The 225,639-nt window shown below is 59.1% G+C and carries 222 protein-coding genes, 2 tRNA genes, 1 other RNA gene and 1 riboswitch (2 of these 226 only partly in view); of the genes, 107 read left to right on the top strand and 118 right to left on the bottom strand.

The genetic code is table 11. From position 1 onward, the window contains the following. Positions 1-377: the beginning of a cytochrome-c oxidase, cbb3-type subunit I gene (gene ccoN, locus J3R80_RS04635; protein WP_275392588.1), read on the bottom strand. 1,225 nt of this gene lie to the left of the window's left edge; only the first 377 of its 1,602 coding nucleotides appear in the window; it begins with the start codon at positions 375-377; the stop codon falls past the left edge of the window. A gap of 214 nt (positions 378-591) precedes the next feature. Between ccoN and J3R80_RS04630 the strand changes: the two genes are divergently transcribed. Next, a complete protein-coding gene (locus tag J3R80_RS04630) occupies positions 592-1,431 on the top strand; it encodes a universal stress protein (RefSeq protein WP_275392587.1) in 840 nt (279 codons plus the stop codon). Positions 1,432-1,502: 71 nt separating this feature from the next. Here the strand turns inward: J3R80_RS04630 and J3R80_RS04625 are convergent, their stop codons facing one another. Further along, positions 1,503-2,243 carry a Crp/Fnr family transcriptional regulator gene (locus J3R80_RS04625; protein ID WP_275392586.1) on the bottom strand — a complete coding sequence of 247 codons (741 nt, stop codon included), beginning with the start codon at positions 2,241-2,243 and terminating at the stop codon, positions 1,503-1,505. Positions 2,244-2,319: 76 nt separating this feature from the next. Here J3R80_RS04625 and hemN point away from each other — a divergent pair, with 76 nt between their 5' ends. Beyond that, a complete protein-coding gene (hemN, locus tag J3R80_RS04620; RefSeq protein ID WP_275392585.1) occupies positions 2,320-3,675 on the top strand; it encodes an oxygen-independent coproporphyrinogen III oxidase in 1,356 nt (451 codons plus the stop codon). A gap of 11 nt (positions 3,676-3,686) precedes the next feature. Here the strand turns inward: hemN and J3R80_RS04615 are convergent, their stop codons facing one another. Next, a complete protein-coding gene (locus J3R80_RS04615; protein ID WP_275392584.1) occupies positions 3,687-4,457 on the bottom strand; it encodes an alpha/beta fold hydrolase in 771 nt (256 codons plus the stop codon). A 78-nt stretch (positions 4,458-4,535) separates the two neighbouring features. On the opposite strand from J3R80_RS04615, the gene J3R80_RS04610 reads away from it, so the two are divergent. Continuing rightward, entirely contained in the window at positions 4,536-4,997 is a 462-nt protein-coding gene (locus J3R80_RS04610; protein WP_275392583.1) for an NUDIX hydrolase, read from the top strand. Between the two features lie 53 nt (positions 4,998-5,050). Here the strand turns inward: J3R80_RS04610 and J3R80_RS04605 are convergent, their stop codons facing one another. The 5 genes from J3R80_RS04605 to J3R80_RS04585 all read right to left on the bottom strand — a co-directional run bounded on the left by J3R80_RS04605 (position 5,051) and on the right by J3R80_RS04585 (position 10,389). After that, the gene (locus J3R80_RS04605) at positions 5,051-6,187 is read right to left on the bottom strand and encodes a hypothetical protein (protein WP_275392582.1); all 1,137 of its coding nucleotides are present in this window, start codon (positions 6,185-6,187) and stop codon (positions 5,051-5,053) included. Positions 6,188-6,388: 201 nt separating this feature from the next. Then, entirely contained in the window at positions 6,389-8,029 is a 1,641-nt protein-coding gene (gene groL / locus J3R80_RS04600; protein WP_275392581.1) for a chaperonin GroEL, read from the bottom strand. Between the two features lie 40 nt (positions 8,030-8,069). After that, complete coding sequence (locus tag J3R80_RS04595) at positions 8,070-8,357, bottom strand: co-chaperone GroES (RefSeq protein WP_191286195.1); 288 nt, start codon at positions 8,355-8,357, stop codon at positions 8,070-8,072. A gap of 163 nt (positions 8,358-8,520) precedes the next feature. Next, positions 8,521-9,654, bottom strand: a complete 1,134-nt coding sequence (locus J3R80_RS04590) for a cytochrome c peroxidase (RefSeq protein ID WP_275392579.1) — start codon at positions 9,652-9,654, stop codon at positions 8,521-8,523. An 81-nt stretch (positions 9,655-9,735) separates the two neighbouring features. Beyond that, complete coding sequence (locus tag J3R80_RS04585; protein WP_275392578.1) at positions 9,736-10,389, bottom strand: DUF2161 family putative PD-(D/E)XK-type phosphodiesterase; 654 nt, start codon at positions 10,387-10,389, stop codon at positions 9,736-9,738. 168 nt (positions 10,390-10,557) lie between these two features. Here J3R80_RS04585 and J3R80_RS04580 point away from each other — a divergent pair, with 168 nt between their 5' ends. The 9 genes from J3R80_RS04580 to J3R80_RS04540 all read left to right on the top strand — a co-directional run bounded on the left by J3R80_RS04580 (position 10,558) and on the right by J3R80_RS04540 (position 17,333). Continuing rightward, complete coding sequence (locus tag J3R80_RS04580) at positions 10,558-11,085, top strand: dihydrofolate reductase family protein (RefSeq protein ID WP_275392577.1); 528 nt, start codon at positions 10,558-10,560, stop codon at positions 11,083-11,085. A gap of 107 nt (positions 11,086-11,192) precedes the next feature. Next, positions 11,193-12,113: a manganese-dependent inorganic pyrophosphatase gene (locus J3R80_RS04575; RefSeq protein WP_275392576.1), complete on the top strand. Its 921-nt coding sequence runs from the start codon at positions 11,193-11,195 to the stop codon at positions 12,111-12,113. 80 nt (positions 12,114-12,193) lie between these two features. Next, positions 12,194-12,883: a LysE family translocator gene (locus J3R80_RS04570; RefSeq protein WP_275392575.1), complete on the top strand. Its 690-nt coding sequence runs from the start codon at positions 12,194-12,196 to the stop codon at positions 12,881-12,883. A 121-nt stretch (positions 12,884-13,004) separates the two neighbouring features. Next, positions 13,005-13,877 carry a TIGR01459 family HAD-type hydrolase gene (locus tag J3R80_RS04565; protein WP_275392574.1) on the top strand — a complete coding sequence of 291 codons (873 nt, stop codon included), beginning with the start codon at positions 13,005-13,007 and terminating at the stop codon, positions 13,875-13,877. 195 nt (positions 13,878-14,072) lie between these two features. Next, positions 14,073-14,516, top strand: a complete 444-nt coding sequence (locus J3R80_RS04560) for a MaoC family dehydratase (RefSeq protein WP_275392573.1) — start codon at positions 14,073-14,075, stop codon at positions 14,514-14,516. Between the two features lie 77 nt (positions 14,517-14,593). Further along, the gene (locus J3R80_RS04555; RefSeq protein ID WP_275392572.1) at positions 14,594-15,532 is read left to right on the top strand and encodes a bifunctional riboflavin kinase/FAD synthetase; all 939 of its coding nucleotides are present in this window, start codon (positions 14,594-14,596) and stop codon (positions 15,530-15,532) included. A 9-nt stretch (positions 15,533-15,541) separates the two neighbouring features. Then, entirely contained in the window at positions 15,542-15,835 is a 294-nt protein-coding gene (locus J3R80_RS04550) for a Dabb family protein (RefSeq protein WP_275392571.1), read from the top strand. Continuing rightward, positions 15,832-16,284: a YcgN family cysteine cluster protein gene (locus J3R80_RS04545; protein ID WP_275392570.1), complete on the top strand. Its 453-nt coding sequence runs from the start codon at positions 15,832-15,834 to the stop codon at positions 16,282-16,284. Before J3R80_RS04550 ends, J3R80_RS04545 begins: the two co-directional genes overlap by 4 nt. Then, the gene (locus J3R80_RS04540) at positions 16,284-17,333 is read left to right on the top strand and encodes a low specificity L-threonine aldolase (protein ID WP_275392569.1); all 1,050 of its coding nucleotides are present in this window, start codon (positions 16,284-16,286) and stop codon (positions 17,331-17,333) included. The genes J3R80_RS04545 and J3R80_RS04540 overlap by 1 nt, the downstream gene beginning before the upstream one ends. Here the strand turns inward: J3R80_RS04540 and J3R80_RS04535 are convergent. After that, the gene (locus tag J3R80_RS04535) at positions 17,330-18,160 is read right to left on the bottom strand and encodes an alpha/beta hydrolase (RefSeq protein WP_275392568.1); all 831 of its coding nucleotides are present in this window, start codon (positions 18,158-18,160) and stop codon (positions 17,330-17,332) included. The genes J3R80_RS04540 and J3R80_RS04535 overlap by 4 nt on opposite strands. Continuing rightward, complete coding sequence (locus tag J3R80_RS04530) at positions 18,157-18,759, bottom strand: 2-hydroxychromene-2-carboxylate isomerase (RefSeq protein WP_275392567.1); 603 nt, start codon at positions 18,757-18,759, stop codon at positions 18,157-18,159. Before J3R80_RS04530 ends, J3R80_RS04535 begins: the two co-directional genes overlap by 4 nt. A gap of 106 nt (positions 18,760-18,865) precedes the next feature. On the opposite strand from J3R80_RS04530, the gene J3R80_RS04525 reads away from it, so the two are divergent. Continuing rightward, on the top strand, positions 18,866-19,879 hold the full coding sequence (locus J3R80_RS04525; RefSeq protein ID WP_275392566.1) for a ribose-phosphate pyrophosphokinase: 1,014 nt from the start codon (positions 18,866-18,868) through the stop codon (positions 19,877-19,879). Between the two features lie 64 nt (positions 19,880-19,943). On the opposite strand, the gene J3R80_RS04520 is transcribed toward J3R80_RS04525, so the two are convergent. The 9 genes from J3R80_RS04520 to J3R80_RS04480 form a co-directional block, all read right to left on the bottom strand. Further along, a complete protein-coding gene (locus tag J3R80_RS04520; RefSeq protein WP_275392565.1) occupies positions 19,944-20,291 on the bottom strand; it encodes an H-type lectin domain-containing protein in 348 nt (115 codons plus the stop codon). 68 nt (positions 20,292-20,359) lie between these two features. Next, positions 20,360-21,574 carry a TCR/Tet family MFS transporter gene (locus tag J3R80_RS04515; protein WP_275392564.1) on the bottom strand — a complete coding sequence of 405 codons (1,215 nt, stop codon included), beginning with the start codon at positions 21,572-21,574 and terminating at the stop codon, positions 20,360-20,362. Between the two features lie 93 nt (positions 21,575-21,667). Then, on the bottom strand, positions 21,668-22,078 hold the full coding sequence (locus tag J3R80_RS04510; RefSeq protein WP_275392563.1) for a F0F1 ATP synthase subunit epsilon: 411 nt from the start codon (positions 22,076-22,078) through the stop codon (positions 21,668-21,670). A gap of 12 nt (positions 22,079-22,090) precedes the next feature. Beyond that, positions 22,091-23,515 (bottom strand): F0F1 ATP synthase subunit beta, encoded by a 1,425-nt coding sequence (gene atpD, locus J3R80_RS04505; protein ID WP_275392562.1) that lies wholly within the window; start codon positions 23,513-23,515, stop codon positions 22,091-22,093. Between the two features lie 18 nt (positions 23,516-23,533). Further along, on the bottom strand, positions 23,534-24,412 hold the full coding sequence (locus tag J3R80_RS04500; protein ID WP_275392561.1) for a F0F1 ATP synthase subunit gamma: 879 nt from the start codon (positions 24,410-24,412) through the stop codon (positions 23,534-23,536). 14 nt (positions 24,413-24,426) lie between these two features. After that, positions 24,427-25,965: a F0F1 ATP synthase subunit alpha gene (gene atpA / locus J3R80_RS04495; RefSeq protein ID WP_275392560.1), complete on the bottom strand. Its 1,539-nt coding sequence runs from the start codon at positions 25,963-25,965 to the stop codon at positions 24,427-24,429. After that, positions 25,965-26,531 carry a F0F1 ATP synthase subunit delta gene (locus J3R80_RS04490; protein ID WP_275392559.1) on the bottom strand — a complete coding sequence of 189 codons (567 nt, stop codon included), beginning with the start codon at positions 26,529-26,531 and terminating at the stop codon, positions 25,965-25,967. Before J3R80_RS04490 ends, atpA begins: the two co-directional genes overlap by 1 nt. A gap of 367 nt (positions 26,532-26,898) precedes the next feature. Beyond that, positions 26,899-27,675 (bottom strand): class I SAM-dependent methyltransferase, encoded by a 777-nt coding sequence (locus tag J3R80_RS04485; RefSeq protein WP_275392776.1) that lies wholly within the window; start codon positions 27,673-27,675, stop codon positions 26,899-26,901. A 97-nt stretch (positions 27,676-27,772) separates the two neighbouring features. Further along, the gene (locus J3R80_RS04480; RefSeq protein WP_275392558.1) at positions 27,773-28,417 is read right to left on the bottom strand and encodes a DUF938 domain-containing protein; all 645 of its coding nucleotides are present in this window, start codon (positions 28,415-28,417) and stop codon (positions 27,773-27,775) included. A gap of 77 nt (positions 28,418-28,494) precedes the next feature. Between J3R80_RS04480 and gloB the strand changes: the two genes are divergently transcribed. Further along, entirely contained in the window at positions 28,495-29,259 is a 765-nt protein-coding gene (gene gloB / locus J3R80_RS04475; RefSeq protein ID WP_275392557.1) for a hydroxyacylglutathione hydrolase, read from the top strand. A 158-nt stretch (positions 29,260-29,417) separates the two neighbouring features. Then, entirely contained in the window at positions 29,418-31,742 is a 2,325-nt protein-coding gene (clpA, locus tag J3R80_RS04470; RefSeq protein WP_275392556.1) for an ATP-dependent Clp protease ATP-binding subunit ClpA, read from the top strand. 75 nt (positions 31,743-31,817) lie between these two features. Here the strand turns inward: clpA and J3R80_RS04465 are convergent, their stop codons facing one another. The 3 genes from J3R80_RS04465 to J3R80_RS04455 all read right to left on the bottom strand — a co-directional run bounded on the left by J3R80_RS04465 (position 31,818) and on the right by J3R80_RS04455 (position 35,375). Beyond that, positions 31,818-33,554, bottom strand: coding sequence for a peptidoglycan -binding protein (locus tag J3R80_RS04465; protein ID WP_275392555.1), 1,737 nt, complete (start codon positions 33,552-33,554; stop codon positions 31,818-31,820). A gap of 3 nt (positions 33,555-33,557) precedes the next feature. After that, on the bottom strand, positions 33,558-34,757 hold the full coding sequence (locus J3R80_RS04460; RefSeq protein ID WP_275392554.1) for a biopolymer transporter ExbB: 1,200 nt from the start codon (positions 34,755-34,757) through the stop codon (positions 33,558-33,560). A 78-nt stretch (positions 34,758-34,835) separates the two neighbouring features. Further along, a complete protein-coding gene (locus J3R80_RS04455) occupies positions 34,836-35,375 on the bottom strand; it encodes a gamma-glutamylcyclotransferase (protein ID WP_275392553.1) in 540 nt (179 codons plus the stop codon). A gap of 71 nt (positions 35,376-35,446) precedes the next feature. Here J3R80_RS04455 and J3R80_RS04450 point away from each other — a divergent pair, with 71 nt between their 5' ends. Continuing rightward, positions 35,447-36,448, top strand: a complete 1,002-nt coding sequence (locus tag J3R80_RS04450; RefSeq protein ID WP_275392552.1) for a DUF2125 domain-containing protein — start codon at positions 35,447-35,449, stop codon at positions 36,446-36,448. A gap of 92 nt (positions 36,449-36,540) precedes the next feature. Here J3R80_RS04450 and J3R80_RS04445 read toward each other — a convergent pair whose 3' ends face one another. The 5 genes from J3R80_RS04445 to J3R80_RS04425 all read right to left on the bottom strand — a co-directional run bounded on the left by J3R80_RS04445 (position 36,541) and on the right by J3R80_RS04425 (position 41,472). Beyond that, positions 36,541-37,362, bottom strand: coding sequence for an extensin family protein (locus J3R80_RS04445; RefSeq protein WP_275392551.1), 822 nt, complete (start codon positions 37,360-37,362; stop codon positions 36,541-36,543). A gap of 32 nt (positions 37,363-37,394) precedes the next feature. Then, entirely contained in the window at positions 37,395-38,312 is a 918-nt protein-coding gene (locus J3R80_RS04440) for a prephenate/arogenate dehydrogenase family protein (protein ID WP_275392550.1), read from the bottom strand. After that, a complete protein-coding gene (hisC, locus tag J3R80_RS04435) occupies positions 38,309-39,448 on the bottom strand; it encodes a histidinol-phosphate transaminase (RefSeq protein ID WP_275392549.1) in 1,140 nt (379 codons plus the stop codon). Before hisC ends, J3R80_RS04440 begins: the two co-directional genes overlap by 4 nt. Before the next feature lie 177 nt (positions 39,449-39,625). Continuing rightward, a complete protein-coding gene (gene rpsD, locus J3R80_RS04430; RefSeq protein ID WP_191286159.1) occupies positions 39,626-40,246 on the bottom strand; it encodes a 30S ribosomal protein S4 in 621 nt (206 codons plus the stop codon). A 164-nt stretch (positions 40,247-40,410) separates the two neighbouring features. Continuing rightward, positions 40,411-41,472 carry a Hint domain-containing protein gene (locus tag J3R80_RS04425; RefSeq protein WP_275392548.1) on the bottom strand — a complete coding sequence of 354 codons (1,062 nt, stop codon included), beginning with the start codon at positions 41,470-41,472 and terminating at the stop codon, positions 40,411-40,413. A gap of 226 nt (positions 41,473-41,698) precedes the next feature. On the opposite strand from J3R80_RS04425, the gene J3R80_RS04420 reads away from it, so the two are divergent. Continuing rightward, on the top strand, positions 41,699-42,862 hold the full coding sequence (locus J3R80_RS04420) for an alpha-hydroxy acid oxidase (RefSeq protein WP_275392547.1): 1,164 nt from the start codon (positions 41,699-41,701) through the stop codon (positions 42,860-42,862). A 21-nt stretch (positions 42,863-42,883) separates the two neighbouring features. Here the strand turns inward: J3R80_RS04420 and fliP are convergent, their stop codons facing one another. The 4 genes from fliP to fliF all read right to left on the bottom strand — a co-directional run bounded on the left by fliP (position 42,884) and on the right by fliF (position 46,146). Next, positions 42,884-43,561 carry a flagellar type III secretion system pore protein FliP gene (gene fliP, locus J3R80_RS04415; protein WP_275392546.1) on the bottom strand — a complete coding sequence of 226 codons (678 nt, stop codon included), beginning with the start codon at positions 43,559-43,561 and terminating at the stop codon, positions 42,884-42,886. Positions 43,562-43,641: 80 nt separating this feature from the next. Then, positions 43,642-43,932: a FliM/FliN family flagellar motor C-terminal domain-containing protein gene (locus J3R80_RS04410; protein WP_275392545.1), complete on the bottom strand. Its 291-nt coding sequence runs from the start codon at positions 43,930-43,932 to the stop codon at positions 43,642-43,644. Next, on the bottom strand, positions 43,925-44,530 hold the full coding sequence (locus J3R80_RS04405) for a flagellar biosynthesis protein (protein WP_275392544.1): 606 nt from the start codon (positions 44,528-44,530) through the stop codon (positions 43,925-43,927). Before J3R80_RS04405 ends, J3R80_RS04410 begins: the two co-directional genes overlap by 8 nt. Beyond that, positions 44,527-46,146 (bottom strand): flagellar basal-body MS-ring/collar protein FliF, encoded by a 1,620-nt coding sequence (gene fliF / locus J3R80_RS04400; protein ID WP_275392543.1) that lies wholly within the window; start codon positions 46,144-46,146, stop codon positions 44,527-44,529. Before fliF ends, J3R80_RS04405 begins: the two co-directional genes overlap by 4 nt. 127 nt (positions 46,147-46,273) lie before the next feature. Between fliF and J3R80_RS04395 the strand changes: the two genes are divergently transcribed. The 13 genes from J3R80_RS04395 to J3R80_RS04335 all read left to right on the top strand — a co-directional run bounded on the left by J3R80_RS04395 (position 46,274) and on the right by J3R80_RS04335 (position 59,541). Further along, positions 46,274-46,771 carry a flagellar basal body-associated FliL family protein gene (locus tag J3R80_RS04395; protein WP_275392542.1) on the top strand — a complete coding sequence of 166 codons (498 nt, stop codon included), beginning with the start codon at positions 46,274-46,276 and terminating at the stop codon, positions 46,769-46,771. A 15-nt stretch (positions 46,772-46,786) separates the two neighbouring features. Next, positions 46,787-47,206: a hypothetical protein gene (locus tag J3R80_RS04390; protein WP_275392541.1), complete on the top strand. Its 420-nt coding sequence runs from the start codon at positions 46,787-46,789 to the stop codon at positions 47,204-47,206. Between the two features lie 41 nt (positions 47,207-47,247). Further along, the gene (locus tag J3R80_RS04385; protein ID WP_275392540.1) at positions 47,248-47,811 is read left to right on the top strand and encodes a hypothetical protein; all 564 of its coding nucleotides are present in this window, start codon (positions 47,248-47,250) and stop codon (positions 47,809-47,811) included. 75 nt (positions 47,812-47,886) lie between these two features. Further along, positions 47,887-48,753 (top strand): flagellar motor stator protein MotA, encoded by an 867-nt coding sequence (gene motA, locus J3R80_RS04380; RefSeq protein ID WP_275392539.1) that lies wholly within the window; start codon positions 47,887-47,889, stop codon positions 48,751-48,753. Then, positions 48,753-50,924 carry a hypothetical protein gene (locus tag J3R80_RS04375; protein ID WP_275392538.1) on the top strand — a complete coding sequence of 724 codons (2,172 nt, stop codon included), beginning with the start codon at positions 48,753-48,755 and terminating at the stop codon, positions 50,922-50,924. The genes motA and J3R80_RS04375 overlap by 1 nt, the downstream gene beginning before the upstream one ends. 284 nt (positions 50,925-51,208) lie before the next feature. Then, complete coding sequence (flhA, locus tag J3R80_RS04370) at positions 51,209-53,290, top strand: flagellar biosynthesis protein FlhA (RefSeq protein WP_275392537.1); 2,082 nt, start codon at positions 51,209-51,211, stop codon at positions 53,288-53,290. Next, complete coding sequence (locus tag J3R80_RS04365; protein WP_275392536.1) at positions 53,287-54,054, top strand: flagellar biosynthetic protein FliR; 768 nt, start codon at positions 53,287-53,289, stop codon at positions 54,052-54,054. The genes flhA and J3R80_RS04365 overlap by 4 nt, the downstream gene beginning before the upstream one ends. Continuing rightward, entirely contained in the window at positions 54,054-55,148 is a 1,095-nt protein-coding gene (locus J3R80_RS04360) for a flagellar type III secretion system protein FlhB (protein WP_275392535.1), read from the top strand. The genes J3R80_RS04365 and J3R80_RS04360 overlap by 1 nt, the downstream gene beginning before the upstream one ends. Continuing rightward, positions 55,145-55,675 carry a hypothetical protein gene (locus J3R80_RS04355; RefSeq protein WP_275392534.1) on the top strand — a complete coding sequence of 177 codons (531 nt, stop codon included), beginning with the start codon at positions 55,145-55,147 and terminating at the stop codon, positions 55,673-55,675. Before J3R80_RS04360 ends, J3R80_RS04355 begins: the two co-directional genes overlap by 4 nt. Further along, entirely contained in the window at positions 55,656-56,312 is a 657-nt protein-coding gene (locus tag J3R80_RS04350) for a 50S ribosomal protein L25/general stress protein Ctc (protein ID WP_275392533.1), read from the top strand. The genes J3R80_RS04355 and J3R80_RS04350 overlap by 20 nt, the downstream gene beginning before the upstream one ends. A gap of 319 nt (positions 56,313-56,631) precedes the next feature. After that, positions 56,632-57,336 carry an aminoacyl-tRNA hydrolase gene (gene pth, locus J3R80_RS04345; RefSeq protein WP_275392532.1) on the top strand — a complete coding sequence of 235 codons (705 nt, stop codon included), beginning with the start codon at positions 56,632-56,634 and terminating at the stop codon, positions 57,334-57,336. Further along, positions 57,333-58,355 (top strand): DUF2332 domain-containing protein, encoded by a 1,023-nt coding sequence (locus tag J3R80_RS04340; RefSeq protein ID WP_275392531.1) that lies wholly within the window; start codon positions 57,333-57,335, stop codon positions 58,353-58,355. Before pth ends, J3R80_RS04340 begins: the two co-directional genes overlap by 4 nt. Positions 58,356-58,374: 19 nt before the next feature. Next, a complete protein-coding gene (locus J3R80_RS04335; protein WP_275392530.1) occupies positions 58,375-59,541 on the top strand; it encodes a serine hydrolase in 1,167 nt (388 codons plus the stop codon). Positions 59,542-59,547: 6 nt separating this feature from the next. Here J3R80_RS04335 and trpB read toward each other — a convergent pair whose 3' ends face one another. The 15 genes from trpB to miaB all read right to left on the bottom strand — a co-directional run bounded on the left by trpB (position 59,548) and on the right by miaB (position 74,643). Continuing rightward, positions 59,548-60,795 (bottom strand): tryptophan synthase subunit beta, encoded by a 1,248-nt coding sequence (gene trpB / locus J3R80_RS04330; RefSeq protein ID WP_275392529.1) that lies wholly within the window; start codon positions 60,793-60,795, stop codon positions 59,548-59,550. A gap of 13 nt (positions 60,796-60,808) precedes the next feature. After that, positions 60,809-61,453, bottom strand: coding sequence for a phosphoribosylanthranilate isomerase (locus tag J3R80_RS04325; protein WP_275392528.1), 645 nt, complete (start codon positions 61,451-61,453; stop codon positions 60,809-60,811). A 10-nt stretch (positions 61,454-61,463) separates the two neighbouring features. Further along, entirely contained in the window at positions 61,464-61,814 is a 351-nt protein-coding gene (locus tag J3R80_RS04320) for a LapA family protein (RefSeq protein WP_275392527.1), read from the bottom strand. Positions 61,815-61,823: 9 nt separating this feature from the next. Then, entirely contained in the window at positions 61,824-62,105 is a 282-nt protein-coding gene (gene ihfB, locus J3R80_RS04315; protein ID WP_091428481.1) for an integration host factor subunit beta, read from the bottom strand. A 280-nt stretch (positions 62,106-62,385) separates the two neighbouring features. After that, a complete protein-coding gene (gene rpsA / locus J3R80_RS04310) occupies positions 62,386-64,065 on the bottom strand; it encodes a 30S ribosomal protein S1 (protein WP_275392526.1) in 1,680 nt (559 codons plus the stop codon). A gap of 247 nt (positions 64,066-64,312) precedes the next feature. Further along, positions 64,313-64,942, bottom strand: a complete 630-nt coding sequence (locus J3R80_RS04305; RefSeq protein WP_275392525.1) for an NAD(P)H-dependent oxidoreductase — start codon at positions 64,940-64,942, stop codon at positions 64,313-64,315. 102 nt (positions 64,943-65,044) lie between these two features. Then, the gene (gene cmk, locus J3R80_RS04300) at positions 65,045-65,650 is read right to left on the bottom strand and encodes a (d)CMP kinase (RefSeq protein WP_275392524.1); all 606 of its coding nucleotides are present in this window, start codon (positions 65,648-65,650) and stop codon (positions 65,045-65,047) included. Further along, a complete protein-coding gene (aroA, locus tag J3R80_RS04295) occupies positions 65,647-66,999 on the bottom strand; it encodes a 3-phosphoshikimate 1-carboxyvinyltransferase (RefSeq protein WP_275392523.1) in 1,353 nt (450 codons plus the stop codon). The genes cmk and aroA overlap by 4 nt, the downstream gene beginning before the upstream one ends. Positions 67,000-67,133: 134 nt before the next feature. Further along, on the bottom strand, positions 67,134-67,862 hold the full coding sequence (locus J3R80_RS04290; RefSeq protein WP_275392522.1) for a tRNA (guanine(46)-N(7))-methyltransferase TrmB: 729 nt from the start codon (positions 67,860-67,862) through the stop codon (positions 67,134-67,136). 81 nt (positions 67,863-67,943) lie between these two features. After that, positions 67,944-69,110, bottom strand: a complete 1,167-nt coding sequence (metK, locus tag J3R80_RS04285; RefSeq protein WP_275392521.1) for a methionine adenosyltransferase — start codon at positions 69,108-69,110, stop codon at positions 67,944-67,946. A gap of 5 nt (positions 69,111-69,115) precedes the next feature. Then, positions 69,116-69,165: riboswitch (SAM-SAH riboswitch) on the bottom strand. Positions 69,166-69,198: 33 nt separating this feature from the next. Continuing rightward, positions 69,199-70,725: an apolipoprotein N-acyltransferase gene (gene lnt / locus J3R80_RS04280; RefSeq protein WP_275392520.1), complete on the bottom strand. Its 1,527-nt coding sequence runs from the start codon at positions 70,723-70,725 to the stop codon at positions 69,199-69,201. Further along, entirely contained in the window at positions 70,712-71,620 is a 909-nt protein-coding gene (locus J3R80_RS04275) for a hemolysin family protein (RefSeq protein ID WP_275392519.1), read from the bottom strand. The genes lnt and J3R80_RS04275 overlap by 14 nt, the downstream gene beginning before the upstream one ends. Positions 71,621-71,658: 38 nt before the next feature. Continuing rightward, positions 71,659-72,150, bottom strand: a complete 492-nt coding sequence (gene ybeY, locus J3R80_RS04270; protein WP_275392518.1) for an rRNA maturation RNase YbeY — start codon at positions 72,148-72,150, stop codon at positions 71,659-71,661. 1 nt (position 72,151) lies between these two features. Continuing rightward, positions 72,152-73,204, bottom strand: coding sequence for a PhoH family protein (locus J3R80_RS04265; protein ID WP_275392517.1), 1,053 nt, complete (start codon positions 73,202-73,204; stop codon positions 72,152-72,154). 107 nt (positions 73,205-73,311) lie between these two features. After that, the gene (miaB, locus tag J3R80_RS04260; RefSeq protein WP_275392516.1) at positions 73,312-74,643 is read right to left on the bottom strand and encodes a tRNA (N6-isopentenyl adenosine(37)-C2)-methylthiotransferase MiaB; all 1,332 of its coding nucleotides are present in this window, start codon (positions 74,641-74,643) and stop codon (positions 73,312-73,314) included. A gap of 147 nt (positions 74,644-74,790) precedes the next feature. Between miaB and J3R80_RS04255 the strand changes: the two genes are divergently transcribed. Further along, positions 74,791-75,654 (top strand): hypothetical protein, encoded by an 864-nt coding sequence (locus J3R80_RS04255; RefSeq protein ID WP_275392775.1) that lies wholly within the window; start codon positions 74,791-74,793, stop codon positions 75,652-75,654. Between the two features lie 117 nt (positions 75,655-75,771). Continuing rightward, positions 75,772-76,200: a peptidylprolyl isomerase gene (locus J3R80_RS04250; protein ID WP_275392515.1), complete on the top strand. Its 429-nt coding sequence runs from the start codon at positions 75,772-75,774 to the stop codon at positions 76,198-76,200. Positions 76,201-76,285: 85 nt separating this feature from the next. On the opposite strand, the gene irrA is transcribed toward J3R80_RS04250, so the two are convergent. Next, positions 76,286-76,702 (bottom strand): iron response transcriptional regulator IrrA, encoded by a 417-nt coding sequence (gene irrA / locus J3R80_RS04245; RefSeq protein ID WP_275392514.1) that lies wholly within the window; start codon positions 76,700-76,702, stop codon positions 76,286-76,288. A gap of 204 nt (positions 76,703-76,906) precedes the next feature. On the opposite strand from irrA, the gene fabA reads away from it, so the two are divergent. From fabA to J3R80_RS04195, 10 genes are all read left to right on the top strand, one after another. After that, positions 76,907-77,416, top strand: coding sequence for a bifunctional 3-hydroxydecanoyl-ACP dehydratase/trans-2-decenoyl-ACP isomerase (gene fabA / locus J3R80_RS04240; RefSeq protein WP_275392513.1), 510 nt, complete (start codon positions 76,907-76,909; stop codon positions 77,414-77,416). A gap of 35 nt (positions 77,417-77,451) precedes the next feature. Continuing rightward, entirely contained in the window at positions 77,452-78,108 is a 657-nt protein-coding gene (locus J3R80_RS04235) for a thermonuclease family protein (protein ID WP_275392512.1), read from the top strand. A gap of 80 nt (positions 78,109-78,188) precedes the next feature. Beyond that, positions 78,189-79,418 carry a beta-ketoacyl-ACP synthase I gene (fabB, locus tag J3R80_RS04230; protein WP_275392511.1) on the top strand — a complete coding sequence of 410 codons (1,230 nt, stop codon included), beginning with the start codon at positions 78,189-78,191 and terminating at the stop codon, positions 79,416-79,418. Between the two features lie 27 nt (positions 79,419-79,445). Beyond that, entirely contained in the window at positions 79,446-80,234 is a 789-nt protein-coding gene (locus tag J3R80_RS04225; protein ID WP_275392510.1) for an enoyl-ACP reductase, read from the top strand. A 142-nt stretch (positions 80,235-80,376) separates the two neighbouring features. Continuing rightward, a complete protein-coding gene (locus J3R80_RS04220; protein WP_275392509.1) occupies positions 80,377-81,204 on the top strand; it encodes an alpha/beta hydrolase in 828 nt (275 codons plus the stop codon). Then, positions 81,201-82,172, top strand: a complete 972-nt coding sequence (locus J3R80_RS04215) for a threonine/serine dehydratase (protein WP_275392508.1) — start codon at positions 81,201-81,203, stop codon at positions 82,170-82,172. The genes J3R80_RS04220 and J3R80_RS04215 overlap by 4 nt, the downstream gene beginning before the upstream one ends. A 12-nt stretch (positions 82,173-82,184) precedes the next feature. Then, positions 82,185-83,402 (top strand): endonuclease/exonuclease/phosphatase family protein, encoded by a 1,218-nt coding sequence (locus J3R80_RS04210; RefSeq protein ID WP_275392507.1) that lies wholly within the window; start codon positions 82,185-82,187, stop codon positions 83,400-83,402. Then, positions 83,399-84,196 (top strand): 3-oxoadipate enol-lactonase, encoded by a 798-nt coding sequence (gene pcaD, locus J3R80_RS04205; RefSeq protein WP_275392506.1) that lies wholly within the window; start codon positions 83,399-83,401, stop codon positions 84,194-84,196. Before J3R80_RS04210 ends, pcaD begins: the two co-directional genes overlap by 4 nt. Positions 84,197-84,295: 99 nt before the next feature. Next, on the top strand, positions 84,296-85,387 hold the full coding sequence (locus J3R80_RS04200; protein WP_275392505.1) for a zinc-binding dehydrogenase: 1,092 nt from the start codon (positions 84,296-84,298) through the stop codon (positions 85,385-85,387). Positions 85,388-85,396: 9 nt separating this feature from the next. Further along, the gene (locus J3R80_RS04195) at positions 85,397-86,635 is read left to right on the top strand and encodes a mandelate racemase/muconate lactonizing enzyme family protein (protein WP_275392504.1); all 1,239 of its coding nucleotides are present in this window, start codon (positions 85,397-85,399) and stop codon (positions 86,633-86,635) included. Positions 86,636-86,651: 16 nt separating this feature from the next. Here the strand turns inward: J3R80_RS04195 and J3R80_RS04190 are convergent. The 4 genes from J3R80_RS04190 to J3R80_RS04175 form a co-directional block, all read right to left on the bottom strand. Continuing rightward, positions 86,652-86,728: transfer RNA gene (locus J3R80_RS04190), tRNA-Arg, on the bottom strand. Between the two features lie 55 nt (positions 86,729-86,783). Continuing rightward, complete coding sequence (locus J3R80_RS04185) at positions 86,784-86,963, bottom strand: CTP synthetase (protein WP_275392503.1); 180 nt, start codon at positions 86,961-86,963, stop codon at positions 86,784-86,786. Between the two features lie 70 nt (positions 86,964-87,033). Further along, the gene (locus J3R80_RS04180; RefSeq protein WP_275392502.1) at positions 87,034-87,228 is read right to left on the bottom strand and encodes a CTP synthetase; all 195 of its coding nucleotides are present in this window, start codon (positions 87,226-87,228) and stop codon (positions 87,034-87,036) included. 45 nt (positions 87,229-87,273) lie between these two features. Beyond that, entirely contained in the window at positions 87,274-87,780 is a 507-nt protein-coding gene (locus J3R80_RS04175; RefSeq protein ID WP_275392501.1) for an alkylphosphonate utilization protein, read from the bottom strand. Between the two features lie 136 nt (positions 87,781-87,916). Here J3R80_RS04175 and J3R80_RS04170 point away from each other — a divergent pair, with 136 nt between their 5' ends. Next, positions 87,917-88,444 carry a hypothetical protein gene (locus J3R80_RS04170; RefSeq protein WP_275392500.1) on the top strand — a complete coding sequence of 176 codons (528 nt, stop codon included), beginning with the start codon at positions 87,917-87,919 and terminating at the stop codon, positions 88,442-88,444. A gap of 318 nt (positions 88,445-88,762) precedes the next feature. Here the strand turns inward: J3R80_RS04170 and lepA are convergent, their stop codons facing one another. Next, positions 88,763-90,562: a translation elongation factor 4 gene (gene lepA, locus J3R80_RS04165; RefSeq protein ID WP_275392499.1), complete on the bottom strand. Its 1,800-nt coding sequence runs from the start codon at positions 90,560-90,562 to the stop codon at positions 88,763-88,765. 51 nt (positions 90,563-90,613) lie between these two features. Here lepA and J3R80_RS04160 point away from each other — a divergent pair, with 51 nt between their 5' ends. After that, complete coding sequence (locus tag J3R80_RS04160) at positions 90,614-91,930, top strand: hypothetical protein (RefSeq protein ID WP_275392498.1); 1,317 nt, start codon at positions 90,614-90,616, stop codon at positions 91,928-91,930. Positions 91,931-92,110: 180 nt separating this feature from the next. Here J3R80_RS04160 and J3R80_RS04155 read toward each other — a convergent pair whose 3' ends face one another. After that, the gene (locus tag J3R80_RS04155; protein WP_275392497.1) at positions 92,111-92,566 is read right to left on the bottom strand and encodes an Lrp/AsnC family transcriptional regulator; all 456 of its coding nucleotides are present in this window, start codon (positions 92,564-92,566) and stop codon (positions 92,111-92,113) included. 125 nt (positions 92,567-92,691) lie between these two features. Between J3R80_RS04155 and J3R80_RS04150 the strand changes: the two genes are divergently transcribed. The 3 genes from J3R80_RS04150 (at position 92,692) to J3R80_RS04140 (ending at position 95,187) form a co-directional block, all read left to right on the top strand. Beyond that, positions 92,692-93,741 (top strand): Glu/Leu/Phe/Val dehydrogenase dimerization domain-containing protein, encoded by a 1,050-nt coding sequence (locus J3R80_RS04150; protein WP_275392496.1) that lies wholly within the window; start codon positions 92,692-92,694, stop codon positions 93,739-93,741. 75 nt (positions 93,742-93,816) lie between these two features. Next, complete coding sequence (locus tag J3R80_RS04145) at positions 93,817-94,776, top strand: 1-phosphofructokinase family hexose kinase (RefSeq protein ID WP_275392495.1); 960 nt, start codon at positions 93,817-93,819, stop codon at positions 94,774-94,776. Between the two features lie 33 nt (positions 94,777-94,809). Beyond that, positions 94,810-95,187, top strand: a complete 378-nt coding sequence (locus J3R80_RS04140; RefSeq protein WP_275392494.1) for a hypothetical protein — start codon at positions 94,810-94,812, stop codon at positions 95,185-95,187. A gap of 3 nt (positions 95,188-95,190) precedes the next feature. Here J3R80_RS04140 and J3R80_RS04135 read toward each other — a convergent pair whose 3' ends face one another. Then, complete coding sequence (locus J3R80_RS04135; RefSeq protein WP_275392493.1) at positions 95,191-95,649, bottom strand: low molecular weight protein-tyrosine-phosphatase; 459 nt, start codon at positions 95,647-95,649, stop codon at positions 95,191-95,193. Positions 95,650-95,689: 40 nt separating this feature from the next. Continuing rightward, the gene (locus tag J3R80_RS04130; protein WP_275392492.1) at positions 95,690-95,890 is read right to left on the bottom strand and encodes a YdeI/OmpD-associated family protein; all 201 of its coding nucleotides are present in this window, start codon (positions 95,888-95,890) and stop codon (positions 95,690-95,692) included. 154 nt (positions 95,891-96,044) lie between these two features. Between J3R80_RS04130 and J3R80_RS04125 the strand changes: the two genes are divergently transcribed. Next, on the top strand, positions 96,045-96,695 hold the full coding sequence (locus J3R80_RS04125; protein WP_275392491.1) for a helix-turn-helix domain-containing protein: 651 nt from the start codon (positions 96,045-96,047) through the stop codon (positions 96,693-96,695). Beyond that, positions 96,692-97,387, top strand: coding sequence for an NAD-dependent deacylase (locus J3R80_RS04120; protein ID WP_275392490.1), 696 nt, complete (start codon positions 96,692-96,694; stop codon positions 97,385-97,387). Before J3R80_RS04125 ends, J3R80_RS04120 begins: the two co-directional genes overlap by 4 nt. Positions 97,388-97,444: 57 nt before the next feature. Here J3R80_RS04120 and J3R80_RS04115 read toward each other — a convergent pair whose 3' ends face one another. From J3R80_RS04115 to meaB, 5 genes are all read right to left on the bottom strand, one after another. Continuing rightward, positions 97,445-97,957, bottom strand: coding sequence for a copper chaperone PCu(A)C (locus J3R80_RS04115; protein WP_275392489.1), 513 nt, complete (start codon positions 97,955-97,957; stop codon positions 97,445-97,447). A 42-nt stretch (positions 97,958-97,999) separates the two neighbouring features. Next, positions 98,000-98,347, bottom strand: a complete 348-nt coding sequence (locus tag J3R80_RS04110) for a hypothetical protein (protein WP_275392488.1) — start codon at positions 98,345-98,347, stop codon at positions 98,000-98,002. Positions 98,348-98,477: 130 nt separating this feature from the next. Further along, positions 98,478-98,765, bottom strand: coding sequence for a 50S ribosomal protein L28 (gene rpmB / locus J3R80_RS04105; RefSeq protein WP_163037863.1), 288 nt, complete (start codon positions 98,763-98,765; stop codon positions 98,478-98,480). Between the two features lie 312 nt (positions 98,766-99,077). Beyond that, positions 99,078-100,907 (bottom strand): ABC transporter ATP-binding protein, encoded by a 1,830-nt coding sequence (locus J3R80_RS04100; RefSeq protein WP_275392487.1) that lies wholly within the window; start codon positions 100,905-100,907, stop codon positions 99,078-99,080. A gap of 266 nt (positions 100,908-101,173) precedes the next feature. Continuing rightward, positions 101,174-102,160: a methylmalonyl Co-A mutase-associated GTPase MeaB gene (gene meaB / locus J3R80_RS04095; RefSeq protein ID WP_275392486.1), complete on the bottom strand. Its 987-nt coding sequence runs from the start codon at positions 102,158-102,160 to the stop codon at positions 101,174-101,176. Positions 102,161-102,263: 103 nt separating this feature from the next. Here meaB and hrpB point away from each other — a divergent pair, with 103 nt between their 5' ends. From hrpB to J3R80_RS04080, 3 genes are all read left to right on the top strand, one after another. Continuing rightward, the gene (gene hrpB / locus J3R80_RS04090) at positions 102,264-104,717 is read left to right on the top strand and encodes an ATP-dependent helicase HrpB (RefSeq protein ID WP_275392485.1); all 2,454 of its coding nucleotides are present in this window, start codon (positions 102,264-102,266) and stop codon (positions 104,715-104,717) included. A gap of 168 nt (positions 104,718-104,885) precedes the next feature. Beyond that, on the top strand, positions 104,886-105,299 hold the full coding sequence (locus J3R80_RS04085) for an NUDIX hydrolase (RefSeq protein ID WP_343075813.1): 414 nt from the start codon (positions 104,886-104,888) through the stop codon (positions 105,297-105,299). A 134-nt stretch (positions 105,300-105,433) separates the two neighbouring features. Beyond that, positions 105,434-106,915 carry an inorganic phosphate transporter gene (locus J3R80_RS04080; RefSeq protein WP_275392483.1) on the top strand — a complete coding sequence of 494 codons (1,482 nt, stop codon included), beginning with the start codon at positions 105,434-105,436 and terminating at the stop codon, positions 106,913-106,915. Positions 106,916-107,024: 109 nt separating this feature from the next. On the opposite strand, the gene argF is transcribed toward J3R80_RS04080, so the two are convergent. Further along, positions 107,025-107,951, bottom strand: a complete 927-nt coding sequence (argF, locus tag J3R80_RS04075) for an ornithine carbamoyltransferase (RefSeq protein ID WP_275392482.1) — start codon at positions 107,949-107,951, stop codon at positions 107,025-107,027. Further along, complete coding sequence (locus J3R80_RS04070; protein ID WP_275392481.1) at positions 107,948-109,144, bottom strand: aspartate aminotransferase family protein; 1,197 nt, start codon at positions 109,142-109,144, stop codon at positions 107,948-107,950. The genes argF and J3R80_RS04070 overlap by 4 nt, the downstream gene beginning before the upstream one ends. A gap of 235 nt (positions 109,145-109,379) precedes the next feature. Between J3R80_RS04070 and J3R80_RS04065 the strand changes: the two genes are divergently transcribed. From J3R80_RS04065 to rimO, 3 genes are all read left to right on the top strand, one after another. Next, the gene (locus J3R80_RS04065) at positions 109,380-110,267 is read left to right on the top strand and encodes a DMT family transporter (protein ID WP_275392480.1); all 888 of its coding nucleotides are present in this window, start codon (positions 109,380-109,382) and stop codon (positions 110,265-110,267) included. Positions 110,268-110,375: 108 nt separating this feature from the next. Then, positions 110,376-110,951 (top strand): GcrA family cell cycle regulator, encoded by a 576-nt coding sequence (locus J3R80_RS04060; RefSeq protein ID WP_275392479.1) that lies wholly within the window; start codon positions 110,376-110,378, stop codon positions 110,949-110,951. Positions 110,952-111,071: 120 nt separating this feature from the next. Then, positions 111,072-112,463 carry a 30S ribosomal protein S12 methylthiotransferase RimO gene (gene rimO, locus J3R80_RS04055; RefSeq protein WP_275392478.1) on the top strand — a complete coding sequence of 464 codons (1,392 nt, stop codon included), beginning with the start codon at positions 111,072-111,074 and terminating at the stop codon, positions 112,461-112,463. A gap of 108 nt (positions 112,464-112,571) precedes the next feature. On the opposite strand, the gene J3R80_RS04050 is transcribed toward rimO, so the two are convergent. From J3R80_RS04050 to carB, 3 genes are all read right to left on the bottom strand, one after another. Then, positions 112,572-113,000 carry a hypothetical protein gene (locus tag J3R80_RS04050; RefSeq protein ID WP_275392477.1) on the bottom strand — a complete coding sequence of 143 codons (429 nt, stop codon included), beginning with the start codon at positions 112,998-113,000 and terminating at the stop codon, positions 112,572-112,574. A gap of 131 nt (positions 113,001-113,131) precedes the next feature. After that, entirely contained in the window at positions 113,132-113,428 is a 297-nt protein-coding gene (locus J3R80_RS04045) for a hypothetical protein (protein ID WP_275392476.1), read from the bottom strand. A gap of 85 nt (positions 113,429-113,513) precedes the next feature. Next, positions 113,514-116,744: a carbamoyl-phosphate synthase large subunit gene (carB, locus tag J3R80_RS04040; RefSeq protein ID WP_275392475.1), complete on the bottom strand. Its 3,231-nt coding sequence runs from the start codon at positions 116,742-116,744 to the stop codon at positions 113,514-113,516. Positions 116,745-116,960: 216 nt separating this feature from the next. On the opposite strand from carB, the gene J3R80_RS04035 reads away from it, so the two are divergent. After that, positions 116,961-117,926 (top strand): phosphatase PAP2 family protein, encoded by a 966-nt coding sequence (locus tag J3R80_RS04035; RefSeq protein WP_275392474.1) that lies wholly within the window; start codon positions 116,961-116,963, stop codon positions 117,924-117,926. An 83-nt stretch (positions 117,927-118,009) separates the two neighbouring features. After that, positions 118,010-119,860: an aspartate--tRNA ligase gene (gene aspS / locus J3R80_RS04030; RefSeq protein WP_275392473.1), complete on the top strand. Its 1,851-nt coding sequence runs from the start codon at positions 118,010-118,012 to the stop codon at positions 119,858-119,860. A gap of 465 nt (positions 119,861-120,325) precedes the next feature. Here aspS and J3R80_RS04025 read toward each other — a convergent pair whose 3' ends face one another. Continuing rightward, the gene (locus J3R80_RS04025) at positions 120,326-121,045 is read right to left on the bottom strand and encodes a response regulator (protein ID WP_275392472.1); all 720 of its coding nucleotides are present in this window, start codon (positions 121,043-121,045) and stop codon (positions 120,326-120,328) included. A gap of 160 nt (positions 121,046-121,205) precedes the next feature. Between J3R80_RS04025 and mce the strand changes: the two genes are divergently transcribed. Both mce and J3R80_RS04015 read left to right on the top strand, forming a co-directional pair. Continuing rightward, on the top strand, positions 121,206-121,610 hold the full coding sequence (gene mce, locus J3R80_RS04020; protein WP_275392471.1) for a methylmalonyl-CoA epimerase: 405 nt from the start codon (positions 121,206-121,208) through the stop codon (positions 121,608-121,610). Next, complete coding sequence (locus tag J3R80_RS04015) at positions 121,610-121,885, top strand: DUF1467 family protein (protein ID WP_275392470.1); 276 nt, start codon at positions 121,610-121,612, stop codon at positions 121,883-121,885. The genes mce and J3R80_RS04015 overlap by 1 nt, the downstream gene beginning before the upstream one ends. Before the next feature lie 7 nt (positions 121,886-121,892). On the opposite strand, the gene J3R80_RS04010 is transcribed toward J3R80_RS04015, so the two are convergent. After that, on the bottom strand, positions 121,893-122,633 hold the full coding sequence (locus tag J3R80_RS04010) for a metallophosphoesterase family protein (RefSeq protein WP_275392469.1): 741 nt from the start codon (positions 122,631-122,633) through the stop codon (positions 121,893-121,895). A gap of 106 nt (positions 122,634-122,739) precedes the next feature. On the opposite strand from J3R80_RS04010, the gene J3R80_RS04005 reads away from it, so the two are divergent. Continuing rightward, positions 122,740-123,423 carry an aquaporin gene (locus tag J3R80_RS04005; RefSeq protein ID WP_275392468.1) on the top strand — a complete coding sequence of 228 codons (684 nt, stop codon included), beginning with the start codon at positions 122,740-122,742 and terminating at the stop codon, positions 123,421-123,423. Between the two features lie 53 nt (positions 123,424-123,476). Here J3R80_RS04005 and serA read toward each other — a convergent pair whose 3' ends face one another. Then, positions 123,477-125,069 carry a phosphoglycerate dehydrogenase gene (gene serA / locus J3R80_RS04000; RefSeq protein ID WP_275392467.1) on the bottom strand — a complete coding sequence of 531 codons (1,593 nt, stop codon included), beginning with the start codon at positions 125,067-125,069 and terminating at the stop codon, positions 123,477-123,479. A 63-nt stretch (positions 125,070-125,132) separates the two neighbouring features. Further along, entirely contained in the window at positions 125,133-126,278 is a 1,146-nt protein-coding gene (locus J3R80_RS03995; protein ID WP_275392466.1) for a phosphoserine transaminase, read from the bottom strand. A gap of 153 nt (positions 126,279-126,431) precedes the next feature. Between J3R80_RS03995 and serB the strand changes: the two genes are divergently transcribed. Together serB and J3R80_RS03985 are read left to right on the top strand one after the other, a co-directional pair. After that, a complete protein-coding gene (gene serB, locus J3R80_RS03990) occupies positions 126,432-127,310 on the top strand; it encodes a phosphoserine phosphatase SerB (RefSeq protein ID WP_275392774.1) in 879 nt (292 codons plus the stop codon). After that, entirely contained in the window at positions 127,303-128,061 is a 759-nt protein-coding gene (locus tag J3R80_RS03985; protein ID WP_275392465.1) for a TSUP family transporter, read from the top strand. The genes serB and J3R80_RS03985 overlap by 8 nt, the downstream gene beginning before the upstream one ends. Before the next feature lie 67 nt (positions 128,062-128,128). Here the strand turns inward: J3R80_RS03985 and J3R80_RS03980 are convergent, their stop codons facing one another. After that, positions 128,129-129,133 carry an asparaginase gene (locus J3R80_RS03980; RefSeq protein ID WP_275392464.1) on the bottom strand — a complete coding sequence of 335 codons (1,005 nt, stop codon included), beginning with the start codon at positions 129,131-129,133 and terminating at the stop codon, positions 128,129-128,131. Positions 129,134-129,316: 183 nt separating this feature from the next. On the opposite strand from J3R80_RS03980, the gene J3R80_RS03975 reads away from it, so the two are divergent. The 3 genes from J3R80_RS03975 to J3R80_RS03965 all read left to right on the top strand — a co-directional run bounded on the left by J3R80_RS03975 (position 129,317) and on the right by J3R80_RS03965 (position 131,574). Then, the gene (locus tag J3R80_RS03975; RefSeq protein WP_275392463.1) at positions 129,317-129,844 is read left to right on the top strand and encodes an invasion associated locus B family protein; all 528 of its coding nucleotides are present in this window, start codon (positions 129,317-129,319) and stop codon (positions 129,842-129,844) included. A 106-nt stretch (positions 129,845-129,950) separates the two neighbouring features. Next, positions 129,951-131,135 carry a 23S rRNA (adenine(2503)-C(2))-methyltransferase RlmN gene (gene rlmN / locus J3R80_RS03970; protein ID WP_275392462.1) on the top strand — a complete coding sequence of 395 codons (1,185 nt, stop codon included), beginning with the start codon at positions 129,951-129,953 and terminating at the stop codon, positions 131,133-131,135. An 82-nt stretch (positions 131,136-131,217) separates the two neighbouring features. Next, entirely contained in the window at positions 131,218-131,574 is a 357-nt protein-coding gene (locus J3R80_RS03965; RefSeq protein ID WP_275392461.1) for a DUF1428 domain-containing protein, read from the top strand. Between the two features lie 21 nt (positions 131,575-131,595). Here J3R80_RS03965 and J3R80_RS03960 read toward each other — a convergent pair whose 3' ends face one another. Continuing rightward, positions 131,596-132,438: a TIGR00730 family Rossman fold protein gene (locus J3R80_RS03960; RefSeq protein ID WP_275392460.1), complete on the bottom strand. Its 843-nt coding sequence runs from the start codon at positions 132,436-132,438 to the stop codon at positions 131,596-131,598. Positions 132,439-132,624: 186 nt separating this feature from the next. On the opposite strand from J3R80_RS03960, the gene dapD reads away from it, so the two are divergent. The 3 genes from dapD to J3R80_RS03945 all read left to right on the top strand — a co-directional run bounded on the left by dapD (position 132,625) and on the right by J3R80_RS03945 (position 134,702). Then, on the top strand, positions 132,625-133,452 hold the full coding sequence (gene dapD, locus J3R80_RS03955; protein ID WP_275392459.1) for a 2,3,4,5-tetrahydropyridine-2,6-dicarboxylate N-succinyltransferase: 828 nt from the start codon (positions 132,625-132,627) through the stop codon (positions 133,450-133,452). Between the two features lie 273 nt (positions 133,453-133,725). Beyond that, positions 133,726-134,067, top strand: a complete 342-nt coding sequence (locus J3R80_RS03950) for a hypothetical protein (protein WP_275392458.1) — start codon at positions 133,726-133,728, stop codon at positions 134,065-134,067. Then, complete coding sequence (locus J3R80_RS03945; protein WP_275392457.1) at positions 134,067-134,702, top strand: HAD hydrolase-like protein; 636 nt, start codon at positions 134,067-134,069, stop codon at positions 134,700-134,702. The genes J3R80_RS03950 and J3R80_RS03945 overlap by 1 nt, the downstream gene beginning before the upstream one ends. Before the next feature lie 12 nt (positions 134,703-134,714). Here the strand turns inward: J3R80_RS03945 and J3R80_RS03940 are convergent, their stop codons facing one another. After that, complete coding sequence (locus tag J3R80_RS03940) at positions 134,715-135,311, bottom strand: hypothetical protein (RefSeq protein WP_275392456.1); 597 nt, start codon at positions 135,309-135,311, stop codon at positions 134,715-134,717. A 144-nt stretch (positions 135,312-135,455) separates the two neighbouring features. Here J3R80_RS03940 and dapE point away from each other — a divergent pair, with 144 nt between their 5' ends. The 3 genes from dapE to J3R80_RS03925 are packed head-to-tail and all read left to right on the top strand — an operon-like array spanning position 135,456 to position 140,050. After that, positions 135,456-136,613 carry a succinyl-diaminopimelate desuccinylase gene (gene dapE / locus J3R80_RS03935; protein WP_275392455.1) on the top strand — a complete coding sequence of 386 codons (1,158 nt, stop codon included), beginning with the start codon at positions 135,456-135,458 and terminating at the stop codon, positions 136,611-136,613. Further along, positions 136,610-138,865, top strand: coding sequence for a ribonuclease R (gene rnr, locus J3R80_RS03930; protein WP_275392454.1), 2,256 nt, complete (start codon positions 136,610-136,612; stop codon positions 138,863-138,865). Before dapE ends, rnr begins: the two co-directional genes overlap by 4 nt. A 51-nt stretch (positions 138,866-138,916) precedes the next feature. After that, a complete protein-coding gene (locus tag J3R80_RS03925; RefSeq protein ID WP_275392453.1) occupies positions 138,917-140,050 on the top strand; it encodes a lytic murein transglycosylase in 1,134 nt (377 codons plus the stop codon). Positions 140,051-140,057: 7 nt separating this feature from the next. On the opposite strand, the gene J3R80_RS03920 is transcribed toward J3R80_RS03925, so the two are convergent. The 9 genes from J3R80_RS03920 to J3R80_RS03880 form a co-directional block, all read right to left on the bottom strand. Next, positions 140,058-141,005, bottom strand: coding sequence for an MBL fold metallo-hydrolase (locus tag J3R80_RS03920; RefSeq protein ID WP_275392452.1), 948 nt, complete (start codon positions 141,003-141,005; stop codon positions 140,058-140,060). A gap of 137 nt (positions 141,006-141,142) precedes the next feature. Beyond that, entirely contained in the window at positions 141,143-141,835 is a 693-nt protein-coding gene (gene rpe / locus J3R80_RS03915) for a ribulose-phosphate 3-epimerase (protein WP_275392451.1), read from the bottom strand. Positions 141,836-141,916: 81 nt separating this feature from the next. Beyond that, positions 141,917-142,411: an RNA pyrophosphohydrolase gene (locus J3R80_RS03910; RefSeq protein WP_275392450.1), complete on the bottom strand. Its 495-nt coding sequence runs from the start codon at positions 142,409-142,411 to the stop codon at positions 141,917-141,919. Between the two features lie 112 nt (positions 142,412-142,523). Beyond that, positions 142,524-143,855, bottom strand: a complete 1,332-nt coding sequence (locus tag J3R80_RS03905) for a S41 family peptidase (RefSeq protein ID WP_275392449.1) — start codon at positions 143,853-143,855, stop codon at positions 142,524-142,526. A 4-nt stretch (positions 143,856-143,859) separates the two neighbouring features. Further along, positions 143,860-145,017, bottom strand: a complete 1,158-nt coding sequence (locus J3R80_RS03900) for a peptidase M23 (protein ID WP_275392448.1) — start codon at positions 145,015-145,017, stop codon at positions 143,860-143,862. Next, complete coding sequence (gene gpmI / locus J3R80_RS03895; protein WP_275392447.1) at positions 145,017-146,537, bottom strand: 2,3-bisphosphoglycerate-independent phosphoglycerate mutase; 1,521 nt, start codon at positions 146,535-146,537, stop codon at positions 145,017-145,019. Before gpmI ends, J3R80_RS03900 begins: the two co-directional genes overlap by 1 nt. A gap of 82 nt (positions 146,538-146,619) precedes the next feature. Continuing rightward, the gene (gene rlmH, locus J3R80_RS03890) at positions 146,620-147,090 is read right to left on the bottom strand and encodes a 23S rRNA (pseudouridine(1915)-N(3))-methyltransferase RlmH (RefSeq protein WP_275392446.1); all 471 of its coding nucleotides are present in this window, start codon (positions 147,088-147,090) and stop codon (positions 146,620-146,622) included. 18 nt (positions 147,091-147,108) lie between these two features. Further along, positions 147,109-147,474 (bottom strand): ribosome silencing factor, encoded by a 366-nt coding sequence (gene rsfS / locus J3R80_RS03885; protein ID WP_275392445.1) that lies wholly within the window; start codon positions 147,472-147,474, stop codon positions 147,109-147,111. A gap of 176 nt (positions 147,475-147,650) precedes the next feature. Next, a complete protein-coding gene (locus J3R80_RS03880; RefSeq protein ID WP_275392773.1) occupies positions 147,651-148,964 on the bottom strand; it encodes a mechanosensitive ion channel domain-containing protein in 1,314 nt (437 codons plus the stop codon). A 359-nt stretch (positions 148,965-149,323) separates the two neighbouring features. On the opposite strand from J3R80_RS03880, the gene leuC reads away from it, so the two are divergent. The 9 genes from leuC to J3R80_RS03835 all read left to right on the top strand — a co-directional run bounded on the left by leuC (position 149,324) and on the right by J3R80_RS03835 (position 158,328). Next, entirely contained in the window at positions 149,324-150,730 is a 1,407-nt protein-coding gene (gene leuC, locus J3R80_RS03875) for a 3-isopropylmalate dehydratase large subunit (protein WP_275392444.1), read from the top strand. A 245-nt stretch (positions 150,731-150,975) separates the two neighbouring features. Beyond that, positions 150,976-151,674, top strand: coding sequence for a VPLPA-CTERM sorting domain-containing protein (locus J3R80_RS03870; RefSeq protein WP_275392443.1), 699 nt, complete (start codon positions 150,976-150,978; stop codon positions 151,672-151,674). Positions 151,675-151,833: 159 nt separating this feature from the next. Next, complete coding sequence (gene leuD, locus J3R80_RS03865; RefSeq protein ID WP_275392442.1) at positions 151,834-152,439, top strand: 3-isopropylmalate dehydratase small subunit; 606 nt, start codon at positions 151,834-151,836, stop codon at positions 152,437-152,439. A 300-nt stretch (positions 152,440-152,739) separates the two neighbouring features. Next, entirely contained in the window at positions 152,740-153,540 is an 801-nt protein-coding gene (locus J3R80_RS03860; RefSeq protein WP_275392441.1) for a hypothetical protein, read from the top strand. A gap of 47 nt (positions 153,541-153,587) precedes the next feature. Continuing rightward, the gene (locus J3R80_RS03855) at positions 153,588-154,658 is read left to right on the top strand and encodes an endonuclease/exonuclease/phosphatase family protein (RefSeq protein ID WP_275392440.1); all 1,071 of its coding nucleotides are present in this window, start codon (positions 153,588-153,590) and stop codon (positions 154,656-154,658) included. Between the two features lie 73 nt (positions 154,659-154,731). Beyond that, complete coding sequence (gene leuB, locus J3R80_RS03850; protein ID WP_275392439.1) at positions 154,732-155,835, top strand: 3-isopropylmalate dehydrogenase; 1,104 nt, start codon at positions 154,732-154,734, stop codon at positions 155,833-155,835. Between the two features lie 81 nt (positions 155,836-155,916). Beyond that, positions 155,917-156,501, top strand: a complete 585-nt coding sequence (locus J3R80_RS03845; RefSeq protein ID WP_275392438.1) for a GNAT family N-acetyltransferase — start codon at positions 155,917-155,919, stop codon at positions 156,499-156,501. 58 nt (positions 156,502-156,559) lie between these two features. Then, positions 156,560-156,636, top strand: a tRNA-Pro gene (locus J3R80_RS03840). A gap of 270 nt (positions 156,637-156,906) precedes the next feature. After that, positions 156,907-158,328: a hypothetical protein gene (locus tag J3R80_RS03835; protein WP_275392437.1), complete on the top strand. Its 1,422-nt coding sequence runs from the start codon at positions 156,907-156,909 to the stop codon at positions 158,326-158,328. Between the two features lie 16 nt (positions 158,329-158,344). Here the strand turns inward: J3R80_RS03835 and J3R80_RS03830 are convergent, their stop codons facing one another. The 4 genes from J3R80_RS03830 to J3R80_RS03815 all read right to left on the bottom strand — a co-directional run bounded on the left by J3R80_RS03830 (position 158,345) and on the right by J3R80_RS03815 (position 164,722). Then, positions 158,345-159,691: a hypothetical protein gene (locus tag J3R80_RS03830; protein ID WP_275392436.1), complete on the bottom strand. Its 1,347-nt coding sequence runs from the start codon at positions 159,689-159,691 to the stop codon at positions 158,345-158,347. Between the two features lie 504 nt (positions 159,692-160,195). Further along, entirely contained in the window at positions 160,196-160,810 is a 615-nt protein-coding gene (locus J3R80_RS03825; RefSeq protein ID WP_275392435.1) for a hypothetical protein, read from the bottom strand. Positions 160,811-161,003: 193 nt separating this feature from the next. Then, on the bottom strand, positions 161,004-163,382 hold the full coding sequence (locus tag J3R80_RS03820; RefSeq protein ID WP_275392434.1) for a 1-deoxy-D-xylulose-5-phosphate synthase N-terminal domain-containing protein: 2,379 nt from the start codon (positions 163,380-163,382) through the stop codon (positions 161,004-161,006). 131 nt (positions 163,383-163,513) lie between these two features. Then, on the bottom strand, positions 163,514-164,722 hold the full coding sequence (locus tag J3R80_RS03815) for a methionine gamma-lyase (RefSeq protein WP_275392433.1): 1,209 nt from the start codon (positions 164,720-164,722) through the stop codon (positions 163,514-163,516). A 113-nt stretch (positions 164,723-164,835) separates the two neighbouring features. On the opposite strand from J3R80_RS03815, the gene J3R80_RS03810 reads away from it, so the two are divergent. Next, entirely contained in the window at positions 164,836-165,294 is a 459-nt protein-coding gene (locus tag J3R80_RS03810) for an Lrp/AsnC family transcriptional regulator (protein WP_275392432.1), read from the top strand. Here the strand turns inward: J3R80_RS03810 and J3R80_RS03805 are convergent. Continuing rightward, positions 165,291-166,271, bottom strand: coding sequence for a glutathione S-transferase family protein (locus tag J3R80_RS03805; RefSeq protein WP_275392431.1), 981 nt, complete (start codon positions 166,269-166,271; stop codon positions 165,291-165,293). The two genes, J3R80_RS03810 and J3R80_RS03805, sit on opposite strands and share 4 nt — an antisense overlap. 101 nt (positions 166,272-166,372) lie before the next feature. Then, positions 166,373-169,801, bottom strand: coding sequence for an indolepyruvate ferredoxin oxidoreductase family protein (locus J3R80_RS03800; protein ID WP_275392430.1), 3,429 nt, complete (start codon positions 169,799-169,801; stop codon positions 166,373-166,375). 128 nt (positions 169,802-169,929) lie between these two features. Between J3R80_RS03800 and J3R80_RS03795 the strand changes: the two genes are divergently transcribed. Next, complete coding sequence (locus tag J3R80_RS03795; protein WP_275392429.1) at positions 169,930-170,388, top strand: Lrp/AsnC family transcriptional regulator; 459 nt, start codon at positions 169,930-169,932, stop codon at positions 170,386-170,388. A gap of 114 nt (positions 170,389-170,502) precedes the next feature. Here J3R80_RS03795 and J3R80_RS03790 read toward each other — a convergent pair whose 3' ends face one another. Genes J3R80_RS03790 through J3R80_RS03770 form a run of 5 tightly spaced genes read right to left on the bottom strand, consistent with a single transcriptional unit; the run spans position 170,503 to position 175,234 of the window. Further along, the gene (locus J3R80_RS03790) at positions 170,503-171,069 is read right to left on the bottom strand and encodes a DUF3833 family protein (RefSeq protein WP_275392428.1); all 567 of its coding nucleotides are present in this window, start codon (positions 171,067-171,069) and stop codon (positions 170,503-170,505) included. Continuing rightward, positions 171,066-172,292 (bottom strand): MFS transporter, encoded by a 1,227-nt coding sequence (locus tag J3R80_RS03785; RefSeq protein ID WP_275392427.1) that lies wholly within the window; start codon positions 172,290-172,292, stop codon positions 171,066-171,068. The genes J3R80_RS03790 and J3R80_RS03785 overlap by 4 nt, the downstream gene beginning before the upstream one ends. Further along, the gene (locus tag J3R80_RS03780) at positions 172,293-172,802 is read right to left on the bottom strand and encodes a hypothetical protein (RefSeq protein WP_275392426.1); all 510 of its coding nucleotides are present in this window, start codon (positions 172,800-172,802) and stop codon (positions 172,293-172,295) included. Beyond that, positions 172,789-173,952: a cyclopropane-fatty-acyl-phospholipid synthase family protein gene (locus tag J3R80_RS03775; protein ID WP_275392425.1), complete on the bottom strand. Its 1,164-nt coding sequence runs from the start codon at positions 173,950-173,952 to the stop codon at positions 172,789-172,791. Before J3R80_RS03775 ends, J3R80_RS03780 begins: the two co-directional genes overlap by 14 nt. Then, positions 173,903-175,234, bottom strand: a complete 1,332-nt coding sequence (locus tag J3R80_RS03770; RefSeq protein WP_275392424.1) for an FAD-dependent oxidoreductase — start codon at positions 175,232-175,234, stop codon at positions 173,903-173,905. The genes J3R80_RS03775 and J3R80_RS03770 overlap by 50 nt, the downstream gene beginning before the upstream one ends. Before the next feature lie 145 nt (positions 175,235-175,379). Between J3R80_RS03770 and J3R80_RS03765 the strand changes: the two genes are divergently transcribed. Further along, positions 175,380-176,150, top strand: coding sequence for a DUF1365 domain-containing protein (locus J3R80_RS03765; RefSeq protein ID WP_275392423.1), 771 nt, complete (start codon positions 175,380-175,382; stop codon positions 176,148-176,150). Further along, a complete protein-coding gene (locus J3R80_RS03760) occupies positions 176,150-176,875 on the top strand; it encodes an SDR family NAD(P)-dependent oxidoreductase (RefSeq protein ID WP_275392422.1) in 726 nt (241 codons plus the stop codon). The genes J3R80_RS03765 and J3R80_RS03760 overlap by 1 nt, the downstream gene beginning before the upstream one ends. Positions 176,876-177,204: 329 nt before the next feature. Here the strand turns inward: J3R80_RS03760 and J3R80_RS03755 are convergent, their stop codons facing one another. From J3R80_RS03755 to J3R80_RS03735, 5 genes are all read right to left on the bottom strand, one after another. Continuing rightward, a complete protein-coding gene (locus J3R80_RS03755) occupies positions 177,205-177,840 on the bottom strand; it encodes a ChrR family anti-sigma-E factor (RefSeq protein WP_275392421.1) in 636 nt (211 codons plus the stop codon). Then, on the bottom strand, positions 177,837-178,355 hold the full coding sequence (locus J3R80_RS03750) for a sigma-70 family RNA polymerase sigma factor (protein ID WP_275392772.1): 519 nt from the start codon (positions 178,353-178,355) through the stop codon (positions 177,837-177,839). The genes J3R80_RS03755 and J3R80_RS03750 overlap by 4 nt, the downstream gene beginning before the upstream one ends. Before the next feature lie 185 nt (positions 178,356-178,540). Next, entirely contained in the window at positions 178,541-179,230 is a 690-nt protein-coding gene (locus J3R80_RS03745) for an EI24 domain-containing protein (RefSeq protein WP_275392420.1), read from the bottom strand. After that, the gene (locus J3R80_RS03740) at positions 179,227-179,805 is read right to left on the bottom strand and encodes a nitroreductase (RefSeq protein WP_275392419.1); all 579 of its coding nucleotides are present in this window, start codon (positions 179,803-179,805) and stop codon (positions 179,227-179,229) included. Before J3R80_RS03740 ends, J3R80_RS03745 begins: the two co-directional genes overlap by 4 nt. Before the next feature lie 98 nt (positions 179,806-179,903). Beyond that, positions 179,904-181,016, bottom strand: a complete 1,113-nt coding sequence (locus J3R80_RS03735) for a class II histone deacetylase (RefSeq protein WP_275392418.1) — start codon at positions 181,014-181,016, stop codon at positions 179,904-179,906. A gap of 74 nt (positions 181,017-181,090) precedes the next feature. Between J3R80_RS03735 and J3R80_RS03730 the strand changes: the two genes are divergently transcribed. Beyond that, positions 181,091-181,345: a DUF167 domain-containing protein gene (locus tag J3R80_RS03730; RefSeq protein WP_275392416.1), complete on the top strand. Its 255-nt coding sequence runs from the start codon at positions 181,091-181,093 to the stop codon at positions 181,343-181,345. Here J3R80_RS03730 and J3R80_RS03725 read toward each other — a convergent pair. Genes J3R80_RS03725 through J3R80_RS03705 form a run of 5 tightly spaced genes read right to left on the bottom strand, consistent with a single transcriptional unit; the run spans position 181,342 to position 185,128 of the window. Beyond that, positions 181,342-181,812, bottom strand: coding sequence for a DUF805 domain-containing protein (locus J3R80_RS03725; RefSeq protein ID WP_275392415.1), 471 nt, complete (start codon positions 181,810-181,812; stop codon positions 181,342-181,344). The two genes, J3R80_RS03730 and J3R80_RS03725, sit on opposite strands and share 4 nt — an antisense overlap. A 19-nt stretch (positions 181,813-181,831) precedes the next feature. Then, the gene (gene plsY, locus J3R80_RS03720) at positions 181,832-182,443 is read right to left on the bottom strand and encodes a glycerol-3-phosphate 1-O-acyltransferase PlsY (RefSeq protein WP_275392414.1); all 612 of its coding nucleotides are present in this window, start codon (positions 182,441-182,443) and stop codon (positions 181,832-181,834) included. After that, positions 182,433-183,704, bottom strand: a complete 1,272-nt coding sequence (pyrC, locus tag J3R80_RS03715) for a dihydroorotase (protein ID WP_275392413.1) — start codon at positions 183,702-183,704, stop codon at positions 182,433-182,435. The genes plsY and pyrC overlap by 11 nt, the downstream gene beginning before the upstream one ends. A 10-nt stretch (positions 183,705-183,714) precedes the next feature. Beyond that, positions 183,715-184,173: a hypothetical protein gene (locus J3R80_RS03710; RefSeq protein WP_275392412.1), complete on the bottom strand. Its 459-nt coding sequence runs from the start codon at positions 184,171-184,173 to the stop codon at positions 183,715-183,717. Then, positions 184,166-185,128 (bottom strand): aspartate carbamoyltransferase catalytic subunit, encoded by a 963-nt coding sequence (locus J3R80_RS03705; protein WP_275392411.1) that lies wholly within the window; start codon positions 185,126-185,128, stop codon positions 184,166-184,168. Before J3R80_RS03705 ends, J3R80_RS03710 begins: the two co-directional genes overlap by 8 nt. A gap of 123 nt (positions 185,129-185,251) precedes the next feature. On the opposite strand from J3R80_RS03705, the gene J3R80_RS03700 reads away from it, so the two are divergent. From J3R80_RS03700 to J3R80_RS03680, 5 genes are all read left to right on the top strand, one after another. Then, positions 185,252-186,052 carry a uracil-DNA glycosylase gene (locus J3R80_RS03700; protein WP_275392410.1) on the top strand — a complete coding sequence of 267 codons (801 nt, stop codon included), beginning with the start codon at positions 185,252-185,254 and terminating at the stop codon, positions 186,050-186,052. Next, a complete protein-coding gene (locus tag J3R80_RS03695) occupies positions 186,049-186,651 on the top strand; it encodes a metallophosphoesterase (protein ID WP_275392409.1) in 603 nt (200 codons plus the stop codon). Before J3R80_RS03700 ends, J3R80_RS03695 begins: the two co-directional genes overlap by 4 nt. A gap of 9 nt (positions 186,652-186,660) precedes the next feature. Next, entirely contained in the window at positions 186,661-187,215 is a 555-nt protein-coding gene (moaB, locus tag J3R80_RS03690) for a molybdenum cofactor biosynthesis protein B (protein WP_275392408.1), read from the top strand. A gap of 125 nt (positions 187,216-187,340) precedes the next feature. After that, positions 187,341-188,801: an HlyD family efflux transporter periplasmic adaptor subunit gene (locus J3R80_RS03685; protein WP_275392407.1), complete on the top strand. Its 1,461-nt coding sequence runs from the start codon at positions 187,341-187,343 to the stop codon at positions 188,799-188,801. A gap of 3 nt (positions 188,802-188,804) precedes the next feature. Continuing rightward, complete coding sequence (locus J3R80_RS03680; RefSeq protein WP_275392405.1) at positions 188,805-192,131, top strand: efflux RND transporter permease subunit; 3,327 nt, start codon at positions 188,805-188,807, stop codon at positions 192,129-192,131. Here J3R80_RS03680 and J3R80_RS03675 read toward each other — a convergent pair. Both J3R80_RS03675 and greA read right to left on the bottom strand, forming a co-directional pair. Continuing rightward, a complete protein-coding gene (locus J3R80_RS03675) occupies positions 192,128-193,195 on the bottom strand; it encodes a hypothetical protein (protein WP_275392404.1) in 1,068 nt (355 codons plus the stop codon). The genes J3R80_RS03680 and J3R80_RS03675 overlap by 4 nt on opposite strands. Before the next feature lie 29 nt (positions 193,196-193,224). Beyond that, entirely contained in the window at positions 193,225-193,695 is a 471-nt protein-coding gene (gene greA / locus J3R80_RS03670; RefSeq protein ID WP_191286023.1) for a transcription elongation factor GreA, read from the bottom strand. A 315-nt stretch (positions 193,696-194,010) separates the two neighbouring features. Here greA and J3R80_RS03665 point away from each other — a divergent pair, with 315 nt between their 5' ends. The 3 genes from J3R80_RS03665 to J3R80_RS03655 all read left to right on the top strand — a co-directional run bounded on the left by J3R80_RS03665 (position 194,011) and on the right by J3R80_RS03655 (position 198,345). After that, positions 194,011-195,663 carry an electron transfer flavoprotein-ubiquinone oxidoreductase gene (locus tag J3R80_RS03665; RefSeq protein ID WP_275392403.1) on the top strand — a complete coding sequence of 551 codons (1,653 nt, stop codon included), beginning with the start codon at positions 194,011-194,013 and terminating at the stop codon, positions 195,661-195,663. Positions 195,664-195,796: 133 nt separating this feature from the next. After that, positions 195,797-197,518 carry a tetratricopeptide repeat protein gene (locus J3R80_RS03660; RefSeq protein WP_275392771.1) on the top strand — a complete coding sequence of 574 codons (1,722 nt, stop codon included), beginning with the start codon at positions 195,797-195,799 and terminating at the stop codon, positions 197,516-197,518. Then, complete coding sequence (locus J3R80_RS03655) at positions 197,515-198,345, top strand: 4-(cytidine 5'-diphospho)-2-C-methyl-D-erythritol kinase (protein WP_275392402.1); 831 nt, start codon at positions 197,515-197,517, stop codon at positions 198,343-198,345. The genes J3R80_RS03660 and J3R80_RS03655 overlap by 4 nt, the downstream gene beginning before the upstream one ends. Here J3R80_RS03655 and J3R80_RS03650 read toward each other — a convergent pair. Then, positions 198,338-199,333 carry a polyprenyl synthetase family protein gene (locus J3R80_RS03650; RefSeq protein WP_275392401.1) on the bottom strand — a complete coding sequence of 332 codons (996 nt, stop codon included), beginning with the start codon at positions 199,331-199,333 and terminating at the stop codon, positions 198,338-198,340. The two genes, J3R80_RS03655 and J3R80_RS03650, sit on opposite strands and share 8 nt — an antisense overlap. A 71-nt stretch (positions 199,334-199,404) precedes the next feature. On the opposite strand from J3R80_RS03650, the gene J3R80_RS03645 reads away from it, so the two are divergent. The 3 genes from J3R80_RS03645 (at position 199,405) to J3R80_RS03635 (ending at position 200,672) form a co-directional block, all read left to right on the top strand. Further along, on the top strand, positions 199,405-199,620 hold the full coding sequence (locus tag J3R80_RS03645; RefSeq protein WP_275392400.1) for a DUF2007 domain-containing protein: 216 nt from the start codon (positions 199,405-199,407) through the stop codon (positions 199,618-199,620). 3 nt (positions 199,621-199,623) lie between these two features. After that, positions 199,624-200,385 (top strand): methyltransferase, encoded by a 762-nt coding sequence (locus tag J3R80_RS03640; RefSeq protein ID WP_275392399.1) that lies wholly within the window; start codon positions 199,624-199,626, stop codon positions 200,383-200,385. Between the two features lie 119 nt (positions 200,386-200,504). Continuing rightward, a complete protein-coding gene (locus tag J3R80_RS03635) occupies positions 200,505-200,672 on the top strand; it encodes a DUF465 domain-containing protein (protein ID WP_248368874.1) in 168 nt (55 codons plus the stop codon). 16 nt (positions 200,673-200,688) lie between these two features. On the opposite strand, the gene J3R80_RS03630 is transcribed toward J3R80_RS03635, so the two are convergent. Both J3R80_RS03630 and gcvA read right to left on the bottom strand, forming a co-directional pair. Then, positions 200,689-201,564 (bottom strand): EamA family transporter, encoded by an 876-nt coding sequence (locus J3R80_RS03630; protein WP_275392398.1) that lies wholly within the window; start codon positions 201,562-201,564, stop codon positions 200,689-200,691. Next, the gene (gene gcvA / locus J3R80_RS03625; protein ID WP_275392396.1) at positions 201,561-202,502 is read right to left on the bottom strand and encodes a transcriptional regulator GcvA; all 942 of its coding nucleotides are present in this window, start codon (positions 202,500-202,502) and stop codon (positions 201,561-201,563) included. The genes J3R80_RS03630 and gcvA overlap by 4 nt, the downstream gene beginning before the upstream one ends. A gap of 103 nt (positions 202,503-202,605) precedes the next feature. Between gcvA and J3R80_RS03620 the strand changes: the two genes are divergently transcribed. Next, positions 202,606-202,788: a hypothetical protein gene (locus tag J3R80_RS03620; protein WP_275392395.1), complete on the top strand. Its 183-nt coding sequence runs from the start codon at positions 202,606-202,608 to the stop codon at positions 202,786-202,788. On the opposite strand, the gene phbB is transcribed toward J3R80_RS03620, so the two are convergent. The 3 genes from phbB to J3R80_RS03605 all read right to left on the bottom strand — a co-directional run bounded on the left by phbB (position 202,789) and on the right by J3R80_RS03605 (position 205,848). Next, on the bottom strand, positions 202,789-203,511 hold the full coding sequence (gene phbB, locus J3R80_RS03615; RefSeq protein ID WP_275392394.1) for an acetoacetyl-CoA reductase: 723 nt from the start codon (positions 203,509-203,511) through the stop codon (positions 202,789-202,791). Between the two features lie 172 nt (positions 203,512-203,683). Next, positions 203,684-204,859: an acetyl-CoA C-acetyltransferase gene (locus tag J3R80_RS03610; protein ID WP_275392393.1), complete on the bottom strand. Its 1,176-nt coding sequence runs from the start codon at positions 204,857-204,859 to the stop codon at positions 203,684-203,686. 164 nt (positions 204,860-205,023) lie between these two features. Further along, positions 205,024-205,848, bottom strand: a complete 825-nt coding sequence (locus J3R80_RS03605; protein ID WP_275392392.1) for an EAL domain-containing protein — start codon at positions 205,846-205,848, stop codon at positions 205,024-205,026. A 106-nt stretch (positions 205,849-205,954) separates the two neighbouring features. Here J3R80_RS03605 and J3R80_RS03600 point away from each other — a divergent pair, with 106 nt between their 5' ends. Then, positions 205,955-206,554, top strand: coding sequence for a DNA-3-methyladenine glycosylase I (locus J3R80_RS03600; RefSeq protein ID WP_275392391.1), 600 nt, complete (start codon positions 205,955-205,957; stop codon positions 206,552-206,554). On the opposite strand, the gene J3R80_RS03595 is transcribed toward J3R80_RS03600, so the two are convergent. After that, positions 206,511-207,647, bottom strand: coding sequence for a lytic murein transglycosylase (locus J3R80_RS03595; protein WP_275392390.1), 1,137 nt, complete (start codon positions 207,645-207,647; stop codon positions 206,511-206,513). The genes J3R80_RS03600 and J3R80_RS03595 overlap by 44 nt on opposite strands. A 306-nt stretch (positions 207,648-207,953) precedes the next feature. Between J3R80_RS03595 and argH the strand changes: the two genes are divergently transcribed. The 3 genes from argH to J3R80_RS03580 all read left to right on the top strand — a co-directional run bounded on the left by argH (position 207,954) and on the right by J3R80_RS03580 (position 213,351). Then, positions 207,954-209,351 (top strand): argininosuccinate lyase, encoded by a 1,398-nt coding sequence (gene argH / locus J3R80_RS03590; protein WP_275392389.1) that lies wholly within the window; start codon positions 207,954-207,956, stop codon positions 209,349-209,351. Positions 209,352-209,489: 138 nt separating this feature from the next. Continuing rightward, complete coding sequence (lysA, locus tag J3R80_RS03585) at positions 209,490-210,755, top strand: diaminopimelate decarboxylase (RefSeq protein ID WP_275392388.1); 1,266 nt, start codon at positions 209,490-209,492, stop codon at positions 210,753-210,755. 16 nt (positions 210,756-210,771) lie between these two features. Beyond that, the gene (locus tag J3R80_RS03580; protein ID WP_275392387.1) at positions 210,772-213,351 is read left to right on the top strand and encodes a TIGR02302 family protein; all 2,580 of its coding nucleotides are present in this window, start codon (positions 210,772-210,774) and stop codon (positions 213,349-213,351) included. Positions 213,352-213,374: 23 nt separating this feature from the next. Here the strand turns inward: J3R80_RS03580 and recR are convergent, their stop codons facing one another. The 3 genes from recR to J3R80_RS03565 all read right to left on the bottom strand — a co-directional run bounded on the left by recR (position 213,375) and on the right by J3R80_RS03565 (position 216,190). After that, entirely contained in the window at positions 213,375-213,971 is a 597-nt protein-coding gene (gene recR, locus J3R80_RS03575; RefSeq protein WP_275392386.1) for a recombination mediator RecR, read from the bottom strand. A gap of 13 nt (positions 213,972-213,984) precedes the next feature. Next, positions 213,985-214,329, bottom strand: a complete 345-nt coding sequence (locus tag J3R80_RS03570) for a YbaB/EbfC family nucleoid-associated protein (RefSeq protein WP_275392385.1) — start codon at positions 214,327-214,329, stop codon at positions 213,985-213,987. An 82-nt stretch (positions 214,330-214,411) separates the two neighbouring features. Beyond that, a complete protein-coding gene (locus tag J3R80_RS03565; protein WP_275392384.1) occupies positions 214,412-216,190 on the bottom strand; it encodes a DNA polymerase III subunit gamma/tau in 1,779 nt (592 codons plus the stop codon). Positions 216,191-216,437: 247 nt separating this feature from the next. Between J3R80_RS03565 and J3R80_RS03560 the strand changes: the two genes are divergently transcribed. After that, a complete protein-coding gene (locus J3R80_RS03560; protein ID WP_343075812.1) occupies positions 216,438-216,791 on the top strand; it encodes a protein-tyrosine phosphatase family protein in 354 nt (117 codons plus the stop codon). A 71-nt stretch (positions 216,792-216,862) separates the two neighbouring features. On the opposite strand, the gene rsgA is transcribed toward J3R80_RS03560, so the two are convergent. The 3 genes from rsgA to J3R80_RS03545 all read right to left on the bottom strand — a co-directional run bounded on the left by rsgA (position 216,863) and on the right by J3R80_RS03545 (position 220,176). Then, complete coding sequence (gene rsgA / locus J3R80_RS03555) at positions 216,863-217,891, bottom strand: ribosome small subunit-dependent GTPase A (protein ID WP_275392382.1); 1,029 nt, start codon at positions 217,889-217,891, stop codon at positions 216,863-216,865. A gap of 236 nt (positions 217,892-218,127) precedes the next feature. Further along, positions 218,128-218,225, bottom strand: an RNA gene (ffs, locus tag J3R80_RS03550) — signal recognition particle sRNA small type. A gap of 37 nt (positions 218,226-218,262) precedes the next feature. Beyond that, complete coding sequence (locus J3R80_RS03545; protein ID WP_275392381.1) at positions 218,263-220,176, bottom strand: bifunctional 2',3'-cyclic-nucleotide 2'-phosphodiesterase/3'-nucleotidase; 1,914 nt, start codon at positions 220,174-220,176, stop codon at positions 218,263-218,265. 189 nt (positions 220,177-220,365) lie between these two features. On the opposite strand from J3R80_RS03545, the gene nudC reads away from it, so the two are divergent. Continuing rightward, positions 220,366-221,331, top strand: a complete 966-nt coding sequence (nudC, locus tag J3R80_RS03540) for an NAD(+) diphosphatase (RefSeq protein WP_275392380.1) — start codon at positions 220,366-220,368, stop codon at positions 221,329-221,331. A 44-nt stretch (positions 221,332-221,375) separates the two neighbouring features. Continuing rightward, positions 221,376-221,855: an SRPBCC family protein gene (locus J3R80_RS03535; protein WP_275392379.1), complete on the top strand. Its 480-nt coding sequence runs from the start codon at positions 221,376-221,378 to the stop codon at positions 221,853-221,855. Between the two features lie 11 nt (positions 221,856-221,866). On the opposite strand, the gene J3R80_RS03530 is transcribed toward J3R80_RS03535, so the two are convergent. After that, positions 221,867-222,700 carry a prephenate dehydratase gene (locus J3R80_RS03530; RefSeq protein ID WP_275392378.1) on the bottom strand — a complete coding sequence of 278 codons (834 nt, stop codon included), beginning with the start codon at positions 222,698-222,700 and terminating at the stop codon, positions 221,867-221,869. A gap of 119 nt (positions 222,701-222,819) precedes the next feature. On the opposite strand from J3R80_RS03530, the gene J3R80_RS03525 reads away from it, so the two are divergent. From J3R80_RS03525 to yejB, 3 genes are all read left to right on the top strand, one after another. Then, positions 222,820-223,353, top strand: a complete 534-nt coding sequence (locus tag J3R80_RS03525; protein ID WP_275392377.1) for a c-type cytochrome — start codon at positions 222,820-222,822, stop codon at positions 223,351-223,353. 185 nt (positions 223,354-223,538) lie between these two features. Further along, positions 223,539-225,431 (top strand): extracellular solute-binding protein, encoded by a 1,893-nt coding sequence (locus tag J3R80_RS03520; protein WP_275392376.1) that lies wholly within the window; start codon positions 223,539-223,541, stop codon positions 225,429-225,431. Between the two features lie 43 nt (positions 225,432-225,474). Continuing rightward, positions 225,475-225,639: the start of a microcin C ABC transporter permease YejB gene (gene yejB, locus J3R80_RS03515; RefSeq protein WP_275392375.1), read on the top strand. 918 nt of this gene lie beyond the right edge of the window; the window shows 165 of its 1,083 coding nt (coding positions 1-165); its start codon is at positions 225,475-225,477; the stop codon falls past the right edge of the window.

The raw sequence follows: 225,639 nt of genomic DNA, 5'->3' as shown, positions 1-225,639 counted from the left end.
GCAGTGCCGCCGAATGCGAAGATAACCGCAGACGTGTGCAGCGGGCGCAGGCGACCGAAGTTCAGATAGCCTTCGGCCCATCCGAAATTAAGGCTTGGGAACGCAAGTTGAAACGCGATGAACGTCCCAACCAGAAAGCCAACAGCGCCCCAAAAGGCGGTTAAGGCAACGCCCACGCGCACGGGGCCATCCATATAACCGGTTTCTATGACCTTCTCTTCACCCACACGACGGAGTGAAAAGACAAACAGGCCAGCCGCGATCAGAACCACCAGGATAGCGTGTATCTGGTAGGCGATGTCGCGGGCATAACTTGCAGCAATCGCGGCCATCACTGCGATGAGGCCGTAGATCGCTAATTTGAGGTAATCCCACATTTTGCGTCCCTTCGTCTTATGTCATACACCCCCCTCCCACGACCGGATGAGGGCACTTTTCGACTTTTCTGGGTTTGGACCTATCCCTTCAAGACCGCTTTGATCCATATCAAAAACGTCACACACCGCCGATTTACCTTGATTGACCCATGTCAAAGCGTCGCAGGCGCGACACAGGCACGCTGAGTAGCAGGCCAAATCGGAGGGCAAACTAATGACATACCGCACCGTAACCACAGTTGTTACTGATACCACCCACTGCAAAGGCTCGCTTGAAGCCGCCAAAGCGGTCGCCAGCATGCATGATGCCCATCTTGACGTGTTGTGTCTTGGATTGGACCGCTCTCAACAAGGGTTTTACTATGCTGGCGCGTCTGCCGTCGTCGTGCAGGATAATCTGGCTCAGGCCCGCGAAGATGCAATGGAGCTTGAAACTTTCGCCCGCCAATCGCTGTCGGCCCACGCATTGCCCTGGTCAAGCGAGGCGCTGACGGCTCAGATGGTTGCGCTGAATGGTGCCATCGCGCACCGAACGCGATTTGCCGATCTGGTCGTCATGCCCCGTCCATATGGCGAAGGCCGTGGCCATGATGCCGAAGCAATTGTCGAAGCGGCCTTGTTTGACGGTAATGTTCCTGTGCTGGTGATGCCCGACAACGCCGAGTTTCCGCAAACCGTCGGCAATATCGTTGTCGCCTGGAACGAAAGCCCCGAAGCCTTGCGGGCGGTGCGACAGGCGTTGCCGTTCCTGCGTCAGGCGGAATCTGTTTCTATCGCCATCATCGACCCGCCGCAGCATGGGCCGGAACGGTCTGATCCTGGTGGGGCGCTGAGCCAACTGTTGGCGCGCCATGGTGTTCGGGCCGAAGTCTGCGTGCTGGCCAAAACCATGCCGCGCATCTCGGACATTCTGAACAGACATGCGAATGATCGGGATGCCGATATGATCGTGATGGGTGCTTATGGCCATTCGCGGTTCCGCGAATCGATCCTTGGCGGCGCGACACGTCACATGCTGGAAGTGGCGGAAGTGCCCATCGTGCTTGCGCATTAACCAAGACGACCAAACCAAAGGGCGCTGATTTCAGCGCCCTTAATACATTAAGCCAATTGCTTGAACTGCGCCTAGGTGATTGGCGCACCATCCATATCGCTGCCGGTCTCGGCGATCAGCGCCTCAAGATCAGGGATAATGACGCGACGCTTGCCCTGAAGTTCGATCACACCGGCTTTTTTTAGCGCAGAAATCTGACGGCTGACCGTCTCAAGCGTCAGTCCAAGGTAATCCGCCATCGATTCGCGCGTCAAAGGCAGTTCGAAGCTCATCCCATCCCGAGGGGGCCGCTTATGCAGCGACGCATCCCTGCGCCCAAGGATGGTCAGCAGGCTGGCGATCTTTTCCCGAGCGGTCTTTCGCCCCAGTACCAGCATCCATTCCCGCGCGCTGTCCAGCTCGTCCAGTGTCATTTGCAACAGCCGTGTGCCGATCGCGGGCGTCTTTTCCATCATGTCTTCAAACGGCTTCTTGCGGAAACAGCACAAGGTCAGATCCGTCACCGCCACCACATCAAAAGGCGCCGCATCGCGTCCCGGCCGACCGATGAAATCCGACGGCAGCAACAGGCCAACCATCTGGGTACGGCCGTCTTCCATTGTCTGGCTCAGCGTCGCAATGCCGCTGACCACACTGGAGACGAATTCCATCGGGTCGCCGGACCAGATCACAGGCTGGCCCGCTTCGAAAGTGCGATAGTACTTGATCGCGTCAAGCTGCTCCAACTCATCAGGTTCGCAGCGCGAGCACACGGCACGGTGGCGAATAGGGCATGTGCCACAATCACGAGGGTTAAAACTGATGTCGTTCATGGTTTTTTTACAAGAGATGTTTCTTGTTTGATCCTGATCAAAGTTGCGCGCGCAATTGTCATCCAAACCTATGCGAATGCAGACCACTTCGCAACTCAAACGCCTCGGTCTTTTTGACGCGCGCGTGCCCCGTTACACCAGCTATCCGACCGCCCCCCATTTCAAAGCGGGAATCGGTGCTGAAACCCTGTCTGACTGGATCGGCGCGATCCCGGCGCATGAAGCAGTATCGCTTTACGTGCATATTCCGTTTTGCCGACGGCTGTGCTGGTTCTGCGCCTGTCGCACCCAAGGCACAACCACTGCCGAACCTGTTGCGGCCTACGTGAACAGCCTGAAACAGGAACTCGCGACCATCAAAGATTTGCTCGCCGATGGGATCAAGCTGGAGCATCTGCATTGGGGCGGAGGCACGCCAACACTTTTACAACCCGAAATGATCGCCGATCTGACCGAAGCGATTCTGGCGACGTCGCCTCTGGCAAAAGGCGCCCAGTTCTCGGTCGAGATTGATCCCTCTGAAATCGACGATCCGCGGCTGGACGCGCTTGCCGATGCCGGGATGAATCGCGCCTCGATCGGCGTGCAGGATTTCGACCCGATGATTCAGGAAGTCATCGGACGCCCGCAAAGCTATGAAGTCACCAAACAGGCGGTGGATGGTCTGCGCGCACGTGGGATCAACAGCCTGAACATGGATATCCTGTATGGCCTGCCACACCAAAACACGGCGCGGATCACCGATTCGGTGGAAAAACTGATCAGCCTTGGTCCTGACCGCGTCGCGCTGTTTGGCTATGCCCACGTCCCATGGGTCGCCCGCCGCCAAACCCTGATTCCGACCGAAGCACTGCCATCTGCCGAAGAACGGCTTGAGCTTTACAACACCGCTCGTGATCTTTTCATCGCCGCCGGGTATGACGAGATCGGGATCGACCATTTTGCCCTGCCCTCGGACGGTCTTGCCAAGGCCCACAAGGCCGGAACCATGAAACGAAACTTTCAGGGCTATACCGAGGACGCATCCAAGGTGATGATCGGTGTGGGGGCCAGTTCGATCGCACGCTATCCGCAGGGTTACGCACAGAACGAACCGGCGACATCGAAATATCAGGCGGCTGTGCGGGACGGACGTTTGGCTGGCGCGAAAGGTCACGTCTTTACCGATGAAGATCTTGCGCGTGGACGCGTGATCGAGGAATTGCTGTGCTATTTCCGCGTCGATTTCGCCAAGCTGGCGGCAGAATTTGATCGCCCGGCAGAGGACTTCCTGTCCATGGTCGATGGGCTGGAACAGGCGATGCCTGACACGACCGATCTGGACGGGACGACGCTTGTTATCCGGCCAGAGGCACGCCCCGTCGCCCGGATGATCGCGCGCCATTTCGACGACTACGAAATGAATGAAAGCGGTCACAGTCAGGCGGTCTGATCCCGCCTGACCTAGCGATCCTTGCGCAACATACGGTTACGATATCCCGCCTCGGTGGCGATATTGTCCAAAACCTGAGCCAGCGTCAGGTCGTGATCGAACTTGCCATTTTGCAAGAATTCCGTGACTTGCGCGATCACCAGCGGGTTCACCATCATGAATGTATGTGTCACAGGCAGAACAATATGATCGTTCATGCCGCCGATGCGCGTGTTGTCCACCGACACCTTGCCGTCATCTTCGCCTTCGATCACCGCCGAATAAATCGGGTTCAGGGACCGGTTGCCCGCGATCACACCAAGTTCGAAGGCGGCGTGATCGGTTCTGTTCGGCACCGAATCCTCACCGGTGCCAAGCTGCAATCCGGCAGGACCGTTCAGCCATTCGAACGGCTCTAGATTTCCGAAGGCATCGACCAGTTGTGACCCCTGATTTGGCGGGGCCAGCATCACCACGCGCCCCATATTTGCAGGGCGGTGATCCTGCAACCAGACACGCGCTAGGATGCCCCCCATCGAGTGGGTCACGAAATGCACCCTTTGATCTCCGCAGACTTCCAACGCTGGCGGTATCGCGGCTTCAACCAACACTCCGATCTTCGCCTTAGTTGAAGGATAGCCCAGATTGACCACGTCATAGCCAGAGGCGCGCAGGCTTTCCTCCATCACCCACATGGATGATGGCGACCGCGCCAGGCCGTGCAAAAGCACCACGCAATCCGCGCGTATGGGCGCGGCAAGCGTGATGGCAAAACCAAGGGCAAGTGTCAGCGTTCTGAACATACCGGATAGATACGCATCTTGCCCGCAGGTTGCGAGAGGCGGCTTGTCACAGGGTGATGGATAAGCAAGTCTTGGCGCATGTCGATTTCGTTCAAAACACCCCGGTTGGCCGTGCGCGGCCTGATCCTGCACGACGACCGGCTGTTGATGGTAAACGCCTATGCCGATGGACGGTCAGATTTGTTGTGCCTGCCCGGCGGCGGGGTGGAACCCGGCTCAAGCCTGCCGGAAAACTTGATGCGCGAAGTACACGAGGAAACCGGCCTGAGTATTTCCGTGGACGTCCCCGCTTTGGTGAACGAGTTTCACGATCCGGGCACAGGTTTCCACCAGGTTGAAATTATCTTTCGGTGTCAATTGCTAAGCGGACGGCTTGATCCTGCGTGGCAGGATCCCGAGGCGGTTGTCACGGATCGGCAATGGGTCAGCAAAACGCAGATTGCAGAGCTGCATTTCCGCCCGCTGTCCCTGCCGGCTTTGGCGTGGGGCGAGGCGGAAGCTGCGCCTGCCTATGACGCTTTGGAAACCATCGTCAGATAAGACAACACCCCTGCCAGCTTGCACGAACAGGGGTGTTTCCAGTGTTTATTGGATCAGCGCACTTCGGTATAGAATCCCGGTGCGAACCAGCGGATGACCAGCGCCCCGGCCCCCGTAACAGCAACCGCCAAGGTGACGATCCAGCCAATAAACGGGATCATCGCCAAAATCGTGATCGCAACAGCGCCGACAAGCGCCGCGATGGCGCGTTCACTCAGCGTTTCTGGCAACGGGCGGTTGGTCGCACCCAAGACACCAACCCCAAGGATATAGGTGCCGACGACATATCCCGCAAAGCCAAGCAGTACGGCCAGGACAATCGACACCGGGATCAGCAGGATTCCGAAGCCCGTCATGGCAAACAGGAACAAAGATCCGGCCAGTGCTGAAATCGTCAGAAAGCCCATCCAAAGCGCGCGGGCGGGTGTTTCCAACGTGCGCAACCGCAACGCCAGCAGGAATGTGGGCGCAAGGGCCGCAATCAAGGTGACCATAGCTGTCAGTACCAGGATCGCCGTGATTTTCCCACCCAGCCAAGCGGTCCAGCTGGAGCCGGAACGATCCAGTGTCGCCCCTCCATCTCCGTCCGCACTGGCATCGAAGTCGTCGACGTTGTGCCGTTCGATCCGGTCTTCCGGGACAACGCTTTCGGGAATTTCTATGCCGTTCGGATCGTCGGAGTACAGATAGAGCGTACCGTCAATCCGGGCAGCATCACCAAAGCTGATGTTATCGACCGCCAGGCTCGCGTCTCCGGCAATGACCCCGGTCAGCAGGATGTTCTCTGCAGCCACCAAGGCGCTGTCACCAACAGCCCCGTTGATCTCGATCCGTTGGGCAGCGGCGCGCAAGTCGCCGCCAACATTGTCGTTGACCAATACGGTATCGCCCATCAGGTGCGCATCGCCACCGACACCGCCCGAGACATTGACGTTCATCCCTGCGGCATAAAGGCTGTTGCCCACCGGCCCAGAGATTGAGACCGAACGGCCACCTGCATGGGCGCTGCCCTCAATCGGGGCGGACACAACCACCGTGTTCCCGGCAATGAACGCATCGTCCACCGCATCGCCTGTCAGCGTCACGTTGTCCCCGGCCATATAGGCATCGTTACCGAAACGATAAACCTCTTGCGCGGTGGCTGGCATCGCCAAAAGAGTAATGAAAATAAGGATGAAGGATCGAAGCATGGCTGCCCCCGCCAATAGATTATGTTACGACCGTTAACATAGACAGTGTCAGATCCTTTTGTAAGGGGCGACGTTGAAAAAACCACCACAAAAGAAAAGGGCGCCCGAATTGGGCACCCTTCGTCTGCTCCGGTCTCGCTTTCGGCAGATTGGCCTTGCGGCCAATCGCCTGTCGCAATCGAATTCCTGACGGAATTCGATTTACATCATGCCGCCCATGCCGCCCATGTCGGGCATGCCGCCGCCTGCAGGGGCGTCTTTTTGCGGCTTGTCAGCCACCATAGCCTCGGTGGTGATCAAAAGACCAGCAACCGAACCGGCATCTTCCAATGCGGTGCGGGTGACTTTGGCCGGGTCAATGACGCCAAACTTGAACATGTCACCATATTCTTCGGTCTGAGCATTGAAGCCGAATGCGCTGTCCGACGACTCGCGCACTTTGCCAGCCACAACAGCGCCGTCGACGCCTGCGTTTTCAGCAATCTGGCGCAGCGGGGCTTCGATAGCCTTGCGTACGATGTTGATACCGGCGCTTTGGTCAGCGTTGTCGCCTTCCAGACCTTCCAGAGCTTTGCCGGCCTGAACCAGGGCAACACCACCACCGACGATGACGCCTTCCTGAACAGCAGCGCGCGTCGCGTTCAGAGCATCGTCTACACGGTCCTTGCGCTCTTTCACTTCCACTTCGGTCATGCCGCCAACGCGGATCACAGCAACACCGCCTGCCAGTTTGGCAACACGCTCTTGCAACTTCTCGCGGTCGTAATCCGAAGTGGTTTCTTCGGCCTGGGCGCGGATCTGAGCAACACGTGCTTCGATCTCGGCTTTCTCGCCTGCACCATCGACGATGGTGGTTTCGTCTTTGGTGATCTGGATTTTCTTGGCCGAACCCAACATGTCCATGGTCACGCTTTCCAGCTTCATGCCCAGATCTTCCGAGATCACCTGACCACCGGTCAGGATCGCGATGTCTTGCAGCATGGCCTTACGGCGATCACCGAAGCCCGGAGCTTTGACAGCAGCAATTTTCAGACCGCCGCGCAGCTTGTTAACAACCAGAGTTGCCAGCGCCTCGCCTTCGACGTCTTCTGCGACGATCAGCAGCGGCTTTTGCGATTGGATAACCGATTCAAGCAGCGGCACCATCGGCTGAAGCGACGACAGTTTCTTTTCGTGCAGCAGAACAAGGCAATCGTCCAGTTCGGCGATCATCTTGTCGGGGTTGGTGACGAAATAGGGCGACAGGTAGCCGCGGTCGAACTGCATGCCTTCGACAACGGTGGTTTCAGTTTCGAGGCCTTTGTTTTCTTCGACCGTGATAACACCTTCGTTGCCAACCTTTTGCATTGCATCTGCAATCTGACGACCGATTTCGGCTTCGCCGTTGGCCGAGATGGTGCCAACCTGTGCAACTTCGTCGGAGTCCTTGACTTCACGAGCCATGGATTTCAGGTTCTCGACAACCTTGGACACGGCCAGGTCGATACCACGCTTCAGGTCCATCGGGTTCAGACCGGCAGCAACCTGTTTCAGACCTTCGCGCACAATCGCCTGGGTCAGAACAGTGGCGGTTGTGGTGCCGTCGCCGGCTTCGTCATTGGTGCGGCTGGCGACTTCTTTCACCATTTGCGCGCCCATGTTTTCGAACTTGTCTTCAAGCTCGATCTCTTTTGCAACCGTGACACCATCTTTGGTGATACGCGGTGCGCCGAAAGACTTGTCCAGAACCACATTGCGGCCTTTCGGGCCGAGGGTTACTTTGACAGCGTCAGCAAGGATATTGACGCCACGCAGCATTGCATTGCGGGCATCGGTGTCGAACTTTACGTCCTTAGCAGCCATTTAGCTTACTCCTGAAAATTCGTGTAAATCGGTCAGACAATCAGGCAATGATGCCCATGATGTCGGATTCTTTCATGATCAGCAGCTCTTCACCGTCGATGGTGACTTCGGTGCCGGACCATTTGCCGAAAAGGATTTTGTCGCCTTCTTTGACGTCCATGGCGATACGATCACCGTCGTCGTCCTTGGCGCCAGCGCCCACGGCAACAACCAGACCTTCAGCCGGTTTTTCCTTGGCGCTTTCCGGAATGATCAGGCCGCCTGCTGTTTTCTCGTCGCTTTCGACGCGGCGGACCAACACACGGTCATGCAGTGGTGTAAATGCCATTTCTGAGACTCCCTAAGCTCAGTTTCAGTTCTCTTAGCACTCACCGGATGCGAGTGCTAACGGCGCAGAGTTAGGGAGTCATTTTGTGGCTGTCAAGCAATCGAACCAGAAATTTGGACACGCATCACACAGCCCGCCGGTCTGCACAATCAATCGAACGGCTTCAATTGTTCTGATCATCCAGCAAATGCTCGTACCGTGCGTCGGTCAGTGTCTTCATGAACGCCACCAACGCATCAATACGTTTGTCATCCAGCGCGGGCCCATGAATCAGCTCGGTCACGGCAAGGTTCTGTGGAATCTCCGGCATCAGCCATGGCTTGCTTGTTTCCGGGTTGATCTGCCGATCCTCGTCCAGCGTGTTGTATTTGTTATAGAACAGGACAACCGTGCGCAAATCCTCGAACACACCATTGTGCATGTAGGGGCCGGTAACGGCGACGTTGCGCAGGGTCGGCACCTTGTAACGCCCGCCCGCATCGGCGCTGTCGATATCCGGGTTCGCCAGCAGGCCCAGATCCGGCCCGTCCACCCCATTCGCCGCCCGGACCGCCGCGTTCACCGGCACGCCAATATTGTGGTATTCGTAATTGGTAAACGTCTCGTCCCCGGCAATGGGCGAGGTCCGCAACTGGTGACACAGATTGCAATTGGTGAACTGTTCGGAGAAGAACAACACGCGGCCCAGTTCTTCCTCGTCCGTAAGTGTGGCCTCACCGCGCAGGAAACGGTCGTATTTGCTGTCGAAGGGCGCGAACAAGTCGGTGCGTTCAAACGCGGCAATCGCCTGTGTCATGGCGTCATAGGCGGCGGTGTCATCATCCCAGATCGCATCGCCGAACAGCGCCTTGAATGACGCCACATAGTCTGAATTCTCAGAAAGGCGCGCGACGACCGATGCCTCGTCGGGCATTCCCATTTCGATCGGGTTCAGGGGCGGTCCGCCTGCCTGCCCGTCCAATCCGGCCGCACGCCCATCCCAGAACATGCCACCGCGCCATGCCTTCTTGTCCAACTGTTCGAAATCCGGCGTGAACATCGCATAGGCCGCCGTGGGGGCCGTGCGATCCCCAAGGCTTTCACCATCATCGCCAAGCGATACGGCCCGCCCCACATCCGTTTCGCGCGGGTCCACAAAGCCGTATTCCGGGTCATGACAGGTCGCACAGGACTGGGTGCGGTTTTTCGACAGGTTCACATCAAAAAACAGTGCCTCGCCCAGCTCCTCAAGACTGTCGAACGCGGCGACCGGTGACGCGAGCAGGATCATCAAACCTGAGGCAAGAGACACGCGCATGGGAAAAGCTCCTAAACATTCAAATCCGCTCTTAATCCAGAATCGTGGCAAAGGAAATTGATCCCGATCAAAAAAGTCGGATTATTCCGGAAGAGCTGCCCGGCCTTCATCGGTCAATCCATAGACGCCACGTTCCACGCGCACGAACCAACCATAGTGGTTGATCGCCATCATGCGCGTGGCTGTTGCGACACCTGTGGCCTTTGCAAGCGCTGCGCCTTTCATCGGCCCCTCTTTCGCCAGACAAGCGGCCAGCTTCTCGGCGTCCTGCCGATAGGCCGTTACCAGCTTTCCGTTCGTGCCGCCGGTGTTGGGATCACCTTCGCGCCGCGCGAATTCGGATAAAATCCGGGCAGATTTCACCTTGGATTTGCGCGGTTGGAACGGACCGGGGTCGGTATGGACCTGCACCAACCCGTCTTTCAAACGGACCGACAGAACCCCAAGACCAAGCCGCCGGCACAGCCGCAGATTTCCCTTGAAGGCTCTCCATCCGGGCTTGCCGGTCCAGCGCGGCACCGCGACATAGACCAGATCGGTCACCGCCTGCCGCGCCACAGCCTGTTGCAGCAATGTCAGCGAAAACCCCGCCTTCAATTCGATGATGACCGGCGGCGCACCTTCGCGCAGGGCAACCACGTCCGCCGGGCCGACCTCGGATTTCACCTCATAGCCCATCCCTTCCAGCCAGGATTTCACGGGGGCATAAAGCTCGGTTTCGGCGGGTTTCGACATGATATGGTTTTAACGTCAGCGACGCGCCAGAGCCAAGGGATTTACGAATGCCCGATGCTCGGCTAATTTGTCCGTATCCAAGAGGAGTGCCCTGCCAGTGATCAAGTAAACCACCCGTTTCAGATACCCGTTTCCGGGTTGGTTTACACTCACACGACAGGATACCTCATGCGTGAAATCATTTATGACGTTGCCGTCAGCCTTGACGGTTTTATTGCTGCCCCCGGCGGGGATGCTTCGGCCTTCCCCGGCGAAGGCGATCACATTGCCCCCTATTTTAACAGGCTGGCCGGATATGGCACGGTGATCATGGGCCGACGCACCTATGAATACGGGTACGGGTTCGGCCTTGAACCGGGCGCACGTGCCTATCCGCACATGGATCACCACATCTTCTCGACCACCATCAACCTGCCCGACACGTCCGACGTCAACGTCGTAAGGTCCGACTGGTTGAGCCATCTGGAAACGTTGCGAGCCAGGAAGGGCATGCCGATCTATCTATGCGGCGGGGGCCAGTTTGCTGGCTGGGTCTTGCAGCAAGGTCTGATCGACAGGCTGATTTTGAAGTCCGCGCCGATAACACTGGGCGAAGGTGTTCCGCTGTTTTCCGACGCGCCTTTGACAACCCATTGGCAAACCAAATCGGTGACGCCTTATGCAACCGGCGTTACTTTGCTGGAACTGATGCGTTGAACAGGTCGCGCCCGCGGAAAATGCTGCAACGCAGCAGGTGACAAGGGCGGGCGCGCACCCTATAAGGCAGGCAAAATTCAGTGACTCATAAAGACGGATAAACCAAAATGACCACTCTTGTTTTCGGCCACAAATCGCCTGACACCGACTCGACCGGCTCGCCGCTGATTTGGGCTTGGTACCTGAACGACGTGAAAGGCGTTGACGCCAAGCCGGTTCTGCTGGGCCAGCCCAACACCGAAGCCGCCTTTATGCTTAAGCGTTGGGGCTTTGACATGCTGGACATCATCGAGGACGTGGCCGACGACCAGCCTTGCGTCATCGTCGACACCAACAACCCGGCCGAACTGCCCGCCAACATCAACGGTGCAGACGTTCAGGCGATCATCGACCACCATAAGCTGGTGGGCGGCCTGGAAACCAAAGGCCCGATCGACATCACCATCCGTCCGCTGGCTTGCACCGCGACCATCATGTACGACCTGATGGGTGACGATGTGGCCAAGATGCCGGAAGCCATCAAAGGTGCCGCCCTGACCTGCATCCTGTCGGACACGCTGGAATTCCGCTCGCCCACCACCACCGACCGCGACCGCGAAGTGGTGGCCGCGCTGGCCGCTGATCTGGGCGTGAACGTATCCGAATATGCCGCCGAGATGTTTGCCGCCAAATCGGACGTGTCCGAGTTCTCGGACGCCGAACTGATCCGCATGGACTCGAAAGAATACGAAGTGTCGGGCACCAAGTTCCGCGTGTCGGTTCTGGAAACCACCGCGCCGGAAATCCCGCTGGGCCGCAAAGAGAGCCTGATGGAAACCTTCAAAACCGTCGCAGCCGAGGACGGCGTGGACGAAGTTCTGCTGTTCGTCGTGGACATTCTGAAGGAAGAAGCCACCCTGCTGATCCCGAACGATGTTGTGAAAGGCGTGGCCGAAAAGAGCTTCGGCGCCAAGGTCGAGGGCGACGCCGTTGTCCTGCCGGGCATCATGAGCCGGAAGAAGCAGATTATTCCGAATTTGGCAGTGTAAGTCAGTTCAATTTGTGATTGGGAAGGCCCGCGCAACTGCGCGGGCCTGTTTCATTTGTATAAGCGCGACCTTGCCAAACCATGACGGGTCAGCAACCATGTTCAAAAGTGTTTTCGGGGGGCTTCATCGTCATGTTTTCTATTTATGCACTGACGTGGCTTGGTGTTCTGGCGGCCCAAATTTCACCCGGCCCTAACCTTGCGGCCGTCGCGTCGGTCGGGTTAGCGCAGGGGCGACGGCCTGCACTATTCGTGGTGGCTGGCATTTCTTCCGGCATGCTCGTCTGGTCTATGGTGACAGCCTTGGGGCTTGGCGCTCTGATAGAAGCGTCTCCACTAGTGCTTCTGGTATTGAAGTTTGTCGGAGGTAGCTACTTGCTTTTTCTTGGCATCAAGGCGGCATACGCGACGCTGAAAGGTGGCGCCAACACGACCTTCGCGCCCGATTCCCGACCGCTGAGCGATGGTCTTGCGTGGCGCCGTGGCGTTCTGGTTCTACTTACCAATCCTAAAGCTGCGCTGATGTGGGCCGCAGTCGCCTCGTTCCTGTTCGGTCAAGGGCTGAGTGCTTGGCACGTTCTGGCATTCGGGCCAATGGGTGCATTGTCGGGTTTGATTATCTACGGAACCTACGCTTGGCTGTTTTCAACCGGCGTCGCCATGCGTGGCTACTCGCGATTCTCAAGATGGTTTGAAGGTATCTTTGCGGTAGCATTTGGGGCCATGGGCGCCAGCTTGATTTGGGCTGGCATGCAAGAGGCTCGAAACTAACTAGACATTCACACCTCTGATAGCAAAGGCGGCTTCGCCTACGATGCGGGCCATCCAACCCGACTCCTCTAGCCACCCCCGTCCCGCTCTGCCATATCTTCCTTAACCAAGGAGCCGCACCATGACCCGCATCATCGAAAACCTCAGCGAAGTTTCCGCAAACTACGACGCCTATTTCGTCGATCTGTGGGGATGCGTGCATGATGGTGTGCATGCTTACCCGGAGGCGGTCGAGGCGCTGCGCAAAGTTCGCGCAAATGGCGGGTTCGTGGTGCTTGTCACCAACGCGCCGCGTCACCGGACCTCGGTCGAAGCCCAGCTGAACCAGATCGGCGTGCCGCGCGCCTGTTGGGATACGATTGCGACCTCGGGCGACAGTGCGCGGGCGGCGATGTTCACGGGGGCCGTTGGTCGCAAGGTCTGGTTCATGGGCGAGGCGCATGACCGGTCTTTCTTCGACCCGATGACGATCATCAACGATCCGGTTGAGATTGAAGAGGTCGAACTGAAGCACGCCGAAGGTATCGTCTGCTGCGGCCCGTTCGACCCCCACGCCCACCCTGACGAACTGCGTCCGCAACTTCTGCTGGCCAAGCAAAACGGGCTGAAATTGCTCTGCGCCAATCCAGACATCGTGGTGGATCGTGGCGAGCAGCGGGAATGGTGTGCGGGCGCTGTTGCCCAGCTTTACACCGAGATGGGGGGTGAAAGCCTTTACTTCGGCAAGCCCCACCCGCCGATCTATGATCTGGCCCGTCGGCGCATGATCGCCGAAGGGCGGTCAGTGGACAACTCGCGCATCCTTGCCATTGGCGATGGCATCCTGACCGATGTGAAGGGCGCACAAGGCGAAGATATTGATTCTCTGTTCATCACCGGTGGGCTGGCACGGGACGAAACCCGGACCGATCGCCAACCTGATGCGGACGCACTTGAGCGATTTGTGGCGGCAGAGATGGTCACACCGACCTTTGCCATCGGCTATCTGCGCTAGGCGCAGCCCGAATTTACCCTTGTTAACAAAGGCAAAAGAGGCTGCCGCGAGGCCGCACCTTGCCTGTGTTGCATAATTCCAGCTCGGCACATTCAATCATTCCAGACAACATTTCCCCTTGATTTTCTGCAGTTGCAAAGTAATATTATTGCCAATCAGAGCGATTTATCGTCTTTTTATGACCCGGAGGATCCAATGTTGGACAATTTCCCGCGCGGCACGATCTGCATTGAAGAGCTGGAAATCGGCATGTCGCGGCATGTCACCAAGGAAGTCACCGACCGGGATATCGAGATGTTCGCCGAAATCTCGACCGACCGGAACCCGGTGCATCTGGACGACGATTACGCCAATGACACGATCTTTGAGGGGCGGATCGCTCACGGGATGCTGACCGCGGGTTTGATCTCGGCTGTGATCGGTGAACAGCTTCCCGGGCATGGCACCATCTATATGGGGCAAAGCCTGACATTTCTGGCGCCCGTCCGCCCCGGTGACACGGTGCGCGCCGAAGTGACCGTCATGGACATCGACCATGCCAAACGGCGGGTGACGCTGAAGACCGAATGCCTTGTCGAAGGCAAGCCGGTTCTGAAGGGCGAAGCCAAGGTTCTGGCGCCCTCGGCCAAGTTCGACTGACCTACCCACACAAGGAAATCCCGGCACCCGGCACCGCCGGGCTTGCACCCGTTCGCTTGGGGCGATAATGCCACCTCATGCGGATTGTACGGGACTATCAGTTTGTTGAAAAAGCGGATCGCGGCGCCTCGGTCGCGATTGGAAATTTCGACGGTGTGCATCTGGGCCACCAATACGTGATCGACATCGCGCGAGCAGAAGCCAAGGCAAGTCAGACCCCACTGGGCGTCATGACCTTCGAGCCGCACCCGCGCCAGTATTTCGCCCCCCAAAGCGCGCCCTTTCGACTGATGGGCGCAGACGCCCGCGCCCACCGGCTGGAGAAACTGGGGGTCGAGCGGCTGTATGAGCTTAGCTTTAACGACACGCTGTCTGCGCTATCCCCGGAAGAATTTGCCCAACGTGTGATCGTCGACGGGCTGGGCCTGAGCCATGTGGTCATAGGCGAGGATTTCCACTTCGGAAAAGGCCGTGCAGGCAAAGCCGATGACATGACCATGCTGGGCAGGCAGATGGGATTTGGCGTAACCGTCGCCCCCCTGATGTCCGACGAGGTTGGCGAGGTCAGTTCGACCGCCATTCGCGACGCCTTGACCGAAGGCCGCCCCCGCGATGCAGCACGCATGCTGGGCCACTGGCACCGGATCGAAGGCGACGTAATTCGTGGAGACCAGCGCGGGCGCGACCTGGGCTATCCCACCGCAAACATGTCCATCGAGGGGCTGCATCCCCCGAAGTTCGGGGTCTATGTGGTCGAGGTCGACATCCTGACCGGCCCGCACAAGGGAAGCTATGGCGGTGCAGCGTCAATGGGCACCCGCCCCATGTTCGGCGAGAACCGCCCGAATCTTGAAAGCTACATTTTCGATTTCAAGGGCGACATCTATGGCGAACAGATCTCGGTCGCCCTGATCGACTATCTGCGCCCTGAACAGGTGTTTGACGGGGTTGAAGCCCTGATTGTCCAGATGGATGCAGATTGCGCCCAAGCGCGCGATATTCTGGCGAAGCTATGAGGCCGTAACATGATCCGCCACATCGTCTTTTTTACTGCAAAACGCCCCGAGGATCGCGACACGATTCGCACCGGGCTGGAATTGCTAAAAGACATCCCCCACAGCCTGCGGCTTGAGGTTGCCGAGAATTTCGCAACCGACCCGATCCCCGGCCCCTCGCCCGACGTCGTTGTCTATGGCGAATTCGCGGACGAAGCCCAGCTGGCCGCCTATAAGGCACATCCACTGTATCAACAATCCATCGCCCATGTGCGCCCGTTGCGCGAGCTGCGGATCGCCGCGGATTTCACGGCAGACGGATGACCAAAGGGTTGCGCACCAAGTTCTGGGAACGTCCGCTCGACAGCCTGACCGCGACCGAGTGGGAAGCCCTGTGCGATGGATGCGGCAAATGCTGCCTGAACAAGCTGGAAGACGAAGACACCGGCGACGTTGTGTTCACACGCGTGGCTTGCCGATTGCTGGACGGCGACACCTGCCGTTGCTCGCAATATGATATCCGGTTGAATTTTGTGCCGGAATGCATCGTGCTGACGCCCGAAAACATCGGTGAAACCGCCTATTTCATGCCTGCCTCCTGCGCTTATCGTCTGCGTCACGAGGGCAAGCCGCTTTACGATTGGCACCCGTTGATCTCGGGCGATCGTGACAGCGTGCACAAGGCCGGGCGCAGCGTGCAGGGCTGGACCGTGCCGGAATTCGAAGTTCCCGAAGAAGAATGGGAAGACCACCTGATTGAGGAGCCGCATTGATGTTTTTCGCCTCTGACAATTCCGGGCCGGCCCACCCAAAGGTGATAGAGGCTATGGTCCAAGCCAACCAAGGCTACGCCATGCCCTACGGTGCCGATGCCTTGATGGACGAGGTCCGCGCACGCATCCGCGACATATTCGAAGCCCCCGACGCCGCGGTCTATCTGGTGGCGACCGGGACGGCGGCAAACGCGATCAGTCTGGCGACATTATCAAAGCCGTGGGACACCATTTTTTGCGCGACACAAGCGCATATCCAAGAAGACGAGTGCAATGCGCCCGAATTCTATACGGGCGGCGCCAAGCTGACACTTGTCCCGTCGGATCATGCCAAGATAACCCCAGCCGCCTTGCGCCGCGCCATCGAAGCCGAGGAAAGTCGCGGAGTGCATGGCCCGCAGCGTGGCCCTGTGGCGATTACCAATGTCACCGAACGTGGCACGGTCTACTCGGTGGCTGAATTGACCGCCCTGTGCGACGTCGCCAAACAGTACGACCTTCCCACCCATCTGGACGGCGCGCGCTTTGCCAATGCGTTGGTGTCGCTTGGCTGCAGCCCCGCAGAGATGACGTGGAAAGCCGGGATCGACGCGGTCAGCTTTGGGGGCACCAAGAACGGCTGCATGGGTGTTGAAGCGGTAATCTTCTTCGATCCGAAACACGCGTGGGAGTTCGAGTTGCGGCGCAAGCGCGGGGCGCATCTGTTTTCAAAGCACCGCTACCTCTCGGCCCAGATGCTGGCCTATCTGACGGATAATCTGTGGCTTGACCTTGCCCGACAGTCAAACGCGGCCAACGCGCGTCTGGTGCGCGGGCTGAAGCAGATCGAAGGCGTATCATTCCTGCACGAACCCGATGCCAACATGAGTTTTGCGGGCTGGTCACGTGCCGGTCATCAGCGTCTGCATAACGCAGGAGCCGCCTATTACATCTGGGAAGGCACGCTGGATGGCACAGATCAGGACGAGGTGCTGACGGCGCGCATGGTCGCGGACTGGTCGACGAGTGACGACAATATCGACAGGTTTGTCGATTTGGTGCGCGGTTAATGCGCGACCGGCGCGGACGACGATAGAAACGCAGAAATCGCATCGCCAACCTCTGCAGGGTGGCTGATCGGGGCCATATGTCCAGCACCAGCGAAGACCCGCCTTTGCACATTGGGCAGGCGTGCTGCCAATGCATCATGGGTCGCCGCAACCATCGCTGGCGACCGCGCGCCCTCCATCAACAAAACCGGCAGGTCAAGACGTTCCAACGCACCGGGTGCAGCTTGGCCGTGGATATCGTCGTGGGTCACTGTTTTGCCCGCCGGGATCAGGTGTATTCTCTTGGCCATGTCTTCTCGCAGAGACATCGGAAGCGCCTGCCACGCGGCATCACGACCCCACAGGACATTGAACAGGCGCGCGGCCTCCATCCGATCACCAGCACGCATGGCATCGGCAAATGGGCCTTCCATGTAAGCACTGTTCTCGGCAAAGGTCGGGTGGTCCTTGGCGGCGGCAAACAGGACCGGTTCGTACATGGTCAGGCTTCGCACGCGATCCGGGTGACGTTGTGCCAGTCGCAGGGCAATGGTCCCGCCGAAACTATGCCCGATCAAATCGACGGGATCCGAGATCTCCTGATCCCAAAGCGCTTCGGCAATCTGGACGGCCTTGTCCTGAAAATCGCCGACGCCATCCCAATCCGCGCTGCGCCCGTGCCCCGGCAGGTCAAACGCCACCATATTCAGGATGCCGGAAAGGTGTCGTTCCAACCCACGCCACGCACCAGAATGGGCCAGAGAACAATGGAGCATCAGCGCCGAGCGCGACCCGCTGCCTGACCGGTGCCAGTAAGTCTCGTGACCAGCGAATGCCTGAAGGGTCATCCTTTTTCTGCACCCAGATGCGCGTCCAGCAAGGCCAAGCGATCCTGACCCCAGAATTTTTCGCCATCGTCACAAACATAAAAGGGCGATCCGAACACGCCAGCACTGACCGCGTCTTCAAGGTTGCGGCCATAGGCTTCTGCCCCGGCCAGAAGGCCGCTGTCGGCAAGGCCCGGATCGAATCCGGCTTCGGACAGGCAGGTCTTGATCACATCGTCTTGTGCCATGTCTTTTTCTTCTGCCCAGCAGGCGCGCATAATGCCGTGCACCAACGCCCCAAGATCCCCACCGCCCGCAGATTGCGCCGCGATGATCGCATAGGAGGCCGGGGCGCCATTGGTGGGCCAATGCGCCGGCGTGTGGTTCATCGGCATATTCAGCGCCTTGGACCACCGTTTCAGTTCCTGCATCCGGTATTCCATCCGCGACGGATGGCGGTCTTTGGGGAGTGTGCCGCCGGTGCGCCCAAACAACTGCCCGATGTCCAATGGCTTATAGGTGACACTTGCCCCATGCCGTTCCGCGATGTCTTCAAGCCGTGACCCGGCCAGATAGGCCCAAGGAGACAACACCGTGAAATAATAGTCGATCTGCGTCATTTTTCCGGCCCCTGTTGCCCCATTACTGTTCCAAGGAATCTATCCCGATGTTAAGGGGTGTCAACGTCACGATTCTGTCACACAGACCACGCCGGGAACCGCTGCCATGCCATCCATCACTGAACCGAAACTCATCTCAGGCAATGCCAATCGGCCGCTTGCCGAAGCCGTCGCCAAACGCATGTCGATGCATCGCGGATCTTCCGTCGGACTGGTCGACGCCCGCGTGGAACGCTTCAACGACCAGGAAGTGTTTGTCGAGATCTACGAAAACGTGCGTGGCGAGGATATGTTCATCATCCAGCCCACCTCGAACCCGGCCAACGACAACCTGATGGAGCTTCTGATCATCTCGGACACGCTGCGCCGATCATCCGCTGCGCGCGTCACCGCTGTGATCCCCTATTTCGGATATGCACGACAGGATCGCCGCACCAAGGCACGCACGCCGATTTCCGCCAAGCTGGTTGCCAACCTGATCGCCCAGTCGGGGATTGAGCGGGTCTTGACCATGGACCTGCACGCGGCCCAGATTCAGGGCTTCTTCGACATCCCGGTCGACAACCTCTATGCCAGCCCGATCTTTGCACTGGATGTGAAGCACCACTTCAAAGAATGCATGGATGAGGTCATGGTGATCTCGCCAGACGTGGGCGGTGTCGCCCGCGCGCGCGAGCTTGCCAAGCGCATCAATGCTCCGCTGGCCATCGTCGACAAACGCCGCGAAAAAGCGGGTGAAATTGCCGAAATGACCGTGATCGGCAATGTCGAAGGCAAACGCTGCATCATCATCGACGATATTTGCGACACGGCCGGAACGCTGTGCAAGGCGGCCGAAGTTCTGATGGAAAACGGCGCGCAAGAGGTTCACGCCTACATCACCCACGGCGTGATGTCCGGCCCGGCGGTCGAACGGGTGTCGAAATCTGTCATGAAGTCACTTGTCATCACGGATTCGATCCAACCGACCGATCCGGTAAAAAACGCCCCGAACATCCGCATTGTACCCACTGCACCGATGTTTACGCAGGCCATTCTGAACATCTGGGGCGGGACATCGGTATCGTCGCTGTTTGACCATGACACGCTGGAGCCGCTTTACGAAGGCATGTACTCCTGACGCGCCGCCTCTATTGTTGACATCAAAGTCCCTTCGGGGCCTTTTTTGTGCCCATCAACCACGATCAGACATCCCAATCCTCGTCATTGGCCACCTCGCCCATCGCGATCCAGTCGACCCGCATGCGCGCAACCCGCGTATCGCCCCAGGTGCGGAACACGATCTGAAACCCGGTTTCCGTGATTTCGTCGGCAGCGATATCGGCCCGCGCATTGGTACGCTTGTCCAAATCCCACATTGATACGCTGACATGCACCGACGGCGGGCGGAGGAACCTGTCCGAGAATTCAACCGGCGTGACCAATTGTCGGGCACCATCTCCGGTCCACATCTCGCCATCATGCTCGAAATCCGAAAACAGTATCGTGCTGCCCTGCTCCACCCCAACCATATGGGTTCTGATCCTGCGCATTTCTGATGGCCTCGTTCTATCTTAGTTTTGCCAGCAGACCCCAAACGCGGTCGGGTGACAAGCGGCGCCTAGCGGCCAAGACGCAAGAAAAACGGGAACAGGATCACCACCAACGCGCCGGAAAACAGGAACGGTGCACCGGGCAGGTAGATCGCCCCTTCTGCATCTGCAAATATCTGGAAGATCCAAGTCATTATCATTGGCCCGATCACAGCCGCGATCGAGCCCAAACTGGCAATAACCCCCTGCAAAAGCCCCTGACGGTCTTCCGCAACCATGTTGGCCATCATGGCGGTCATCGTTGGCGGTGCCATGTCGGCAAGCGCCGCAATCGCGATGGCGGCAAACATGACATATGCACTTGCTGTCAAACCAAGCACTGCGAAAGCCGCAATGGCGCAGATGATCGAAAATATGAGGGTTCGAAACTCTCCCAGACGCGGGATCAACACCCGCATGACAACACCCTGCGAAACTGCGACGGCGATTCCGTAAGCCGCCAGCGTCAAACCGATCAACGCAGTGCTCCACCCGAACACCTCGCGGGTCCAGAACGCCCACAAGGTCGGATAGACCATGTTCGCAAACTCAAAAAGGAAGATCAGGACAAGCGGCAAACCCAACCCGGGCAGCTTGAACGCGTCAAGAATGGACCCGAACGGGTTCAGGTCGCGCCGCCGGAAGGCCCGGCGTTTCTCGGGCGCAAGGCTTTCGGGCAGGACAAACAGGCCCAGAAGCACGTTTAGCCCGGCAAATGCGGCTGCCAGCCAGAACGGGGCCGTCAGATGAATGCTGGCAACAAACCCACCAATCGCTGGCCCCATCACAAAGCCGATGCCAAACGTGGCCCCGATCAATCCGAAATTTGCAGCACGATCTTCAGGCTTGGATATGTCGGCCAAGTAAGCAGTCGCAGTGATGTAGGTGGCCCCTGCGATCCCGGCCAGAATGCGCCCGATCAGAAGCCACCAGAATGTGGTGGCCAAAGCCATGACAACATAGTCAATGGTCAACGCCACCAACGCCAGAAGCAGGACGGGTCGGCGACCCAGACTATCCGATATCCCGCCGATCACGGGTGCGAACAGGAATTGCATCGCTGCATAGGATGCCATCAGGATGCCGCCCCAGAACGCACCGTCAGCGGTGCTGCTGGCGCCCACACGCTGCATCAGGTCCGGCATGATTGGAAACACGATGCCGATACCCACCGCGTCCAGCAGGATGGTGGCCAGAATAAACCAGATGGCCGTGCGATTGGATGCTGGGTTGATTGCAGTCATGCGCACATCAGTGCCGTTATTCCACGCTGGGCGCAAATGTAAAAAGCCCCGCTATTGAAGCGGGGCCTTCATATCTTTTCGCAACGGTCCGGATCAGGCTTTGACCGTCAATCCCAATTCGCTGGCCATGGCAGCAATATCCACCGTGCGCTTGGCCAGTTCATCCAGATTCTCGGCGGTCGCGTTTTCAGACGCGGCAGCGGCGTCTGATACGAACCCATCCAGCAGCTCTTGCGTCATTTCCGACACCGGAACAGCGCGTTCAGCCAGAACCGAGGTGCCCGCAGCGGTGACTTCGGCAAAGCCTCCGGTCACGGCAAACTCGGCATTGCCTTCCGGCGCTTCGACGCGAACGATACCCGGACGCAACGTCGTGATCGTCGGTGCGTGGTTCGGCATCGCCGTCATGTCGCCATCTGCGCCCGGCAGCTGGACCGCCGTCGCCTGAAGCGAAGCAAGGCTTCGTTCGGGCGACACCAGGTCGAATTGCATCGTATCAGCCATCAGAGGCCCTCCTTAGGCAGCGTCAGCCGCCATTTTTTCGGCTTTCGCGATCACTTCGTCGATGCCGCCAACCATATAGAAGGCACCTTCAGGCAGGTGATCGTATTCGCCAGCCACAACAGCTTTGAACGACGCGATCGTGTCTTCCAGCGGAACCTGAACACCGTCCGAACCGGTAAACACTTTTGCCACGTCGAAGGGCTGCGACAGGAAACGCTCGATCTTACGTGCACGGGCAACGGTCAGCTTGTCTTCTTCCGACAGTTCGTCCATGCCCAGAATGGCGATGATGTCCTGCAACGACTTATAGCGCTGAAGCACCTGCTGAACATCGGTCGCAACCTTATAGTGCTCTTCCCCGATGACCAGCGGGTCCAGAAGACGCGAGGTCGAACCAAGCGGGTCCACTGCCGGGTAGATACCTTTTTCCGAGATCGCACGGTCCAGAACGGTCGTCGCGTCAAGGTGGGCAAACGATGTTGCAGGTGCAGGGTCGGTCAAGTCATCCGCGGGAACATACACAGCCTGAACCGACGTGATCGAACCCGATTTGGTCGACGAAATACGTTCCTGCATGGCACCCATGTCGGTGGCCAGCGTCGGCTGATAACCAACCGCCGAAGGGATGCGGCCCAGAAGGGCCGAAACTTCCGAACCAGCCTGGGTAAAGCGGAAGATGTTGTCCACGAAGAACAGAACGTCCGAACCGGTATCGTCACGGAACTGTTCCGCCAGCGTCAGGCCCGACAGGGCCACACGCATACGCGCACCGGGAGGTTCGTTCATCTGGCCGTAGACCAGCGCAATTTTCGATTTTTCCAGATCGTCGGGAACGATAACGCCCGATTCAATCATCTCGTGATACAGGTCGTTGCCTTCACGGGTCCGTTCACCAACACCCGCGAACACGGACACACCCGAGTGCACTTTTGCGATGTTGTTGATCAGTTCCATGATCAGAACGGTCTTGCCAACACCAGCACCACCGAACAGACCAATTTTACCACCCTTGGTGTAGGGGGCCAGCAGGTCGATGACCTTGATGCCGGTGGTCAGGATTTCCGTTTCGGTCGACTGCTCGTCAAACTCAGGCGCATCGCCGTGGATCGGGCGGCTGTCTTTCGACTTCACGGGGCCTTTTTCGTCAACCGGCTCGCCGATGACGTTCAAGATACGGCCCAGGGTCGCATTGCCGACAGGCACCGAGATCGGCGCGCCAGTGTCGGTCACGTCCTGTCCACGCACCAGACCTTCGGATGCGTCCATAGCGATACAGCGCACGGTATTTTCACCGAGGTGCTGTGCCACTTCCAGAACAAGATTGTTGCCGTTGTTGTCCGTGTTCAGGGCGTTCAGAATGGCGGGAAGGTTATCCTCGAACTGAACGTCCACAACGGCGCCAATCACCTGCGTGATCTTACCTTTAGCGTTAGCCATTGTTGTTTCTCCGGTTTCTTAGAGCGCCTCGGCGCCCGAAATAATTTCGATAAGCTCGTTGGTGATCACAGCCTGACGCGAGCGGTTGAACTGAATGGTCAATTTCTCGATCATTTCGCCAGCGTTACGGGTTGCGTTGTCCATGGCGGCCATACGCGCGCCTTGCTCGGACGCCGCGTTTTCCAACAGGGCCGAGAAGACCTGCGTGGCCACACCAGACGGCAGCAGCGTTTCCAGGATACCTTCTTCCGACGGCTCATAGTCATAGACCGTCGATGCGCTTGCCCCCTCTTCCGGGGCGTCGAAACTGGCCGGGATGACCTGTTTCGCGGTCGGAACCTGCGTGATCACGCTTTCGAACCTGTTGTAGAAGATGGTCGCGACGTCGAACTCGCCTTCGTTGAAACGATGGAGCAGGTCGTGGGCAACCGCCTGCGCATTGTCATAACCGACATTGCGCACACCCGACAGATCCACGTGGCCGATCATGCGATCGCCATACTCACGCTTCATCTGTTCGCGGCCTTTCTTGCCGACGGTCAAAATCTTCACCGTCTTGCCATGGGCCAGAAGATCCGCGGCCTTGGCCCGCGCCATTTTCACGATCGACGAGTTGAAGCCCCCGCACAAACCACGCTCGGCCGTCATCACCACCAGCAGGTGGACCTGATCGGAACCCGAACCGGCCAGCAGTTTGGGCGCGCTGTCCCCACCGGTCGATGCGGCAGCCAACCCACCCAGAACGGCGTTGAACCGTTCTGCATAGGGCCGACCGCTTTCGGCAGCTTCCTGTGCCCGCCGCAGTTTCGCGGCGGCCACCATCTGCATGGCCTTCGTGATCTTCCGAGTGTTCTTGACACTCTCGATCCGGTTTTTGAGATCCTTAAGGTTGGGCATCGTTCAACGCCCCCTTAAGCGAAGTCAGCGGCGAACGCGTCCAGCGCAGCTTTGACTTTGTCCTCAAGCTCACCTTTGACCTTGCGGTCGTTGTTGGTGATGTCTGCCAACAGATCGGCGTTGTTCTGACGCAGATGGTTCAGCAGACCAGCCTCGAACCGGCCAACTTCGCTGACGTCGATCTTGTCGAGATAGCCGTTGGTGCCGGCATAGATCACGCAGACGATCTCGGCGTTGGTCAGGGGCGAGTACTGCGGCTGTTTCATCAGCTCGGTCAGGCGCGCACCACGGTTCAGAAGCTGCTGGGTTGCAGCATCAAGGTCGGAACCGAACTGTGCGAAGGCTGCCATCTCGCGATACTGAGCCAGCGACAGTTTCACCGGACCGGCAACCGAGGACATTGCTTTCGTCTGAGCTGACGAACCAACACGCGACACCGACAGACCGGTGTTCACAGCGGGGCGGATACCCTGATAGAATAGCTCGGTTTCCAGGAAGATCTGGCCGTCGGTGATCGAGATCACGTTGGTCGGAATAAAGGCCGACACGTCGCCACCCTGGGTTTCAATGACCGGCAGCGCGGTCAGCGAGCCTGCGCCGTAGTCTTCGTTCAGCTTGGCCGAACGCTCCAACAGGCGCGAGTGGAGGTAGAACACGTCACCCGGATAGGCTTCACGGCCCGGCGGGCGACGCAGCAGGAGCGACATCTGACGATAGGACACAGCCTGTTTCGACAGGTCATCATAGATGATCAGGGCGTGGCGACCATTGTCACGGAAATGCTCGGCCATGGCGGTCGCGGCATAAGGTGCCAGGAACTGCATGGGGGCCGGGTCGGATGCGGTCGCGGCCACAATGATCGAATAGTCGATCGCGCCGCTTTCTTCCAGTTTCTTCACCAGCTGGGCAACGGTCGAGCGTTTCTGACCAACAGCCACATAAACGCAGTAAAGCTTCTTGGTCTCGTCGTCACCGGCAGCATCGTTATACGATTTCTGGTTCAGGATCGCGTCCAGAGCCACGGCGGTTTTACCGGTCTGACGGTCGCCAATGATCAGCTCACGCTGGCCACGGCCAATCGGGATCATGGCGTCAACCGACTTCAGGCCGGTTGCCATCGGTTCGTGCACCGACTTACGCGGGATGATGCCCGGTGCTTTCACGTCGGCCACGCCGCGTTTCTTGGCGTTGATCGGACCTTTGCCGTCGATCGGGTTGCCCAGACCGTCTACAACACGACCCAGAAGCTCGTCACCAATCGGCACGTCCACGATTGCGTTGGTGCGCTTGACCGTGTCGCCTTCTTTAATGTCGCGGTCCGAACCGAAGATAACAACACCAACGTTGTCGGCTTCAAGGTTCAGGGCCATTCCGCGGATGCCACCGGGGAATTCGACCATTTCACCAGCCTGGACTTTATCAAGACCATAAACGCGGGCGATACCGTCACCGACGGAAAGCACGCGGCCGACTTCGGCCACTTCGGCGTCTTGGCCGAAATTCTTGATCTGGTCCTTCAGGATCGCAGAAATCTCTGCTGCTTGGATACCCATTATCCGACCTCTTTCATGGAATTCTGAAGTGCGTTGAGCTTCGCGCGGATCGACGTGTCAATCATGCGCGAGCCTACTTGGACGACAAGGCCACCGATGAGGGATTCATCGACGGCCAGGTTGATGTTCACATCCTTGCCGATGGTGGCTTTCAAAGCCTTGGCAAGTTTGTCTTGTTGTGCCTTTGTCATTGACTTGGCTGCGGTCACCTGAGCGGTCACCTCGCCTTTGTCCTCAGCAATCAGCGCGCGCAGGGCGGCCAGGAACTGAGGCAACACGAACAGACGCCGTTTCTGGGCCATGAGCCCCAGCGCATTCGTGACCATCGACGAAAGCTTCATTTTCTTGGCGATAGCAGCAATCGAAGTGCCCTGCTCATCCCGGCTGTAAACCGGAGAACTGATCAGGTTGCGAAGATCTTCGCTATCGGCGAAAGCAGCGTCAAGGGCGTCAACATCCGCCTCGACTGCTTTCAGGTTCTTGCCTTCTTTGGCCAGGTCAAAGACGGCAGTGGCATAACGCTGGGCAATGCCGGTTGAGATCGCGACTGGTTCGGACACGTCCACCCTTCCGATGTCTTTAGCCCCATTGTGATCTGCCGGTCAGCAAATCGGGGCGGCCTACAGATGCCGCAGTTCAAGCGTGTCATCTAAATCGTCGATGCATGTAGCAGGGATATGCTCACCTCGCAACAGGCTTACAGGGGTTTAACGCCAACATATTCGCCCCCTTCGGCTGATCCAGCGAACTTATTTCGGCCAGACCCTTTCACCTAAGGGAAAAAAGGCTGCGAGGCGTGTAATCATTGCGGTCGGATTTCTGGATACTTTTGTATACCGCACCAGGCGATTCCAGCAACGTCCAAGCGGACTCGGATTCCTTTTGGCGTGTCAGGGCGAGCTAAACCAATTGATTCTGCCAGTGCGAAACAAGCTAGATCGACTTATGTCCGACCGCGCGCGACGCACTGGGTTCCGGCACACCAAGCCCTTCCAGCACCTTCAACGGTCGTTTAACGGCCTGCGCCAACCCCGGTCGTTTCGGTGCGGGGATTTGTTTGGACACCTCAACCATCAGAACACCGCCCGCCAACACCAGCGGCAACTGCAAACCGGCACGTTCCCAGAAATTTCCGGTCTTAAGCCAGAAGCGTTTCGATGACGGTGGCTGATACAGCGCCGATAGATGGCGCTCGACGCGAAACCCGTGCTCTTCCAGTTGGGCTTCGAGCTGGCTGAGCGAATAGGGGCGGCCATAGCCAAAGGGCGTCGCATCCGACCGGACCCACAGACCGGCGCGGTTGGGTGTGATGAACAATGCCCGTCCGCCGGGGCCGAGGACGCGATAGGCTTCGTCCAGAAGATAGCTCGGCGTCTCTGAGGTTTCCAACCCGTGCATCACCACCAGCTTGTCGACCACGCCAGTGTCCAGCGGCCATGTTGTGTCCTCGACCAACACGGAGACATTCTGCATCCCGGCAGGCCACGGCATCACCCCCTGCGGTGCGGGCATCAACCCCATAACCCGGCGCGCCGATGACAGGTAGGGGCGCAGCAAAGGCACGGCAAAGCCAAACCCGGCCACGGTCTGCCCCTTGGCCTTGGCCGCGGGCCACATCGTTATCACCTTGTCACGGATCGCCTTCTGCGCTGCACGTCCCAACATGCTGCGATAATAGAAGTTGCGAAGATCCTGCACATCAAGATGCATGACGTCGATTGTCACCTGCCCGTTTTCACTGGGCCAAGATTAACGGATCACTCGCAAAAAGGAATGCACCGCTGAACGGATCACGAAAAAAGTTGGGTCACTCTTTTGTCTGGCGCATCACCAGCACCAGGTTGTTCGCCGGCATCTCGATCAAGGCGACATGTGACAGGCCAGCCTCGACCGACCAGGCTTCTATCTCCTCAATGTCCTTATAGCCGATGGCCGGATCGTGTTCGGTCAGCGAGGCATGGAATGCCTGGTCACTGTCAGATCGGAACAGACCTTGCGTGCGGAAGGGACCGTACAGAAACCAGTGTCCGCCGGGCGAAAGGTTTCGCGCGACCCCTTTGACGACGGCTTGCGCATCTTCAGCGCCTATCAGGTGCATCAGGTTCACGGTCACCGCCATCTCGAACGGGCCGGTGCGCCAGCTTGGTGCTGTTGCATCCAGAACCTGTGCGACCCGCATGTTCATAATCCCCTTCCGGGCACGCCAGGCGTCAATGCTGATCAGGCGCTTGGCATCTATATCGGTGGGTTGCCAAATGGTGTCCGGAAAAGCTTCGGCAAAGGCGACGGCATGTTCGCCGGTTCCCGACGCGACTTCCAAAGCGACACCACCGGAGGGAACAAAAGGACCGATAACCTCAAGGATCGGTGCGATATTGCGCGCAGCCGAGGGCGCGGACAACCGTCCGTCATTACGCGCTTCCGCGTTCGAATGTGGCTTTTCACCAGCCATCGTGCCCCCCAGTGTAAGGGTAGTATTGAGCCTTCCTTGTCTTTCGGCAAGAGTAGAGATGTAGACGGGAGAAACACATGCTGACACTGGTCACGATACCCTGCCTTTCCGACAATTATGCATTCCTGTTGCATGACGAGGCATCAGACGAAACCGCCTTGATCGACGCCCCCGAGGCCGCGCCCATCCACGCCGAGCTTTCGGCGCGTGGTTGGACCTTGTCCGAGATTTGGCTGACGCACCACCATTGGGACCATGTCGAAGGGGTTTCCGAACTGGTGAAAGCCACCGGCGCCAAAACCATCGGTGCCAAGGCCGACGCTCACCGCCTGCCCGATCTGGACCGCGCCTATGTCGATGGCGACAAATTTCAATTTGCCGGGCATGACGTACAAGTGATTGATGTCTCAGGGCACACCGTCGGACATATCGCCTTTTACGTTCCTGACGCCGGATCAGCCTTCACCGGTGATAGTTTGATGGCGTTGGGATGCGGTCGGCTGTTTGAAGGCACCCCCGAACAGATGTGGAAGAGCCTGTCGCGCCTTGCCACCCTGCCCAAGGACACGCTTGTATGCTCGGGCCATGAATACACGGCATCGAACGCGGCTTTTGCAGCCACAATAGAACCGGACAACGAAGCGCTGAAAACGCGCATGGATGACATCACCGCCTTGCGGGCAGCCGGTCAGCCCACGGTGCCGTCCAGCCTGTCCGAAGAGCTTGAAACCAACCCATTCCTGCGCGCCCACTTGTCAGAGGTGAAAACCGCCCTACATATGGAAGCCGCCCCCGACGCCGAGGTGTTTGCGGAAATCCGACGTCGAAAAGACAGTTTCTAACCCCAAAATTCAGCCAATCACGCCTCTGAGAGCGAAAATTGACAAGAAAAGGCTTGAAGAGACGGTCGGAAAACCGAACCTTAAACATATGAGGCGACAGTCAAGGCGGACAAACCGCCGCGCGGCAGATCCCGCACCAGATACGAGGAGTGTTCAACGTGCCATCCTTTTCAAAACCGCTCGAAGAAGCCATCCACCACGCGCTTGCGTTGGCGAATGAGCGAAAACATGAACTGGCGACGCTGGAACACCTGCTTCTTGCGCTGCTGGACGAACCCGATGCCGCCCGTGTGATGCAAGCCTGTTCGGTCGATCTGGATATTCTGCGCAAGGTGCTGATCGAATTTGTCGACGAAGAGCTGACGACGCTGATCACCGATGTCGAAGGCAGCGAAGCGGTGCCAACCGCCGCTTTCCAGCGCGTGATCCAACGCGCGGCGATACATGTGCAAAGCTCTGGCCGCACCGAAGTTACGGGCGCCAACGTGCTGGTGGCCATTTTTGCCGAACGCGAGTCAAACGCTGCATTCTTCCTGCAAGAACAGGATATGACCCGTTATGACGCGGTAAACTATATTGCCCATGGTGTGGCGAAGGATTCCAGCTTTGGTGAAGCGCGCCCGGTGTCGGGGACACCTGACTTCGAAGAAGACGTGCAAGATGCCCAGCCCGCCGAGGAAAACGACAGCGCCTTGGCGAAATATTGCGTTGATCTGAACGCCAAGGCCCGCGAAGGGGATATCGACCCGCTGATCGGGCGCGAGCACGAGGTTGAGCGTTGCATTCAGGTTCTGTGCCGTCGTCGCAAGAACAATCCGCTTTTGGTGGGTGATCCCGGCGTTGGCAAGACGGCCATCGCCGAAGGGCTTGCCGCAAAGATCGTTGGGGGTGAAACGCCCGAGATTTTGTCGGAAACCACGATCTATTCGCTCGACATGGGGGCTCTTCTGGCGGGCACCCGTTATCGCGGCGACTTTGAAGAGCGCCTGAAAGCCGTGATGAAAGAGCTTGAGGATCACCCCGACGCGGTGCTGTTCATCGACGAGATTCACACGGTGATCGGCGCTGGCGCCACGTCCGGCGGGGCGATGGATGCTTCGAACCTGCTGAAGCCCGCGCTTCAGGGCGGCAAGCTGCGCTGCATGGGCTCGACCACCTACAAGGAATTCCGCCAGCATTTCGAAAAGGACCGCGCCCTGTCGCGCCGGTTCCAGAAGATCGACGTGAACGAACCCACGGTCGAAGATGCGGTGAAGATCCTGAAAGGGCTGAAACCGTATTTCGAGGACCATCACGGCGTCAAATACACTGCCGACGCGATCAAATCCGCGGTCGAACTGTCGGATCGTTACGTAAATGACCGCAAGCTGCCGGACAAGGCCATCGACGTGATCGACGAGGCTGGCGCCGCGCAGCATCTGCTGATCCAGAGCAAGCGGAAGAAGACCATCGGCGTGAAAGAGATCGAGGCCGTGGTGGCCAAGATCGCCCGCATCCCGCCGAAAAGCGTGTCCAAGGACGACGCGGAAACCCTGCGCGATCTTGAAAAGGCTCTGAAACGCGTCGTGTTCGGGCAGGACAATGCGATTGAATCGCTCGCTTCGGCCATCAAGCTGGCGCGCGCCGGTCTGCGCGAACCCGAGAAGCCCATCGGCAACTATCTCTTCGCCGGTCCTACGGGCGTCGGGAAGACCGAGGTTGCCAAGCAACTGGCCGACAATCTGGGCGTCGAGCTTCTGCGCTTTGACATGTCCGAGTATATGGAGAAACACGCCGTCAGCCGCCTGATCGGGGCGCCTCCGGGCTATGTCGGGTTCGATCAGGGCGGTCTTCTGACCGATGGCGTCGATCAACATCCGCACTGTGTTCTGCTGCTGGACGAGATCGAGAAGGCACACCCGGATGTCTATAACATCCTGCTGCAGGTCATGGACCATGGCGAACTAACTGACCACAATGGCCGCACCGTTAGTTTCCGCAACGTGGTGTTGATCATGACGTCAAACGCAGGCGCTGCCGAACAGGCCAAGTCGGCCATCGGCTTCGGTCGCGAACGGCGCGAAGGCGAAGACACCGCCGCGATTGAACGCACCTTCACGCCGGAATTCCGCAACCGTCTGGATGCGGTGATCAGCTTTGCGCCGCTGGGCAAAGAGGTGATCCTGCAAGTGGTCGAGAAATTCGTGCTTCAACTGGAAGCCCAGCTTCTGGATCGCGGTGTCAGCATCGAACTGACCCGCGCTGCCGCCGAATGGATTGCCGATAAGGGGTATGATGACCGGATGGGCGCGCGCCCGTTGGGACGCGTCATTCAGGAACACATCAAAAAGCCCCTGGCCGAAGAGCTTCTGTTTGGCAAACTGGCCAAGGGCGGGCTGGTGCAGGTTGGCGTCAAGAACGGCGAGCTGGATATCCGGTTCGAGAAACCGAAGAGCCGCCAGCTTGGGTCACGCAAGCGTCCTCCGTTGCTGACCGCTGACTGACACCAACCGATTAGCTTGAAACATAATGGGCCGCACATTGTTGCGGCCCTTTTTCCAGATCGGCGTTGGCTACACTCAGCGCTCGGTCAGTTTCAATTCGATCCGCCGGTTTTGCGCGCGCGCTTCGGGTGTGTCTGCGATGTTGACCGGTCGGTATTCTCCAAACCCGGTGGCGGCCAGCCGATCAGGAGGGAAGCCAAGATCGTTGATCATATACTGCACCACCGACAGCGCCCGGGCCTGACTGAGTTCCCAATTGTTGCGATAACGACCAGTGCCGGACAGCGGCACATTGTCAGTATGTCCGTCAACACGGATGATCCAATCAACCTCGTCCGGAATCTCGCCAGCCACTTCAGATAACAGATCAGCGACATTCGCCACCTGCGCTTTCCCTGCTGGCTGCAATGCGGCGTCGGCACTGGTGAACAGAACTTCGGACGAGAACACGAAGCGATCTCCGACGATCTGAACCCCTTCCCGATCCGCCAGAACCTGTTTCAGTTTACCAAAGAACTCGGACCGATAGGCGGCCAGTTCTTTGGCCTCCTCCTCTAACCGCTTGCGCTCCGCCTCTTCCAACGCGGCGCGCTTGCGTTCCTCTGATGCGACACGAGCGAGTGCTGCGTTCAACTCTGACCCAAGTTTCTGAATTTGCACCTGCGCGTCGGCATCGCGGGCGTTGCCCTCGTCCAGGATCGCTTGAAGGCTGCCCAACTGAGTGCGCAATGCCGCAACCTGTTCGTTCAGCAGCGCGATCTTGCGCTGGCTTTCCGCGCTTTCAGCCTCTTTTTCAGCCAGTTGCAGATTCGCAGCAGCCAGCAAACGCGCCCGCTCCTCTGCTTCGCTCAATGTCTCGCCAACTTCGCTTTCAGCCGCCAGGCGTGCGGCCAACGCGGCCTGCAATTGTGCACGCATATCCGGCAGCTCCGCCAGTTCTTCGCTTTGCTGATCCAACTCGGTCAGCGCCGCTGCCAAGCGCGTTTCAAGATCAACACCAGCCGCCTTCGCGGCAGCCAACAAGGTCAATGTTTCCTCGGCCCGCTTGCGCTCCGCTTCAAGCGCAAGGGTCATTGCCGTCAACTCTTCGTCTGCCGACTGCAAGCGTTCACGCAGCGCCGCGGCGGCGGCAGCTTCGGCCAATCGCGTTGCTTCCTCTTCGTTCAGAGCAGCCGCCTGCGCATCTGTCTTGGCCTCCAAATCGGCGACCAGCGCCTCCAGCGCCTCGCGCTTCGCAGCCGCCAACCGTGCAGCTTCGGCACCCGCGTCCACTTCGTCTCGTGCCTTGGCCAGCGCCAATGTCAGCGCCTCTTGCTCGGAAATCATTCTGGCCTGTGCGGCTTCCAACTCTTCAACCGTGGCGCTCAGGGCGGACCCTTCCGCCAGTGCCTGATCCCGTTCGGCCAGCAACGTGGCCACCTGTGCTTCGAAACTTGTGATCCGGGCAGACTGCGCAGCCAGTTCGCCAGCTTGCGCCTCGGTCTGTGCAGTCAGTTGCGCGATCAGGGCGGCTTGTGCCTCGGACACGGAACGCGCTTCGGCCAAGGTCGCATTCAGGCTGCCAAGCTCACCTTCCAGTTCCGCCGTGCGGCTTCGTTCCAATCCCAGCGCATCAGCCAATCCGGCAACCTGGCTGGACAATTCATCCAGCTCGTCCGCCTGCCCCGAAATCGTTTCACGAAGAATGAATTGCACGATCATGAAGATCGTCAAGACGAACATCAGGACCAGAAGCAGTGCCGTCATCGCGTCGACGAAGCCCGGCCAGATCGAGCCGCTCATCCGTTGCACCGATCGACGCGTCAGGGCCATGGTCTATGCCTCGTCCTGACCAGAAGCGACGCGAATGGAATGGATCAAGGTCGCCATGTCGCTTCGCAGATCTGAAAGGCTTTCCTGCCGACCTGCCTGCATTTCTTCCAGAATGCGCAAAAGCTGAACGTCGATCGACCGCAGCCGCATCCGGCTTTCCGCATCGGTCCCCGCATCGGTTTCGTCATGTTGCGCCTGCAGGGTGCTGATCAACCGTTCCTGCCCTTCGGCCAGCCGGGTCAGTGCCTCGCCCTGCCCGTTGTCTTGTCCCAGGTGCGTCGACAAGGTTTCCAGTTTTTCGGCCAATTGCGCCAAGCGGTCATCCAACATGGTGCGTTGAACATCACTGTGGGTAAACAACGACTGCATCGCTTCGATCTGCTCGGCCAAAACGCCAAGATAAGCCCCGGCATCGCCGCCATCGGCCTCGCCATCTCCGGCAGCGAAGCTGATCTTGGTTATGGTCGACAACCATTCCTCGAGCTCGCGGTAGAACCGGTTCTGGCCATGTCCTGCAAACAGCTCCAACAGACCAACGACAAGAGAACCGGCAAGCCCAAGAAGCGAGGACGAAAACGCGGTGCCCATTCCGCCCAATTGCTCTTCCAAACCCGTCATCAGGCGGTTGAAGACTTCGACGCCGCCTTCCCCTTCGCCCGGCGCAAGCGACCGGATCGTTTCCACCACGGCCGGAACAGTTGTCGCCAATCCGTAAAATGTGCCCAGAAGGCCAAGGAAAATCAGCAGGTTGACGATGTATCGCGTGATATCGCGCGCTTCATCTATCCGGGTCGCGATACTGTCAAGGATCGACCGGGCCGAAGCTGCCCCGATCTGCAAATGTGACCCACGGTTAGATCGCAGAAGTGCCGCAAGGGATGCAAGAAGTCGCGGCGCACGATCCGGATCGTGCCCATTTCTTTCCTGCACATAGTCTTCGATCCATCCGACAGAAGAAAACACCTGCCAGACCTGCCAGAAACAGGCCAGCAAACCGATCACGAAGACGAACAGGATAAATCCGTTCAGATACAGGTTTGCCTGAAAAACGGGCAGCACACGCGGAAGGGCAATGAAAACGCCAAATCCGACCAACCCAAGCACCACCAGCATCACGAAGATCTGGCGGATTGGGTGGGTGAAAGACGGCTCGACCCCTCGTTTTTTGGGCGCAGTCAGCGTCCCGCGATCCTGCTGATCCATGCGGGATATTCCTTGTCGCCATTGTTGTTGCGCACAGGATAGGCGCAAGCGATGCAGGTGCCAAGCCCTGTCTGCGCGCTAAGCGTCGACCATTGCGCGCACGGTCTGCGACAGCCAGTTCAGGTCCGGATCCTCGATCCCCAGTTCGACCAGATGCGCGGCGGTGTTGTAAAGATACTCGGTATTCGGGCCGCGCCCGCCTACCGCATGGGCAATGATCCGGGCCTGTTCCGAAAGGTCGATCTGGCAATACTGAACGTGGTCCGGGTCAATCACATATGTCACCGCCTCGACCTCGCGCCCATCCTGAAGGACAATGGTCAAGCGTTTTTCCAGATAAGCAGATGATATCAATTCGCGTTCGCGCAGCTCGGCCAGGGTTTTGTCGTGACTTTTCGGACAGGCCCGGAACGCCAACCCTTGGCAATGCGCGCCCTCCATCCGATCCAGCGCCAGCACAAGGCCCGGTGCATCCTCGGTCCCGCGGTGATGGATCGACCGCATGCAGAAACTGCGATGATAACCGGGAAGCGTGGCGACGACCGCGTCGGTATGATCGAAACCTGGGTTCCACATCAACGAACCATACCCAAAAACCCAAAGATCCTGTGCGCTCATTTCACTCGCTCTTTGCCACCTGTCGCATTACATACGCCAATATGCACGCAGAGCGGCAAGAGGAAAGAGTGATGCGCAAATTGATCGTGATTGCCTTGGTATTGGCAGGTCTTTGGGGTGGATACTGGTACATGGGTGCAAGTGCCACCGAACGCGCATTCAAGACATGGGTAGCGGAACGGCAAACCGACGGCTGGGTCGCCGAGTCTGCTGACATCTCAACTCGCGGGTTCCCCAATCGTTTTGACACGATTTTCGCCGACCTTGAGCTGTCCGATCCCGATACCGGCCTGTCGTGGCTGGCGCCTGAATTCCAGATCCTCGCCCTGTCCTATAAACCGCATCATGTGATCGCGGTCTGGCCCGGCACGCAGGTCATTGCTACCCCCGAGCAGCGTATCCAGATCGCGGGCAGCGATGTAAAAGGATCGATCATGGTGTCCCCCACGCCGGATCTGACACTGGAGCGCAGTTCAATCGTGCTGGCAGACATCACCATGTCGTCTACCGCTGGCTGGACTTCGGCGCTTGAGCGCGGCCAACTGGCAACCCGCCAGTTGGAGGATGGCAACAATCGTCACGAAATCCACTTTGAAGCGGTGAACCTGACCCCGGCCTCGTCCTTCGTGCAATCGCTGGACGCGGACGACCTGCTGCCCCCTGTTTTCGAAGGCGTCACCCTGAAAGCCAATGTGGATTTCACCGCACCTTGGGATCGCACCGCCATCGAAAAAGCACGGCCACAGGTCTCGCGTCTCGACCTGAACGAGTTGAAGGCGAAATGGGGCGAGTTGGAGCTTTGGCTGGCAGGCGCGGTCGATGTCGATGCTCAAGGCATCCCCACAGGCAACATCACGATCAAAGCGCGCAATTGGCGCCAGATGATCGAGATTGCCCGCATGTCGGGCGCCCTTGCCCCTGAACTCGTCTCAACCGTCACCGGTGCGCTGCAATTCGTAGCGGGATTGTCCGGGGACGACAAAACGCTGGACGTGCCATTGCGCCTGTCGGGCGGGCGCATGTTTCTTGGCCCCATCCCGATCGGCACGGCGCCGGTGATCCGCATCCGCTGACCCGGACACACTCTTAGTTTTCTTCTGGCCAAAAATATCCTGGGGGGAATGCGCGGACGCGCAGGGGGGCAACGCCCCCAATCAGTCCGCCATCACCGGCAATAGGATCCGCTGCGATACCGCGCAGTATCCAGATGCAGGTGATCCTTGTGAAACCGATCTGATTTAGGGCCGAGCACCGTACCGAACGGGCCGCAGGCTGCTTTGTGCATCTTTCTCAGGACCTTACCCTTGACCGGATCATGCCACCCTTTCAGAACCGTGATGGTCGCGCCATTCTTAAGCGTCACACCCGAGATATCGATGGCGCGCCCCCGCCCATGTTCGCTGACTTTTGCACCCGGCTGGTTGTTTCGTGTGCGGCAGGCGTAATGCGCTGCAACGCGCAGCGAAGCGGGACCACCGCCAAGCCGCCCAACCGCCGGAAACACCCCATCACGCACCCAACTATTCAAGGCTTTCGCAGTCGTGCAGTCCATCACCGCAGGCTGGCTTAGCTTCACGCCCGACACCTCGGTCACGCGCACAGGGTCCGACACCCCACACCCACGGATCCTGCCCGGGATGGCAGATATTGTCTGCCCCTTGATCTCGTTCACACCGCAGACGCGCCCGCGGCGGCCCGAACTGACGGGTTTGGGTGTCGACGCCGCGATTTTCCGCGCGAACCCCTTTGGTCGCAACTGAGGCCGAAGTGACCTGATCACAGCAAATGGCGTCGGCGAGAGTGCAGACATTGACGGAGCGTTACTGGTCGACGTGACCGTCGTCACCGTGACTGTATGTGGCCGCGGCTCGGGACGCGATGATGTATCCGGCGCCGAGGCGAGCGCCGACAGGCCAAGGCCACATCCCAACAGGGTGCCCATTGCAACAGACTGCAATATCCATGGCCTGAAATATCCTGCGATCATCAACACTCCTTCACACACGCCCGCGGACAGGATCAATCATGTTTTCCACTCCGACCGAAATCGGGCGCATCCGTATCCTGCCCTGCTTCGATGATACCACGACGGATCGCGCGGGTTCGAGTGAAATAGTCGAACAAGGCATCGCCATCCCCGATACGGATGGCGCGTTGCAGGGCAAACAGCTCTTCCGTGAATCGGCCAAGGATCTCTAACGTGGCGTCTTTGTTGGCTAAAAACACATCGCGCCACATGGTCGGGTCCGATGCCGCAATGCGCGTAAAGTCGCGAAAACCTGCCGCTGAGTACTTGATGACTTCGCTATCTGTGACACGCGACAGGTCGTCGGCGACACCAACCATTGTGTAAGCGATCAGGTGCGGGGTGTGGCTGGTCACGGACAACACCAGATCGTGGTGATCGGCATCCATAACCTCGACATTCGATCCCATGCCCTTCCACAAACTGATAAGCCGCTCGGTCGCCGCCTCGTCTGCACCGTTGGGGATCAGGATGCACCAGCGATTGTCGAAAAGTTCCGCAAATCCAGACCGGGGACCACTATGCTCCGTCCCTGCCAATGGGTGGCCGGGTATGAAATGCACATGATCCGGCAGATGTGGCGCAACCGCCTCGATCACCGCGCGCTTGACGGATCCGACATCTGTCACCGTCGCCCCGGATTGCAGATGCGCGCCAATCTCGGCCGCAACCGCACCCATCGCGCCAACCGGGACGGCCAGAACGATCAGATCTGCGCCGTCCACTGCTTCGGAAGCAGTATCGACGATACGATCACAAAAACCGAGGTCGCGGGCGACATCGCGTGTTTCCGCCGAACGCGCGGTGCCGACAATTTCACCCGCCAGCCCGGCGCGACGCATGGCATGAGCCATGGACGATGCGATCAGGCCAAGCCCGATCAGGGCGACGCGGTTGTAGAGGACAGTCATGTCGCGGCCTCATCATCCAACCTGTCTTCATCAAGCAGCATCAGCTTCGACCCCGGCGGACCGCCCTTGAACTTCCCGATCATATGCGCCACCCGCCGACAAGAGGCTTCATCCCCGATGGTGATGCGCAGGCAATGCGGCAGGCCATAACCGGCCACCATGCGCACGATGATGCCCTGTTCCTGAAGAAACGTGTCACAGTCTGCGGCTTCGTCTGCGCTGGCAAAGCGGGCCAGAATGAAGTTGGCACACGAGGTGTCAGAGGGCACGCCCAGCTCGGCCAATGCCTCGGCCAGCCATGACCGCAGCCGCGTGTTTTCCGACAGGCAGCGGGCGACGTGATCGCGGTCGTGCAAGGCAGCCTCGGCGGCATCTTGTTGCGCCATCGACAGGTTAAACGGCCCCCGCACACGGTTCAGCACGTCAATCACATCGGGGGCACCATAGCCCCAGCCGATCCGCAGACCGCCAAGACCATACATCTTCGAGAATGTCCGCGTCATGAACACGTTGTCGTATTTATCGACCAGACGCGCCCCACCATCGAACCCGTCGACATATTCAACATAGGCCCCATCCAGAACCAACAGCACATGATCCGGCAACTCGCGCGCCAGTCGCGCCAGTTCAGCCTGGCTGACCATGGTGCCTGTCGGGTTGCCCGGATTGGTCACGAAGACAAGGCTGGTCTGTTCTGTGACGGCTTTCAAGATTTCGTCGACATCGACCATCCGTTCACGTTCGGGCACCTTCACCGGCGTGGCTCCCGCCGCCAGGGCCGAAATCTTGTACATGGAAAAGCCATGTTCGGTATAGATCACCTCGGTCCCTGGACCTGAATAACACTGGCACAGGAAGGTGATGACCTCGTCCGATCCGACACCGCAGATGATCCGCGCTGGATCAAGCTTGTGAAGCGCACCGATGGCCGCGCGCAGGGACGCATGGTCGGTGTTGGGATAGCGATGCAGCTCGTGCCCCGCCCGCTGGAAGGCTTCGATGGCATCCGGGCTTGGCCCGAACGGGTTTTCGTTCGAGCTGAGCTTGATCACGTTCGCCACGCCATCGACGCTGGACGCACCGCCCACATAGGGCTTGATCCGCATGATCCCCGGTTGAGGTTCGATCTTTGTCATCTTGGTACTCCCCCCTAGGAGGTGATTTACAGGGGTCGGCGCACCCAAGAAAGAGCGAATGCGCCGTTATAGAGAATGTGCGCCGGGCCTGAGGCTTCGCTGCATCTGCAAGAGGCACGAAAAAACCCGCCCAATGACCTGGGCGGGTTCCAAAACCTTGCGATTTTTAAGCTGTGCTTAGTTCTTCGCGTAGAATTCGACGACCAGGTTCGGTTCCATCACGACCGGATAAGGCACGTCCGACAGGCCGGGCGTCCGGGTGAAAGTGGCGGTCAGTTTCGAATGGTCTACGTCCAGATAGTCCGGCACATCACGCTCGGGCAGCTGGATGGCTTCAAGAACGGCGGCCATTTGCTTCGAACGGTCACGCACTTCGATCACGTCGCCTTCTTGCACGCGATAGGACGGGATGTTCACTTTCTTGCCGTTCACGCGCACATGGCCGTGGTTCACGAACTGGCGGGCCGCGAAAACAGTCGGCACGAACTTGGCGCGGTACACAACAGCGTCCAGACGGCGCTCCAGCAGGCCGATCAGGTTTTCACCGGTGTCGCCTTTGACACGCTCGGCTTCGCCATAGATCCGACGGAACTGTTTCTCGGTCAGGTCGCCATAGTAGCCTTTCAGCTTCTGCTTGGCGCGCAGCTGCAGACCGAAGTCCGACAGTTTGCCCTTGCGGCGCTGGCCGTGCTGGCCGGGGCCGTATTCGCGGCGGTTCACCGGCGATTTGGGGCGACCCCAGATGTTTTCGCCCATGCGGCGATCAATTTTGTACTTGGCAGCGGTGCGTTTGGTCACGGCTGATCTCCTTCTAAGTTGTCGAAGGGCGTTGTCCTTTGGCCGAAGCCCGACAGGCATCCCCTTGCGGGGGCCACCAACACCAATGAAAACCGGCCCCTTGCGGGACCGGATTTGGGGCTTATAGCGCCGTGAGTGGTGGTGTCAACGCCCCGAAAGCGGTGTCAGGCGATTTCTCCGCGCAATATCGCGGCTTCGCCCCGGTTCAGGCTGCGACGGGCAAAACCGCCATAGGCCATGGGATCGAAATCCAACTGCGGGAACATCTCGACCAATCGGTTGCGTTGATCGGGATCCAATGTGTCCAGATCCGCATTTGCTGGATGGAAGCTTTCCGCTGGTACGCCGTTGGCCCAGACGACCTCGTGGTTTTCCAGAAGCACGTGGTAATAGGTGATTTCGCGGATGGTGTAGTCAACCACCACACGACGCTCATCCACCAGATCGCGCGCTGATATCAGAACCTCGTTCTCGTTGAACAGTTCTTGCGCGCGTTTGCCGTTCAGCAAAATCTGATGCTGACCCGACACGATCAAATCGGCATCCGGCTGGCCAGAACGGATGGCGCCTGCCCGCAATCGGATCGGACGCAGTTCCGGCATCGCAAACATGCGCGCGCCGGTGATGCGTTTCGTGCCGATCCAAAGCACTTTCTGCGTACCGTTGTCGCGGGTTTGCAGCTCGTCACCTTCACGAAGATCTTCCACGCAGACTTCACCAGAATGGGTGCGCAACCGCGTGTTGGGGGCAAAGCAAATGACACCCGCCGGCTGTTCAATCAGCTGATTATTCGGTGTCGGCCGCATACTGGCACGCACCACCCAGAAATCTGTATTCTCCGGGGGCATTTCACCCGCGAACATCAGAAGAACCTGATCATCCGCCCCATCGATCAGGGTCGCAACATAACTTGCGTGGCCGTCCGTGACCTCGAACCCCATATTCAATTGATGGCTGTCGACCGAATGAGACCCAAGGGGTCGTGAGGGGTCGATCGCTGCCCCGACCAGTTTATACACACTGTGCGCTGCACGCCTGCGCTGGTCCTGCTCTCCGCTTGCGCTCTCGAGATCGCGAAGCTCACGTGGTCCGTCGACGCGCAACGGTGTTCCCGTCCAGCGCCAATTTGATCCCACGCCAAGCGACGTCACCGGTGCACCCGGCATTCCGTCTACTTCTGTCTGCGACCATGAGATGACAAACGTGCCGTTAAAGCCCGTTTCCATGCCCGTTAACCTGCCATTTTTATTTTTTATTACGCCAAAGCTAGCATGGGTGATTCGCTTTGTTAAGAAGTTTGTCTTTGCAATCGTCCGCCGGATTCGGGCGCGATGAAAACGCAACAGTCTCGGCATTCGCTCACACATGTGCAGCTTGCAGACAAAAAAGGGGCGATTGCATAGGGCCCAAAAAACTGGTAATAAAACTTTACCAATTTTTCCGGAGCTCACTATGCCAGTCATCACCGAGATCGAAGACCTTCGCCGCATTTACGCCCGAAGGGTGCCAAGGATGTTCTATGACTATGCTGAAAGCGGCAGCTGGTCCGAGCAAACTTTCCGCGAAAACAGCTCTGATTTCGACAAGCTCTATTTTCGCCAGCGCGTCGCGGTGGACATGGACAACCGGTCCACCCGATCAACCATGTTCGGTCAGGATGTGGCGATGCCGGTGGCCCTGGCCCCGGTCGGGCTGACCGGCATGCAATGCGCGGATGGCGAGATCAAGGCCGCCCGCGCCGCCGAAAAGTTCGGCGTGCCCTATACGTTGTCGACCATGTCCATCTGTTCGATCGAGGATGTGGCCGAACACACCAACACCCCCTTCTGGTTTCAGGTCTATACCCTGAAAGACGACAATTACATGCAGCGGCTGTTTGACCGTGCCCGCGCCGCCAAATGCCCGGCCATCGTGATCACGGTGGATCTGCAAGTTCTGGGCCAGCGTCACAAGGATCTGAAAAACGGTCTCTCTGCCCCGCCCAAGCTGACCCCCGCATCCATTGCCAACATGATGACCAAGGTGCAATGGGGCCTTGGGATGCTGGGCACCAAACGGCGATTCTTCGGCAACATTGTGGGCCACGCGAAGGGCGTGACCGATCCGTCATCACTCAGCACCTGGACAGCCGAAGCCTTTGATCCGTCACTCAATTGGGATCGCATTCGGCAGTTCAAGAAAATGTGGGGCGGGCCGATCATCGTCAAAGGCATTATGGAACCGGAAGACGCGGTGCACGCAATGAATGCGGGAGCGGACGCCATCGTCGTTTCCAATCATGGCGGTCGGCAGCTGGACGGGGCGCTCAGCTCAATTCGCGCCCTACCCTCGGTGCTTGATGCGGTTGGAGACAAGATCGAGGTACATCTGGACAGCGGCATTCGGTCAGGCCAGGACGCGTTGAAGGCGGTCGCGATGGGTGCCAAAGGCACCTATATCGGGCGCGCCTATACCTATGGGCTGGGTGCGATGGGTGAAGAAGGCGTGACCAAAGCGCTTGAGGTGATCCACAAGGAAATGGATATCTCGATGGCGTTCTGCGGACACACGGATATCAACACGGTTGATCGATCCATTCTGCGTGTTCCCAAGGGCTTCTCGGGCGACTGGGAATAGAAATCTTTTGGTGCGCTCTGGTCAGAAATAACTTCTGACCAGCGCACCCGAGATCAGTGTCCAGCCGTCCGCCACGACGAAGAACGCCAGTTTGAACGGCAAGGATACGATGGCTGGCGGCACCATCATCATGCCCATCGACATCAGGATCGCGGCAACCACGAGGTCGATGACAAGGAATGGCAGGAACACCAGAAATCCGATCTCGAAGGCGCGTTCGATCTCTGACAACAGGAATGACGGCACCAGCAGCGACAAAGGTGCCTCGTTGCCGATGGCAATTTCCGCTGTCTGTTCGCGCAACCCGGCAAGATGAGAGAACGTCTCGGGATCGATGCGCGCCGCCATAAAGACGCGAAACGGGTCCACCGCCGCCAAGAAGGCTGGTTCAAGATCCAAAGCCCCGTCAGAGAATGGCTGTCCGCCTTGCGCCCATGCTTCGATGAACACCGGTTCCATGATGAAATAGGTCAAGAACAGCGCGAGGCTCACGATCAACATGTTCGGTGGGGATTGTTGCAAGCCGATGGCTTGGCGCAGAATGGACAGGACTGTCACGATAAAGGGGAAACAGGTCACCATAACGGCAAGCCCGGGCACAAGGCTCAGCAGCGTGACCAGCACAAACACCTGAATGGTCCGGGTCGCCAGCGACCCTTCGTTCCCAAGCGAAAGCGTGATGTCCTGTGCGCTGGCCATTCCTGATGTGCAGATCAATAGCGCCGCAGCGAGAACTCCAACCACATGACACGGTCCTGCACGTCCAATCCGAAACCGCGTCATAGGCCGGATTTCAGGTCTGCAACTTCGGTCAAACGGACTGCCAGACGCCCCTGTGGGTCTCCGTCCATCTCTTCCAGCTCGCCACGCGCAATCAGTTTGTCACCAACATAAAGTTCGACCGGATCTTCGATCCGCTTGTCCAGCGGCAAAACGGTATTCCGTGCCAGTTGCAAAAGCTCTTTTACCGTGGGGCGCGCACGACCAACCGAGATTGTGATTTCGATCGGGACTTGCACGAAAGGGTTTGCGGCATTGTTTGGATCAGTGGGGGTTTGGGCGTCATCCATGTTCAAAAGCCTTTTCATTGATTTCATACAGCGCCGTCACCGCTCTCTTGATCCGTGCCAGAGCGGACGTCAGGTCAATGCAGCGTTCCGATGATGCCGACCGAAGGAACACCTGACCGTCCGGCAGCGTGTCATCTTCGAACACCTGCAAAGGCGTTGCGGTCACGCGATCCATCAGGTGATCCAGAACCTGCCGACTGCCGGTGGAGACACGCACCTCGATCGGCGTATCTGCGGCTTGCTCGGCCAACGGCATAATCTCGTCGTTGATGACTTGTCCCAGCGCATCGCGCATGACTTCGGGCAACAGCGTATCAACGATTGTGCGCAAAAGGGGTTCAAGCGATCCAAGAACATGGCTCCGGGCTTCATGGAAGGTGAAACCAAGGTCTTCCAGATTGCGGGCAAACTCTGCTTCGATGCGATCCTTGTTGTCATCGACTTCGTTCAGGGCGTCATCCCAGCCAGCGCGATACCCAGACTCATACGCGGTCAATCGAATGGTCTCGAGCTCGGCCTCGTCGACGGAACGCGTTCCGGAGCTTGAAACAGACAGGTCTGATTGCTCAAAATCTTCCAGGGCGACGGGTTTGTTCATCGGGCAAGCTCTTCATCTTCTTCCATCCAGCCACGAAGGATTTCGACGGTATCGGACTGCCGTTCCGCGATCAGATTGCGCAACCGCTCCACCGGATCAGGGTCCGTCAGTTCTGGTGATCCTGAATCGACAATCTCGCCCATTCTGGGTGTGTTGATGACAGCGGGAAGGGTGGACGCATCCATGGTGTCTGTCGCCGCGGAGGGGGGTGGCGCGATTGACGCCATTTCCGGCAGGGTTGCCGGATCAATCCGCTCGCCTGCAACCTCGGTGGCGCGCGCGGCGAAAATGGGCCGCAGCACGAACAGCCCTAGGATCAAGGCGACCGCTGCAAGCACAACGATCTTGACCAGAGCCATCACATCAATGGCCACACCCGACAGAAAACCGTTGGTGGGCGCGGTGCCCAACGCCGGCACGGGTTCAAATTCCAACGATTTGATGGTGATCAGATCGCCGCGCGCCTCGTCGAAACCGACCGCGCCCGCAACAAGTTCGCGCAGGCTCGCGATCTCTTCTGCACTTCGGGCACTCCAGACCTCGTTACCGGCATCGTCTGTCGTTCTGATCCCGTCAATCAGCACGGCCACAGTCAACCGCTTGATCGCACCCGGAGTTGTCACGATCTCGCGGGTGGTCTCGGACACCTCGTAATTGATCCGCTCGCGCGTCTCAGAGGTGTTCGAGGACGAATTTCCACCGCTTGCCGCGTCCCCGTCTGGCAGGTTTGATGCCACGGTTACACCTGCACCCTCGCTGTCCTTGGCGGAGTTCGACGTCTCAAGCGTGTCAGTCGACACCGCGACGCGGGTTTCTGGATCAAACCGGCGTTCCCGCAGGCTTTCCTGTTCCGTCACGGTTTCAAGATTGAGTTCAACCACCGCATTCCCAAAGCCGACACGCGCCTCCAGAAGGCGTTCAACGTTCTGTTTCAGCACCATCGCACGATCCGACGCAAGGCCGGGATGATCCGATGGCTCATCCCCACCCGCAATCAGTCCACCGCGGCTGTCGATGATTGAAACGCGTTCCGGCAGCAGCCCGGGCACTGCCGAGGCCACAAGAAATTTCAGTGCTTTGGCCTGCGCGCCCGGCAACGCACCACTGGCCGTGGTTACAGTTACCGAGGCCGTTGGCTGGTTGCGCTGGCGAAACATCTGGGTCGCTGTGTTTGCGATGTGAACACGGGCATTTTGAATCAACGGGCTGGCCACGATCGTGCGCGCCAGCTCTCCCTCTTTCGCGCGCCAATATGCGGCATCGAACATTTGCGACGTCGTGCCAAACCCGCTCAGGCCATCCAGCAGCTCGTACCCTTTGCCGCCATTGGCCGGCAGCCCTTCACTGGCCAACGTCATCCGCAAACTGTCACGCTGAGCGGTGTCGACAAAGATCGACCCCCCACGCACTTCATAGGCTACGCCGCGCGCCTCAAGCGCCTTGACGACATCCCCCGCAGCGCCGCTTTCCAGGCCCGCATACAGCAATGTCATCTGACTGGTCGTCGCCATGCGGGACAAGCCGATCACTGCGACGAACATCGCAAGTGTCGCCGCCACCACGATGATGCGTTTCCGCATATCCAAACTGATCCATATCGAGGTGATCTGCTGCAAGACACGACTCCTGTAATCGAGTGGGCTTCTGCCCCCTCACATTCCGCAGTTTTCCCCGATCGCCCTTAACAATTGGTTAGTGGGCAACGGCTTATAACGAATCGAACGAAATTCTTTGGATGCTCACATGACCGACACCACCCCGACCGCAGACGTCGCCGGCGCACCGACAGATAAGAAGTCCCGGCTGGGAGCCATACTCGGTTTGATTCTGGCGATTGCCCTGGGTGGCGGCGGTTTTTTTACCACCTATTCGGGGTTGATCGGCGGCCCAAAGGCCGAGAAAGACGCACCCGATCAGGCTGGGCCTGTCGTTGACCTGCCCGCCGTGGCCTTTGTCGAATTGGACCCATTGGTCGTTTCGCTCGGCTCTTCGGGTGACAGTCGTCACCTTCGGTTTCGTGGGTCATTGGAGGTTGTGCCGGGCCATGAACCGGACGTCAGCCACGTTCTGCCCCGCGTCATCGACGTGCTCAACGCCTATCTTCGTGCAGTTGATGTCGCAATGCTTGAAGATCCAACAGCGCTGATCGAACTGCGCGCACAGATGTTGCGGCGTGTGCAGCTTGTCACGGGCGAAGGGCGGGTGCGTGACCTTCTGATCCTTGAATTCGTTCTGAACTGAGAAGGAGGCATGAGCATGGATATTCTCGCTGACATCATGCTGGGCATCGGCGCGATCGGCGCTGCCATCTACTGCATGGTTTTGTCGCGACGTTTACGCCGGTTTAACAACCTGCAGAATGGTATGGGCGGCGCGGTGGCGGTTCTTTCGGCTCAGGTTGACGATATGACAACGATGCTGAACAGCGCACGAGACGCCGCAGGCGAAAGCGCAGTTGTTTTGACTGACCTGACGGAACGTGCCGAAGCATCGGCGCAGAAGCTGGAACTGATGATGGCAAGTCTTCATGACTTACCTGACGACGCCCATGGACAAGCACCGGGCAAACACCAGCCCGAGGATCTCCCGCCGCAGGACAGACCGCAGACCACGGTCCACGATACCGATGCTGCGCCACTGTTTGTGAGCCACCGTTTAATGAAGGCGGCAGAATGATGGGGGCACAGTCAAGACGAAGAAAACCGCGCCGTCGTCGCTTGAGCAGGCATATTCTGATCGCGCTGGCGCTGCTGCTTGGCACCTCTGGGCTTGTTCGATTGGGTGGGTTTGGCATGGCGATTGCAGATGACGTGAATGACCTTCTGCGCGGTACATCAGCCAGTCACGGCGAACCTGCCAACTGCACCTCTGAAGCGGATATCGAGGCCGTTCTTGCGGCACTCCAAGCGCGCGAGCAAAAGCTGATCGAGAACGAGACTGCATTGGACAAACGGCTCAGGATTTTGTCGGAAGCCGAAACCACGCTGGAGGATAACGTAAAGGCACTCGTGGCCGCGGAAAACGCACTTGCAGCCACAATGGCCGCAACCAAAACAGCTGCGTCTGACGATCTGGCGCGCCTCACCACCCTTTACGAAAACATGAAGCCCAAACAAGCGATTCCCCTGTTCGAAGCTATGGATCCGGAATTTGCCGTCGGGTTTTTGTCCCGCATGAAGCCGTCCATCGCCGCGCAAATCATGGCCGGTCTCGATCCACAATCCGCGTACGCGATCAGCGTGGTGTTTGCCGGTCGCAACTCAGACGCGCCCACAAACTAGGAAACGGCGACGGTTTGTTAATCCCTATGTGCAATGAACGTCTGACAACTCGGTAACCAGTTCAGGAGGCACAAGATGATCGGCTTTGTAGGGATCGCATTGATCTTCGTTATGGTGTTCGGTGGCTACCTGGCCGCGGGTGGCAAAATGGGGATCATCCTGAAATCCCTACCATTCGAATTCACCATGATCGGGGGCGCCGCTGCCGGAGCGTTCGTAATCTCCAATGATATGGCTGCGATCAAGCATACATTGAAAGACGTTGGAAAGGTGTTCAAAGGCCCTAAGTGGCAGCCCGACGACTACCGTGATCTTTTGTGCCTTTTGTTCGAGCTGATCCGGCAGGCCAGGCAGAACGCTGTCGCCCTGGAAGAGCATATCGAAAATCCACCGGACAGCCCCATCTTCGCACGTTACCCAAAAATCCTGGCAGATCACGAGGCTTTGGACCTGATCTGTGACACGTTGCGCTCGGCAAGCATGAACTACGATGACCCCCACCAGGTTGAGGAAGTTCTTGAAAAGCGGATGGACGCCAATCTGCATCACGCACTGCATTCCAGTCACGCCTTGCAAACGGTCGCGGACGGTTTGCCCGCCCTTGGAATTGTCGCAGCCGTGCTGGGCGTCATCAAAACGATGGGATCGATTGACCAGCCGCCAGAAATCTTGGGAAAAATGATCGGCGGGGCACTGGTTGGGACTTTTCTGGGTGTGTTTCTGGCTTACGGACTGGTCGGGCCATTCTCCGCGAAGGTTAAAACCGTGGTCGAGGAGGATGCCCATTTCTATCAATTGATCCGCGAGGTGCTGGTCGCCAACCTATACAATCATTCCGTCAATATCTGCATCGAGGTTGGTCGTCAGAACACACCGGGCCACCACCGCCCCAGTTTCACCGAGCTTGAGGAGGCCTTGAAAGAGGTCAAGCAGGTGGCTTGATGCGCCCTCTGCTCAAGTTGTTCTGTCTGCTGATCTTCTTTCCAACAATCCTGTCAGCCAAGAACATCGCGGTTAAATCGGGTGAGCATCCGAATTTTTCGCGCCTGGTTGTGTACACAGATCTGTCCGACAAGCCGAAACTGACCCGGAGTGAGCGCGGCTTTCAAGTGACAACCGGGAACAACGAGGATCGGTTCAGGGTCACGGGTGTTTTCGATATGATCCCGCGCGACCGGATTGCCGATCTAACATCTGCTGCTGGGGGCGCATTGGATATTGTCCTCGATTGCCCCTGTGATGCGATGACGCAAACGCTGCCAGGCGGGCAGTTCGTGATTGACATCGTCGACCCCCCCGAGGCGCTGGAACCGCTTCCGATCCGGCTTGGGCAATCTGTCTCTGACGATGGGGAAAAACACAACCAGGCCAGTGCACAGAGCGCGCGGCGCGGTCTTCCCATCGCTGTGGCCTCTGACGACGACGTGGCCCCTGAGATGCTTGGGTCACCCCCTCAAAATGGTGCGATTGATCCTGCGTCTTCCAGTCCCGCCCCAACGCAATCACTAATGCTCAACGAGAATGGTCTGCTGGAGCAGTTAGCGCGGGCCGCAGCGCAAGGGCTTGTCGACACGCCCTCCATACCCGCTGCATCGCCTTCGGAAAATAAAGAAAATCCGCCTGCCCCGACGGATCCACCCGCAACAGATGAAGATCAAGCACCTATAACAATCCCTCCGCCAACCACAGATCATATTCGTATCCAAACCTCGATCGACCGAGATATTGGCCGATCAACGGCACCGTCCCGTGTGCCCGATACCGACACGGCTTGCCTTCCGGCGCAGTCCTTTGCAATCGCCACCTGGGGTGGAGGCGATAGTGAAGCTCTTGATTTCACGACACACAAGACCAGCCTGACAACCGAGCTAGACAAGTTGGATTCTGACACCCTCCGGTCTTTCATACAGCATCAGATTTACCTCACGCTGGGAGCCGAGGCGCAATCTTATTTGGCCAGCTACGGGGGCATTTTGCAAAACGCAGAGGATCTGCAACTGATGGCAGAGATTGTTGAAACAGGCACTGCGACAAGATACGCGCACATGACAGCACAGCTGGCGTGTGATGGGCCGGTTGCCCTTTGGGCCGTGCTTTCGCAACCTCGCCTGCCCCGCGATTATCCCATCAACACCGCTGCGGTGATTTCCGAATTCTCGATCCTACCACGACACCTTCGTATCCATCTTGGGCCGATGGTGATGCGAAAATTTCTTGCCATCGGCGATACCGATACGTCGATCGAGATCAATCGTATCAGCCAACGGGGTATCGAAACGCTCCGCACCGAGAACACACTCGCAGATGCTCAGTTGTTGTTGAAAACCGGATCCGGTCGCGAGGGTCGTGAACAGCTTGTTAAAATCGTTGAAAGTGACGATCAGAATGCGGTCGATGCGGTTCTGTTGCTGATCGACAACCACATTGAAACGCAATCGGGTATTCCAGACCGAACGCTGGAGCTTCTCAGTTCACTGGCGCACGAGCACAAAACATCTGCGATGGGAGACGATCTGGCGATTGCCGAAATCCGGGGATTGATCCACGCTGCACGTTTCAACGAGGCCCGGGCAAATATGCGCAAGTTTGATCTGTTCCCGGACCGAGAGGATGGCCGCCACCTTCAAATCCTGAACGAATTCGGCCTTGCGCTGAGCGAGTCCGGTGCCGATGGTATTTTTCTTCGCAACACCATCGGACAGCCTATCTGGGCGGACGCCGAAGAAGCAACTCGGATATCTGTTGCCAACAGGTTGCTCAACCTGGGATTTGCAGCGGCAGCAAAGGAAATACTGGTCAACCAGCCTGCCCCGCCAGGACGTGCAGCCCGCGTGCTGATTGCCAAAGCTGCTTTGTCAGAGGGGCAGGCAAAGGTCGCGCTTGGTTATCTTAGTGGATTGAATGACGCTGAATCGCAGAAAATGCGAGAAGCCGCCTTGGTGGCAACCGAACAGGTAACCACGCCCACCACACCGGTCGCGTTACTACCGAACGACATTGCGGGCGATCCGGCACCCGAAATCTCTCTTGAGGCTTTTGAAGGGATGATCAACGACAGCAAGGCGGTCCGCGCCCGCATTCAGGATGCCTTGCAATCCACGGACACACCATAAGTGCAGCTACAGTTACCGCTTGTTAAGCATGGCGGAGTAGTTTGGGCATCAGACAAAAGCAGGACCTGCGACCTAATGCCCAGACCTATTCAGCATGACAATCCTTTGCGTCGATACTGGCGTGGCACCGTAAATGTGACGTCCGTGATAAGGGCGTTCAGAAACTGCGGGCCGGTCAGAACGGGCGGCACGCACGGCGAACCTAACCGCGTGGCCAAACTGGCTCCCTGCCCCATCGCTCTAAACCACCCAGTCGGGTCTGGCATCATCGTGAAAGTCGGCCAATGCTGACGGTCAAAGACATCTTTCGTCCCACGATCCTGCTCGCATTGGTCTTGATGGCAATCATCGTCATGATGATCCTGCCGATGCCTGCATGGGTGTTGGATGTGGGTCTTGCCTCGTCATTTGCGCTCGCAATCTTGATGTTTACGGTCACACTTTTCATCGAGCGGCCACTGGATTTTTCAGCCTTTCCGACTGTGCTTCTGGCCTCTCTGATGCTGCGCCTGTCGTTGAATGTCTCTTCAACGAAGCTCATCATTGGGCAGGGCCACACCGGCACCTCGGCCGCGGGCAGCGTGATCGAAGGCTTTGCCAGTTTCGTTATGGGCGGCAGCATTCTGCTCGGCCTCGTGGTGTTTTGCGTGCTGCTGATTGTCAACTTCATCGTCATCACCAAGGGCGCGGCGCGGATGGCCGAAGTGGGCGCGCGCTTTGCATTGGACGGGATGCCAGGCAAGCAACTGGCCATCGACAGCGACATGTCCGCAGGTGCAATCGACCACGCTGAAGCCAAAACCCGACGCGAGAGGGACCAGGCGGAAACCACATTCTTCGGGTCATTGGATGGCGCATCGAAGTTCGTGAAGGGTGACGCTGTGGCGGGGTTGTTGATCACATTCCTGAATTTGGTGATGGGCCTGATCATCGGCGTGGTGGTACACGACATGCAAATCGCACACGCGTTCCAGACCTATGCCATCCTGACGGTCGGTGACGGGCTGGTCACGCAGATACCAGCTGTGATCATCTCGATCGCCTCAGCGTTGCTTCTGGCGCGTGGCGGAACATCCGGATCGACAGATCTGGCCCTGTTCTCGCAACTTGGCCGATATCCGTCCGCATTGGCCACTGTGGCAGTGTTGATGGCCCTGTTCGGTCTGGTGCCCGGCCTGCCTTTCGTTCCCTTCATTCTCGGTGCGGCGGCCTTGGGCGTGGCTGCCTGGAAGGGGTATCAATTTCAGCTTGAGGAAGCCCGAGAGGTGACCGCCACCCCATCCGATACCGATGTTGCCCCGCCGGTTGAGAGCCTTGGCGACGTCCTCGATCTGGACGACATACATGTCGAGTTTGCGCCTGATCTGGTGTCGATGGTCCTTGACCCTGCCACGGGTCTGGATGCCCGCATCGCCAGCATTCGAAATCACATTGCCAGCACTTTCGGCTTGATCCTGCCCGAGATCCGGCTGACAGATAACAGCGCACTACCCGCTGGCACCTATGCAATCAGAATTCAAGGGGTCGAACAGGCGCGCAATATTCTGCAGGCACACCGCGCGCTGGTCATCTTATCCGGCCCAGACGACACCCTTCCCGATGGCGACGACGTGAAAGAACCGGTCTATGGCGCGCCAGCCCGTTGGATCAGCCCCGACCAGCAGGAGGAAGCCGCATTGTCAGGCTGCGCGGTCATTGCGCCAACCGAAGTTCTGGCCACCCATTTGCTGGAGGTCATGAAACGCAACTTTCCGCGCCTTCTTGGGTTCAAAGCACTGCGCCGATTGTTGGACGAGTTTGTAAACCTGTCCGACGCGGACCGGGCCGACGCCAACCGCCGCATGCTGGACGAACTCGTGCCGGAAAAAGTGCCGCTTGACCTGCTTCATGCCGTGCTGCGCCTGTTGTTGGAAGAACGTGTCTCGATCCGCAACCTGCCCCTGATCATCGAAAGCATCGCGGAAGCACGCCCTGTATTCGCCGCACCCGACACCATTTGCGAATATGTTCGTCAGCGTTTGGGGTTCCAGCTGATCGCGGAGCTGAAACGCGATGATGGGACTGTACCGCTTGTCCAGCTTGCCCCAGAGTGGGAGGCCACGTTTCAATCCCACCAGCTTGACAGCGACACCGGCAGCGATGTGGCGTTGCCCCCGGAAGAATTCAACCGGCTGGCAAATTCCGTTGCAGACAAGATCGCACGGGCCGGCGAGAACGGGATATACCCCGGCGTCGTGACGTCTTCCCGGCGACGACGGTTTCTAAAAACCGTGCTGTCCGCCAAGGGAATAGCAAACCCCGTTCTGTCATTCGAAGAAATCGGGACGGAAGCCAAACCATCATTGGTCGGGATGATCCCGGCATGATCGCTGCGCTGGACCAAATCTCAACCTTGGGGCCGCTGCTCGTACAGCAGGGTTTGGTGGTTTTTTTAAGGGTAGGAGCGGCAATGGCCGTCCTGCCTGCTTTCGGTGAAAAATCGGTGCCCGTAAGGGTGCGATTGTTTCTGACATTCGCCTTCACCATGATCGTCGCGCCGGTCGTCATCGCCGACGCCGGATCTGCGCCACCGCTTCAGCCGCTCTACTACGCGTCGGAACCGGTGATCGGATTGGGGTTCGGCATAGCCATTCGTTTGATGATCATGGCGCTTCAGATTGCGGGCAGCATTGCAGCGCAATCGACATCTCTGGCGCAATTGATGGGGGGGGCGAATACCGATCCGCAACCCGCGATTGGCCATGTTCTGGTCGTCGCTGGCTTGGCGCTGGCAGTGATGCTCGGCCTGCATGTCAAACTGGCAACGGGCCTGATCCAAACCTATCACGTCTTTCCAATCGGACAGTTGCCCGACGCACAGGTGTTCACGAATTGGGGGATTGCCCAGATCGCAAGAGCCTTTTCATTGGCCTTTTCACTGGCCGCCCCATTTGTCATAGCGTCTTTGCTTTACAATGTCGCGCTTGGCGTCATCAACAGGGCGATGCCTCAGCTGATGGTGGCGTTTGTTGGCGCGCCCGCGATCACCGCCGGCGGCTTGATCTTGCTGTTGCTGACCACCCCCCTTCTGCTTCCCATCTGGCAGACCGCGCTTGAGGCGATGCTTGCTGATCCATTCGGAGGTCGGTGATGTCCGGCACGGATGACGACGACAGCAAGCAACACGAACCAACCCAGAAGAAACTGGACGACGCACGCCGACGCGGGGAAGTGGCTCGATCTGCCGACCTGAACACCGCCACGTCATACCTTGCGCTGCTGCTGATCGCGACTTCGCTGGGTGCCGCGAGCTTGACAGGTGTGGGCGAATTGCTGACCGCGATTCTGGCCCGATCAGACCAGATCGCTGACGAGGTTTTTCGCGGTGGTACACCGTTTTCCGCATCACTTCTGCTGGGATTGGGGAAGCCCCTCTTGCCTTGGTTTCTGGCCCCGGCAACAGCGGTCCTGCTGCTCGCCATCGCGACGCGAACCTTTATCGTGGCGCCCGAAAAGCTCCAACCGAAGCTGAACCGCCTGTCACTTCTGTCGAATGCAAAGAACAAGTTTGGGCGGTCGGGCCTGTTTGAGTTTGCGAAAAGCTTTGTGAAGCTGACGATCTATACGCTGGTGCTGGGTGTTTTCATCTGGGTGAAACTGCCCGAGATCCTGTCCACCATGTCGCTGAGCGGGGGAATGACGATTGTCGTACTGCTTGATCTGTGTGTCGAGTTTTTCGCGCTTGTCCTTGTGATCGCTCTGATCCTCGGCGGTATCGACTATTTCTGGCAGTATCAGGAGCATTTGCGCAAGAACCGCATGTCCCACAAGGATCTGATGGATGAAATCAAGCAGAGTGAGGGCGATCCGCACATGAAGGGACAGCGACGGCAAAAAGGTTATGCCATCGCCATGAACCAAATGCTTGCCGACGTGCCCGATGCTGACGTGGTCGTGGTTAACCCGACCCATTACGCCGTGGCTCTGAAATGGTCGCGGATGCCCGGTGCCGCGCCAGTTTGCGTCGCGAAAGGCGTTGATGAAACGGCCGCTCGAATTCGCCAGACAGCAAGCGAACACGGCGTCCCAATCCACAGTGACCCGCCCACGGCACGTGCGCTTTACGCCACGGTCGACATCGGCGACGAGATTCCGCCCGACCATTACCAAGCCGTTGCTGCCGCGATCCGTTTTGCCGAGAAGATGCGCAATCGGGCACGCAGCTTATTTGGCACCAAGGCATGAAACGCCCGCTGACCCAATTGGCTGAGCTGGCCGCCCTGCAACACGATGCGGCGATGGCAACCCTCGCGCAGCACAACCGCGCCATTCAAACGCTTGAGTTGCACATTTCTAACCTGCGTCAACGTCTTCATACTGCGCCAGAATCCGAGCAGGGCGACGCTTTCCCGCTTGCATTGACCAGCGGGCATTACGGAACCTGGCAACGCTGGGTCGAACGGGAGTTAACCAAGCTGAATTGCGACCTTGCACGCGCACGGGCTGACCGTGAAAGTGTTGTCCAGAACGCTCGTCTGGCATTCGGGCGAAAATCAGCGACGGAAGCCTTGGTAGACAAAGAAAAGCAGGCGCAGCAGATGAAAGCGCGGAAGCGGTTTGAGCAGAGCGTTTCGCAGGGCAGTTTGGCAAGAAACCTCTTTTCTTTTGACAGCCATCGGTCTATAGGCACGGCTTCAACCGCGGGACTTACACCCTTGGAGGAATCCCGCATCAACAAACTGGAGAATTTCCATGGCAAAACAGATTCCTGATCTTGAGGCCACGGTACGGACGGGGACAGGCAAGGGGGCCGCTCGTCAAGCTCGCCGCGAAGGCTTGGTACCGGGTATCGTGTATGGCAGCAGCGAAGAGCCTCTGCCGATCAACATCCCCTTCAACGACCTGCTGAAAAAGCTGAAAGCTGGCCGTTTCCTTTCGACCCTTTGGAACCTGAAGGTCGATGGCCATGATGACGTGCGCGTCATCTGCCGGAACGTGCAGCGCGATGTCGTGAAAGACCTGCCGACCCATCTTGACCTGATGCGTCTGCACCGCAACACGCGGATCAGCCTTTTCATTCACGTTGAATTCACCAACGAAGAAAAAGCGCCCGGGCTGAAAAAAGGTGGCGTTCTGACCGTTGTGCGCCCGGAAGTCGAACTGAATGTTCTTGCAGGTGAGATTCCTGAGCAGATCATTGTCGACCTGTCTGGCCGTGAAGTCGGTGACGTAATCCATATTTCAGACGTGGACCTGCCGAAAGGCGCGAAAGTCACCGTTGACCGTGACTTCGTGATCGCCAACATCTCTGCCCCAAGCTCGCTGCGTTCGGCAGATGAGGACGAGGGTGAGACCGGAGAGGTTGCAGCCGACGAAGTTGAAGCAACCGAAATGAAGTCGGAAGAGTAAGTCAGTCTGCAAGGACGACGACAAAGCGGGTCCTGCGGGACCCGCTTTTTTTTGTGTCGCCCCGTCAGGTCGTCACTCGACCGGTCGCTGAAACACCACCAGCAAGCACGACGGCCCCGTGCAGCAAACGAACCTCTTCGACGTCGTTCAGGCAATGCTGAGGAACCTCAAGGTCTATTCCATCTATCGAATATCGGGGCAACGGGATCTCCGATCACGATACGCTGGGGTGATTGCAACCCGTGTGGGTGATCTTTAGTTTGGTGGTGCCACAACATGTCCGCTGTGCGGGCAAGATGTCCAGCAGGAAAGGTCAAAGATGAAAATGTTTGTGGGGCTTGGTAACCCCGGCCCAAAATATGCGGGCAACCGCCACAATATCGGTTTCATGGCGCTGGACGGCATAGCAGAGGAGCATGGGTTCGCCCCGTGGCGTGGCAAGTTTCAGGGTGCCTTGACCGAAGGGCGATTGGGCCACGAAAAAGTGCTGCTGTTGAAGCCCGAAACCTTCATGAACCTGTCCGGTCAATCCGTGGGCGAGGCGATGCGGTTCTACAAACTGACCCCCGATGACCTCATCGTATTTCATGACGAGCTTGATCTGGCCCCCGGAAAGGTGCGGGTCAAAAAGGGCGGCGGTCATGCCGGGCATAATGGCCTGCGGTCGATCCACGCGCATATCGGCCCGGATTATACCCGGGTGCGCATGGGTATCGGGCATCCGGGGAATAAGAACGCGGTGTCATCCTATGTTCTGCGCGATTTCTCCAAGGCGGACGAAAGTTGGCTGGACGATGTGCTGCGCGGCTGTGCCGATGGGGCGGCGGACCTTGCTGAAGGGGATAGCGGCAAGTTTATGAATGCCATCGGTCGACGGATCAATCCGCCGCGCTCATCAAACACGCAACCGAAACCGAACACAAAGCCCGCGCCCGCGCCTGCATCGCCACCCGAGCCCAAGGTGGACACGGAACCCAAGGAAAGTCGCAGCCCGCTGCAACGGCTGATGGACAAATTCTCATGAGCCTGCGCGATGCTTTGCGGCATCAGGCGGGAAGCAACAGGCATCTTGACTCACCGTTCACCGCACGCGTTCTTGACCTGCTTGCCGACAACATCCAGCCCGGCACGCCATTAACCGATCGCTTGTTCAACTGGTCCGGCAACATCGGACCGCGGGGGCATTCGGTTCCTCTCCGCCTGCTCGCCGGGTTGCATGCACTGGTTCTGACGAACACATGCCCTGCGCTGAAAGCGGTTTATCCGCCGAACGCCTCGCCCGACGATGCCACACTTTGGGCCGCGATAGAGACCGCGCTGCGCGATCATGCCCAGATGTTGGACCAATGGCTCGACAATCCTCCGCAGACCAACGAGGTGCGCCGTGCCGCCGTGCTGATCGCCGCCGGACATTGGCTGGCCGCGCGGTATGAACTTCCAATCCGCATGTATGAACTAGGCGCGAGTGCCGGGCTGAACCTGATGTGGGATCGGTTTGCACTGACCCTGCCCGGTGGACAAATCGGCCCACCCGACCCAGTGATTACACTAACGCCCGATTGGCACGGCGACCTGCCAACGGGGCATACGCCATCCATCCTGTCGCGGCGCGGCGTCGATCTGATGCCCATGGATGCAAGTGACCCCACCGACGCGCTGCGCCTGATCTCGTATCTTTGGGCGGATCAGCCTGAAAGATTGTCGCGCACCCGCGCGGTGATCAAGGTGTTGGATGCGCAGGTGGATGCGGGCGACGCGGCCAACTGGCTTGATGAGCAACTGGAGCGCGTGGCACCCGATCACTTGACGCTGGTGTATCACACGATCGCCTGGCAGTATTTTCCGCCTCAAACTCAGGCGCAATGCCGCGCCACGATCGAGGCGGCAGCCCAACGCGGCCCCATCGCACATTTTTCCATGGAAGCAGACGAACATCTGGACAAAGGGGCATGTCTGACGCTGACCTTGTGGCCCGAGGGCCAGAAGTTGACGTGTGGTCGTGCTGATTTTCATGGACGTTGGGTCGATTGGACGGCACCCTGACGAAAATTTCGGGGGGCACATGCACACCATCTTCAAACGCCTGTTGCAAGCGATCTTGGTTATCGTGGTTTTGGTCGCGATTGCAGCGATCTGGAAACGTGAAGAAATCGGCCGGCTTCTTGCCGTGAACTCGTTGTTTGCAGAAGAGAAGATTGTTCAAAACTTCTCGCATATGGATCGTGCATTCTTGACCAGGACGATCTCGCGCGGGAACGCCGCGCCTGTTGCCCTGCCCACTGGCGCAGCTATATCCTTGCCAGACGGGGCCGAGGATTGGATGTCAGAACGATCCGTCACGGCGTTGGTTGTGTTGAAAGACGGCGCATTACGACACGAAAGCTATCACCTTGGCACCGGGGCGGAAGATCGTCGCATCAGTTGGTCGGTCGCGAAAAGCTTTCTATCCGCGCTCACCGGGATCATTGTGGAACAGGGCGCAATTGCCTCGATTGACGATCCGGTTGACCTGTATGCCCCCGAACTGAAAGGCAGCGCATATGAAGGCGCGACGATCCGCAACGTTCTGAACATGTCGTCGGGCGTTGTCTTCAACGAGGATTATCTGGATTTCAATTCCGACATTAACCGTATGGGTCGTGTGCTGGCGCTGGGGCAGTCGATGGATGAATTTGCCGCCGGTCTGACCGAAACCTTCGCGCCCGCGGGCGAGACATGGCAATATGTCTCGATCGACACCCATGTGATCGGTATGGTGATCCGGGGCGCAACCGGGCAATCCATCCCCGACCTGCTGGAACGCCATGTGGTTCAAAAGATGGGGTTCGAGGCGGACCCCTATTACGTCACCGATGGCTACGACGTGGCCTTTGTGCTGGGTGGCTTGAACCTGCGCACACGCGACTATGCGCGCTTCGGGCAGATGTTCTTGCAAGACGGGCGCTGGAACGGACAGCAGGTTGTGCCAGCGGATTGGGTCGCGGCTTCAACCGTCGCGTCCGCCCCTACGGCGGCAGGTGAACAGGGGTACGGGTTTCAGTGGTGGATGGCGCCAAACGCACCCGAAGGCGAATATTTCGCGCGCGGGATCTATGGCCAGTATATTTTCATCGATACATCGCGAAACGTGGTGATCGCGCTGAACAGCGCAGATCGCAAGTTTCGCGATGAGGGCGTCAATGATGCCAACATCGCCATGTTTCGGGCGATTGCCGCGTCGATGGACTGACCCCGATCAGTTGGCGTCGCGCCCTTCGGTGTCGGACATGTCAAAGCCCAGATACTTGGCGACGGTATAGATATCCTTGTCGCCACGGCCGCACATGTTCATGCAGATGATGTGATCCTCGGGCAGCTCTGGCGCGATTTTCATCACATGGGCCAGCGCGTGACAGGGTTCCAGCGCGGGGATGATCCCTTCGGTCTGGCAGCACAGCTCGAACGCCTCCAACGCTTCCTTGTCCGTGATCGCCACGTATTCAGCGCGCCCGATTTCATGCAACCAGCTATGTTCCGGCCCGATGCCGGGATAGTCCAGCCCCGCCGAGATCGAGTACCCATCAAGGATCTGTCCATCCTCATCCTGCAACAGGAAGGTGCGGTTGCCGTGCAGCACACCGGGGCGTCCGCCGGTCAGGGACGCACAATGTTCCATCTTGTCATTCACACCTTTGCCACCGGCTTCAACGCCGATGATCCGCACACTGTCATCGTCGAGGAAGGGATAGAACAGACCGATCGCATTGGACCCGCCACCGATCGCGGCAATCACCGTGTCGGGAAGACGCCCCTCGGCAGTTTGCATCTGTTCCTTGGCTTCCTTGCCGATGATCGACTGGAAATCACGGACCATGGCGGGATAGGGGTGCGGACCGGCAGCGGTCCCGATGCAATAGAACGTGTCGGCCACATTCGTCACCCAGTCCCGCAGCGCATCGTTCATCGCGTCTTTCAGCGTGCCACGACCCGAGCTGACGGGAATGACCTCGGCCCCCAGCAGGCGCATGCGGAATACGTTGGGGGCCTGACGCTGCACGTCATGTGCTCCCATGTAAACGATGCATTTCAGGCCGAACTTGGCGCAGACCGTCGCGGTGGCCACGCCATGTTGCCCTGCCCCGGTTTCGGCGATGATCCGCGTCTTGCCCATGCGGCGGGCCAGAAGGATCTGCCCCAGCACGTTGTTGATCTTGTGCGCGCCGGTATGGTTCAGCTCGTCACGCTTCATATAGACCTTGGCACCGCCCAGATGCTTGGTCAGCCCCTCGGCAAAATAGAGCGGGCTGGGGCGACCGACATAGTGGGTCCACAGGTGCTGCATCTCGGCCCAGAAGCTGTCATCGGTCTTGGCGTTTTCGTACTCGGCCTCAAGATCAAGGATCAGGGGCATCAGCGTCTCGGACACAAAGCGCCCGCCAAAATCACCGAACCGGCCCTTTTCATCGGGACCGTTCATGAAGCTGTTGAAAAGGTCGTTGGCCATGGGTGTGGTTCCCTCAATTCGCAGCATGGGCGGCGGCACAAAAGGCCGCGATCAGCCCGTCATCCTTGATCCCCGGCGCAGATTCAACCCCCGACGAGACATCAACTTGTTTGGCGCCGGTCAACCGGATCGCCTCGGCGACGTTATCGGGCGTCAACCCCCCGGCCAACATCCACGGGCAAGGCCAGTACTTGCGCCGCACCAACCGCCAGTCGAACGAAATCCCGTTGCCGCCGGGAAGATCGGCCCCTTTCGGCGCCTTGGCATCCACCAGCAGTTGATCCGCCACACCGGCGAAAAGGTCAATCAGCCCGACATCTTCCGGTCCGGCAATGCCTATGGCTTTCATGACCGGCAATCCATAGCGGGCTTTGACTTCGGCCACCCGTTCGGGACTTTCGCTTCCGTGAAGCTGCAGCATATCCACCACCGTGCCCGACACGATCCGGTCAAGCTGTGCATCATCGGCATTCACCGTCAGGGCAACTTTCGCCACGCCAACCGGCACATCCGCCATCAATTTTGCGGCCTGACCAACAGACACGTTGCGCGGGCTTTTCGGAAAGAAAACAAACCCCAGATAGCGCGCTCCGGCCGTCACCGCAGCACCAACATGCTGCGGGTCGGACAACCCACAGATTTTCACAGTTGCGCCCATGACAGTCAGATCACCTGGTCTCGTCAATCAAAGCCAAGACATCGTCGCCGGTGCGGGTCTTGGGTTCGCGCAGGTTTTTTACCTCGCGCGCCAACTGGTCGCGCTCTTTTCGGTGGCGGGCCCCTTCGGCACGGATCTTGTGTTCACGGAACCATTCCCAAACAAAACCGATCAGAACCCCTGCAACCACACCGGCAAAAATGACGACGAACAGGGGGAGTGTCATTGACCAGCTATATCCCAGAAACCCGGCGAGTTCCTGTGGCAGCAGATTCAGGGTCACCGTCGCTCGGTTGGCCAGTGCGACTGTTATCAGGACGACCGCAAGGGTCGCCAGAAAAGCATAACGGATGTATCGCATGGATACCTCTTACTTGCCGTTCAAACGGTCCCGCAGAAGTTTGCCGGTCTTAAAGAACGGAACATGTTTCTCTTCAACCTCGACCGATTCTCCGGTCCGGGGATTACGCCCAATTCGAGCATCCCGTTTCTTGACCGAGAATGCGCCAAAGCCGCGCAGTTCAACCCGGTCCCCCTTGGCCATTGCCTCAATGATCTCTTCGAAGATCGTGTTTACGATGCGCTCAACGTCGCGTTGATAAAGGTGCGGGTTTTCATCCGCGATCTTCTGGATCAATTCCGACCGGATCATTCTGGTCCCCCCAAATTGGCTATGTAATGGATTTTGCATCCTTATTCTGTCACGGATTATAGGAGCAAACCGCCGCGCGAGATACAAGCATTGCCATGCCTATGGGGTGTTTTTGGCAGGAAACGCGCAGTTTTTTCGGGATTTTCAGGCCGATGCCGCATCGGCAAATCACCTAACGGTCACTGTCGCGGATTTGTTGCAGCGCAGCATAACCCGTTGATTCGATGCAAAACAGCCCCGCGCATGGCACGGGGCTGCTTTTGACCTTTCAGAGCTGGACTTAGTTGTCCTGCTTCAGAGCGGCGCCCAGAATGTCGCCCAGCGACGCACCGGAATCCGAAGAACCGTATTGTGCGACGGCCTCTTTCTCTTCCGCGATTTCGCGCGCTTTGATCGACAGACCCAGACGACGCGATTTGCTGTCGACGTTGGTTACGCGAACGTCCAGCTTGTCACCAACCTGGAAACGCTCGGGGCGCTGTTCGGCACGGTCACGCGACAGGTCCGAGCGGCGGATGAAGGATTTCATGCCTTCATATTCCACTTCGATGCCACCATCTTCGATCGAGGTCACTTCCACAGTGATGATCGAACCGCGCTTCACGCCGCCAATGGCGTCTGCGAAGGGATCACCGTCCAGGGCTTTGATCGACAGCGAGATACGCTCTTTATCCGTGTCCACTTCCGAAACGACAGCTTTGACAACGTCGCCCTTCTTGAAGTTCTGGATGGCGTCTTCGCCACGCTCGTCCCACGAGATGTCGGACAGGTGAACCATGCCGTCGATTTCGCCGTCGAGACCAATGAACAGACCGAATTCGGTGATGTTCTTGACTTCGCCTTCGACCTCGGTGCCCTCGGGATGGGTTTCTGCAAACACTTCCCACGGGTTGCGCATGGTCTGCTTGAGGCCAAGCGACACGCGGCGTTTCGCCTGGTCGATTTCCAGCACCATGACTTCAACCTCTTGCGAGGTCGACACGATCTTGCCGGGGTGAACGTTCTTCTTGGTCCACGACATTTCGGACACGTGCACCAGACCTTCGACGCCCGGCTCCAGCTCTACAAACGCACCGTAGTCGGTGATGTTGGTCACGCGGCCAGTGTGTGTGCTTTCCAGCGGGTATTTGCCAGCAACCAGATCCCATGGATCGTCTTGCAGCTGCTTCATACCAAGCGAGATGCGGTGGGTGTCCTTGTTGATCTTGATGACCTGAACCTTGATGGTTTCGCCGATCGTCAGGATTTCCGAAGGATGGTTCACACGGCGCCATGCCATGTCGGTCACGTGCAGCAGGCCGTCAACACCGCCCAGATCAACGAACGCACCATATTCGGTGATGTTCTTGACCACGCCGTCAACTGCCTGGCCTTCGGTCAGGTTGCCGATGACTTCAGCACGCTGTTCGGCACGCGATTCTTCCAGAATTGCACGACGCGACACAACGATGTTCCCACGGCGGCGGTCCATTTTCAGGATCTGGAACGGTTGCTTCAGACCCATCAGCGGGCCCGCGTCACGCACGGGGCGCACGTCAACTTGCGACCCCGGCAGGAACGCAACAGCGCCGCCCAGATCGACGGTGAAGCCGCCTTTGACGCGACCGAAGATTGCGCCTTCGACGCGCGCATCGTCGGCATATGCTTTTTCCAGACGATCCCACGCTTCTTCGCGGCGGGCCATCTCGCGCGAGATGACGGCTTCGCCGCGCGCGTTTTCGGCGGAACGAAGAAAGACTTCTACTTCGTCACCAACTGCGATTTCAGGGGCTTCGCCGGGGTTAGCGAATTCTTTGACATCAACGCGGCCTTCCATCTTGTAGCCTACGTCGATAATAGCTTGGCCAGCCTCGATGGCGATGACCTTACCTTTGACAACCGAACCCTCTTCGGGGGTGTCCATTTCGAAGCTTTCGTTCAGGAGGGCTTCGAATTCCTCCATAGTTGCTTTAGCGCACATATGCGTTTTGTTCCTTTTCAAGTACTATTCGGGCCGTGCGGTTGGCTCCGCAGGTCTTGGATTTTCCAATTTGGTCAACAGGTTAGCCGCAAAACAAAGAGGGCCGGTGGCTCCGACCCTGCTCGTATCCCTGCTATCGCGGTGTGTTCACCTTGTCGACAGGGGCGGGAAATACGGGGATTCTACCAATAAAGCAAGGGGGTTTGCGCATATCCCCCTGCCCCGCGAAACGTCCTGAAAAGCGCGATCAGTCGATCCGGCGCAGGAAGCGTTCGTCCGGCTTGCGCACTTTCTTCATCGGCAGAAGCCAATCGCCGCTTTCGTCGCGATAGCCAAGCGGCAGCAACACAACCGACCGCAGCCCTTGTTCCCGCAGTCCGAGGATCCCATCCACTTTGTCGGGGTCGAACCCTTCCATCGGGGTGCTGTCCACCTCAAGCTCGGCCGCGGCAGCCAGAGCAAACCCCAGCGCGATGTACGCCTGGCGCGCGGCGTGTTCGAAATTCACCTGCGCCTCTCGCGGCAAATACGTGGCTTTCAGTTTGTCATAATATTGGCTGAGCATCGGGTTTTCGCCACCGCGTTCCTGCGCCATTTGGGCCGTCACCGCATCGATGCGATCCTCGGTGTAGTTATCCCATGCCGCAAACACCAACAGGTGCGAGCCTTCGGTGATTTGCGCCTGATCCCACGCGACAGGGCGGATCTTCTGGCGAATGTCGTCATTGGTGATGACCAAGACTTCAAACGGTTGCGTGCCCGATGATGTTGGCGCAAGGCGGATGGCATCCAAAATTTTGTTCAGCTTGTCTTCCGGAACCTTTTTCGCTGGATCCATCTTCTTGGTGGCATAGCGCCAGTTCAGTTTGTCGAGCATGTCTTAACAGTCCATTTTCTTGTCGGAACACTTCCGATGAACAAGACAGCTATGAAGCCACAGGACGAGCGACAACAGGCGCATCAACATGGCTGCTATGAGCTATCGACATGCCGCGATTGCGGCGACCGCGTTCGCCACAGCATCGGCGATGGACAGTTCGGATGTGTCGATGATCACAGCGTCCTCGGCAGGTTTCAAAGGGGCTTCGGCACGTTCACTGTCGCGTTTGTCGCGCGCAATCACGTCCGCCAACACGTCCTTTTGGGTGACCTCTATGCCTTTGTTGGAAAGCTCAAGATACCTGCGTTCGGCCCGGATTTCGGGACTTGCAGTCACAAACAGTTTCACGTCAGCGTCAGGACAGATCACGGTTCCGATATCGCGCCCGTCCAAAACAGCACCACCGTCACGCGCGGCAAAGCTGCGTTGGAATTCGAACAAGGCCGCGCGCACGTCGGGCAAAACCGCAACGCGGCTTGCCGCCTGAGCCACTTCGGGTGTGCGCAGCTCGCCTTCCAGATCCTCCGGCGTCAAAGCCTTCGCCGCTTGCACCGGATCACTGCCTGCCAAAACTTTGGCCCCGACCGCACGATACAGAAGCCCTGTATCCAGATGGGCAAAGCCGAAATGAGCGGCAACAGCTTTAGAGATCGTGCCCTTGCCAGCGGCGGCGGGCCCGTCAATTGCAACGGTGAAGCGGCTCATGAGTTGTTGCGCACAATTTGCGCGCCCAGGCCCGACATCAACGGTTCAAACACCGGAAAGCTGGTGGCGATCGGGCTGCCATCATCCAGATGGATCGGCTTTTGCGATGCAAATCCAAGGCAGGCAAAGCTCATCGCGATGCGGTGATCCAGAACGGTGGCAACCGTCGCGCCGCCCGGCACGCCCCCGGGGCCAAGGCCTTCGACAGACCACCAGTCTTCGCCCTCGTCCACCGTAACGCCGGCGGCGCGCAGGCCCTTGGCCATCGCGTCAATCCGGTCGCTTTCCTTCACGCGCAGTTCGTGCACGCCGGGCATTTCCGTCTTGCCGGTGGCAAAGGCGGCCACGACGGACAGAATGGGGTATTCGTCGATCATGCTGGCAGCACGTTCGGGCGGTACAACGATGCCCTTCATGTTGGGCGAGTATTTTGCACGCAGATCGGCAACGGGCTCGCCGCCTTCGGTGCGCTCGTTTTCAAACGTCAGGTCCGCGCCCATGTCCTGCAGGGTATAGAACAGGCCCGCACGGGTCGGGTTCAGGCCGATATTCGGCACCAGCACGTCCGAGCCGGGCACGATCAGTGCGGCACAGACCGGGAAGGCCGCCGAGCTGGGGTCGCGCGGGACGGTGATGGTCTGCGGCTTCAATTCAGGCTGGCCGGTCAGGGTGATCTTGTGGCCCTCGTCGGTCTCTTCGACGGTGATCTCGGCGCCAAAGCCTGCCAGCATCCGTTCCGTGTGGTCACGGGTGGCTTCTTTCTCGATCACCACGGTTTTGCCCGGCACGTTCAGGCCCGCCAGCAACACCGCCGATTTCACCTGCGCCGAGGCCATCGGGGTGGCGTAGGTCACGGCAACAGGTTCGCGCGCCCCAACGATGGTCATTGGAATACGGCCACCCTCGCGGCCATAGCTTTGCGCGCCAAAGAGCGCGATCGGATCGGTTACACGACCCATCGGGCGCGAACGCAGGGAGGCATCGCCCGTAAACGTCGCGGTGATCGGAGAGGTCGCCATCGCCCCCATGATCAGCCGCACGCCGGTGCCGGCGTTGCCGCAGTCAATCACATCCTCGGGCTCAGCAAAGCCGCCGACGCCAACACCGTTCACACGCCATTCGCCTTCACCCAGACGCTCGACATCGGCGCCGAAGGCCCGCATCGCATCTGCGGTGCCCAGCACATCTTCGCCTTCCAGCAGGCCGGTGATGTGGGTCTCGCCCACCGCCATTGCCCCAAGGATCAACGACCGGTGGCTGATCGACTTGTCGCCGGGCACGCGTGCCTCGCCCTTCAATGGGCCGGATTTGCGTGACGTCATTGGGATGGCGGGGCCGTGTCCGGACATGTGCTTTCTCCTGTCTTCTGCAAAAGCTGATAGCGCAGACATCTGGGTGAGGCCAGAGCGAAAGGGGCCTTGCCCCTCTGCGCGCTGCGCATTCACCCCAGGATATTTTCGGCCAGAAGAAGCCGACGGGTTGGTCAGAGGCGGCGGAAGGTCAAGTAGTGTGGCATGCGGCCTTCGCGCAGGGCTTTCTGTTCGTAGCGGGTCGAGATCCAATCGCTCCAGGGTGTGCGCCAGTCTTCGGGGCCTTCTGCCAACCATTCAAAGCCCGCGCGCGGCACCTCTTCCAGCGTCTGACGCACATAGTCGGGGATGTCGGTGGCCACCCTGAACTCTGCACCCGGTTTCAGCGCACGATGAAAGGGTTCGAGGTATTCCGGTGTCACAAAGCGGCGGCGATGGTGCCGCTTCTTGGGCCATGGGTCTGGATAGAGCAGGAAGGCCTTGTCGATGCTTTCCGGCGGCAGCACATCGAACAGATCACGCACATCGCCCGGATGCACCGCGATGTTCTGGCATCCTGCCTTGCGGATCTTGCCCAACAGCATCGCGACGCCGTTTATATAGGGCTCGCACCCAATGATCCCGACTTCTGGATGATGTGCGGCTTGGTGGACCATATGCTCGCCGCCGCCGAAGCCAGTTTCCAGCCAAACGGGCTTGCCATCGAACAGGGTTTTCAGATCAAGGGGAATGCGGTCGGGGTTCACATCCCAATCGACTGCGCCGGGGCTGAGGGCGACAAGATCCTCGTCCAGATACTCTTGCTGGCTGTCGCGCAGCCCTTTGCCCTTCAGTCGGCCATAAAAGTTGCGCCACGGTGCGCCCGAGCGGTGCTTGTGTTGTGGGGAGTCATCTTGTGTCATGGCCGCGCCTATGCCGTGCAAAGGGCGGCCACGTCAAGTGACGGGCCGCCCTTTGGCGCGCATTGGTGATGACAATCGGATTCAGACCGCCTTTTTCAAGGCGTCGACCAGATCCGTCTTTTCCCAGCTGAACCCACCATCTGCTTCCGGCGCGCGGCCAAAATGCCCATAGGCGGCAGTGCGTTCAAAGATTGGCTTGTTCAACCCAAGATGTTCGCGAATGCCGCGCGGCGTCAGGTCCATGATCTGGCGAATGGCTTTTTCGATCTCGGATTCGTCAACTTCGCCGGTGCGGTGGGTGTCGACGAGGATGGACAGCGGATGCGCCACGCCAATGGCGTAAGACAGCTGCAGCGTACAACGCTTCGCCATGCCCGCCGCCACGATGTTCTTGGCCAGATAGCGCGCGGCATAAGCGGCCGAACGATCCACCTTGGTTGGATCTTTGCCCGAAAACGCGCCGCCGCCATGGGGCGCAGCGCCACCATAGGTGTCCACGATGATCTTGCGACCGGTCAGACCGGCATCCCCATCCGGACCGCCGATGACGAACTTACCGGTTGGGTTCACATGCCAAACCGTGTCATCCGTCAGCCACCCATCGGGCAGAACGTCGCGGATATGCGGGGCAACCCGCTCGCGCACAGCATCGGGGGTCATCGACGCGTCCAGATGCTGGGTGGACAGCACGAGCGATGTGACTTCGACCGGCAGGTCATCCTTGTACCGCACAGACAATTGCGATTTGGCGTCCGGGCCCATCCAACCTTCGGTGCCATCTTTGCGCAGTTCTGCCAGTCGACGCAGAATGGCATGGCTGTATTGCAGTGGCGCCGGCATCAACGCGTCGGTCTCAACGGTGGCGTACCCAAACATGATACCCTGATCGCCCGCGCCTTCTTCTTTGTTTTCAGCTGCATCCACGCCTTGGGCAATGTCAGCGGATTGTGCATGCAAGAAGCTGTCGACGTTCAGGTTGGCCCAGTGGAACCCTTCCTGTTCATAGCCGATATCGCGGACGCACTCACGCGCGATGTCTTCGACACGCTGGATAACGCTCGCCGGGCCGCGCACCTCGCCGCCGATCACGACACGATCTGTTGTCGCAAAGGTTTCGCAGGCAACGCGTGCCTGCGGATCTTCGGCAAGGAAGGCGTCCAGAATGGCGTCAGATATGCGGTCACAGACCTTGTCGGGGTGGCCTTCGGAAACGGATTCCGAAGTGAATACGTGGTTCTTGCGTGTCATGAAAGTGCTCCGATGTTAAAGCCCACACCACGTCAGGAAGCCGTTGTGGCGGGATATGTCTTGGCGTTACATGGCAATCCTGCCGCGGTCAACGCGCTTTTACGACGCGCCGGACAAGCAGGCTGCACAAAGCAACAGTGATCAGCACAGCCAATGGCATGTCACCATGGCGGGAATAAGGCGTGGGTTGGTCAGCACCCGGCAAGGGTTGGTCGAGAAAACCTGCCTGACCCAGCGCAAGGGCGGCGCGCAGCTGACCGCGCGGATCAATCACCGCTGAAATGCCCGTATTGGCGACCCGGATCACCGGAAGGCCGAACTCGATCGCGCGAAAGCGGGCTTGTGCAAGATGCTGAAAGGGCATGGAATAGTCGCCAAACCACGCATCATTCGTCGCATGCAGCATCCAGTCAGCCCGCCCGGGGGCTGACCGGATATCCCGCGGGAATACCGCCTCGTAGCAAATCAGCGGCAAGGCCGCACCTGCCGCCCCGGTTTCCAGCAATCGTGCGCCCGGCCCCGCAGAATAACCATGCCCAGCGCGCGAAGCGAATGCGCTGATGCCGAACTGCTCTAGCCAGTCACCCAGGGGGATGTATTCGCCAAACGGCACCAGATGGTGTTTGTCATAGGTCGCCTGCACCTGCCCCTCTGGATCAATCAGAGCAAGGCTGTTGTAGTATTGCATCGCGTCACCACGCTGCACCCCGAACAGCACAGGCGCGCCCTGTGCCGCTTCGGCCATCTCGATGCGCAGGTCTTCGGTCCAATCCAGCAACGTTGGCACAGCGGTTTCAGGCCATATCACCAGATCGGGACGCGGTTGACCGGGGGCGGGGTCGGCGGCGGTGAACTCTATTTGCCGCGTGACGAAGTCATAGGCATGGTCGGGATGCCATTTCAGGTGTTGCGGCGCGTTGGGCTGGACAAGGCGCAGCGTCACATCGCGATCCGCGGGCAGGGGCATTTGCGCCCGTGACACACCAACGGCCAGACCACCGAGGCCGAGCACCACGCCCAGCGTCACCAACAGGAAGCGCGCGTGTGTGGTTGCTTCTGACGCCACAATCTGCGCCATCATCGCCGCCACAAGGAATGTCGCGGCCCCCAACCCACTGGCCCCAAAATAGCTGGCCAGTTGTGCGTAAGGCGTATCAATCCAGACATGACCCGGATTGCCCCAGGGAAATCCGGTGAACAACCAGCCACGGATCAACTCGGCCCCCGCCAGTGTCAACGCAAGCGAAACCCAACGAAGGCCCCGCGATGCGATGCGATGTGCCAACGCAGCAGCAGCCCCCCAGAGCAACGCAAGACCAGCCGCCATGAAGAACAAAGCAAATGGCGCCATCCATCCATGCCGGGCGGCATCGACAAAAAAGGGCTCGACCAGCCATGAAAGAGTGACGCCGAAATAACCGACACCCAGCCCCCAGGCCCGCAACCCCGCCTGTTTCGGGTGATCGCTTCTCTGGACAAGGTAGAACGCCGCCGCAAGGCCAACCAGAGTAAGAATGGGCCAGTTGAACGGGGCGTGACCCAGCGCGGCCACACCACCCGTCACGCCGGTGGCCAAAACCATCCGAACCGCTGCCAGACGGCTACGCTTGGTCATCAGATTTAGATGAGACTCGAACACGCAAGCGCTTGATCCGGCGCGGGTCGGCATCGACAACTTCGATCTCAGGGCCAGCCGGGTGGGCAATCACCTCGCCGCGCGCAGGCACGTGGCCCGACAGAACAAAAACCAACCCGCCCAGGGTGTCGACCTCTTCGTCGTCGATATCCTCGCCGGACAGGTCAACGCCAATCTCTGCCTCGAACTCGTCCAGCGGGGTCTTGGCTTCGGCAAGATAGCAGCCCGGTTTCTCTTCGACCCACAGCGCACCTTCTTCAAGATCGTGTTCGTCCTCGATCTCGCCAATCACCTGTTCGATCAGGTCTTCGATGGTCACCAGCCCATCGACGCCGCCATATTCATCAATGACCAACGCCATATGGATCCGGTCGGTTTGCATCTTTTGCAGCAGCACGCCGATCGGCATCGACGGTGGCGCATAAAGAAGCGGGCGCAACAGTTTACGCAATGCAAAATCCGTGGCCTTCGCATCCACCGCGCCATTGAACCCATAGTTCAGAGCAAGGTCTTTCAGGTGAACCATCCCGTTCGGCGTGTCCAGCGTGCCGTCAAACACCGGCAATCGGGTCAGCCCGCTTTCACGAAACAACGCAACGAGGTCGTCTTTTTCTATGTCCACCGGGGCCGAGACGATCTCGGCCTTGGGGACCATGACATCTTCGACCCGCATACGGCGCAGGTTCATCATGCCCGGTGTGACAAGTGGGGATACGCCGTATGTGACGGCGGGTGCGTTCAATGGAGGCTCGCTCACCGTATCCGACGGGCTGAGCGCCCCGACAATACGACCGAAAAAACCGGTCCTGCTACTTTCGGTTTCACTTGGCGCGCTTTGCGCTGCCTTAGAAGAACCGTCTTCGGTGTCGCCCATCTTTCCTTTTCCATATTCGCGCAAAATGGCGCTGTTTGTTAAATATATGGGTTTGAAATGCTCATCTTGCCAAGGATTTCAACCTCCAACCCCTCCATCAGGGCCGCATCTTTGTCGTCTATGTGATCATAACCCAACAGATGCAACATCCCATGCACCAATAAATGTGTCACATGAGCGGGGAATTTCTTATCCTGAGCAACAGCTTCGCGCTGACACGTTTCATATGCAATGGCGATGTCGCCCAGCTCGGGGTCCGATGGCGGACGCGGTGCGCCGCCCGGCTTGTCGGGCGCACGATCTTCTGATGGCCAGGACAATACGTTGGTCGGCAAAGGTTTGTCGCGAAAGTCAGCGTTAAGCGCAGCGATCCGCGCATCGTCACAGGCCAGCAGGCTGATCTCAAACCCCTGCCCGTCCGGCGGTGTCAGGGCAAGATGATCGGCCACGATCTGTGCGGCCTGACCAGCCAGAAGGCCCAAATCCAACGCCGCCCAGCGTTCATCTTCGATCACCAAATCGACATTCATGTCAGCGGTCGCGCTGCTCGCGCTCGGCTTTCTTGGCCATCGCCTTTTGCGCTGCGTCGTCATAAGCCTCGATAATCTTGGCAACCAGCGGGTGGCGCACCACGTCTTTCGACGTGAAATAATTGAACGCGATCTGGTCGATGCCCTTCAGCAATCCTTCGGCATCGCGCAACCCGCTGTCCACGCCGCGCGGCAGGTCAATCTGCGTGCGGTCACCGGTGATGACCATCCGCGACCCTTCACCCAGACGGGTCAGGAACATCTTCATCTGCATGGTGGTGGCATTCTGCGCCTCGTCCAGCACAACATAGGCGTTGGACAAGGTTCGCCCACGCATGAAGGCCAGAGGCGCAATTTCGATCCGCTTCTCTTCGATCAGCTTGGCCACCTGCTTGCCGGGCAGAAAATCGTTCAGCGCGTCATAAAGCGGCTGCATGTAAGGATCGACCTTATCCTTCATGTCGCCGGGCAGATAGCCCAGCTTTTCGCCCGCCTCGACTGCCGGACGGCTCAGGATCAGGCGGTCCACATGCCCGCCCAGAAACATGTTCACCCCGACCGCAACCGCCAGATAGGTCTTGCCGGTGCCCGCCGGGCCAATGCCGAAGGCCAATTCGTTCTGAAACAGGTTCTGAACATAGGCTTTCTGCGCCTCGGTGCGGGGTTCAACGGTTTTCTTGCGGGTCTTGATCTCGACCGCGCCGCCCTTGAACATCTCCATCTGGTCACCGTCGCGGGTGCCGGTGCCTTCGTCCGAACCGCCCATGCGAATCTCGGCGTCGATGTCGCCCGGTTCGATCCCCTTGCCGCTTTCCAGGCGCTGATACATGGCCTGCAAGACCTCGACCGCCTTGGTGCGTGCGCTGGCCTCGCCGAACACCGCAAGCTGATTGCCGCGCCGCACGATCTGCACGCCCAGATGGCTTTCGATATGGGTCAGGTTTCGGTCAAACTCACCGCACAAATCTATCAACAGGCGGTTGTCGGGAAATTCAAGCAGCGCTTCTTCGGCGGTCGAGGCGTCGGGCGCCGCGCTCAGATTTTCAAATCCCAATAGGGGTCTCCTGGTCTGATCCTACAAGATGATGGTGCCAAGTGCAGAAGGCGGGCGCAAGCCCCCTTCGGAAATCTTCACGAATTCGATACAATTAGGGCAGATTTCTAACCGACCAGCTCGCCCGCCAGCGAATTGGTGCTGCTGTCCACGATCCGAACGCGCCGAAGCTCGCCGACCTGCCCATCAGGGGCCTGAACATGCACGGCATGCAGGTGATCGGACTTGCCAACCATCTGCCCTTCAAGCCGACCTTTCTTTTCAAACAGCACACCAACCTCTTTCCCAACCATGGCCTGTTGAACGGCACGCTGTTGGTCAGTCAGCAACGCTTGCAACCGGTACAGACGATCCGTCGCAACCGCATCATCCACCAGCGCCCGTTCGGCAGCAGGCGTGCCGGGGCGGGTCGAATATTTGAAGCTGTAAGCCTGTCCATAGTTCACTTCGCGGATCAGGGACATCGTATCCTCGAAATCCTGATCGTCTTCTTCAGGGAACCCGACGATAAAATCACCTGACAGCAGAATATCGGGACGCGCTTCGCGGATACGCTCGATCAGGCGCAGATAGCTGTCCGCCGTGTGGCTGCGGTTCATCCGCTTCAGAATCTTGTCAGACCCGGACTGAACCGGCAGGTGCAGATAGGGCATCAGCTTGGCACATGTCCCATGTGCCTCGATCAGGTCATCGCTCATGTCGTTGGGGTGCGAGGTGGTGAAGCGGATGCGTTCCAGCCCATCCACGTCATTGAGTGCCCAAATGAGCCTGGCAAGTGACCAATCGCCCCCCTCGCCCGCACCGTGATAGGCGTTGACGTTCTGGCCCAAAAGCGTGATTTCGCGCACACCGCGTTCGACCAGATCACGGGCTTCGCGCAGGATGCGGTCAACCGGGCGGCTGACCTCGGCCCCGCGGGTATAGGGAACCACACAGAAGGCACAGAATTTGTCGCAACCTTCCTGAACAGTCAGGAACGCCGACGGGTTGCGCGCGGCTTTCTTTGCCCCATGCCGCACCGGCAGATGTTCAAACTTGTCTTCTTCCGGGAAATCGGTGTCCAGCGCCTTTTCGCCCTTCGCCACCTGTTCCATCATCTGTGGCAGACGGTGATAGGTCTGCGGCCCGACCACCAGATCGACCAGCGGCTGACGGCGCATGATCTCTTCACCCTCGGCCTGAGCGACGCAACCGGCCACGCCGATTTTGAGGTCAGGCTTGTCGGCCTTCAACCCTTTGAAGCGGCCCAGCTCGGAATAGACCTTCTCGGCGGCTTTTTCGCGGATGTGGCAGGTGTTCAGCAGGATCATGTCCGCATCGTCGGGCGTATCGGTTTGCACATACCCGTCCGCCCCCAGCGCCTCGGCCATGCGTTCGCTGTCATAGACATTCATCTGGCAGCCATAGGTGCGAATAAAGAGTTTCTTCGGGTCGGACATGACGCGCATTTCCTGCTGGATAAGGCTTTGGATCAGGTCCCGTGTCCTATAGCAAAGCGGATCACGCCGCAACGCTTGCAAAAGGCTTTGATTTCATAGCATTTTGGCGCAAACGCCGCAGAATCTTGCGGATGGGAAGTGGACGCGATGCGCTATGATGGCCTGACAGATTTCCTGAGCACCGGCGCCAAGGCGCTGGCAAAAGGCCCTGTCGCGATGATCTTTGTCGAGGATCTGGTCGAGGTCGAAAGCACCATCACTCACCATCAGAACGCAGGTTTCATTGAAATTCTGGTGCTCGCGCCCGACGTGCTGGACTTGCCCGCTGCGTTGGAGAATACGATCCACCGCATCCCCTATGCCGTCGCACGCGACGGTGCCGTGGAACATGCCGTCAACAAGGTCATCGACGCCGCCCCCGGCATCTGGCTCTATTACTGTTTCAACGCCGAATACCTGTTCTATCCGTTCTGCGAAACCCGGTCGATCGGAGAGCTTCTGGCCTTCCACACAGAAGAACGCCGTGACGCCGTTTTGACCTATGTTGTGGACCTTTACGCCGATGATCTGACAACGCATCGCGACGCGGTATCCCTTGATCACGCGTATCTGGACAAGTCCGGCTATTATGCTTTGGGCCGCCCGGATGGCGACGGCAACCCGCGCGAGCGCCAGTTGGATTTCTTTGGTGGGCTGCGCTGGCGGTTCGAGGAACACATCCCACCCGCGCGGCGGAAGATCGACCGAATCTCAATCTTTCGCGCGAAGAAGGGCTTGAAGCTGAGGCCCGATCACACGTTCAGTGATGAAGAATACAACACCTATGCCTGCCCCTGGCATAACAACATCACCGTTTCGATCGCGAGCTTCAGAACCGCCAAGGCGTTGAAATCCAATGCAGGATCGACCTTCGAGATATCCACCTTCAAATGGCACAACTCGACCCCATTCGAGTGGACGTCACAACAGCTTTTGGACCTTGGGTTGATGGAACCGGGACAGTGGTTTTAAGCCCGCGAAGGTGCCTCCCTTTACATCCAGCCCCAATCCTTTAGGGTCTGCCCATCATACGAGCACCTGCTGAGAAAGCGGCCTCGTCCATCAATCCCCATACATCACGAGGCATTCATGACCGAAGTCACATCCGGCGCAACTGTGCGCATTCACTACACTGGGACACTTGAAGACGGCACGGTCTTCGACAGTTCCGAAGGTCGCGATCCACTGGAATTTACAGTCGGATCCGGCATGATTATTCCCGGACTGGACAAGGCCCTGCCCGGTATGACCGTTGGCGAGAAGAAGAAAGTCACCATCGCCCCGGAAGAGGCCTATGGACACCGTCAGGAGGAAGCGCTTCTGGAAGTGCCGCGCGGTGATATTCCGGCGGAAATTCCGCTTGAGGTCGGGCTGCAACTTCAGATGACCGGGCAGCAAGGCCAGCCGGTTCCCGTCACCGTGACCGAACTGACCGAGGAAAGCGTGACGCTGGACGCCAATCACGCGCTGGCCGGCAAGACGCTGATCTTCGATTTCGAAGTCGTCAGCGTCGCGTGAGGCCCCATGAAAACCAGAGCGCGCGCCCGAGGGGCTTTGCCCCTCACCCCAGGATATTTTCAGCCAGAAGAAACAGCGCGCGGTGTTATTTGCGACGCAGCCGGATCACCACGTCGACTTTCGCAATCTCGGTTCCCTTGGGGGCATCCGGAAGTTTTGCAATCTTCAGGTCTTCATCCGGTGCATCCATCAGTTCTTCTGTATCCTCCCAGAAGAAATGCGGGTGGTTCGAGACATTCGTATCGAAATAGCTGCGCGCGCCATTCACGGTAATTTCGCGCAGAAGCCCGGCATCTGAAAACACACGAAGGGTGTTGTAGACTGTCGCAAGTGAAACCCGGTCGTCGCTGTCGCGCGATGCCTCGTACAGGCTTTCCGCCGTCACGTGTCGATGCCGCCCGTCGCCAATCAGAAGCTGTGCCAAAGCAAGCCGTTGCCGGGTCGGGCGAAGGTCCGCGCTTGCCAGCCATGCCGCTTCGGTTGTGTCGCCGTTTTGGTCCATCAGGTCGCCGTCTCGTCCGTTGTGATCGAAAGTGCATACTGAATATAGGGCCAGAGGTGCCAAAGTGCCAATATTTTCTGCTCAGCCAGTGTGGCTATGCTGCCGCGCCGCGCGCGGCCATACCGTTCGCCCGCCCTTGCGTCGGGCTTGGGCCGGGTGATAGAGGGTGAAGGGAAGGAAAACACAAGATATGGGGCGGAGGGAATGGCGGATTATCCGACGAGTTTCGACAAGGAAGATCTTCTGAAATGTGCACAGGGGGACTTGTTCGGCCCTGGCAATGCACAGCTTCCGGCCCCGCCGATGTTGATGATGGACCGTATCACCGACATTTCCGGTGATGGCGGCGCGCATGGCAAGGGCCATGTGATTGCCGAATTCGATATCACGCCCGACCTCTGGTTCTTTGACTGTCACTTTCCTGGCAACCCGATCATGCCCGGTTGTCTTGGGCTTGATGGCCTGTGGCAACTGACCGGCTTCAACCTGGGCTGGCGCGGCTGGCAGGGGCGCGGATATGCATTGGGTGTCGGTGAGGTCAAGCTGACCGGCATGGTGCGCCCGGATCGCAAGATGCTGACCTACAAGATAGATTTCACCAAGGCCGTGCAAACCCGGCGTTTGACCATGGGGGTCGCTGACGGGATTGTGGAAGCGGACGGAGAAGTTATCTATCAGGTGAAAGACATGAAGGTCGCGCTGAGCGAGAGCTGAGGCAGTCCTGGCTGAAAGAAAGGAAAACAAGAGAGATGGAAACACTCCTCACTCTTGTTTTTCTGATTTTGGGCGTTGTTATCTTCGCTCAAAGGCTTGATCGTAAAGCACGGCGTTTCGAAAGAAATGTTAGGCGTACGTTTGCATCACCAAGAAAGCAAAGTGCTCCCGGAAGGGCAGCAACCACTGCACCACCACAGAAGCCCGTCACAAGCGCGCCTTTCAATGCAGAAAAAGCCCATCCCGCCGAACCGCACACCGAAGTTAGCGGACCCGCGTATGTCGTCGATGGCGACACCATCAAAATCAAGAAAACGCAGATCAGGCTTTTTGGCATCGACGCGCCGGAGCCAAACCATCCACATGGCAAAAAAGCCAAATGGGAGCTGGTAGGTCTGTGCAAGGGGCAAACAGTCCGCGCCGTCATCACAGACGAAGATGACCACGGGCGTACGGTTGCCAAATGCTACTTGCCCGATGGCCGTGATTTGTCTGCGGAGATGGTCAAGGCTGGGCTGGCCATTGACTGGCCAAAATTCTCGGGCGGGAAGTATCGCCCTCTGGAAGTCGAGAACGCGCGGAAGAAAATGTGGCTGGCAGATGCGCGACAGAAGGGTCGCATCCATGTTTGGGAGCAGTACGAAGCGCGGAAAAAAGCTCAGAAAGAAGGGGCATCAGGAACGCCGAACTGATCGAACCCTCCACCTTCCCGCCTTGCACCACCCCCACCAATCCCCTACTAAGAATTGAACGTTTTCAAGGGAGGCCACGCATGCGTCGTGTCGTCGTTACCGGTCTGGGCATTGTCTCGGCCATCGGGAACAACAAGGACGAGGTCCTGGCCTCGCTTAAGGCTGGCAAGTCCGGCATTACCGCCAATCAGGACATGGTCGATCACGGGTTCCGCAGCCAGATTGCGGGCATGCCGAATATCGACATTGCCGCCCATGTGGACAAGCGCACGCTTCGGTTCATGGGGCCGGGTGCCGCCTATGCGCATATCGCTATGACCCAGGCGATTGCCGATGCGGGGCTTGGCGAAGATGACATCGTGAACCCGCGCACCGGCTTGGTGGCTGGCTCTGGTGGCCCGTCGACCAGTGCAATGTTTGCTGCGCATCAAACGGCGTTGGAAACGGGCGCGACCAAGCGGATTGGTCCGTTTGCAGTGCCAAAATGCATGGGGTCGACGATTTCGGCAAACCTTGCGACCGCGTTCAAGATCAAAGGGATCAACTATTCCATCACCTCGGCTTGCTCGACATCGCTGCACTGTATTGGAAACGCGGCCGAACAGATCATGATGGGCAAGCAGGACGTAATGTTCGCCGGTGGTGGCGAAGAACTGGACTGGACGCTGTCCTGCCTGTTCGACGCGATGGGTGCGATGTCGTCAAAATACAATGAAACACCCGACAAAGCGTCGCGGGCGTTCGACGCGGATCGCGACGGGTTCGTCATCGGCGGTGGCGGGGCGATCCTGGTGCTTGAAGAGCTTGAGCACGCCAAGGCGCGCGGCGCAAAGATATATGCCGAGGTCACGGGCTATGCAGCCACTTCGGACGGCCACGACATGGTGGCCCCGTCCGGCGAGGGGGGTGAGCGCGCCATGCGGCTGGCCCTGCAAACCCTGCCCGAGGATCGAAAAGTGGGATATATCAACGCTCATGGCACCTCGACCCCCGTTGGCGATGTCGGAGAAGTGGAAGCCGTGCGCCGGGTCTTTGGCGAAGGGTCGACGCCTGTTATCAGTTCGACCAAGTCGATGACCGGACACAGCCAGGGCGCCACGGGTGCACAGGAAGCGGTCTATTGCCTTCTGATGCTGGAAAACGACTTCATCGCACCGTCGATCAACGTAGAAAACCTGGACCCTGCGATCAATGAAGGCGAGATTGCAACCTCGCTGGTTGAGAATGCGGGGCTGGACACGGTGATGACCAACAGTTTCGGGTTCGGCGGGACCAATGGCTCAATGCTTCTGAGCAAATACCGCGACTGATGATTGAAATAGAAACGAGGGACTGACATGGCAGGGCTAATGCAAGGGAAACGCGGCCTCATCATGGGGGTTGCCAATAACCGTTCAATCGCGTGGGGCATTGCGCAGGCGATGGCAAATGAAGGCGCGGAGCTTGCGTTTTCGTATCAGGGTGATGCCTTCGGGCAACGGGTTCAGCCACTGGCTGCGTCGGTCGGATCCGATCTTCTGGTCGATATGGACGTGACCAATGACGAGGCGCTGGACAAGGGGTTTGATGCACTTTGGTCCAAGTGGGACAGCATCGACTTTCTGGTGCACGCCATTGCCTATTCCGACAAGAACGAACTGACGGGCCGGTTTGTCGACACCAGCCGTGCAAACTTCAAGAACTCGATGGATATCAGCTGTTATTCGCTGATCGAGGTGGCGCGCCGCGCCGCACCAAAGATGACCGAAGGCGGCACGATCCTGACCCTGACCTATGGCGGGTCGAACCGCGTAACCCCATTCTATAACGTCATGGGCGTAGCCAAGGCGGCGCTGGAGGCGTCGGTCCGCTATTTGTCCAACGACCTCGGTCCCGACGGCATTCGTGTCAACGCCATCTCACCCGGCCCTATGAAAACGCTGGCCGGTGCGGCCATTGGCGGGGCGCGCAAGACGTTCCGGCACACCGAAGCCAATTCGCCCATGCGGCAGAACGCGACGTTGGAAAGCATCGGGGGCACTGCGGTTTATCTAGCGTCCGACTACGGGGCCTGCACAACCGGAGAGATCATCACGGTTGATTGCGGCTTTCATGTGCTTGGGATGCCCCAGCCCGAAAACCTCTGACCGGAAAACCGTCAGCTATACGTCTTGTAGAACACCCGTCATTCTGGCGCGTGTTCTGGATTGGGTGCGGTCGTGCCTTCTGCTTGCACCCCTTCCCCAAGCGGTGCTTACTGGCGCAAACAGGTTGTGACGGGGAACGAGTATGGAAAACTTTACCGCACGGGATGGGCTGACGCTGGCCTATCGGGATGAAGGTGAGGGTCTGCCGGTTCTGGCCTTGTCCGGGCTGACCCGCAACTCGGACGATTTCAACTTCGTAGCCCCACACCTGTCGCATGTGCGCCTGATCCGCATGGACTATCGCGGGCGCGGCGCGTCGGATTGGGGACCGTATCAGACCTATACGGTCCCGCAGGAGGCAGACGATGCGCTGATGTTGCTGGATCATCTGGGCATTGACCGAGCTGCGATCTTGGGCACATCGCGCGGTGGTCTGATCGCGATGGGGATTGCCATGGCCGCGAAGGACCGCCTGCTGGGGGCATGTCTGAACGATATCGGTCCGGTGATCGACCCGCGCGGGTTGGATTACATCAAGGGCTTCCTGGGTCGCCAGCCATCTGCCCGTTTCTACAAGGACGCCGCCAATGCCCGCGGCCAGATCATGGAGGCGTCAGGCTTTCGCGGTGTCCCGTCCGAACGTTGGGACGCCGAAGTGCGTCACCTGTATTCACAAACCGAAACCGGATTGAAAAACCGATACGACCCGGACCTGCGCGAGGCTGTTCTGGAAGCAGGTGCACAACCTGCACCCGATCTTTGGCCCTATTTCGACGCGCTGCACGACCTGCCCGTGGCGTTGATTCATGGGGAAAACTCGGACATCCTGACCGATGACACGGTCGCAGAAATGCGGCGACGTAACCCCGACATGCGCTATGCGCGCGTCGCCGATCGCGGTCACGTCCCGTTTCTGGATGAACCCGAAGCCCTGGAAACGATCCATGCGTGGTTGGAGGATGTGCGGTGAATATCGACGACATCCGCGCCGCTGACACATGTCTTGAAGGCTATGTGCGTCGCACACCATTGCTCAACTCACCGTTTCTGGACGACATCGCCGGCAAGCGGATTTTTGTGAAACCCGAGTGCCTGCAACACACGGGCAGCTTCAAGTTTCGTGGCGCATGGAATGCGATCTCGAAACTGTCGGAAGCGCAGCGCAGGCAGGGTGTTATCGCTTTCTCGTCCGGCAACCACGCCCAAGGGATCGCGATGGCTGCCGCAACAGTCGGCGCGCCGTCGGTCATCGTCATGCCGTCAGATGCCCCACGCCAGAAAATCGACAACACCCGTGCGCTGGGGGGCGAGGTCGTTCTGTATGACCGCGCCAGCGAGGATCGGGACCAGATCGGCGCGCAAATTGCCTCGGACCGTGGGCTGACCCTGATCAAGCCGTTCGACAATTACGATGTGATTGCCGGACAAGGCACAGTCGGGCTTGAGATTGCGCGACAGGCAAAGGCGGCTGGCGTCGACGCGGCGGCGGTGCTGGTGCCCTGCGGCGGGGGTGGACTGACGGCTGGCATTGCCTTGGCATTGGACGCGGACGCCCCCGATTTTCGGGTTCACCCGGTCGAGCCTGAGGGGTTTGACGATGTCGCCCGGTCGCTGGCATCCGGCCAGATTGAACGCAACGCACGCTTGTCGGGGTCGATCTGCGATGCCATCATCACCCCATCGCCGGGCGAATTGACGTTTCCGATCCTGAAGCGCCTGTGCGGCCCCGGATTGGTGGTGCGCGAAGACGATTGCCAGCGCGCGATGGTTGCGGCCTTCAACCGCCTGAAGATCGTTGTCGAACCCGGTGCGGCGGTGGCGCTTGCCGCAGCCTTGTTCCACGCCGATCAGATCGACAGCGACACTGTTATCGCGGTGGTATCGGGTGGCAATGTTGACGGGCCGGTCTTTGCGGATGCCTTGACCCGTTTCGCCTGATCGGAGGACCATATGACAGATTTCACCATCGCTTCGTTCAACGTAAAGAACCTGATCGGGCCGGATCAGGAATATTACGAGTTCCAAAGCTACACGCCCGAAGAATACGCGTGGAAACGTGACTGGATGGCCGATCAGTTGATGGCGCTGGATGCCGACATCATCGGGTTTCAGGAAATCTTCGAAGAAGATGCCCTGCGCGATGTGATCGGCGAGGCGAACAAACGCACTGCTGCGCTGAACGCGGCGACCATCCCCGACAAAAGCAAGGGGTATCACCGCAAGGCGATCTTTCGCAAACTGGCGATCCGACCTTGGGACATGGATCATCTGGCCTTTGCGCCCAATGCCGCCGACCAGGGCCCAGGCCAGCGCAGGCCCGGCGTCGCGATCCTGTCACGGTTCGGGTTTGCCGAACCGCCGCAGGTCATTCAGGATTTGCCCGAGCCACTGACCATCCCCTTCACCGCCCTGCGCGGGCTTGAGGGCGAAGCAGGCCATTACACCCTTACGCGCCTGTCTCGCCCCATCCTGCGCGCCCGCATTCCCATCGGTGACAAGGTGGTCACAGTGTTCAATTGCCACCTGAAATCGAAACTGGGCGAATTCATCCGCCCGCCCGGCGCTGAGTTCGCCCCCGAAGAAGACCTGACCAACTACGACCCGGTCGGGCGCGCCCTGGGGGCTGCGCGCGCCGCCATGCGCCGCATGGCCGAAGCCTGGGTACTGCGCAGTTTTATCGTCGAGGAGTTACGCCAGAACAATCCGGTCATGGTGCTTGGTGATTTCAATGACGGCGAACACGCCGTCAGCTCGGAAATCATTTCGGGCGAGGTACCGTTCAAGAATTATGCTTGGATGTTGAGACACGATGCGAAATCCGACCGGGATCGTTACAGCAGGGAAGAAAGCATTCAAATCACCCGAGACGTCGAGGCCGTTCGCCTGCATTCTGCCGAAAAGCTTTTCGTTCGGAAATCACTGCGCGACATGGTCTATACCTCGGCCTTTGCGGGTGTGTTTGAAAGCATCGACCAGATTTACCTCAGCCGTCATTTCCACCCGGACAACCCCCAGCGCATTGCGGATATGACCTACTTCAGCGTGTTGAACGACCACATCACCGATGGCTCTCACCCCGAGGCGCCATATAACAAGCTGGCGTCGGATCACGGGCAGATCATGGCCTATCTGACCATGCTTGGTGACGAGGATAAGGCGAAGAGATGATCATCATTCCTGATGGTGATGGCCTGAACCTTCATGTCGTCGAAAGCGGGACACGAGACGGCCCCGCCGTGGTTTTTGCACATGCGCTTGGATCAGATCTGACGATGTGGGACGCGGCGGTCGCCAGATTGCCACAAAGCCTGCGCCTGATCCGGATGGACATGCGCGGCCATGGCAAAAGCCCCTGCCCCGACGGGCCGTATCCTATGGGGGACTTGGTCCGTGACGCAGCGCGCTGTCTGGATCGGCTGGGCGTCAAGGATTGCGTTTTTGTCGGCCTGTCAATCGGTGGGATCATCGCGCAAGGGCTGGCGGCGGAACGGCTGGATTTGGTGCGCGGTCTGGCGATGTCCAACACCGCGACCAAGATCGGCACGCCCGCCATATGGGCAGACCGGATCAAGGCCGTGCGTGAAAACGGGATCGACTCGGTGGTGGATGTCACCCTAAAACGCTGGTTTTCCCGTGCAACCCAGCGCGATCGCCCACAAATCGTGGATGCCGCCCGCGCCCGGCTGCGCGCCACACCCCTTGCAGGCTATCTGGGCTGCATGGAAGCGATCGCCGACACCGATCTTTATGAAAGCACCGCCCGGCTGCGCCTGCCCACACTGGTGATTGCCGGGTCCGAAGACGGCTCGACCCCCGCTGATCTGGTGCGCGAGACGGCAGGGCTGATCCCCGGTGCGCGGTTCGAACTGATCCGTGGCACGGGCCATATGCCCCCGGTCGAGAAACCGGATGAGTTTGCAAATGTGTTAGGCGATTTCCTGACAACAATAGGCCACCTGTAAGCTTTAACGCCAACAGATATTCCCTGCGCAACGCATTCGCGCTTGGCAATCACCCCGCACCTGCGCCACCATGCTGGAAACCATGTGCAGGAGGTCCAGATGGGGACAATCAAAGCAGCCGTTTGTCACGCGTTCGGCGAACCCCTGGTGATCGAAGACATCTCGATCCGTTCCCCTGAGGGAAGCGAGGTCGAGGTGACGCTGGACGCGGTCGCGATCTGCCACAGCGACATTACCTATATGCAGGGCGATTGGGGTGGCTCTTTGCCCGCCGTCTATGGCCACGAAGCCGCAGGGCGCATTACCGGAACGGGCGATCGCGTCCGCGGTTTGGCGGTTGGAGATCCGGTTGTCGTCACCCTGATCCGCGCTTGCCAATCCTGTCCAAGCTGCGCCTCTGGCTCGCCCGTCACCTGCGAAACGCCCTATGATGGCGACCACGGTCCCATCAAGACACATGATGGCGGCAAGCTGCATCAGGCGATGGCCACCGGCGGCTTTGCCGAGCGTGTCGTGGTGGAACAAAGCCAGGTGGTTCGGATCCCTGATGGCATGGCGATGGATGTCGCATCGCTTCTGGCCTGCGGTGTGATCACCGGTGTGGGGGCAGCGGTGAACGCCGCCAACATCCGGCCCGGTCAGGTCGTCGTCGTGATCGGGGCGGGCGGTGTCGGGCTGAATGCCATTCAGGGCGCGCGCATTGCCGGGGCATCCCGCATCATCGCCGTCGACATGAGCGAAGAGAAGCTGGACACCGCGATCGAATTTGGAGCGACCGACGGCATATTGGCCACGTCCGATGCGCCATGGAAAGCCGCCTTCAAGGCCGCCGGGCGTGGGGCGGATTCCGTCCTTGTTACCGTGGGGGCAATTCCAGCCTATGACGTCGCCCCGCGCTATCTGGCTCCGGGTGGCAAGGTGGTGATGGTGGGCATGCCCCATTCCGGTGGCCTGTCTCACTACGAACCGGTGATCCTTGCAGCCCTTGGTCAGGGCATGGTGGGCAGCAAGATGGGCGATGTCGTAATCCAGCGCGACATTCCATGGATGATCGACCTGTATCAACAGGGACGGCTGAAACTGGACGAATTGATTTCGGGCCGCTGGCGTCTGGATCAGATCAACGAAGCCATCGCCGACACCAAATCCGGCGCGGCCCGTCGCAACGTCATCGTTTTCGACCGCGATTAGGAGGCAGCCATGCGCCTTGAGGACCTTGAAATCTTCGTGGTCGCCCCACCCGCGCCGGGATGGGGTGGGCGCTATTGGATCTTCGTCAAGCTGACCACCGACACCGGCGTCGTTGGTTGGGGCGAGGTTTATGCTGCCTCTGTTGGACCGACCGCCATGCGGGCTGTCATCGAAGATGTCTTTGCCCGCCACATGCAGGGCGAAAACCCCGAGAATATCGAGCTGATGTTCCGCCGCGCTTACTCCGCCGGGTTCACTCAGCGCCCTGACCTGACTGTCATGGGCGCGTTTTCAGGTTTGGAAATCGCCTGTTGGGATATTCTTGGAAAGGCGCGGGGGCGGCCTGTCTGGGCACTTCTGGGGGGCAAGATGAACGAACGCCTCCGCTCGTACACCTACCTCTATCCCGACCCGCAGCACCCACTGCCGCAGTTCTGGACGTCTTCCGCCATGGCGGCCGAGGCTGCGGTAACGCGTGTGGATCAGGGGTTCACCGCCCTGAAATTCGACCCTGCCGGACCCTATACCATCCATTCAGGCCACATGCCGTCGATCCGCGACATCACACGTTCGGTCGAATTCTGCGCGGCTATTCGAGAGGCCGTGGGCGACAGGGCAGACCTGCTGTTTGGCACCCATGGGCAATTCACCACGGGCGGAGCGATCCGGATGGCACAGGCCATCGCCCCCTATTCCCCCCTGTGGTTCGAGGAACCGGTACCACCGGACAACATCGCTGAAATGGCAAAGGTGGCCCACGCCAGTCCGGTTCCCGTCGCCACCGGAGAGCGCCTGACCACCAAGGCAGAATTCGCCGAGGTTCTGCGCCAGGGTGCGGCGTCCATCCTGCAACCGGCCCTTGGTCGTGTTGGCGGGATATGGGAGGCAAAGAAAATCGCGGCCATCGCCGAAGTGCACAACGCCCTCATCGCCCCGCACCTTTACGCCGGTCCCATCGAGTGGGCGGCAAACATCCAGCTTGGCACCTCGATCCCGAACCTGTCGATGATTGAGACCATCGAACAGGGCGGCGATTTTCACCTCGCCCTGATCGGCAATACGCTGCGCTGGGAACAAGGTTTCGTCATTCCGCCGGACACGCCGGGGCTGGGCATCACCCCTGACGAAGACCTGATGCGCGCGCATCCCTATACTGGCGACGGGTTGCACCTGGAACCCCAAGAGGCACCATGCAGCTACACCGAAGAAAACTGTTTTGAAGGCGGCGCACCCGTGCGAAAGGACTGATGACTGCTTGGTAAAATGGCGATCCCTGAAGGACTCGAACCCTCAACCTGCTGATTAGAAGTCAGCTGCTCTATCCAGTTGAGCTAAGGGACCGCACGGTGAAGCCTTACCCCCGGCGCGCACTCCCTTTCAACCGTAAATCGGCAGATCAGCCCCGGATCTGCTTTGCGACCAGCCACGACACGGGCAGCGCGACGAGGAAGCCGGCGACGGCGGCATAAATGATCGGCTGGGCGGTATCCATGCCGACGGTCAGCGCGGCAATGATGAAAATTCCGGCCAATGTGGCGCCAAGCAGGATATAGATCACGGCGGCGAGGCGTAACATGTTAATCTCCATAGATAATATCTGCATGGGGATATATGCGCGCCTTTGAATGCCTTTACATTGATCTGGATCAGTCGCCCATCATCGCGCGCGCGACATAATAGCTCACCGGCAGGCCGATCACGAAACCGACCGCCGCCGCGCCCAGCAGGGGCCACAGCCCGGACACGCCATTGACCAACGCAATCACCACAAGGACCGAGGCCAGCGTTGACCCAATGATCCCGTAAAATGTCATAACTATCTTGAACAGCGGTGAACGCATAAGTGCCTCCTTGACCGGCGGCATAGCCGACTGGCCCCGCGCTGCCTACTTCTTCTTCACGAACTGCGTCAGAATGACAATGCGCTGCCCTTCGACGCGGCCCTCGATATGCTCGGGGTTGTCAGGCACAAGGCTGATCCCGCGCACCGCCGTGCCACGCTTCGCCGTAAACCCCGCACCCTTCACGGGCAGATCCTTGATCAACACCACAGTGTCACCCTGCTCCAGCGTTGCCCCATTGGCATCCTTGTGTTGCGAGGCCGCGGCGACATTGTCGACCCACACCTGCGTGTCCTCGTCCAGATACAACTGGTCCAGCAAATCCTGCGCCCACGGCGTGCCCAACCGCTTCAACATCCGCGCCGACAACACCTGAACCGCCACATCCTCGGACCACATCGAGGACGCCAGCCCCCGCCAATGGTTTTCGTCGGGCGTCCCGTCGATCTGGGCGGCACAGGTGGCGCAGATGTCAACCGAGGCATCAGCGGGCCCGCCGGGGACGGGGAAGGCGGAAAGAGGCGCGTCTGAGGCGCAGAGGGGGCAGGTCATGGGAGGCTCCGTGGTTGGGGGCAATGGCTTCGACTGCTATGGACCATATTGGTTAACTAGCCAATACGCCGCAAATCTGCTTTTTTGCATGTGCGATAGGTGAAATGACTGAGCGTTAATTCGGGTTTGGCCAGGTATGGATAAGAAAATAAAACCAATCGTTGAAAGCGAACTGCCAAGTCAGTTTATCTACGATTTGGGACTATACCTTCAGACTTGCGCACACATTGAAACAAGCGTTTGCTCTCTCATTTGCTCAACTGAAGGCCTGATAGATGGCGACAAAGAACATGTCCTTCGGTTTCACCAGTTGCGAAAACTTGGCGTTAGCGACCTAATAAAGCAACTTAGGAAAAGTAGTAAAACGCTTGATCCCGAGAACAGCGATTTACTTTCCACCTTGGCAAATTGGCTGGGGACTTATCAAACAAATCGGCACATCGCTGCTCATGGGGCCTTCTACGTTGAACAAGGTAGCAACGTTCTACGGGTAATATACTCTCACAAGAGAAAATCGCACGGCGAATTCATCTACGAATCCGAGGAAACAGTGGTTGATCGAGATTTAGCGCTTCAACTAATAGAAGACGCGGACCGAATACTAAGATCCGTTGTAGGTTTAGATACAGCGATTCAGAGAGGTGAAGTTTTGTTGCGCAAATGACTGGATATGTAAGTGCAGCAACAATTTAAGATACACTTTTGGTCGCTGGCTTGATCTTCTAATGAGGACATCGCCTGACCCTGGGTGGGCGGAACGCCCTCCCGTGGGGAGGGTCGGGCGTTGTCCGATCTATCGACCGGACGTGACGGTCTTTGAAGGGCACGGCACGCGGATTGGCGCTCCGATTGGGGCGCTGATGGTTTTGGCGCGTGGGGCTATGGTATCGAAAGAGCCGCGAGTGGGTGCGCACGCGATTTGCTTCGCAATTCGCTGCCGCGCACTGAATGAAAAAGGCCGCTGACGCGGCCCTTTTCATTCTCAATCATCCATCTTCAACGCTGAAATAAACGCTTCCTGCGGGATATCCACTTTCCCGAACTGGCGCATCTTCTTCTTCCCCGCCTTCTGCTTCTCCAGCAGTTTTTTCTTCCGGGTGGCATCCCCGCCATAGCATTTCGCGGTCACGTCCTTGCGCAGCGCCGAGAGTGTCTCACGCGCGATGACCTTGCCGCCGATCGCCGCCTGGATCGGGATCTTGAACATGTGGCGGGGGATCAGGTCTTTCAGCTTTTCACACATCGCCCGACCCCTGAGTTGCGCGCGGTCGCGGTGGACCATGGTGGACAGCGCGTCGACCGGTTCGTCATTCACCAGGATCTGCATTTTCACAAGGAAATCCTCGCGATAGCCCAGCATCTGGTAATCAAACGACGCGTAACCTTTTGTTACGGATTTCAGGCGATCATAGAAGTCGAACACAACTTCATTCAGAGGGAGGTCATAGACAACCATCGCCCGTGACCCGGCATAGGTCAGGTCAAGCTGCACGCCGCGCCGGTCCTGGCACAGTTTCAGCACGTCACCCAGATAGTCATCAGGCACTAGGATCGTCGCCTTGATGCGCGGCTCCTCGATATGATCGACGGTGGACGGGTCGGGCATGTCGGCAGGGTTGTGCAGTTCGATCATCGAGCCATCTTTCAGGAAGACGTGATAGATCACGCTGGGCGCGGTGGTGATCAGCTCAATGTTATATTCGCGTTCGATCCGGTCGCGGATCACCTCGAGGTGCAGAAGGCCAAGGAAACCACAGCGGAAGCCAAAGCCCAGCGCGGCCGAGGTCTCCATCTCGTAACTGAATGACGCATCATTCAGCGCCAACTTCTCGATCGAGTCACGCAGGTCTTCAAACTCGGCGGTATCCACCGGGAACAGGCCACAGAACACCACGGGTTGTGACGGCTTGAAGCCGGGCAGCGCCTCGGTCGTGCCTTTCTTCTCGTGTGTGATCGTGTCGCCCACCCGCGTGTCGCGCACCTGCTTGATCGAGGCGGTCAGGAACCCGATCTCGCCCGGCCCCAATTCGTCGATGGGCTTCATCGCGGGGGTAAAGACGCCGACGCGATCTACCGGGTAAACCGCGTTGGTCGACATCATGCGAATGCGCTCGCCTTTTTTCAGCTTGCCGTCGATCACGCGGATCAGGACGATCACACCCAGATAGGCGTCATACCAGCTGTCCACCAGCATCGCCTTCAACGGCGCGTCCGCGTCCCCCGTCGGGGCGGGAAGATGGGCCACGATGGCCTCAAGCGTTTCATGGATGCCCTGCCCGGTCTTGGCCGACACCTGAATGGCGCCCGACGCGTCGATGCCGATCACGTCCTCGATCTGTTCGGCCACACGGTCGCAGTCGGACGCGGGCAGGTCGATCTTGTTCAGGATCGGCACGATCTCGTGATCCGCATCAATGGCCTGATAGACATTGGCCAGCGTCTGCGCCTCGACCCCTTGCGTCGAGTCCACGACCAGAAGCGACCCTTCAACAGCGCGCATCGAGCGGCTGACCTCATAGGCGAAGTCCACGTGGCCCGGCGTGTCGATCAGGTTCAGGATGTAAGTCTCGCCGTCATCCGCGCTGTATTCGATCCGAACGGTGTTCGCCTTGATGGTGATCCCGCGCTCGCGCTCGATATCCATACTGTCGAGCATCTGCTCTTTCATGTCCCGCAAGGACACGGTGTTCGTCTCTTGAATCAGACGGTCGGCAAGCGTGGATTTCCCATGGTCGATATGGGCCACGATCGAGAAATTGCGGATGTGTTTCAGGTCGGTCATAACGGAGGGATATGAGGGGGAACTCTCAATTGGTCAAGGGATTGAATCGGATTGAACTACACGACTTTCGAGCATGAAGCCTTCGAAATCCCGTACAGCGTCTTAAAGGCTGTGCATTGTCGCTCGGCTCTAAGAGCACTGGTTTCGATCAAGCCTTTTCTTGATCAGGTACCCAATGCCAAAAGTGGGCCCATTGCTCTTTCCGCTTTCTCCGACGCACTTCGCTCAATTTGCATAGCAACCTGTAACGATACAAACAACATACCTTCAAAATCACGAACACATGAATTCGCCACTACTGATCTAAAGATACATATTGAAAACAACGAAGAGTTCGCCTTCGGCTACTTGTCCTTCTATCGTGCTTTGCTCGATGTCACGCGAGAAAACAACCAACAGCGAAGCGCTACAATGTATGCGCAAAAATGGCTGGAACTCTGTGCCACAAATAGGCAATCCGGCCGTAAATGGCTGCTAGATCACCTTTATGGTCCGGTAAAAATTGATCTAGCCAATGCAAGAAAACTGAAAGACCCCAAGGAACTTTTTACTTCTTGGGATCTCACACATGGCGGGGCGCTTCCTGGTGCTCCTCGATATCAACCATACGATCTGGACCTTGCTTTAAAACATGCCGGAACCGCCTGGTCCTTCTGGCGCGAGTGGTACCAAGGCTTCCTCAATGGCAAGCCGCTCGACTGGGAGCTACAGCGTCACGTGGCACTTATTCCCGATGAGGATTGGGAGAAGGGGCCGGAGCATATTGCGGAGAAGATTGAAGAGATCAGAGAAGAGTTCGGCTTCGAAAGGGCGGCCAGACAGAAGCGCTATAAGGAGCTCGAACCATCTTCGGTGGATCATCTGCTAAGCGCACCAACGATTAGTGCAGCGCAAATTGAAGCAGCAGCGCATGATATAAACGAAGCAAGTTGTCGCTATCTGAATGATACCGGTGCGAACGAGTTGCCGGAGGCTTTTCAGATGTTTCCGACACTTTCTCGATCGCTGTTAGCGATAAGCAGGAGGTTGCGAGAAAGTGAACTCACGCCTTCCAAGGAAGAGCAACTTCGGCAGGAAATAGGGCGACTCAATGCGCACGTTCGAGAATTAGAGAAGTTGATCGCAGAACTTCAAGCTTCTGGTGATCCGGTCTTCAGAACAGCGTTGAAAGAACAAGCCGCAAGGAGCCTCGGCGATTGGAAGATGTATGCCGCGATGTTGGGTGCAGTCTGGATGATCTCGGGCGATACTGTTGGCGTGAAGGCCCGGTTGGAAAATCTCGCCGCCGCGCGGGATGCGATTTTCGGAGCCTCTAACACACCGTTAGTCGAGCCAACCGACGAGTTGTGGCAAAATCCGGAAATCTGAGATCGGCCCGTGCCCTCGCACGGGCCACGCCCGACCCTCCCCCCGGGAGGGCGTTTTGCTCCGGTCCGACTGCACCAAAACGTTTCTTGCGATGTGAGCGGCCACAATGCCGAACGACCTACGACGCCCACCCAGGGTCGGGCGTGACCCTTCTGTCGCGTGGCTCCTGACGAGCGGTGCCTACCCCACCGGCAACACGTTCCGCCTGACCATCGTCCTCAGTGTAAAACTCGACCGCATCCGTCGGATCCCCTCGACCCGCATCAGGCGGTGTTCCATGAACTCGTCGAAGGCGGTCAGGTCGGCGACGACGACGCGCAGGATGATGTCGCGATTGCCGCTCATCAGATGGCATTCCATCACTTCTTCCATGCGCGACACGGCGCGTTCGAAAATGGTCAAGGCGTCGCGGTTCTGGCTTTCCAACTCGACCGAGATGAAGACCGAAACCGGCAGGCCCAGCTTGGCCTGATCGACCCGCGCGCCATAGCCGGTGATGACACCGGCCTCTTCCAGTGTCGCGATGCGACGGGCGCAGGGGGTTGGGGACAAGCCGACAGAATCGGCAAGCTCGCCCAGTTTCTGGCGGCCGTTTTCCTGAAGGGCCGCGATGATACGGCGGTCGATGATATCCATTAGAAAAATCTCGTCCAGTTAGCTTATATCGAGAAATATCACCAATCATTCGACATGTCGCGCAGTTTTTTAGTGATTATTCGCCACTGCCCTTGGGTAAATTCGCGCCAAATTGGGAGGATCTCATGAACATCACACAAGTGGCCGCGGCCAACCACGAAGAAGTTTATCGTGTCGAGGATGCCACCTGCGGGCTGGTCGGCTTCATCGCCATTCATTCGACAGTGCTTGGGCCAGCCGCGGGCGGTCTTCGGATGCGCCCCTATGCCAGCGAAGATGCCGCGCTGACCGATGCGCTGCGCTTGTCGGAAGGCATGACATACAAGAACGCCGCAGCCGGTTTGCGACTGGGCGGCGGCAAGGCTGTGATCATCGGGGATCCCGCCACATTGAAAACCCCGGCATTGCTGCATGCCTTTGGCCGGGCGGTCGAGGCGTGCGAAGGCCGCTACTGGACCGCCGAAGATATGGGGATGAGCCCGGCCGATATGGCCGAACTGGCGAAAGAAACACGCTTTGTGGCGGGTCTGTCCGATGGGGCGTTTGCCTCGGGTGATCCCTCGCCCATCACCGCGCGCGGGATATTCAATGCCGTGCGCCGTGTGGCGCTGCACCAGTTCGGCGACACCGATCTGACCGGGCGCACCGTGTCGGTACAGGGGTTGGGCAATGTCGGCTGGAACCTCTGCGCGTTGCTGACAGACGCTGGCGCCAAGCTGATTGTCACCGATATCGATGCAAAACGTGTTGAAGCTGCAGCCAAGACGTTCGGGGCGCAAGCCGTTGGGTTGGAGGACATATATGCCGTACACGCAGACATTTTCGCACCCTGTGCGATCGGCGGTATTCTGAACGAAGACACCATTCCGCAACTTCAGGTAAAAGCCGTTGCCGGCGGGGCCAACAACCAGCTGGCCAAGCCTGCAGATGCCGAGTTGCTGGCCGAACGCGGCATTCTCTATGCACCAGATTTTGTGGCCAATGGCGGTGGCATCATCAATGTCGCCACCGAGGTTCTGCAAATCGAGGGCCGGGTTGAATGGGTCGCCAAGAAACTCGTAGCACTGGACGACACGATGGAGGCCATCCTGTCCGAAGCCGCAAAGCAGGGCGTCAGCCCCGCCGCAGTCGCACAGGACGTGGTCGCCAAAACCATCAAGGCCCGCGCTGCGTAAGATAAACCGGGAAGGCGTTGCCGCGCCTTCCCCGACCCCCTAGTCTGACATTGTTTCTGAAACGATGCGGACGCTATGCCCCACCCCATTGCCGAGATTTTGACAATCACCCTGAACCCCGCGCTGGATATGTCCACCGCAGTTGAAAGCGTGCGCGCGGACGAAAAGCTTCGGTGCGACGCACCGGTTCTGGATCCCGGTGGCGGCGGGATCAACGTTGCGCGCGCCATCTGTCGGATCGGCGGCACGGCCACAGCGCTTGTTGCCTTGGCGGGATTTCGGGGGCAACAGATGGCGGCCCTGTTAAAGGACGAGGGCGTGCCAACCGTTGCGTTTTCTCTGGCCGGAGAAACCCGTCTGTCGCTGGCGGTAAGCGATCGGCATGCCGATACCCAATATCGGTTTGTCATGCCTGGCCCGGTCTGGACGGACACGGATCTGGAGCGACTGTTGAAGCAGCTTCAACAGACCATCACGCCGGAAATGCATGTTGTCTTGTCGGGCTCGCACCCCCCCGGCGTACCCGTCGCATTTCCCAAGATGTTGGCAGAGGTCACGCGCCACAAGAACGCCAGTCTGACGCTTGATACATCCGGGGCCGCGCTGGCGGTCCAAACCAGTGCAGAGGGCGCCGCGCCGGATATTCTCAGGCTTGATCACGCGGAAAGCCAGACACTGGCGGGGCGGCCGCTTTCATCCCTGAGCGACGTGGCCCAGTTTGCCCGCATGCTGGTCAAGAAAGGCCACGCAGGTGCCGTGATCCTGGCGCTTGGTGCCGAAGGGTCGGTGCTTGCGGTCGAAAACACCTTGCTTCACGCCATCACCCCGCCGGTGCCTGTTGTCAGCAAGGTTGGCGCAGGCGACAGCTTCGTTGGGGCATTTGCGCTGGCCCGCGCGACGGGGGCGGACTGGTCGGCCGCACTGCGCCATGGAACAGCCGCCGCCAGCGCCGCCGTGATGAGCCCCGCAACCGAGCTTTGCCGCGACAGCGACCTGCGCGCCTTGCTGCCACAGGTCTCGATCACGCAGCTTTGAAGCGTCTGGCAAATTGCATCCAGCCACCACAAAGTGTATTATCGACTGCAAACAGGCAGCAAAGACCTGAACAAACCAAGGCAGATTTCGACGAGGCCAGCTATGAAACGGGTTCTTCTCTCATTCGCGCTCATATCCGTCATTCTACCCAGTCAGGCGGCCTTCGCCGGCGGGTCGATTGAGCGCGCATGTCTAAGTGCAAATCGCGCCGCGGCGTCGCGCGCATTGTGTGGCTGCATTCAGAATGTCGCCAATTCAATGCTGACGGGTACCGAGCGGGCAAAGGTTGCCAAGTTCTTCAAGGATCCACACCGCAGTCAGGCGCTGCGCCAGTCGGATCGGGGGTCCGACGAACGCTTTTGGAAGAAATACAAGAAGTTCGGCCAGACGGTGACGTCTTACTGCCGCTAAGGCTTATTGCGTCAGTTCTGCAATCAAGCGGCGCGATGCGGCTTCGACAATATCCAGCGTCTCGTCGAAATTTCGGGTGTAATATGGGTCGGGCACGTGATCCAGGCCGGTGCCTGGCGCAAAGGACGTGAACAGTTCCACGCGTGTTGTTGACCCAACTGGCCGCAGACCTTCGACATTCGTCAGGTTGCTTTCATCCATCACGACAATCAGATCGAACCGGTCGAAATCCTCTGCCACGAACTGACGCGCCCGCAGGCGTGACAGATCATACCCTCTGGTTCGGGCGGCATCCTGCATCGGACCGTAAGGCGGTTCACCAATATGCCAGTCCGAGGTGCCCGCACTGTCGATATGCACATCCAGTGATGGATGATCGACCGCGATGGCGCGCAAGACCGCTTCGGCGGTCGGTGATCGACAGATGTTTCCAAGGCAGACAAACAGGATGCGATAGGTCATGCCCCCTTCTAGCCACCGCAAAGCCAACTGTCACCATGCGTCAGGCGCGCCATTTCATCTTCATGTAATGGGTCCCGCCCGCCAATTCATCCAGCATCTGAACCACCCGCTTCTCGCGGGTTTCGGGACGCTTGGCGCGTGCAATCCAAGCAAGGTAGTCATTCCGCTGATAGGGCGGTCGCGCGTCATAAGCAGCACGCATTCCCCGCGCCTGAAGCCGCGCTTCGATATCTGACGGCATGGGTTGGATTGGTCGCTTCAAAGGCATAAGACAAAGTCTCGCCCCGCGGCAGGCTCGCGTCAAGCCGACGGCGAGATTTATCGAACGGGCATTGCTTCGCCCATCCGCCATATGCCCCCTTGCAAACCCCAGACAAGCCAGTCAAAACCGCGCCATGTCTCGCGTAAAATCCTATTCAATGTCCTGCCCGATTTCGCGGTCACTCGACCTGTTGGGCAATCGTTGGGCGCTCCATGTGCTACGCGAACTTCATGCAGGCCCGGCGAGCTTTGCGCAAATCAAAGCCGGATTGCCCGGCATCGCATCGAACATGCTGTCTGCACGCCTGTCCGAATTGTGCGAGGCTGGCTTGATCGCCAAATCGCACCGCCTCTACACCCTGACTGATCTTGGTCTGTCGACTCGTGGCATCCTGTTCGAACTCGCCCGATTCGGGCGCAACCAACCGGAACCCAGTTCCCCGACCGATCCCGAGGGCGTCTCCCATCGTGCCGCGATCCTTGCCGGAGCCATCGAACGCGCCGCCGGTCCGCTTGACGATATCCGGGCCGAGATCTTGTTGGATGGCACGCCATTCTCGCTGATCGTGGCCGGTGGACGCGTGGCTCTGCAAGCTGGGCCCCTGCCCCTTGCCCCTGTGCAAATCGCCTTCGACTGGTCTGACGTCGAAGCCGTCGCGCGGGGTGATCAGCGCGTGGCAAACTTCGCCGCCGAACGGGAAATCACTGCCGAAGACCCACTTCAGGTGGCCGCGTTGCTGGACCTGCTCCAGAAAGCCATGGACATCTATGGGGGCTTCAAGTGAGCCATATGGTCATCCTGACCGGCGCGGGCGTTTCAGCCGAAAGCGGGCTGGGCACGTTCCGCGATAAGGATGGTCTTTGGACCAAATACGATTTGAACGAGGTCGCGACGCCGGAAGGGTTTGCACGAAATCCCGACCTTGTGCACGAGTTCTACAACGCGCGTCGCGCCAACTGCCAGAATGCGCAGCCGAACGCGGCGCACACTGCGCTTGCGCGCCTTCAAACCAAGTATCGGGGCCGTGTCACCATCGTCACCCAGAATGTCGATGACCTGCACGAACGCGGTGGTGCGTCGGAGGTGATCCACATGCATGGCGAATTGTCCGGTGCGCTCTGTGCCATTTGCGATCACCGCTGGGCTGCGCCGCGGGTTATGTCGCCGACCGACCACTGCCCCGCATGCGACAGCCCGGCAACCCGCCCTGACATCGTTTGGTTTGGCGAGATGCCGTATCGCATGGACGAGATTTATGCTGCATTGAGCGAGGTTGATCTATTCGTCGCCATCGGCACATCCGGCAATGTCTATCCGGCGGCAGGGTTCGTGGCGGAAGCGCGTGCAGCAGGTGTCGAGACGCTGGAGCTCAATCTAGAGCCGTCCTCTACCGCTGGCGCGTTTGATACCGCCCGCTTTGGCCCGGCCACCGAGATCGTGCCACAGTGGGTCTCCGAACTCATCAATGCGCCATAAAAAAGGCCGCACCTGCAAAGGTGCGACCCAGCGGGACGTGATGCGCCTATCCTAACATCAGTTCGATGGCGTGGTATCCTGCTCCATCTGGCCGTCTTTCATCTTGCCGTGCTGCATGCCGCCACCCATCGGGTTGCGTTTCAGGTCGACCGGAATCTCGACGGTCATTTCACCGGCTTTTTCAAACACAAGCGTAACGCTGATGGTCGATCCGTCCTCAAACGGCTGGTTCAACCCCATGAACATCACGTGGTCACCGCCGCGCTGAAGCGCATGCATCCCACCGGCGGCAACCGGAAAGCCCTCTTCGACTTCGATCATCTGCATGACACCTTCGGCGTTTTCCTTGTGAGTGTGCAATTCGACGCGCTTGGCTACATCGGATTTTGCAGCAATCAGACGATCATCTTCGTCGCCATTGTTCATGATCTGAAAAAACGCGGCACCCGCCATGGCGTTCATACCAGACGCGCGCGCATAGGCGTCGTTGATCATGATGTCATCTGCAAAAGCAGGCAGGGCAAAAAGGGCGGCTGCACCGGCAGCCAGAACAGTTTTCATACGGAACATAGTCTTGTCCTTTGGTCTTTGGGTTGGTCTTAGTCGAAGGGATCAGACCAGCGCCGGGGGACCTCGGGCAGACGGGGACAGCTCATCGCGACCCGGAAGGGCAACAGCGCGCGAAGGGACAATATGCGCGATCACCCGTGTTTCAGGCATATCGAGGGATGGAAGCGAAAATGCAGCCGCGAAGATCGACGTGCCATCGGGACACAGGTGCACCGATTCGATGGGCTCGCCATCCGGGCCAAGCGTGATGGTGGTCATGCCGGTGCCGGTACACAGCACCATTTCGAACGCACCATTCATATCCGGGTTTTCACCACGGGCATCCGCCAGCGCAAAGCTGGTGATGGTCAGCGCAAAGGCCAGAACATATGCAAATGCCGCACGGATCATGTCACCTAGCTATGCCCGTTTCTCGGGGCGGGCAAGGGACAAAATGTAACAGGCAAGGCACACGCGAAAACCGCCCACAGCCAAAGGCCGGGGCGGTTCAAAATCTGGTCGATCCAGAAAAGCGCGGGGCTTAGGCGGCTGCCTGAGCTTTCGCAATTTCTTTCTTGATCTTCAGCGCGTTGGCCGACAGCTCAACGTCTTTGGCTTTTGCCAGGAACGCGTCCAGACCACCACGGTGGTCAACCGAACGCAGGGCAGCAGCCGAGATGCGCAATTTGAACGCGCGACCCAGTGCTTCCGACTGAAGCGTCACGTCGTTCAGGTTCGGCAGAAACCGGCGGCGGGTTCTGTTTTTGGCGTGGCTGACATTGTTGCCAGTCATCGGGCCTTTTCCGGTCAGTTCGCAAACTCGCGACATGGCTCTTATCCTTGCTCTCTCGGGCCAGATTGGTGAGATTTTCAGCGCGCCCTCGCGCCGCTCACGTCCAGCCGGTCAATACAAACGGGCGCCGCAATGGCAGCGCCCCGAATTCCGTTCGCGGTAATTAGACCCCTTCCCCCGGCGCGTCAAGTGAGTCGTAGCCACGTTCCAACATGAAATTTCACCCGCCCAACCAGACCCTGTCTGCACGGCTTCTTCTGGCCCAAAATATCCTGGGGTGAATGCGCACAGCGCAGAGGGGCAAGGCCCCTCCACGGCTCACTTCGTGAGCCCCCGAACGCCCCCGCCTCAATCCTCGCCCAGAAATCCGCCAGACTGACGTTCCCACAGACCGGCATAGGTTCCGCCCGCCGCCAAAAGCGCTTCATGGCTGCCGCTTTCGATAATGCGGCCTTCGTCCAATACGACGATCCGATCCATCTGGGCGATGGTGGACAGGCGGTGGGCGATGGCGATCACGGTTTTGCCTTCCATCATGCCATAGAGGGTTTTCTGGATCGCCGCCTCGACCTCGCTGTCCAGGGCCGACGTGGCTTCGTCCAACACAAGGATCGGGGCATCCTTCAGCATCACCCGCGCAATCGCGATCCGCTGGCGCTGCCCGCCTGACAGTTTCACGCCCCGTTCACCGACCTGCGCATCATACCCGCGACGACCTTGCGGGTCTTCCAACACCTGGATGAACTCATGCGCTTCTGCCCGCTCAGCCGCGGCAATCATCTGGTCCTCGGTTGCATCCGGACGACCATAAAGAATGTTGGCGCGCACGGAACGATGCAGCAGGCTGCTGTCCTGTGTCACCATGCCGATCTGTGCACGCAGACTGTCTTGCGTCACATCTGACACGTTCTGACCGTCAATCAGGATGTGCCCTCCTTCGGGATCACGAAACCGCATCAGAAGGTTCACAAGGCTGGACTTGCCCGCCCCGGACCGGCCAACCAGGCCAACCTTCTCACCCGGATGGACGGTCAACGATATGTTGTCCAACCCGCCGGAGCCTTTGCCATAGTGATGCGTCAATCCCTCAAAGGTGATTGCACCGTCCTTGATCACAAGATCCTTGGCTTCATTGGCGTCCTTCAATTCATGCGCCACGGCGATCGACCGCAACCCTTCCCGGATCACGCCCATATGTTCAAACAACCGGATTGTGACCCACATGATCCAACCCGACATGCCGTTCAGCCGCACCACCAGCGCCGAGGCGGCGGCAACCTCGCCTACCGACACCTCGCCTTGTGTCCACAGCCAGACCGCCGCGCCCAGAACACCGACGATCAGCAAGCCGTTCAACAGATTCAGCCCAAAGCTCAGCTCGGTCATCAGGCGCAGGAAACGCTGGAATCTAAGGCGCAGGCGTTTGAGTGATGACAACGCATAGCGTTCTTCGCCCGCCCCTTGCGAAAACAGTTTGACGCTTTCGATATTGGCATAGGCATCGACGATCCGACCGGTAACCAGCGACCGCGCGTCGGACCATTTTTCCGACGCCACTGAGACACGCTTGGCGATGTAGCGCACATAGAGCACGTAGAACACCAGCCAGACACCCAGGGGCAGTGCCAGGCGGATGTCGACCTGCCCCAGAATGACCATCGCGCTCAGCACATAGGTTGTCGCATAGAAAATGCCTTCGAAGAACATATAGGTGCTGTCCTCGACCGCCGGACCAAGTTGCATCACGCGGTTCGATAGACGCCCGGCAAAATCGTTCTGGAAAAACCCCAAAGACTGCCCCAACAGGTGCCGGTGCGCGCGCCAGCGTACCTGTTCCTGCATATTGCCAGCCAACGTCTGTTCCAGGAAAAACCGGTTCAGCGTGATCGCCAGCGGTCTGAGGATGATAATGAACACGGCCGCGATCAGCAGTTCAATCCCATTGGTCCCCCAGAAGCTTTCGGGTGTCGACAGGTTCATCAGGTCAACAACCCGCCCGGTGTAAAAAATCAGTCCGGTTTCGATCAGCGCCACCAGAACCCCGGTCAGCGCCATCCAGACCATCCACTTGCGGAACGGTCCGAGTTGCGACTTGAAGAAGGGCCAAAGGGTCTTGGGCGGTGTGCCCATATCGTGCGGGGCAAAAGGATCAACGAGATTTTCAAAGAAACGAAACATGAAGGCGCTCCGTGCGCGTTGGGGATAAAGATGTGATGGAGGGGCCGACGACAGCCCTTCAGGACCGCGACTTACGCTTGATATGGGGTCCTGACATTTCGCATCCAGCATCTCTCCTTCATGTTCCTTGGGGACGCTACCCCAGATGTTAGCGCTGATCAAGCCCGGCCATCGGGGTGGGCAGGCAAAGGCGGGAAAAGGGGCGCTGCCCCTCGCGGCGCGGCCGCTTACCCCGGGATATTTTCCGCCAGAAGAAACAGGCGCGGTCAGATGTCGGTCGGCGGGCGAAGCTGGGCAAGGATGTCTTCGGCGGCGCGGCTGGCAGAAATCCGGCCCGCAGCCACCTGGGTGCCCAGCGCGTCGATCCGCGCGCGCGCGTCCTTCTGGTCGAGCACAGACAGAAGGCCGAGGCGCACATCCTCTTCGAACCAGTGCCGGGCTTGCTGTTCGCGCCGTTTGGTCCAGTGGCCATGTTCACGGCGCCAGGCGATCAGCGTTTGTATCGCATCCCACGCAGCAGGCAGCCCGTCCTGCGTCACCGCCGACACCGTCATTGCTTTGGGGTATCCTTCGGGGTCATAGGCACGTTTGCGCAACAGCCGCAGCGCGCCCGCGTAATCCGCACAGGTGCGCATGGCGGTGGATTTCAACTCGCCATCGGCCTTGTTGACCAGAATCAGGTCGGCAATTTCCATGATCCCGCGTTTCACGCCCTGCAGCTCGTCCCCACCTGCCGGGGCGAGCAACAACAGAAACAGGTCGGACATTTCGGCCACCATGGTTTCGGATTGCCCGACGCCCACGGTTTCGATCAGCACCACGTCAAAGCCTGCCGCCTCGCACAGGGCCACCGCCTCGCGGGTACGGCGCGCCACCCCGCCCAGTTGCGATTGCGAGGGTGACGGGCGGATAAAGGCGTTCTTCTCGCGGCTCAACCGCTCCATCCGGGTCTTGTCGCCCAGAATGGACCCGCCAGAGCGGGCCGAACTGGGATCAACGGCCAGCACCGCCACTTTCAACCCCTGTTCGATCAGGAACATGCCGAAGGCTTCGATGAAGGTGGATTTGCCCACGCCCGGGGTGCCCGAAAGACCGATGCGCAGGGCCTGACGGCCCAAGGGCGCCACGGCATCCAGCAACGCGCTTGCCTGTTCACGGTGATCAGCACGGCCGCTTTCAACCAAGGTAATAGCGCGCGCCAAGGCCCGCCGTTCGCCCGCCTGCACCCGTGCTGCCAGATCGTGAATGTCCATGCCGCCTCCAACTTGTCGACAGTCATGCCGCGCTCGGGACCATCTGTCCAGAGGGGCAGCGCCCACATCTGGACGATAGGTGCATGACGGTTGATAAGGGGGTATGAGCGACATCCTGCCCATTCACGACGCCATTCCCGACCTGCTTGATGCCATCGGCCAGAGCGGGCGCGCCGTGCTTATGGCCCCGCCGGGCGCAGGGAAAACCACGGTCGTGCCGTTGGCCTTGCTGGACGCAGGGGCATTCGAAGGCAAGCTGCTGATGCTGGAACCGCGTCGTCTGGCCGCGCGCACCGCTGCCGAACGTATGGCGCAAACCCTTGGTGAGCCGGTTGGCGAAACGATCGGCTATCGCATCCGGGGCGAGGCGAAGGTCAGCGCCGCCACCCGGATCGAGGTTGTGACAGAAGGCATTCTGACACGAATCCTGCAATCTGACCCGTCGCTGTCCGGCATAGGTGCCGTGATCTTCGACGAATTTCACGAACGATCCCTGAACGCCGATCTCGGCCTTGCCCTGACTTGGGAGGCCGCCCAGGCCTTGCGCGACGATCTGAAACTGGTTGTGATGTCCGCTACGCTGGATGCGGACCCGGTGGCGCAACTTCTGAACGCTGCGCCCATCGTGCGGTCCGAAGGGCGCGCCTTTCCGGTCCAGACCCACCATCTGCCTGCGCCCTTGCCGAAAACGACCCGCCTGCCCGACGCAACCACCGCGCTTGTCCTTCAGGCGCTGACCGAGACCAAGGGCGGCGTTCTGGTGTTTCTGCCCGGAGAGGGCGAGATACGGCGCACCGAAGCCGCTTTGCGCCCGAACCTGCCATCGGACTGTCATCTGCACCCGCTGTTTGGCGCGATGAATTTTGCGGCCCAGCGCGCAGCGATTGCCCCGGCAACATCCGGCCGCAAGATCGTGCTGGCCACCTCTATTGCGGAAACATCGCTGACCATTCAGGACATCCGCGTGGTGGTCGATGCAGGCCAGTCGCGCCGCGCCCGGTTCGACCCCGGTTCGGGCATGTCACGGCTTGTGACCGAGCGTGTCTCAAAGGCCGAGGCAGAACAGCGAAGGGGGCGCGCGGGGCGCGTGGCACCGGGCGTCTGTTACCGGCTCTGGACGAAGGGGGAAGAAGGCGGGTTGCCCCCTTTCCCACCGGCCGAAATCGAAACCGCCGACCTTGCCCCTCTGGCATTGGAGCTTGCGGCCTGGGGATCACCGGAGGGGAACGGGCTTGCCTTCCTGACACCCCCGAACGCTGGTGTGCTGTCCGAGGCGCAGTCGCTTCTGCAGTCGCTGGGGGCATTGGATGCCGGGGGGCGCATCACATCGCATGGGCGAGCGCTGGCCCGGTTGCCCATGCATCCGCGGCTTGGGCATATGCTGACCATGGCCGGTCCAAAGGCTGCAGACCTTGCGGCGCTGTGGGGCGAGCGGGATCCTCTGCCACGCGCAGCGGCAACCGATCTGTCACTCAGGCTTGAGGCGATCCGCGATACGAAGGGCTTCGCCGCCCGGCATGGCATCACAGTCAATCGCAGTGTTATCGAGCGTGTTCGCACCGAAGCGAAACGCCTGCGCAAGCTGGCCAAACCCGTTCAACCAGACCTGAGCGACGCCCAGATGGCCGCGCTCGCCTATCCGGATCGCGTGGGTCTGCGCCGACCGGGTGATGCGCCGAGGTTCATCTTGTCCGGCGGGAAAGGCGCGGTGATGGATGACGTCGATCCGTTGGCCGGCGCTCGTCTGATTGTTGTCACCGACACCGATGGCAACCCGCGCGACGCCCGGATACGACAAGCCATCCAGATCAGTGACGGAGAGCTGCGTGAGCTATTCGAAGATGACATCACTTGGGTCGATCATTGCGCATGGTCCAAGCGCGATGGGCGCGTCGTGGCGCGCCGACAAGAGAGGCTGGGCGCCGTCGTTCTGGATGACCGCATTTGGAAGGATGCCCCAGACGAAGCCATCGCACGCGCTATGCTGGACGGGGTGCGCGAGTTGGGACTGCGCCCCTCGGACGCGGCCCGCCGCTTCATCGCGCGGGTCGAATTGATGCGCGCGGACGGTGCAGAGCTGCCCGATATGTCCGACACCGCCTTACTGGCTGATCTGGACGATTGGCTGCTGCCGCATCTGATAGGGGTTAAAACCACCGCAGAATGGAAACGCTTCGACCTGCTGGACGCCCTGCGCGCGCGGCTGGATTGGACGCAGATGTCGGTGCTTGACCGCGAAGCGCCTGCCCACTTCGTCACACCGATGGGCCGCAAGACCCCAATAGACTATGCTGGTGAGACCCCCGAAATCAGCCTGCGTTTGCAGGAAATGTTCGGCACCAAACGCCATCCTATGATCGGTAAAACGCCACTGCGTGTCACGCTATTGTCGCCAGCCGGACGTCCTGTGCAGACGACGACGGACATCCCGAACTTTTGGTCCACAAGCTATCAGGATGTGCGCAAAGACATGCGCGGGCGCTATCCGAAACACCCCTGGCCCGAGGATCCGACACAGGCCGATCCAACCTTACGGGCCAAGCCGCGCAAAAGCTGATGGCGGCAATAACGGGCGCAGAATACCCTTTTTTGGTGCCTAGCTTGCATTTTGCCCCACAAATACCATATCTTAACATCTACAATAAAAAGTGAGCAAAGCTCCCAAAACGCAGGTACGAAAATGTCATCATTGCTGAAACAGGCCTGGGAAGAGGTCGTCGCCCCCATGTTCCAACGCCCCAAACGGGTGCAGGTCGCCGCGCTGTGCTATCGTGGCTCGGGGGACGATAAAGAAGTTCTGCTGGTGACATCCCGCGGTACCGGGCGCTGGATTCTGCCCAAGGGCTGGCCGATGGACGGCAAGGATGCCGCCGAAGCCGCACGTCAAGAGGCCTGGGAAGAGGCTGGCGTTTCAGAAGGTCAGCTGGACCATGCCCCGATCGGTGCCTTCGAGTCCGAGAAAGAAATGGATTTCGGCGGCGTTGCCCGCTGTACGACCAAGGTTTTCCCGCTGAAGGTCGAGAAACTGTCCGACGAATTTCCCGAAGCCGATGAACGCAAGCGGACGTGGGTGCCGGCGGATAAGGCGGCAGATATGGTCCAGGAAAAGGATCTTCAGAAGCTCCTGCAGGAATTCTAGGCCACACTCTCTGAAAGCACGCGCCGGGACGGCTCGAATCTGTTGCAATCGCAGCCCTGACAGTCTAGCGCAGGCGCTGAATTGTAACGGCTGTGTATCAGTCATGTAACAAAACGCGATGCAGGGGGCCTCGGATGGGCGCAGAGAAACGCGGCAGCCAGTGGAAAACACTGGACAAAGACCTGAACCGGATCAGCCAGGTCGAATACGCCACGCAATATGTATCGCGACCCTTGGTCGGCATGGGTGTCGCACTTGCGTTCATCGTCATCGCAGCCCTTTCAGCCGCCGTTTTCTTTGGTCAAACGCCAACATCCCTGGTGGTTGTTATCGCCGCTGCGTTCGGCGCCTATATGGCGCTGAATATCGGCGCGAACGATGTCGCCAACAACATGGGACCAGCCGTGGGGGCGAATGCCCTGACCATGGGCGGCGCCATCGTCATCGCGATCATCTGCGAAAGCGCGGGCGCGCTTCTGGCGGGTGGCGACGTGGTCTCGACGATTTCCAAAGGCATCATTGACCCTGCTGGCTTTGATCAATCCCGCGTGTTCGTCTGGGCCATGATGGCCGCCCTGATCTCCTCAGCCCTGTGGGTGAACCTCGCCACATGGGTCGGAGCACCGGTTTCGACAACCCATTCGGTTGTGGGTGGCGTGATGGGCGCGGGTATCGCCGCATCCGGGTTTGCTGCGGTCAGCTGGCCCACCATGGGCAAGATCGCCGCTTCCTGGGTCATTTCACCTGTCTTGGGGGGCGCGATTGCCGCGCTGTTCCTCGCGCTGATCAAACACAAGATCATCTATCAAGACGACAAGATCGCCGCCGCGAAACGCTGGGTTCCGGTGTTCATCGGCATCATGGCCGCAGCCTTCGGGGCCTATCTGTCGATCAAGGGGCTGAAAAAGGTTATCAAGATCGACCTCGACACGGCCCTGGTGATCGGGGCCGGTGTGGGCGCGGTTGCCTATGTCATCACAGCGCCCCTGATCGCGCGTCAGGCCGAAGGGCTTGAAAACCGCACGAAATCTCTGAAAACACTGTTTGCCCTGCCGCTCATCTTCTCGGCCGCGCTTCTGTCCTTTGCCCATGGCGCAAACGACGTGGCCAACGCTGTCGGCCCGCTGGCAGCCATCGTGCATGTGGAAAGCGTGGGCGACTTTGCCGACAAGGTCTCCATCCCGACATGGGTCATGGTCATCGGGGCCTTCGGCATCAGCTTCGGCCTGATGCTGTTTGGCCCGAAACTGATCCGCATGGTGGGCAGCCAGATCACCAAGCTGAACCCGATACGCGCCTATTGCGTTGCCCTGTCTGCCGCCATCACCGTGATCGTCGCCAGCTGGCTGGGCCTGCCCGTCAGCTCGACCCATATCGCGGTGGGTGGCGTGTTCGGCGTCGGCTTCTACCGCGAGTTCCACATGGAGCGCCGCCTGCGCCGCTCTTCCGCCGCGCGGCCCGAAGTCAAGCGCATCGCTCCCGAAGAACGCCGCCGCCGCAAACTGGTGCGCCGCTCGCATTTCATGACCATCGTCGCCGCCTGGGTCATCACCGTGCCCGCTGCTGCCCTGATGTCCGCGCTGATCTTCTTTGTGCTGAACTCTATCGTGTCCTGACCACAGATCAACACTTTGGCGGTTTCTTCTGGCCCCAAATATCCTGAGGTAGGTGCCACGCAACGCGTGGCACCGTAGGGGCAACGCCCCTGCCGAACTTCAACCTGTACTAGGCATCCAGACACCAGCGCATGACCGCTTTCTGCGCATGCAACCGGTTCTCGGCCTCGTCGAAAATCACGGATTGCGGACCGTCCATCACGGTATTGGTGACTTCTTCATCCCGATGCGCCGGAAGGCAGTGCATGAACAGCGCATCCGGTTTGGCATGCGCCATCAGCGCATCATTGATCTGGTAGGGACGCAAGAGGTTGTGCCGACGTTCGCGGGCTGAAGGTGCGTCATGCATCGACACCCATGTATCCGCGACGATAAGATCCGCCCCCTCGACCGCCTTGACCGGATCGCGCACGATTTCGATATTGGCCCCCTTGGCGCGCGCTTCGTCCACGAACACGGCTTCCGGGTCCAGCACCTCCGGCCCGGTAAAGGTTACGTCGAAGCCGAACTGCCCGGCGGCATGCAAGAAGGACGCACAGACATTATTGCCGTCCCCCGCCCAAACCACTTTCCTGCCCGCAATCGACCCGCGATGTTCCTCGTATGTCAGGATATCGGCCATGATCTGACAGGGGTGCGAGCGGTTGGTCAGCCCGTTGATCACCGGCACATCCGCATATTCCGCCATTTCCAGCAGCGTTGCTTCTTCAAAGGTACGGATCATGATCATATCGACATACCGGCTCAGCACGCGGGCCGTGTCGGCCACCGTCTCGCCATGGCCCAGTTGCATCTCGGATCCTGACAGAACCATGGTCTGTCCGCCCATCTGGCGCACACCCAGGTCAAAACTGACACGCGTCCGGGTCGAGGGCTTCTCGAAAATCAGCGCGACCATGTGGTCCTTCAGCGGCTGTTCCTCGTCAGGGGCGCCCTTGGGCTTGCCCGCACGTGCCCGCTTGATCCGCTGCGCTTCCGCGATCATGCCGGTCAGGTCGGCGGTGTCGGTCGTGTTGATATCAAGAAAATGTTTCATTGGCTCTGGCCCTCATGGGTTTTGGTTATGGCCTTGGCAGCCGTTTCAAGCCGTGTGACAGCCTCGGCAATATCTTCGTCTTCAATGGTCAGGGCGGGCAGGATCCGCAGCACGTTGTCTGCCGCCGGCACGCACAGCACCTTCGCGTCATAGCATTTGGCCAGCACATCGGTGTTCGGGGCCTTGCATTTCAGACCCAGCATCAGTCCCGATCCGCGCACGGCTTCGAACACGTCCGGATGGGCGGCGACCAGCCCTTCCAGCTTCTGCCGCATAAGCCCTGCCTTGCGGCTGACTTCGTTCAGGAAATCCGGGTCGGCGATGATCTCGGTCACTTTCGCGCCGATTGCACAGGCCAGCGGGTTGCCGCCATAGGTCGACCCATGCGTGCCCGCCACCATGCCCGAGGCCGCATTTTCCGTCGCCAGAACCGCGCCCAACGGGAAGCCGCCGCCAATCCCCTTGGCGACCATCATGATATCGGGGGTGACGCCGGAATATTCATGCGCAAACAGCTTGCCGGTCCGGCCCATGCCGCATTGCACCTCGTCAAAGATCAAAAGCGTCCCGGTCTTGTCGCAAGCGGCGCGAATGGCCTTCAACTCGTCATCCGGCACCGGGCGGATGCCGCCTTCGCCTTGCACCGGCTCGATGATCACCGCCGCCACATCGCCTGTCGCAAGGGCGTCGGTCAACCCGTCCAGATCGCCAAAGGGCAGGTGCGTGAAGCCGGGCAGAAGCGGGCCGAACCCTTTGGTCAGCTTCTCACCCCCGGCGGCCGCAATCCCGGCGGACGAGCGGCCATGGAACGAGCCTTCGAATCCGATGATGCGAACGCGGTCATGGTCCCCTTTGTCATGCCAGTACTTGCGCGCCATCTTGACCGCAAGTTCACATGCTTCGGTGCCCGAATTGGTGAAAAACACCGTGTCCGCAAATGTCAGATCGACCAGCTTGTCCGCCAGCTTCTGCTGCTGCGGAATGGTATAGAGGTTCGACACGTGCCACAGCTTTGCGCCCTGATCGGCCAGCAGCTCGACCAGCGCCGGATGGGCATGGCCCAGCGCATTGACCGCAATCCCTGCCCCCAGGTCCAGAAATCGCTCGCCGCCCTCGGTGACAAGCCAACTGCCCTGGCCGCGCTCGAACGCAAGATCAACACGGTTATAGGTCGGAAGAAGCGACGGGATCATGTCGGTATCCTTTGTAAAAGAAGCCTTTGGGTGCCGTATGGCGGGCTTCGAGTCAACAATTTCAGAAAGGGTGCGCGTCAAAGGCGCAGGATCAAACGGGAACGGACGTCAGGCGCGGGCGCGTCGGCGTCGGGTGTCAGCGATATGCAGGCGTTTGATCATGGGGCGGGCTTACGCGAAGGCAACCCGTCTGTCCAGCCTTTTCATGGCGCGGCCAAACCCGTATGGGAAGCAGATGGAAACGCGCGCTCACCCGATCTTCAACCCCTTGGCCGCAGCAGGCTTCATGCTGATGGCGTCATCATTGATTGCAGGCACCACGCTGATGGCCAAGCTTGCCGGGCGTGACACCCTTGGCACGCCCCTTCACCCGTTGCAGATCAGCCATGGCCGGTTCCTGTTCGCCTTCCTTGCGATCAGCACGGTGGTGGCCCTGACCCGCCCCGCCCTGCGCAGCACCAACATCCCCCTGCACATCGCCCGTTCGGTTGCGGGCTGGACCGGTATTTCGCTGATGTTCGCAGCTGTTGGCTTCATCCCGCTGGCCGACGCCACCGCGATCAGCTTCCTGAACCCGGTCTTTGCCATGGTGTTCGCCATCCTGTTGCTGGGCGAACGGGTGGGGCCATGGCGCTGGATCGCCGCCGCCATCGCGCTGGTTGGCGCTTTTGTCCTGATCCGCCCCGGGACCGGCAGCTTTCATCCCGCCGCCTTCCTGGCACTGGCCGCCGCCATGGTGATGGGGTTCGAAATCACGCTGATCAAACGCCTGACCGGGCGCGAGGCCCCTTTGCAGATCCTGTGGATCAACAACGGGATCGGCCTGACCGTGGCAACCTTGGCGGTGATCTGGGTCTGGACCCCGCCGACCCCTGCACAATGGGCAGCCCTTGCCACGCTTGGTTTCATGATGGCCCTTGCGCAAACCTGCTTCATCCAGTCGATGAAACGCGCCGATGCAAGTTTCGCCGTGCCCTTTTCCTATGCCACGCTGGTCTTTGCCGGGCTTTACGATTTCGCCGTGTTCGGCGTCATCCCCGTCACCGCCAGCCTGATCGGGGCGGCGATCATCGTCGCAGGCGGCGTGCTTCTGATCTGGCGCGAAGGTCGCAGGTCTGCCTGATGCCGCTTCTGCGCTTGTATCCCCCGGCACTATGACTAAAATAGGCGCTTGTGAATTTACTGGGTTATCCGGGCTGACCGGCCGCCCACCCCAAAAACGGGAAAAAATATGTCCTGGACCGACGAGCGCGTTGAAATCCTGAAAAAGATGTGGGGCGAGGGGCAGTCTGCCTCGGTCATCGCAAAAGAACTTGGTGGCGTCACCCGCAACGCCGTGATTGGCAAGGTGCATCGCCTTGGCCTGTCCAATCGGTCTGGCGGTGGCACCAAAGCCCCGGCCAAGGAAAAGGCAGCGCCTAAAGCAGCGGCCAAACCCAAGGCCGCGGCCAAGCCGAAACCCGCCGCAAAGAAAGAGGCAGAGCCGGCCGCCAAGCCAGCGGCTGAAGCCAAACCCATTCCCGCGCGCAAACAGATCATCCCCGCAGGCCAACCCCTGCCCCCGCAGCCATCGGCAAACGAAATCAGCCCCGAGGCGCTGGCATCGGTGCGCGAAGTCGAAAAGGGCGCGAAAAAGCTGAACCTGATGGAATTGACCGAGCGGACCTGCAAATGGCCCATCGGCGACCCGGCGACGGAAGAATTCTGGTTCTGCGGTCTGCCGGTGCAACAAGGCAAACCTTATTGCGAGGCACATGTGGGCGTGGCGTTCCAACCAATGTCCTCGCGGCGTGATCGGAAACGGTAAGCCGGATCAAAGTCAGGAAGTAAGGCGCGATGGGCACCCCTCGCGCCTTTTTCGTATCTGCACAGCGTTCTGTTGGCACTTCCCCTTTCCAGATCGCAAGCGGGGGTCTATATGCCCGCCATGACAAATCCTGTGAACCCACCCAACCTGCGCCCTGACCTTGCGCCGAAAGCCCGCTTCTCAGAACCTTCCCGCGAGGGTCAGCCCACCGTAGGTATGGTCAGCCTTGGCTGCCCCAAAGCGCTGGTCGACAGCGAACGCATCCTGACCCGCCTGCGCGCCGAAGGCTATGCGATCAGCCCGGATTACTCCGGCGCGGATGCGGTGATCGTGAACACTTGCGGATTTCTGGACTCGGCAAAGGCCGAAAGCCTTGAAGCCATCGGCGAAGCCCTGAACGAAAACGGCAAGGTGATCGTCACCGGCTGTCTGGGCGCGGAAGAGGACTATATCCGCGGCACCCATCCCAGCGTCTTGGCCGTTACCGGCCCGCATCAATATGAACAGGTGCTGGACGCCGTGCACGGGGCCGTGCCGCCCAGCCCGGACCCGTTCATCGACCTGCTGCCCGCCACTGGGGTCAGCCTGACCCCGCGCCACTACAGCTATCTGAAGATCTCAGAAGGCTGCAATCACAAGTGCAAGTTCTGCATCATCCCCGACATGCGCGGGAAGCTGGCCAGCCGCCCGGCCCATGCGGTCGTCCGCGAGGCAGGCAAGCTGGTGGACGCGGGTGTGAAAGAACTACTGGTGATCTCGCAGGACACCTCGGCCTATGGCGTCGACATCAAACACGCGGAAGAGCGTGGGCACCGCGCCCATATCACCGATCTGGCGCGTGACCTTGGCGCGCTGGGGGCTGGCAAAGACCTGTGGGTCCGCCTGCACTATGTCTATCCCTATCCGCATGTGCGCCAGTTGATCCCGCTGATGGCTGACGGGCTAATCCTGCCCTATCTGGACATCCCGTTCCAGCACGCCCACCCGGACACCTTGAGGCGCATGGCCCGCCCGGCAGCGGCATCGAAAACGCTGGACGAGATCGCCGCGTGGCGCGCGGACTGCCCCGACATCACCCTGCGCTCGACCTTCATCGTGGGTTATCCCGGCGAGACCGAGGCCGAGTTTCAGACCCTTCTGGACTGGATGGACGAGGCGCAACTGGATCGCGTCGGCTGCTTCCAATACGAAAATGTCGACGGCGCACGGTCAAACGACCTGCCCAACCACGTCCCCGCCGAGGTCAAGCAAGACCGGTGGGAGCGGTTCATGGAAAAAGCGCAGGCAATCTCGGAAGCCAAACTGGCCGCGAAGGTGGGTCAGGTGATGGACGTGATCATCGACGACATCGACGAAGACGGCATCGCCACCTGCCGCACCAAAGCCGACGCGCCCGAAATCGACGGGAACTTGTTCATTGACGAAGGGACAGAGGGGCTAGCCGTCGGGCAGATCGTTCGCGTTGAGGTGGACGAGGCGGGGGAGTATGATTTGTGGGGTGCGTTGCGGTAGGTGCTGGGAATGGTTGAGTGACCGTTGTGAGTCCAGAGTGTCCGACGCTGCGAGAGGTTCCAATAGCGGCTTAGCGCAGGGAGCGGACGCTCGCACTGGCAGACCCTTTCATACACACTGATTTTCGTAGATGGTCCGGCGCAATGTGCGTTGCGCCAGCTTGGCCCATTCTTCTAGTTGCTCTTCATATGCCTCTGGGTTCTGTAGAATTTCTTCATCGTCCTCCGGCGTTGCCACATGAACCCACGTGTTGCGATATTTTCGCAGCTTATGAATGTCTTCTCGCAGTCCCTGTTGGATAGGCGCGCTATCAATCAAATCGGCAAGGCGAATTCGCTTCCCGACTGCATACTCTGCACGAAGATACGTTTCAATTGCGGCGGTAGCGGATATTACGGTTGCTAGGTTCGCGCCACCGACGAAGGCATAATCGCAATCGCGAACGATGAATGCGCACCATTCCGACATGGTAGCGCCGCCCTTTAACAGTTCATCGTCAAGCGCGGTGATAAATTCCCATCTGGCGTTATCATTCAAATCCGTTTCCTCAAGCGAAGATGCGTTTTAGCCGAAGTGTAGCATCGCTGAATGTGAGCTCATAAACATTCAATGCTTCGATCGAGTTGAACGGCAGCTCCGTCCCGCAGACCCAACCCTTTCACCTACCCCTATTCCCTACTCACACTAAACAGCACCCAGCCGTCGATCCGGGCGACCTCGGTGCCGCCGGTGTCCACCTGGAACACGCCAAGCCCTTCGTAGTCTTCGGGGCAGGCCACAAGGTCGGCGGTGTCGTCAAGATATTCGACGGTGGCCGCGCTTTCACCCACCCGGCGGCATTGGTCGCCTTCGGCGCGATAGCCGCCGCCGAACAGGGGCAGGTCGGTTTCGGGCGGGGTATGGGCCGTCTTGGTTTCGCAGGCGGTTAGCAGGCCAAGGGCGATCAGGGGAACAAGCTGTTTCATCTGGGGTCTCCTTCTGGATTTTCCCAAGCATATCACAGGTTGAAACGCGGTGCGGCAATTCCTTGCCGCCCGCGATTTCAGGTTGTCACGCGCCTTGAAGCGGCCTGACTTCGATCTCGTGCGCGCTGCGGGCCTGCATGGCACGTGCGGCGGCATGGCTGGCGGCCAGCGTGGTGAAATACGGGATCTTGTCCATCAGGGCGACATTGCGCATCTCGCGGCTGTCATTCACCGACTGGGTGCCTTCGGTCGTATTCAGGACCAGCTGCACCTCGCCATCCTTCATGCGGTCAACGATGTTGCGACCCGGCTCGTACACTTTATTGACGGCCTCGGTTTCGACACCATTTTCAGACAGGAAAGATGCCGTGCCGCGGGTGGCCAGAATGGTAAACCCCTGCTCTTTCAAAAGCTTGGCCGTGTCGACCAGTTGATCGGTCTTGTCGCCGTCCTTGATCGACAGGAACACGTTGCCTTCCGTCGGAAGAACGGTGCCTGCACCAAGCTGCGCCTTAAGAAACGCCATGGCGAAATCCTTGTCCGCGCCCATCACTTCGCCGGTTGATCGCATTTCCGGGCCAAGAAGCGTATCCACGCCGGGGAAACGGGCGAAGGGCAGCACGGCTTCCTTGACCGCATAGCTGTCGATCTCGGGATCGACCAGATCGAAGGCGTCCAGCTTTTCGCCCGCCATGACACGCGCCGCGATCGAGGCGATGGGCGACAGAACCGCCTTGGCCACGAAGGGCACGGTGCGCGAGGCGCGGGGGTTCACTTCGATCAGATAAATCACGTCATCCTTGACCGCAAACTGTACGTTCATCAGGCCAACCACGTTCAGCGCCAATGCCAGTTCGCGAGACTGGCGCCGCAGTTCGGCGATGATCTCGGCAGACAGCGAATAGGGCGGCAGCGAACAGGCACTGTCGCCCGAATGAACGCCGGCCTCTTCGATATGCTGCATGATGCCCGCGACATGGACGTTTTCGCCATCGCACAGGGCATCCACATCGACCTCGACCGCGCCGGACAGATAGCTGTCCAGCAGAACCGGGCTGTCACCCGACACAACCACGGCTTCGGCGATATAGCGTTCCAACTGCGCCATGTCGCGCACGATTTCCATCGCACGGCCCCCCAACACGTATGACGGGCGGATCACCAGCGGGAAGCCGATATCCTCGGCAATCGCAAGGGCTTCGGCACCGGTCGCGGCGATACCGTTTTTCGGCTGTTTCAGGCCCAACTGGTTGACCAGCGCCTGGAACCGTTCGCGGTCTTCGGCAAGGTCGATGGCATCTGGGGTGGTGCCAAGGATCGGAATGCCCTCGGCCTCCAGCGCGTTGGCCAGCTTCAGGGGGGTCTGGCCGCCAAACTGGACGATCACACCGTGCAGCGTGCCGTTTTCCTGCTCTTTCGTCAGGATTTCCATCACATGTTCGAAGGTCAGCGGTTCGAAATACAGCCGGTCCGAGGTGTCATAATCGGTCGACACGGTTTCCGGGTTGCAGTTGATCATGATGGTTTCATAGCCCGCATCGGTCAGCGCGAAACAGGCATGACAGCAGCAATAGTCGAACTCGATCCCCTGCCCGATCCGGTTCGGACCACCACCCAGAATAACGACCTTCTTGCGGTCCGACGGACGGGCTTCGCATTCCACCTCGCCCATCATCGGGGCTTCATAGGTCGAATACATGTAGGGGGTCTGGGCTTCGAACTCGGCAGCGCACGTGTCGATACGCTTGAACACAGCGTTCACGCCCACTTTACGACGTGCGTTGCGAACGTCGCTTTCCTTGAAACCGGTCAGCTTGGCAAGGCGCGCGTCGGTGAAACCCATCATCTTGAGCTTGCGCAATCCGGTCTCATCCGACGGCAGACCGTTGTCCTTGATGGCGGCTTCGGCCTCAATGATCTCGCGAATGCGGGCCAGGAACCACGGGTCAAAGGCGGTGCAGGCCTGAATATCTTCATCCGACATGCCAAACCGCATCGCCTGCGCGATCTTCAGGATGCGGTCGGGGCGCTGTTCGGAAATCGCCTTGATGATGGCGGCCTGATCCGGCGCGCCGGGGATGTCGATCTCGTCCAGCCCGGTCAAACCGGTTTCCATCGAGGCCAGCGCTTTTTGTAGGCTTTCGTGGAAGGTGCGCCCGATCGACATAACCTCGCCCACCGATTTCATCGCGGTGGTCAGTTCCGGCTTGGCACCTGCGAATTTCTCAAACGCAAAGCGGGGGATCTTGGTGACAACATAGTCGATTGTCGGTTCAAACGACGCGGGCGTCACCTTGGTGATATCGTTGTCCAGCTCGTCCAGCGTATAGCCAACAGCCAGCTTCGCCGCGATCTTGGCAATCGGAAAGCCCGTGGCCTTCGATGCCAGCGCGGATGAGCGCGACACGCGCGGGTTCATCTCGATCACCACCATACGCCCGTCTTCAGGGTTCACCGCCCATTGCACGTTCGACCCGCCGGTTTCCACGCCGATCTCGCGCAGGACGTTGATCGAATGCGTGCGCATCAACTGGTATTCTTTGTCGGTCAGCGTCAGCGCAGGCGCGACAGTGATCGAGTCACCCGTGTGCACGCCCATTGGATCCACGTTTTCGATGGAACAAACAATGATGGCGTTGTCGGCAGTGTCACGCACCACCTCCATCTCGTATTCTTTCCAGCCCAGCAGACTCTCGTCGATCAGAATCTGGCTGACAGGCGAGGCATCCAGCCCGGTGCGGCAATAATGCTCGTATTCCTCGCGGTTATAGGCCACGCCGCCACCGGTGCCGCCCAGCGTGAAGGCAGGACGGATGATCGCGGGCAAACCGATGTCGGACAGCGCCGCCATGCACTCTTCCATCGTGTTGGCGATGGTGGCGCGCGGATTTTCGATGCCCAGCCGGTCCATTGCCTCGCGGAACAGTTTGCGGTCTTCTGCCATTTCGATGGCAGCACGCTTGGCACCGATTAGCTCCACGTTGAACTTGTCAAGCACACCCAGATCGTCCAGCTCCAGCGCCGTGTTCAACCCGGTCTGACCACCCATCGTGGGCAGAAGCGCATCCGGGCGTTCTTTTTCGATGATCTTGGCAACCACGTCTGCGGTGATCGGCTCGATATAGGTGGCATCTGCCAGCCCCGGATCAGTCATGATCGTCGCCGGGTTCGAGTTCACCAGAATAACCCGGTAGCCTTCTTCGCGAAGGGCTTTACATGCCTGCGCCCCGGAATAGTCAAATTCGCAGGCTTGCCCGATGATGATGGGCCCCGCGCCGATGATCATGATTGAGTTGATATCGGTTCTTTTCGGCATTGTGACCCCCATCGGCAGACTGGATCGCGACCGGGATTCTCACCCGCGCGCAAATTGTCGTGGGTTATAGAGATAGAACGCGAAGGCGCAAGGGGACGATGGATCGAAAGTGGGGAAAGTGATGTAATTAATCACTTCGAACCTCAGTACGGAATTGCATAAAATCGAGCACTAAAATATGGACGGGTCAAACATGTTTGAGAGTTGTTAAGAAAGATGTCTATTAATCAGTTCCTACGGTTCGGCATAGGCTATCTACTTATTGCGACTCTCATCGCGTTCTTGGTTCGGGACAACGCTGCGGAAGTCGTCGGTGAAAAAATAAGCATATTTGTCAACGCGATTCCTATGTTGCTGTTTGTCGCTTTCACCCTTGTAAGTTTGGGGCTTGTGGGAAGTGCAATCTATCAGACCAAGCGCCCGAGAGATATGATTATCCATGCGCTTCTAGCGTCAATCGGCACAGCGTGCTTTCAGGCAGCTTTCTTGGTGATCAAGACCTCGATGCCATTTATTTTGCCGTTCTTTGCCGATCCCGGATTCGTCGAAATTGACAGAATTATACATCTGGGAACCGATCCATGGGCGATGACACATAATTGGAGTCAATACGTCCCATTGGAGTGGTTGGCGGGTATCTATCTCCACGGTTGGTTAACCATCGCCATCATCCTACCCATAGCCCTGGCAACGCTGGACAGCGACGAAACGCGTGTGAGGCGCATTTTGATCCTGTATGTATCCGCATGGATTATTATCGGAAACCTGCTTGCGCTGGCTGGTCTTTCAGTCGGTCCCATATACTTTGACCGCCTGTACGGGGGTGAGTACTTCGCCGATCTGCCCGGCTCGTTCTTACCGATCGAGGCCAACATGGAAATCATTCGCAAAGCACAAGAAAGTCTGTGGATTCTTTACGAACATTTTGATCAATCACAGGGCACTGGAATCTCGGCATTTCCAAGCGTCCATGTTTCGGTTGCCACGCTGGTTGGGCTCTACCTGTATGAACGCTCTGCCTATCTGCTTCCCCTGGCTGTCATCTGGGTCGCCGCAATCCTGTATATGTCGGTCTACACTGGTTATCACTATGCCATCGATGGTTATGTCTCGATCGCCGTCATCGTTGGTTTGTGGCTTTATTTGCGCCGTCGCGGCGAGAAGGACGCCCAGTACGATTGAATACTGCCTAACGTGCCCTTGACTTTGCCCGCCAAGGCAGGTGTATCGGCGCGATACATATGAACCGCTCGACGGGGGCACCCATGCACGCTTTTCGCAGCCACACTTGCGCTGAACTGAACAAATCGAATGTTGGCGACACGGTTCGCCTGTCTGGTTGGGTCCATCGGGTCCGCGATCATGGCGGCATCCTGTTCATCGACCTGCGCGACCATTACGGCATCACGCAGGTCCTGTGCGACCCCGACAGCCCCGTCTTTGCCGAGATGGAGAAGGTGCGGTCCGAATGGTGCATCCGCATCGACGGCAACGTGAAGGCGCGCGATGCCGATCTGGTGAACGACAAGATCCCGACCGGCGAGATCGAGGTCTTCGTGCGCGACCTTGAGGTGCTGGGCGCGGCGAACGAGCTGCCCCTGATGGTGTTCGGCGATCAGGAATACCCGGAAGAAACGCGGCTGAAATATCGCTTCCTCGACCTGCGCCGCGAGGTGATGCAGGAAAACATGAAACTGCGCTCGGATGTCGTCGCCTCGATGCGCAAACGGATGTGGGATCAGGACTTCCGCGAATATCAAACGCCGATCATCACGGCATCCAGCCCCGAAGGTGCGCGTGACTTCCTTGTGCCGTCGCGTCTGCATCCGGGCAAATTCTATGCCCTTCCCCAAGCCCCACAGCAGTTCAAGCAGCTGATGATGGTCGCGGGATTTGACAAATACTTCCAGATTGCGCCGTGTTTCCGTGACGAAGACCCGCGCGCCGACCGCTCGCCCACTGATTTCTATCAGTTGGACATGGAAATGTCCTTCGTCACCCAACAGGACGTGTTCGACACGATCCAGCCGGTTCTGAAAGGCGTGTTCGAGGAATTCGGCGGTGGCCGCAAGGTCGATCAGGACTGGCCGCAGATTTCCTATAAGGATGCCGCGCTGTGGTATGGCACCGACAAGCCGGACCTGCGCAACCCGATCAAGATGCAGGTCGTGTCCGATCATTTCCGCGGCTCGGGCTTTGCGATTTTTGCGAAATTGCTTGAACAGGACGGCACCGAAATTCGCGCCATCCCCGCCCCGAAAGGCGGGTCGCGCAAGTTCTGCGACCAGATGAACAAGTTTGCGCAAGAGCAGGGACTGCCCGGCATGGGCTATATCTTCTGGCGCGAGAAAACTGCGGATGCCGTTGCCCAGGAATTGGGTATCACAGTCAAGGAAGCCCAAGCCAAGCTGAAATCGGGTGAGGTAGAAGGCGGCATGGAAGCCGCCGGCCCGCTGGCCAAGAATATTGGCCCGGAACGGACCGAGGCGATCCGCCAACAGCTTGGGCTGGATATTGGCGACGCGGCCTTCTTCCTTGGCGGCAAGCCAAAGGCGTTTGAAGGTGTCGCAGGACGTGCCCGCACCGTTATCGGGGACGAACTTGGCCTGACCGACAAGGACCGTTTTGCCTTTGCGTGGATCGTGGACTTCCCGATCTTCCAGATGGATGACGAAACCGGCAAGCTTGATTTCGACCACAACCCGTTTTCCATGCCGCAAGGCGGGATGGAGGCGCTGGAGGGCGACCCGCTGGCCGTGCGCGGATATCAGTATGACCTTGCCTGCAACGGTTACGAACTGGTGTCCGGTGCCATCCGGAACCACAAGCCCGAGATCATGTTCAAAGCCTTTGAACTGGCAGGTTATGGCGAGGATGAGGTGCGCAAACGGTTTGGCGGCATGGTCAACGCGTTCCAATACGGCGCGCCCCCGCACGGCGGTTGTGCGGCCGGTGTCGACCGTATCGTGATGCTGCTGGCCGATCAGGAAAACATCCGCGAAGTGATGATGTTCCCGATGAACCAACGTGCTGAAGATCTGATGATGAACGCACCAAGCGAACCGCAGAATGAACAGCTGCGTGAATTGCATCTGCGGGTCATCCCGCAAGAATGACACCAGCGGACATTTCGGTGCCCCAGAAAACAAGAAAGGGTGCGTGAGATCATCACGCACCCTTATTTTTCAGCGGCAGCTCGCTGAAAAAGCACTCTTCTCAAACCACCGTTTACCGGACGGGTTTCGATCATATCATCTGTTGTGTCGTCTTTCCGACCCAAAGGTCAGGCGACAGTCAGCACCAGTGCCGTGGCCAACATGGCCGCGCCGGATAGCAGAACTGTCCAGTCAATCACAGCATTGCCGAACTCTTCATCAGCGAAACGTTTAATAAGGCTTTTCATAATACAACCCTCGACTTAACACTCTGTTCACCCCGTCTGATGTTTTTCTGCCACCAAAATTGGGCGGAAATGAGGTCACGACCGGCCGATTTCGTGGACCGCAAAGGTATTTTCGGGGCAAGCTCAAACTGCCGTTACGTCACCTTTGGGGCCGCTTGTCGTAAGGCCAAATCGTTTCCTAAAGCACGTGACGATGGGCCAGTCGATCCTGCACAAGCCCTTGCACGCGCGCCAGATCTGCAACCGTTCCACGACCAGCCGCGCGGGCTTGCGCCAGTCCCGTTGCGGCTGCCTCAAGCGAATTGTCATGTGCACTTCGCGCGACGCCCCCCAAGAACTGGGCAATATAGTCCTGCATGGGACCATCCACATCGTCCCGCATCAGCGTGGCGGCGTGACAAAGATCATCTTGAAACGCGATCTCATCCGGTGCGATCAGGTCTTGTGGCAGGGCACGCGGCGTGACCGGACCTTCGGTGGCAGGCAATACGGACAGGATCGCCTGCTGAAAGACAGCCAGGCTTTCGACCGGCTTGGCCAGAAACCCGTCAGCACCGGCTTGCAATGCCTGATCTTTAAGTGTTCCGTCACCGCTCATCCCCAGCAGAACGGGAACACGTGGTGGGTGAGTGGACAGTCGTGCGATCAGATCCGCCCCGCATCCATCCGGCAACCCCATGTCGACGATCACGATCGAAGGACGATAGACCTGCAAATGCCGATGTGCAGCACGCAGGCTGTCGGCGCGTCGAATCCGGGCACCAGATCGCAGGCTCAACAGACGTATCGCCTCGGACGCAAATCGACTATCCTCGACCACAAGCACGGTCAGTCCCTGCAACGGGCGATCGGGGGTTGGGGGGTGGCCCAACATGAATTGTTCCAGATCATCGCTCATCGGCCTACTCCTTTCATGGCATCAGCCTGCGCCAGAACTGCTTAACAACCCGTTAAGCCTGCAAACGCGGCGTCGCTTTCTTCATATGCGGCACTGCAGCACTTGCCGGGGGGCGCCAAGCCCGGCATAAACAACCCCGGAATACAGAGGGAGAGATGAGTTGATCGGACGCCTGAATCACGTGGCCATCGCCGTGCCGGATCTTGATGCCGCCGCCGCGCAATATCGCGACACTCTGGGGGCCGACGTTGGCGCGCCACAGGACGAACCTGACCACGGTGTTACCGTTGTTTTCATCACCTTGCCCAACACCAAGATCGAACTGCTTTATCCGCTGGGAGAAAACTCGCCCATCGCGGGTTTCCTTGAGAAGAATCCGTCAGGTGGCATCCACCACATCTGTTACGAGGTCGACGACATCATCGCGGCCCGCGACAAGCTGCAATCGGCCGGTGCGCGTGTGCTTGGCACCGGAGAGCCGAAAATCGGCGCCCATGGCAAACCCGTTCTGTTCCTGCATCCAAAGGATTTCAACGGCACGCTGGTCGAACTGGAACAGGTCTGATGTCCATTACTGCAGCCATCGTTCTTTACGTGGTCATCTGGTTCGTGACCATGTTCGTGGTCCTGCCCATCGGCCTGCGCACCCAAGGCGACGAAGGCGACGTGGTGCGCGGCACCCATGCGGGCGCACCCGCCAATTTCAAACTGGCCCGCACCATGATCATCGTCACAATCATCGGTACGGTGGTATGGGCCATCGTGGCCGGGATCATCGTGTCGGGTTGGATTTCGGTTGAAGATATCGACTGGTTCAACAGGCTGGACGATACCAAATAGGGCGCGGTTACAGGCGTTTTACCGGTCTGCGGCCTTCGGGCGTCAGCAACCAGACCTCGCGCCCTTCGATCACGACTGCGGACAAGTCTTTACCGTGTCCGGCTCCGGTGTCGATGTTCACCCGGTTCCCATAGTGCATCACCTCGTCCACCGGTGTGTGACCATGAACGATCAAAGGGCCGTGGTCCGCCGTCGAGGCATGAAACTCGCCGCGGATCCAGCAAAGATCATCCTCGGATTGGTCCTCAAGCGGGATGCCGGGGCGAATGCCCGCATGGACAAAGCACAGATCACCGAAACGATACATCGCGGGTAAGTTTGCCAGAAAGTGGCGATGCGCTTCTGGAACCGCTGCCCGCGCCTTGGGATGCAGTTGATAGGTGCGGATGCCTGCTGGCAGGTCCACCCCATAGCTGCCCAAGGTCTCGACGCCCCCTATTCGGGGATGCAGCCAGTTGTGGTCGACCAAAAGCTGCGTATCGACCATGGGGTGGTCGCGCAGAAACATCTCCATCATCCGGTCATGGTTGCCCTTCAGAGTGACCCAGTTCCTGTTCCGGTTCTTTCCGTCCAGAAGATACGCGATCACACCTGCGCTGTCGGGACCACGATCCACAAGGTCGCCGATATGAATGATCGGGGCATTCCCATCACCGCAACGGGCACGATCATCAGCAATCAACCGATGCGCCTGTTTCAATTTGTCCAGATGGCCGTGAATATCACCGATGGCATAGGCGCGGGTCATTTATAATCCCTTGGGAAAGGGGCGCGAAGGGCTCAAATTCCCCGCGACGGTCCCGTGTTTGTCTGCATTATCAACCGAGTGATTTATGAGTAACGGGAGACCACAAATGAAACAAGCAACTGCTGAGTTTATCGGCACCATGACGTTGGTGCTTTTTGGTTGCGGCGCGGCCGTCATCGCCGGTGCCGATATCGGACTGACCGGCATCAGTTTCGCCTTCGGCCTTGCCTTGATCGGGATGGCTTATGGCATCGGTGGCGTGTCCGGGTGCCACATCAATCCGGCTGTTACGATCGCCGCCGTCGTCGCTGGCCGCCTGCCTGCGTCAAAGGCCAGCACCTATATCATTGCGCAGGTTTCTGGCGCTGTCGTGGGGGCCGCGATCCTTTACATAATCGCGTCCGGCAAGGGCGGAGGTTACGACGTCAGCGCCTCTGGGCTTGGACAAAACGGCTGGGGTGTCGGATACCTTGGTGAGTACAACGTGATCTCGGCATTTGTGTTCGAGCTGGTCGCGACCTTCCTGTTCGTGGTGGTGATCCTTGGCGCAACCGGCGCAGGCGCACCTGCAGCGGTTGCAGGCATGGCAATCGGATTGGCGCTGGTGGTCATCCACCTTGTCGGCATCAGCGTGACTGGCGTTTCGGTAAACCCTGCCCGATCGTTTGGCCCTGCATTATTCGCAGGGGGACATGCACTTGGTCAGTTGTGGCTGTTCATCATTGCCCCGGTTCTTGGCGCCGTCGCAGCGGGAGTTTTGTTCAAATCTGGCATGCTTGACGCAGACTGACTGACAAAAAAGCCCCGGCAAATGGCCGGGGCTATCGTGCGTTTGCGTAACGCTTAGACGTCAAACTCCAGCGGGCTGACCAAGTTGAACATGCCCGTGTCGCAAAGCTTCTTCAACACCGGTTCAGGGATCGCTTCGTCCACATACAGAAGCGCGATCGCGTCACCACCGGTTTCCTTGCGGCCCAGGGTGAAGTTGGCGATGTTCACACCGTTCTCACCCATGGTTTTCCCCAGCGTCCCGATGATCCCCGGCACGTCATTATTGGTGGTGTAAAGCATGTGGTTCCCAATCTCGGCGTCGATATTGATGCCTTTGATCTGGATGAAGCGCGGCTTGCCGTCCGAGAACACCGTTCCTGCAATCGAGCGTTCGCGGGTTTCCGTCACGACCGTAACCTTGATGTAACCATCAAACGACCCACCCTTGGCTTGCGTGGTGGTTGAGGTCTTGATGCCGCGATCTTTCGCCACAACCGGCGCCGACACCATGTTCACGTCCGGGGTCTGCGGCTTCATCAAGCCAGCAATCACGGCGCAGTCCAGCGCCTTCAGGTTCATTTCCGACGCGACACCATCGTAGAGAATGTTTACGGCCTTAATCGGCTCGTCGGTCATCTGGCCCACGAACGCACCCAGATGCTCGGCCAGTTTGATCCAAGGGCCCATAACCTTGGCTTCTTCAGCGGTGACCGACGGCATGTTCAGGGCGTTCTGAACGGCACCGGTCAGCAGGTAATCCGACATCTGCTCAGCCACCTGCAGCGCCACGTTTTCCTGTGCTTCGGTCGTTGCCGCGCCAAGATGCGGGGTGCAGACGACGTTGGGCAGGTTGAAGAGCGGGTTCTCGGTCGCGGGTTCAACGGCGAATACGTCAAACGCAGCGCCAGCAACGTGACCCGATTTCAGCAGATCAGCCAGAGCCTCTTCATCCACCAGACCACCACGGGCACAGTTGATGATGCGCACGCCTTTCTTGGTCTTTTCAAGGTTTTCACGGCTCAGGATATTGCGGGTCGCGTCGATCAGAGGCACGTGCAGGGTGATGAAGTCGGCGCGGGCCAGCAGGTCATCCAACTCGACCTTTTCAACACCCATCTTGTCGGCTTTCTCTTCCGACAGGAAAGGATCATAGGCGATCACTTTCATCTTCAGACCCAGCGCGCGGTCACAGACGATGCCACCGATGTTGCCTGCACCAATGACGCCCAGCGTCTTGTTGGTCAGCTCGACACCCATGAATTTCGACTTCTCCCACTTCCCAGCATGGGTCGAGGCCGAGGCTTCGGGGATCTGACGCGCCACAGCAAACATCATCGCGATGGCGTGTTCAGCGGTGGTGATCATGTTGCCGAAGGGCGTGTTCATCACGATCACACCGGCTTTCGACGCGGCAACCTTGTCGACGTTGTCGGTGCCGATCCCAGCGCGGCCAACAACCTTCAGGTTGGTTGCGGCTTCAAGGATCTTGTCGGTCACTTTGGTCGCCGAGCGAATTGCCAGACCGTCATAGTCGCCGATCTTGGCAAGCAGAGCGTCCTTGTCTTTACCGAGGCTCGGTTCGAAATCAACCTCGATGCCACGATCGCGGAATATCTGAACGGCGGTTTCCGAAAGCTTGTCGGATACGAGTACTTTGGGGGCCATGTGTTTGGTCCTTCTTCAAAGATGATGGGGAGGCCCCGCGCATCAGCGCGCAGGGCAAATGTCTTACTGGGCTTCGATTTCGGCGTTGAACGCCCAATCCAGCCACGGCATCAGGGCCTCGACGTCCGACGTCTCGACCGTGCCGCCACACCAGATGCGCAGACCGGCAGGGGCGTCACGATAGGCGCCAACGTCCAGCGCAACACCTTCAGCTTCCAGGCGCTTGGCCACAGCCTTGGCGAAACTTGCGCCGTCTTTGATACGGTCATCGGTGAACTTCAGACAGACCGAGGTGTTCGACAGCGTGGTCGCGTCTTCGGCAAGGAAGTCGACCCAATCGCGCATCTCGACGAAATCAGCGACGGCTTTTGTGTTAGCATCTGCGCGGTGGATCAGGCCTTCCAGCCCGCCAACCGAACGTGCCCAGTCCAGCGCGAACAGATAATCCTCGACCGCCAGCATCGACGGCGTGTTGATCGTCGCGCCCGTGAAGATGCCGTCGATCAGCTTGCCACCTTTGGTCAGACGGAAGATTTTCGGCAGCGGCCATGCAGGGGTATAGCTTTCCAGACGCTCAACAGCGCGGGGGCTCAGGATCAGCATGCCGTGAGCCGCCTCGCCGCCCAGCACTTTCTGCCAAGAGAAGGTGGTCACATCCAGCTTGTCCCACGGCAGGTCCATCGCAAACGCGGCCGAGGTCGCGTCACAGATGGTCAGACCTTCGCGGTCATCCGCAATCCAGTCACCATTCGGAACACGCACGCCCGAGGTGGTGCCGTTCCAGGTGAAGACAACGTCATTGGTGAAGTCGACCGACGCCAGATCAGGCAGTTGGCCGTAATCGGCGGTCTTGGCGACAGCGTCCAGTTTCAGCTGCTTCACAACATCGGTGACCCAGCCAGACCCGAAGGATTCCCAAGCCAGCATCTCGACCTCGCGGGCGCCCAGAAGCGACCACAGTGCCATTTCAACCGCGCCGGTGTCGGACGCGGGAACAATGCCGATCTTGTAATCAGCGGGGATGCCCAGCACCTCGCGCGTGCCTTCAATGGCCGCTTTCAGCTTGTCCTTGCCGATGGCGGCACGGTGCGAGCGACCCAAGGCGGCGTCGGCCAGAGCATCAAGGTTCCATGTGGGGGGTTTGGCGCAGGGGCCAGAGGAAAAACGCGGATTCGCCGGCCGCGCAGCCGGTTGAGCAATATCAGTCATGATACCCTTCCAGATATAAGCCCCTCGTTGGGGAGGGGTGTCCCGCTGATCGAAGTAATGAGGGAATCGTGCTGGCACAAGGCGGAAAATGTCGCTATAGCCGCACCGAGCGTCGGAAAGTGACGCCAAATGTCTACGATCGGAAACTTTCGCATGTTCATCGCAACGCTTTTGACCTCCCCCTCAGAACCTCGTCTTGACGCCACCTTGGTTGAAAGCCTGCGCAACGCCTGGGGTGGCGGAAATGCAGATTGGCTGTCGCCCGATGAAGCGGCCGAGTTTCCGTTGCAGCACAAGCCCGCGAACCTTTGGGACGTATGGGCCGACCTGCAAACGCTGGGCGTCGATCTGGTTGTCCAACCGATAGAGGGACGGCGCAAACGGATGCTTCTGGCAGACATGGATTCAACCATGATCCAACAAGAATGCATTGACGAGCTGGCGGACGAGGCCGGTGTCGGCGAGCGGGTGAAAGACATCACCGCGCGCGCCATGAACGGCGAGCTGGACTTCGAAGGCGCATTGACCGAGCGTGTCGGCCTTCTGAAAGGTCTGCCCGAAAGCGTCATCGGCGACGTGCTGGCTAACCGCATCACCTTGATGCCGGGCGGCAAGGCGCTTCTGTCCACGATGAAAGCCAACGGGGCCTATGCCGCGCTGGTCTCGGGCGGGTTCACCGCCTTCACCGCACATGTCGCCGCCACGCTGGGCTTTGACGAAAACCGCGCCAACACGCTGAACGTGGCCGATGGCGCACTGACCGGCACGGTGGGCATGCCCATTCTGGGCCGCGAAGCCAAAGTGCAGGCACTGAAAGAGATCACCGCCCGCCTTGGCCTGTCCCATGACGACGTGATGGCCGTGGGTGACGGCGCCAATGACCTTGGCATGCTGGGTCTGGCGGGCGCGGGCGTGGCCCTTCACGCCAAACCGTCCGTCGCGGCAGAGTGCGACATTCGCATCAATCACGGCGACCTGACCGCGCTACTTTACATCCAAGGATACACGCAGTCAGACTTCATAAATGGCTGAGTTTTCAGCAGAAATCCTGCTCTTCCTTCTGGCGGCAGGGTTCGTCGCAGGCTTCATCGACAGTATCGCGGGCGGAGGCGGCCTGATCACGCTCCCGGCCCTTTTGATCGCTGGCGTGCCGCCGGTGACGGCGCTGGCCACCAACAAGGTACAGGGACTGTTCGGCGCGGGCATGGCGGCGGTGACATATGCGCGCAAAGGCCATGTAAACCTGCGCAGGCAATTGAAATCCGCCCTCATCGCCTTTGTTGCCGCCCTTCTGGGCGCACTGTCCGTCAACGCGCTGCCGACCGAGCTGATCCGCATGGTGCTGCCCGTTTTGCTGGTGGCAATCGCGCTCTTCTTCGCGCTGAAACCGGGCTTGGACGACGTGGATCGTCACCAACGGCTAACACCCGTTCTGTTCGCGCTGACTTTCGTGCCAGCCGTCGCGTTCTATGACGGCCTACTGGGGCCGGGGGCTGGTGCTTTCTACATGCTCGCCTTCGTCACGATGGCAGGCCACGGCATCCTGAAAGCCACCGCGCATACGAAGCTTCTGAACTTCGCGTCGAACGTCGGAGGCCTGACCGGGTTCCTGCTGGTGCTATCCCCGCTTTGGGCCATCGGGCTGGCCATGGGTGTGGCGCAGATGGCAGGCGCCTATGTCGGCTCGTCGCTGGCCTCGCGCAGCGGCGCGCGCCTGATCAAACCGCTTCTGGTGATCGCCTCATCCGCCATGGCGTTGAAGCTGATCACCGATCTTCTCTAGCTTTTTCTTGTCCCAAATATCCTGGGGAAGAGGGAAAGCACCCGCTTTCCCTCTGGGGCAACGCCCCTTACACCGCCAACATAGCCTCACTCGGACGGATGAAGCCCGTGTTCAACCCGGCAAAGTTCAGCACATCCGGGTTCAGACGCTTCTTCACATCCGGATGCGCCGGGTCCAGCACACCCAGCTTCACCAGGATCGCCGCAATCGCGCATTCCGAGGCACGGGTTGATCCGTCCTCGATCTTCAGTGCAACGCCCATCTCAAGCTCAGGAATGATGGCGACAAAGAACGCCTCGGCCCCGGTTTTCAGGGCCACTTTGCCGGGGGCGGTACGCATCAGCTCGGTGCAGGCGCGGGTTTCCCCGGCGACAAGCTCGGGATGCAGCATCATGGCCTCGCGCAGCCGGGCGGACGCTTTCTGACGCGTGTCGCCACCCTCTTTCGCGCTTGCAAATCCAGCCATCGCGCGGCCCATGCCCAAAAGGGTGCTGGCGTGGTTCGGGGCCGAACAGCCGTCGATGCCGTAACCGGGGCTGACCTCGCCCGTGACCTCTTCAAAGACCTGCTTGATCGCCACCTGAATGGGATGATCCACCGCGACATATTCAGGATCGCTCACCCCCATATGGCGGCTCAGCGTCAGGAACCCCGCATGCTTGCCCGAACAGTTGTTGTGAATGCGGCAGGGGCTGGCGTCGGTCTTGATCAGACCCACCTTGGCGGGCGTGTCGGCGGGCCATTGCGGGCCGCAGCGCAAATCGTCATTGCTCAGCCCCATATCCGCCAACCAGCGCGATACGCGGTCGGTGTGAATGGCCGCGCCCTGATGACTGGCACAGGACAAGGCCAACTGCTCGGTCGTCAGCCCGGCCGCATCCGCCGCCCCGCTTTCCACCAGCGGCAGCGCTTGCAGCATCTTGGCCGAGGAGCGCGGCAAAATCACCTGATCGGGGTCTCCCCAGGCATCCACGATTTCACCCTTGGCATTGCAAATCACAGCGTGCCCATGGTGTTGGCTTTCAAGGATATCTCCGCGCCAAACCTCTACAAGTCGCTCTGACTTACCCATAGGATGCTCCTTTCCAAACGAAACGCGCGAAAAACCGCCGCAGGGGCTTTTATTACGCTCTTGTTTCGCGCTAAACTCTCGGAACAGACTTGGAAACGACCCAAGCGCAACAGTCAAGGGCCGCGTCAGACGGTTGGGACGCGCAAGGGCTTGAGGCAGAGGCAGCTGGAGGCTGTGTTAGACATGAAACGAACGATTTCAGGCGCGATTTGCGCACTGGGCCTGTCGCTGGCAGCGACGGGCGTTTTCGCTCAGGAAAGCTCGAACCGGGTCGCCGCAAACACCGACTGGAGTGTGTTTGTCGAGGACAACCCAACGGAATGTTGGAGCGTTTCGAGCCCGAAAGAAACCGTGAACACACGAAATGGCCGTTCGGTGGCGGTAAAACGTGGGGATATTCTGCTGTTCGTCAGCTACCGCCCCGGTTCCAAGGTGAATGGCGAAGTGTCGTTCACAGGTGGCTATCCTTTCGCACCGGGATCAACGGTATCGCTTGTGATTGGTGATACGACGTTCCAATTGTTCACGGATGGCGAATGGGCCTGGTCGGCCTCTCCCGGTGACGATGCCAAGATCATCGCGGCTATGAAGCGTGGCGCCAGCGCGGTTGCGAACGCAGAAAGTTCGCGCGGCACCAAGACGAAAGACACGTTCAGTCTGCTTGGGTTTACCGCCGCTGTTGAAGAAGCCGGAGAACGCTGCGGCAGCTAGGTCGTCCGGTCTTCACGACAACCTGACGCGCCATGGGAATTCCATGGCGTGACAATTAGTGTTGCTTGCTCTATAGACTGCCGCCCTGCACAGAATGGAATGCGCTATGGAACCGACGGCCCCGATCACTCAGGATGTAATGACCATCCCCCGCAAGACCGAAGAAGGTGGCAAACGCAACCTTGTTGGCCTGACGCGGGATCAATTGCGCGATGCGCTGATCTCGGTCGGCACGCCGGAAAAGCAGGCCAAGATGCGCACCGGGCAGGTGTGGCAATGGATTTATCAATGGGGCAAACGCGATTTTGCCGACATGACCAATCTGGCCAAAACCTACCGCGCCCTTCTGGATGAGCATTTCGTCATCGAAATCCCCGAGGTCGTGACCCGGAAGCTATCGGAAGACGGCACACGCAAATATCTGGTGCGCATTGCTGGCGGTCACGAGGTCGAAGTCGTCTATATTCCCGAAGAAGGTCGCGGCACGCTGTGCATCAGTTCGCAAGTCGGCTGCACGCTGACCTGTTCTTTCTGTCATACCGGCACCCAGAAGCTGGTGCGCAACCTGACATCCGCCGAGATTGTCGGCCAAATCATGATGGCGCGTGACGATCTTGACGAGTGGCCCGAACCCGGTGCGCCGAAAGATGAAACCCGTCTTTTGTCGAACATCGTTCTGATGGGCATGGGTGAACCGCTTTATAACTTCGAAAACGTGCGCGACGCGATGAACATCGCGATGGACCCCGAAGGGATCAGCCTATCGCGCCGTCGCATCACGTTGTCGACATCAGGTGTAGTGCCTGAAATTGCCCGCACCGCCGAAGAAATCGGCTGCCTTCTGGCCATCAGTTTCCACGCCACCACGGACGAGGTGCGCGACACACTGGTGCCGATCAACAAACGCTGGAACATCGAGACGCTTCTTGACGCGTTGCGCGACTATCCACGCTTGTCAAACTCGGAACGCATCACCTTTGAATACGTGATGCTGAACGGCGTGAACGACAGCGACGACGACGCCCGCCGGCTGATCGAGCATCTGAAAGGCATACCGGCCAAGGTAAATCTGATCCCGTTCAACGAATGGCCCGGCTCGCCCTATACCCGCAGTTCGAACAATCGTATCCGGGCGTTTGCCGACATCATCTACAAGGCCGGTTATGCCAGCCCCATCCGCACCCCGCGCGGAGAAGACATCATGGCCGCCTGTGGCCAGCTGAAGTCCGAAACCGAACGCGCCCGAAAGTCGAAACGGCAGATCGAGGCAGAAGCCGGCTTGGGGCAATAGACTGATTACACTCGTGAGGCTATGCTTATGGTTCGGGCGGTGCCCGATACGTGGCGCCCGCCCATAGAGTGGAGGTCTCACTATGAGTTATGTTCAAGGTTTCCTGATCCCCGTGCCAATCAAGAACAAGGACGCATATTGCGACCTTGCCGCCCGATCTGCGACGATCTTTCAGGAATATGGCGCGACCCGCATTGTCGAGACATGGAGCGAGACGACGCCGGACGGCAAAGTTACGGATTTCAAACGCGCCGTGAAAGCGACGCCGGACGAAGCGGTTGTGTTCTCGTGGATCGAATGGCCCGACAAAAACACCTGCGACGCGGCGGCCAAGCGCATGGAATCCGATCCGCGCTGGGAAGAATTGATGCAGATGCCGTTCGACGGCAAACGCATGATCTGGGCCGGGTTCGACCCGATTTTCGAAGCCAGAACCTGACGCAGGCGGATTTCGCGGGGCTTAGCGCCCCGGAATATCAGTGCGTTTGCCCGGGTTCTCCCACGCGTCAATCACGTCGATGGCTTCTTGAGCTGTTTCCACAAAACGGAACAGGTCAAGATCGTCCGGGCTGATTGTGCCTGCATCTGCCAGCGCCTCCCAATTCACGATGCGGGTCCAGAAGTCGCGACCGAACAGAAGGAACGGAACACGCTTCATGCGCCCGGTCTGAATCAGGGTCAGGCTTTCGAACATCTCGTCCAGCGTGCCGAAGCCGCCGGGGAAGATCGCGATCGCTTCGGCACGCATCAGGAAGTGCATCTTGCGGATGGCGAAATAGTGGAAATTAAAGCATAGATCCGGCGTCACGTATTCATTGGGCGCCTGTTCATGCGGCAACACGATATTCAGGCCGATGGACACGCCGCCCGCATCCGCCGCACCACGGTTTCCCGCCTCCATCACGCCCGGCCCACCACCGGTGACGATCACGTTCTCACGGTGGTTGTTCACCTTGGACCTCAGTGTCATCAGCCGCGCAAACTCGCGCGCCTCGTCATAGAACCGCGACAGTTCGGCCAGTGTTTCGGTGCGCGCCGCATCCTTTTTCGCAGGTTCAGGGATACGCGCCCCGCCGAACAGAACAACCGTGCTGTCCACGCCGTATTCCTGCATCAGCAGTTCAGGCTTCATAAGTTCCAACTGCCAGCGCACCGGCCGCAGCTCGTCCCGGCACATAAACTCCTGATCGTCATAGGCCAGCTTGTAGGCCTGCGCGCGGGTTTGCGGCGTGTCGGGCGTCTTGTGCGCGGCCTCGCGGTCCTGGTGGCTGTCGCGGAACGGATGGTTGCGGTCGTCTTTCATGCTCACTGATCCTGTCACTTGTGCGTTCCCCCAAGAGCTATCGCCTTTGAAGATGAAGAACCAGTGCCACGTTTTCACCTTGGCGCGACAAGGTCGAGATGGTGCAATTCATTGCACAAAACACCGTTCCGCCTTATAGCCCAATCGAACCTGAACTCGCCCACCCCAAGAACGGAGCCTTTTGACATGTCGAACGCCCAACTCGAAGCCGCCATCGAAGCCGCCTGGGAGGCGCGCGACACCATCACCCCCGGCACAACCGGCGAAACCCGCGAAGCCATCGAAGATACCCTGAACGCGCTGGACCGTGGCGATCTGCGTGTGGCCGAGAAGCTGGAAAATGGTGACTGGCATGTAAACCAATGGGCCAAGAAGGCGGTGCTGCTGGGCTTCCGCCTGAAAGACATGGAAGAGCAGTCCGGCGGCCCGCAAGGCGGCGGCTGGTGGGACAAGGTGGACTCGAAGTTTAAAGGCTGGGGTGACAACCAGTGGAAAGCCGCAGGGTTCCGCGCCGTGCCGAACGCCGTTGTTCGCAAATCGGCCTATATCGCACCGGGCGTTGTTCTGATGCCGTCCTTTGTGAACCTTGGTGCTCACGTTGATGAGGGCACCATGGTCGACACTTGGGCGACCGTTGGCAGCTGCGCGCAGATCGGCAAGAACGTCCACCTGTCGGGCGGCGTCGGCATCGGCGGCGTGTTGGAGCCTATGCAGGCTGGCCCCACGATCATCGAAGACAACTGCTTTATCGGCGCCCGTTCGGAAGTCGTCGAGGGCTGCATCGTGCGCGAAGGCTCGGTTCTGGGCATGGGGGTCTTCATCGGCCAGTCGACCAAGATCGTTGATCGTGAAACCGGCGAGGTCATGTATGGCGAGGTACCGCCCTATTCGGTGGTCGTCGCAGGCTCGATGCCGTCGAAGAACGGGATCAACCTGTACTGCGCCGTGATCGTGAAACGCGTGGATGCCAAAACCCGGTCGAAAACCGGAATCAACGAGTTGTTGCGCGACTAACAACGGTTACCGATCAGAAGAAACAGGCGCGTCGTGCATGATCGGCGCGCCTTTTTTTGCAGAAAAGTGACGTAAATCCTGTTCTGCCCCGTATCACCTCCAAACAATGGGAGGTCACTATGATACGTTTACTTCTGCTCAGCAGCCTGATTGCCGTGGGTTTCGCCGCCGAAGCGGCCCAAACGCGCGCGGCACAGTCGCCCGCGACCTGCTCTGTTGTGGTCTGAACCGGCAAGGCTTGATCCCGGCGCAGATGCAGCCTAAGCCCGACGCATGAGCAAAGACAACAAACCGAAGAAACCGCATCAGGTTTACACGCTTCTGGTCGAGGTCGGCCGCAAAGACGGCGACGGGCTGCCCGAGGGCGCGACCGGTGCCGCTCTGGTCTGCTATGCCTCGGGCGTGGACGAAGCCGAAGCCGTGCGCGAAACCGTTGCCATTTTGAAGCAGGCCGACTTGGCGCCCTTGGATGTGAACGGCTATGGCAGCCTTGACGAACGTCTGGCCGAAGGGCACGACATCACGGGTGACGAGCGTAAACTGATGGGCCGCGCCTTGAAGGAAAACAGCGTGATCGTCGCCCAGATGACCCCGTTTTTTGACGAGGACACCTGATGGGCACCGTTTTCTGGGACCTTGACGGCACGCTGACCGATCCAAAACCCGGCATCACCGGCAGCGTGGTGAAAGCACTGCACGAGCTGGGGCTGGACGCACCATCGCCAGACGATCTGGAATGGGTGATCGGGCCCGCCTTGCTGTGGAGCTTCGAGAAGCTGGGCACCCCGGACCCTCAGGCCGCCCTTGAACACTACCGCGTGTTCTACGAAGACAAGGGCGGTATGTATGATTGCAAGGTCTTCGACGGTATTCCGGAGGCATTAACCGCCATCCGTGCGCGCCATGTGATGCATATCGCGACCGCCAAGCCCCATGCCTATGCAAGAAAGATCACGGCCCATTTCGGGTTGTCGCAACATATGACCCATGAATTTGGTCCCGAATTGGACGGCACCCGCAATGACAAGGCCGAACTGCTGGCCCACGCCTTGACCCTGACCGGGGATGATCCGGCGCACTGCGTCATGATCGGTGATAGGCATTATGACCTGAATGCCGCCCGCGCGGTGGGCATGCGGTTCATCGCGGTTGGGTGGGGCTATGGCCGCGACGACGATCTGTCAGGCGCGGACGCCCATGCCACAACGCCCGACGAGCTGCCGGGCATTGTCGAGCACGTCTTGTCATAGACCACGGACGGTCTATTCAGTCTGCACGATGGTCACGAACTGGTCGGGTAGGCTGGCATCAGGTTCGATCAACGCCCTGAGCGGGATCGTGATCTCAGCGGTTTTTCCATCCGCAGACAGCGCGCCATTTGTCTCGACGATGTTCTTGCCGGTGATCGTCATGTGAATCCGGTGCCCTTGGAAGGCCTGTTGCAACATTCCGATCATGGACGGGTCTGCACCGCTTTCGGCCGCGGCTTGTTTCACCTCTGCCAGATCAAAGATCAACTTGACATAGGGGCCGTCCAGCCGTTCGACGGTGACGCCCTGATTGTGGTTGACCCCGCCAGATGCCGCGTTCTGTTTTCCTGCTTCGATATCGGCAATCAGATTGTCGATTGTGTCGGTTTCATTCACCCGGCAACTGAAGGTTCCGTCCGCATTCGCCGTTCCGACACCTTCTTCGCAGGGATCCTGACCGCTTTGCGCGATCATGCCATACATCTCTGGCCCCAGCAGCATATGCGCCGACATGGTTGCCGTTTCGTCGTCATGCACCACGAAACCCAGATCGGCGTCAAAACAGGCCGACAGGGGAAGAACGACCAGAAGGAACAGAAGTTTTTTCACGGAAGGCTCCAAAGCGAATGATGAATGTCACGCCGAGGTTAGAGCGGTGATCGCGCAAGGTCCAGCCCGACCACCCTCGATCCACCCCGCCGATTGCCCTGCCCCCACCAACCCATTACAGATGTCGGAAAGGAGCGCACGAATATGCCCGACACACCCCACACGCCGGTGGACCCGGTGGCCCTGACACAGCAGCTGGTGCGATGCCCTTCGGTTACGCCCGAAGAAGGCGGGGCATTGGTCCTGCTGGAAGACCTGCTGTCGACCGCGGGCTTTGCCTGCACGCGGATCGACCGGGGGGGCGTGTCGAACCTGTTTGCCCGCTGGGGATCGGGCAATGCCCGCACGCTGGGCTTTAACGGCCATACGGATGTTGTGCCGGTGGGCGATGCGGATGCGTGGACCGTTGACCCGTTCGGCGCGGACATTCGCGATGGATACCTGTATGGGCGCGGCGCCACGGACATGAAGTCCGGTGTGGCCGCGTGGGTCGCCGCTGCGATTGATTTCGTGGCTGATGCGCCGGCGGACGCATCACTTGTGATCACCATCACCGGCGACGAAGAAGGCGACGCCACCGATGGCACCACCGCCATTCTGGACTGGATGGCCGGGGCGGGCGAAAGCATGGACGATTGCATTGTCGGCGAGCCGACCAGCCCAAACACGATGGGCGAGATGATGAAAATCGGGCGGCGCGGGTCAATGACGGCCTTTTTCACCGCTCGCGGGGTGCAGGGCCATTCCGCCTATCCCCATCGCGCGCTGAATCCGGTGCCCGCGCTGGCACAGCTGATCGCCGATCTTGCCGGGCACGAGCTGGATCAAGGCACCGATCACTTCGATGCCTCGACATTGGCGGTGACGACCTTTGACACGGGAAATCCTGCGACGAATGTCATCCCTGCCGAATGCAAGGCGACCGTGAACATCCGGTTCAACGATGCCCACACATCGGGCGACCTGATCCAGTGGCTGGGCAAGGAAGCCGCGCGCGTCGGGACGGCCACCGGTGTGGATATCGAGATGACCACCAAGGTCTCGGGCGAAAGTTTCGTCACGCCACCGGGCGCACTGTCGAACCTTGTGGCCAACGCCGTCGAAGCCGTGGTCGGGCGACGCCCCGAAGCATCCACAACCGGCGGCACATCCGATGCCCGCTTCGTCAAGAACATCTGCCCGGTCGTCGAATTTGGTTTGGTTGGCAAAACCATGCATCAAGTGGATGAACGCGTCGAAGTCGCGCAAATCAGCCAGCTAAAAACCATCTATTCACGCATCATCCGGGATTATTTCGCATGAGCAAGATCCCCAGCAAACAAGAGATTCTTGACTGGATTTCCGAAAATCCCACACAGACCGGTAAACGCGATATCGCGCGGGCGTTCGGGATCAAGGGGGCGGCGCGCATCGACCTGAAACGGCTGCTGAAAGAGCTGGAGGTCGACGGCCATTTGGCCAAGCGCGGAAAGACCTATCGCGACCCCGACAAACTGCCGCCCGTCGCGGTGCTGCGTGTGGACGCGCCCGATGCAGATGGCGACATGTACGCGGCACCGATGGAATGGGCAGGCGAAGGGGCCGCCCCCCGTGCTCTGCTGGTCATGAAAAGCTCGGACCCGGCGTTAGAGCAAGGCGAACGCATCCTCGCCCGCATGACCGAGGTGCAGGACGAACCCTATGCCTATGAGGCCCGGTTGATCCGCCGCATCGGCACCAATCCGATCCGCATTCTTGGCATCTATCGCACGGGTTCGGACGGCGGGCGGATCGTGCCCATCGACAAGGGGCAGGACAAGGAATGGCGCGTCGATCCGGGCGCCGACGACGGGGCCAAAGACGGCGAACTGGTCGAAGCACAGCAATCAGGTCCGAAATCCCGTATGGGCCTGCCGCGCGCGCGCATCGTCGCCCGACTTGGCGACCCGACCGCCCCCAAAGCCGTCAGCCTTATTGCGATCCACCAACACGGCATTCCCGACGCGTTCCCCGACAACGTGATCGAAGAAGCGGACGCCATGAAGCCTGCGGGCCTGAAGGGGCGCGAAGACCTGCGACATTTGCCGCTGATCACCATCGACCCGGCAGATGCCCGCGACCATGACGATGCCTGCTATGCCCATGCCGATGACAATCCGAAGAACCCCGGCGGCCATGTCGTCTGGGTCGCCATCGCGGATGTGGCGCATTACGTGACACCCGGTTCGGATCTGGATTTCGAGGCCCGGCGACGCGGCAACTCGACCTATTTCCCCGACCGCGTGGTGCCGATGCTGCCCGACCGGCTGTCCGGCGATCTGTGCAGCCTGCACGAAGGCGTGCCGCGCGCCTGTATTGCGGTGCGGATGGTGCTGGACGCCCAGGGGCACAAACTCAGCCACAGCTTTATCCGGGGGCTGATGAAGTCACACGGCTCGTTGAACTATGCCGAGGTGCAAGCGGCACAGGATGGCAACCCGAACGAAAAATGCGCACCGTTGATGGACGAGGTTATCGCACCGCTTTTTGCCGCCTATGACGCGACCAAACAGGCCCGTGCATCCCGCCAGCCTCTGGATCTGGACCTGCCGGAACGCAAGATCATTCTGGACGAGGACGGCAAGGTCGCCTCCGTCGCCTTTGCCGATCGGTTCGACGCCCACCGGCTGATTGAAGAATTCATGATCCTTGCCAATGTGGCCGCCGCCGAGGAACTGACCCGCCTCAGACGCCCGCTTTTGTTTCGGGTCCACGAAGAACCCAGCCCTGAGAAGTTGGAAGCCTTGCGCGAGGTGGCGCAGGCGTCCGGGTTCACACTGGCCAAAGGTCAGGTGCTGAAAACCCGGCACCTGAATCACCTGCTGGCACAGGCTCAGGACACCGAATTCGACGAACTGGTCAATCTGTCGACGCTTCGGTCGATGTCGCAGGCTTATTATTACCCTGAGAATTTCGGTCATTTCGGGCTGGCATTGCAATCCTATGCCCATTTCACGTCGCCAATCCGCCGCTATTCCGATCTGATCGTGCATCGTGCTCTGGTCTCGGGTCACGGCTGGGGCAAGGACGGCCTCAGCGCCGAAGATATCGAAAAGCTTGAGGCCACAGCCCAGCACATCTCGGAAACGGAGCGGCGGTCCATGGCGGCAGAGCGTGACACTACAGACCGCTATCTGGCCGCCTTCCTGGCCGAACGTGTCGGCAACGAGTTTACTGGGCGCGTTTCGGGCATCGCGCGATTTGGCCTGTTCGTGAAACTGGACGAGACTGGTGCGGACGGTCTTGTGCCGATCAGTTCGCTCGGCAACGAGTATTTTCGCCATGACAAGGACGAACAGGTCCTTGTGGGCGAACGGTCTGGATTGGTGATTGGTCTGGGGCAACGTGTAACCGTAAGACTGTCCGAGGCCATACCGACCACCGGCGGGCTGACGCTTGAGCTTTTGAACATAGAAGGGCGTAAACTGACGCCCAACAGATCTCGCAAGGGGGGGAAGTCCACCCCGCGGAAACCCATGACAACAAAGCGGAAATCCGCGAAGCTGAGAAAGAAGGTGAAACGCTCACGTAAGTAGTTGGTAAAGGTCCGTCGGGACAATAAATTTGAGTTGGTGTTGAACAGTACAATGTTAGAAAAAGATTTTCAGGCATGGTGTCATGCCTTCCGGAAACGTGCGGATCAGGCCGGAGTTTCAGACCGGACACTGGAGCTATGCGCAAGCCATCTGCGACCCGACCCCAGAGTGCTTGATAAGCAATCAAATCAGTCGGAGTTCACGCTTACCATCTCGCAATATCTGGATCGCGCTGTTACAGATAAGCGCATTCGCAACGGGCGTGCGCGTTATCGCGCAAACCGGGCGCTTTTGAACAATGTCTCAGAGCAATATGGCGTCGATGCACAGATCATACTGGCCATCTGGGGGCTGGAATCCGACTACGGTGCAACACGCGGCGACTGGCCGGTTCTGACGGCGCTTGCCACTTTGGCGCAGTCAGGCCACCGCGCCAGCTTCTTCGAAGATGAACTGATCGCCGCACTGAAAATCATTGATGCTGGCGATATTGCCCCTTCGGCGATGCGTGGTTCCTGGGCCGGAGCGATGGGGCATGGGCAGTTCATGCCATCCAGCTTTCAACGCTTTGCTGTCGACGATGACGCCGATGGACGGCGCGATATTTGGGGCGACGATCCACAGGACGGGCTGGCCTCGGTTGCGAACTATCTGGCCGAGCATGGTTGGCGCAAGAGCCGCCCCTGCCAGATCGAGGTCATATTGCCCGATGGGTTCGACTATGCGTTGGCAGGACGTCATGCAAAGCGCCCAGCCACAGAATGGGACCGCGCGGGTGTCATATCAGCAGGTGGGAGTCAGGTACCGGACTATGGCGACGCGTCGGTTCTGCTTCCCTCGGGTGCAAGTGGTCCGGCTTTCATGACCTTTGGAAACTTCGATGTGTTGCTGACCTATAACCGGGCGGATGCCTATGCGATTGCGGTTGGGTTGTTGGCGGATCGGGTGCAAGGCGGGCAACCGATCAAAGCCAAATGCCCGGATGATCTGATCGTGCTGACCCGCGACGGCATACGTGAACTTCAAGAGCGGTTGACGGGTGCCGGGTACGACACGCTGGGTGCCGATGGCTTCCCCGGCCCCAACACCGCCGCAGCATTGCGCAGCTATCAACGCGACAACGGTTTGGTGGCAGACGGTTTCGGATCAGGGGCGATGCTGGACCATCTGCGCAACCGGGGCTGAGCGCGGGTTATTCAAACTCCATTTCGGTGAAAACCTGACCGGCGTTCTTGGTGGCCAGCTCCTCGAACGTGTCATGGTGCGCGAATGGCGACTGGTCGACATAATAGGCATCTTCCAAGGTGCCGCCGCCCTCAAGAAGCGCCCCAATCTCTCTGCGTAGATGTTTCAGGTATCCGATCGTGTGCTCTTCAACCTGCGCCATGTTGGTGGGATATCCGTGACCGGGGATCACATAGGTCGCGCCCAGAGGGGCAAATGCTGTCTCCCATGTTTCAATCCAGCAGCTCGTGCAGGTGTCTTCGAAAATCGGAGGGATGCGGTTATGAAACGCCATGTCGCCTGCTATCACCAACCCCTCGTTTGGCAACCAAACCTGAATGTCGCCGGGGCTGTGGGCCGGGCCGGAATAGAGCACCTCGATGGTCTTACTGCCCATCGAGATCACTTCTTTTTCCTCAAACGTGCGGGTCGGCCCCATCGGCACGGTACCTTCGGCGTTTTCGCGTGCGTAACGCGTCATCCCGTCATAAATCTGGGCGGCATATTCTTCGAACTCGTGCGCTGCATCGACATGGGCCAACACCTCGACCCCTTGGTCGATCCAGTAATTGTTGCCCAGCATCGCGTGGCCTTGCCCGTTCTCGTTGATCACAAGCTTGACGGGTTGGTCAGTCACCGCCTTGATTTCCGTGTGCAGGGCCTCGGCCAATTTGGCGTTGGCGCCTGCATTGACCACCACGACGCCGTCACCGGTCACGATAAAGCTCAGGTTGTTGTTATGGCCCGCGTTGTCGTATCCCGGAGGTGCTGTTGCGCCAATCGCCGACCAGACATCCGGGATCACCTCGACCGGTTTTTCGTAAAGCACAGAGCCGGGATATTGATCGGGGATATCCTCGTCCGCAAGGGCGGGCATGGTCATCAGGGCGAATAGGGCTGTGGTGATACGAAACATGGGGTCCTCCGGCAATCTGCTGCGATCAGATAATCACATTCGAATGTGATTATCCAGAGGTTCGGCAGGGGCGCTGCCCCTACGGTCCAATTCGTAAATTGGACCTACCCCGGGATATTTCAGGCCAGAAGAAACGGTTAGCTGCGGGCAGCCTCGGCGGCGGCGCGAAGGGCGCGAATATTGTCGCCATAGGTTTGCGGAGTGTCGACCGAACCGCCTTTGAACACGGCCGAGCCAGCGACCAGCACGTCCGCACCCGCTTCGGCCACCAAGGGCGCGGTTTCGGTGGTGACGCCACCATCGATCTGGATGTGGATCGGGCGGTCGCCGATCATCTGGCGCAGGCGGCGGGTCTTCTCGACCCCCGACTGGATGAATTTCTGGCCACCAAACCCCGGGTTCACGGTCATGATCAGCACCATGTCCACAAGGTCGAGCACATGTTCGATACTGTCCAGCGGCGTGCCGGGGTTCAGGCTGACGCCGGCCATGACGCCCTGCGCCTTGATGGCCTGCAATGTGCGGTGGATATGCGGCCCGGCCTCGACATGGGTGGTGATCATATCGGCACCCGCTTCCGCATATGCTTCGATATAGGGATCAACCGGCGCGATCATAAGATGCACATCCATGAAGGTTTTCACATGCGGGCGGAACGCTTTCACGGCGGGTGGGCCGAAGGTCAGGTTGGGTACGAAATGGCCATCCATGACGTCCACATGCACCCAGTCTGCGCCCTGCGCTTCGATGGCCTGAATTTCCTGACCGAAATTGGCGAAGTCGGCAGAAAGAATCGAGGGAGCGATCTTGATGGAACGGTCAAAGGACATAACGTGGTCTCCGGCAGCGGTGGTTGCGGCTTTTATAGCGGGATTATCCGGATTGCGAAGCGCGAAAGCGCCCCGCAGGGGTTACAATCTGGACCTGAAACCCGCCAGAACCTGCGCATAGATATCGCGTTTGAATGGCACAATGTTGGCCACCACGTCGTCGGGGTCCATCCAGGCCCATTGGCTGAACTCAGGGTGATCCGTTTCGATATTCACAGCACTGTCATCACCCAGAAAGCGCGCAAAGTACCAACGCTGTTTTTGACCTTTAAACCGGCCGTTCCAGATTCTTGGCACAATGTCATGGGGCAGGTCATAAGGCAGCCAATCCGGAAGCTCTGCCTCGATCTTCACAAGATCCTGCGTTACACCGGTTTCCTCCCACAGCTCGCGCAGGGCTGCGTCACGCGGGTCTTCGCCTGCATCTACGCCGCCCTGGGGCATCTGCCATGCGGTCTTGGTGCCCAGTTTTGGCGCGTCCAGTCGCTGCCCGACGAACACTTTCCCATCGCGGTTCACCAGCATGATGCCGACACACGGACGATAGGGCAGTTTCTTGATATCAGCAGGTGTCATAGTGACCTCTTGGCCCGATGGGACTTTGTTTGTGATATAGCGTTGACATAACAAGTAGAAACACAAAAGGGCCACCCCTTGGAGCGGCCCTTTTGTGTTTTTTGATGCCTGCTTACTGCGCCATCGCTATGGTCGACAGACCTTTGATCAGGTCGACCGCATAGGACAGCTGGAAGTCGTCATCGCGCAGCTTTGCGGCATCTTCTGCGGCCTCACGCTCCGCTTCAATCTGTCGCTGTTCGTCGTCAGTCAAACTATCGTTGTTCAGACTGCCGCGCAGGTCTGCTTCGGTGCGTTGCGGGCGGGCTTCTTCTTCGTTCTCGGCTGTAGGAACACGGGGGGGTTGCTGGACCACAATGTCGGGTGACACGCCCAGCGCCTGAATCGAACGGCCCGACGGCGTATAATACCGCGCGGTGGTCAGACGCATGGCCCCGTCCGAGGCCAAGGGCATAACCGACTGCACCGACCCTTTACCAAAGCTCTTGGTGCCCACGACAATGGCGCGGTGGTGATCCTGAAGCGCGCCCGCGACAATCTCGGACGCCGAGGCTGAGCCGCCATTGATCAATACGACCATCGGCTTGCCTTCGGCCAAATCGCCAGCTTCGGCATTCACGCGTTCGCTTTCGCCGGGGTTGCGGCCTCGGGTCGAAACGATCTCGCCGCTTTCAAGAAAGGCGTCGGACACTTCGATCGCCTGATTCAGAAGTCCGCCCGGATTGTTGCGCAAATCGAGCACGATACCTTCGACGTTCTCCATCCCACCCAAGGCTTCCACTTCGCGCGCCAGACCATCGGACATGTTGGTATAGGTTTGATCGTTGAAGGTTGTCACGCGCAGAACGATCGTGTTGCCGACCGAACGCGCCGTGGCTGCTGTCAGCTTGATCGTGTCGCGAATGATCGACACATCGAAGGGTTCATCCACCCCTTCACGCACAACGGTGATGATGATCTCGGACCCGACGGGGCCGCGCAGCATGTTCACCGCATCGTCCAATGTCAGCCCCATCAAGGCTTCGCCATCGACATGTGTGATATAGTCACCGGATTCCATACCCGCATCATCGGCCGGTGTTCCGTCCATCGGGGACACCACGCGCACGAAACCTTCTTCCTGCGTAACCTCGATGCCCAAACCACCGAAGGAACCACGTGTCTGCACACGCATATCGGCGGCGTCTTTGGGGGACAGATAGCTTGAATGGGGATCTAGCGAAGACAGCATACCGTCAATCGCCGCCTCAATCAAATCCGCGGAATCCACTTCCTCGACATATTGCGCACGGATGCGTTCGAAGATATCGCCGAACAGGTCCAGTTGCTCGTACACGCTTGAATTCCGGGCGGCGTCCTGCGCAAGAAGCGGCCCGGCCACCTGCGTGGTCAATACTGCGCCTGCCAAGGTGCCCCCAAGGGCGGCCATTACGAATTTCCTCATCAGCTTATTCCTTGCCTGCCGCAAACCAGTTACTCGGGTCCACGGGTGTTCCGTTCTCTCTTATCTCTATATAAAGCGTTTCCGACGCGTCTGCGCCAGTTCCTTGCTCCGCAGCGATCAAAAACGCTTGATCACCGCTGACATCTGCACCTGCCATCAGACCGATAGGCGCGCCTTTCGGTAACACCTCGCCCACTTCGCCATAGAGCTGGCCCAATCCGGCCAGAACCATCAGATAGCCATCGCCCGGCTCGACAATGGCAACATTGCCGTAGTCCAGCAGTGGTCCCAGATATCGGATCGTTGCAGGCCAGGGCGTGGTCACAATGGCCATTGGGCGGGTTGCAATGACATATCCGGGGCGGCGCACCCCGGCGGCGTCAACCTCGTCATAGCGGCGAATAATCTGGCCCAGCGCGGGCATCGCCAAGCGCCCTTTCACGCTGGTGAAATCCTGTGTGTCGGCTGCGTTGCCCTGTGGCACGGGTTCGGACATCAGCCCATCCGCGAAACTGGCCAGTGTGTCCGCGCTTTCGACCAGAGTTTTCATCCGGGCATCATCGGCCACGAACCGACGCGGCAATTCTGTGCGCCGGGCGATGGCAAGGCTGAGCTCAAAGCGCGCGTCCTGCGCCCCTTCCAGCCCTGTTTTCAGTGTGTCCACCGCGTTTTCCTGCAGGGCGCGCAGGGTTTGCAGCTCTTCCAGATCGCGGCGCAGGTTTTCGGCTTTCCTTTGCAACGCCGGGGCCACATCGGACAGGATCATCCCCGACCGCGCCGTGCCAATCGGCCCGGCAGGGTGGACCAGCAAGGCCGGCTCCGGCGCCCGTTCAATGGTTTGCAGAACACCGAGAAGTTGGGACAACTGGTCGCTTTCCGCGCTCAAAGCCCCCTGGATACTGGCCTCCCTCAAGCTCGCGCGGCGCAACCCATCCCTAAGCCCTGCCAGCCCTTCTTCATAGGCCTGCACAGTTTGTGTCAGGGCTGATATCCGGTCATTTGACTTCTCGGCTTCGGCCAAGGCAACCGTCGCCTTGTCCAGCGCCAACATGGCGGCCTTTGCCGTCTCGGTCGGATCCATCTGCGCGCGCGCCGCAAAGGTCGGTGTCAGCACCACCAACACCACCCCAGCCAGCCGGGGCAAGAGGTGCCCGAGCCGCATCACCGGCGGATCAGGCTTTCGCCGGTCATCTCAACGGGCTGCTCCAACCCCATCAACTCCAGCAATGTCGGGGCAAGATCGGCCAAACGGCCCGCGGCGAGAGAGGCGCCTTCGGGTCCGCCAAACATGATGACCGGCACCAGATTGGTCGTATGCGCCGTGTGCGGACCATTGGTTTCTGCGTCCCACATGGTTTCGCAATTGCCGTGATCCGCCGTCACGATCATCGCGCCACCCACGTCTTTCAATGCTGCAAGCACCTGCCCCAACCCCGCATCAACGGCCTCGCACGCTGCGATGGCGGCATCCAGATCGCCGGTATGCCCAACCATGTCGGGATTGGCATAGTTGGTGACGATCAGGTCAAACCTGTCGCGGATCGCACCGATAAAATGCTCGGTCACTTCGGGGGCCGACATTTCGGGTTGCAGGTCATAGGTCGCGACCTTGGGGCTGGCCGCCATATAGCGGATCTCGCCCTCGACCGGGGCTTCCTTGCCGCCATTCAGGAAGAACGTGACATGGGGGTATTTCTCGGTCTCGGCGGTGTGAAACTGGGTCTTGCCATGTTTCGCAACCCATTCGGCCAGCGTGTTCACGATGTCGCGCTTGGGAAAACAGGTGGTCATATAGGCGTTGTGATCGTCGGAATATTGCACCATGCCCAGAAGCGCCGACAAGGTCGGGCGCGGGCCCGTGTTGAACTCGCTGAAACCCGGCTCGCCTATGGCGCGCAGGATTTCGCGGGCGCGGTCGGCGCGGAAGTTGATGAAGAACAGACCATCGCCGTCCTTCATGCCCTGATACCCGGTGACAACAGCGGGCTGGATGAACTCGTCCGTTTCGCCCTTGCCATATGCGGCGGCGATGGCGGGGTCGGCGCCCATGACCGCTTCGCCCTGCCCTTTGACCATGGTATCGAAGGCCCTGCTGACCCGCTCCCAGCGATTGTCGCGATCCATCGCGAAGTAACGACCGGTCACGGTAACGATCCGGGCGCCCTCCGGCAGTGCCGCCTCGAAGGCTGCAACCTGTTCGCGCGCCGATTGCGGTGGCACGTCGCGCCCATCCGTGATCGCGTGAACGGCCACGGTCAGGCCCGCATCGGTCAGCGCCTTGGCCGCCGCAACAAGATGATCCTGATGGCTGTGCACCCCACCGGGGCTGACCAGCCCGGCAATATGCGCGGTGCCGCCTGCGGCTTTGACCTTGGCGGCAAAATCCAGAAGCGCTTCGTTCTTGAAAAACGACCCATCTTCGATCGCCAGGTCGATCTGCCCCAGGTCCATCGCCACGACGCGGCCCGCACCGATATTGGTATGCCCAACCTCTGAGTTCCCCATTTGCCCGGTGGGCAGGCCCACATCGGGGCCATGGGTGATCAGCGTGTTATGCGGGCAATTCTCGATCAGCCAATCGAAATTGGGCGTGTTGGCCAGCGCAGGTGCGTTGTGATCGCGGGTTTCACGCAGCCCCCAGCCATCGAGAATACACAGAACGACGGGCTTGGGCGTGGTCATGGGAAAGGTTCCTTTGGCTGCTTACTGCCTGTCTATTGCGCGACAAGTCCGGGTGCAAGGCAAGCTGCCATCACCGGGCAGATCAGGCGCGATGATACGGGCTGCCCGCCAGGATCGACGCGGCGCGGTAAAGCTGTTCTGCAAGCATCACCCGCACCAGCATATGCGGCCAGACCATCTTGCCAAATGACAGACTGGCGTCCGCCTGCGCACGTAGCGACGGGTCAAGTCCATCTGCACCACCGATCACAAACGCGACGTCTCCGCGACCCTCATCGCGCCAGCGCCCCAGCAGGTTTGCGAAATCGGGCGAGGACATGACCTTGCCGCGCTCATCCAATGTGCAGATCAGCGCGCCTTTGGGAATGGCACGCTCTAACAAAACGGCTTCGGCGGACATGCCGCCGCCCTTCTTGTCTTCGACTTCGTGGATGTCGGCAGGCCCAAGCCCCAAAGCACGGCCCGTGCGATCAAATCGGGTCAGGTAGTCGTCGATCAGGTCGCGCTCAGCCCCGCCGCGCAAACGGCCAACGGCGCAGATATGCACCTTCATCGCGTCGCCCCTTGAAGATCAGGTCGATGCGCCGGCCGTGCCCGGCTCCAACCACATCTTTTCAAGCTGATAAAACTCGCGCACTTCCGGGCGGAACACGTGGACGATCACATCGCCCGCGTCGATCAGAACCCAGTCGCCCTGATCTTTGCCTTCAATCTTCGAAAAGACACCCATGTCTTGCTTGAGCTTCTCGGTCAGCTTCTCGGATATCGCTGCAACCTGACGGGTCGAGCGGCCAGAGCACACAACCATATGATCGGCCATCTCGGATTTGCCGCGCAAATCAATGATCACCACATCTTCGGCTTTGTCATCTTCAAGTGAGCTGAGAATCAGCGACAGGATATCGTCGCTGACGTTTGTTTGAGGGGCCGCCGTCATTGCGGGTTTCCCTGCGGCCGCATCTTGTGCGGCCTCTGTTTGCGGAGACAGGACATTGTCCTCCTATCAATGCGCACCGATCCGCCCCGGTGCTGGGCACATGTGAATCGTAGCATCAGATGGGGGTGATCTCAACGCTCGTCAAGCAACAGCTGCCAAACAGCAGTGCAAATGGGTCACGTCTGCGGGTTTTCGCCGGTCGCTGCTTGGTCTGCCAAATGCTCTGCCGGGTCGTCTTGCAGCAGTCGAACCTCGCGCTGAGGGAATGGGAACGAAATGTCGTTCTCTTCAAATGCGTCCCAAAGCGCCAGATAGACATTGCCGCGAATGTTGGTCAGACCGCCGGTCGGATCGTCGATCCAGAACCGCAAGATATAGTCAACCGAGCTGTCGCCAAATCCAACAATGTGACAGACCGGGGGGCGAAAGCTCAGAACGCGTGACACGTTGCTGGCGGCTTCGATTGCAACCTTGCGCACCTTGTGCGGGTCATCTCCATAGGCTGTGCCGAAAAAGATGTCCAAGCGGACGAACGAGTTTGTATGCGACCAGTTCACCACCTGCCCGGTGATCAGGTCTTCGTTCGGGATCAGGTATTCGCGCCCGTCCCGGGTGACAACCGACACATATCGCGCGCCAAGCTGCTGGATCCAGCCGAATGTCTCGCCAAGGCTGATCACATCGCCGGGTTTGATCGACTTGTCCAAAAGGATGATCACGCCGGACACGAGGTTCGACACGACCTTTTGCAGACCGAAGCCAAGACCCACACCGATGGCACCGGACAGAACCGCCAGACCGGTCAGGTCGACACCGATCACTTTCAGGCCCAGGAAGAACGCCGCCCCATACAGCAGAAGCTGGATGAACTTGACCGCCAGAACCTGCATCGATGGCGAAATATCGTCGTTGTTGCGTATCTTCTCGGCCGAGCCGCGACTGAACATCCGCGCCAAAGCAAACAGGGCCGCCGTAACAACCACCGCCCGAAGAACATCCAGAAGCGAGATATGGAAATCCCCGGCCGAGATCGCGAGATTATCCAGCACCTCACCGATCTCATCGGTAATGCCCAGATAATAAAGCGTTACATATATCCACAATCCCCATTTCGTCGTGCGCCGAAGAACCCGGTTTTCCACGATGACAGAGGCAAATCCGACCAGCACCCAGGCCAACGCCAAAGTGCCAATCGCCGCAATCAGATAGGAACGCGAGGGCCACGTCACCTCGCGCATCACCGAGACAATCAGCCACGACATCACCACGAACAACATCATGGGCACACGGCGCTTGGTATGAATGGCAAAGCGCAACCGGCGTTTCGACCACCCCTCGCGCGAGCGTAGCCAATGGTCGATTTTGGGGTTCAGCATCTTGCCGACCGCCCAGGCTATCAGCGCCAGAAGCACGACGATGGCCACCTGATACAGACGCCATGTCTGACTCAGGCTGAAAAAGAAGGTCGCACCTTCATCCCAGAGCGGCATCAACTGATCGCGCAAGGTATCGAAGGTCGTCGTGGCAAGCTCTGGCAGGTCTTCCGCGCCGCTGCTTTGTCTGGGTGATGTGCCGGGATGCGGCGTTGCTTCGGGCTCCATGTTGTGACTTTTACATGCGACCTTCTCCGCGTCCAGAGGTCGAACACAGCACATCACCCGACACCCTTGCGACAACGCTGGCAAAAGAGTATCTCAGCAGCATGACTCGGGTTTTCGATATGGATGATCACGCGCGCCTGCCCTGGCGGTTTTTCGGTGCGACGCGGACACAGCAAGCCCACCTGTAAGGTGGTGCCCCTTACCTATTGCAACCTGACACACATCCACGACCATCCACGGAGAGCGAAATGACCGCCCCGAAGACACTCTATGACAAAATCTGGGACGCCCATGTGGCCCACGAGGCCGATGACGGCACCTGCCTTCTGTATATCGACCGCCATCTGGTCCACGAAGTAACCAGCCCGCAGGCGTTCGAAGGGTTGCGTATGGCCGGGCGGCAGGTCCACGCCCCCGACAAGACCATCGCGGTGCCAGACCACAACGTCCCCACCACGCTGGACCGCGCCAAGGGGATCGAGAACGAGGAAAGCCGTATTCAGGTCGAGGCGTTGGACAAGAACGCCAAGGATTTCGGCATTCACTATTACCCCGTGGATGATGTGCGCCAAGGCATCGTGCATATCGTCGGGCCCGAGCAAGGCTGGACCCTGCCGGGCATGACCGTTGTCTGCGGCGACAGCCACACGGCAACCCACGGTGCGTTCGGCGCGCTGGCCCACGGCATCGGCACCTCTGAGGTCGAGCATGTTCTGGCAACGCAAACGCTGATCCAGAAGAAATCCAAGAACATGAAGGTCGAGATCACGGGCAAGCTCAAGCCCGGCGTGACCGCGAAGGACATCACGCTCGCGGTGATCGGCAAGACCGGCACGGCTGGCGGCACCGGCTATGTCATCGAATATTGCGGCGAAGCGATCCGCGATCTGTCGATGGAAGGCCGTATGACCGTCTGCAACATGGCCATCGAAGGCGGTGCCCGCGCCGGTCTGATTGCACCCGACGAAACCACCTTTGAATATGTGAAGGGCCGCCCCCACGCCCCGAAAGCCGGTCAGTGGGAACAGGCGCTGGAGTATTGGAAGACGCTTTATACCGACGAAGGCGCACATTTTGACAAGGTGATCACCCTTAAGGGGGAAGAGATCGAGCCGGTTGTGACCTGGGGCACATCGCCCGAGGATGTTCTGCCGATTTCCGCCACCGTACCCAGCCCCGAAGACTTCACCGGCGGCAAGGTCGAAGCGGCCAAACGCGCTATCGAGTATATGGGCCTGACCCCCGGCCAGAAGCTGACGGATATCGAGATCGACACCGTTTTCATCGGGTCCTGCACCAACGGGCGTATCGAAGACCTGCGTGCCGTGGCCGACGTGGTCAAGGGCAAGAAGGTTAAGGACGGGCTGCGCGCGATGATCGTACCTGGATCCGGCCTAGTGCGCGCTCAGGCCGAGGAAGAGGGCCTGGCCGAGATCTTCAAAGAGGCCGGTTTCGAATGGCGCCTTGCGGGCTGTTCGATGTGCCTTGCCATGAACCCCGATCAACTGTCCGAGGAAGAACGCTGCGCCTCGACCTCGAACCGGAACTTCGAAGGGCGTCAAGGCTATAAGGGCCGCACGCATCTTGTGTCGCCAGCCATGGCCGCCGCAGCGGCGTTGACGGGACGCCTGACCGACGTGCGCGACCTGATGTGATTCGTCGCCCCGGTCACAGTCGGGGAATACATCGAAATTAAGGTGCATTGTGCGCGGCTGGGAAACAGTTGCGCACATTTTGCATTCGCACATTTTTACGTTCACTACTTTGAATTGATAATGCCACAAAATTGACGAATTTCTTTGAAGTCGCCTCGTCTAACCTGCTAGAATCACACGTATTCGAGCATCGTGCAGGGGTCACGGTGAGTTATTTGATCAGTTACGTGTTTGAAGGGGTAACTATGAATAAGCTGTTTGCTGCTGCGGTCATCGCAGCTGGTTTTGCAACCACATCCGACGCAGCCGTCCTGAAACTGGACAGCTACACATCTTCCATCCAATCCGTTTCCGTGAATTCGTCACCCGTGGCGAACACGCCGGGGACAGTTGGCGCCACAGGCTTTAACCTGACAGATACAACCGGTGATATGGGCAGCTTCGTTGGCTGGTGCCTTGATATTGCGCACTATCTTATGAACAAAGGTTCAAGCCAGAACTATACGCCGACCAACGATCCGTTCTCGAACAGCTTTGGCCTGACCGACGTTGGTCGCGACCGCGTGCAATCGGTGTTTGACGCCAACTACGGCCGGATTGACACATCAAACGGCGATCAGGCCGCCGCGTTCCAGATGGCTTTGTGGGAAGCCGCCTACGAAGACGACAATGCTACTCTCAGCATGTCATCGGGCTTGTTCAAAGCGACCAGCACCGGCAGTACGACACTGGCCAACCGGTATCTGATGGCTGCTTCGGCTTACTCGGGCGACGCCGTTTGGAACCTGTCGTTCCTTGAAGTCGATGGTGACGCAGACCGCGGTCGCTACACCGGACAGAACCTCGTCACTGTGTCGCCGGTTCCGGTGCCCGCTGCCGGCCTGCTTCTGGTGACCAGCCTGTTCGGTATGGGGGCCATCGCGCGCCGCCGTCGTAAAGCCTGAATCTGTTTCACCTGAACACCAACCCGGCGCTTTCCAAAGGTGCCGGGTTTTTCGTGCGCGGTTGACTTGGATTCGCCGTCAAAACCTGCATAAAGCAAGGGAACGAATGACGCAGCCACGACGTCTACAGACCGTGGCGGATGCAGAAAGGTGCGTGCTATGGAAAAATTCCAAAAACTTCATGGGATCGCTGCGCCGATGCCGTTGGTGAACATCGACACCGACATGATCATCCCCAAGGTTTTTCTGAAGACCATCAAACGGTCTGGCCTTGGCGTGAACCTGTTTGACGAGATGCGCTATGATCGGCAGGGCAACGAGATCCCGGATTTCGTCCTGAATAAACCGCAATACCGTGATGCCGAAATTCTGGTGGCTGGCGACAATTTCGGTTGCGGCTCGTCGCGCGAACACGCGCCATGGGCCATTGCAGATTTCGGCATCAAATGCGTTATCTCGACCAGCTTCGCTGACATCTTCTTCAACAACTGCTTCAAGAACGGCATTCTGCCGATCATTTTGCCGCAGGAACAGGTCGACATTCTGATGGCCGACGCCGAGAAAGGCGCCAATGCCCGGATGACCGTCGACCTCGAATCACAAGAGGTAACAACCTCGGATGGAGAGGTGATTCCCTTCGAAGTTGACGCTTTCAAGAAGCATTGCCTGCTGAACGGGCTGGATGACATCGGTCTGACCATGGAAAAACAAGGTGCAATTGAGTCTTTTGAGGCGAAAGCCGCCGCACAACGCCCTTGGGTCTAACCACCTGAAAAACTGAATGAATCATGGGGTCATCCGCTGAGATGGCCCCATTTTTACCTTAATTTGGTGCAAAGTCGCACCAGTTTCCCCTTAAATCGACCACATTTGGCAACGCATTTTAGGCTCAACTTGAAGTGGGACTAATATGCGACGCAGTATGTTGCAATAAGAAGCAGTGACCCGCTGAATGAGGAAACGCTGACATGGATAAAGGGTGCGGCAGGTAACAGCACCCATCCAGGTGGAAGGATAAAGGTAGTGGTTAGCCGAATGATTGGCGCAATTGCGCGAGCATTCCTGATGGTGATTTTGATTGCGACGCCGTCCATTTTGGTGCCCGGCGTCAGTCAGGAATCCGGTCAGATCGTAACCATCGTTGCATTGTTCGCTGCGGCGTTGACCATCTTCGAATATGCCTCGACCTATCCCGGTCTCGTCGAATTCCGCGATGCACCGCCGTTTAACCGCATCCGCTTCGCTGCCCTGTTCGCCACGGTATTCTGTCTGTCGGTGATCGTGCGGGGTCAGACCGACCATTCAACCGCAACACAGTTCATGACTTCGGTCGGGATGCTGATCGGTCAGGCCATTGACTTCCCATATAGCCCGGTGCGCTTCGTGGTTTCGATGCTGCCGGACACCGCCAGCTTCAACGACATGGTGCTGCTGCGGGCCGCTGCTGGGATGAGCTATCTGATCTCACTTCTGTCGATGGCCGTGTTCCTGATGGCGCTGCGCTTCACCGAATGGCCTGCAAAATCGACAGGGGCGTTCAACGTCTGGGTCAACCTGCCGACGTTTGACCCGACCACGGGTGGCGACGTGGTCCGCCGCCTTGTGCGCGACGCGCGGTTCAACATTGCGCTTGGGTTCCTGTTGCCCTTCGCCACGCCCATCATCATCTCTGCCGCCGTGTCGCTGTTTGGTTCTGTGTCGGTGGAAAACCATCAAACCATGATCTGGACCGTTGCCGCATGGGCCTTTCTTCCCGCCAGCCTTTTCATGCGCGGCATCGCCATGCTGCGCGTTGCCCTGATGATCAGCAGCGAGCGCAAGCGCAACAAACGCCGCGCCAACGATGGCGGGATGGCGCACGCCTGATCGGCACTGGTTGCAAGTCCACACCTTTCTTTAACTGGATCGTTTCCGTGACGCTGGCCCTGATGGCCTGCGTCGCGCCCGTTGGTGCGCAAGCGACGGACCTGCGCATCGCGACCTATAACGCCGAAATGGACAGGAAAGGCCCCGGCCTTTTGCTGCGCGATATTCTGTCGGGCAAGGATGAACAGATCGCAGCCGTCCTCACCGTCATTGCCACCGCCAAACCCGACATCCTGACGCTTCAAGGCTTTGACCATGACTTCGAGGGGCACGCCCTGCATGCCTTCCAAATCGCACTGGCCGATCAGGGGCACGACATGCCGCACGCGTTCGCGGCCATGCCCAATTCGGGCTTGGCCACAGGGTTTGATATGGATGGAAATGGCCGCACCCATGAGCCGCGCGACGCTCAAGGTTATGGCCACTTCACCGGTCAGGGTGGGATGGCTGTTCTGTCCCGGTATCCGCTGGGCGAGGTACAGGATTTCTCGGCATTTCTATGGAAGGACCTGCCGGGTGCCATACCGCCCACCCGAAATGCCAGCCCTTTCCCGTCCTCGGAGGCCTTCGCCATTCAACGGCTAAGCAGCGTCGCCCATTGGGATGTGCCGGTGCAGTTGTCGAATGGCACCACGCTGCACCTCCTGACTTTTCACGCCACCACCCCCGTTTTTGACGGGGACGAGGATCGCAACGGGCGACGTAACCGCGATGAAATCGCGTTTTGGCAACGGTATCTGGACGGCGCACTTCCGTTCCCCGCCCCGGACCAGCCCCTGATCATCGCGGGTGTGGCCAATCTGGATCCAAATGACGGTGACGGGCGGCGTGACGCAATCTCGCGACTGCTCAGCGACCCTCGGCTACAGGATCCTGAACCTCGTCGATCAGGTTTGATTGCGGAAGGCGATGCCGGGCAATCAGGTGACCCTGCGCTGGACACGGTCGATTGGCCAGATCCCTCACCGGGTGACTTGCGCGTCAGCTATATCCTGCCCGCACACAATCTTGATGTGGTGGATGCGGGCGTGTTCTGGCCAGCCGACAATGACCCGATGTTGATTACGGTCAACACCGCCTCACGCCACCGTCTTGTCTGGGTGGATCTGCGCTTCTGACCCTTCGTTTCTTGACCCTGCGTCCCCGACAGGCTAGGCCATCGGCGACGTATTTCTCAGCAAGGACAGACCCATGACCAATCCCTCCCTCCTTATCCTGCCCGGCGATGGCATTGGCCCCGAAGTCATGGCCGAAGTGCGCAAGATCATCGACTGGATCGGCGATAAGCGCGGCGTGACATTTGATGTGAGCGAGGATCTGGTGGGCGGTGCCGCCTATGACAAACATGGTGTTCCTTTGGCAGACGAGACCATGGCCAAAGCACAGGAAGTCGATGCTGTTTTGTTGGGCGCTGTGGGTGGCCCGAAATACGATGATCTGGATTTCTCAGTAAAGCCTGAACGCGGGCTTCTGCGTCTGCGCAAGGAAATGGACCTGTATTCAAACCTGCGCCCGGCCCAGTGCTTTGACGCGCTGGCCGCTTTCTCATCCCTGAAGCGCGACATCGTATCTGGCCTCGACATCATGATCGTGCGCGAGCTGACCTCGGGCGTCTATTTCGGCGAACCGCGCGGCATCTTCGAGGAAGGCAACGAGCGTGTGGGCATCAACACCCAGCGCTACACCGAAAGCGAGATCGAGCGCGGCGCCCGGTCGGCCTTTGAACTGGCGATGAAACGCAACAAGCGCCTGTGCTCGATGGAAAAGGCCAACGTGATGGAGTCTGGCATCCTGTGGCGTGAAGTCGTGACCCGTGTAGGGAAAGAATACCCCGAGGTCGAGCTGTCGCACATGTATGCCGACAATGGCGCCATGCAACTGGTCCGCGCGCCGAAACAATTCGACGTGATCTACACAGACAACCTGTTTGGCGACATCCTGTCGGATTGTGCGGCCATGCTGACCGGATCGCTGGGCATGTTGCCGTCGGCCTCGCTCGGGGCTCCGATGGCCAATGGCCGCCCGAAAGCACTTTACGAGCCCGTCCACGGCTCGGCCCCGGACATCGCCGGCGAAGGCAAAGCCAACCCCTGCGCCTGTATCCTCAGCTTCGCCATGGCGCTGCGCTACAGCTTCGACATGGGCGGCGAGGCCGACCGTCTGGAAGCGGCGGTCGAGAAGGTGCTGGCCGACGGCGTGCGCACCGGTGATCTGCTGAATGAAGAAGGGGTGAAACCTGTCTCGACCTCGGAAATGGGGGATGCGGTGATCGCGGCGCTGAACGCGAGCCTCTGAACTGACACGACATTGCAACAGGCGGCCCGGCTTCTGCGCGGGCCGCTTTTCATTTAGGCGCCGCCTTCCCATATCCCCTGTATGTCAGAACTGATCTTGCACAACGAACTGCCACGCGGACACGAAGCAGAAGCTGCCGCGCTTTATTGGGAAGCCTTTGGTGGCAAACTGGGGAAACTGCTTGGGCCAGATGACAAAGGGCGCCAGTTCTTTGCCAAGACGGTCAATCCAGAGGCGGTGATCGCCGCCACGGACAAAACCGGTCGGCTTCTGGGCATCGCGGCGCACAAAGCCGGGGTCAATGGGTTCTCGACCGCGACAACAGCCGACCTGTTTCGACATTATGGTTTGGGCGCACTTTGGCGGCTCATCCCGCTTGCGATGCTGGAACGGGACGCGCCCAAGGGGACATTGCAGATGGACGGGATCTGCGTGGCCGAAACCGCTCGTGGTCAGGGCGTTGGATCGGCCCTGTTTGATGCCCTTTTTGATTACGCGCGGCAAAACGGCTTCACTCATGTCACGCTTGACGTGATTGACACCAACCCCCGCGCCGAAGCGCTTTACGAGCGTCTTGGATTTATCGCAACGGGCGAAGAAACAACCGGCCCGCTGAAGCCGCTTCTGGGGTTCAACAGCGCCACCAAAATGGTTCTGACCCTTTAAACACGGCAATTTGGGTCTTGCTCTTGCGCCCGGTTGAGGATATCCCGCGCGTCACGGTCGGGCTGTAGCGCAGCCTGGTAGCGCACCTGCTTCGGGAGCAGGGGGTCGGAGGTTCGAATCCTCTCAGCCCGACCAATTCCTAAAAACGATGTGACACACATGTAAACGGACGCGCCCTGCCACGGCTCGTGCCCGATCTGGGCCAGGTTGACCTCTTGCATGTTGAAATAAGCCAATTCCTCTGCGCTCAGGCGTGACGGACACGCCGTCTTTGTTTGTTTTCCCGCAACACTCCGCGAGAACAAGGTACTTTGATACCAGACAGTAACCTGCCGACATTGACAGGATGACCGACCGGACGCTTGACTGGTGAGCGCAGAATTTACCGGTGAGCAGGTTGGATTTATGAGAGGATCAAGATCGCGTCGACTGGCACTGTCCATTGCGTCCGTCCTGTTCATAGTGGGTGGGCTGTTCGTGTCGTTGGCGATCTATGCTTCAAATATAATCTGGCCGGACCCACAGGCAATCACCTACGAGTTCACGCCGGCTGAACTGATTCCAGACACATTGAAGATTGCAGAGCAATCCAACCCGCCATCCGTTCAAAATACTCCAACACCCGGTTCAAACCTGCCGGATCTCGTCGCCACACTTCGCAAGCCCAAACCACCAAGCACCGGTAGCGACAGTTATCCTGTCATCACCTCTCTCGCTCCCAGACTCTCCACACGCGCTCCGGCGGCCCTGATCGACACGCACAGATTTGGATCTCCCTTACCGTCAGAAAATGACACGTCCAACCCGCCCCGTAAGCGCGTTGCGCCGACAGCGCCAGCGGGGCTGCATGATGAGACCAACAGTGACCACCCGGTGTCGGTCTTTTCCATGGGCACACCAGTAAGGGAAAGCCCCCCCGCCCCCTTGAATGAAGTGGTCGCAGACCTGGCGGCACCTGCGGTAATCGACGTCGTGCAGGCCATGCACGATGCCGATTATCAACTGGACATGCAGATCGCTGCCTTGGCACGACCGATTGACATTCCCATTCCGCCCGCACCGCCTGCCGATGTGTTCGCACTGGCCAACACCACCCCCCAGCCCTTGCCCGAGATCGTGTTCGCGATGGCCGAGCTGGACCTGCCGCCCCAGCGAGTTGACGGTGATGCGGTGCTTGCCGTTTCGCAATCGCTCAGCCCTCCAGACCTTTCCGCCGCCCCTGCCCCCACCCTCGCAGCGATTGTCCACAATGAACCACGGCAGCGCAGGTCGAGACGGATGATCACACCAGCCAAACTGGCCGCCGCAAACTTAGGCGATCTGAGCCTTCTGCCGCCAAAGGCGATCACGCGTAAAAGCGACGAAGAGCTCGTAGATCACTTGGCGAAAGTTCTGGCCGCGATCCCGCTCCCGTTACCCGGCGAAGGCAATGGTGCCGCGCCGCATTCCGCGCCCGCCGCCTCTCCTCGACCACCGCAAAGGCTACACTCCGATCCGGCCCGTCCACCTGCCCGCCAAAACGTCGCCGAACCATCACGTCCGTCAACCGAACCGACCGTCGCTGTCGTCACACCCGCGTCGGCACCTGCCCCCGCATCAATCAGGTGGGATGACGGCAGAAAACGGATGTCAGTTGTCGGCATATACAAAACCGGCACCGCCGCATGGGCGCTTTTGGAGATGAGTGATGGGCGCATCATAAAGGCCACCAAAGGCACAAGTTTCAACGGCTTTCGGGTGACCCGTATTGGGGTCAGCAAGATCTGGATACGCGCCGGGGGCATGGAGAAGGGTCTGACAACGGGTCAGGTTGTCGTTCTGGACTGACGTGTAAAACGCAGCATCACTCTTCGTTGCGGAGGTAGTAGTCCATCCGCTCGCTCTTATGAACCAACCTGTAGTTTGCCATTTCTTCAACAAAACGCGGGTCAGATTTCATAATGGCCGCCCACGTCAGCGGATCTGATGTCAAATTGATAACAGCCCGGTCTGATACGATCAGATCAGGTTTGTGGACGAGGATATCGTTCAGATAATCCGTTCGATTTCGTTCCACAATACCATTCAGTTCAGCACAAAGCTCGGCTTCTTTCGCGCAATCGGTCTCCGCCAATTTCTTCAAGGCTCCGGGATACAGCCAGTTGGCGGGATAGCGACTGGTCCAGTCGATCCCAAGCCGTAATGCTACAGGAGCGCCGGGGTCCAACAGCATGGAATCAGACACCATGCTTTCAATCGGCCCGGTTTTCTGAGTTGCATAGATCACTTCATCCGTCAGCGGACTGACATATTTTCCACGCTCATAGAGCACAATCAGCGACAATGCGCAGGCCAAAGAGGTCAGGGCGACGCTCAAAGGTCTGGAACGTACATTGAGCAGCCACCACGCACCGGCCAGCAACGAGTAAATGATGAACGGCACCAGTTGATAGCCAAATCCGGTGCTTTGAACCACAAAGCCAAGCAAAGCCGCAACCGCAGCCAATCCAAAGGTCAGATTGCCATTATCCTGCCCCGTCCGGCGAACAAGCGGTGCCATTATGACAAGACCCAGCAGGATCGAAACCAACGAGATGCGCAAGACAACCCAAAGGGGGTTCTTGTATGCCCCATAAACTTTACCCGCCATTGGGACGATGTCTGTCAGGTATTCCGAATGCCACGCCATGACCAGGCCCACGTAGATCACACCAATCGCAAGCATCAGAAGGTAACGGGGATAGACGATGGGCGCAAAGGAGCGGCGGAGCCACATGTCCCGGATCAGAAACGTGATCGGAAACACCAGAAAAAACGGCTTTATACAGATACCAATCGCGGCGAATGCGCTGCTTGCCAATGAAGGCCCCTGCACCGGGCGAACAAGATACCACATCAACCACGGCGACAGAAACAACACCAGAAGGTGTTCGCGCTGCGCAATATCGCTTGCCGCGCCCAGCATATAGACCACCGCCATAAACGCGAAGAACAGGATCCGGCGCAGCGCGCTTGGGTCAGCAGCACTTCGCAAGATGGCTCCGGACCACAGCAGGCTAAATCCGTACAGCAGCGCCACAAAGAAATACTGCCCATTGGTATCACTTATGCTCAGGCCATCTGCGATTATAATCGCCGGGATGGTCAGATAGAAGTTAAGGGGCGGATTGACCTCGACCAGATCGACGTAAAGTTGCGCCCCACCCAGCATCTTCCGTGTCGCGACAAGATACCAAGCGGTGTCGTGATTGACCGGCCAGTTCCAATAGACCTTGATGAAAACAGCCATCCCGCAAAGAACAACCAAGACCATCGGCCATGTTGGCAGGAACGGCGTGCCGCGATGCGAAAACACCCAAAACCTTAGGGCAAGAAATGTCGCCAAGGGTACGATCACTGCAACGAATGCCATCGCCAAATAGAAACTGCCGCCCGTAAATGTGGCGATTAACCAGACGATGAAACTGCTGGTTGCAAGTCCGGTCAGGGACACGAAAACGAACTTGGGCAAATGCTGTTTGTGATTTGGCTCTGCCGCAAACGTAAAACGAGAATGGCCCAGATATGAGATCACGACCGACACGCAGAAGCCGCTGAAATTCGCCCACAGTTCTGGCGCAGAAAGCAGCCTGTGAGCGACAGTTGCCACAAGGACATGTATGATCGTCGCTAGACCGCCGACACCAATGAATCGAAACAGCTGAGCGAGCAATGGTCAGGCCTTCTCAAGAACAGCGCCAAGCGACAGCCCGATTGGAAAAGGCACCCGCCCCAGCAAAAACCTTTCTGCCCCAAAAATCTGCCGCATCAATCCGTTCGGCCACCCAGGCGGCATACTGTCATCCGGTGCATCGCTGTCCGTCAGTTTCCTGATCGCATCCTTACGCGCATCCGTCGGAAGGTTGGCACGACGTTGGATCAGTGTCTCGATCACGTCGCGGCGCGCGGCAAACCACCAATGCTGCGCTTCCAACTCGTTCATACGTTCATAGACATCACGATCCATTCTTTGCCTCTTCGTTGGCGTTTTGCGGAACATACGAACGCACGATGTAAAGCGGACGCTTGCGCACTTCTGTATAGATACGGCCAACACCAGTTTCCACAACTTCCAATATGGCCAGTGGCTGTCGCGCTCGGCACCCGCGGGTCTGTCATATTCGACCTCTGTCGTCTCAAATCCGACCCAGACGAAAACCGCCTTGTCAAAGCGTGACCGTTCGCCCATCTCGCAGATCGCGTCCACCACTTCACGATCAAGAAGACGAAAATCACCGACACCGCTTGGAATAGGGTGATCGGCCAGCGTGTTGAAAAGGCGATAGGACATACCCGCACTGGTGCGCTTGGCCCATGTATCCGCATCGCGTCGCGCTCGACGGGCATTCACAACCCTGGCGCCTTCCTGCCACCGCGCGGGCAGCAGGCTTATTCTATTTGCGGCAGATTATGATAGGCCAGAGTCGCGTGGCAAGCCGCGCCAACGAATTAGTGCATATTCGCCAACAAGCGCGGCAAAGACGCTACGCATGAGAAATTCTTACGGGCCTGCCCGTGGTCAACCCCTGTACTTTTTCGACAATCGCATCGGCATCGATACCATGGTGACGATAGAGGTCGCCGATGGTGCCGGTCTGGCCGAAATGCTCGACCCCCAACGGCAGAGTGTGATGACCGACAACACTGCCCAGCCATGCCAAGGTCGCGGGGTGGCCGTCAATGACAGTGATCAATTTGCAATGGGCAGGCAGATCCTGCATCAGATGCTCAATATGCGACAAGGCACCGGTATTGCCCCGCGCCCGCGCACGCTGTGCAGCGGTCCATCCAGCGTTAAGCCGATCCGCCGATGTCACGGCCAAAACACCGACATCCCGTCGCCCTTCGCCGATCATACCAGCCGCCTTGATGGCTTCGGGCGCGACCGCCCCTTGATAGGCAATCACCACTTCACAGTTGGCCCCGGGTTTGCGCAGCCAATAGGCACCATCAATGGCCCCTTGGCGGAAATCCTCATCCACCCGCTTGCCGGGTTGCTCGATCGGATTGGTGGTCAGGCGCAGGTAGACCGATCCGCCGGTTTCATCGCGTAACCAGGTCCGTTCATCGGGATCCCCTTCGCCGTCGCGCTGCAGATAATCAAATGCCCACGCCATGATCACGGCCAACTCGTCGGCGAAAGCGGGCTCAAACGCTGCAAGCCCGTCCTGCGACATACCGATCAATGGTGTACCAACCGATTGGTGCGCGCCGCCCTCGGGGGCCAGCGTCACACCCGAGGGCGTGCCCACCAAAATGAAACGCGCATCCTGATAACAGGCATAGTTCAGGGCATCGAGCCCACGATTGACGAACGGGTCATACACCGTACCGATGGGGATCAACCGCCTGCCGAACAGGCTGTGGCTCAGCCCCGCCGCACCCAAGAGCAGCATCAGGTTCATCTCGGCGATGCCAAGCTCGATATGTTGGCCATCGGGTGTGAACTCCCATTTGGCTGTCGAAGGGATACGGTGCTCGATAAACGCATCTGCCTGCGCCTTGCGCGCGAACAGCTTGCGCCGGTTCACCCACGGCCCAAGATTGGTGGTGCCGGTTACATCCGGAGACATCGTGACAATCCGCGCCGCCAAATCGCTGTCGCCCTTGGACAGATCATCCAACACCTTGCCAAATGCCATTTGGGTCGAGATTTCGCGATCTGTGCTGATCGTAATCTCGGGAACAGACAGTTTGTCGTCGGTGTAGCGCCGCGCCCCTTTGGCAAAAAACGGCACGTTGTCCAGAAACACCCTCAGCGCGTCAGGGTCGTCCACGGTGGCAAATGGCATCCATTCGTCACCATCGGCCACACCCATATGAGTTTGCCATTCGGCAAACTGGGTTTTGTTCATCAACCCGCCGTGGTTGTCCTTGTGCCCCGCGATGGGTGTGCCCCAGCCCTTGATGGTGTAGGCCAGAAAACAGGTCGGACGATCATGATCGATTGCGGCGAAGGTGTCGGCCATCGTTTCGACGCAGTTTCCGCCAAGGTTCTCCATCAGCTCTGCCAATTCATCATCCGAACGTCGGTCAATCAATGCGGTGACGTCCCCCTGATCGCCCAAGTCATCCATCAGACGTTTGCGCCAAACCGCACCGCCCATGAATGTCAGCGCCGAATACTCGGCATTCGGGCAGGCGTCGATCCAGTCGCGTAGCGCCGCGCCACCCGGTTCCTTGAACGCCTTACGCTGCAAAACCCCGTGCTTGACGCGCACAACGTCCCACCCAAAGGCGTCGAAGATTTTCTCGACCCGTTCAAACAAACCCTCGCGCACAATCCCGTCCAGCGATTGACGGTTGTAGTCGATGATCCACCACGTGTTGCGCAGGTCATTTTTCCAGCCTTCCTGAAGGCATTCATAGATGTTGCCCTCGTCCAGCTCGGCGTCGCCAACCAGCGCCACCATCCGACCCACGGGCACATCTTCACCCCAGGATTTCGCGGCGATGTAGTCCTGCACCATCGATGCGAACGAGGTAATCGCCACCCCCAACCCAACAGATCCGGTCGAAAAATCCACATCGTCGATATCCTTGGTGCGCGAGGGATAGCTTTGCACCCCGCCAAACCCTCGAAAGTTCTCCATCTTCTCGCGCGTCTGATTGCCCATCAGATACTGCATGGCATGAAAGATCGGGCTGGCATGCGGCTTGACCGCGACCCGGTCCTCGGGTTTCAGCGTGCTGAAATAGAGCGCCGTCATAATTGACACCATTGACGCAGACGACGCCTGATGCCCACCGACCTTTATCCCGTCCGATTTCGGCCGGATATGGTTTGCGTGGTGTATCATCCAGTGCGACAGCCAAAGCAGCCGTTGTTCAATGATTTTCAACTGGGTCACATCAGTGGGCATGCTCAAAACCTTCGATCAAACAAGGTGCATCACCCGCCGGGCTGCGGATGACGTCTCTGTGCACCGCCTCAGACCTGCTTCCCGGCCGTTTGACACGCCCGCAGGCTGAGGGTGGGATGCATTCGCTTCGACTATTCTGCGGCGTGTTGCATCGCGGGGGACAGTGCAGATTCGAGATCGGCGAGAATATCCGCGACCTCCTCCAGCCCCACAGACAAGCGGATCAGCCCGTCCGAGATGCCATGCTCGGCGCGTTCTTCGGGCGTATAGGTCGAATGAGTCATCGACGCCGGGTGCTGGATCAGTGTTTCTGCATCCCCAAGCGAAACCGCGCGCTGGATCATCGTCAAACGGTTCATCATGGCGATCCCTCCGTCGATGCCGCCGTCGACCTCAAATGCGATCATCGCACCCGGCTGGTCCATCTGACCTTCCGCAACAGCGTGTTGGGGAAAGCTTTCAAGCCCCGGAAAGTGAATTGCTTTGACTGCCGGATGCGCTTCCAGCCAATGCGCCACGATCTGTGCCGATGCGCAATGCCGGTCCATCCGAAGGGCCAACGTCTTCAGCCCCCGCAGGATCAGCATCGCGTTGAACGGGGCCATCACTGCGCCGGTCATATCTTTCATGCCAACAAGGCGGATTTCGGTGATCTGCTCTAAGGTGCCGACCACCAGACCGGCGACAACGTCACCATGGCCGCCCAGATATTTGGTGGCAGAGTGCAACACGATATCGGCGCCATGTTCAATCGGGCGGGTCAGGTAAGGTGTGGCATAGGTGTTGTCCACCACCACTGTTGCCCCCGCCGAATGTGCAATCTCCGACACCGCGGCGATATCAACCAGGCGCATGTTCGGATTGGCCGGGGTTTCGAAATAAACCACACGGGTCTTGTCGCTGATCATGCCGCGCAGGTTGTCGGGGTCGGTCATGTCCACATGGGTGATGGTTACGCCCCATTTCGCCAACCCGTGTTGCATGAAGGCAAAGGTACAGCCGTAAAGGGTTTTATCCACGATCACCTCGTCCCCCGGTGACAGAAGCGTCCACAGAACCGCAGTAATCGCCCCCATGCCCGATGACAGCGCCAATCCTGCCTCGGCGCCTTCCAGCGTTGCGATGCGTTGTTCAAGCAGATCGCAGGTTGGGTTCGAAATACGGGAATAGATATGGCCCGGACGGTCGCCCGCGAACATCTCTCCGCCGGCCTCGGCGGTTTCAAACGCAAATGTCGAGGTCAGGTGCAGTGGCGGCGTCAGCGCGCCTTCATTGTCCTGCGGATCATATGCGTGGTGGATGGCACGGGTTGCGAAACCGGATGTGGGGGACGATGTCATGGCAAGCTCCTTTGCAAAACGCGCCTACATCATGCCCTATCCGGGGTTTCAGAAGATTGCGAAATATGCCACTACAGGCATACAAATTAGCATATCCTGCCAACGAGGGAGCAATGGACCGAAAAGATCGCCAAATAATTCGCGCCTTGCAGCAGAATGGGCGGATGACCAATCAAGATTTGGCTGAGGCTGTGAACCTGTCGCCGTCGCCTTGCCTGCGGCGGTTGCGGAACCTCGAAGCCTCGGGGGCTATTCGCGGGTTCGCGGTAGAGGCGGACGCCGCGACCTATGGTTTGCCCATCACGGTATTTGTGCGCATCCGGTTGGAGCGTCACAACGAAAACGACGTGAAACGGTTCGAGGGGCGCATCTTGTCCATCGACGAAGTGCTGGAATGCCACGTCTTGACGGGTGCGACAGATTACCAGCTTCGCGTGGTCGTGTCGGATCTGGATGCGTATGAGGATTTCATCCGCAACCGCATCCATCCGATCGGTGGCATTGCGTCGATCGATACCAGCTTTGTCTATGGCACCGTCAAGAAAACCGCTGTTTTCCCGCTGCTGGATTAACTCAGTGCAGCCCGGTTATGCGGGGCTTCAAAATCAATGACGGGGCCCATCGGCACCACGCCACTTGGATTGATCGTCTCGTGACTGCCGTAATAGTGGTTCTTGATGTGATCCATATTCACAGTCGCCGCGACGCCGGGCTGTTGATACAGGTCTCGCAGATAACCCCACAGATTAGGGTAATCAATAATCCGGCGCTGGTTGCATTTGAAATGCCCGACATAAACGGGATCGAAGCGCACAAGCGTGGTGAACAGGCGCCAATCCGCCTCTGTAATGGTTGATCCGGTCAGGTATCGCTGTGAGGCCAACCGTTGATCGAGGTCATCGAGAGTTTCGAAAAGCGGCACCACAGCTTCTTCATACGCCTCTTGCGTCGTTGCAAACCCGGCTTTGTAGACCCCGTTGTTGACGGTGCTATAGATGCGATCGTTCAACGCGTCGATCTCATCACGCAAGGCTGAGGGATAGAAATCGCCCTCCTTCGCACCGATACCATCAAAAGCGGTGTTGAACATGCGGATGATTTCCGAGCTTTCATTAGACACGATGGTCTTTTCTTTCTTGTCCCACAGAACCGGCACGGTTACCCGGCCTGAATAGTCCGGCATCGCAGTGGTATAGATCTGATGCATAAACTCGGCCCCGTTCACGGTGTCGGGTATCCCGCCATCGACCGGGTGAAACGTCCAGCCATCCCCGGCCATATGCCAATGAACGACCGAAATCGGGATCATCCCCTCCAACCCTTTCAGTGCGCGGAAGATCAGCGTGCGATGCGCCCAAGGACAAGCCAGCGATACATATAGGTGATAGCGATCCGGTTCAGCCTTGAACCCGGCCTTGCCACTTGGTCCGGCAGACCCGTCGGCGGTGATCCAGTTGCGAAACTGGGCATCCTTTCGCTTGAACCGCCCACCGCTGGACTTCGTATCATACCATTGGTCGACCCATTTGCCGTCTTGCAGCAGTCCCATGCCATCCTCCTATGTGTTCGGAAACACATGGTAGGTTTTCTGCGACGGACAACAAGGGCAGGACCGAAAACGGTCGAGGTCTTAACACAATATCGTGTGCATCAGCCGGCTAAGGCGCGTTCAAGCGCGGTATCTGCTTTGGGCCGCATCTCGGCCACGGCACGTCGCTTGACCGGGCCATAACCACGCATCTCAAGCGGGGATGACAGGAACGCCAGCGCATCGTCGCGGTTGGTCGAGGTAATCTTGCCGGTCAATTGTTGCAGCCCGCGTTCATACCACGTGACCAACGCCCGTTCCTCACGCCGCTCTGCGGTATATCCAAACAGGTCAAACATGGTCCCGCGCAAGGATTTGAGCCGCGCCAGCCGGGTCAGCACCGTTCCGATCCAAGGCCCGAAGGACCGTTTGCGTGGCCGCCCGCGGGCGTCTTTGCCCAAAGGCAGAAGCGGCGGTGCAAAGTGGTATTTCAGCGTGAACCCCGGTTCGAATTCCTGCTGCAACTGGTCATGGAATCCCATTTGGGTGTGCAGCCGCGCCACCTCGTATTCATCCTTGTAGGACATGAGCTTGAACAGGCTTTTCGCAGCCACTGGCAAAACTTCATCTCGCAGACCCTCGGGCAATCGCGCCGCAAACTGATCTAGTGTTGTCCGATAGCGGTCAGCGTAGGTCGCATCCTGATATCCAATCAGGAACTCGGCCCGTTTCTCGATCAGCTCCTTGGGAGTCTCTGCTTCGTCCGGTTTGGGATCGGACAGGGCGACGCGATCCGGGGCCGCGGCCAGCACACGACCCAGATCAAAGGCGCGACCGTTTTCAGGTGTTTTTACGCCGTTCAACTGGATCGCCTGTTTCAATGCGATCTCGGACACCGGCACCAAACCCATTTGCCACGCATAGCCCAGCATGATGACGTTGGCATAGACGGCATCGCCCAGCAGGGTTTCAGCCGCGCGGTTGGCATCAAGACCGGACACGTTGTCCGCCCCCACAGCCGCACGGATCGTTCGCTCGCGCATATCTATGCGCAAGCTTGCGTCACGCGACAGAACCAGATCGCCGGTTGGCATCTCGGCCCGGTTCAGCACGACCTTGCTGCCCGGCCTGTAATGCACCGACGCCTTGGGCGACGACGACACCACCATGTCGCAGCCGATCACCGCATCCGCAGATCCCGTATCAATCCGCACCTGATGCACCTTGTCTGGCGACGCGCCCAGGCGGATATAGCTAAGCACCGTGCCAAATTTCTGTGCAAACCCGGTGAAATCCAGAACGCTGGAGCCTTTGCCCTCAAGATGCGCCGCCATCGTGATCAGGGCGCCTACGGTCACGACACCCGTGCCACCAACACCTGTGACCAACAGATCATATGGCTCGGCGATACTTGGCAAATCAGGTTGCCCCACATCCTCCAGCATCGCCGCCACATCCAGTTTGGACGTGTCCCGCTTGCGCCGCGTCGCCCCTTCGATGGTCACAAAGCTGGGGCAGAAGCCATTCAGACAGGACATATCCTTGTTGCAACTGGATTGGTTGATCTTGCGTTTACGCCCAAACTCGGTTTCCAACGGCTCGACGCTCAAACAGTTGCTTTCCACCGAACAATCGCCACACCCCTCGCAAACCAGCGGATTGATGTAAGGCACCGTTTTCGGGTCTTCCATCGTGCCGCGCTTGCGGCGGCGGCGCTTTTCCGTGGCGCAGGTCTGCTCATAGACCAGCACGGTCACCCCCGGAATGTCGCGCAGCTCGCGCTGCACCTGATCCATCTCGGCCCGGTCGTGAAAGGTTACACCGGCTGGAAAGTCACCGCGTGTGAATTTTCCGATATCATCGGACACAAGCGCGATCCGCTGGACCCCTTCGGCGCGGCATGTCTGCACGATCCCGGTCACGCTGACGGGGCCGTCCACGGGCTGCCCGCCCGTCATGGCCACGGCATCATTATAGAGGATCTTATAGGTGATGTTCGTCCCCGCTGCGATCGCCTGCCGGATCGCCAACGAACCAGAATGATACCACGTGCCCTCGCCCAGATTCTGGAAGATGTGTTTGCCGCCATTGAAGCGGGATCGGGCAACCCACGGCACACCCTCGCCCCCCATCTGCGCATAGCCCGTGGTGTTCCGATCCATCCAGCTGGCCATCACGTGACACCCGATGCCCGATGCTGCAACGCTGCCCTCGGGAACCTTGGTTGAAGTATTATGTGGGCACCCGGAACAGAAATAGGGCGTGCGCGTGGCCCCGTCAGTTTTCAGAACACAAGGCGGCTGAGCCACCAGCGCGTTGGCCCGCGCTGTGAAGTTCTCGCCCGGAAAGACCTTGTCCAGACGGGTGGCCACGATGGGGACCAGCATCAGCGGGCTAAGCTCACCCGTCCAAGGGATCAGCGGCTCGCCCTGACTGTCATATTTCCCCACCATCCGGTTGGGCTTCGTGCCGGGCCAGTCATAGAAATACTCCTTGAATTGGCTTTCGATGATGCCGCGTTTTTCTTCCACCACCAGCACTTCGGTCTTGCCGCTTACAAAGCCCAGGGCGTCTGTCCGGTCCAGCGGCCAGACCATTCCGATCTTGTAAATGTCGATGCCCAGCGCCCGGCATTTGACCTCGTCCACCCCCAATAGTCGCAAGGCTTCCATCAAATCCAGATGACCCTTGCCGGTGGTCACGAACCCGAAGGTGGCATCGGCAATGTCATAGATCGCCCTGTCAATCGGGTTGGCTTCGACAAAGGCGCGCACGGCGGCCAGTTTGTGCCCGATCCGTGTCTCGATCTCGGGGCTGGGCAGGTCGGCCAGCCGCACATGCAACCCGCCGGGCGGCACCTCGATCTCGGGATAGGTGAACTGACGATCTGGCAGAAGTTCGACCGACTGACCGGATTCCACCGTTTCCGAGATCGCCTTGAACCCCACCCACGTGCCGCTGAACCGCGACAGGGCAATGCCGTATTCGCCAAAGGCCAGATATTCCGCGACCGAGGCCGGGTTCAGCGTGGGCATGAACCAAGACATGAAGGCGACGTCCGACTGGTGCGGCATGGACGAGGACACGCAGCCATGATCGTCGCCTGCCACGACCAGAACCCCACCTTTCGGGGCCGATCCATAGGCGTTGCCATGTTTCAGCGCATCGCCCGACCGGTCCACCCCCGGCCCTTTGCCATACCACATGGAAAACACGCCCTCGACCTCGCAATCGGGATCAAGACTGGCTTGTTGGGCGCCCAGAACCGCGGTGGCACCAAGGTCTTCATTCACCGCCGGAAGGAAGGTGATGTTGTGATCAGCCACGCGCGCCTTCTCGCGCCACAGCTCAAGATCCAGGCCACCCAAAGGCGACCCGCGATAACCCGAGATGAACCCCGCCGTGTTCACCCCGGTCGCCCGGTCGCGCCGCGCCTGATCCAGCATGATGCGCACCAGCGCCTGCGTGCCGGTCAGAAAGACGCGGCCTGTTTCGCGGCCATAGCGATCAGCGAGTTGATAGGTTGGAAAGTCTGGATCTTGGCGTGTCATGGCTGGCTCCACATATTCATCACCAAGATATTTCATCTGACTTGGTGATTCATACCTTTCGACGCCGCACCTAATGCGATATTTGGTAAACTGAACCCACATCGGGTTAAGTAAAGGAAAAATCTACCATGGAGTTAGACGCCAAGGATCGCCGCATTCTGGACCTTTTGCAGCGGGACAGCACGATCTCGAACGCCGAGCTTGCCAATGCGGTGGGGATGTCGACTTCGGCCTGTTGGCGCAAGGTGCGCGCGCTTGAGGATACGAAGATCATCGAACGCTACGGCGCCTATCTGAACCCCGCCAAGGCCGGGCTGAGCTTTCAAGCCATCGTGCATGTGCAACTGACCCGCCACGATCCCGACAAGGTCGAGGATTTCATACAGGCGGTGAACCGTCGCCCCGATGTGGTGGAATGCTTCGCCACCACCGGGCAGGCAGATTATCACCTGCGGGTGCTGTGCCACGATCTGGCGGCCTTCAACGCGTTTCTGGAAGGGTTCCTGTTCAAACAGACGGCGGTGGAAAGCGCACAGACAAACGTGGTGCTGCGCGACATCAAGAAACATTCGCCCATTCCGGTGTGACGGAATGCTGGGGCGTGCGCAGTCCGGGCACGGTGCGCCAGCCCAGTAGCCCAATGGTATATGGGTCGCGACAGGGATCACACTCGGTTCCGATTGTTCTTCTGCTTTCTCTATTCAAGGCCACGGTTTCGTTCCATCAATCGGGCGCATGGTGGCGATCAGCTCGGCAACCTTTAGCCCGTATTTGCGCATCTCGGACTTGTTCATGATCACACCGTCTTCCGTCAAATACAGCCAGTCAGTGGCGCTGAGCGTGTGACCACCCGCCTCGGGTGGCAGAACGATCTTGTAACGGATCATCACGGTGGACCCGGACACAACACCCTGCCCTTCGCCCACAATGTCGTCGGCGGTGGCAGTGAATGTACTGCCCTCGCCCAACTTCAGAAACCATTTGCGGTTCTGGGTGCGTCCGTTGGAGTAAGTGAAGGTCTCGGTCAACGTGCCGGTGTCGCCCTCCCACTCCCCTTCCATTTGGGCGACGAAACTGTTGGTCATCTTGCCCGTCGGACCAAAGATCAGCCCTTCGGACGCAAATGTACCGGACAGATGCTCTTTCATCGAAAACGCTGGTCCGGTTCCGGCATAGTTCTCGGCGCTTTGGGCGCGGAAGCTGAACAGGACGGTCTTGGCGAATGTCGCTGCCAATATCAGAAGCAGAAGCGCGGTCAGAATTTTCATTGGGGTCTGTCCTCGGTTGGAAGCGCCAGCACAAGACCAAAGGCGCAGAGTTTCAGGATGCAGGGCACGACGGCATAGGCGATGTTCAGCGTCGCAAGGGCACCGTCGCTGTTCACTTGTCCGGGCTGAAAACCTTGGTGTTCAAGCAGCGGCAATACGACAAATGCCGCCAGCGCCAGTCCCAACTTGCCCGCAAATGACCAGATGCCGAACGCTGCCGATGCGTTCAGCCCAGCCTTGGTCAACACGACCGAAAACATGGCAGGCAAGACCACCATATCCGCCCCCAATGCGGCACCGGATGTCACGCAGATAACGGCAAAGCCGACAAGGTTTCCGGGGGCCAAAAAGGCCGCTCCGACAAAGCCGAGGATCGCAAACGGCATGGAAACGACCAGCGTCATTCTGGTGCCCACCAGACGGCTGAGCCGTGTCCATAGCGGCACGCTGAGCCCCGCGCACACAAAGAACAGGATCAACAGAGGGCCAGCCTTGCCAGGCAATTGCAAGCGGTCTTCCACGAAGAACAGAAATAGGGTGGAGGTGACGGCGACGGGCAGGCTGTTAACCAATGCCAGCACCAGAAGGCGCAGCGCCCCGGCGCTTGCCAAACCGGAATAGGACAGCCCTTCACCCAGAACAGGGGTGCGCCGCCAGATCGGACGGCTGACCAATGCGACAGTTACGGCGATCGCGCACAGAAACCATCCAAAGGCGGGATAACCCTGCCCGCTGACGCCCAACCCCTTGAACACGGCAGGAGCTACGGCAGCAAGGACAACGCCAGTCAACATGCCGGCTTCGCGATATCCGGCAAGGGTCATCAGATCGTGTGCACCGCTCGATTTCGCAAGTGTCGCGCTGCGGCCATACAACAGGATCATTCCCAGACTATAGGCCGAAAACAGCAGCACCAGAACGACCGACATCTTGATCACGACAGCCTGACCCGGTTCGAGCGAGAACAGGATGGGAAAGCCAATGGCCAGGCCGGCTGCGGCCAGCATTGCAAACAATGTCTGTGCCTTTGGCCAACGGTCGACTGCCCATCCCAGCAGCGGGTCTTGCACCAGATCCACGAGCCGAATGGCCAACAAGATCACCCCGATCGCGCCCAGCCCGACACCCAGATTGACCGAGGCAAACCGCGGCAAATGGATGTAAAGCGGAATACCGGCCGCGGCCAGCATCATGGCATAAAGGCTGACGCGCGGATAAACCATCTAGCTCCCCGTCAGCTTGCGGGTGAATGGTTTCGAACGCGTGTTCTCGCCCACAAAAATGCCCATGAAACGTTGCTTGATCTGTGGATAGGTCAGCGTGCAGGTCCGTACGCCATTGCGCCAGAACCCGATATTGTCCGGCCCATCCGAAATGGCCAGATATCGGTCGCCCTTGCCCACGGCATCAAAACAGGCGTTCAATTTCGCCTCCAATGGCAGTGTGCCCCCGGTGCGTTTGAACTCGCGCATTGTGGCCTCGACCAGATCATATTGGGTAAGATCGCGAAGATAGGTCAGTTCGATTCCGAAATCCTGACTCCAGTTCAGTGCACCTCCGCCGACGGTGAACAGCCGGGCCTGATAGAGCGGCAAGCCAAGAAACCGCAGTGTCGCTGCGCCGCGCACCTTAGCCCCCGGCAGGACAGAGGAGGCAACGCCACTTTGCGCCGAAGCAGAAGGTGCTCCAACAAACAGCGAGACGACGATTGAGAAGGCTTTAACCGCGCGCATGGGCCAGTTCCACCTGAACGACATTTGTGTGCCCGATGGCAAAAGACGCGGCGCAGATCTCAAGATAATACTGCCAGTTGCGGAAGAAAGCCTCGCCATAGCCCATTTCCGATATCTTGCGCTTCTGCGCTGTGAACCGTTCGGCCCAAATGCGACATGTCCGGGCATAGTCCTGCCCAAAGGCGAAACTGTCTTGCACGTGCAAACCCGCTTGGCGGGCTTGGTTTTCAATTACGTGGTCTGAAAGCAGCATTCCTCCGGGGAACACGTATTGCCGGATGTAATCAGATGACGCCTTGTAGGTTTCAAAGAAGCTGTCTTTGACAGTGATGGTCTGCAACAGCACCCGCCCACCTTCGGCAAGGTTGTCTTTGAGAACCGAGAAGTAGCTGGGCCAATAGCGCGCGCCCACGGCCTCGATCATCTCGATCGAGACGATATTGTCGTACTTGCCATTGATGTCACGGTAGTCACGCAATTGAATGTCAGCCCTGCCATCCAGGCGACATTCGGCATAGCTATGCTGGTTGCGCGAAATGGTGACGCCCGTGACGTCACGCCCCTGCTGGGTGGCGTGTTCGGCAAACCCACCCCAACCGCAGCCGATTTCCAATACCCTTTGACCCGATCCAAGCCGGGACAAAGCCCGCGCATTCTTGCGCGTCTGGGCGACGCTCAGGTCATCACATCCTTCAGCAAACAGACCCGAGGAATAGGTCATGCCCTCATCCAGCCAAAGCTGGTAGAACTCGTTGCCGACATCATAATGCGACCGGATATTCTTGCGCGACCCTCGTCGGGTATTGGCGCGCAACATCGTATCTACCAGACGAAACTTTGCTCGATTGAATACACTTGCCTGATCATAGCTGCCAAGGTGGTCACGATTGCGCATCGCAACAGACATCAGCGTTTCAATCGACGGCGTGTCCCACATGCCCTGCACATAAGTTTCGCCCAGACCCACCTGCCCGTGCGCGGCCATGGCCGACACGGCGGCCCAATCATTGATCTTCATTTCCGCTTCCGGGCCAGCAGAGCCGAAATGATAGGTGTCGCCCTCGGGCGTGTGCAGGGTCAACTGTCCCTCATGCAACCGTTCACAGGTGGACAGGAATTCCGACTTCAGGGCTTTGTTCGTCAAACGCAATATCCGATCCTTTCGCTGGTTGGTCTTGGTTGATCATCCGTACGATCCGCATCGCGCTGGCGATGCCGTCCTCGTGGAACCCGTGGCGGTGATACGCGCCAGCAAACCATGTCCGGTTCAGGCCTTGCATGGCACGCAGCTCTTGCTGCGCTCGCAAGGCCGCCTTGTCAAAAACCGGGTGTGCGAACGTCACCTCGTCATAGATCTTGTCCGCCGCGATTGGGGTCGAGGGATTCAGCGTCACGAAAAGCGGATCATCTTCGGGAATGTTCTGTAGCTTGTTCATCCAGTAGGTGACGCCAATCGCCCCATCTTGCGAGCGATAGGCCCAGCTGGACCACGCCGCACGGCGTTTCGGCATCTGGCTGGCATCGCAATGCAGCACAGCTTTGTTGGGTTGATAACGGATGCGGTCCAGCGCACTTGCCTCAGGCTCCGTGGCTCCGTCACCCAACATAGCAAGGGCTTGGTCAGAATGGCAGGCAAGGATGATGTCATCATAGCCCTTGTCCTCGCCCCCGGCGGATTGGACGGTAACGCCATAGGGCATCCGCGCGATGCGCATGACCGGGGCACCCAAACGAATGTCGACACCACGCGTCCGCAAAACAGCCTCAAGCCGGGTCACATATTCGACGCTGCCGCCTTTGACGGTCCACCACTGATGTTCGCCCAGCCCCGCCAAAAGGGCGTGGTTGCGGAAAAATTGCACAAGAGACTTAGCGGGAAACTGATCGACCTCGGTCAGAGGCGTCGACCAGATCGCGCCGCACATCGGCATCAGATAATTGTTCCGAAACCACTGCCCAAGACCCAGCTCGTCCACCAGCTCGGCGATCGTCTTTTCGTCATCCTGCGCCGCGGCCTCGGCACGTTTTCCGAAACGCAGGATGTCCGCGATCATTTTATAGAATTGCGGACGCAGCAGATTTCGTTTCTGGGCGGTGATGCATTTCAGGTTGTTCAACCCGTATTCAAGCCAGCCATCATCTATGCTTGCCCCAAAACTCATCTCGCTTTTCATCACCGGCACGTTCAACTCGCGAAACAGGCGCGTTAGGTAAGGATAGGTGACATAGTTGAACACGATGAAACCGGTATCGACCGGCTGATCACCGTTCTTGCCCGCCATGACGGTGCGGGCGTGCCCGCCCAAGCGCGGCGCAGCCTCGTAAATCGTGACATCGTGGTTTGGCGACAGGTAATAAGCAGCCGACAGGCCAGATATCCCACCGCCAACAATCGCAATCTTCCTACGCGGGCCGAGCTGTTGATCAAGCATTGACGCCTCTTTTTTCCAAGTCACATGAATGGATTACGGCGTGCCGAGCGGCTTGGATCAGTCAGATCAGAAGAAAGTGCGTGTTTTTGCGCTGCCCGAGCGAAAAACGTGATCCAGATCCGAAGATGGTGCGTAAACAAGGCAAATGGTCGATCATGTCCAAGCACATACGTTGCACGCAAGACGCGGCAAGTTGAAAAACGCCTTTACCTATGGCGTCGATTTTGTGCTGTGCGATCTTGAAAAGGACAAGCAGCCGGCCCTGCTATCACGCAATAGAGTCAACCTCTGGTCCCTTTGGGACAAGCACCATGGTGGTCCACGCGGAAACGGCCTTGGGGTGGATTGGTTTCGCGCAGAACTTGCGCAGCGCGGATTATCAGGTGACGATCTGCGCCTTTACCTGTTGACTCAGCCCAGCTTCCTTGGGTTTCATTTCAACCCTGTCAGTTTCTGGATCGCAACGAAGAACGGCACCGCGCGCGCCTTCGTCGCCGAGGTTAACAACACCTTCGGGCATCGTCACTGCTACTTCTGCGCCCATCCTGATTTCCGACCGATTGACAGGCGCGATGAAATCGTCGCCGAAAAGCTGATGCACGTGTCCCCGTTCCAAAAGGTTGCGGGGCAGTATCGTTTCAACTTTGGCATGACGGAGCAAAAATTCGACATTCGCATCCAGTATGAAAACGGCGACGAAGGCGTTTTGGCCACGTTGGTTGGTGATCGGAAACCCGCCACCAATCTTTCGTTGATCTGGGCGGCTGTGCGTCGCCCCTTTGGTGCGCTGCGGGTTGTGGCTTTGATCTATTGGCAAGCCTTGATCCTGTATCTCAAACGGGCACCCTTTCTGCGAAAGCCCGCACCACCCGATCACTTGATCACGGACAGCCGAACATTTCGAGGCACCGATTGATGATCAGTTTCAAAGGCAGAACCTATTGGTTGATCGGTGCCAGCGAAGGCCTTGGCCGCGCGTTGGCGCATGATTTGGACAAGGACGGGGCCAAGCTGGTGCTATCGGCGCGCAACCAAGATCGCCTGAACGATCTGGCGGGTGATCTTACCGATGCGCGCGTGGTTCCCATCGACGTGACTGACCCCGAGAAAGTGGAAGCCGCGGTTGCGCAAGTCGGAGATGTCGATGGTGTCGTCTATATCGCCGGGGCGTATGACCCAATGCCCGCCACGGAATGGGACAGCGCCTCGGCAATTCAAATGTGCAACGTCAATTTCGTCGGCGCAATGCATGTTATGGGACATCTCGTGCCCACGATGGTCGCGAAAGGTCAGGGTGACATCACCCTTATCGGGTCTTTGGCGGGATATCGTGGTTTGCCCAAATCCATTGGCTACAGTGCCAGCAAAGCAGCGCTTATCAGCTTGGCCGAGACCTTGCGGTTTGACCTGAAAGACACCGGCGTGGTGGTTCGGATCGTCAACCCCGGATTCATCAAGACCCGCCTGACGCAGAAAAACTCCTTCAAAATGCCTATGCTGATGACGCCTGAAGATGCGGCCCGGCAGGTGGTGAAGGCGATGCGTAAAACCAGATTTCGCACCGATTTTCCTGCGCCGTTCTCTTGGGGCATTCGTTTGCTGAACTACTTGCCTGACCTGATCGTCTATCGCGGGAAATAGGCTCCCCGCGCCTACGAAACACGAAACGGCCAACCTAAAAAAGCAATGCCGCTCAAACCGGGCGGCACGTGTCGCGGATGTCACAACGAGTGCAGCGGCCTTGGTTCTGAAAAGCGATCTCACGAAGTTTTCTCCTGGTTGGCAGGTAAGATCCCCCTTTGGTTAACTCGTCCCTATGAAAGGAATACGCATGATCCACCGCCGCCGCGCCCGTGCTTCAGAAGAACAGGCAAACGTGGGAGAACCCTCTCCAAAACAATGAATCTCATAAGGATTCAGAAAATTCGCGCTGAGTCCGGTTGCCAGAAACACGGCGGTTTGAGTGGTGGTTAAATCCGAAACAGCGGTTGCAGCAATCGCGGCACAAATGCATTGAACCTCAACGGCGCGTCGGTTGCTGCAAGACAAATGCAGGGATCGCCGGGATCGGCAATCGGCGTATGCTCAAGGTCTTCATTCGCGATCTCGATGTCACCGACACCAAAGCGCCCGGTTTCGTCGCTGAAACTGCCCTGAAGAACCAAGGTCATTTCAAGCCCGTTGTGCCCATGATCCGGCACGGCCCGCCCGCCGGGAATGTACAGCAGCCGAACCGATCCGTGCTTGTCCTGAGACAGGATCGACTGACGGACGCCCATACCAAGAGACTTCCATTTCGGCTCTTTCCCTTTCAGCGCCGCGACCACCGGACCGGGATAAATCCCGCGTCGGGTGTAAACAGGTTCTGGCGTCGCGGGCGCATCCAGCCGCGCCAAAAGATCGGCTTTCATATTTCCCGATACAGCCACGCGCTCGGTCTCTTCCAGCAGCGCGCCACCCAAGCTTTGATGAGCTTCAAGAGCCGCACGGCAGTGCACGCACAGCGACACGTGGCTGGCCACGGCCACCGCATAATGATGCTGCAAGCTGCCCGCGGCATAGGCCGCCAGAATGGCGTCGGGGATATGATGGGTGATTGCGGTCATTCGCGCAGTCCCTTCAACTCGTGTCTCAACCGCTCCAACCCAAGTCGGATGCGGGATTTGATTGTTCCAAGTGGCAGGCCGGTCTGGTCGCTGATCTCTTGATGCGTCAGCTCGCCCAGATAGGCCTTTTCGATCATTTCGCGCTGCTCAGGCCGCAAGGACGACAGGGCAGTTTTCAGTTTTCCGGCTTCCTGCTCGACCGCGAGGATCTGGCTGGCATCCGGTTCGGCACCGGGATCTTCGGCCAGTTCATCCGGCACAGGGCGGTTTTCCTTGCGTATAATGTCGATATGCCGGTTGCGGGCGATCTGGTATATCCACGCCGACACTTGTGCACGGTGGGGATCAAACATCGCCGCCTTGCGCCAGACGGTCAGCATGACATCCTGCACGATCTCCTCGGCCTGCGGGGCTGAACAACCCGTGCGCATTATGAACCCTTTCAGACGCGGGGCGAAGTGATCGAACAACGCGCAAAAGGCGTCACGATCCTGCTTGTCCCGAACGGCGAGCATCCAGGTGGTCTGCTCTGAAATCTCGATCTTGGTCTGCGACACCGGCTTTCCTTCAAAACGACGCACGGATGGCGTAGGGGGCCGGGTGCTCGGGTGATCAAGGGTTTGCGTCAACATAACCTCAATACGAGGCGTTTTGTAAACTGGATCACTTCAGGCAAGATTTCTTTTCGACCGTTGTCGCCCTAGCGGCGCGACACCCGATGGAACAGGTGCGTGAACGTGGCCGCCCCAAGGATCGGGATCAGCAGGTTGACCAGTGGCACAGAGAGCGGGATCGCCATCAACGTACCCGCCAGCCAGATTTGCAGGTTATTGCGCGACCGCAGGCGATTGGCCTCGACCCGTCCGACGCGACGCATGGCAGCAAGCTGGAAATACTCCCGTCCCAAAAGATACCCGTTCACGACCCAGAACAGGATCGGAGCAAGCGGGCCGACAAAAAAGAACAAGATCAGGGCAATCAGGTTCACACCAACGATCACCCCCAAGAAACCCAGACTGTCGCGAATGGTCTCTGCCATCGGCACGTCGGGCGCGGGGGGCAGTTCGGGATAGTGTCGTGCCTCGACCGCGTCGGCCACATCGTCCAGAAAAATACCTGTGAAAGCGCCAGCCACGGGGACCATCAGCACGACGGACAAGACAATCATCAGCAGAAGGGACGCCCACCAGGCCAGGCCATCCACCCAGGACACATCGCCAATGAACGGCAGCGTCAGGGTATCGGGCACCAGAAAGCCGACAAGCCAGGTCATCACCATCGTGACGGCAACCAAAAGGCCAATGGTCAGAGCCAAACCTTTCATCAGCACGCTGCGAAAACGCGGATCGGTCATCTGGCCGACCGAGCGGAAGAAATCATCTAAGATCATGTCTCTACCCATGTGGTGATTGCCGACACATCCGGGCGTGGGCGTTCGGGTGGGGCACTTGTTTCCGTGCCTACATGGATGATGCCCGCCACGGTTTCGTGGTCATCCAACCCTAATCCATCGCGCAGAAATTTGCGGTCGTGGCTGGCCCAGCCGCTCAGCCAATTTGCCCCCCAACCCGACGCAAGCGCGGCGTTCAAAAGCGCAAGGCAAACAGCGCCAGCCGAATAGAGTTGTTCAATCTCGGGCACCTTCGGCGAAGCGACGGGCGAGGACACCACGACCACGGCCAACGGGCTGTCGGCAAAGGCAGACTGAGCTTTACTGATCTGTTCAGGTGGTTCACCCAGTGCCAAGCCCCGTTCACCGACCAGATCGGCCAGCCGGTCCAAAGCACCACGTTCCAACACCATGAAACGCCACGGCTCCAACTTGCCGTGATCCGGGCTGCGGGCAGCCGCAGTCAGGATCGGCAGAAGGGCTTCGCGATCCGGGGCCGGGCCTGTCAATGTCTTTGCAGGGCGCGAACGGCGGCTAAGCAGGAAATCCAGCGCAGCTTGGTTGCGGTCAGGCATGGTTTTGTCCTTGGTCTGGCAAAATGCAGGCTTGGCCGCGAATGCGGCTGGCTTGGTGCACATGTCGGGTGTCGTGGGGTCCGCGTCAAGATGTTACGTCATTTAACATCGAAAAAATCTCGCAGATCGGTGATCAGATCGGAAAACACCGCCACCATATGATTGCTAGGCTGGCGGGCCGCGAATGTTTCGGCCAGCGGGTCAGGGGCATGAATCTCGGCGCCGGACATTTCCTCAAGCACTGCGTGGCCGCAAAACGGCACATAGACCTCGGAATACCCACCTTCATGGGCCATCATCAGGCGCCCGCCGCACAGATCTTCCGCCAGATCCATGACCATACGGGTCATTTGACGAAACGTATCGGCGGTGGCGAGCATACAGGACAGCGGGTCGATCAGGGCAGCATCATAGCCGCAGGCAATGACGATCACCTCGGGTTCATGGGCGCGGATTGCAGGGATCACCAAACGCTCCATCGCTTCCAGATAGGTCGCGTGTCCCGCCCCCGGCGGCAGCGGGATATTCATATTTGCGCCTTGCCCCGCCCCTTCGCCGCGCACATCCGCATCGCCTGTATCTGTCGGATAATTACGCTCCTGATGCAGGGAAATGGTCAGAACATCGGGGTCTTCGATGAATATCGCTTCGGTTCCATTGCCGTGATGCACATCCCAATCCAGCACCACGAGCCGCTTTGCCAACCCGGTGGCCTGAGCATGGCGGATCGCAATGGCAAGGTTTGCGAGCAAACAGAAACCGTTGGGATATTCAGGCAAACAATGATGGCCCGGCGGGCGGGACAGGGCATATGCGTTGTCCAAATTGCCCTTCAAAACGGCTTCCAGCGCCGCAACGGACAGCCCGGCAGACAGAGAGGCTATCTCATACCCTCCGTGGCCGAACGGCGTGCGCAAGCCCAGCTCGCCGCCACCAGCATCAGACACGCGTTTGAACTCGTCCAAAAACGCCGCTGGGTGCACCCGTGACAACATCTCGCGGGTCGCCTCTGGGGCGGTTTGGGCGTGAAGTGCCCCGGTCAAGCCGGTCACGTCCATCAGGTTCTTCAAGCGCCGCTTGGTTTCCGGGTTCTCGGGCAAACCACCCGCCGCCAAAGGCTGCACCAAGCCGCCCACTGGCAGGTTGCCTGCGTAGTTGCCACCAGAATGCCAAAAGCACTTCTCGCCCCAAAAGAAACCGGTCTTCGTCATGTCAGCCTCCCATATCCGGTGCAGAGTGACCCAGCGCGCTTGCGTCGTCCACCCTTGCCCGACAGGATGACGCCATGAAAAAAGGTGAGCTGTCCCATCTGGCCAAATCCGGTGCGCTGCTGACGGTCCGCGTCACACCGAAGGCTGCGCGTAATCTCGTTGAAGAACGGGACGGCCAGTTGCGCGTCTCGGTCACAACCGTGCCGGAAGACGGCAAGGCGACGAAGGCCGTGATCAAGCTGTTGGCACAGGCGTTGGGGGTTGCGAAATCGCGCCTTGTTCTAATCCAAGGCGCGACATCACGGGATAAGGTGTTTCGGGTCGACTAGCCCTGATCGCCTGCGCGGGGGATCGAGGACGCAGCATAGGTTCCTTCAAGCGGATCACTGTAACCACCGCCGCCGCCCAGAGGGTCGGGGCCATATTTGTTGGCACCGTCCGTGCCTTTGCTGGCATACCAGACGATCAGGATGATGATCCCGATCAAAGGGATCAGCGCGAGCCAATACCACCATCCGCTGCGATCCGTGTCATGCAGACGACGCACCGTGACCGAGATCACGGGAAGTAAGGTGGCAAGCCCGAACAGACCGGACAGGATCGGCGTGCTGGTTTCCGCCTGAAAACCGCCCTCCATCGTCGTTACGGTCCCGAAAAGAACGCTGTCGATCATGCCAAGCACCAACTGCCCGACAAACACGAACAGGACGAACCACCAGAACTCTGACCGCTGCGCGCGGCCCTGAAAGGTGACGTATTTCGAAAAACACGTCCGAATTGACTCCATGAAGCTCATGATCTGTCCCCAGTTCAGTTTATTTCTTTGCGCCGATGCGGGGTTCGTCCCCGGCGATCAGTCGCTCAATGTTTGCGCGATGGCGCAGGAAAATCAACAACGCAAGCGCGACCGATAAAAGGACGTAGCTCGGAAATCCCAGTGCAAGCGCAAGGATCGGAGACAACATCGCCGCCGAAAGAGCCGCCAGAGACGAGATGCGGAACACCACGGCGACCACCAACCATGTGACACATGCAGCCAGCCCGATGGGCCATGACAGCGCGAGCATAGTGCCCAGCCAGGTGGCGACACCCTTGCCGCCTTTGAACCCAAGAAAGATGGGAAAACAATGCCCAAGAAAGGCCGTGAATCCGGCCAGTTGCGCGGCATCCTCAGCCAAAAACGCCCGAGCCAGCAGAACCGCCGCCGCCCCTTTGCCCGCATCCCCCAGAAGCGTCAGCAGCGCAGCGGGTTTATTGCCGGTGCGCAGCACATTGGTCGCGCCGATATTTCCCGACCCGATCTGGCGCAGATCGCCCAGACCGAATACGCGCGCCATGACGATGCCAAATGGCACAGACCCCAGCAGATAGCCCATGATCGCAACCATCGCGAGCATGGGGAACGAGGTGGTTATTTCAGGCATCATCGCCTCCAAACACGCGTTCGCCGCCAACCCATGTGCCCAGCACACGCCCCTCCATCCGCGCCCCATCGAAAGGGGTGTTCTTGGATTTCGAGTTCAGCTTGAACCGGTCCAGCACGAAAGGTGCGTCCGGGTCGAAAAGCACCAGATCAGCAGGGGTGCCTTGTGCCAACTCTCCGCCCGGCAGCCCGAACCGGCGGGCGGGGTTCAGGGACAGCGCGCGCCAGAGCGTCGGCAAGTCCACCAACCCGGCATGGATCAATCGCATGGACGCGGGCAGCAGCGTTTCCAAGGCCACCGCACCGGACGCCGCTTCTTCAAACGGCAAACGCTTGCTTTCTTCGTCCTGCGGCGTGTGCATAGAGGAAATGATGTCGATCAGACCCGACGCCACCGCATTGGCCATAGCCAGCCGGTCGTCCTCGGACCGCAGCGGCGGTTTAACCTTGAAGAAGGTGCGATAGTCGCCGACGTCCAGTTCGTTCAGGGTCAGGTGATGGATATTGACGCCGGCGGTCACGTCCAGACCGGCAGCCTTCGCGCGTTCCAGCGCAGGCAGTGCGCGGGCCGTCGACAGGCTGTCGGCGTGATAGGCGACGCCCGTCATTTCAACCAAGGCCAGATCACGCTCAAGCCCCATGCGTTCAGCCATCGGGCTAACGGCGGGCAGGCCACGCAAGCTGGCAAACTTGCCGGACGTGACGGCCGCTCCTTTGGAAAACACCGGGTCTTGCGGATGCCCAATGATCAATGCACCAAGCGAGCGCGCATAGGTCATCGCACGGGAATAGACCTTGTTGTCAGTAACGACATGGTCGCAATCAGTGAAGGCTATGGCACCTGCATCCAGCATGAACCCCATCTCGACCATCTCGCGCCCTTCACGACCTTTGGTCAGGGCGGCCATGGAGTGCACATTCACCGGCGCAGCCTGACTGGCACGGCGCGCCACGAAGGCCAAGGTTTCGGGCGTATCCACCGATGGCGTGGTGTCGGGGCGGATCACCATGGTCGTGACGCCACCCGCGGCGGCAGCAAGGCCCGCGCTGCGGAAACTTTCCTTGTGCCGCTCGCCCGGCTCGCCGATCTTCACCCCGATATCCACGATGCCGGGGGCCAGACATTTGCCGCCACAGTCGATGATTTCGCCCGCTTCGCCCGCGTTGACCCCAATGATCAACCCGTCTTCAATGGTCAGACTGCCAATCTCGTCCGTCCCGGCTTCGGGATCAATCAGGCGGGCATTGGTGAAGGTGGTGGTCATTTGGCGGTCCTTATGCCCTGCGTGCGCGGTCGATCGCGGCCTGTGTGGCCTTCGCGTCGGCTTGATATTTCAACATGTACTTGTCTCCGGCAATCGTAACCACCTGCGCGGCGGTGAAAATGACATTCACCTTGTCTATATTGTCCAAAAGGATCGTCCGATTGCCCGGACCGATCAGCCTCCGGTTCGTCAGATACCACGTGAACCCCAACTGTTCGCGCGCGACATAGACACCGCGCACCGCAATGGCCGCCACGGCCCCGACAATGCCAGTCCACGCATGCGGGTTACCCATGTAAATCAAGATCCCGGACATCAGAACAGAGCCCAGCGCGGCAAGCAGCACATGCTCTTTCACATAGGTCGTCATGTTGCCCGAGAAGCTCTCAACAAGACGCTCTCCCGGTGCGAGATCGGGGCCGGACTGGTTTTCCAGACGGGGTTCCAGCTCGAACTCTTGGTCAGACATAAACACCCTCGACCCGGTTTTCGCGTTCGGCTTTCAGATTACGCGCCAGAAGGTCCATCGCGGCCATGCGCACAGCGACGCCCATTTCCACCTGTTCTTGAATGACCGAACGGTTGATGTCGTCGGCGATGGTGCCGTCGATCTCGACGCCCCGGTTCATCGGGCCGGGGTGCATGACGATGGCGTCATCCTTGGCGTGGGCCAGCTTTTCGGCGTCCAGCCCGAAGCGGTGATAATATTCGCGTTCCGAGGGGATAAAGCCGCCATCCATCCGCTCGCGCTGAAGGCGCAGCATCATGACGACGTCGGCATCTTTCAGACCTTCCTCCATATCGTCATAGACCTCGACCCCGAACTGGTCGATCTGGCTGGGCATCAGGGTGGGCGGGCCGACAAGGCGCACGCGGTTCTCCATCTTGCCCAGAAGGATCAGGTTCGAGCGGGCAACGCGGCTGTGGGCGATGTCTCCACAGATCGCGACAGTCAGACGGTGCAGACGGCCCTTTTCGCGCCGGATGGTCAGCGCATCCAAAAGCGCCTGCGTGGGATGCTCGTGCTTGCCGTCGCCTGCGTTCAGAACCGCGCAATTCACCTTCTCGGCCAGCAGGTTGACCGCGCCCGAATGCGGGTGGCGCACGACCAACAGATCCGGGTGCATCGCGTTCAGCGTCAGCGCCGTATCAATCAGCGTCTCGCCCTTCTTGATGGACGACGCCTGCATCGCCATGTTCATCACATCCGCGCCCAGACGCTTGCCCGCGATCTCGAAAGACGCCTGCGTGCGGGTGGAGTTTTCGAAGAACATGTTAACCTGCGTTAACCCCGCCAGAACATCAGACCGCTTCTGGGTCGAGCGGTTCAGATCAACATAACTGTCAGCCAAATCGAGAACGGTTTTAATCTCTTCTGGATGAAGCGGTTCAATGCCCAGAAGATGGCGTTGGCGGAATGTCATACGGGCCTCCGTCCTGTGTTCAGGTGCTTATAGGTTCGGGCAGGCTTCACGTCCATCCCCTGTGCAACCGGAAAACACATCCGAGCGTTTACCTTCCCCGCACGCACACCTAGTCTGTCGCTTATGGAATCGGCACAAGACTGGCATAGCGCAAAGGCGCTTCTGGAGTGGTATATCGAGCTGGGCGCGATCGACGCGATCGGGGACGCCCCTGTTGACCGCTATGCGCTTGAACCAACGATGCCAAAACCTCGCAGCGCGGCGGCAAAAGGGCCAACCCCGGCCACACCGAACAACCCACCCGCAGCCCCGCGTCAGGACTATGCCGCATTGGCGAAACAAGCCGCGGCAACTGCCACGGACCTTGAAGCTCTCTGCAACGCGATCGAAGCGTTTGATGGCTGCGAAATGAAGCGCGGCGCACGTAACACCGTGATTGCAGATGGCAACCCGGCTGCACGCGTGATGATCATCGGCGAAGCCCCCGGCCGGGACGAGGATATTGCGGGCAAGCCTTTTGTCGGGCGCGCAGGTCAGCTTCTGGACAAAATGTTCGCCGCCATCGGCATGGGGCGCGACGCGCCGCTGTCGAAGGATGCGATCTATATCACCAACGTGATGCCGTGGCGCCCGCCCAACAACCGCGACCCCAGCCCCGATGAAATTGCTATGATGGTGCCGTTTCTGGAACGTCACGTGCAACTGGTCGCCCCTGACCTGATCGTCCTGATGGGCAACACGCCCTGTCAGGCCGTTCTGGGGCGTAAAGGGATCATGCGGATGCGCGGCAATTGGCAGGAAGCATGGGGCAAACCCACCATGCCCATGACGCATCCCGCCTATCTTTTGCGAACGCCCGCCGCCAAGCGCGAGGCTTGGGCCGATCTTCTGGCCATTCAGGCGAAACTGCGGGAGCTTTCATGAGGATCCTTGCCTTTTCCGACCTGCATCTCAGCAAGGTTGCGGCGCGAAAGCTGATCGACGCTGCGATAACGGCCGATCTGGTGCTGGGCGTTGGCGACTATGCGCATCGCCGCGAAGGGCTGGCAGAGTTTCTGGCCCCGTTCACCACGCTTGGCGTGCCGACCGTGATGGTGCCCGGCAACAACGAGACCGAAGACGAGTTGCGCGCAGCCGTTGCCGGAACCGATGTCACGGTTCTGCATGGTGAAACCATCGTGATCGACGGCATAACCATCGCCGGGATCGGCGCCGCCATCCCGCCACCGCCTGCCATTCCATGGAACTCCTTCGACCTGACCGAGGACGCGGCCCGCGCAATGCTTGTCAGCATCGAACATGCCGACATCCTGATTTCGCATTCGCCGCCCAAAGGCGTGGCGGATCAGCATTCCGACCTGGGGTCTCTTGGTTCGCAAGCCGTATGGGAGGCTGCGACTCGGCTTGCGCCCAAATGGCTTCTTTGCGGTCACATTCACGACGCGTGGGGTGCGCGTGGTCAGATTGGGTCCACACAGGTTTGGAACCTTGGCCCGACGCCCAATTGGATTACACTCAACTAGGATCAGACGATGTCCCACATCACCCCCAAGGCCGCCGCAGCCCGTGACTTTATTCCGGTCCGCATCGCCATTCTGACAGTGTCGGACAGCCGCCAGATGGATGACGACCGATCTGGCGACACGTTGGTCGCGCGGCTGGAACAGGCTGGTCACATTCTGGCTGATCGCAGCATCTGCCCCGATGAACGGGGCGAGATCGCGGATCAGTTGCGCGCCTGGTCTTTAGACCCCGACATAGACGTGGTCATATCGACCGGTGGAACCGGTTTGACGGGGCGCGATGTCTCGGTCGAGGCGCATCGCGATGTTTATGAAAAGGAGATCGAGGCCTTTGCGACGGTCTTCACTATCGTCTCGATGAAAAAGATCGGCACCTCGGCAGTTCAAAGCCGTGCCACCGGCGGCGTTGCGAACGGCACCTATCTGTTTGCGCTGCCTGGCAGCCCGGGCGCCTGCAAGGATGCCTGGGACGAAATTTTGGTCCATCAGCTCGATTATCGTCACATGCCATGCAACTTTGTCGAAATTTTTCCGCGATTGGACGAACACAAACGACGGAAATGATCAGCTCGTTCGTTTGAAACGTAACCAGCGTGCACACCGTCGACGTGCCGAAACTGTGACTACGCGCCGCTTGCCTGCCACGTCAGGGCAGGACAGGATGTATTTGCGATCAGTGGAGAAGTAACATGCGATTTCTGGGCCGCAGCCTGACCGGGTTGTTCCTTCTGGCGTTAACCATCGGCTTGCTGGCGATGGCCGGCAGCATGGTCAACTCGGCGTTCAAGGCACGGGCCGAACGCGACAGCGCTGAGCCCAGCGCCAGCGAACGGGTGTTTTCCGCCAATGTCATGACTGTCACGGCGCAAACTCTGACCCCTGTGCTGACCGCCTATGGCGAGCTGTCATCGCGACGCGCACTGGACGTGCGCGCCCTGACCGGCGGCACTGTCACCGAGATTGCAGCGAATTTCGAAACCGGTGGCGCCGTGCGCGAGGGCGATCAGCTTCTGCGCATTGATCCAACCGATTTCGAGTTTTCACTGGAACTGGCAAAAACCGATGTTTCACAAGCCGAAGCAGAGCTGCGAGATGCGCGTGCAGCGCTGGAACTGGCCCGTGATGATCTGGACAATGCCACGCGGCAGGCCGATTTGCGCGAAGCTGCCCTGACCCGGCAACGCGATCTGGTGGAGCGCCGCGTGGGAACCGAAGCGGCGGTCGAAACGGCAGCACTGGCCGCATCGGCTGCGCAACAGGCGGTGCTGGGAAAACGGCAATCCGTAATCACTGCGCAGGCACGCGTCTCGACGGCTGAAGCCGCTTTGCGGCGCAGCGAAATCCAACAGGACGAAGCCAAGCGCCGCCTTGATGAAACACTGATCACGGCTGAGATCAGTGGCATTCTGACGGATGTCACCGTGCTGCGCGGTGGGGTCGTTACGGCGAACGAAAAGATCGGGCGTATCGTTGATCCCTCGGCGCTTGAGGTGCGGTTTCGAGTGTCAGCAGCCCAATATGCAAGGCTTCTTGGCCCTGATGGTCGGCTGACCAACACAGACGTCACCGTCCGGCTGGCCGCTGCTGGTCTGAACCTGACCGCGACCGGACGGATCGACCGCGAAAGTGCGGATGTGGGCGAAGGGCAAACCGGGCGCCAGATATTTGCCACGCTGGAGCCGTCGCCCGGTATGCGACCGGGTGATTTCGTCACCGTCAACGTAGCCGAACCGCCCCTGACCGACACCGTTCTGCTGCCTGCATCCGCGTTGAGTGCCCAGAACGAGGTTTTGGTGTTGGGGCCTGAGAACCGCCTGAGCAGCGCCAAGGTCGACCTGTTGCGGCGGCAGGACAACAACGTCATCGTGCGCGCGACCGCATTGGAAGGACAAGAGATCGTGACCGAGCGCACCCCGGCGCTAGGGGCAGGCATCCGCATCCGTCCGGTGCGCCCCGGTGAAGGCATCGCGCCCGAACCCGAGGCCAAGATGGTCCCCCTTGCCCCCGAACGGGTCGCGCTGCTGCGCACGTTTGTGGAAAGCAACGACCGAATGCCGGACGAGGCGCGCGAGCGTATTCTGGCCCAGCTTGATACCGGCTCCCTGCCCGCTGACACACTTGAACGGCTGGAAAAAAGGATGGGGAACTAGCAGATGGGCCGCGGGTTGAACCTTCTTTCCTATTTCACACGCCACGCCACGGTGGCGAACCTTCTGCTGGTGGTGCTGATCGCGCTTGGCCTCTTCGCCTATCCCCGCATGCGCGCGCAGTTCTTTCCCGATGTGGTGATCGAAAGCGTGTCGGTCCAGACCTCGTGGCAAGGCGCGGGCGCCGAAGACGTGGACGAAGCCATCGTGCAGGTCATGGAGCCTGCCCTCCTGGCGGTCGAAGGTGTGGAAAGTGTGAGCTCTCGTTCCTTCGAAGGCAGTGCGAGCATCACGCTGGAGTTCGAACCCGGTTGGGATGTCGCCCGCGCCGCCGACGACGTGCAAACGGCGGTGGATGAATTGTCGGACCTGCCCGAAGATGCCGACACCCCGCAAGTCCGGCGCGGGGCCTGGCGCGACAGCGTGACTGATGTTGTGATTTCTGGCCCTGTCGGGATCGAACAGCTTGGCCGTTTCGCGGATGAGATGATCATACGCCTGTTTGAACGGGGTGTAACACGCACAGGCATACGCGGATACGAAGCGCCGCGAACGGTTGTCGAGGTCACGTCGCTTTCGCTGATTGAAAACGATGTCACCATGGCCCAGATCGCCGAGGCCATCGCGGGCGAGGCAACAGCCTCTCCGGCAGGCGATGTTGCGTCGGGTGCGGCCCGTGTCCGCACAGGGGTTGCCAAACGCAGCGCCGACCAGATCGAGGCGATTGTCTTGCGCTCCAACCCCGACGGATCGAACCTGACCGTTGGCGATGTGGCACAGGTGAACGTTGAGGGGGTCGATCGCAAACGATCCTATTTCGTGGGCCGCGATGCGGCAATTGCGTTGAACGTGTCGCGTTCAGCCCAAGGCGACGCCATCCGTATGCAGGAAATTGTTGAAGAGGTGCGTGAAGAGCTTCTGCCGACATTGCCCGACGGCGTCGAAATTTCACTCGTGCGCACCCGTTCCGACCTGATCACAGCTCGGCTTAACATGTTGCTTGAAAACGGGATGCAGGGTTTGGCACTGGTGCTGTTACTCTTGTTCCTGTTCCTGAACGCCCGAACCGCTTTGTGGGTGGCGGCGGGTATTCCGGTTGCAATGACGACGGCCATCTTCCTTATGTATATGTCAGGTCTGACGCTGAACATGATCTCGCTGTTTGCGTTGATTATCACTCTGGGGATCGTGGTCGACGATGCGATTGTGGTGGGCGAACACGCGGATTTCCGTGCCCGCCGATTGGGAGAAAACCCCGTGAACGCCGCCGAGAATGCGGCAAAACGCATGTTCCCGCCGGTCTTTTCCGCCACCCTGACCACGGTGATCGCGTTCTTTGGCCTGACCGCCATCGGCGGACGGTTTGGTGACATGATCGCGGATATTCCCTTCACCGTGATTGTGGTGCTGGTGGCGTCGCTGGTCGAATGCTTCCTGATCCTTCCACACCACATGGCGCACGCCCTGACCCACACCGCCAAGGAACATTGGTATGACTGGCCCTCCAGGCAGGTGAACAAAGGGTTTCGCTTTGTGCGTGACCACGCATTCCGCCCCGTGATGGGATGGGTGATCAAAGCCCGCTATCCGGTGATCGCCATGACGCTTTTGATTCTGGCCAGCCAGGCGTCAATCTTCATTCGCGGTGATCTGGCCTTCCGTTTTTTCAACGCACCTGAACGGTCATCCGTTACGGGCAATTTCGCAATGGTGTCAGGCGCGACGCGCGACGACACGCTTGAAATGATGCGTCTGGTGCAGGCGGCTGTCGAAAAAACAGCCTCTGAGTTCGAGCAGGAGCATGGTCGTAGTCCAGTGGTGCACGCGCTGGCCCAGATCGGTGGCAATTCCGGTCGCGGCCTGTCCGGCGTTGACGGCAAGGACAGCGATCTTCTTGGCTCGGTCTCGGTCGAGCTGATTGACGCTGACCTGCGCCCCTACAGCGCATTCGCCTTTGTCGCCGCCCTGCAAGACGCCGTTGAAAACCACCCATTGCTTGAAGTTCTGTCCTTCCGTGGCAACCGCTACGGACCGGGCGGCGACAGTCTGGATGTTGAGCTTTATGGCGCCACATCCGATCAGCTGAAAGCGGCATCCGAGGCGTTCATCACCCGCATGTCGGCTTTTCCCGAAGTGTCGGGGCTGGAAGACAGCCTGTCCTATGACAAGGAAGAACTGATCCTTGACCTGACCGCGCAGGGGCAGGCGCTTGGCTTTACCATCGACGGGCTGGGGCGCGTTCTGCGCAACCGTCTGAACGGGATCGAGGCTGCCAGCTATCCCGATGGAACACGGTCGGCCGAGATACGCGTCCAACTGCCTGAGTCAGAGCAGACATCGGACTTTTTGGAGCGCACCCAACTGCGCACCGACAACGGCACCTATGTGAATCTTGCCGATCTGGTCTCGGTCCGGTCGCGCACCGGGTTTGCCAGCGTGCAGCGTGAAAACGGCATCCGTCTGGTCAAAGTGACCGGCGATATCGACGAAAACGATGCGGCACGCGCAGAAGAGATACAGCGCACCACCGAAATTGAAATCCTGCCACAACTGGCCGAGGAGTTCGGCATCGCCTTCCAACTGGGAGGTTTGGCTGAACAGCAGCAAGAATTCCTGTCCGACGCGAAATCCGGCCTGATCCTTGTCCTCTTGGGCATCTTCCTGACGCTGTCTTGGATATTCTCAAGCTGGACGCGACCTCTGGTGGTCATGGCGATCATCCCCTTCGGTCTGGTTGGTGCCATTTTTGGCCACGTCCAATGGGACGTGCCTTTGTCCATGTTCTCGGTCGTCGGGTTGATCGGCATGACCGGGATCATCATCAACGACTCGATTGTATTGGTGACAACCATCGACGAATACGCGCGTGAACGCGGGTTGGTACCCGCCATCATCGACGGGGCGGCAGACCGGTTGCGACCGGTGATGTTAACAACAATGACGACGGTGCTGGGGCTTGGTCCGCTGCTGTATGAAACCTCGCGACAGGCGCAGTTTTTGAAACCCACCGTGATCACCCTGACCTATGGGCTGGGGTTCGGCATGGTGCTTGTGCTGTTGGTGGTGCCCGCGCTGGTGGCCATTCAAGCGGACATGAGCCGCATGGTTCATGCCCTGAAGCGGATTTGGCGGGGGCGGGGGCGCGAAGGATTGAAACCGGCCATCCTGCTGGTCGCAGGTGCGGCGCTGACCATGCTGGCCGCCTTTGCCCTTGCGGTTAGCTTGTGGGGGTTGACCACACAAAGTATCGCGTGGTTCGTGGCAATCAGCGCAGGCATCGCGGTTCTGGGCTATCTGGCCGGAGCGATCGCGATGCGCGGGCGCCGGGCTTAGTCAAACGTTCCGGTCACACGTCCCAGCAGCATGAACGCCCGCGCCGTCCGGGTGTCGGCCAGCGCCGCAATATCGGCGTCCGAGGCGTTCTTTTCAAACCCCGCGAAGGTCTGATCGAACCGGCGAAGAAAATGGTGGGCAGCATCACGAAAGATCGGGTCTTGTTTCATCCGCCCTGCGGTCAACGCCAGTGATGAGCGATCCCGCACCCCGCCCAATGCGGCCACGCCGCGCCCGCGTTCGCCTGCGGCAAACTTGCGCCAGATTTCAGGGCGCGCCCGGTCAGGGCGCAGGTCGTCCATGTAGATGCCATCCTGCGACAACAGGGTCAGAACGTCTTGCGAGGCCTGCACAAGTCCCGCAACCTGCCGGTCATCCAACGCCCGGCGCAGGGCGCGGAACCCGTCTGCGTCTTCGGCGGTTTCCGGAAAATGCAGCGCGCGGATGAAATCCTCGACCGACAGCGGCGGGTTCAGATCTTCAACGGGTGTGCCCAGCGCAAGGCTGGTCTGATCCGCGGTGGCCTGTCCGGTCACGTCAGGCGTGATGGCCGGGCTGGGATTGACCGGCGTCGGGTTGGCCAGCGTTGGCATGCCCGGACGGATCGAAGTGAACGTCGCCAGTGCGCTTTCAGTCTTGCGACTGACCTGCGCGATCTCTTCCAGCTTCTGTTCCACCTTCGACGCCTGAGCGGGCGTACCGGTGAACCCTTGTTGCTGCTGGATATAGGCCGACCGCATCGCATCAATCGCGGCGCTCAGGCGGACGCTTTCCTCGCGCATGATACGCGCCGACCGCAGCGCGGCCACGGCAACCCAGATCACAGCGACCGGCATGATGACGGCGACAAGCGTCATCAAGAATTGCAGGGGTTGGGACAGACCTTCGCCATCGCTGCTGCCGAAGCCCAGGACCAGAAAGAACAGGATGCACCCGGCCAGCCACAGGCCGGACAGCAAAAGGCCGATCACCTCGCCCCCGCTCAACGACGGAACCTGTGCGTTCAGGGCGTTCAAGCGCCCTGTGCCCAAACTTGCGGATCCGCTTTTCGTCTTGTCGTTCATCCTGTCCCTCGTGTCCGCCACGCGCGGCGTCAGATCCATTCGATCTTCAGGATCTCGTAAGCCTTTTCACCGCCGGGTGTGCGCACTTCAACACTGTCGCCTTCTTCCTTACCGATCAATCCGCGCGCCAGCGGCGACTTGATGTTCAGCTTGCCGTTCTCAATATCGGCCTCCGGCTCGCCTACGATCTGATAGGTTTTTTCTTCGTCCGTATCCTCGTCAACGATCGTCACGGTGGCCGAAAACTTTACAGCCCCCGACAGGGTCGCCGGATCAATCACCTCGGCCAGCGACAACACGCCTTCCAGCTCTTTAATCCGGCCTTCGATGAAGCTCTGCTTTTCGCGGGCCGAATGATATTCCGCATTCTCGGACAAGTCGCCATGCTCGCGCGCTTCGGCAATCGCACGGATGATTGCCGGACGTTCTTCGGTCTTGAGCAGCTTCAATTCATCGTTCAGCGCAGTGTGACCCGCGCGCGTCAGCGGTATCTTATCCATGAGACCTATCGTTCTGCCGTGGCCAATGTACGCAAGCACATTGGCAGTCTTCGTTATTGTATCATCTTGATCATTGTGACGGGAAATCAACCCGGTTGCGCCGAAAGTCTAGCAAACACGCGCGATTTGCAACGGCATTATTCCGTCAGGCCATTCCAAATGGGCGCGACCCCGCCGAATGGTAATGTCAGCGCAAACAGGCGAAAAAACCAGCCAAAACCCGGGTGGAATGCCTTTGTAACGCAGTGTCCTGATTGACCCGCCGGGTGGGCCAAGCTAACGATCTTGCGAAACGGACCATCCGGGGAAAAGAAAATGAGCGACATTGAACGCGAAAGCATGGAATACGATGTGGTCATCGTTGGCGCAGGCCCGGCTGGCCTGTCTGCCGCAATCCGCCTGAAGCAACAAAACGCCGACTTGAACGTCGTCGTTCTGGAAAAAGGGTCAGAGGTCGGGGCGCATATCCTGTCTGGCGCTGTTTTGGATACATGCGGGTTGGACAAGCTCATCCCGGACTGGAAAGACAAGGGCGCGCCAATCAATGTGCCGGTAAAAAAAGACAACTTCCTTGTGCTTGGGCCAGCAGGTCATCTGCGCGTGCCAAACTGGCCGATGCCCCCCCTGATGAACAACCACGGCAAATACATCGTCTCGATGGCAAATGTATGCCGCTGGATGGCTGAACAGGCCGAGGAACTGGGCGTTGAAATCTTCCCTGGAATGGCCTGTTCCGAACTGGTTTATGGCGACAACGGCGAAGTCAAAGGCGTTGTCGCTGGCGTCTTCGGGCTGGAAGAAGATGGCAGCTATGGCCCCAACACTGAACCGGGGATGGAACTGCACGGGAAATATGTCTTCATCTCGGAAGGGGTGCGCGGATCGCTGGCGAAAGAGATCATTGGCAAGTATGACCTGCAAGCTGGACGCGACGCGCCGAAATTCGGCCTCGGCATGAAGGAAATCTGGGAAATCGACCCAGAGAAGCATCGCGAAGGCACTGTAACCCACACAATGGGCTGGCCTTTGGGTAAAAATGCCGGTGGCGGGTCGTTCATCTATCACCTTGAAAATAATCAGGTCTTCGTTGGGTTCGTGGTTCACCTGAACTATAGGAACCCGCACCTGTATCCCTATATGGAATTCCAGCGTTTCAAACATCACCCCGAAATCGCTTCGCTGCTTGAAGGCGGCAAGCGCGTGGCTTACGGCGCGCGGGCAATTTCCGAAGGCGGGTATCAATCCATGCCCAAGGCATCGTTCCCCGGCGGCGCGCTGTTGGGTTGTTCGGTCGGGCTGGTCAACGTGCCGCGCATCAAAGGCAACCACAACGCCATGTTGTCGGGCATTGCCGCCGCCGACGCCGCCGTCAAGGCCATCGCCGCGGGCCGGTCAGGCGACGAGCTTGCGGATTACGAGGAAGAATTGCGCACCGGCGACGTCGCCAAAGACCTGAAAAAGGTGCGCAACGTGAAACCGCTTTGGTCAAAATTCGGCCTGACCGCATCGCTGGTGCTGGGCGGGTTTGATATGTGGGTGCAGTCGCTCTTGGGCTTTTCACCCTTCGGCACGGTCAAGCACGGCAAGAACGACGCGCAGGCCACCGGCAAGGCGGCGGATTACCCGGTCATCGACTATCCGAAACCCGATGGCAAACTGTCGTTTGACCGGCTGACCAACGTGTCCTTCTCGGCGACCAACCATGAAGAAAGCCAGCCCTGCCACCTGAAGCTCACCGACCCCAGTGTGCCGATCGGTGTGAACTTGCCGGAATTTGCAGAGCCCGCACAGCGCTACTGCCCTGCAGGCGTTTACGAAGTGGTCGAGGAAGACGGCAAAGACCCGCGCTTTGTCATCAACTTCCAGAACTGCGTGCATTGCAAAACCTGTGACATCAAGGACCCCAGCCAGAACATCACCTGGACCGTCCCGCAGGGTGGTGATGGACCGAACTATCCGAACATGTAACGTTCAGCTCGGAAAAAACGTAAAAGTGAGGGGTGGCCATGTGCCGCCCCTCATTGTTTTCACCGTACTTGCCGATTAGGTTCCTTCTCAACGCTTCGACCCGCGAAGCCATCTAACAAGAAAGTTGTCCTTGGTGCCTTTTAGATCTTCCGCCTCTCGCCAACTTGTTGCGGCCATTGCAGCAGCCGTCTGCCTTGCCGGTTTCACCCCATCTGCGACACAGGCGGATGCGGCAGGCCCGTATCTAGCCGCGCGTCAGGCCGACCTGTCGGGCGATTTCGCCAAGGTGGTCGAATATGGAACGCGGGCGCTGGTCGACAACCCCGAACGCGCGGACGTTCTGGAAGGTTTGGTTGTTGCGCACACGGCAATGGGCGAAGTCGACAAGGCCCTGCCATTCGCACGGCGCCTGGCCTCGATCAATCCTGACAACCAATTGGCCGGTCTGGTGCTTCTGGGCGATGCCTTGGCCAGCGAAAACTGGGACGAATCGATTGCGCTTCTGGAAGGCGGTGTGTCGGTGGCCGGGGTGGTCGACCAGATGATCACCGCATGGGCCAGTCTTGGGCAAGGCCGCATGTCACAGGCGCTGGAAATTTTCGACGCCCTGTCCAAAGACCCGAACAGCCGCAGCTTTGCACAGTTTCAGAAGGCCCTGGCATTAGCACATGTAGGCGATTTCGAGGGGGCAGCTGGCATTTTCAGCGGCAGTGAAGGCGAGATACAGCTGAACCGCGGTGGCATTTTGGCTTATGCGCAAGTTCTTAGCCAGCTAGATCGCCACGCCGATGCGCTGGAGCTTATGAACGCCAATGCCTCTCCGCTGGTCGATCCCGAGGTTGACGACATCATTGCCCGACTGGAAGCGGGCGAGATATTGCCGTTCACAGGCATTACATCTCCAAATGACGGTATCGCGGAGTTGTTCTATGCCGTCTCTGAAAGCCGCAGTGTCGACAGCGATCCGACCATTGCGCTGGTTTTCAGCCGTCTGGCGGAGTATCTGAACCCCAGAAATGCCGTCTCAACCCTGCTATCTGCACGATTGCTGGAACGGTTGGAACGCCATGAGCTGGCTGTCGAGGCTTATGGCCGTGTGCCGAAGGGCAACTTTTTGTATCAAGAAGCCGCGCTAGGGCGCACCGATGTCCTGCGCAGGTCCGATAAATTCGACGAGGCCATTGAAGAGCTTAGCGCACTTGCCGACACTTATCCTGACACACTTCGGTTCAGGGTTGCCCTGGGTGATACGCTGATGCAACTGGATCGCTATGAAGAGGCGCGCTTGGCCTATGATCAGGCCATTGCCGGGTTTACAGAAGACCTGCCCGGCCAGTGGGCCACCTATTTCCAACGCGCGATTGCCCTGACCAAACTTGATGATTGGCCCGCTGCCGAGGCTGACTTTCGCAAAGCGTTGGAGTTAAGCCCGGAAGAGCCGAACGTCCTGAACTATCTCGGCTACACTTACGTCGAAAGACGCGATAATTTGGACGAAGCGCTGGACATGATCGAACGCGCTGTCGCTGCGCGCCCGGACAGCGGGTATATCGTCGATAGTCTGGGTTGGGTGTTTTACCGCTTGGGGCGTTATGATGATGCGGTCAAACAGTTGGAACGCGCTGTGGAACTTATCCCTGTTGATCCCATCCTGAATGATCACTTGGGTGATGCCTATTGGGCGGTGGGACGCAAACGCGAGGCCGAGTTTCAGTGGAGCCGCGCCCAGAGCTTTGTCACCGATGATACGGATCTTGAAGAAATGAACCCCGACCGCGTTCGTCGCAAGCTTGAAGTCGGGCTGGACGTTGTTCTGGAAGAAGAAGGGGCCGCCCCCCTGCATCCTGCCGAATGACCATCATCAAGGTGTTCGCCCCCGCGAAAGTGAACCTGACACTGCACGTAACGGGCCAACGCAAGGATGGCTATCACCTGCTGGATAGTCTGGTCATGTTTGCGGATGTCGGTGACCGGATCACTGTGATGCCCACCGAAGCATCACGGCTTGAGGTTACCGGACCACGCGCCGCAGGTGTTCCGACGGGCAACACCAACCTTGTTGCTCGCGCAGCCGCGCTTTTTGACATCCCGGTTCACATCATCCTGTCCAAACACCTTCCGGCATCTGCCGGAATCGGTGGTGGCAGTTCGGACGCCGCGGCAACGCTTCTTGCCCTATCGGATCTTACCGGTGACACAAGGCTGCCCAGCGGGGCCACCGAACTGGGGGCGGATGTGCGGGTTTGCCTGATGCGTCAGGCCGCGCGGATGCGTGGTATTGGCGAGGATGTGATCCCCTGCCCCGGTTTGCCGCCGCTATATGCTGTTCTTGCCAATCCGGGGGTCGAGGTGCCAACGCCTGCCGTCTTCAACGCACTGCAAAACAAGGTGAACCCACCGATGCCGAAACGGCTGCCACAGGGCCTTAACACGCACGCGTTCATCGGGTGGCTGTCCGACCAGCGAAACGACCTGCAGGCCCCCGCGATCGCCGCCGCGCCGGTGATCTCTGACGTCCTGAACGCATTGTCATCGCTGCCCGACGTTCAACTTGCCCGGATGTCGGGGTCAGGTGCGACATGTTTTGCCCTGTTTGAAACAGAAAAGGCCGCACAAGATGCGGCCCGATTGCTTGCAGGTCAACAGCCAGACTGGTGGGTAGCACCCACCTGCCTTAGCTGATCCGCGCCACGACGTAATCGGCGATGTCGTTCAGCATGTCGCGAATGGGATCGTCCGGCAGCACCGACAGCGCGGCTTTCGCCTTATCCGCCCAAACAATGGCATCCGCTCGCGTATCTTCCAGCGCGCCATATTTGTTCATCAACGCCAACGCATGCTCCAGATCGCCATCCTGTTGGCGACCCTTCTCGATTGTCCGTGTCCAGAAGGCGCGCTCTTCCGCGTCCGCCTTGGCGACGGCCTTGATCAACGGCAGCGTCAGCTTGCGTTCGCGGAAATCATCGCCGATGTTCTTGCCGATTGCTTCGCCGCCGGTGAAATCCAACAGATCATCAACGATCTGAAACGACACGCCCAGCGCATCGCCGTATTCGAACAGCGCCTTGACCTGCGCCTCGCCCGCGTTGGCAATCACGCCGCCCACTTCGGTCGCCGCTGAAAACAGTGCGGCGGTCTTGCCGCGCACGACTTGCAGATAAACGGCCTCATCCGTGGTCAGATCTTGTGCAGCGGTCAGTTGCAACACTTCGCCTTCGGCAATCGTCGCCGAAGCGTTGGCCAGAATGTCCAGCACCCGCAAATTGCCAGTCTCGACCATCAACTGGAAACTGCGTGAAAACAGATAGTCACCGACCAAAACGCTGGACTTGTTGTCCCACAGCAGATTTGCGGTAGGCCGCCCGCGACGCTGGCCGCTTTCGTCCACCACATCGTCATGCAGCAGCGTGGCCGTGTGAATGAACTCGACCGTAGCGGCCAAATGAATGTGATACGGACCCTTGTAGCCACACAACCTCGCTGCGGCGAGGGTCAACATGGGACGCAACCGCTTGCCGCCCGCGTCCACCAAATGCGCTGTCACTTCGGGAATACGCGGCGCATTCTTCGATGCCATACGCTGGCTGATCAGGGCGTTTACCGCCGCCATCTCGTCCTTGAGGTGCGCGCCCAAACGTTCGTGTGGTTTATGTGCTGCTTCGATCAGCATGATCACCTTCCCGTCAACTTGCCCGACATCCGGCTCGACAAAGCCGCGGCCCTGTCATTAAGTCCATATCTATGAGAGAGCTTCTTCGGACAACAGACCCAACTTTGATCCCTTTTGTCACAGCCCTTCTTGATGGCGAGGATATAGACTGCTTTGCGATGGACGTCCATATGAGCGCGCTGGAAGGTTCGATCGGAATTCTGCCGCGGCGGCTGATGGTTCTTGAACGCGATCTGTTCCGTGCACGCGCCATTCTGCGCGACAATGGCGTGGACTATGAAGGCTGACGGATGAGTTCTTCCACCCCTGAACAGACGAATGACGCGTTTCTGGGCGGGCAGCTGGTTTTAACCCAGCCCGCATCTGGCTATCGCGCAGGCGTGGACCCTGTGTTTCTGGCCGCCGCCGTTCCGGCAAAAGCGGGGCAATCCGTTCTGGAGCTGGGGTGTGGGGCAGGTGCGGCAAGTCTTTGTCTTGGGCGGCGCGTGGCCGGGTTGCGCCTTGTCGGTCTTGAGCGGCAAGCCATCTATGCCGATCTGGCGCGGCACAATGCCCGGCAAAACGATATCCCGCTGACCGTGCATCAGGGCGATCTGGAACATATGCCCGCCGACCTGCGGCAAGACCGGTTCGATCACGTGATCATGAACCCCCCATATTTTCGGCGCGACCGGGGCACTGCCTCGCCCGACACAATTCGCGAGGGTGCATTGGGCGAGGATACGCCCCTGACAGCGTGGCTTGATCACGCAACCCGCCGCCTTTTGCCCGGCGGTTACATGACGCTGATCCAGAACGCAGAGCGACTGCCCGAAGTTATGAGCGCGATGGACAACAGATTGGGGTCCGTCGTGGCAAAGCCGCTTAGTCCCCGGATCGGGCGGGCGGCATCGCTTGTTATTGTGCAGGCCCGCAAAGGTTCACGCGGGGCATTTCGACTGGCTGCCCCGCTTGTTCTCCATGAAGGGGCACATCACATGGCAGACCGCGAGCACTATACTCCTGAAGTTGCCGGCATACTGCGTGATGGGGCAGCGTTAACACTTGTTTGAACCCGCCGGATATTTCCGCCTGTTACGGGTTTTTTCACCAGCAAGCCTTCACTCTTAGTGACAAATCCCCAAATATGTGGTGCACTAAACATGTCCAAATACATCAGAGGAGGAACGCCATGAGCATGAGTTCGCATCTTGAAGAGCTGCGGAGAAAACACGAGGTTCTCTCTGAAAAGGTCGAGGCGATCCAGCGGTCGCCCGGCAGCAGCGATCACGAGATTTCTGAGCTTAAGAAGCAGAAACTCCTGCTCAAAGAGGAAATTGAGCGTCTCGCAACCGCCTAGGGCCTATCAGACCGGGTCAGTTGCCTGCGCTTCGTGCTGAACTGGCCCGCGCGGCCATCGCCGCGCCAAATGTGATCAGAACACCGGCAAGGATCAATGATGGTCGGGGTTCTGCCACACCGGCAACGATAAGAATAAGCGTCGATAACAACGGTGCGCCATAGCTGGCGACGCCGAGAAGTTGTATGTCGCCCTGCTTCACTCCAATGTCCCACACATAGAACGCCAGCCCCACTGGCCCCAGCCCAAGGCCCAACACGGCGACCCAGCCCCGTGCATCCGTCGGCCAGGCGGTTGTTTCCAAAAGCAAATGCGCCCCGGTCGAAAGAACTGCCGTCGCCAGGCAAAACACCACGACCGAGGCCGTCGGCGTCTTACCCAGCCTGCGCGACAGGACAGAATAGCCAGACCAGGTCAGAGCACACAAAAAAGCCAAACCGAAACCGGGCAACGCATCGGCCGCGAACCCGTCAGCAGCACCTAAAACGATGATCGCCGCGCCGATGAAAGACACGACCGCGCCAATTATGTGAAATGGCCTGAGCCGCTCGCCCGGCAAAAGCCCCGAAAACAGGACGATCAACAGCGGCCATAGATAGGCAATCAGCCCGGCCTCTGCCGCCGGGGCCATGCGCAAAGCCGAAAAGTACAGCGCGTGGTAGCCGAACAAACCCAGCGTGCCGAACAGGTAAACGCGCCAGCTGATCTGTCGCAGAACCCGGAAAGCACCCGCCCAGCCGATCCAGATCAACCCAACCGCGCCACCTATGAAAAACGCCATGGCCGTCAACTGAAACGGCGGTACCGGCACTGTCCCCACCGTAAACAAGGCCAGCAACGACCATAGCAATACGGCGACAAAGCCAGTCGCTGTCGCCTTGCCCCGCGTCATGCAAGACCATCAGTCGGCACGATGGTCATGTCCGTCGCGCAGGAAGCCGTCTTGGCCATCTCGGCCAATATCCACTCTCGAAAGGCTGCGATCTCGGGCCGGTCTTCCTGACCCAGGCGGCACAGGAACCGGAACTTTGCAGCCGTCCCCAGCGCGATCTTGAAAGGCGCCACCAAACGCCCATCTGCCAGATACTTCACAACGAACGCACGACGCCCCAGCACCACGCCTGCCCCGGACAACGCGGCATCCAGGGCGTGGTCAGGTTGCGAAAAACTTGACGAGATCCGCGGCGCGTTGTCTATGCCGACAGCCCTGAACCAGGCTGGCCAGTCACACGGGGGGCTTAAGAAATCGTCCGAACTGTTGTGAATCAGCGGTGCTTTCAACAAATCCTCTGGCGTTGAATACCGTCTGGCAAACTCGGGCAACATAACCGGTGTCAGCCATTCAGGCTCAAGCGGTTGCGAAAACAGCCCGTCGTCCGGGCCATACCCAAAGCGGATCGCGACATCCACCTCGTCCTTGGTCAGATCCATCATCCGTAGGCCAGCCGTGAAGCGCAGTTCGATGTCAGGATGGTCCTGCGCAAAGGCATACATGCGCGGCGCAAGCCATTTGGCCGTAAACGCAGGACCAGCCGTCACGGTCAGCACATTGGCTTCGACACTGCGCCGCGCTGCGCGCCATGCCGCTGTCAATGCTGCGAAGCCTTCGGATGTTCCCGGGGCCAAGACCTGCCCTGCTTCAGTTAACTCAACGGCCCTATTCAAGCGGTTGAAAAGCGGCGCGCCAAAATGCTCTTCAAGCGATTTGATCTGAAACGACAGGGCCGCCGGTGTGACGTTCAACTCAGCAGCCGCGCGCTGAAATGACATGTGGCGCGCTGCGGCATCAAAGGCACGCAATGCGGTCAGAGGAGGTAGGCGTTCATCCATGTCAGTTAAGTATCACTAAACTGATCTCGCTAAAAGTCTCATTTGTACAAATATTACAAACATAAGATAGTCGGTCAGGAAAGAATAACTGATGGAGAGAGCCATGTTGGAAACAGCGACCAATGACATTCAGCTTCGCCGCATATATGACCGCGCACATGCCGAACGCGCAATCGCTGTTGCCAAAACCTTCGGGCAACTGCGTTCAATTCTTCGGTGGTCGCCTGCGCATGAAAACGGGGCCAGCCTGTTCAGCCAGCCCCGAAAAAGCGATTGCCCGGCATGATCAGACGAAGAATTGCGCCCCATTGGCCGAGATTGTCGATCCGTTGATGAACTGCGCATCATCCGATGCCAGGAAGGTCACACAACGCGCGATCTCTTCCGGCTCACCAAGGCGACCGGCAGGGATACCGGCGATGATCGACTCGCGCACTTTCTCTGGCACCGCCATCACCATTTCGGTGGCGATATAGCCAGGACAAATTGCGTTCGCGGTGATCCCCGCCCGCGCGCCTTCTTGGGCCAGCGATTTAACAATCCCCAGATCGCCCGCCTTGGTCGCGGCATAGTTTACCTGGCCAAACTGACCTTTCTGACCGTTGATAGAGCTGATAACGATGATCCGGCCAAATTTGCGCTCGCGCATGCCGGGCCAGATCGGGTGAACTGTATTGAACACACCGGTCAGGTTGGTGTCGATCACCTCCTGCCACTGTTCAGGCGTCATCTTGTGAAACGGAGCGTCCCGCGTGATGCCCGCATTCGCGACCACAACGTCAATTGGCCCGACTTCGGCTTCGACTTTCGCCAATCCGTTCTTCGAGGCCGCGTAGTCGCCGACGTTCCATTTGTATGTCTTGATGCCGGTTTCCTTGGTGAAGGCCGCGGCCTTTTCGTCGTTGCCAGCATAAGTGGCAGCCACGTCGTAGCCTTCCGCCTTCAGGGCCTTGGAAATTGCCGCGCCAATGCCGCGCGACCCGCCTGTGACCAGTGCAACTCGAGCCATGTAATCCTCCGTTATAGAATCTAGGTATGGAAACACTGTTACCTTTTACATACCCGCTGCGCAATATTATTGCGCAAAGATTTTGCCGCAATGCAGATATACTTTTTCTGCATGACCGCAACGTAACAAAAAGGCGCCCACGGGCGCCTTTTCTTTTGACGTTTTTTCGGCCTTACGGACGCTCAAGACACATGGCCACGCCCATACCGCCGCCGATACACAGGGTCGCAAGACCTTTCTTGGCATCGCGGCGCTTCATCTCGAACAATAGCGTGTTCAGGATACGGCAACCAGACGCGCCAATCGGGTGTCCAATGGCAATCGCACCGCCATTGACGTTCACGATGGATGTGTCCCAATCCATATCCTTGTTGACGGCGCAAGCCTGCGCCGCGAAGGCTTCGTTCGCTTCCACAAGATCAAGATCCTGCGCTTTCCAACCCGCCTTTTCCAGCGCTTTGGTCGAGGCATGGATCGGGCCGACCCCCATGATCGACGGATCCAAACCAGCCGTGGCATAGGAGGCAATGCGCGCCAACGGTTCCAACCCGCGTTTTTCCGCTTCATCAGCGGTCATCAGCAGCACAGCCGCCGCACCGTCATTGATACCCGATGCGTTCGCGGCGGTCACCGAACCGTCCTTGGTGAAGGCCGGGCGCAACTTTTGCATGGCCTCCATGGTTGCGCCGTGACGGATGTATTCATCCTGATCGACAACCGTTTCGCCTTTGCGGGTTTTCACCGTGAACGGAATGATTTCATCCGCGAATTTGCCCGCCTTCTGGGCCGCTTCCGCCTTGTTTTGCGATGCAACCGCAAATTCATCCTGCATATCGCGGGTGATCTGCCATTGCTGGGCCACGTTTTCGGCGGTCTGGCCCATGTGATAGCCGTTGAAAGCATCCCACAGACCGTCCTTGATCATGCTGTCGATGAACTTCATATCGCCCATCTTGTGACCGGCGCGCAGATGCGCGACATGGGGGCTGAGCGACATGTTTTCCTGACCACCCGCCGCAACAATGGCTGCGTCCCCAAGCATCACATGCTGGGCGCCAAGGGCTACGGTCCGCAGGCCAGATCCGCAAACCTGGTTGATCCCCCAAGCCGAGCTTTCTTTAGGAAGGCCCGCATTGATATGCGCCTGACGTGCGGGGTTCTGACCCTGACCGGCTTGCAGCACCTGCCCCAAAATCGTCTCGCTGACGTCTGACTTGTCGATACCGGCGCGGGCAACGACAGCCTCAAGCACAGCGGCGCCAAGATCGTGGGCGGGGGTGTTGGCAAATGAGCCCGAGAAGCTGCCGACGGCAGTCCGCGCTGCGGATACGATTACAACGTTGGTCATGATGGGTCCTTTTCCTCCGAACTGACGAATCCAGGCCTTCATAGTGCCGCGAAAGGACGGTTTTCAGGCATGGAACCGATGTTGGGCGTATCCTGTGCTGCATCGCAGAGGAAATCAAGTCGCACGCGCGGCTTGCGACCGTACGACCCGCTGACCTGCTTGGATCAGGCCACCTTTTGCCAGTAAGGATTGATCGTCGGGGCACCGAAATAATAACCCTGCATACAGTCCACACCGATCGAAGCAAGATAGGCCGCGTCCAGATGGTTTTCGACACTTTCGGCAACGGTGAACATGTCGAAATGCCGGGCTAACGATAGCATGGCTTCGGTCAGTATCTGATTGTCTGCGTTTTGGTGAATACCCCGAATGAACTCACCATCAATCTTAAGGATGTCGAAATAGAAGTCCTTGAGATACCGAAAGGAAGTGAACCCGGCACCGAAATCATCCAGTGCGAAGCTGATCCCTTTTTGTTGCAGTTCCGCCATGAAAACCTGCACAAGATCCGGCATCGTGATCGCGGTGCGCTCGGTGATCTCAAGGATCAGACGTTCGCCCAGTGTAGGATTGTCCTGCAATCCACGGTCCAGAACCTGTTTCCATCCCGGATAGGCGATGGAACGGGCCGACATGTTGATCGCTAACCGCAAACCGGGTTCCGCCGCCAAAACCTCAAGCCCTTTTTCCAACGCGAGCGTATCCAGAATGCGCCCGTGCTCGGTATCTTCAACGGCGTCGATGAAACTTTTTGCGGGAATCACTCGGCCCGAACTGTCATGCACGCGCAGCAAGCCTTCGTAAAATGCCATACGGTCGGGATTGGCAGTTTGCACAACGGGCTGATAGGCAAGTTTGACCTGCTTGTGGCGTAGGGCATGGTGCACAAGGTCCAATGCTTCGCTATCGCGCAGTTCGACCGCGACAGACAACGGGTCGCTCATCACGGCCGGCATGGGCGTATCGTCCCGCTTCAGGTTGTGCATCATTGAATCTCCGTCGCAGCAATGAGACATTGATCCGCGATAGATGCTAACAAGCTGTAAAATCCCGAATTTGCGGATAATTTTAGATACTAACCGGAAAGGAGCCACCATGACCCAGCGCTGCACCTGGTGCGGAGAGGATCCTCTCTATGTCGCTTATCACGACACCGAATGGGGTGTTCCCGAGTATGATGGGAGGGCCTTGTGGGAAAAGCTGATCCTTGACGGGTTCCAGGCCGGGCTGAGCTGGATCACGATCTTGCGCAAACGTGACGCCTTTCGCAAAGCCTTCCAGGGGTTTGATCCAGCGGTGATCGCCGGTTGGGGCGAAGATGATGTTGTCCGCCTGCTGGGCAATCCAGGCATCATTCGGCACCGGGGCAAGATCGAGGCCACCATCGGCAATGCGCAGGCATATCTTGATCTTGGTGGCGCGCAGCCATTCGCAGACTGGATCTGGGGATATGTGGAAGGCAAACCGCAGGTGGGCCATTACGCAAGTTTGGCCGATATTCCCGCCTCGACCCCACTGACTGTCCAAATCTCGAAAGACCTGAAAAAAGCCGGGTTCAAGTTTTGCGGCCCCACAATCGTTTATGCATGGATGCAGGCCTGCGGGTTGTTCAACGACCACGTCACCGGGTGTTTCCGCTTCGATCAGGTCGCTAGCGAAGTGCCACCAGCAAGTCCCGGCTGGGAACGCCCGTAACCGGCACGCCGCGCGCCGTTTCATAAGATCTGATCGCCGCGCGTCCCATTTCCCCAATCACGCCATCGGGGCGACCCGCCTTGAAGCCAAGCGCGTTCAGACGTTTCTGAAGCTCTTGCCGCTCCGCCGTCGTCATACCCCAAGGGTTGCCCGGAAACTTCGCGATGATCGGAGCGCCACCGGCCAGACGATCAGACAGATGACCGACACCGATCACATAGCTGTCGGCGTAGTTATACGTTTTCAGCACATGGAAATTGTCGAACACCATGAACACCGGCCCTGTGGGGCCTGCGGGCAGGATCAGTGCCCCTGCGTCTGATCCGCTGAGCTTCTTACCCGACGCATGCGTCACGCCCAACCGCGCCCAGTCCCGCAGCCGTTGTGCATACACCCGCCCGGTGCGGGCCAGATCGAAGCCCTTTGGCAATTGCACTTCATAGGCCCACGGCTGATCTTTCTGCCACCCCTTTGCCCGAAGGTATGCGGCAGTTGACGCCAGCGCATCCGTCGGGTCATCAGCCCAGATGTCGCGCCGTCCGTCACGGTTGAAATCGACCGCATGGCTCAGAAACGAGGATGGCATGAACTGGGTATGCCCCATGGCCCCGGCATAGGAGCCAGTCATTTGCGCAGGTGTTGTGTCGCCAGCGGCAAGGATTTTCAGGGCGGCCAGAAGCTCGTTCTCGAACAAGGCGCGACGGCGGCCGTCATATGCCAGTGATGCCAGGGTCGACAGAACCGGTGCTGACCCGCGCACGGCACCGAAGCTGCTTTCCATCCCCCAGATGGCAACAATGACTTCCCGCGCCACATCATATTTTTTTTCGATCCGCCCAAGCAAGGTCGGATAGCGCGCCATCACGACCTGACCGGCCTTGATTCGCTGCGGTGAGGCTGCTGACGCAATGTAGTCGCCAAGCGTTCGTGTCGTCTCGGCAGGGGCACTGTCCAGCGCAACGACCTTAGGCAGGAATTGCGCCTTGTCCAGCGCGCGCAACGCGTCGGAAGGCACGCCGGCAGCTTCCGCGCGGGCCCGAAAATCAGCGCGCCACGCTTCGAAGCCGGCATTTGCCATCACGGCCTTGGGCATAGTGCTGGCCGCCACAAGCAGCCCCGCGGCCCGCCGCCGAGTAAACATTCCTGTGTGCATGTCTTTCGACACCCCTGTCATCGCAGCCTCATCCGCGCACCCTCACAATGCGTCGGTGGCGCGCACATTACGCTTGTTTAGGCTCACCTCAAAGCGCCGCAATACCGATCGGCAATCTGGCGCTGACGCGGCGGAAACACCGCATGTCGCGTCCGCATTTCAGGCCAATTTCCGCTGACCAATTGCGCCTGCGCCCCGCGCCGCGTATAGCAAGCAAAACAAGACCGTTGACCCGAAAGGCCGACCATGAGTGACGACAGCAAATCCGCCAATGCCATGTGGGGTGGCCGCTTTTCCGCAGGCCCCGACGCGATCATGGAGGCGATCAACGCCTCGATCGGGTACGACCAGCGTATGGCGCGGCAGGATATCGACGGCTCGCGCGCCCATGCCGCGATGCTGGCCGCTGTCGGCGTCATCACCGATCAGGACGCCGAAGCGATCCGCGAAGGTCTGTCGCAGGTTCTGGCCGAGATCGAGGGTGGCACTTTCGCCTTCTCGACCGCGCTGGAAGACATCCACATGAATGTCGAGGCGCGGCTGAAAGAAATCGTCGGCGAACCGGCGGGGCGTCTGCACACGGCCCGGTCGCGCAACGATCAGGTGGCCACCGATTTCCGCCTCTGGGTCCGCGACCAGATGGACGCCGCAATTGATGGGCTGGACGCCCTGATCCGCGCGCTGCTGGGTCAGGCCGAAGCGGGTGCCGATTGGGTCATGCCCGGCTTTACCCATCTGCAAACTGCACAGCCCGTGACATGGGGCCACCACATGATGGCCTATGTCGAAATGTTTGGCCGCGATATGTACCGTTTCCGTGACGCCCGCACCCGGATGAACGAATGCCCCTTGGGCTCCGCCGCACTAGCGGGCACGTCCTTCCCCATCGACCGCCACAGGACGGCCGAGGCGCTGGGTTTTGACCGCCCGACGGCCAACTCACTCGACGCCGTGGCCGACCGTGATTTCGCGTTGGAGTTCCTGTCATCTGCCACAATCTGCGCCATGCACCTTAGCCGCTTTGCCGAAGAGCTGGTGATCTGGTCCTCGGCCCAGTTCCGCTTTGTGCGCATGTCGGACAAATGGTCCACCGGGTCGTCGATCATGCCGCAGAAGCGCAACCCTGACGCGGCTGAGCTGATCCGCGCCAAGATCGGGCGGATCATGGGGGCGAATATCGGGTTGATGACGGTGATGAAGGGGCTGCCGCTGGCCTATTCCAAGGACATGCAGGAAGATAAGGAGCAGGTGTTTGACGCCGCCGACAACCTGATGCTGGCGCTGGCGGCAATGACCGGCATGGTCTCGGACATGGCCGCCAATACCGATGCACTGGAGGCCGCTGCATCATCGGGCTTTTCGACCGCCACCGACCTTGCCGACTGGCTGGTGCGCGCCCTGAACATGCCGTTCCGCGATGCCCACCACGTCACCGGATCGCTTGTTGCCATGGCCGAAGATCGCGGCTGCGACCTGCCCGATCTGACATTGGCCGACATGCAATCGGTCCATGATGCGATCACCGACGAGGTGTTCGGCGTCTTGGGCGTGCACAACTCGGTCGCCAGCCGCACCTCTTACGGCGGCACCGCCCCGTCCGAGGTCCGCAAACAAATCGCCCGCTGGAAAGAGGCTTTGTCATGATCCGCGTCACCCTGATCCTTGCCCTTCTGGGTCTTGCCGCCTGTGGCGCCGATGGCGAACCCATCCGCCCCGGCAGCCCGGAAGACATCGCAGAACAACAAGCCCGCCAATAGGCACGCAGTCAGAAAAGGCTCGCCCATGGACCATTTCCTTTACCGTGACGGCATCCTGCACGCCGAAGACGTGGCCATTCCCGAGATTGCCGCAAAGGTTGGCACGCCTTTCTATGTCTACTCCGCCGCCACGCTGACACGCCATATCGGATTGTTTGCCGAAGCACTGGACTGGGCCGATCATCTGGTGTGTTTCGCGGTGAAATCGAACTCGAACCTTGCCGTGCTGAAACTGCTGGGCGACATGGGTGCGGGGATGGACGTGGTGTCGGGCGGGGAATACCGGCGCGCGCGCGCCGCTGGTGTGCCCGGTGATCGGATCGTCTTTTCCGGCGTCGGCAAGGCGCGCGACGAAATGCGGCTGGCCCTGACAGAAGGCATCCGCCAATTCAATCTGGAAAGCGAACCGGAAATGCGCGTGCTGTCGCAGGTCGCGACGGAACTGGACGTGGTTGCCCCCGTCACCGTGCGCGTGAACCCGGATGTGGACGCCAAAACCCACGCCAAGATCTCGACCGGGAAGTCGGAGAACAAGTTCGGCATCCCAATCGCGCGCGCGCGCGAGGTCTATGCCGAAATCGCATCCCTGCCCGGCCTGAAAGCCGTTGGCATCGACGTGCATATCGGCAGCCAACTGACCGAGTTGGAACCGTTCCGCCAAGCCTATCAAAAGGTGGCCGAACTAACCGAAGCGCTGCGCGAAGACGGGCATGAGATCACGCGGCTGGATCTGGGCGGCGGGCTTGGGATTCCCTACGAACGCTCCAACTCCGCCCCGCCCCTGCCCATCGAATACGGGCAGATGGTGCGCGAAACCGTCGGCCATCTGGGTTGCGAGATCGAAATCGAGCCGGGGCGGCTGGTCTCGGGCAACGCAGGCATCATGGTGACGTCCGTCATCTATGTGAAAGAAGGCGAAGGACAGGATTTCCTGATCGTTGACGCCGCTATGAACGACCTTGTGCGCCCGGCCATGTACGAGGCCCATCACGACATCATCCCGGTAATTGAAGCCGCGCCCGGCCAGGATAAGGCGCAATACGACATCGTTGGCCCGATTTGCGAGACCGGCGACACCTTCGCCAAGCGGCGCGATCTGGACCGCCTGCACGCCGATGACCTGATCGCCTTCCGGTCGGCCGGGGCTTATGGCGCGGTGATGGCGTCGGAATACAATTCCCGCCCCCTGATCCCTGAAGTTCTGGTGATGGGCGATCAATATGCCGTCATCCGGGCCCGTCCCACCTATGAAGAGATGCTGGGACGCGATACCATCCCTGCATGGCTGTGAACCCGACGCGGGTCCGATGACCCGCCCCACCTTACCCGACGAGGTGCAACAGCGCCTCAAATGGCCCTTGCGATTGACTGGGGCGGGTATGGTTTTGGAACGCCTCTGGCGGGCCTTCTGGCCGCTCGCCACAGTCGGTCTGACCGCCTTCGCGGTCTGGAGCTTCTGGACCATCGGCCCATCGCCCGCCGCGACCGGCCTGATGACGCTGGGCATCGTTGCCAGCTTGGGCGCGTTGATCTGGGGCGCGCGCAGATTCGTCTGGCCCAGCCGCGCCGAACAACTCGCCCAACTGGACGACCACCTGCCCGGCCACCCCATCGCCGCCTTGATGGATGATCAAGCCACGGGGCGCGACGACATCGCATCGCGCAGCCTGTGGCTGGCCCATCTGGGCCGTATGACCCAACGTCTTAAGGGTGTTCGACCAGTTTCCCCCGACCTGCGCGTTGCCCGCAGCGACCCCTATGCCCTGCGCCTGATCGCGGCGACCGGCGCGGCACTGGCCATCGGCTTCACCCCGTGGCTGGAGCACATGGGCGCCCCCACTGCAACCAGTGGTGATGCCAGTGGACAACCTGTTGCCAGCGCCAGTTGGGAAGGCTGGATTGAGCCACCCGGCTATACCGGACGGCCCAGCCTGTATCTGGCCGACCAACCCCCCGGCCCGCTGGCCGTGCCCGAAGGCAGCCGTCTGACATTGCGGCTTTACGGGGATCTCGACACACTGTCGGTCACGGGTGATCTTTCCGACACGCCGATCACCGGTCCGACCCAGCAAAGCTATTTGCAGGTCATTACAAAAAGTGGACCGCTGGACATCGAAGGTCCGGGTGCTGCACGCTGGCAGATCACCGCGATTGGCGACACACCGCCGACCGTGACCACGGTGGGTGAACTGACCCGCCGTCTGGCCGGCGATTTCTCGCTACCCTTCACGGCCACCGATGATTATGCGGTCATCCGCGGTCACGCCTCCGCCACGCTTGGGCTGGACCGGATTGATCGCCGTCACGGTCTTGCCACCGCGCCCGAGGATCGCCCACCGCTGATCGTTGACCTGCCCCTGCCCTATCGCGGCGCGCGGACACTGATCGACGGCGTTCTGGAAGAAAACCTGATCGAACATCCATGGGCCGGGTTGCCCATTGATCTGACCCTTAGGGTCGAGGATGGGGCCGAACAATTCGGCACCTCGCCTTCCCTGAACATCATCCTGCCCGCGCGCCGGTTCTTGCATCCGGTGGCCAAGGCGTTGATCGAACAACGGCGTGACCTTTTATGGTCGCGCGACAATGGCCGCCGCGTGGCGCAGATTCTGCGCGCGGTGCTGAACCGGCCGGATGATCTGAAACTGCCCGAAGGCATCTATCTGCGGCTGCGCAGCGCCATTCGGCGGCTGGAAAGCGGTCTGGCCTTCTCCGATCTGCCATCGGGCCTGCCGGAAGACCTGCGGGACGAGGTTGCGGCGGCGCTTTGGGACGTTGCCGTCGAACTTGACGACGGTCGCCTTGCCGACGCCCTTGCCCGGATGCAGCAGGCACAGGACCGTCTGGAACAGGCCATGCGCGACGGCGCCAGCGACGAAGAACTGGCCGAGCTGATGGACGAAATGCGCGAGGCGATGCGCGACTATCTGGAACAACTGGCCGAGAACCAGCAGAACAATCCGCAATCCGACCAACCACCCCCCGAAAACGGGGTCGAGATGAGCATGGCCGACCTTGAAGACATGATGGAACGGATCGAGGAATTGATGCGTCAGGGGCGCGAGGACGAAGCAATGCAGATGCTCGACCAGTTGCGCCAGATGATGGAAAACATGCAGATGGCCCAGACCGGACCGTCAAACCAGCCCGGCCAAAGCGCCCGCGAAGGGCTTCAGGAAACGCTGCGCCAGCAACAGGGCCTGTCCGATCAGGCATTCCGTGATTTGCAGGAACAGGGGCAAGGCTCGCAGGCAGGCGAATCGGAAGGCAATGAAGGGCGCGACGGCGGTCAGGGGCGCGGTGAAAGCCATGACGGTCAGGGTGGCCAGCAAGGGCAGGACGGTCAAGGCGCCGGGCCCGAGCAAAACGGCAACCAAAGCGGGCAGGGCAACGATCTGGCCCAGCGGCAAAATGAATTGCAGCGACAGCTTGAAGCCCAGCGACGCAACCTGCCGGGTGCCAGCGACGAGGCAGGACAAGCCGCCCGCGACGCACTGGACGAAGCCGGGCGCGCGATGGGCGATGCTGCCGACGCACTGGAACAAGGTGACCTGCCCGAAGCCCTGGACCGGCAGGCCGACGCAATGGAAGCCCTGCGCGAAGGGATGCGTCAGTTCGACGAGGCCATGGCCAACCAGCAGGCCCAGCGTCAGGGCGAACAGGGCAGCAATCCCGGCGAAGGCCGCCGCTCCAGCCAGCGCGACCCGCTGGGCCGCAGCCCCGACGGCAACAACGGCGCCACAGCCACCGACAGCCCGCTGGAAGATGGCGAAGACGTTTACCGCCGCGCGCAGGAATTGATGGAAGAATTACGCCGCCGCTCGGGCGAGGGCGACCGCCCTGATCTGGAACGCGATTACCTGAAACGTCTGCTGGATCAGTTCTGATCTGGTCGGGTTTGCGGCGAAGCTCAGAACCGCTTACGCGCAGCCAACGCCGCCGAAATCGTCCCTTCGTCCAGATAATCCAGCTCACCCCCAATGGGCACGCCCTGCGCCAGCGAGGATACCTCGCAACGCCCTTCCAGCTCTTCAGCAATGTAATGCGCCGTGGTCTGACCATCGACAGTGGCGTTCAGCGCAAGAATCACTTCGGTGATCCCTTCATCCTGAACCCGCTGGATCAGGCGCGGAATGCCAAGGTCGTCAGGGCCGACCGCGTCCAGCGCCGACAACGTGCCCCCCAACACGTGATAGCGCCCCTTGAACCGGCCCGCCCGCTCCATCGCCCACAGGTCCGCCACATCCTCGACCACGCAAATCTCACCGATCGCACGCTTTTCCGACATGCAGATATCGCACCGATCCGCGGTCGAGACATTGCCGCAAACCACGCATTCCCGCGCCGTTTCAGCCACCGCCTGCATCGCATCGGCCAATGGCATCAACACCAGCGCCCGTTTGCGGATCAGGTACAACACTGCCCGCCGTGCCGAACGCGGCCCCAACCCCGGCAGCTTTGCCATCAGGTCGATCAGGTTCTCAATATCACGCGGGGCTTCCGACATGTGTCTGCCTGCCCTAGAACGGCAGGTTCATGTCCTTGGGCAGACCAAGCTCTTCGGTCAGGCGCGACATTTCACTTTCGCTGCGCTCCTGCGCCTTGGCCTGCGCATCCTTGATCGCGGCCAGGATCAGATCCTCGACCACTTCCTTTTCGTCCGGGTTGAAAATCGAGGGGTCGATGTCCAGCCCCGTCAACACGCCCTTGGCGGTGGCGGTGGCGCGCACCAGACCAGCACCGCTTTCGCCTACCACGGTCATGGTGGACAGGTTCTCTTGCAGATCCGCCATCTTGGTCTGCATCTCTTGTGCGGCTTTCATCATCTTGGCCATGTCGCCAAGACCACCCAGTCCCTTCAGCATGTCATGCTCCTCAAAATCTCGTGGTTGCGTCTTAGATACGATCAGGGGGCGGGGCTTACAAGAAGCTCAAGAGGCGATTTCCCTACTCTTCCTCAAACGGATCCCACTCGTCTTCCACTTCGGGCAAGGCTTCGGTCGCGGCTTCACCGGCAATATCGTCCGCTGTGCGTATCGTTGTGATCCGCGCTTTCGGAAACTGTGCAATCACCGCCTGAACCAGCGGATGCGCCGCTGCTTCCTCTTCCAATGCGAGCTTTTCGCCATCCAGTGTTTCAGTGATTGTTGCAGCGTCACAGCCATTGACCAGCGTCACACCCCAGCGCACCCCGGTCCAACCCTGCAAGCGCTGTGCCAAACGGGCGGCAAGATCAGACGGTGCATTTTCGCTGGGCGTAAACTCGATTCGTCCGGGCGCGTATGAGGCCAGCCGAACACCTCCTTCGACCTCGACCAGCAGTTTCACATCGCGGTTGGCGCGGATCAGTTCGATCACATCCTCAAAACGGGCATAGCGGGCCAAAGCACTTTCCGGCGCTTGCGACACGGCCAAGGCTGTCGCGCCCGACCCCGACGCGGATGACCCACCCGATATCCGGGCCGATGCTGTTGCCTGCCCGGCCGACGTTCCGTTACCAGAAGGCGCGGGTGCGCCACCAGACGGTCCCACAGGCGGCACAGGTTGGTCTTTCAGCTTGCGCACCAGTTCCTCGGGCGAGGGCAGGTCTGCCACATGGGTCAACCGAATGATCGCCATCTCAGCCGCCATCATCGCGTTGGGCGCAATCGACACCTCTTCGATTGCCTTCAACAGCATTTGCCACATACGCGACAGAACCCGCATCGGCAGTGCTTCCGCCATCGCCTGACCGCGACGACGCTCGTCCGACGACACGGTGGGATCTTCCACGGCTTCGGGGGTGATTCTGATGACGCTGACCCAATGCGACACCTCGGCCAGATCGCGCAAAACCGCCATCGGGTCCGCCCCATCGGCGTATTGCCCCCCAAGCTCGACCAGCGCACCTGCGGCGTCACCCTTCATGATCATATCCATCAAATCCAGAACCCGGCCGCGGTCGGCCAGCCCCAGCATGGCGCGCACCTGTTCGGCGGTGGTTTCCCCCGCCCCATGGCTGATCGCCTGATCCAGAAGCGATTGCGCATCCCGCGCCGACCCTTCCGCCGCGCGCGTGATCAAGGCCAATGCGTCATCCGCAATCTCCGCCCCTTCAGCATCGGAAATCCGGCGCAGCATGGCCAACATATCCTCGGGCTCGATCCGCCTGAGGTCAAACCGCTGACACCGGCTCAGAACCGTCACCGGCACCTTGCGAATTTCTGTCGTCGCAAAGATGAATTTCACATGTTCCGGCGGCTCCTCCAACGTCTTCAGAAGCGCGTTGAACGCGTTCTTCGACAGCATGTGAACCTCGTCGATGATATAGATCTTATAGCGGGCCGAGGCCGCCCGATAATGCACGCTGTCGATGATCTCGCGGATATCGTCCACCCCTGTGCGCGAGGCCGCGTCCATCTCCATCACATCCACATGGCGCCCCTCGGCGATGGCGACGCAATGCTCGCACTGGCCACAAGGCTCGACTGTTGGGCCACCCTGCCCATCCGGGCCGACGCAGTTCATACCCTTGGCAATGATCCGTGCGGTGGTCGTCTTACCCACACCCCGAATACCCGTCATCACGAAGGCCTGCGCGATCCGGTCCGCTTCGAACGCATTTTTCAGCGTGCGAACCATCGCCTCTTGCCCGATCAGGTCGGCAAATGTCTCAGGGCGGTATTTTCGGGCGAGAACCTGATAGGGCTTTGCTTTTGGCGTGTCTGTGGAAGCTGCGTCTGACATGTGACCCTTCGGTGCCGGATTCGTATCCGGGCCAGATTAGGCCGGGCAATCCATGCCGTCCACCGAACTCTGGGTTGGAGCGATCCCACCCGCGTGATAAACGCGGAATATGCCAAACGACTTCACTATTTCGGACCTCGTATTGGGCAACGGACATGTGGGCATCTGTCCGCTTCCGGGGCGTTGGGGCAGATATTCTGATGACCTCGCTATGATACGGGACTGGGCCCCGTCGCTTGTCTTATCCATGACGACCACTGCCGAAATGGCCGCACATGGCGCGTCCAGCCTGCAGGCTGACCTGACCAAGACCGGCATTGCGTGGCACCACCTGCCCATCTTCGATTTCGGCGCACCAGACCGGGAAACCAGCGACCGCTGGAACAAACTCTCTGCACATGCTCAACATCTGCTTTCCAAAGGCGGCAAAGTCCTCGCCCATTGCAAGGGCGGTTGCGGGCGATCCGGCATGATCCTTTTGCGCCTGATGGTCGACATGGGTGAAGACCCGGATGCAGCCCTGTCCCGCCTGCGCCGCGCGCGCCCCTGCGCCGTCGAGACCCGGGAACAGTTGCACTGGGCAATGCACCCAACGTCCTGATCCCGGTTTCTTCTGGCCGAAAATATCCTGGGGTGAATGCGCATCGCGCAGAGGGGCAAGGCCCCTCCGCTTCAGCGACCTTTCCGCTTACCGGATGACTTCACGACCCCCTTCACCATCTTCGAGAACTTGCGCTCCCGTGCCCGGCTTTCCGCGATGGTTTCGGTGTTCTTGGCCTCGCCCGCGCGCAGTTTGCGCCAGCGCGCCAGACGATCAGGGTCCAGCTCTCCGGCGTCAATCGCAGCCCGCACGGCGCAACCCGGTTCGGTCTCGTGGGCGCAGTCGGAAAACCGGCATTGCGTTTCCAGTTCGGCCAGATCGTCAAAAACGCTGTCGATACCTTCGCGCGTGTCCAGAAGACGCAAGGCGCGCATCCCCGGCATGTCGATGATCCAGCCGCCGTTTTGCATGGGATGCATACTGCGCGCCGTGGTCACGTGCCGCCCCTTGGCGTCATCTTCTCGAATACCGCCGGTCGCAGCATCGCCCCCGGTCAAACCATTTGTCAGGGTGGTTTTCCCCACACCTGACGACCCGATGAACGCCGCTGTCTGTGGTGGCTTGCACCACGCGGCCAAGGTTTCGATGGCATCTGAATCCCGTGCATTCACGGTCAGGATTGTCAGCATCGGATCCAGCGTCTGAGCCTGGGCTTCGTATTGGCGGGGATCGTCGCACAAATCGGCCTTGGTCAGCACCAACACGGGATAGCATCCTGCCTCGTGCGCCAGGGCCAGAAACCGTTCGATCCGGGCAATATTGAAGTCGTCATTGCACGAGGTCACGATGAACAGCGTGTCCACATTCGCCGCGATCAACTGGGTCTGAGCATCCGTCCCCGCGGCGCGCCGTTGTAGCAGAGATTTCCGCTCCAATACCTGCTGTATGCGCATTTCAGGGTCGGCCAGCACCCAGTCGCCCACCGCCAGTTCGCCCGCCGCCAGTTTAGGCGATGTCAGCGTCACCTCTCCGGCCGCGCCCAGCGCATTCATCCGGCTTCGATGAATTTCCGCCAGTCGATAAGGGGTCAGCCCAGCCGTGTCATCGCACTGGGATTGAAAAAAGGAAGACCATCCAAGGTCCGTCAATTGATATGTCATTGGTTTGCCTGTTTCAGCATGGCATTTCACCCCGCGCGCAAAAGCGGCTTGGGATGTGCGTGTTCAGGCAGAAGGGGGATATACCCGCTTAGCAAATTCCTGCCCGAAGGGGGGTGGCGACAATCATAATTTCCCTCCGTTCATTGACCTGCATCTTCAGCGGGTCTTTCTTGATGTTCAGGCCTGGTAAACTTCGTTTCGCCTGTCGGTGTTTCAATTGCCTTACAATCGAAACTGGGTGAGAGGCTGAACACGACCCAAGCGGGGCTCGTTGTGGCTGCTTCCTTCCGGACCTGACCAGATTGGCGAGGCGCCTGCCCGCGCCAACCTCTCGACCCTCATATATGAGGCAGCTTTGAGCGATGCAAGCCTCAGAGTTCCATCTCGTAATGTGCAAACCCCCGGTCGTCGCACGTATTCACGCAACGGATGGGCAACCAGGGATAGTTCGCCCGCGACCTGCAGGCCGCAGGTGACGACTTGAACCGAATGCTGGACCCAGCGACCTTGCTGAACCGCCAGATCGGATCGGTTGAAACATCCACCAAACCCGCCTGCCGCACGAAGTCTTTCAGCACATCGCGGATGGTTAACGGGGGTATGTCAACAACCCGATCTTCGGGAACGGCCGGGTATCCGCCGCCGCCACACGCCCGAAAATTGCTGGTTGCCAGCAGAAACCGATCTTGATCGCGGACCGGGCGTCCGTTGTGTCGCAGATCGACGATGCGTCCGCCGTTCGACCCCGAAACCACCCCGTCCGTCGTAAACCGTGCCGGTTGGCTGAGATCAATCTGATACGTCAGTCCCAGCACCGACTCGAGCAGATAACCCGGCGTTCCATCATCCTTCAACTGAACGGACCGCTCGCCCGGACGCACCTGATTGAACAGGCTCGCGGATCGCTCAAGCCAGTTTCTCAGATAGGCGCCGGTGGCCCGGATCAAGGTCAGCTCGTTGGGAAACACATACAGATCGGACAAGCACCGCTGGGTCACTTGTCCCGCCGGCACATTGGAATAGTAGTTCGGCCCGGCCAACCCCCCGGACTTAAACGGCGCGCTGGAGGCCAGAATAGGAAGATCCCAATCAAGCGTGTCAGCCTGGAACTTTTTGGCGTGGGCAATCATCGCCTCTTGCACAAGGCGGGTCGCATGATCTCCCCCAACCAACGCAAAGAAGTTATCCAGATCCTTTGCACAGCGCGCAATCGGCGTACGCATATGGTCAAGCGTGCTTTCATGCAGTTCTTGAACCCAGTTCGGAAACTGCTTGGGCGTCCTGGGCGGCGCGCATGTTTCCCCACCCCCCGTGACCTTTCTTAACGCGGCCCGACCCGCCGCGACGGACCACCGGGTTCCATCATGCGTCAGATCAAGGTCGATCACCCCAAGATGCGACCCCCAAAAGCCGGGAACGATGGTTGGCACATGGTTCAGTTCTTCGCATAGCCCGTCCGGTCCGACTGCGCCCGTGCCCAATTCCGGAAAAACCTGATGGGAATGCCCGCCGACAATCGCGTCGATCCCTGCCACCTGCGACAATGGAAGCAACGCGTTTTCCATCCCCTCGACATATGTATCGTCGCCCAACCCCGAATGCGCCAGCGCCACGATAATGTCCGCCCCGCGCGCTTTCAGATACGGCACAAAGGCCCGGGCGGTTTGGATGATATCGCGCGTCTGCGGCGCGGTGCCTGAATTGTGTCCAAGTTTCAGCGACCCCGGAGGAAGAAATCCGATCACGCCGATGCGGATATCCCGCTCGACGCCTGTAGTGTCGACAATCTTGCGGGTCAGCATGGCAAAGGGCGGCACAAGCGTGGCGTCCTGCAAGGGTGTTGCAGCCCGCCGCATGATCGTATTGGCGGAGACAATAGGAAATTCTGCTTGCTCAATTGCATCGAACAAGACTTCGACTCCACGATCGAAGTCGTGATTGCCCAATGTTGCTGCATCATATCCAAGATGATCCATGGCAGCGATCATCGGATGCACGGCGGGGGCATCGGCCTCGCCTGTCGCGCGATATTGTTCGACCACCAGATCACCCATGGCCGTACCATGCAGAAAGTCCCCATTGTCCAAAAGGATCGTATTCGGCTCTTCGGCGCGCGCATCGGCAATAAGCTGGGCTGTATTGGTCAACCCCCAACCTTCCACCGGTCGGTCAGACAAGTAGTCATAGGGCAGGATGTGCATGTGAAGATCGGTGGTGGCAAGAATGCGCAACCGGGCGCGGATCATGTCCTTGCAGCCGGACATTTGCTCCATATGCGTCGACACCTATGACCCTCCTGCCTGCTAAGGGGTGTTCACTTCGGAATTCTCGCCAACCCATTGAAAAACATTCAAAGGTGTTTTGGAAGCCATCATTTGCAACTTTAACGTGCTTTTCCGCACCTGTTGCAAATGCTGGTGTCAAACGGGCAATGTCCTGCTAGCGTGCCCACAAACAACGGGATTGAGGTGGGCATGAAAATTGCCGAACAGGTCACTTTCGGCACAGGGCTTCTGGACCGTGCTGCCGAGCTGCGAACCGACAGCGCAAAGCTGCAAAGGCTGGCCCAGACAGCTCGCATCCTTCCTATATGGCGCGGAAAACCGTTGTTTGAACGTGGGCAAGGCCCTCACATTGCGCTGGCTTTTCTGGGGCTGGACCACGAACAACTGTGTTCACGACAAGATCAGCTGGTGTTCCTGGGCCGCGATGCCGATGGCCCGATATTTGCTGTAGATGTCTCGGATTGGACCGCTGAAGGGGATACGCCTGACCCCGGCGCCTTCGTTGACCAGACATGGCAGCACTTTCCAAACACGCCCGACACACAGGGGTTTGCTGAACTGCGCGGTGTCATGGCGCAGCTCACTCCGTTGGAAGCCGAGATCGCCGCCACCGCGCGCAGCATTCTGGAATGGCATCGCATCCATGGGTTCTGCGCCAATTGCGGAACCCAAAGCGTGCCGGTGCTGGGTGGTTGGCAACGGGATTGCCCGAATTGTGCACGGCCCCATTTTCCACGCACGGATCCGGTGGTCATCATGCTGATTACGCATGGCAACGCGGTTCTGGTCGGGCGCAATGCCCTGTGGCCCACAGGTATGTTTTCGCTGTTGGCCGGCTTCATGGAGCCGGGGGAAACCATCGAAGCCGCGACCCGACGCGAGGTGTTCGAAGAAACCGGGGTGCGCGTGGGTGCCGTCGGCTATTTGGCGTCCCAGCCTTGGCCCTATCCATCATCCTTGATGATCGGCACACATGGGTTGGCAACGACGACAGAGATCACCCTCGATCCCAACGAACTGGAAGAGGCGCATTGGGTTAGCCGCGAGGAAATGCTGGAGGTGTTCGCCGGGCAAAACCCTGATATGTTGCCCGCCAGAAAGGGCTCAATCGCGCAGTTTCTCTTGTCAAACTGGCTTGCAGACCGGCTTGATTAAGACGACAAACCGTCAAAGAGCGTCCGAAACCAGAAAGACCCCGCATGAAGTTCAAGACCCGCGAAGATATAGAGGCCACTTTGGAGCAGGTGTTCGAGGCGGTTTCAGATTTTGACGGCATCGAGCGGGCGGCGATGCGTCGCGGGGCAGAGGTCACACGCACCGACAATCTTACCTCGCCGGGTCAGGGTATGACGTGGCACGCTTCATTTCCGTTTCGCAATCGCACGCGCACCGCGGACATGCTGTTGAAAACCTATGAGGCGCCGCATCAGATCGAACTGTTCTCGAAAGTCTCGGGGATCGAGGCGACGGTCGAGGTCGAGCTTATGTCGCTGTCCCGCAACCGCACACGTATGATAATGAGCATCGACATGCGGCCCAAGTCCATACCCGCACGCCTGCTGCTGCAATCTATGAAACTGGCGCGCGCATCCCTGGTGAAACGCTATCGCAAACGCGTGGCGAGCTATGCGCAATCCATCGAAGACCGCTATCGCACAACGGTTCATCCGATTCGCTGATCCGCAACCGATCAGTCGCGGGCCGGATCGCGTGGATAGACCCCAAGAATATCAAGCGTCGATGTGAAATAGGCCAGTTCTTCTAATGCAAGCTGAACCGGGCGGTCGTCGGGATGACCCTCAATGTCGGCATAAAACCGCGTGGCGGTGAAGGACCCGTCCACCATATAGCTTTCCAGCTTGGTCATGTTGACACCATTGGTCGCAAACCCGCCCATCGCCTTGTAAAGGGCCGCCGGGATGTTACGCACTTCGAACACGAAGGTTGTCATCATACCGTGATCGCCACGGCGCGCATGATCGGCTTCGCGTCCCATGATCACGAAGCGTGTGGTGTTGTGGCCGTGGTCTTCTACGTCCTCGGCCAGCACCTCCAACCCATATATGTCGGCTGCAAGAGCCGAGGCAAGCACCCCCTCGCCCTCGGCTTTGGTTCGGGCAAGCCGCGCTGCCGCCCCCGCGCTATCGGCTGCAGAAACCCCGCGAATGCCATGGCTTTTCAGGAACGCCGCCGATTGCGGGATCAACACCATATGGGCGCGCACGGTCTTGATGTCGTCTATCTTGGTCCCTGGCAGTCCCAGCAGGCTGATACGAACACGAACGAAAGCCTCATCCAGAATGTGCAGCCCGCTTTCGGGTAACAGACGGTGAATATCGGCGACCCGGCCATAGGTTGTGTTCTCGATGGGCAGCATGGCCTGTTCAGCCGCGCCGCTGCGCACTGCCGCGATCACTTCTTCAAAGGATTCGCAGGGCATCGGATCAAGATCGGGACGGGCAGCGAGACAGGCCTCGTGCGAATACGCGCCAGATTCCCCCTGAAAGGCGATACGGCTGGTCATTTCGCGGCCCCCTTTTGCCGGTTAGCGTTAAAGTGCAACACGTCGCGCCTCATATCGCTTGAAACATAGCAATGGAAGCGGCTAGAAGGCTTTTGACTTTGGATGAGACGGAACGCGACATGTTCGACACAATGACAATGACGAAAGCCGGGGCTGCTGTAATCGGCGCCCTCCTGTTCTTCCTGCTGGGCTCTTGGGCAGCAGACAGCCTGTATTCGACCTCAGCCGGTGGCCACGGTGGGGACGAGGAACACGTAGCGACCGGTTACATGATCGCAACCGAAACAGATGGCGGCGAAGCCGAGGAAGAAGAAGAGGCCGTACCGTTTGCCGACCTTCTGGCCGCTGCTGATCCTGCCAAAGGTGAAAAGGTCTGGGGCAAATGCCGCGCCTGTCACAAGCTGGAAGACGGCGCCAATGGCACCGGACCGCACCTGTTTGGTGTCGTGGGCCGTGCTGTCGGTGGGGTGAACGGTTTCAACTACTCCGATGCGCTGGCCGGACACGGCGGCAACTGGGGACCGGACGAGTTGAACGAGTGGCTTGCCAACCCGAAAGCCTATGCGCCGGGCAACAAGATGACATTTGCCGGTTTGAAGAAAGAAGAAGATCGCGCGGATCTGATTGCCTATCTTCAAACCATCGGCGGCTGATCGCTGACATATCCATGGGTTTGGGCTTATTGGGCCGCTCCAAGCAGGGGCGGCCTTTTTCTTTGCGATGAACCACCAATTCTGCGTGATCTCGGCCAGATCACCAAATCGCGCCTTGCAGTTTATCCGGCAGCCCCTTTAGCTTGGAAAAAACGATTTTCGTCGTTCCGCTGAAGGAGATCCAGATGAAGCCAGCCCCGACACGCACCATCGCCCCCGTATCTAACACCAGCATGCAGGCTTTCTGGGGCTTGCTGGTCGCGTCGGTGCTGTTGTTCTCACCGCTGCTCGCATTTGCAGAGACCACCATTAAATCTCATGCCTATTCCTATTTCGGCACACCAAAATACGGGCCCGACTTCGCCTATCTGGATTACGTAAACCCGGACGCACCCAAAGGTGGCGAGATTGTCATTTCGTCCTCGGCCGGAACGTTCGACAGCTTCAATCCCTTTGCGCGCAAAGGCGTTCCGGGGGCGCTGGCGTCCAGCAATGTTGAACGTCTTATGACCAGCACCGCAGACGAGGTTGGCACCGATTATGGTTTGCTGGCCGAAAGCCTGGAATATCCCGAGGATGAAAGTTGGGTCATCTTCACCCTGCGGCCGGAAGCCCGTTTTGTCGATGGCACGCCGGTCACTGCCGACGATGTGGTTTTCACGCATAACCTGTTCATGGAACAGGGCCTGGTCAGCTTTCGCGAAGGGGTCAGCCGGATCATTGCCAATGTCGAGGCATTGGACACGCACAAGGTCAAATTCACTTTTCATGCCGACTCGTCGGTCCGCGACCGTATCGGACAAGCGGGTGCAACCCCCGTCCTGTCAAAGGCATGGTTTGAAAAAACAGGTGCGCGCCTGGACGAAAGCCGTCTGGAGCAGGCCGTGGCCACCGGCCCCTATGCGCTGGACAGCTACAAAATCAACCAGAGTATCGTGTACAAGCGCAACCCGGATTACTGGGGCGCAGATTTGCCGATCAATATCGGGCGCTGGAACTTCGACACGATCCGGATCGAGTATTTTGCAGACGCCAACGCCGCGATGGAGGGTTTTTCGTCCGGCAGCTACACGTTCCGTGTCGAAAACAGCTCGAAGGAATGGGCAACGTCTTATGATTTCCCCGCGGTGAAGAACGGAAAGGTGATCAAGGCAGAACTGCATGACGGCAATCAAGCATCGGGTCAGGGCTTCGTCTTCAATCTGCGGCGCGAAAAGTTTCAGGACATTCGTGTCCGTGAAGCTATTGGCCTGATGTTTAACTTCAAGTGGTCGAACGAGGCGCTGTTTTATGGAATTTACGAGCGGGTAAACAGCTTCGCGGAAAACTCGTATCTGGAGGCGACCGGCCTTCCGTCGCCCGAGGAGTTGGCCCTGCTGGAGCCGCTGAGTGAAGCATTGCCCGAAGGAGCGTTGGGCGAAGCGATCATGGCGCCGACATCAGGCGACAAGCAGTTTGACCGGCGAAACGCCCGCAAAGCGTCGCTTTTGCTTGAGGAGGCCGGCTGGTCGGTTGGCGATGATGGGATGCGCCGCAACGCCGATGGAAAAACGCTAAAGGTCGAATTTCTCACCTACTCACCCACGTTTGACCGGGTGATCACGCCCTATGTGGAAAACCTGCGCAAAATCGGTGTTGATGCCGTCCTGAACCGTGTCGACACCTCGCAATTTGTCGATCGCCGCTATGCGTTTGACTATGACATCATCACCGACAGCCTGGCCTTCGGGAACGAACCCGGCAGCAACCTGGACCAGGCGTTCGGGTCGACCGAAGCCGCGGTATCCGTGTTCAACTCGCCGGGCGTGGCCGATCCGGCAGTCGATGCCCTGATCGAAATCATTCGCAACGCCAACACCAAGGACGAGCTTGTGGTCGCCACCAAGGCGCTGGACCGTGTGATGCGAGCGATGCGGATCATGGTGCCACAATGGTACAAGAACAAGCATACCGTTGCCTATTACGACCAGTTCGAGCACCCCGACCCCCTGCCCCCGTATGATCTGGGCTATCTGGACTTTTGGTGGTTTAACGCGGAAAAAGCAGAAAAACTGAAGGCAGACGGCGTGCTGCGCTGATCCGCGCGCACGACCGAGGCACGAATAAGAGAGCGAGACCCAAATGGGCGCATATATTCTGCGCAGGCTTCTTCTGATTATCCCGACCCTGTTTGGGATCATGGTGATCAACTTCACCCTGACCCAATTCGTTCCCGGTGGCCCGATTGAACAGATCATCGCCCAGATGGAAGGTGAGGGCGACGTGTTCGCGACGATTGCAGGCGGT

The sequence above is a fragment of the Aliiroseovarius sp. Z3 genome (assembly GCF_029105185.1).
Lineage (GTDB): Bacteria > Pseudomonadota > Alphaproteobacteria > Rhodobacterales > Rhodobacteraceae > Aliiroseovarius.
Note: the sequence above shows the minus strand (reverse complement) of the source record. Positions and strands in the feature narration are given on the sequence as shown.

What these genes read in the sequence shown, in the direction of transcription:
- J3R80_RS04630 (WP_275392587.1), top strand. Translation starts at nt 592, where the DNA reads ATGACATACCGCACCGTAACCACAGTTGTTACTGATACCACCCACTGC.
- J3R80_RS04625 (WP_275392586.1), bottom strand. Translation starts at nt 2,243, where the DNA reads ATGAACGACATCAGTTTTAACCCTCGTGATTGTGGCACATGCCCTATT.
- hemN (WP_275392585.1), top strand. Translation starts at nt 2,320, where the DNA reads ATGCAGACCACTTCGCAACTCAAACGCCTCGGTCTTTTTGACGCGCGC.
- J3R80_RS04615 (WP_275392584.1), bottom strand. Translation starts at nt 4,457, where the DNA reads ATGTTCAGAACGCTGACACTTGCCCTTGGTTTTGCCATCACGCTTGCC.
- J3R80_RS04610 (WP_275392583.1), top strand. Translation starts at nt 4,536, where the DNA reads ATGTCGATTTCGTTCAAAACACCCCGGTTGGCCGTGCGCGGCCTGATC.
- J3R80_RS04605 (WP_275392582.1), bottom strand. Translation starts at nt 6,187, where the DNA reads ATGCTTCGATCCTTCATCCTTATTTTCATTACTCTTTTGGCGATGCCA.
- groL (WP_275392581.1), bottom strand. Translation starts at nt 8,029, where the DNA reads ATGGCTGCTAAGGACGTAAAGTTCGACACCGATGCCCGCAATGCAATG.
- J3R80_RS04595 (WP_191286195.1), bottom strand. Translation starts at nt 8,357, where the DNA reads ATGGCATTTACACCACTGCATGACCGTGTGTTGGTCCGCCGCGTCGAA.
- J3R80_RS04590 (WP_275392579.1), bottom strand. Translation starts at nt 9,654, where the DNA reads ATGCGCGTGTCTCTTGCCTCAGGTTTGATGATCCTGCTCGCGTCACCG.
- J3R80_RS04585 (WP_275392578.1), bottom strand. Translation starts at nt 10,389, where the DNA reads ATGTCGAAACCCGCCGAAACCGAGCTTTATGCCCCCGTGAAATCCTGG.
- J3R80_RS04580 (WP_275392577.1), top strand. Translation starts at nt 10,558, where the DNA reads ATGCGTGAAATCATTTATGACGTTGCCGTCAGCCTTGACGGTTTTATT.
- J3R80_RS04575 (WP_275392576.1), top strand. Translation starts at nt 11,193, where the DNA reads ATGACCACTCTTGTTTTCGGCCACAAATCGCCTGACACCGACTCGACC.
- J3R80_RS04570 (WP_275392575.1), top strand. Translation starts at nt 12,194, where the DNA reads ATGACGGGTCAGCAACCATGTTCAAAAGTGTTTTCGGGGGGCTTCATC.
- J3R80_RS04565 (WP_275392574.1), top strand. Translation starts at nt 13,005, where the DNA reads ATGACCCGCATCATCGAAAACCTCAGCGAAGTTTCCGCAAACTACGAC.
- J3R80_RS04560 (WP_275392573.1), top strand. Translation starts at nt 14,073, where the DNA reads ATGTTGGACAATTTCCCGCGCGGCACGATCTGCATTGAAGAGCTGGAA.
- J3R80_RS04555 (WP_275392572.1), top strand. Translation starts at nt 14,594, where the DNA reads ATGCGGATTGTACGGGACTATCAGTTTGTTGAAAAAGCGGATCGCGGC.
- J3R80_RS04550 (WP_275392571.1), top strand. Translation starts at nt 15,542, where the DNA reads ATGATCCGCCACATCGTCTTTTTTACTGCAAAACGCCCCGAGGATCGC.
- J3R80_RS04545 (WP_275392570.1), top strand. Translation starts at nt 15,832, where the DNA reads ATGACCAAAGGGTTGCGCACCAAGTTCTGGGAACGTCCGCTCGACAGC.
- J3R80_RS04540 (WP_275392569.1), top strand. Translation starts at nt 16,284, where the DNA reads ATGTTTTTCGCCTCTGACAATTCCGGGCCGGCCCACCCAAAGGTGATA.
- J3R80_RS04535 (WP_275392568.1), bottom strand. Translation starts at nt 18,160, where the DNA reads ATGACCCTTCAGGCATTCGCTGGTCACGAGACTTACTGGCACCGGTCA.
- J3R80_RS04530 (WP_275392567.1), bottom strand. Translation starts at nt 18,759, where the DNA reads ATGACGCAGATCGACTATTATTTCACGGTGTTGTCTCCTTGGGCCTAT.
- J3R80_RS04525 (WP_275392566.1), top strand. Translation starts at nt 18,866, where the DNA reads ATGCCATCCATCACTGAACCGAAACTCATCTCAGGCAATGCCAATCGG.
- J3R80_RS04520 (WP_275392565.1), bottom strand. Translation starts at nt 20,291, where the DNA reads ATGCGCAGGATCAGAACCCATATGGTTGGGGTGGAGCAGGGCAGCACG.
- J3R80_RS04515 (WP_275392564.1), bottom strand. Translation starts at nt 21,574, where the DNA reads ATGACTGCAATCAACCCAGCATCCAATCGCACGGCCATCTGGTTTATT.
- J3R80_RS04510 (WP_275392563.1), bottom strand. Translation starts at nt 22,078, where the DNA reads ATGGCTGATACGATGCAATTCGACCTGGTGTCGCCCGAACGAAGCCTT.
- atpD (WP_275392562.1), bottom strand. Translation starts at nt 23,515, where the DNA reads ATGGCTAACGCTAAAGGTAAGATCACGCAGGTGATTGGCGCCGTTGTG.
- J3R80_RS04500 (WP_275392561.1), bottom strand. Translation starts at nt 24,412, where the DNA reads ATGCCCAACCTTAAGGATCTCAAAAACCGGATCGAGAGTGTCAAGAAC.
- atpA (WP_275392560.1), bottom strand. Translation starts at nt 25,965, where the DNA reads ATGGGTATCCAAGCAGCAGAGATTTCTGCGATCCTGAAGGACCAGATC.
- J3R80_RS04485 (WP_275392776.1), bottom strand. Translation starts at nt 27,675, where the DNA reads ATGCATCTTGATGTGCAGGATCTTCGCAACTTCTATTATCGCAGCATG.
- J3R80_RS04480 (WP_275392558.1), bottom strand. Translation starts at nt 28,417, where the DNA reads ATGGCTGGTGAAAAGCCACATTCGAACGCGGAAGCGCGTAATGACGGA.
- gloB (WP_275392557.1), top strand. Translation starts at nt 28,495, where the DNA reads ATGCTGACACTGGTCACGATACCCTGCCTTTCCGACAATTATGCATTC.
- J3R80_RS04465 (WP_275392555.1), bottom strand. Translation starts at nt 33,554, where the DNA reads ATGGCCCTGACGCGTCGATCGGTGCAACGGATGAGCGGCTCGATCTGG.
- J3R80_RS04460 (WP_275392554.1), bottom strand. Translation starts at nt 34,757, where the DNA reads ATGGATCAGCAGGATCGCGGGACGCTGACTGCGCCCAAAAAACGAGGG.
- J3R80_RS04455 (WP_275392553.1), bottom strand. Translation starts at nt 35,375, where the DNA reads ATGAGCGCACAGGATCTTTGGGTTTTTGGGTATGGTTCGTTGATGTGG.
- J3R80_RS04450 (WP_275392552.1), top strand. Translation starts at nt 35,447, where the DNA reads ATGCGCAAATTGATCGTGATTGCCTTGGTATTGGCAGGTCTTTGGGGT.
- J3R80_RS04445 (WP_275392551.1), bottom strand. Translation starts at nt 37,362, where the DNA reads ATGATCGCAGGATATTTCAGGCCATGGATATTGCAGTCTGTTGCAATG.
- J3R80_RS04440 (WP_275392550.1), bottom strand. Translation starts at nt 38,312, where the DNA reads ATGACTGTCCTCTACAACCGCGTCGCCCTGATCGGGCTTGGCCTGATC.
- hisC (WP_275392549.1), bottom strand. Translation starts at nt 39,448, where the DNA reads ATGACAAAGATCGAACCTCAACCGGGGATCATGCGGATCAAGCCCTAT.
- J3R80_RS04425 (WP_275392548.1), bottom strand. Translation starts at nt 41,472, where the DNA reads ATGGAAACGGGCTTTAACGGCACGTTTGTCATCTCATGGTCGCAGACA.
- J3R80_RS04420 (WP_275392547.1), top strand. Translation starts at nt 41,699, where the DNA reads ATGCCAGTCATCACCGAGATCGAAGACCTTCGCCGCATTTACGCCCGA.
- fliP (WP_275392546.1), bottom strand. Translation starts at nt 43,561, where the DNA reads ATGGCCAGCGCACAGGACATCACGCTTTCGCTTGGGAACGAAGGGTCG.
- J3R80_RS04410 (WP_275392545.1), bottom strand. Translation starts at nt 43,932, where the DNA reads ATGGATGACGCCCAAACCCCCACTGATCCAAACAATGCCGCAAACCCT.
- J3R80_RS04405 (WP_275392544.1), bottom strand. Translation starts at nt 44,530, where the DNA reads ATGAACAAACCCGTCGCCCTGGAAGATTTTGAGCAATCAGACCTGTCT.
- J3R80_RS04395 (WP_275392542.1), top strand. Translation starts at nt 46,274, where the DNA reads ATGACCGACACCACCCCGACCGCAGACGTCGCCGGCGCACCGACAGAT.
- J3R80_RS04390 (WP_275392541.1), top strand. Translation starts at nt 46,787, where the DNA reads ATGGATATTCTCGCTGACATCATGCTGGGCATCGGCGCGATCGGCGCT.
- motA (WP_275392539.1), top strand. Translation starts at nt 47,887, where the DNA reads ATGATCGGCTTTGTAGGGATCGCATTGATCTTCGTTATGGTGTTCGGT.
- J3R80_RS04375 (WP_275392538.1), top strand. Translation starts at nt 48,753, where the DNA reads ATGCGCCCTCTGCTCAAGTTGTTCTGTCTGCTGATCTTCTTTCCAACA.
- flhA (WP_275392537.1), top strand. Translation starts at nt 51,209, where the DNA reads ATGCTGACGGTCAAAGACATCTTTCGTCCCACGATCCTGCTCGCATTG.
- J3R80_RS04365 (WP_275392536.1), top strand. Translation starts at nt 53,287, where the DNA reads ATGATCGCTGCGCTGGACCAAATCTCAACCTTGGGGCCGCTGCTCGTA.
- J3R80_RS04360 (WP_275392535.1), top strand. Translation starts at nt 54,054, where the DNA reads ATGTCCGGCACGGATGACGACGACAGCAAGCAACACGAACCAACCCAG.
- J3R80_RS04355 (WP_275392534.1), top strand. Translation starts at nt 55,145, where the DNA reads ATGAAACGCCCGCTGACCCAATTGGCTGAGCTGGCCGCCCTGCAACAC.
- J3R80_RS04350 (WP_275392533.1), top strand. Translation starts at nt 55,656, where the DNA reads ATGGCAAAACAGATTCCTGATCTTGAGGCCACGGTACGGACGGGGACA.
- pth (WP_275392532.1), top strand. Translation starts at nt 56,632, where the DNA reads ATGAAAATGTTTGTGGGGCTTGGTAACCCCGGCCCAAAATATGCGGGC.
- J3R80_RS04340 (WP_275392531.1), top strand. Translation starts at nt 57,333, where the DNA reads ATGAGCCTGCGCGATGCTTTGCGGCATCAGGCGGGAAGCAACAGGCAT.
- J3R80_RS04335 (WP_275392530.1), top strand. Translation starts at nt 58,375, where the DNA reads ATGCACACCATCTTCAAACGCCTGTTGCAAGCGATCTTGGTTATCGTG.
- trpB (WP_275392529.1), bottom strand. Translation starts at nt 60,795, where the DNA reads ATGGCCAACGACCTTTTCAACAGCTTCATGAACGGTCCCGATGAAAAG.
- J3R80_RS04325 (WP_275392528.1), bottom strand. Translation starts at nt 61,453, where the DNA reads ATGGGCGCAACTGTGAAAATCTGTGGGTTGTCCGACCCGCAGCATGTT.
- J3R80_RS04320 (WP_275392527.1), bottom strand. Translation starts at nt 61,814, where the DNA reads ATGCGATACATCCGTTATGCTTTTCTGGCGACCCTTGCGGTCGTCCTG.
- ihfB (WP_091428481.1), bottom strand. Translation starts at nt 62,105, where the DNA reads ATGATCCGGTCGGAATTGATCCAGAAGATCGCGGATGAAAACCCGCAC.
- rpsA (WP_275392526.1), bottom strand. Translation starts at nt 64,065, where the DNA reads ATGTGCGCTAAAGCAACTATGGAGGAATTCGAAGCCCTCCTGAACGAA.
- J3R80_RS04305 (WP_275392525.1), bottom strand. Translation starts at nt 64,942, where the DNA reads ATGCTCGACAAACTGAACTGGCGCTATGCCACCAAGAAGATGGATCCA.
- cmk (WP_275392524.1), bottom strand. Translation starts at nt 65,650, where the DNA reads ATGAGCCGCTTCACCGTTGCAATTGACGGGCCCGCCGCCGCTGGCAAG.
- aroA (WP_275392523.1), bottom strand. Translation starts at nt 66,999, where the DNA reads ATGTCCGGACACGGCCCCGCCATCCCAATGACGTCACGCAAATCCGGC.
- J3R80_RS04290 (WP_275392522.1), bottom strand. Translation starts at nt 67,862, where the DNA reads ATGACACAAGATGACTCCCCACAACACAAGCACCGCTCGGGCGCACCG.
- metK (WP_275392521.1), bottom strand. Translation starts at nt 69,110, where the DNA reads ATGACACGCAAGAACCACGTATTCACTTCGGAATCCGTTTCCGAAGGC.
- lnt (WP_275392520.1), bottom strand. Translation starts at nt 70,725, where the DNA reads ATGACCAAGCGTAGCCGTCTGGCAGCGGTTCGGATGGTTTTGGCCACC.
- J3R80_RS04275 (WP_275392519.1), bottom strand. Translation starts at nt 71,620, where the DNA reads ATGGGCGACACCGAAGACGGTTCTTCTAAGGCAGCGCAAAGCGCGCCA.
- ybeY (WP_275392518.1), bottom strand. Translation starts at nt 72,150, where the DNA reads ATGAATGTCGATTTGGTGATCGAAGATGAACGCTGGGCGGCGTTGGAT.
- miaB (WP_275392516.1), bottom strand. Translation starts at nt 74,643, where the DNA reads ATGTCCGACCCGAAGAAACTCTTTATTCGCACCTATGGCTGCCAGATG.
- J3R80_RS04255 (WP_275392775.1), top strand. Translation starts at nt 74,791, where the DNA reads ATGCGCTATGATGGCCTGACAGATTTCCTGAGCACCGGCGCCAAGGCG.
- J3R80_RS04250 (WP_275392515.1), top strand. Translation starts at nt 75,772, where the DNA reads ATGACCGAAGTCACATCCGGCGCAACTGTGCGCATTCACTACACTGGG.
- irrA (WP_275392514.1), bottom strand. Translation starts at nt 76,702, where the DNA reads ATGGACCAAAACGGCGACACAACCGAAGCGGCATGGCTGGCAAGCGCG.
- fabA (WP_275392513.1), top strand. Translation starts at nt 76,907, where the DNA reads ATGGCGGATTATCCGACGAGTTTCGACAAGGAAGATCTTCTGAAATGT.
- J3R80_RS04235 (WP_275392512.1), top strand. Translation starts at nt 77,452, where the DNA reads ATGGAAACACTCCTCACTCTTGTTTTTCTGATTTTGGGCGTTGTTATC.
- fabB (WP_275392511.1), top strand. Translation starts at nt 78,189, where the DNA reads ATGCGTCGTGTCGTCGTTACCGGTCTGGGCATTGTCTCGGCCATCGGG.
- J3R80_RS04225 (WP_275392510.1), top strand. Translation starts at nt 79,446, where the DNA reads ATGGCAGGGCTAATGCAAGGGAAACGCGGCCTCATCATGGGGGTTGCC.
- J3R80_RS04220 (WP_275392509.1), top strand. Translation starts at nt 80,377, where the DNA reads ATGGAAAACTTTACCGCACGGGATGGGCTGACGCTGGCCTATCGGGAT.
- J3R80_RS04210 (WP_275392507.1), top strand. Translation starts at nt 82,185, where the DNA reads ATGACAGATTTCACCATCGCTTCGTTCAACGTAAAGAACCTGATCGGG.
- pcaD (WP_275392506.1), top strand. Translation starts at nt 83,399, where the DNA reads ATGATCATCATTCCTGATGGTGATGGCCTGAACCTTCATGTCGTCGAA.
- J3R80_RS04200 (WP_275392505.1), top strand. Translation starts at nt 84,296, where the DNA reads ATGGGGACAATCAAAGCAGCCGTTTGTCACGCGTTCGGCGAACCCCTG.
- J3R80_RS04195 (WP_275392504.1), top strand. Translation starts at nt 85,397, where the DNA reads ATGCGCCTTGAGGACCTTGAAATCTTCGTGGTCGCCCCACCCGCGCCG.
- J3R80_RS04185 (WP_275392503.1), bottom strand. Translation starts at nt 86,963, where the DNA reads ATGTTACGCCTCGCCGCCGTGATCTATATCCTGCTTGGCGCCACATTG.
- J3R80_RS04180 (WP_275392502.1), bottom strand. Translation starts at nt 87,228, where the DNA reads ATGCGTTCACCGCTGTTCAAGATAGTTATGACATTTTACGGGATCATT.
- J3R80_RS04175 (WP_275392501.1), bottom strand. Translation starts at nt 87,780, where the DNA reads ATGACCTGCCCCCTCTGCGCCTCAGACGCGCCTCTTTCCGCCTTCCCC.
- J3R80_RS04170 (WP_275392500.1), top strand. Translation starts at nt 87,917, where the DNA reads ATGGATAAGAAAATAAAACCAATCGTTGAAAGCGAACTGCCAAGTCAG.
- lepA (WP_275392499.1), bottom strand. Translation starts at nt 90,562, where the DNA reads ATGACCGACCTGAAACACATCCGCAATTTCTCGATCGTGGCCCATATC.
- J3R80_RS04155 (WP_275392497.1), bottom strand. Translation starts at nt 92,566, where the DNA reads ATGGATATCATCGACCGCCGTATCATCGCGGCCCTTCAGGAAAACGGC.
- J3R80_RS04150 (WP_275392496.1), top strand. Translation starts at nt 92,692, where the DNA reads ATGAACATCACACAAGTGGCCGCGGCCAACCACGAAGAAGTTTATCGT.
- J3R80_RS04145 (WP_275392495.1), top strand. Translation starts at nt 93,817, where the DNA reads ATGCCCCACCCCATTGCCGAGATTTTGACAATCACCCTGAACCCCGCG.
- J3R80_RS04135 (WP_275392493.1), bottom strand. Translation starts at nt 95,649, where the DNA reads ATGACCTATCGCATCCTGTTTGTCTGCCTTGGAAACATCTGTCGATCA.
- J3R80_RS04130 (WP_275392492.1), bottom strand. Translation starts at nt 95,890, where the DNA reads ATGCCGTCAGATATCGAAGCGCGGCTTCAGGCGCGGGGAATGCGTGCT.
- J3R80_RS04125 (WP_275392491.1), top strand. Translation starts at nt 96,045, where the DNA reads ATGTCTCGCGTAAAATCCTATTCAATGTCCTGCCCGATTTCGCGGTCA.
- J3R80_RS04115 (WP_275392489.1), bottom strand. Translation starts at nt 97,957, where the DNA reads ATGTTCCGTATGAAAACTGTTCTGGCTGCCGGTGCAGCCGCCCTTTTT.
- J3R80_RS04110 (WP_275392488.1), bottom strand. Translation starts at nt 98,347, where the DNA reads ATGATCCGTGCGGCATTTGCATATGTTCTGGCCTTTGCGCTGACCATC.
- rpmB (WP_163037863.1), bottom strand. Translation starts at nt 98,765, where the DNA reads ATGTCGCGAGTTTGCGAACTGACCGGAAAAGGCCCGATGACTGGCAAC.
- J3R80_RS04100 (WP_275392487.1), bottom strand. Translation starts at nt 100,907, where the DNA reads ATGTTTCGTTTCTTTGAAAATCTCGTTGATCCTTTTGCCCCGCACGAT.
- meaB (WP_275392486.1), bottom strand. Translation starts at nt 102,160, where the DNA reads ATGGACATTCACGATCTGGCAGCACGGGTGCAGGCGGGCGAACGGCGG.
- hrpB (WP_275392485.1), top strand. Translation starts at nt 102,264, where the DNA reads ATGAGCGACATCCTGCCCATTCACGACGCCATTCCCGACCTGCTTGAT.
- J3R80_RS04085 (WP_343075813.1), top strand. Translation starts at nt 104,886, where the DNA reads ATGTTCCAACGCCCCAAACGGGTGCAGGTCGCCGCGCTGTGCTATCGT.
- J3R80_RS04080 (WP_275392483.1), top strand. Translation starts at nt 105,434, where the DNA reads ATGGGCGCAGAGAAACGCGGCAGCCAGTGGAAAACACTGGACAAAGAC.
- argF (WP_275392482.1), bottom strand. Translation starts at nt 107,951, where the DNA reads ATGAAACATTTTCTTGATATCAACACGACCGACACCGCCGACCTGACC.
- J3R80_RS04070 (WP_275392481.1), bottom strand. Translation starts at nt 109,144, where the DNA reads ATGATCCCGTCGCTTCTTCCGACCTATAACCGTGTTGATCTTGCGTTC.
- J3R80_RS04065 (WP_275392480.1), top strand. Translation starts at nt 109,380, where the DNA reads ATGGAAACGCGCGCTCACCCGATCTTCAACCCCTTGGCCGCAGCAGGC.
- J3R80_RS04060 (WP_275392479.1), top strand. Translation starts at nt 110,376, where the DNA reads ATGTCCTGGACCGACGAGCGCGTTGAAATCCTGAAAAAGATGTGGGGC.
- rimO (WP_275392478.1), top strand. Translation starts at nt 111,072, where the DNA reads ATGACAAATCCTGTGAACCCACCCAACCTGCGCCCTGACCTTGCGCCG.
- J3R80_RS04045 (WP_275392476.1), bottom strand. Translation starts at nt 113,428, where the DNA reads ATGAAACAGCTTGTTCCCCTGATCGCCCTTGGCCTGCTAACCGCCTGC.
- carB (WP_275392475.1), bottom strand. Translation starts at nt 116,744, where the DNA reads ATGCCGAAAAGAACCGATATCAACTCAATCATGATCATCGGCGCGGGG.
- J3R80_RS04035 (WP_275392474.1), top strand. Translation starts at nt 116,961, where the DNA reads ATGTCTATTAATCAGTTCCTACGGTTCGGCATAGGCTATCTACTTATT.
- aspS (WP_275392473.1), top strand. Translation starts at nt 118,010, where the DNA reads ATGCACGCTTTTCGCAGCCACACTTGCGCTGAACTGAACAAATCGAAT.
- J3R80_RS04025 (WP_275392472.1), bottom strand. Translation starts at nt 121,045, where the DNA reads ATGAGCGATGATCTGGAACAATTCATGTTGGGCCACCCCCCAACCCCC.
- J3R80_RS04015 (WP_275392470.1), top strand. Translation starts at nt 121,610, where the DNA reads ATGTCCATTACTGCAGCCATCGTTCTTTACGTGGTCATCTGGTTCGTG.
- J3R80_RS04010 (WP_275392469.1), bottom strand. Translation starts at nt 122,633, where the DNA reads ATGACCCGCGCCTATGCCATCGGTGATATTCACGGCCATCTGGACAAA.
- J3R80_RS04005 (WP_275392468.1), top strand. Translation starts at nt 122,740, where the DNA reads ATGAAACAAGCAACTGCTGAGTTTATCGGCACCATGACGTTGGTGCTT.
- serA (WP_275392467.1), bottom strand. Translation starts at nt 125,069, where the DNA reads ATGGCCCCCAAAGTACTCGTATCCGACAAGCTTTCGGAAACCGCCGTT.
- J3R80_RS03995 (WP_275392466.1), bottom strand. Translation starts at nt 126,278, where the DNA reads ATGACTGATATTGCTCAACCGGCTGCGCGGCCGGCGAATCCGCGTTTT.
- serB (WP_275392774.1), top strand. Translation starts at nt 126,432, where the DNA reads ATGTTCATCGCAACGCTTTTGACCTCCCCCTCAGAACCTCGTCTTGAC.
- J3R80_RS03985 (WP_275392465.1), top strand. Translation starts at nt 127,303, where the DNA reads ATGGCTGAGTTTTCAGCAGAAATCCTGCTCTTCCTTCTGGCGGCAGGG.
- J3R80_RS03980 (WP_275392464.1), bottom strand. Translation starts at nt 129,133, where the DNA reads ATGGGTAAGTCAGAGCGACTTGTAGAGGTTTGGCGCGGAGATATCCTT.
- J3R80_RS03975 (WP_275392463.1), top strand. Translation starts at nt 129,317, where the DNA reads ATGAAACGAACGATTTCAGGCGCGATTTGCGCACTGGGCCTGTCGCTG.
- rlmN (WP_275392462.1), top strand. Translation starts at nt 129,951, where the DNA reads ATGGAACCGACGGCCCCGATCACTCAGGATGTAATGACCATCCCCCGC.
- J3R80_RS03965 (WP_275392461.1), top strand. Translation starts at nt 131,218, where the DNA reads ATGAGTTATGTTCAAGGTTTCCTGATCCCCGTGCCAATCAAGAACAAG.
- J3R80_RS03960 (WP_275392460.1), bottom strand. Translation starts at nt 132,438, where the DNA reads ATGAAAGACGACCGCAACCATCCGTTCCGCGACAGCCACCAGGACCGC.
- dapD (WP_275392459.1), top strand. Translation starts at nt 132,625, where the DNA reads ATGTCGAACGCCCAACTCGAAGCCGCCATCGAAGCCGCCTGGGAGGCG.
- J3R80_RS03950 (WP_275392458.1), top strand. Translation starts at nt 133,726, where the DNA reads ATGAGCAAAGACAACAAACCGAAGAAACCGCATCAGGTTTACACGCTT.
- J3R80_RS03945 (WP_275392457.1), top strand. Translation starts at nt 134,067, where the DNA reads ATGGGCACCGTTTTCTGGGACCTTGACGGCACGCTGACCGATCCAAAA.
- dapE (WP_275392455.1), top strand. Translation starts at nt 135,456, where the DNA reads ATGCCCGACACACCCCACACGCCGGTGGACCCGGTGGCCCTGACACAG.
- rnr (WP_275392454.1), top strand. Translation starts at nt 136,610, where the DNA reads ATGAGCAAGATCCCCAGCAAACAAGAGATTCTTGACTGGATTTCCGAA.
- J3R80_RS03925 (WP_275392453.1), top strand. Translation starts at nt 138,917, where the DNA reads ATGTTAGAAAAAGATTTTCAGGCATGGTGTCATGCCTTCCGGAAACGT.
- J3R80_RS03920 (WP_275392452.1), bottom strand. Translation starts at nt 141,005, where the DNA reads ATGTTTCGTATCACCACAGCCCTATTCGCCCTGATGACCATGCCCGCC.
- rpe (WP_275392451.1), bottom strand. Translation starts at nt 141,835, where the DNA reads ATGTCCTTTGACCGTTCCATCAAGATCGCTCCCTCGATTCTTTCTGCC.
- J3R80_RS03910 (WP_275392450.1), bottom strand. Translation starts at nt 142,411, where the DNA reads ATGACACCTGCTGATATCAAGAAACTGCCCTATCGTCCGTGTGTCGGC.
- J3R80_RS03905 (WP_275392449.1), bottom strand. Translation starts at nt 143,855, where the DNA reads ATGAGGAAATTCGTAATGGCCGCCCTTGGGGGCACCTTGGCAGGCGCA.
- J3R80_RS03900 (WP_275392448.1), bottom strand. Translation starts at nt 145,017, where the DNA reads ATGCGGCTCGGGCACCTCTTGCCCCGGCTGGCTGGGGTGGTGTTGGTG.
- gpmI (WP_275392447.1), bottom strand. Translation starts at nt 146,537, where the DNA reads ATGACCACGCCCAAGCCCGTCGTTCTGTGTATTCTCGATGGCTGGGGG.
- rlmH (WP_275392446.1), bottom strand. Translation starts at nt 147,090, where the DNA reads ATGAAGGTGCATATCTGCGCCGTTGGCCGTTTGCGCGGCGGGGCTGAG.
- rsfS (WP_275392445.1), bottom strand. Translation starts at nt 147,474, where the DNA reads ATGACGGCGGCCCCTCAAACAAACGTCAGCGACGATATCCTGTCGCTG.
- J3R80_RS03880 (WP_275392773.1), bottom strand. Translation starts at nt 148,964, where the DNA reads ATGCCGCTCTGGGATGAAGGTGCGACCTTCTTTTTCAGCCTGAGTCAG.
- leuC (WP_275392444.1), top strand. Translation starts at nt 149,324, where the DNA reads ATGACCGCCCCGAAGACACTCTATGACAAAATCTGGGACGCCCATGTG.
- J3R80_RS03870 (WP_275392443.1), top strand. Translation starts at nt 150,976, where the DNA reads ATGAATAAGCTGTTTGCTGCTGCGGTCATCGCAGCTGGTTTTGCAACC.
- leuD (WP_275392442.1), top strand. Translation starts at nt 151,834, where the DNA reads ATGGAAAAATTCCAAAAACTTCATGGGATCGCTGCGCCGATGCCGTTG.
- J3R80_RS03860 (WP_275392441.1), top strand. Translation starts at nt 152,740, where the DNA reads ATGGTGATTTTGATTGCGACGCCGTCCATTTTGGTGCCCGGCGTCAGT.
- leuB (WP_275392439.1), top strand. Translation starts at nt 154,732, where the DNA reads ATGACCAATCCCTCCCTCCTTATCCTGCCCGGCGATGGCATTGGCCCC.
- J3R80_RS03845 (WP_275392438.1), top strand. Translation starts at nt 155,917, where the DNA reads ATGTCAGAACTGATCTTGCACAACGAACTGCCACGCGGACACGAAGCA.
- J3R80_RS03835 (WP_275392437.1), top strand. Translation starts at nt 156,907, where the DNA reads ATGAGAGGATCAAGATCGCGTCGACTGGCACTGTCCATTGCGTCCGTC.
- J3R80_RS03830 (WP_275392436.1), bottom strand. Translation starts at nt 159,691, where the DNA reads ATGCTGGGTGGGGCGCAACTTTACGTCGATCTGGTCGAGGTCAATCCG.
- J3R80_RS03825 (WP_275392435.1), bottom strand. Translation starts at nt 160,810, where the DNA reads ATGTCCTATCGCCTTTTCAACACGCTGGCCGATCACCCTATTCCAAGC.
- J3R80_RS03820 (WP_275392434.1), bottom strand. Translation starts at nt 163,382, where the DNA reads ATGCCCACTGATGTGACCCAGTTGAAAATCATTGAACAACGGCTGCTT.
- J3R80_RS03815 (WP_275392433.1), bottom strand. Translation starts at nt 164,722, where the DNA reads ATGACATCGTCCCCCACATCCGGTTTCGCAACCCGTGCCATCCACCAC.
- J3R80_RS03810 (WP_275392432.1), top strand. Translation starts at nt 164,836, where the DNA reads ATGGACCGAAAAGATCGCCAAATAATTCGCGCCTTGCAGCAGAATGGG.
- J3R80_RS03805 (WP_275392431.1), bottom strand. Translation starts at nt 166,271, where the DNA reads ATGGGACTGCTGCAAGACGGCAAATGGGTCGACCAATGGTATGATACG.
- J3R80_RS03800 (WP_275392430.1), bottom strand. Translation starts at nt 169,801, where the DNA reads ATGACACGCCAAGATCCAGACTTTCCAACCTATCAACTCGCTGATCGC.
- J3R80_RS03795 (WP_275392429.1), top strand. Translation starts at nt 169,930, where the DNA reads ATGGAGTTAGACGCCAAGGATCGCCGCATTCTGGACCTTTTGCAGCGG.
- J3R80_RS03790 (WP_275392428.1), bottom strand. Translation starts at nt 171,069, where the DNA reads ATGAAAATTCTGACCGCGCTTCTGCTTCTGATATTGGCAGCGACATTC.
- J3R80_RS03785 (WP_275392427.1), bottom strand. Translation starts at nt 172,292, where the DNA reads ATGGTTTATCCGCGCGTCAGCCTTTATGCCATGATGCTGGCCGCGGCC.
- J3R80_RS03780 (WP_275392426.1), bottom strand. Translation starts at nt 172,802, where the DNA reads ATGCGCGCGGTTAAAGCCTTCTCAATCGTCGTCTCGCTGTTTGTTGGA.
- J3R80_RS03770 (WP_275392424.1), bottom strand. Translation starts at nt 175,234, where the DNA reads ATGCTTGATCAACAGCTCGGCCCGCGTAGGAAGATTGCGATTGTTGGC.
- J3R80_RS03765 (WP_275392423.1), top strand. Translation starts at nt 175,380, where the DNA reads ATGGTCGATCATGTCCAAGCACATACGTTGCACGCAAGACGCGGCAAG.
- J3R80_RS03760 (WP_275392422.1), top strand. Translation starts at nt 176,150, where the DNA reads ATGATCAGTTTCAAAGGCAGAACCTATTGGTTGATCGGTGCCAGCGAA.
- J3R80_RS03755 (WP_275392421.1), bottom strand. Translation starts at nt 177,840, where the DNA reads ATGACCGCAATCACCCATCATATCCCCGACGCCATTCTGGCGGCCTAT.
- J3R80_RS03750 (WP_275392772.1), bottom strand. Translation starts at nt 178,355, where the DNA reads ATGCTCGCCGTTCGGGACAAGCAGGATCGTGACGCCTTTTGCGCGTTG.
- J3R80_RS03745 (WP_275392420.1), bottom strand. Translation starts at nt 179,230, where the DNA reads ATGATCTTAGATGATTTCTTCCGCTCGGTCGGCCAGATGACCGATCCG.
- J3R80_RS03740 (WP_275392419.1), bottom strand. Translation starts at nt 179,805, where the DNA reads ATGCCTGACCGCAACCAAGCTGCGCTGGATTTCCTGCTTAGCCGCCGT.
- J3R80_RS03735 (WP_275392418.1), bottom strand. Translation starts at nt 181,016, where the DNA reads ATGACGAAGACCGGTTTCTTTTGGGGCGAGAAGTGCTTTTGGCATTCT.
- J3R80_RS03730 (WP_275392416.1), top strand. Translation starts at nt 181,091, where the DNA reads ATGAAAAAAGGTGAGCTGTCCCATCTGGCCAAATCCGGTGCGCTGCTG.
- J3R80_RS03725 (WP_275392415.1), bottom strand. Translation starts at nt 181,812, where the DNA reads ATGAGCTTCATGGAGTCAATTCGGACGTGTTTTTCGAAATACGTCACC.
- plsY (WP_275392414.1), bottom strand. Translation starts at nt 182,443, where the DNA reads ATGATGCCTGAAATAACCACCTCGTTCCCCATGCTCGCGATGGTTGCG.
- pyrC (WP_275392413.1), bottom strand. Translation starts at nt 183,704, where the DNA reads ATGACCACCACCTTCACCAATGCCCGCCTGATTGATCCCGAAGCCGGG.
- J3R80_RS03710 (WP_275392412.1), bottom strand. Translation starts at nt 184,173, where the DNA reads ATGTCTGACCAAGAGTTCGAGCTGGAACCCCGTCTGGAAAACCAGTCC.
- J3R80_RS03705 (WP_275392411.1), bottom strand. Translation starts at nt 185,128, where the DNA reads ATGACATTCCGCCAACGCCATCTTCTGGGCATTGAACCGCTTCATCCA.
- J3R80_RS03700 (WP_275392410.1), top strand. Translation starts at nt 185,252, where the DNA reads ATGGAATCGGCACAAGACTGGCATAGCGCAAAGGCGCTTCTGGAGTGG.
- J3R80_RS03695 (WP_275392409.1), top strand. Translation starts at nt 186,049, where the DNA reads ATGAGGATCCTTGCCTTTTCCGACCTGCATCTCAGCAAGGTTGCGGCG.
- moaB (WP_275392408.1), top strand. Translation starts at nt 186,661, where the DNA reads ATGTCCCACATCACCCCCAAGGCCGCCGCAGCCCGTGACTTTATTCCG.
- J3R80_RS03685 (WP_275392407.1), top strand. Translation starts at nt 187,341, where the DNA reads ATGCGATTTCTGGGCCGCAGCCTGACCGGGTTGTTCCTTCTGGCGTTA.
- J3R80_RS03680 (WP_275392405.1), top strand. Translation starts at nt 188,805, where the DNA reads ATGGGCCGCGGGTTGAACCTTCTTTCCTATTTCACACGCCACGCCACG.
- J3R80_RS03675 (WP_275392404.1), bottom strand. Translation starts at nt 193,195, where the DNA reads ATGAACGACAAGACGAAAAGCGGATCCGCAAGTTTGGGCACAGGGCGC.
- greA (WP_191286023.1), bottom strand. Translation starts at nt 193,695, where the DNA reads ATGGATAAGATACCGCTGACGCGCGCGGGTCACACTGCGCTGAACGAT.
- J3R80_RS03665 (WP_275392403.1), top strand. Translation starts at nt 194,011, where the DNA reads ATGAGCGACATTGAACGCGAAAGCATGGAATACGATGTGGTCATCGTT.
- J3R80_RS03655 (WP_275392402.1), top strand. Translation starts at nt 197,515, where the DNA reads ATGACCATCATCAAGGTGTTCGCCCCCGCGAAAGTGAACCTGACACTG.
- J3R80_RS03650 (WP_275392401.1), bottom strand. Translation starts at nt 199,333, where the DNA reads ATGCTGATCGAAGCAGCACATAAACCACACGAACGTTTGGGCGCGCAC.
- J3R80_RS03645 (WP_275392400.1), top strand. Translation starts at nt 199,405, where the DNA reads ATGAGAGAGCTTCTTCGGACAACAGACCCAACTTTGATCCCTTTTGTC.
- J3R80_RS03640 (WP_275392399.1), top strand. Translation starts at nt 199,624, where the DNA reads ATGAGTTCTTCCACCCCTGAACAGACGAATGACGCGTTTCTGGGCGGG.
- J3R80_RS03635 (WP_248368874.1), top strand. Translation starts at nt 200,505, where the DNA reads ATGAGCATGAGTTCGCATCTTGAAGAGCTGCGGAGAAAACACGAGGTT.
- J3R80_RS03630 (WP_275392398.1), bottom strand. Translation starts at nt 201,564, where the DNA reads ATGACGCGGGGCAAGGCGACAGCGACTGGCTTTGTCGCCGTATTGCTA.
- gcvA (WP_275392396.1), bottom strand. Translation starts at nt 202,502, where the DNA reads ATGGATGAACGCCTACCTCCTCTGACCGCATTGCGTGCCTTTGATGCC.
- J3R80_RS03620 (WP_275392395.1), top strand. Translation starts at nt 202,606, where the DNA reads ATGTTGGAAACAGCGACCAATGACATTCAGCTTCGCCGCATATATGAC.
- phbB (WP_275392394.1), bottom strand. Translation starts at nt 203,511, where the DNA reads ATGGCTCGAGTTGCACTGGTCACAGGCGGGTCGCGCGGCATTGGCGCG.
- J3R80_RS03610 (WP_275392393.1), bottom strand. Translation starts at nt 204,859, where the DNA reads ATGACCAACGTTGTAATCGTATCCGCAGCGCGGACTGCCGTCGGCAGC.
- J3R80_RS03605 (WP_275392392.1), bottom strand. Translation starts at nt 205,848, where the DNA reads ATGATGCACAACCTGAAGCGGGACGATACGCCCATGCCGGCCGTGATG.
- J3R80_RS03600 (WP_275392391.1), top strand. Translation starts at nt 205,955, where the DNA reads ATGACCCAGCGCTGCACCTGGTGCGGAGAGGATCCTCTCTATGTCGCT.
- J3R80_RS03595 (WP_275392390.1), bottom strand. Translation starts at nt 207,647, where the DNA reads ATGCCCAAGGCCGTGATGGCAAATGCCGGCTTCGAAGCGTGGCGCGCT.
- argH (WP_275392389.1), top strand. Translation starts at nt 207,954, where the DNA reads ATGAGTGACGACAGCAAATCCGCCAATGCCATGTGGGGTGGCCGCTTT.
- lysA (WP_275392388.1), top strand. Translation starts at nt 209,490, where the DNA reads ATGGACCATTTCCTTTACCGTGACGGCATCCTGCACGCCGAAGACGTG.
- J3R80_RS03580 (WP_275392387.1), top strand. Translation starts at nt 210,772, where the DNA reads ATGACCCGCCCCACCTTACCCGACGAGGTGCAACAGCGCCTCAAATGG.
- recR (WP_275392386.1), bottom strand. Translation starts at nt 213,971, where the DNA reads ATGTCGGAAGCCCCGCGTGATATTGAGAACCTGATCGACCTGATGGCA.
- J3R80_RS03570 (WP_275392385.1), bottom strand. Translation starts at nt 214,329, where the DNA reads ATGCTGAAGGGACTGGGTGGTCTTGGCGACATGGCCAAGATGATGAAA.
- J3R80_RS03565 (WP_275392384.1), bottom strand. Translation starts at nt 216,190, where the DNA reads ATGTCAGACGCAGCTTCCACAGACACGCCAAAAGCAAAGCCCTATCAG.
- J3R80_RS03560 (WP_343075812.1), top strand. Translation starts at nt 216,438, where the DNA reads ATGACGACCACTGCCGAAATGGCCGCACATGGCGCGTCCAGCCTGCAG.
- rsgA (WP_275392382.1), bottom strand. Translation starts at nt 217,891, where the DNA reads ATGACATATCAATTGACGGACCTTGGATGGTCTTCCTTTTTTCAATCC.
- nudC (WP_275392380.1), top strand. Translation starts at nt 220,366, where the DNA reads ATGAAAATTGCCGAACAGGTCACTTTCGGCACAGGGCTTCTGGACCGT.
- J3R80_RS03535 (WP_275392379.1), top strand. Translation starts at nt 221,376, where the DNA reads ATGAAGTTCAAGACCCGCGAAGATATAGAGGCCACTTTGGAGCAGGTG.
- J3R80_RS03530 (WP_275392378.1), bottom strand. Translation starts at nt 222,700, where the DNA reads ATGACCAGCCGTATCGCCTTTCAGGGGGAATCTGGCGCGTATTCGCAC.
- J3R80_RS03525 (WP_275392377.1), top strand. Translation starts at nt 222,820, where the DNA reads ATGTTCGACACAATGACAATGACGAAAGCCGGGGCTGCTGTAATCGGC.
- J3R80_RS03520 (WP_275392376.1), top strand. Translation starts at nt 223,539, where the DNA reads ATGAAGCCAGCCCCGACACGCACCATCGCCCCCGTATCTAACACCAGC.